219 protein-coding genes, 7 tRNA genes, 9 pseudogenes, 2 riboswitches and 1 other annotated feature (2 of these 238 cut by a window edge) are annotated in these 230686 nt (G+C 29.6%); of the genes and pseudogenes, 167 read left to right on the plus strand and 68 right to left on the minus strand.

The window, feature by feature from the left end; translation table 11 throughout:
- From dapA to cobD, 12 genes are all read right to left on the minus strand, one after another.
- On the minus strand, positions 1-252 hold the start of the coding sequence (gene dapA / locus AXF11_RS07200) for a 4-hydroxy-tetrahydrodipicolinate synthase (protein WP_068156464.1). The gene continues 633 nt to the left of window position 1, outside the view; only the first 252 of its 885 coding nucleotides appear in the window; its start codon is at positions 250-252; the stop codon falls past the left edge of the window.
- 21 nt (positions 253-273) lie between these two features.
- Entirely contained in the window at positions 274-1125 is an 852-nt protein-coding gene (dapF, locus tag AXF11_RS07205) for a diaminopimelate epimerase (protein ID WP_068156468.1), read from the minus strand.
- A 40-nt stretch (positions 1126-1165) separates the two neighbouring features.
- Positions 1166-1807, minus strand: coding sequence for a hypothetical protein (locus AXF11_RS07210; RefSeq protein WP_068156470.1), 642 nt, complete (start codon positions 1805-1807; stop codon positions 1166-1168).
- Between the two features lie 11 nt (positions 1808-1818).
- Positions 1819-3036: an aspartate kinase gene (locus AXF11_RS07215; RefSeq protein WP_082729395.1), complete on the minus strand. Its 1218-nt coding sequence runs from the start codon at positions 3034-3036 to the stop codon at positions 1819-1821.
- Positions 3037-3073: 37 nt separating this feature from the next.
- On the minus strand, positions 3074-4384 hold the full coding sequence (gene lysA, locus AXF11_RS07220; RefSeq protein WP_068156473.1) for a diaminopimelate decarboxylase: 1311 nt from the start codon (positions 4382-4384) through the stop codon (positions 3074-3076).
- Positions 4385-4542: 158 nt separating this feature from the next.
- Positions 4543-4719: riboswitch (Lysine riboswitch) on the minus strand.
- Positions 4720-4763: 44 nt separating this feature from the next.
- Positions 4764-5321, minus strand: coding sequence for a ribosome recycling factor (frr, locus tag AXF11_RS07225; protein ID WP_068156474.1), 558 nt, complete (start codon positions 5319-5321; stop codon positions 4764-4766).
- Between the two features lie 19 nt (positions 5322-5340).
- On the minus strand, positions 5341-6051 hold the full coding sequence (gene pyrH / locus AXF11_RS07230) for a UMP kinase (protein WP_068156476.1): 711 nt from the start codon (positions 6049-6051) through the stop codon (positions 5341-5343).
- Between the two features lie 67 nt (positions 6052-6118).
- Entirely contained in the window at positions 6119-7000 is an 882-nt protein-coding gene (tsf, locus tag AXF11_RS07235; RefSeq protein WP_082729396.1) for a translation elongation factor Ts, read from the minus strand.
- A gap of 70 nt (positions 7001-7070) precedes the next feature.
- A complete protein-coding gene (locus AXF11_RS07240) occupies positions 7071-7265 on the minus strand; it encodes a PspC domain-containing protein (RefSeq protein WP_068156479.1) in 195 nt (64 codons plus the stop codon).
- Between the two features lie 117 nt (positions 7266-7382).
- Complete coding sequence (gene rpsB, locus AXF11_RS07245) at positions 7383-8174, minus strand: 30S ribosomal protein S2 (protein WP_068156482.1); 792 nt, start codon at positions 8172-8174, stop codon at positions 7383-7385.
- 171 nt (positions 8175-8345) lie between these two features.
- Positions 8346-9686, minus strand: a complete 1341-nt coding sequence (locus tag AXF11_RS07250; protein WP_068156485.1) for a cobyrinate a,c-diamide synthase — start codon at positions 9684-9686, stop codon at positions 8346-8348.
- Positions 9687-9922: 236 nt separating this feature from the next.
- Positions 9923-11035, minus strand: a complete 1113-nt coding sequence (cobD, locus tag AXF11_RS07255) for a threonine-phosphate decarboxylase CobD (protein WP_068156488.1) — start codon at positions 11033-11035, stop codon at positions 9923-9925.
- A gap of 266 nt (positions 11036-11301) precedes the next feature.
- Between cobD and AXF11_RS07260 the strand changes: the two genes are divergently transcribed.
- The 7 genes from AXF11_RS07260 (at position 11302) to AXF11_RS07290 (ending at position 13589) form a co-directional block, all read left to right on the plus strand.
- A tRNA-Pro gene (locus tag AXF11_RS07260) sits at positions 11302-11378 on the plus strand.
- 7 nt (positions 11379-11385) lie between these two features.
- Positions 11386-11461, plus strand: a tRNA-Gly gene (locus tag AXF11_RS07265).
- Positions 11462-11498: 37 nt separating this feature from the next.
- Positions 11499-11574, plus strand: a tRNA-His gene (locus AXF11_RS07270).
- A 7-nt stretch (positions 11575-11581) separates the two neighbouring features.
- Positions 11582-11657, plus strand: a tRNA-Lys gene (locus tag AXF11_RS07275).
- An 18-nt stretch (positions 11658-11675) separates the two neighbouring features.
- Positions 11676-11759: transfer RNA gene (locus AXF11_RS07280), tRNA-Leu, on the plus strand.
- Between the two features lie 329 nt (positions 11760-12088).
- On the plus strand, positions 12089-12487 hold the full coding sequence (gene tnpA, locus AXF11_RS07285) for an IS200/IS605 family transposase (RefSeq protein WP_068156490.1): 399 nt from the start codon (positions 12089-12091) through the stop codon (positions 12485-12487).
- Between the two features lie 4 nt (positions 12488-12491).
- Positions 12492-13589, plus strand: coding sequence for an RNA-guided endonuclease TnpB family protein (locus tag AXF11_RS07290; RefSeq protein WP_068156493.1), 1098 nt, complete (start codon positions 12492-12494; stop codon positions 13587-13589).
- A gap of 201 nt (positions 13590-13790) precedes the next feature.
- Here AXF11_RS07290 and AXF11_RS07295 read toward each other — a convergent pair.
- The 3 genes and pseudogenes from AXF11_RS07295 to truA form a co-directional block, all read right to left on the minus strand.
- Positions 13791-15002 (minus strand): annotated as a pseudogene (locus tag AXF11_RS07295) (IS256 family transposase).
- A 67-nt stretch (positions 15003-15069) separates the two neighbouring features.
- Entirely contained in the window at positions 15070-15540 is a 471-nt protein-coding gene (locus AXF11_RS07300) for a GNAT family N-acetyltransferase (RefSeq protein WP_068156495.1), read from the minus strand.
- A gap of 132 nt (positions 15541-15672) precedes the next feature.
- On the minus strand, positions 15673-16410 hold the full coding sequence (truA, locus tag AXF11_RS07305) for a tRNA pseudouridine(38-40) synthase TruA (RefSeq protein ID WP_068156498.1): 738 nt from the start codon (positions 16408-16410) through the stop codon (positions 15673-15675).
- Between the two features lie 186 nt (positions 16411-16596).
- Between truA and AXF11_RS07310 the strand changes: the two genes are divergently transcribed.
- Complete coding sequence (locus AXF11_RS07310; protein WP_231724671.1) at positions 16597-17586, plus strand: S66 peptidase family protein; 990 nt, start codon at positions 16597-16599, stop codon at positions 17584-17586.
- A gap of 86 nt (positions 17587-17672) precedes the next feature.
- Here AXF11_RS07310 and AXF11_RS07315 read toward each other — a convergent pair whose 3' ends face one another.
- On the minus strand, positions 17673-18329 hold the full coding sequence (locus AXF11_RS07315; protein WP_068156505.1) for an RsiV family protein: 657 nt from the start codon (positions 18327-18329) through the stop codon (positions 17673-17675).
- Positions 18330-18498: 169 nt separating this feature from the next.
- On the opposite strand from AXF11_RS07315, the gene AXF11_RS07320 reads away from it, so the two are divergent.
- From AXF11_RS07320 to AXF11_RS07355, 9 genes are all read left to right on the plus strand, one after another.
- Positions 18499-19521, plus strand: coding sequence for a DUF3829 domain-containing protein (locus AXF11_RS07320; RefSeq protein WP_068156507.1), 1023 nt, complete (start codon positions 18499-18501; stop codon positions 19519-19521).
- Positions 19522-19790: 269 nt separating this feature from the next.
- Positions 19791-20792 carry a heat-inducible transcriptional repressor HrcA gene (gene hrcA / locus AXF11_RS07325; RefSeq protein ID WP_068156509.1) on the plus strand — a complete coding sequence of 334 codons (1002 nt, stop codon included), beginning with the start codon at positions 19791-19793 and terminating at the stop codon, positions 20790-20792.
- Between the two features lie 16 nt (positions 20793-20808).
- The gene (grpE, locus tag AXF11_RS07330; protein ID WP_068156511.1) at positions 20809-21381 is read left to right on the plus strand and encodes a nucleotide exchange factor GrpE; all 573 of its coding nucleotides are present in this window, start codon (positions 20809-20811) and stop codon (positions 21379-21381) included.
- Positions 21382-21408: 27 nt separating this feature from the next.
- Positions 21409-23244, plus strand: a complete 1836-nt coding sequence (gene dnaK / locus AXF11_RS07335) for a molecular chaperone DnaK (protein ID WP_068156513.1) — start codon at positions 21409-21411, stop codon at positions 23242-23244.
- Positions 23245-23396: 152 nt separating this feature from the next.
- Complete coding sequence (locus AXF11_RS07340; protein WP_231724672.1) at positions 23397-24098, plus strand: aldose epimerase family protein; 702 nt, start codon at positions 23397-23399, stop codon at positions 24096-24098.
- Between the two features lie 46 nt (positions 24099-24144).
- The gene (locus AXF11_RS11020) at positions 24145-24279 is read left to right on the plus strand and encodes a hypothetical protein (protein WP_257720970.1); all 135 of its coding nucleotides are present in this window, start codon (positions 24145-24147) and stop codon (positions 24277-24279) included.
- A 112-nt stretch (positions 24280-24391) separates the two neighbouring features.
- A complete protein-coding gene (dnaJ, locus tag AXF11_RS07345; protein ID WP_068156516.1) occupies positions 24392-25573 on the plus strand; it encodes a molecular chaperone DnaJ in 1182 nt (393 codons plus the stop codon).
- 123 nt (positions 25574-25696) lie between these two features.
- Complete coding sequence (locus AXF11_RS07350; RefSeq protein WP_068156519.1) at positions 25697-26278, plus strand: helix-hairpin-helix domain-containing protein; 582 nt, start codon at positions 25697-25699, stop codon at positions 26276-26278.
- Positions 26279-26405: 127 nt separating this feature from the next.
- Positions 26406-27617: an IS256 family transposase gene (locus AXF11_RS07355; protein WP_068153993.1), complete on the plus strand. Its 1212-nt coding sequence runs from the start codon at positions 26406-26408 to the stop codon at positions 27615-27617.
- A gap of 107 nt (positions 27618-27724) precedes the next feature.
- On the opposite strand, the gene AXF11_RS07360 is transcribed toward AXF11_RS07355, so the two are convergent.
- Both AXF11_RS07360 and AXF11_RS07365 read right to left on the minus strand, forming a co-directional pair.
- Positions 27725-29335 (minus strand): NAD(P)/FAD-dependent oxidoreductase, encoded by a 1611-nt coding sequence (locus tag AXF11_RS07360; RefSeq protein WP_068156522.1) that lies wholly within the window; start codon positions 29333-29335, stop codon positions 27725-27727.
- A gap of 25 nt (positions 29336-29360) precedes the next feature.
- Positions 29361-30593 carry an aminoacetone oxidase family FAD-binding enzyme gene (locus AXF11_RS07365; protein ID WP_068156525.1) on the minus strand — a complete coding sequence of 411 codons (1233 nt, stop codon included), beginning with the start codon at positions 30591-30593 and terminating at the stop codon, positions 29361-29363.
- 186 nt (positions 30594-30779) lie between these two features.
- Here AXF11_RS07365 and AXF11_RS07370 point away from each other — a divergent pair, with 186 nt between their 5' ends.
- From AXF11_RS07370 to AXF11_RS07440, 15 genes are all read left to right on the plus strand, one after another.
- A complete protein-coding gene (locus tag AXF11_RS07370; RefSeq protein ID WP_068156528.1) occupies positions 30780-31202 on the plus strand; it encodes a prepilin-type N-terminal cleavage/methylation domain-containing protein in 423 nt (140 codons plus the stop codon).
- Between the two features lie 25 nt (positions 31203-31227).
- Positions 31228-31656: a prepilin peptidase gene (locus AXF11_RS07375; protein WP_257720985.1), complete on the plus strand. Its 429-nt coding sequence runs from the start codon at positions 31228-31230 to the stop codon at positions 31654-31656.
- 10 nt (positions 31657-31666) lie between these two features.
- Positions 31667-32092 carry a type IV pilus modification PilV family protein gene (locus tag AXF11_RS07380; protein ID WP_068156533.1) on the plus strand — a complete coding sequence of 142 codons (426 nt, stop codon included), beginning with the start codon at positions 31667-31669 and terminating at the stop codon, positions 32090-32092.
- A gap of 24 nt (positions 32093-32116) precedes the next feature.
- On the plus strand, positions 32117-32578 hold the full coding sequence (locus tag AXF11_RS07385) for a prepilin-type N-terminal cleavage/methylation domain-containing protein (protein ID WP_156440396.1): 462 nt from the start codon (positions 32117-32119) through the stop codon (positions 32576-32578).
- Entirely contained in the window at positions 32575-33132 is a 558-nt protein-coding gene (locus tag AXF11_RS07390) for a hypothetical protein (protein ID WP_068156536.1), read from the plus strand. The genes AXF11_RS07385 and AXF11_RS07390 overlap by 4 nt, the downstream gene beginning before the upstream one ends.
- 12 nt (positions 33133-33144) lie before the next feature.
- Complete coding sequence (locus AXF11_RS07395; RefSeq protein ID WP_068156540.1) at positions 33145-34437, plus strand: hypothetical protein; 1293 nt, start codon at positions 33145-33147, stop codon at positions 34435-34437.
- 27 nt (positions 34438-34464) lie between these two features.
- Positions 34465-34989 (plus strand): hypothetical protein, encoded by a 525-nt coding sequence (locus AXF11_RS07400; protein WP_068156542.1) that lies wholly within the window; start codon positions 34465-34467, stop codon positions 34987-34989.
- A gap of 18 nt (positions 34990-35007) precedes the next feature.
- Complete coding sequence (locus AXF11_RS07405) at positions 35008-36204, plus strand: type II secretion system protein GspD (protein ID WP_068156545.1); 1197 nt, start codon at positions 35008-35010, stop codon at positions 36202-36204.
- 90 nt (positions 36205-36294) lie between these two features.
- Positions 36295-37287: a D-glycero-beta-D-manno-heptose-7-phosphate kinase gene (gene rfaE1 / locus AXF11_RS07410; RefSeq protein WP_068156548.1), complete on the plus strand. Its 993-nt coding sequence runs from the start codon at positions 36295-36297 to the stop codon at positions 37285-37287.
- Between the two features lie 75 nt (positions 37288-37362).
- The gene (locus tag AXF11_RS07415) at positions 37363-38244 is read left to right on the plus strand and encodes an ROK family protein (protein ID WP_068156550.1); all 882 of its coding nucleotides are present in this window, start codon (positions 37363-37365) and stop codon (positions 38242-38244) included.
- Between the two features lie 53 nt (positions 38245-38297).
- A complete protein-coding gene (locus AXF11_RS07420) occupies positions 38298-39317 on the plus strand; it encodes a type II secretion system F family protein (protein WP_068156552.1) in 1020 nt (339 codons plus the stop codon).
- 19 nt (positions 39318-39336) lie between these two features.
- On the plus strand, positions 39337-39999 hold the full coding sequence (locus AXF11_RS07425) for an O-methyltransferase (RefSeq protein ID WP_068156553.1): 663 nt from the start codon (positions 39337-39339) through the stop codon (positions 39997-39999).
- Positions 40000-40024: 25 nt separating this feature from the next.
- Positions 40025-40756 carry an endonuclease/exonuclease/phosphatase family protein gene (locus AXF11_RS07430; RefSeq protein WP_068156556.1) on the plus strand — a complete coding sequence of 244 codons (732 nt, stop codon included), beginning with the start codon at positions 40025-40027 and terminating at the stop codon, positions 40754-40756.
- Between the two features lie 89 nt (positions 40757-40845).
- Positions 40846-42075, plus strand: coding sequence for a glycoside hydrolase family 10 protein (locus AXF11_RS07435; protein WP_068156559.1), 1230 nt, complete (start codon positions 40846-40848; stop codon positions 42073-42075).
- 116 nt (positions 42076-42191) lie between these two features.
- On the plus strand, positions 42192-42863 hold the full coding sequence (locus AXF11_RS07440; RefSeq protein ID WP_068156561.1) for a dTMP kinase: 672 nt from the start codon (positions 42192-42194) through the stop codon (positions 42861-42863).
- A 42-nt stretch (positions 42864-42905) separates the two neighbouring features.
- On the opposite strand, the gene aphA is transcribed toward AXF11_RS07440, so the two are convergent.
- From aphA to AXF11_RS07495, 13 genes are all read right to left on the minus strand, one after another.
- A complete protein-coding gene (gene aphA / locus AXF11_RS07445) occupies positions 42906-43634 on the minus strand; it encodes an acid phosphatase AphA (protein WP_231724674.1) in 729 nt (242 codons plus the stop codon).
- Between the two features lie 65 nt (positions 43635-43699).
- Entirely contained in the window at positions 43700-45148 is a 1449-nt protein-coding gene (gene putP / locus AXF11_RS07450; protein WP_068156564.1) for a sodium/proline symporter PutP, read from the minus strand.
- A gap of 33 nt (positions 45149-45181) precedes the next feature.
- A complete protein-coding gene (gene rlmB, locus AXF11_RS07455; RefSeq protein WP_068156567.1) occupies positions 45182-45880 on the minus strand; it encodes a 23S rRNA (guanosine(2251)-2'-O)-methyltransferase RlmB in 699 nt (232 codons plus the stop codon).
- Positions 45881-46253: 373 nt separating this feature from the next.
- Positions 46254-46988, minus strand: coding sequence for an Imm49 family immunity protein (locus tag AXF11_RS07460; RefSeq protein WP_068156570.1), 735 nt, complete (start codon positions 46986-46988; stop codon positions 46254-46256).
- 160 nt (positions 46989-47148) lie between these two features.
- Positions 47149-47358, minus strand: coding sequence for a hypothetical protein (locus AXF11_RS07465; RefSeq protein ID WP_068156571.1), 210 nt, complete (start codon positions 47356-47358; stop codon positions 47149-47151).
- Positions 47359-47717: 359 nt separating this feature from the next.
- The gene (locus AXF11_RS07470; protein WP_068156574.1) at positions 47718-48122 is read right to left on the minus strand and encodes a hypothetical protein; all 405 of its coding nucleotides are present in this window, start codon (positions 48120-48122) and stop codon (positions 47718-47720) included.
- An 18-nt stretch (positions 48123-48140) separates the two neighbouring features.
- Positions 48141-48305 carry a hypothetical protein gene (locus tag AXF11_RS10600; RefSeq protein WP_156440397.1) on the minus strand — a complete coding sequence of 55 codons (165 nt, stop codon included), beginning with the start codon at positions 48303-48305 and terminating at the stop codon, positions 48141-48143.
- Positions 48302-48463: a hypothetical protein gene (locus AXF11_RS10605; RefSeq protein ID WP_156440398.1), complete on the minus strand. Its 162-nt coding sequence runs from the start codon at positions 48461-48463 to the stop codon at positions 48302-48304. Before AXF11_RS10605 ends, AXF11_RS10600 begins: the two co-directional genes overlap by 4 nt.
- 105 nt (positions 48464-48568) lie before the next feature.
- Positions 48569-49096 (minus strand): hypothetical protein, encoded by a 528-nt coding sequence (locus tag AXF11_RS07475; protein WP_068156577.1) that lies wholly within the window; start codon positions 49094-49096, stop codon positions 48569-48571.
- Between the two features lie 388 nt (positions 49097-49484).
- Positions 49485-49715: a hypothetical protein gene (locus AXF11_RS07480; RefSeq protein WP_068156580.1), complete on the minus strand. Its 231-nt coding sequence runs from the start codon at positions 49713-49715 to the stop codon at positions 49485-49487.
- A 14-nt stretch (positions 49716-49729) separates the two neighbouring features.
- On the minus strand, positions 49730-50293 hold the full coding sequence (locus AXF11_RS07485) for a hypothetical protein (protein WP_068156585.1): 564 nt from the start codon (positions 50291-50293) through the stop codon (positions 49730-49732).
- The gene (locus tag AXF11_RS07490) at positions 50290-50775 is read right to left on the minus strand and encodes a hypothetical protein (protein WP_068156587.1); all 486 of its coding nucleotides are present in this window, start codon (positions 50773-50775) and stop codon (positions 50290-50292) included. Before AXF11_RS07490 ends, AXF11_RS07485 begins: the two co-directional genes overlap by 4 nt.
- Before the next feature lie 34 nt (positions 50776-50809).
- Positions 50810-51091 (minus strand): hypothetical protein, encoded by a 282-nt coding sequence (locus AXF11_RS07495; RefSeq protein ID WP_068156590.1) that lies wholly within the window; start codon positions 51089-51091, stop codon positions 50810-50812.
- Positions 51092-51285: 194 nt separating this feature from the next.
- On the opposite strand from AXF11_RS07495, the gene AXF11_RS07500 reads away from it, so the two are divergent.
- From AXF11_RS07500 to AXF11_RS07655, 31 genes are all read left to right on the plus strand, one after another.
- Positions 51286-52551, plus strand: a complete 1266-nt coding sequence (locus AXF11_RS07500) for an alcohol acetyltransferase (protein ID WP_068156592.1) — start codon at positions 51286-51288, stop codon at positions 52549-52551.
- A gap of 20 nt (positions 52552-52571) precedes the next feature.
- Complete coding sequence (locus AXF11_RS07505; protein WP_068156595.1) at positions 52572-53255, plus strand: DUF6320 domain-containing protein; 684 nt, start codon at positions 52572-52574, stop codon at positions 53253-53255.
- A gap of 582 nt (positions 53256-53837) precedes the next feature.
- A complete protein-coding gene (tpx, locus tag AXF11_RS07510) occupies positions 53838-54479 on the plus strand; it encodes a thiol peroxidase (RefSeq protein ID WP_068156598.1) in 642 nt (213 codons plus the stop codon).
- 149 nt (positions 54480-54628) lie between these two features.
- Positions 54629-56182 carry a DNA polymerase III subunit gamma/tau gene (dnaX, locus tag AXF11_RS07515; RefSeq protein WP_335338989.1) on the plus strand — a complete coding sequence of 518 codons (1554 nt, stop codon included), beginning with the start codon at positions 54629-54631 and terminating at the stop codon, positions 56180-56182.
- 35 nt (positions 56183-56217) lie between these two features.
- Positions 56218-56670 (plus strand): 50S ribosomal protein L9, encoded by a 453-nt coding sequence (gene rplI, locus AXF11_RS07520; RefSeq protein ID WP_068156604.1) that lies wholly within the window; start codon positions 56218-56220, stop codon positions 56668-56670.
- A gap of 23 nt (positions 56671-56693) precedes the next feature.
- Positions 56694-58136 (plus strand): replicative DNA helicase, encoded by a 1443-nt coding sequence (gene dnaB / locus AXF11_RS07525; protein ID WP_068156606.1) that lies wholly within the window; start codon positions 56694-56696, stop codon positions 58134-58136.
- Between the two features lie 46 nt (positions 58137-58182).
- Complete coding sequence (locus tag AXF11_RS07530) at positions 58183-59451, plus strand: peptidase U32 family protein (protein ID WP_068156609.1); 1269 nt, start codon at positions 58183-58185, stop codon at positions 59449-59451.
- 226 nt (positions 59452-59677) lie between these two features.
- Positions 59678-60358, plus strand: coding sequence for a response regulator transcription factor (locus AXF11_RS07535; protein WP_068156611.1), 681 nt, complete (start codon positions 59678-59680; stop codon positions 60356-60358).
- Between the two features lie 12 nt (positions 60359-60370).
- Positions 60371-61966, plus strand: a complete 1596-nt coding sequence (locus AXF11_RS07540; RefSeq protein WP_068156614.1) for a sensor histidine kinase — start codon at positions 60371-60373, stop codon at positions 61964-61966.
- A 21-nt stretch (positions 61967-61987) separates the two neighbouring features.
- The gene (glmM, locus tag AXF11_RS07545; protein WP_068156617.1) at positions 61988-63349 is read left to right on the plus strand and encodes a phosphoglucosamine mutase; all 1362 of its coding nucleotides are present in this window, start codon (positions 61988-61990) and stop codon (positions 63347-63349) included.
- A 673-nt stretch (positions 63350-64022) separates the two neighbouring features.
- The gene (locus tag AXF11_RS07560; RefSeq protein ID WP_068156625.1) at positions 64023-64970 is read left to right on the plus strand and encodes a hypothetical protein; all 948 of its coding nucleotides are present in this window, start codon (positions 64023-64025) and stop codon (positions 64968-64970) included.
- Positions 64971-64990: 20 nt separating this feature from the next.
- Positions 64991-65218, plus strand: a complete 228-nt coding sequence (locus AXF11_RS07565) for a DUF7336 domain-containing protein (protein WP_068156627.1) — start codon at positions 64991-64993, stop codon at positions 65216-65218.
- 33 nt (positions 65219-65251) lie between these two features.
- Positions 65252-65719: a DUF7336 domain-containing protein gene (locus tag AXF11_RS07570; protein WP_068156630.1), complete on the plus strand. Its 468-nt coding sequence runs from the start codon at positions 65252-65254 to the stop codon at positions 65717-65719.
- Positions 65720-66133: 414 nt separating this feature from the next.
- A complete protein-coding gene (locus AXF11_RS07575; RefSeq protein WP_068156633.1) occupies positions 66134-66880 on the plus strand; it encodes a class I SAM-dependent DNA methyltransferase in 747 nt (248 codons plus the stop codon).
- A gap of 18 nt (positions 66881-66898) precedes the next feature.
- Positions 66899-67267: an AtpZ/AtpI family protein gene (locus AXF11_RS07580; RefSeq protein WP_231724675.1), complete on the plus strand. Its 369-nt coding sequence runs from the start codon at positions 66899-66901 to the stop codon at positions 67265-67267.
- Positions 67268-67276: 9 nt separating this feature from the next.
- Positions 67277-67666 carry an ATP synthase I gene (locus AXF11_RS07585; RefSeq protein WP_068156636.1) on the plus strand — a complete coding sequence of 130 codons (390 nt, stop codon included), beginning with the start codon at positions 67277-67279 and terminating at the stop codon, positions 67664-67666.
- A 241-nt stretch (positions 67667-67907) separates the two neighbouring features.
- Positions 67908-68813, plus strand: coding sequence for a F0F1 ATP synthase subunit A (atpB, locus tag AXF11_RS07590; RefSeq protein WP_068156640.1), 906 nt, complete (start codon positions 67908-67910; stop codon positions 68811-68813).
- 79 nt (positions 68814-68892) lie between these two features.
- The gene (atpE, locus tag AXF11_RS07595; protein WP_068156643.1) at positions 68893-69138 is read left to right on the plus strand and encodes an ATP synthase F0 subunit C; all 246 of its coding nucleotides are present in this window, start codon (positions 68893-68895) and stop codon (positions 69136-69138) included.
- Positions 69139-69162: 24 nt separating this feature from the next.
- Positions 69163-70590, plus strand: coding sequence for a hypothetical protein (locus AXF11_RS07600; protein WP_068156646.1), 1428 nt, complete (start codon positions 69163-69165; stop codon positions 70588-70590).
- A 29-nt stretch (positions 70591-70619) separates the two neighbouring features.
- Positions 70620-71114: a F0F1 ATP synthase subunit B gene (atpF, locus tag AXF11_RS07605; protein ID WP_068156649.1), complete on the plus strand. Its 495-nt coding sequence runs from the start codon at positions 70620-70622 to the stop codon at positions 71112-71114.
- 4 nt (positions 71115-71118) lie between these two features.
- Positions 71119-71643, plus strand: a complete 525-nt coding sequence (gene atpH / locus AXF11_RS07610) for an ATP synthase F1 subunit delta (RefSeq protein WP_068156652.1) — start codon at positions 71119-71121, stop codon at positions 71641-71643.
- 17 nt (positions 71644-71660) lie between these two features.
- Positions 71661-73166, plus strand: a complete 1506-nt coding sequence (atpA, locus tag AXF11_RS07615; protein ID WP_068156654.1) for a F0F1 ATP synthase subunit alpha — start codon at positions 71661-71663, stop codon at positions 73164-73166.
- A 14-nt stretch (positions 73167-73180) separates the two neighbouring features.
- Positions 73181-74041, plus strand: coding sequence for an ATP synthase F1 subunit gamma (atpG, locus tag AXF11_RS07620; protein WP_068156657.1), 861 nt, complete (start codon positions 73181-73183; stop codon positions 74039-74041).
- A gap of 42 nt (positions 74042-74083) precedes the next feature.
- Positions 74084-75481 carry a F0F1 ATP synthase subunit beta gene (gene atpD, locus AXF11_RS07625; protein WP_068156660.1) on the plus strand — a complete coding sequence of 466 codons (1398 nt, stop codon included), beginning with the start codon at positions 74084-74086 and terminating at the stop codon, positions 75479-75481.
- 72 nt (positions 75482-75553) lie between these two features.
- A complete protein-coding gene (atpC, locus tag AXF11_RS07630) occupies positions 75554-75943 on the plus strand; it encodes an ATP synthase F1 subunit epsilon (RefSeq protein WP_068156664.1) in 390 nt (129 codons plus the stop codon).
- A 51-nt stretch (positions 75944-75994) separates the two neighbouring features.
- On the plus strand, positions 75995-76999 hold the full coding sequence (locus AXF11_RS07635; protein WP_068156667.1) for a DUF4912 domain-containing protein: 1005 nt from the start codon (positions 75995-75997) through the stop codon (positions 76997-76999).
- A gap of 72 nt (positions 77000-77071) precedes the next feature.
- On the plus strand, positions 77072-77812 hold the full coding sequence (locus AXF11_RS07640) for an NAD-dependent protein deacylase (protein WP_068156670.1): 741 nt from the start codon (positions 77072-77074) through the stop codon (positions 77810-77812).
- Between the two features lie 69 nt (positions 77813-77881).
- Positions 77882-78334, plus strand: coding sequence for a mevalonate kinase family protein (locus AXF11_RS10885; RefSeq protein WP_231724676.1), 453 nt, complete (start codon positions 77882-77884; stop codon positions 78332-78334).
- Positions 78313-78903: a hypothetical protein gene (locus tag AXF11_RS10890; protein ID WP_231724677.1), complete on the plus strand. Its 591-nt coding sequence runs from the start codon at positions 78313-78315 to the stop codon at positions 78901-78903. Before AXF11_RS10885 ends, AXF11_RS10890 begins: the two co-directional genes overlap by 22 nt.
- A 32-nt stretch (positions 78904-78935) precedes the next feature.
- A complete protein-coding gene (gene fni / locus AXF11_RS07650) occupies positions 78936-79940 on the plus strand; it encodes a type 2 isopentenyl-diphosphate Delta-isomerase (protein ID WP_068156673.1) in 1005 nt (334 codons plus the stop codon).
- 10 nt (positions 79941-79950) lie between these two features.
- Positions 79951-80613, plus strand: coding sequence for an HAD family hydrolase (locus AXF11_RS07655; protein WP_068156676.1), 663 nt, complete (start codon positions 79951-79953; stop codon positions 80611-80613).
- A gap of 123 nt (positions 80614-80736) precedes the next feature.
- Here AXF11_RS07655 and alr read toward each other — a convergent pair whose 3' ends face one another.
- The 5 genes from alr to recA are packed head-to-tail and all read right to left on the minus strand — an operon-like array spanning position 80737 to position 85025.
- Positions 80737-81870 carry an alanine racemase gene (alr, locus tag AXF11_RS07660; RefSeq protein WP_068156680.1) on the minus strand — a complete coding sequence of 378 codons (1134 nt, stop codon included), beginning with the start codon at positions 81868-81870 and terminating at the stop codon, positions 80737-80739.
- Entirely contained in the window at positions 81870-82466 is a 597-nt protein-coding gene (locus AXF11_RS07665) for an XTP/dITP diphosphatase (RefSeq protein WP_068156683.1), read from the minus strand. Before AXF11_RS07665 ends, alr begins: the two co-directional genes overlap by 1 nt.
- A 56-nt stretch (positions 82467-82522) precedes the next feature.
- Positions 82523-83266 carry a lysophospholipid acyltransferase family protein gene (locus AXF11_RS07670; protein ID WP_068156687.1) on the minus strand — a complete coding sequence of 248 codons (744 nt, stop codon included), beginning with the start codon at positions 83264-83266 and terminating at the stop codon, positions 82523-82525.
- A gap of 29 nt (positions 83267-83295) precedes the next feature.
- Complete coding sequence (locus AXF11_RS07675) at positions 83296-83910, minus strand: regulatory protein RecX (RefSeq protein ID WP_068156690.1); 615 nt, start codon at positions 83908-83910, stop codon at positions 83296-83298.
- Positions 83910-85025: a recombinase RecA gene (gene recA, locus AXF11_RS07680; protein WP_068156693.1), complete on the minus strand. Its 1116-nt coding sequence runs from the start codon at positions 85023-85025 to the stop codon at positions 83910-83912. Before recA ends, AXF11_RS07675 begins: the two co-directional genes overlap by 1 nt.
- 635 nt (positions 85026-85660) lie before the next feature.
- Here recA and dapB point away from each other — a divergent pair.
- The 3 genes from dapB to AXF11_RS07695 all read left to right on the plus strand — a co-directional run bounded on the left by dapB (position 85661) and on the right by AXF11_RS07695 (position 88527).
- Positions 85661-86404: a 4-hydroxy-tetrahydrodipicolinate reductase gene (gene dapB / locus AXF11_RS07685; protein ID WP_068156696.1), complete on the plus strand. Its 744-nt coding sequence runs from the start codon at positions 85661-85663 to the stop codon at positions 86402-86404.
- Positions 86405-86505: 101 nt separating this feature from the next.
- Entirely contained in the window at positions 86506-87204 is a 699-nt protein-coding gene (gene dapD, locus AXF11_RS07690) for a 2,3,4,5-tetrahydropyridine-2,6-dicarboxylate N-acetyltransferase (RefSeq protein WP_068156698.1), read from the plus strand.
- A 180-nt stretch (positions 87205-87384) separates the two neighbouring features.
- Positions 87385-88527 carry a tetratricopeptide repeat protein gene (locus tag AXF11_RS07695; protein WP_068156701.1) on the plus strand — a complete coding sequence of 381 codons (1143 nt, stop codon included), beginning with the start codon at positions 87385-87387 and terminating at the stop codon, positions 88525-88527.
- A gap of 206 nt (positions 88528-88733) precedes the next feature.
- On the opposite strand, the gene AXF11_RS07700 is transcribed toward AXF11_RS07695, so the two are convergent.
- From AXF11_RS07700 to AXF11_RS07710, 3 genes are all read right to left on the minus strand, one after another.
- Complete coding sequence (locus AXF11_RS07700) at positions 88734-89150, minus strand: MarR family transcriptional regulator (protein WP_068156705.1); 417 nt, start codon at positions 89148-89150, stop codon at positions 88734-88736.
- A 174-nt stretch (positions 89151-89324) separates the two neighbouring features.
- Complete coding sequence (gene hcp / locus AXF11_RS07705) at positions 89325-90983, minus strand: hydroxylamine reductase (RefSeq protein ID WP_197416819.1); 1659 nt, start codon at positions 90981-90983, stop codon at positions 89325-89327.
- 225 nt (positions 90984-91208) lie between these two features.
- Positions 91209-92705: a UDP-N-acetylmuramoyl-L-alanyl-D-glutamate--2,6-diaminopimelate ligase gene (locus AXF11_RS07710; RefSeq protein WP_068156712.1), complete on the minus strand. Its 1497-nt coding sequence runs from the start codon at positions 92703-92705 to the stop codon at positions 91209-91211.
- 723 nt (positions 92706-93428) lie between these two features.
- Between AXF11_RS07710 and pepT the strand changes: the two genes are divergently transcribed.
- The 15 genes from pepT to proC all read left to right on the plus strand — a co-directional run bounded on the left by pepT (position 93429) and on the right by proC (position 107412).
- Positions 93429-94676, plus strand: a complete 1248-nt coding sequence (pepT, locus tag AXF11_RS07715) for a peptidase T (RefSeq protein ID WP_068156714.1) — start codon at positions 93429-93431, stop codon at positions 94674-94676.
- 125 nt (positions 94677-94801) lie between these two features.
- Complete coding sequence (guaB, locus tag AXF11_RS07720; RefSeq protein WP_068156718.1) at positions 94802-96277, plus strand: IMP dehydrogenase; 1476 nt, start codon at positions 94802-94804, stop codon at positions 96275-96277.
- A 79-nt stretch (positions 96278-96356) separates the two neighbouring features.
- Complete coding sequence (locus tag AXF11_RS10895; RefSeq protein WP_231724678.1) at positions 96357-96650, plus strand: hypothetical protein; 294 nt, start codon at positions 96357-96359, stop codon at positions 96648-96650.
- Entirely contained in the window at positions 96647-96943 is a 297-nt protein-coding gene (locus AXF11_RS10900; protein ID WP_231724679.1) for a hypothetical protein, read from the plus strand. The genes AXF11_RS10895 and AXF11_RS10900 overlap by 4 nt, the downstream gene beginning before the upstream one ends.
- A 174-nt stretch (positions 96944-97117) precedes the next feature.
- A complete protein-coding gene (locus AXF11_RS07730; RefSeq protein WP_068156721.1) occupies positions 97118-97399 on the plus strand; it encodes a cupin domain-containing protein in 282 nt (93 codons plus the stop codon).
- The gene (locus AXF11_RS07735) at positions 97400-98071 is read left to right on the plus strand and encodes a TraX family protein (protein WP_068156723.1); all 672 of its coding nucleotides are present in this window, start codon (positions 97400-97402) and stop codon (positions 98069-98071) included.
- Positions 98072-98108: 37 nt separating this feature from the next.
- The gene (gene nth, locus AXF11_RS07740) at positions 98109-98753 is read left to right on the plus strand and encodes an endonuclease III (protein WP_068156726.1); all 645 of its coding nucleotides are present in this window, start codon (positions 98109-98111) and stop codon (positions 98751-98753) included.
- A 31-nt stretch (positions 98754-98784) separates the two neighbouring features.
- Positions 98785-100248: a D-alanyl-D-alanine carboxypeptidase family protein gene (locus AXF11_RS07745; RefSeq protein ID WP_068156729.1), complete on the plus strand. Its 1464-nt coding sequence runs from the start codon at positions 98785-98787 to the stop codon at positions 100246-100248.
- Between the two features lie 217 nt (positions 100249-100465).
- Positions 100466-101212, plus strand: coding sequence for a 3-deoxy-manno-octulosonate cytidylyltransferase (gene kdsB, locus AXF11_RS07750; protein WP_068156732.1), 747 nt, complete (start codon positions 100466-100468; stop codon positions 101210-101212).
- 88 nt (positions 101213-101300) lie between these two features.
- Positions 101301-102749 carry an alpha-amylase gene (locus tag AXF11_RS07755; RefSeq protein WP_068156735.1) on the plus strand — a complete coding sequence of 483 codons (1449 nt, stop codon included), beginning with the start codon at positions 101301-101303 and terminating at the stop codon, positions 102747-102749.
- 51 nt (positions 102750-102800) lie between these two features.
- On the plus strand, positions 102801-103019 hold the full coding sequence (locus AXF11_RS07760) for a hypothetical protein (RefSeq protein ID WP_068156738.1): 219 nt from the start codon (positions 102801-102803) through the stop codon (positions 103017-103019).
- Positions 103020-103063: 44 nt separating this feature from the next.
- On the plus strand, positions 103064-104212 hold the full coding sequence (proB, locus tag AXF11_RS07765) for a glutamate 5-kinase (protein WP_068156740.1): 1149 nt from the start codon (positions 103064-103066) through the stop codon (positions 104210-104212).
- Positions 104213-104329: 117 nt separating this feature from the next.
- On the plus strand, positions 104330-105589 hold the full coding sequence (locus AXF11_RS07770; RefSeq protein ID WP_068156743.1) for a glutamate-5-semialdehyde dehydrogenase: 1260 nt from the start codon (positions 104330-104332) through the stop codon (positions 105587-105589).
- A gap of 98 nt (positions 105590-105687) precedes the next feature.
- Positions 105688-106560, plus strand: a complete 873-nt coding sequence (locus AXF11_RS07775; protein ID WP_068156746.1) for a tetratricopeptide repeat protein — start codon at positions 105688-105690, stop codon at positions 106558-106560.
- A 45-nt stretch (positions 106561-106605) separates the two neighbouring features.
- Positions 106606-107412, plus strand: coding sequence for a pyrroline-5-carboxylate reductase (gene proC, locus AXF11_RS07780; protein WP_068156748.1), 807 nt, complete (start codon positions 106606-106608; stop codon positions 107410-107412).
- A 195-nt stretch (positions 107413-107607) separates the two neighbouring features.
- On the opposite strand, the gene priA is transcribed toward proC, so the two are convergent.
- Positions 107608-109782 carry a replication restart helicase PriA gene (priA, locus tag AXF11_RS07785; RefSeq protein WP_068156751.1) on the minus strand — a complete coding sequence of 725 codons (2175 nt, stop codon included), beginning with the start codon at positions 109780-109782 and terminating at the stop codon, positions 107608-107610.
- Between the two features lie 293 nt (positions 109783-110075).
- Here priA and AXF11_RS07790 point away from each other — a divergent pair, with 293 nt between their 5' ends.
- From AXF11_RS07790 to AXF11_RS07800, 3 genes are all read left to right on the plus strand, one after another.
- The gene (locus AXF11_RS07790; RefSeq protein ID WP_068156754.1) at positions 110076-111314 is read left to right on the plus strand and encodes an ABC transporter substrate-binding protein; all 1239 of its coding nucleotides are present in this window, start codon (positions 110076-110078) and stop codon (positions 111312-111314) included.
- Between the two features lie 18 nt (positions 111315-111332).
- Entirely contained in the window at positions 111333-112034 is a 702-nt protein-coding gene (locus AXF11_RS07795) for a GTP-binding protein (protein WP_068156756.1), read from the plus strand.
- Positions 112035-112188: 154 nt separating this feature from the next.
- Positions 112189-113049 carry an ATP-binding cassette domain-containing protein gene (locus AXF11_RS07800; protein ID WP_197416868.1) on the plus strand — a complete coding sequence of 287 codons (861 nt, stop codon included), beginning with the start codon at positions 112189-112191 and terminating at the stop codon, positions 113047-113049.
- A gap of 61 nt (positions 113050-113110) precedes the next feature.
- Here AXF11_RS07800 and ybaK read toward each other — a convergent pair whose 3' ends face one another.
- The 11 genes from ybaK to AXF11_RS11080 all read right to left on the minus strand — a co-directional run bounded on the left by ybaK (position 113111) and on the right by AXF11_RS11080 (position 118771).
- Entirely contained in the window at positions 113111-113605 is a 495-nt protein-coding gene (ybaK, locus tag AXF11_RS07805) for a Cys-tRNA(Pro) deacylase (protein WP_231724680.1), read from the minus strand.
- 199 nt (positions 113606-113804) lie between these two features.
- Complete coding sequence (locus AXF11_RS07810; RefSeq protein WP_068156764.1) at positions 113805-114212, minus strand: hypothetical protein; 408 nt, start codon at positions 114210-114212, stop codon at positions 113805-113807.
- A gap of 113 nt (positions 114213-114325) precedes the next feature.
- Entirely contained in the window at positions 114326-114901 is a 576-nt protein-coding gene (locus AXF11_RS07815; protein ID WP_068158323.1) for a hypothetical protein, read from the minus strand.
- A gap of 58 nt (positions 114902-114959) precedes the next feature.
- On the minus strand, positions 114960-115358 hold the full coding sequence (locus AXF11_RS07820) for a hypothetical protein (RefSeq protein ID WP_068156766.1): 399 nt from the start codon (positions 115356-115358) through the stop codon (positions 114960-114962).
- A gap of 67 nt (positions 115359-115425) precedes the next feature.
- Entirely contained in the window at positions 115426-115926 is a 501-nt protein-coding gene (locus tag AXF11_RS07825; RefSeq protein ID WP_068156770.1) for a hypothetical protein, read from the minus strand.
- A 95-nt stretch (positions 115927-116021) separates the two neighbouring features.
- Positions 116022-117284: a hypothetical protein gene (locus AXF11_RS07830; RefSeq protein ID WP_068156773.1), complete on the minus strand. Its 1263-nt coding sequence runs from the start codon at positions 117282-117284 to the stop codon at positions 116022-116024.
- A complete protein-coding gene (locus AXF11_RS10610; RefSeq protein WP_156440399.1) occupies positions 117285-117422 on the minus strand; it encodes a hypothetical protein in 138 nt (45 codons plus the stop codon).
- 117 nt (positions 117423-117539) lie between these two features.
- On the minus strand, positions 117540-117959 hold the full coding sequence (locus AXF11_RS07835; RefSeq protein ID WP_068156776.1) for a hypothetical protein: 420 nt from the start codon (positions 117957-117959) through the stop codon (positions 117540-117542).
- Positions 117941-118207, minus strand: coding sequence for a hypothetical protein (locus AXF11_RS07840; protein WP_068156780.1), 267 nt, complete (start codon positions 118205-118207; stop codon positions 117941-117943). Before AXF11_RS07840 ends, AXF11_RS07835 begins: the two co-directional genes overlap by 19 nt.
- A 131-nt stretch (positions 118208-118338) precedes the next feature.
- Positions 118339-118488, minus strand: a complete 150-nt coding sequence (locus AXF11_RS10615) for a hypothetical protein (protein WP_156440400.1) — start codon at positions 118486-118488, stop codon at positions 118339-118341.
- Positions 118489-118648: 160 nt separating this feature from the next.
- Entirely contained in the window at positions 118649-118771 is a 123-nt protein-coding gene (locus AXF11_RS11080; protein ID WP_082729440.1) for a POTRA domain-containing protein, read from the minus strand.
- Between the two features lie 398 nt (positions 118772-119169).
- Between AXF11_RS11080 and AXF11_RS07845 the strand changes: the two genes are divergently transcribed.
- Genes AXF11_RS07845 through tyrS form a run of 3 tightly spaced genes read left to right on the plus strand, consistent with a single transcriptional unit; the run spans position 119170 to position 122078 of the window.
- Positions 119170-119886 (plus strand): isoprenyl transferase, encoded by a 717-nt coding sequence (locus tag AXF11_RS07845; protein WP_068156783.1) that lies wholly within the window; start codon positions 119170-119172, stop codon positions 119884-119886.
- Positions 119876-120805: a phosphatidate cytidylyltransferase gene (locus AXF11_RS07850; RefSeq protein ID WP_068156796.1), complete on the plus strand. Its 930-nt coding sequence runs from the start codon at positions 119876-119878 to the stop codon at positions 120803-120805. The genes AXF11_RS07845 and AXF11_RS07850 overlap by 11 nt, the downstream gene beginning before the upstream one ends.
- 49 nt (positions 120806-120854) lie before the next feature.
- Complete coding sequence (gene tyrS, locus AXF11_RS07855) at positions 120855-122078, plus strand: tyrosine--tRNA ligase (RefSeq protein WP_068156799.1); 1224 nt, start codon at positions 120855-120857, stop codon at positions 122076-122078.
- A 53-nt stretch (positions 122079-122131) separates the two neighbouring features.
- Here the strand turns inward: tyrS and AXF11_RS07860 are convergent, their stop codons facing one another.
- Positions 122132-123802, minus strand: a complete 1671-nt coding sequence (locus tag AXF11_RS07860; RefSeq protein ID WP_068156802.1) for a formate--tetrahydrofolate ligase — start codon at positions 123800-123802, stop codon at positions 122132-122134.
- A 218-nt stretch (positions 123803-124020) separates the two neighbouring features.
- On the opposite strand from AXF11_RS07860, the gene AXF11_RS07865 reads away from it, so the two are divergent.
- The 15 genes and pseudogenes from AXF11_RS07865 to AXF11_RS07935 all read left to right on the plus strand — a co-directional run bounded on the left by AXF11_RS07865 (position 124021) and on the right by AXF11_RS07935 (position 142959).
- Positions 124021-124431, plus strand: a complete 411-nt coding sequence (locus AXF11_RS07865) for a metal-dependent transcriptional regulator (RefSeq protein WP_082729399.1) — start codon at positions 124021-124023, stop codon at positions 124429-124431.
- 30 nt (positions 124432-124461) lie between these two features.
- Positions 124462-125379 (plus strand): metal ABC transporter solute-binding protein, Zn/Mn family, encoded by a 918-nt coding sequence (locus AXF11_RS07870; RefSeq protein WP_068156805.1) that lies wholly within the window; start codon positions 124462-124464, stop codon positions 125377-125379.
- A 55-nt stretch (positions 125380-125434) separates the two neighbouring features.
- On the plus strand, positions 125435-126187 hold the full coding sequence (locus tag AXF11_RS07875) for a metal ABC transporter ATP-binding protein (RefSeq protein WP_068156808.1): 753 nt from the start codon (positions 125435-125437) through the stop codon (positions 126185-126187).
- The gene (locus AXF11_RS07880; protein WP_068156810.1) at positions 126187-127122 is read left to right on the plus strand and encodes a metal ABC transporter permease; all 936 of its coding nucleotides are present in this window, start codon (positions 126187-126189) and stop codon (positions 127120-127122) included. The genes AXF11_RS07875 and AXF11_RS07880 overlap by 1 nt, the downstream gene beginning before the upstream one ends.
- Positions 127123-127124: 2 nt before the next feature.
- Positions 127125-127979: a metal ABC transporter permease gene (locus tag AXF11_RS07885; protein ID WP_068156813.1), complete on the plus strand. Its 855-nt coding sequence runs from the start codon at positions 127125-127127 to the stop codon at positions 127977-127979.
- A gap of 149 nt (positions 127980-128128) precedes the next feature.
- Positions 128129-128298: a sequence feature (ribosomal protein L10 leader region), on the plus strand.
- Positions 128299-128308: 10 nt separating this feature from the next.
- A complete protein-coding gene (gene rplJ / locus AXF11_RS07890) occupies positions 128309-128818 on the plus strand; it encodes a 50S ribosomal protein L10 (RefSeq protein ID WP_068156816.1) in 510 nt (169 codons plus the stop codon).
- 47 nt (positions 128819-128865) lie between these two features.
- Positions 128866-129234 carry a 50S ribosomal protein L7/L12 gene (gene rplL / locus AXF11_RS07895; protein WP_068156819.1) on the plus strand — a complete coding sequence of 123 codons (369 nt, stop codon included), beginning with the start codon at positions 128866-128868 and terminating at the stop codon, positions 129232-129234.
- Between the two features lie 324 nt (positions 129235-129558).
- On the plus strand, positions 129559-133005 hold the full coding sequence (rpoB, locus tag AXF11_RS07900; protein WP_068156822.1) for a DNA-directed RNA polymerase subunit beta: 3447 nt from the start codon (positions 129559-129561) through the stop codon (positions 133003-133005).
- 69 nt (positions 133006-133074) lie between these two features.
- Positions 133075-137088, plus strand: coding sequence for a DNA-directed RNA polymerase subunit beta' (rpoC, locus tag AXF11_RS07905; RefSeq protein ID WP_068156825.1), 4014 nt, complete (start codon positions 133075-133077; stop codon positions 137086-137088).
- Between the two features lie 102 nt (positions 137089-137190).
- A complete protein-coding gene (gmk, locus tag AXF11_RS07910; RefSeq protein WP_068156830.1) occupies positions 137191-137736 on the plus strand; it encodes a guanylate kinase in 546 nt (181 codons plus the stop codon).
- A 41-nt stretch (positions 137737-137777) separates the two neighbouring features.
- A complete protein-coding gene (gene rpoZ / locus AXF11_RS07915; RefSeq protein ID WP_068156832.1) occupies positions 137778-137990 on the plus strand; it encodes a DNA-directed RNA polymerase subunit omega in 213 nt (70 codons plus the stop codon).
- A 118-nt stretch (positions 137991-138108) separates the two neighbouring features.
- Positions 138109-139929: a DNA primase gene (dnaG, locus tag AXF11_RS07920; RefSeq protein ID WP_068156834.1), complete on the plus strand. Its 1821-nt coding sequence runs from the start codon at positions 138109-138111 to the stop codon at positions 139927-139929.
- The gene (gene rpoD, locus AXF11_RS07925; RefSeq protein ID WP_068156837.1) at positions 139929-141107 is read left to right on the plus strand and encodes an RNA polymerase sigma factor RpoD; all 1179 of its coding nucleotides are present in this window, start codon (positions 139929-139931) and stop codon (positions 141105-141107) included. Before dnaG ends, rpoD begins: the two co-directional genes overlap by 1 nt.
- A 34-nt stretch (positions 141108-141141) precedes the next feature.
- The gene (locus AXF11_RS07930) at positions 141142-142107 is read left to right on the plus strand and encodes an RNA polymerase subunit sigma (protein WP_335338990.1); all 966 of its coding nucleotides are present in this window, start codon (positions 141142-141144) and stop codon (positions 142105-142107) included.
- A 91-nt stretch (positions 142108-142198) separates the two neighbouring features.
- Positions 142199-142959 (plus strand): annotated as a pseudogene (locus AXF11_RS07935) (Nif3-like dinuclear metal center hexameric protein).
- A 242-nt stretch (positions 142960-143201) separates the two neighbouring features.
- Here the strand turns inward: AXF11_RS07935 and AXF11_RS07940 are convergent.
- Positions 143202-144413 (minus strand): dicarboxylate/amino acid:cation symporter, encoded by a 1212-nt coding sequence (locus tag AXF11_RS07940; protein WP_068156844.1) that lies wholly within the window; start codon positions 144411-144413, stop codon positions 143202-143204.
- A 353-nt stretch (positions 144414-144766) separates the two neighbouring features.
- Here AXF11_RS07940 and AXF11_RS07945 point away from each other — a divergent pair, with 353 nt between their 5' ends.
- The 16 genes from AXF11_RS07945 (at position 144767) to secG (ending at position 167142) form a co-directional block, all read left to right on the plus strand.
- On the plus strand, positions 144767-145900 hold the full coding sequence (locus AXF11_RS07945; protein WP_068156847.1) for a cysteine desulfurase family protein: 1134 nt from the start codon (positions 144767-144769) through the stop codon (positions 145898-145900).
- A gap of 28 nt (positions 145901-145928) precedes the next feature.
- Positions 145929-146720: a Cof-type HAD-IIB family hydrolase gene (locus AXF11_RS07950; RefSeq protein WP_068156850.1), complete on the plus strand. Its 792-nt coding sequence runs from the start codon at positions 145929-145931 to the stop codon at positions 146718-146720.
- Positions 146721-146734: 14 nt separating this feature from the next.
- A complete protein-coding gene (gene dnaE / locus AXF11_RS07955; protein WP_068156853.1) occupies positions 146735-150277 on the plus strand; it encodes a DNA polymerase III subunit alpha in 3543 nt (1180 codons plus the stop codon).
- A gap of 690 nt (positions 150278-150967) precedes the next feature.
- A complete protein-coding gene (locus AXF11_RS07960) occupies positions 150968-151360 on the plus strand; it encodes an acetyl-CoA carboxylase biotin carboxyl carrier protein (protein ID WP_068156856.1) in 393 nt (130 codons plus the stop codon).
- A gap of 32 nt (positions 151361-151392) precedes the next feature.
- Positions 151393-152748: an acetyl-CoA carboxylase biotin carboxylase subunit gene (gene accC, locus AXF11_RS07965; RefSeq protein ID WP_068156859.1), complete on the plus strand. Its 1356-nt coding sequence runs from the start codon at positions 151393-151395 to the stop codon at positions 152746-152748.
- A 228-nt stretch (positions 152749-152976) separates the two neighbouring features.
- Positions 152977-153360, plus strand: coding sequence for an Asp23/Gls24 family envelope stress response protein (locus tag AXF11_RS07970; RefSeq protein ID WP_068156862.1), 384 nt, complete (start codon positions 152977-152979; stop codon positions 153358-153360).
- 17 nt (positions 153361-153377) lie between these two features.
- Entirely contained in the window at positions 153378-154043 is a 666-nt protein-coding gene (gene amaP / locus AXF11_RS07975) for an alkaline shock response membrane anchor protein AmaP (protein WP_068156866.1), read from the plus strand.
- Between the two features lie 156 nt (positions 154044-154199).
- Positions 154200-154601 (plus strand): transcription antitermination factor NusB, encoded by a 402-nt coding sequence (nusB, locus tag AXF11_RS07980; protein WP_068156869.1) that lies wholly within the window; start codon positions 154200-154202, stop codon positions 154599-154601.
- 90 nt (positions 154602-154691) lie between these two features.
- A complete protein-coding gene (nadR, locus tag AXF11_RS07985) occupies positions 154692-155798 on the plus strand; it encodes a multifunctional transcriptional regulator/nicotinamide-nucleotide adenylyltransferase/ribosylnicotinamide kinase NadR (RefSeq protein ID WP_068158327.1) in 1107 nt (368 codons plus the stop codon).
- Positions 155799-156497: 699 nt separating this feature from the next.
- Positions 156498-156692: a 50S ribosomal protein L32 gene (gene rpmF / locus AXF11_RS07990; protein ID WP_068156871.1), complete on the plus strand. Its 195-nt coding sequence runs from the start codon at positions 156498-156500 to the stop codon at positions 156690-156692.
- A gap of 475 nt (positions 156693-157167) precedes the next feature.
- Positions 157168-163722 carry an autotransporter-associated N-terminal domain-containing protein gene (locus AXF11_RS07995; RefSeq protein WP_068156874.1) on the plus strand — a complete coding sequence of 2185 codons (6555 nt, stop codon included), beginning with the start codon at positions 157168-157170 and terminating at the stop codon, positions 163720-163722.
- Positions 163723-164253: 531 nt separating this feature from the next.
- On the plus strand, positions 164254-164442 hold the full coding sequence (locus AXF11_RS08000) for a hypothetical protein (RefSeq protein WP_068156876.1): 189 nt from the start codon (positions 164254-164256) through the stop codon (positions 164440-164442).
- A 183-nt stretch (positions 164443-164625) separates the two neighbouring features.
- Positions 164626-165060, plus strand: coding sequence for an NfeD family protein (locus tag AXF11_RS08005; RefSeq protein WP_068156880.1), 435 nt, complete (start codon positions 164626-164628; stop codon positions 165058-165060).
- Positions 165061-165075: 15 nt separating this feature from the next.
- Entirely contained in the window at positions 165076-165990 is a 915-nt protein-coding gene (locus AXF11_RS08010) for an SPFH domain-containing protein (protein ID WP_068156882.1), read from the plus strand.
- A gap of 137 nt (positions 165991-166127) precedes the next feature.
- On the plus strand, positions 166128-166895 hold the full coding sequence (gene tpiA / locus AXF11_RS08015; protein ID WP_068156885.1) for a triose-phosphate isomerase: 768 nt from the start codon (positions 166128-166130) through the stop codon (positions 166893-166895).
- 40 nt (positions 166896-166935) lie between these two features.
- Positions 166936-167142: a preprotein translocase subunit SecG gene (gene secG / locus AXF11_RS08020; RefSeq protein WP_068156888.1), complete on the plus strand. Its 207-nt coding sequence runs from the start codon at positions 166936-166938 to the stop codon at positions 167140-167142.
- A 220-nt stretch (positions 167143-167362) separates the two neighbouring features.
- Here the strand turns inward: secG and AXF11_RS08025 are convergent, their stop codons facing one another.
- The 4 genes from AXF11_RS08025 to AXF11_RS10905 form a co-directional block, all read right to left on the minus strand.
- Positions 167363-167560: a cold-shock protein gene (locus tag AXF11_RS08025; RefSeq protein ID WP_068156890.1), complete on the minus strand. Its 198-nt coding sequence runs from the start codon at positions 167558-167560 to the stop codon at positions 167363-167365.
- 145 nt (positions 167561-167705) lie between these two features.
- On the minus strand, positions 167706-168569 hold the full coding sequence (locus AXF11_RS08030; RefSeq protein ID WP_068156893.1) for a patatin-like phospholipase family protein: 864 nt from the start codon (positions 168567-168569) through the stop codon (positions 167706-167708).
- Positions 168570-168723: 154 nt separating this feature from the next.
- Positions 168724-169932, minus strand: coding sequence for a MalY/PatB family protein (locus AXF11_RS08035; protein ID WP_068156896.1), 1209 nt, complete (start codon positions 169930-169932; stop codon positions 168724-168726).
- Between the two features lie 646 nt (positions 169933-170578).
- Complete coding sequence (locus AXF11_RS10905) at positions 170579-170965, minus strand: putative hemolysin (RefSeq protein WP_082729400.1); 387 nt, start codon at positions 170963-170965, stop codon at positions 170579-170581.
- Between the two features lie 465 nt (positions 170966-171430).
- Between AXF11_RS10905 and AXF11_RS08045 the strand changes: the two genes are divergently transcribed.
- The 6 genes from AXF11_RS08045 (at position 171431) to AXF11_RS08070 (ending at position 178883) form a co-directional block, all read left to right on the plus strand.
- Positions 171431-172576 carry a cysteine desulfurase family protein gene (locus AXF11_RS08045; protein ID WP_068156899.1) on the plus strand — a complete coding sequence of 382 codons (1146 nt, stop codon included), beginning with the start codon at positions 171431-171433 and terminating at the stop codon, positions 172574-172576.
- A 52-nt stretch (positions 172577-172628) separates the two neighbouring features.
- Positions 172629-173273, plus strand: a complete 645-nt coding sequence (locus tag AXF11_RS08050) for a Type 1 glutamine amidotransferase-like domain-containing protein (RefSeq protein WP_068156903.1) — start codon at positions 172629-172631, stop codon at positions 173271-173273.
- 36 nt (positions 173274-173309) lie between these two features.
- Entirely contained in the window at positions 173310-174500 is a 1191-nt protein-coding gene (thiI, locus tag AXF11_RS08055) for a tRNA uracil 4-sulfurtransferase ThiI (protein ID WP_068156905.1), read from the plus strand.
- A 62-nt stretch (positions 174501-174562) separates the two neighbouring features.
- The gene (locus AXF11_RS08060; protein WP_082729401.1) at positions 174563-176062 is read left to right on the plus strand and encodes a YihY/virulence factor BrkB family protein; all 1500 of its coding nucleotides are present in this window, start codon (positions 174563-174565) and stop codon (positions 176060-176062) included.
- A 19-nt stretch (positions 176063-176081) separates the two neighbouring features.
- A complete protein-coding gene (nadR, locus tag AXF11_RS08065) occupies positions 176082-177119 on the plus strand; it encodes a multifunctional transcriptional regulator/nicotinamide-nucleotide adenylyltransferase/ribosylnicotinamide kinase NadR (RefSeq protein WP_068158332.1) in 1038 nt (345 codons plus the stop codon).
- 117 nt (positions 177120-177236) lie between these two features.
- Entirely contained in the window at positions 177237-178883 is a 1647-nt protein-coding gene (locus AXF11_RS08070) for a Na/Pi cotransporter family protein (RefSeq protein WP_068156909.1), read from the plus strand.
- A gap of 77 nt (positions 178884-178960) precedes the next feature.
- On the opposite strand, the gene AXF11_RS08075 is transcribed toward AXF11_RS08070, so the two are convergent.
- A complete protein-coding gene (locus tag AXF11_RS08075; protein ID WP_068156912.1) occupies positions 178961-179521 on the minus strand; it encodes a hypothetical protein in 561 nt (186 codons plus the stop codon).
- Positions 179522-179530: 9 nt separating this feature from the next.
- Positions 179531-180544 (minus strand): ABC transporter substrate-binding protein, encoded by a 1014-nt coding sequence (locus AXF11_RS08080; protein WP_068156915.1) that lies wholly within the window; start codon positions 180542-180544, stop codon positions 179531-179533.
- Positions 180545-180764: 220 nt separating this feature from the next.
- Here AXF11_RS08080 and AXF11_RS10910 point away from each other — a divergent pair.
- Positions 180765-180938, plus strand: a pseudogene (locus tag AXF11_RS10910) (IS30 family transposase); the annotation flags it as partial.
- Between the two features lie 254 nt (positions 180939-181192).
- On the plus strand, positions 181193-183031 hold the full coding sequence (locus AXF11_RS08085) for an autotransporter outer membrane beta-barrel domain-containing protein (RefSeq protein WP_068156916.1): 1839 nt from the start codon (positions 181193-181195) through the stop codon (positions 183029-183031).
- Positions 183032-183188: 157 nt separating this feature from the next.
- On the opposite strand, the gene speB is transcribed toward AXF11_RS08085, so the two are convergent.
- The 6 genes from speB to AXF11_RS08115 form a co-directional block, all read right to left on the minus strand.
- Positions 183189-184052, minus strand: coding sequence for an agmatinase (gene speB, locus AXF11_RS08090; RefSeq protein WP_068156920.1), 864 nt, complete (start codon positions 184050-184052; stop codon positions 183189-183191).
- 129 nt (positions 184053-184181) lie between these two features.
- Positions 184182-185954 (minus strand): oligopeptide ABC transporter substrate-binding protein, encoded by a 1773-nt coding sequence (locus tag AXF11_RS08095; RefSeq protein WP_068156922.1) that lies wholly within the window; start codon positions 185952-185954, stop codon positions 184182-184184.
- A 20-nt stretch (positions 185955-185974) separates the two neighbouring features.
- Positions 185975-186844, minus strand: a complete 870-nt coding sequence (locus AXF11_RS08100) for an ABC transporter permease (RefSeq protein ID WP_068156925.1) — start codon at positions 186842-186844, stop codon at positions 185975-185977.
- A gap of 14 nt (positions 186845-186858) precedes the next feature.
- A complete protein-coding gene (opp4B, locus tag AXF11_RS08105) occupies positions 186859-187821 on the minus strand; it encodes an oligopeptide ABC transporter permease (protein ID WP_068156928.1) in 963 nt (320 codons plus the stop codon).
- Positions 187822-187847: 26 nt separating this feature from the next.
- A complete protein-coding gene (locus tag AXF11_RS08110) occupies positions 187848-188774 on the minus strand; it encodes an ATP-binding cassette domain-containing protein (protein WP_068156931.1) in 927 nt (308 codons plus the stop codon).
- A gap of 183 nt (positions 188775-188957) precedes the next feature.
- A complete protein-coding gene (locus tag AXF11_RS08115) occupies positions 188958-189947 on the minus strand; it encodes an ABC transporter ATP-binding protein (RefSeq protein ID WP_068156933.1) in 990 nt (329 codons plus the stop codon).
- Positions 189948-190803: 856 nt separating this feature from the next.
- Between AXF11_RS08115 and speD the strand changes: the two genes are divergently transcribed.
- From speD to thiD, 7 genes and pseudogenes are all read left to right on the plus strand, one after another.
- Positions 190804-191640: an adenosylmethionine decarboxylase gene (gene speD / locus AXF11_RS08120; protein WP_068156936.1), complete on the plus strand. Its 837-nt coding sequence runs from the start codon at positions 190804-190806 to the stop codon at positions 191638-191640.
- Positions 191641-191686: 46 nt separating this feature from the next.
- Positions 191687-193153, plus strand: coding sequence for an aminotransferase class I/II-fold pyridoxal phosphate-dependent enzyme (locus tag AXF11_RS08125; protein WP_068156939.1), 1467 nt, complete (start codon positions 191687-191689; stop codon positions 193151-193153).
- A 45-nt stretch (positions 193154-193198) separates the two neighbouring features.
- Positions 193199-193726, plus strand: a complete 528-nt coding sequence (locus AXF11_RS08130) for a glycoside hydrolase family 108 protein (protein WP_068156941.1) — start codon at positions 193199-193201, stop codon at positions 193724-193726.
- A 99-nt stretch (positions 193727-193825) separates the two neighbouring features.
- Positions 193826-194671: a polyamine aminopropyltransferase gene (speE, locus tag AXF11_RS08135; protein ID WP_068156944.1), complete on the plus strand. Its 846-nt coding sequence runs from the start codon at positions 193826-193828 to the stop codon at positions 194669-194671.
- A 117-nt stretch (positions 194672-194788) separates the two neighbouring features.
- On the plus strand, positions 194789-195790 hold the full coding sequence (locus AXF11_RS08140; RefSeq protein ID WP_068156948.1) for an aspartate-semialdehyde dehydrogenase: 1002 nt from the start codon (positions 194789-194791) through the stop codon (positions 195788-195790).
- 198 nt (positions 195791-195988) lie between these two features.
- A complete protein-coding gene (locus AXF11_RS08145) occupies positions 195989-196783 on the plus strand; it encodes a viral A-type inclusion protein (protein ID WP_068156952.1) in 795 nt (264 codons plus the stop codon).
- A gap of 187 nt (positions 196784-196970) precedes the next feature.
- A riboswitch (TPP riboswitch) is annotated at positions 196971-197076 on the plus strand.
- A 56-nt stretch (positions 197077-197132) separates the two neighbouring features.
- Positions 197133-197753 (plus strand): annotated as a pseudogene (gene thiD, locus AXF11_RS08150) (bifunctional hydroxymethylpyrimidine kinase/phosphomethylpyrimidine kinase); the annotation flags it as partial.
- 114 nt (positions 197754-197867) lie between these two features.
- On the opposite strand, the gene AXF11_RS08155 reads toward thiD, so the two are convergent.
- A complete protein-coding gene (locus AXF11_RS08155) occupies positions 197868-199040 on the minus strand; it encodes an IS110 family transposase (protein WP_068156953.1) in 1173 nt (390 codons plus the stop codon).
- 307 nt (positions 199041-199347) lie between these two features.
- Between AXF11_RS08155 and AXF11_RS08160 the strand changes: the two are divergent.
- The 8 genes and pseudogenes from AXF11_RS08160 to AXF11_RS08195 form a co-directional block, all read left to right on the plus strand.
- Positions 199348-199572: pseudogene (locus AXF11_RS08160) on the plus strand (bifunctional hydroxymethylpyrimidine kinase/phosphomethylpyrimidine kinase); the annotation flags it as partial.
- Between the two features lie 9 nt (positions 199573-199581).
- Positions 199582-200202, plus strand: coding sequence for a thiamine phosphate synthase (gene thiE / locus AXF11_RS08165; protein WP_068156957.1), 621 nt, complete (start codon positions 199582-199584; stop codon positions 200200-200202).
- A 20-nt stretch (positions 200203-200222) separates the two neighbouring features.
- Positions 200223-201524: pseudogene (gene thiC, locus AXF11_RS08170) on the plus strand (phosphomethylpyrimidine synthase ThiC).
- A 9-nt stretch (positions 201525-201533) separates the two neighbouring features.
- Complete coding sequence (gene thiS, locus AXF11_RS08175) at positions 201534-201728, plus strand: sulfur carrier protein ThiS (RefSeq protein WP_018499107.1); 195 nt, start codon at positions 201534-201536, stop codon at positions 201726-201728.
- Positions 201729-201731: 3 nt separating this feature from the next.
- Entirely contained in the window at positions 201732-202349 is a 618-nt protein-coding gene (thiF, locus tag AXF11_RS08180; RefSeq protein ID WP_068156960.1) for a sulfur carrier protein ThiS adenylyltransferase ThiF, read from the plus strand.
- Complete coding sequence (locus AXF11_RS08185) at positions 202346-203119, plus strand: thiazole synthase (protein ID WP_068156963.1); 774 nt, start codon at positions 202346-202348, stop codon at positions 203117-203119. The genes thiF and AXF11_RS08185 overlap by 4 nt, the downstream gene beginning before the upstream one ends.
- A pseudogene (thiH, locus tag AXF11_RS08190) lies at positions 203119-204248 on the plus strand (2-iminoacetate synthase ThiH). The gene AXF11_RS08185 and the pseudogene thiH overlap by 1 nt, the downstream one beginning before the upstream one ends.
- Before the next feature lie 3 nt (positions 204249-204251).
- Positions 204252-204872: a thiamine phosphate synthase gene (locus AXF11_RS08195; protein WP_068158334.1), complete on the plus strand. Its 621-nt coding sequence runs from the start codon at positions 204252-204254 to the stop codon at positions 204870-204872.
- A gap of 108 nt (positions 204873-204980) precedes the next feature.
- Here the strand turns inward: AXF11_RS08195 and AXF11_RS08200 are convergent, their stop codons facing one another.
- Complete coding sequence (locus tag AXF11_RS08200) at positions 204981-205343, minus strand: hypothetical protein (protein ID WP_156440402.1); 363 nt, start codon at positions 205341-205343, stop codon at positions 204981-204983.
- 179 nt (positions 205344-205522) lie between these two features.
- The gene (locus AXF11_RS08205) at positions 205523-205885 is read right to left on the minus strand and encodes a hypothetical protein (RefSeq protein ID WP_068156970.1); all 363 of its coding nucleotides are present in this window, start codon (positions 205883-205885) and stop codon (positions 205523-205525) included.
- Positions 205886-206138: 253 nt separating this feature from the next.
- Here AXF11_RS08205 and AXF11_RS08210 point away from each other — a divergent pair, with 253 nt between their 5' ends.
- The 26 genes and pseudogenes from AXF11_RS08210 to AXF11_RS08330 all read left to right on the plus strand — a co-directional run.
- Positions 206139-207056, plus strand: a complete 918-nt coding sequence (locus AXF11_RS08210) for a metal ABC transporter substrate-binding protein (protein ID WP_068156975.1) — start codon at positions 206139-206141, stop codon at positions 207054-207056.
- Between the two features lie 145 nt (positions 207057-207201).
- On the plus strand, positions 207202-207906 hold the full coding sequence (locus AXF11_RS08215; protein WP_068156978.1) for a metal ABC transporter ATP-binding protein: 705 nt from the start codon (positions 207202-207204) through the stop codon (positions 207904-207906).
- 147 nt (positions 207907-208053) lie between these two features.
- Positions 208054-208856 (plus strand): annotated as a pseudogene (locus AXF11_RS08220) (metal ABC transporter permease).
- Between the two features lie 174 nt (positions 208857-209030).
- Positions 209031-210299 carry a M20 metallopeptidase family protein gene (locus AXF11_RS08225; RefSeq protein WP_156440427.1) on the plus strand — a complete coding sequence of 423 codons (1269 nt, stop codon included), beginning with the start codon at positions 209031-209033 and terminating at the stop codon, positions 210297-210299.
- Positions 210300-210369: 70 nt separating this feature from the next.
- A complete protein-coding gene (gene rlmD / locus AXF11_RS08230) occupies positions 210370-211758 on the plus strand; it encodes a 23S rRNA (uracil(1939)-C(5))-methyltransferase RlmD (RefSeq protein ID WP_068156980.1) in 1389 nt (462 codons plus the stop codon).
- Positions 211759-211953: 195 nt separating this feature from the next.
- Positions 211954-212364 carry an MliC family protein gene (locus AXF11_RS10915; RefSeq protein WP_231724681.1) on the plus strand — a complete coding sequence of 137 codons (411 nt, stop codon included), beginning with the start codon at positions 211954-211956 and terminating at the stop codon, positions 212362-212364.
- A complete protein-coding gene (locus tag AXF11_RS10920) occupies positions 212361-212609 on the plus strand; it encodes an MliC family protein (protein WP_231724682.1) in 249 nt (82 codons plus the stop codon). The genes AXF11_RS10915 and AXF11_RS10920 overlap by 4 nt, the downstream gene beginning before the upstream one ends.
- A gap of 420 nt (positions 212610-213029) precedes the next feature.
- Positions 213030-214018: pseudogene (locus AXF11_RS08240) on the plus strand (chloride channel protein).
- Between the two features lie 113 nt (positions 214019-214131).
- A tRNA-Leu gene (locus tag AXF11_RS08245) sits at positions 214132-214217 on the plus strand.
- Between the two features lie 15 nt (positions 214218-214232).
- Positions 214233-214307, plus strand: a tRNA-Cys gene (locus AXF11_RS08250).
- A 112-nt stretch (positions 214308-214419) separates the two neighbouring features.
- On the plus strand, positions 214420-215601 hold the full coding sequence (locus AXF11_RS08255) for a chorismate mutase (RefSeq protein ID WP_068156982.1): 1182 nt from the start codon (positions 214420-214422) through the stop codon (positions 215599-215601).
- A gap of 31 nt (positions 215602-215632) precedes the next feature.
- Positions 215633-216340 carry a pseudouridine synthase gene (locus tag AXF11_RS08260; protein ID WP_068156985.1) on the plus strand — a complete coding sequence of 236 codons (708 nt, stop codon included), beginning with the start codon at positions 215633-215635 and terminating at the stop codon, positions 216338-216340.
- Positions 216341-216431: 91 nt separating this feature from the next.
- Positions 216432-217250 (plus strand): shikimate dehydrogenase, encoded by an 819-nt coding sequence (aroE, locus tag AXF11_RS08265; protein ID WP_068156987.1) that lies wholly within the window; start codon positions 216432-216434, stop codon positions 217248-217250.
- Positions 217251-217278: 28 nt separating this feature from the next.
- Complete coding sequence (locus tag AXF11_RS08270; protein WP_068156989.1) at positions 217279-218127, plus strand: hypothetical protein; 849 nt, start codon at positions 217279-217281, stop codon at positions 218125-218127.
- An 18-nt stretch (positions 218128-218145) separates the two neighbouring features.
- Complete coding sequence (locus AXF11_RS08275) at positions 218146-218958, plus strand: hypothetical protein (RefSeq protein ID WP_068156991.1); 813 nt, start codon at positions 218146-218148, stop codon at positions 218956-218958.
- 15 nt (positions 218959-218973) lie between these two features.
- A complete protein-coding gene (locus AXF11_RS08280) occupies positions 218974-219162 on the plus strand; it encodes a DUF4250 domain-containing protein (RefSeq protein ID WP_068156997.1) in 189 nt (62 codons plus the stop codon).
- 13 nt (positions 219163-219175) lie between these two features.
- Positions 219176-219670, plus strand: coding sequence for a shikimate kinase (locus AXF11_RS08285; RefSeq protein WP_068157001.1), 495 nt, complete (start codon positions 219176-219178; stop codon positions 219668-219670).
- Positions 219671-219688: 18 nt separating this feature from the next.
- Positions 219689-220120: a type II 3-dehydroquinate dehydratase gene (gene aroQ, locus AXF11_RS08290; protein WP_068157004.1), complete on the plus strand. Its 432-nt coding sequence runs from the start codon at positions 219689-219691 to the stop codon at positions 220118-220120.
- Positions 220121-220138: 18 nt separating this feature from the next.
- Complete coding sequence (locus AXF11_RS08295) at positions 220139-220576, plus strand: HutP family protein (RefSeq protein ID WP_068157007.1); 438 nt, start codon at positions 220139-220141, stop codon at positions 220574-220576.
- 103 nt (positions 220577-220679) lie between these two features.
- Positions 220680-221471 (plus strand): tetratricopeptide repeat protein, encoded by a 792-nt coding sequence (locus AXF11_RS08300; RefSeq protein ID WP_068157010.1) that lies wholly within the window; start codon positions 220680-220682, stop codon positions 221469-221471.
- Positions 221472-221666: 195 nt separating this feature from the next.
- Positions 221667-222419 (plus strand): tetratricopeptide repeat protein, encoded by a 753-nt coding sequence (locus AXF11_RS08305; protein ID WP_068157014.1) that lies wholly within the window; start codon positions 221667-221669, stop codon positions 222417-222419.
- A gap of 56 nt (positions 222420-222475) precedes the next feature.
- Positions 222476-224458, plus strand: a complete 1983-nt coding sequence (uvrB, locus tag AXF11_RS08310) for an excinuclease ABC subunit UvrB (RefSeq protein ID WP_197416820.1) — start codon at positions 222476-222478, stop codon at positions 224456-224458.
- 47 nt (positions 224459-224505) lie between these two features.
- Positions 224506-224856, plus strand: coding sequence for an arsenate reductase family protein (locus AXF11_RS08315; protein WP_068157022.1), 351 nt, complete (start codon positions 224506-224508; stop codon positions 224854-224856).
- Between the two features lie 71 nt (positions 224857-224927).
- Entirely contained in the window at positions 224928-227621 is a 2694-nt protein-coding gene (gene mutS / locus AXF11_RS08320; protein ID WP_068157025.1) for a DNA mismatch repair protein MutS, read from the plus strand.
- Positions 227622-227630: 9 nt separating this feature from the next.
- On the plus strand, positions 227631-230078 hold the full coding sequence (locus AXF11_RS08325; RefSeq protein ID WP_068157028.1) for an LptA/OstA family protein: 2448 nt from the start codon (positions 227631-227633) through the stop codon (positions 230076-230078).
- 104 nt (positions 230079-230182) lie between these two features.
- Positions 230183-230686, plus strand: partial view of a cellulase family glycosylhydrolase gene (locus AXF11_RS08330; protein ID WP_231724683.1) — the beginning only. It continues 2682 nt past the right edge of the window; 504 of the gene's 3186 nt are visible here — the first part of the coding sequence; its start codon is at positions 230183-230185; its stop codon lies beyond the right edge, outside the window.

Raw genomic sequence — 230686 nt, forward strand, 5'->3', positions numbered from 1 at the left:
TGTGTTATTTGAACCAGCTCCGGCAATAACTTGTATTCTTCCTTTCACTTCTTCCACAACAATTCTAATAACTTTTTCATGCTCAGCAAATGTAAGTGTAGGCGCTTCTCCAGTCGTCCCACAAGGCACAATTCCAGCTGTCCCATTTTCAATGTGATAATTTACTAATTCACGCAATTTATCTTCGTCTAATTCGGTTCCATTATTTTTAAATGGTGTAATTAGAGCTACATAAGATCCTTCAAATTTCATTTTTCTATCCTTTCAATTTTTTTATCTTTTATATTTATAAAATCCTTCGGCAACTTTTTCACTAGGTCCTGTCATAAAAGCGCAGTCGCCTTCTTTATCATATTCTATAACAAGTTGTCCGCCAGGTACTTTTACATTGACCTTGTATTCTGTGTAGCCAAAAATTCTTGCTAAAACAGCAGCGGCAGTAACACCTGTTCCACAGGCAAGAGTTCTTCCAGCTCCTCTTTCCCAAGTGATAACTTCGATGTGAGTTTTGTCATACACTTTTACAAAATTCACATTAACTTTTTTCGGAAATAATTCAGTGTAATTTTCAATTTTTTTCCCAAAAGTGTTAATAATTTCGTCGTTAAATTCATCAACAAAAATTACACAGTGGTCAGTTCCAGTAAAAATATACGAAACTTCAAATTCTTTTCCGTCAATTGTGATTTTTTCTTTTAAAAATCTCTCTTTTTCTGTATTAATTAGTTTATTTACATCAAAAACAGGTTTTCCCATATTCACACGAGCTGTAAAAATATCATTTTCTTCATCATAACTTGTTCTGATGTTTAAATCCCCAGGAACAGTTTTTACTGTAAATTCATTTCCTTCAACTAAATGATTGTTAATTAGATATTGAGAAAAACATCTAATTCCATTTCCACACATAGGCGCCTGACTTCCATCTGAGTTAAAAAAGAACATAAATGGCATATTTGCCACGTATTTTAAAATTATAAGTCCATCCGCACCAATACCGTAATGTCTATCACAAATTTGAGCTGCAAATTCATTGTAGTCAGGAATTCCTTTTTCTATCAAATCTCTTTCATTTACAATGACAAAGTCATTCCCAGCTCCTTGATATTTTTCAAATTTTAACATAATTTAACCTCCATTAATTTCTTAATTTTAATAAATTATTTTAATTATTTTTATAATTTTCTAGAAAATTTTTTAGTATATAATCTGAGATACTTTCTTTTGAAATCCATTCATTTCCTTTTAATTCAAATTTTAATTCAATGTCCATAATTTCTGAGATATTTTTATCATTTTTCATTAATTCTTTTGAATAAGTATCTAAATATTGAGATATTTCAGATTTTATTTTTTCATTTAAAAGTATGTCCAAATCTACTTGACCATTTTTTCCATATTTTTTTAACATATATTCTTTTAATTTATTTAAAGCATCAAGTGCATCTACAAATTTTAATTCAAGAGTTCCATTTGCCTTGTTTTTTGATATATTTGTAATATCATACAATTCAATTTTTGAATTATAGATAATATTTTTTAAGTGTTGTTCTGTAATCATTTCCATCAATATTCTAAATGATTTTTGTTTCTTTTTATCTGCCACTTCCATATCGTTAAATTGTATCATCTCATCAGTTAAAACTGATTTTTTTTTCATCATTTCATTAAATAATTTATTTTTTTCAGTTTCATTAAACTGATTTATTGTTTTATTTATTGCTGATTTTAATTGAGCTTTATCATTAAATTCACTAAAAGATAGAATGTTGACAAACAACAGTAAAAATAATAATAGTTTTTTCAATGCAAAGCCTCCTATAAATCAAATTCTTTAGCAAATAATTTAGCCACTCTTTTTCCCATCACTTCATCGACAATTAGAGAAATACTTATTTCCGAAGTTGAAATTTGGTGAAAACTTATGTCGTTTTCTGCTAAAATTTTGAACATTTTTGAAGCTACGCCTACATTACTTATTAATCCTATTCCTACGATTGAAACTTTTGTAACATAAGGGTTTATTATAAAAGAAGTATTTTCATATTTTGCTTCAATTTTTTCTCCAATTTTTTCAAGCGCCGCCATATCAGTTTTTGGACAAGTAAAGGCAAAGCTTCCGTGATGGCTTGAAACATCGTTTTGACTTATCATATCTACATTTATTCCGCTTTTTTCTGCTTTTTCAAAAATTTCGTAGACATTTTGTGCATTTGTTGGAATTTCTTCCACATTCACCATTATTGTATTTTCGTTTATTGACACTCCCGTGATTACTTTTTGTTCCATGTTTTTATTCTCCTTTATTTTTTCGATTGAAGTTATTATTGTTCCATTTTTTTCACCCAATGATTTTCCTACGTAAATTTCAACGCCATATTTTCCACCTAGTTCAACAGCACGGGGTTCCATCACTCCAGCTCCCAAATAAGCCAATTCCATCATTTCATCGTAAGAAATAAACGGCAATTTTTTTGCATCACTATAAACTCTTGGATCAATTGAATAAATTCCGTCAACATCTGTATAAATTTCACATTTTGCTTTTAAAGCCGCTGCTAGTGCCACTGCTGATGTGTCAGAACCACCACGTCCTAGAGTTGTAACATCTCCTGCTTCATTCACTCCTTGAAATCCAGCTACTACGACAATTTTTCCACTTTTTAAATGTTTTTTTATAATGTTCGCATCAATGTCGACAATTCTGTTTTTCATATAATGTCCGCTTGTTTTGATACCCGCTTGAGCTCCTGTTAACGAAATTGCGTCATATCCCAAAGTTTTTAGAGCAATACTTAAAAGTGAAATTGTCTGCTGTTCCCCTGTTGACATAAGTCTGTCCATTTCTCTTGAATCTGGATTTTCTGTTATTTCGAAAGCTAATTTAATTAATGCGTCAGTTGTCTTTCCCATCGCAGAAACTACGACAACAACATCGTTTCCAGCGTCTTTTACATTTCCTAAATATTTAGCAATGTTCATAATTTTTTCTGTTGTGGCAACCGAAGTACCACCATATTTATGCACAATAATCACAATAAATACACCTTCCTTTTTTATTTTTTAATTTTTATTATAATTCAAAAATTTCATCATTTTTTATCAAATCTTCATAGTTTTCTCTTCTAACTGCCACTTTAGCTTTCCCATCTTTTACAAATACAACTGCTGGTGTTACCATTCTGTTATAGTGGCTTGACATTGTGTAGCAGTATGCTCCAGTTGTCCCAACTGCCACTATATCTCCAATTTTAGTTGATTTTGGCAATTTTCCCTTGTTTATGATAATATCTCCCGATTCGCATAGTTTTCCAGCAAGTGTGATTTCTCTTGTGTCAGTGTCATTTGGATTATTTACAACACAGGCTTCGTATTCAGCTTGATAAAGTGCAGTTCTTATATTATCTGACATTCCTCCGTCGATGAACACATAAGTTTTTCCACCGACAGTTTCTTTTATTCCACCGACTTCGTAAAGAGTAGTTCCCGCATTTCCGACAATACTTCTTCCTGGCTCGATACAAAGTTCTTTAAATCCAATTTGGTATTTAATTTCCATCGCTTCTGTGTAGGTGATTATTTCAGATAGCACGTCTTCAATAGGTTTAGGGTCATCTTCCTCTTTGTAGTAAACTCCAAATCCACCACCCATATTTACAGTATGTATGATTATTCCCAATTCTTTTTTTAATTTATCCAAATATTTGAAAATTTCTTCCAATGCAAAAATAAAAAATTTCGATTGAAAAATTTGTGAACCAATGTGAGTGTGAAATCCTTTAAAATCAATATAGGGACTATCGTTTAATCTTTTTACAATATCAATTAAATTTTCTTGAAATAATGAAATTCCAAATTTTGAAGTAAGTCCAGAAGTTTTGATGTAATGGTGCGTATGAGCTTCGATTCCAGGATCAATTCTCAGTAAAACCGCCTGTTTTTTTCCTTTTTCTAGACAAACTTTTTCAATTTTAGAAATTTCATCTTCATTATCTACAACAATTGTGTCAATTCCATATTCAACAGCCATTTCAATCTCATTTATAAGTTTGTTGTTTCCGTGCAAATGCACTCGTTTCATTGGAAATCCAGCTTTGTAGGCAGTATATAATTCTCCACCTGAAACAACATCTAAATCCAGTCCCTTTGATTCAACTAGCTTAATCATTCCAGTCGTAAGAAATGCCTTTCCAGCGTAAGCTATTCTCGTTTTAAATCTTGTTGAATGAAAAGCGTGTTTCATTTTGTCAATAGTAGTTTCAATAAGTTCCTGATCCATCACATAAAGAGGTGTTTTAAACTCTTTTGCAAGGTTTAATGCGTCAACTCCGCCGATGGACAAGTTTCCTTTTTCGTTAATTTTTGAAGTTCCAAATAGTTTCATTTAATTATTACCCTTTCATATTTATTTAATTTTTTTATTTTACTCAGCATTCATCTAATAATAAATTTGAAAAAATTAATAATTAAAAATGCTGATAATAGCATATCAGCATATAAAACATACATTTATCTTTAACCTTTAATTTTAAATAATGAATTATATCTGACAGCTCCCCATTATCTTTGTGATAATGACAGTTCTACGGATATTCTCCACAGCCCCAGTATCAAAGCTGGTCAAACTTTGTACTTCGGCAATTATTCCTTTCAATTTATTTCATCAAATTGACCATTCTCCGTAAATTTACTTATAATAATTGCACCTCTATCTTTTTTATATTTATTATTATAACTAATTTTTTAAGTTTTGTAAAGAATTTTTACACAGTTAATAATTCTTTTTCTTTTGCAGCAAGAGCTGTGTCAATTGCAGCAATAAATTTATCTGTTGTTTTTTGAACTTTTTCTTCACTTGATTTTAGTTCATCTTCTGTAATTTCACTATCTTTTTCAAGTTTTCTTAATTTATTGTTGACGTCTTTTCTTATGTTTCTTATGGCAACTTTTCCTTCTTCAGCTTCTTTTTTTACCATTTTTACATATTCTTTTCTTCTATCTTCGGTTAATTCAGGCACTACTAATCTTATGATATTTCCGTCGTTTGAAGGATTAAATCCTAAATTTGCCTGTAAAATTGTTTTTTCAATGGTTTTTATTAGTGATTTGTCCCATGGATCGATTACTAAAAGTCTTGCTTCTGGAGCTGAAATTGTCCCAACTTGATTAAGAGGAGTTGGTGCACCATAGGCTTCAACTGTAACACCGTCAAGCATAGATACATTCGCTCTACCTGCTCTTGTGTGAGAAAATCTTTCTTTTGTACTTTCAACTGATTTTGACATTTTTTCTTCAACTTCTTTTAAAATTGTATTTAGCATTTTTTTACCACCTTTTTATTTATTTTTTTACTGTTGTTCCGATAGTTTCCCCTTGCGCCATCTTTAAAATATTACCTTCTTGAAGTGCGTTAAAAACTACGATTGGCATTTGATTTTCCCTACAAAGAGAAAGTGCGGCCGTGTCCATCACACCTAAATTTTTTGAAATTGCTTCGTCAAATGAAACTGTGTCATATTTAACGGCATCGTCAAATTTCATAGGGTCTTTATCATAAATACCATCAACTTTTGTACCTTTAGCAAGTACGTCGGCCTGTATTTCCACAGCTCTTAGTGCTCCCGATGAATCTGTCGTAAAATAAGGGTTACTTGTCCCTCCCGCAAAAATTACAACTCTTCCTTTTTCCAAATGTCTTATAGCTTTTCTTCTGATAAAAGGCTCAGCCACCTGTGGCATTTGAAGTGCAGTCATAACACGAGTTGGCACTCCCAAATTTTCTATTGCATTCTGAAGTGCAAGTCCATTCATGATAGTGGCAAGCATTCCCATTGTATCACCTGTAACTCTGTCAAAACCTTTCTCCATTCCACTTATTCCACGAAAAATGTTTCCACCACCAATTACGATAGCTATTTCTACACCTTTTTCATGGACTTCTTTAATTTGTTTTGCAAAGCTTTCTAAAACTTCGTTTGAAAATCCAAACTCCTTGTTTCCTGCAAGTGCTTCACCACTTAATTTTAAAAGTATTCTTTTATATTTTAACACAAAATTCAACCCTTTCGTAAACTTTTTTAAAAAAAGGGGATTTTATCCCCTTAGAATAATTAAATGATTATTGTCCTAATTGTGCTGCTACTTCTGCGGCAAAATCTACTTCTTCTTTTTCAATTCCTTCTCCAACTTTAAATCTGTCAAATGAAATAATTGTGTTTGGAGCGATAAATTTTTCAACAGTAACTTTGTCATCTCTTACATATTTTTGTTGAATTAGACAATTTTCTTCGTAGAATTTTCTCATTTTACCTTCCAATATTTTTTCAATTATATTTGCAGGTTTTCCTTCAGCTGTCAATTGATGTCTTGCAATCTCTTTTTCTCTATCCAAGTCAGCAGTTGTAACTTGTGATTTGTCTAAGTATTTAGGGTCCATTGCAGCCACGTGCATAGCGACACCTTTTGCTTTTTCAATATTTTCGTCAGTTGCTTCACCATTTACATTTAATAAAACTCCAATTTTTCCGCCCAAATGAATATAAGTTTCGACAAATCCAGTAGTTGAAACTAATTTTAATCTTCTAATATTCATATTTTCACCAATTTTAGCGATTAATTCTGTCAAGTGAGTTTCAACAGTTTTTCCTTCAACTTCAAAAGCCTTTAATTCATCTTCACTTGTCAAGTCGTGATTTAAAGTCAATGCTACTAATTTTTCTCCAAAAGATTTGAATTCATCATTTTTAGCAACAAAGTCAGTTTCAGAGTTAATTTCTAGAATAGCTCCTTTTTTTCTATCTTCAGAAACTGCTGCGAAGACCAACCCTTCAGCTGCAACTCTTCCAGATTTTTTAGCCGCTTTTGCAATTCCCTTTTCTCTTAACCAGTCAATTGCTTTTTCAATATCTCCGTCAGTTTCTCCTAGTGCTTTTTTACAGTCAAGCATTCCTGCTCCAGTTCTTTCTCTTAATTCTTTAATAAGTGCTGTTGTAATTGCCACTTTTAATTCCTCCTATTTATTATTATCAGTTCTTTTTAATTCGGTAAAAAAATATTTGTTTTGATTATGATTAATATTCACCTGGATTGTCATTTAAAATTAAAGCGCAGACAATATATGCCAGTATTCCAGTTCCAAATCCAAATGCAAAAATAACCCAGATCACTCTTATAACATTTGAATCAATATTAAGGTATTCCGCTATTCCTCCACAAACTCCTGCTATTTTTCTATCTTTTACTGATTTGTATAATTTTTTTTCCATAATATTTCCTCCTAAAATACACATTTTTTTGTAAATTATTTAACTAAAGAAACAAAGTAAATCTTTTTTAAAAAGTTAAATAATTTTGTATTTTGGCGTATCAAATTTTATATAATATTATTCTTCAGTTGCTACTTCTTCTTCAACTGTTTCTTCTACAACTTCTTCAGTAGTTTCAAATTCTTCGTTTAATGGAGCAGTATCTTGATCAGCATTTGCTTCAACTCCTCCGTTAGCTTCGATTGCAGCGTTTGCTATAATTTGAGAAAATAATTTTACTGATCTTATAGCGTCATCGTTTGCAGGGATTTTGTAAGTTACTAAATCAGGATCTACATTTGTATCGATTAATGCGATTACAGGAATTCCTAATTTTTTAGCTTCTTCCAATGCCAAAAATTCTTTTTTGATGTCGACAACAAAAAGTGCCGCTGGCAAAGTGTTCATTTCTTTAATTCCACCGATATTTTTAGAAAGTTTTGCCATTTCTTTTCTAAGTAATCCTGCTTCTTTTTTAGTGTATGCTTCGTCTAAAGTTCCATCCGCATCCATTTCTTCTAATTCTTTTAATCTTTTTACTCTTTTTTTGATAGTTTCTAGGTTAGTTAAAAGTCCTCCTAACCATCTGTGGTTTACATAAAATCCTCCTGCTCTTTCGGCTTCTTCTTTAATAGCTTCCTGAGCTTGTTTTTTAGTTCCTACAAATAAAATTTTTCCACCATCTTCAGAAATTTGTCTTACAAATTCATAAGCTTTTTCAGTTGCTTCCAAAGTTTGGTGTAAATCCAAAATATGGATTCCGTTTCTTTCTGTAAAAATATAAGGTTTCATTTTTGGGTTCCATCTTTTTGCTTGATGTCCAAAATGTGCTCCTACTTCTAATAATTGTTTCATTGTAATTACTGCCATTACTTTTTTCCTCCTAAATTTTTTTGGTTTTTTCTCCCACTTTTCTTTTGCAACAGATTACAAAACTCGTAACACCCTATCGCAAAATAATACAAAGTGTGATTAATTCACAGTATTATAACATCGATATGTATTTTTTGTCAAATGTAAAAATAAAATTAATTAATAAAATCACAATTCTTCAACTAAAAATTTAAAAAAATCTAAATTTGAAAAAAAAGAAATATGTGGATAACCCGCAAGAATATTTTTTTTCCTATATCCACAAGTCCATTTTCTATTGTCATTTTTGCTGATTTTATAAAAAGTATTGTTTTCATTATTTTTTACTATTTCAGAATAGTGAAATTCGTGTCCTTTTAATTTTATCCCATTTTCTGTCTCAATATTTATATATCCAAAACGCTTGATATTGAGAGTTTTTCGCATTTTTATTTCCAAGTTGAAAATTCCACAAAAATCATAGATCTCACTGTTCAATAGATGGATTTTTTTAGCCAAATACATAAATCCGCCACATTCTGCATAAATTTTTGTCCCTTTTTCATATTCCTGCAAAATACTTTTTTTCATAGAAACATTGTTTTGCAGTTCCTTTGAAAAAAGTTCGGGATAGCCTCCGCCAAAATAAATAAAATTAATATTTTCTGGAATTTTTTTATCAGTAATTGGACTAAATTCATTTATTTCAAAACCACAAAATTTTAATAAGTCAATATTTTCTTGATAATAGAAAGAAAAAGCTCTGTCTCTTGCAATTGCAATTTTTTGACCACGGTATTTATCTTTTAATTTATTTATTTTTTCCCAATTCTCAAAAGTCATTTTTGGCTCAAAATTTTTTGCAATCTTTTTTATTTTTTCCAAATCCAAATATTTTTTTCCAATTTCATAAAATATTTTTTTTTGCTGTAAAATTTTGTTTTCATTCTCTTCAAATGCCAACTTTAGGCCCAAATGACGGCTTTCAAGCGCTAAATCCTCATTTTTTGGAACATATCCCAGGCATTTTATTTTCGTATACTTTTCTACCGCTTCTTTTAGGCTCGAATAATGTCTTTGTGAACTAATATTATTTAAGATGACGCCACATATATTTATTCTGGGATCCATCATTTTAAAGCCGAGTACAATAGCGGCACAGCTAGTAGAAATCGCTTTAGCATTTACAACCAAAATTACTGGAATATCCAAAATTCTTGCGACATGTGCTGTGCTAAAATTATCAAAGTCATTAGATAGTCCATCAAAAAGTCCCATAACTCCTTCGACAACTGCTATATCTTTATTTTGTGAATAAATTTCAAAAATATTTTTTACATTTTCTTCGCCAACCATAAAAATATCTAAATTATGCGACTTATTTCCTGTAAAAATTTCATGATAAGTTGTGTCAATGTAATCAGGACCCACTTTAAAAGGAGCGACATTTTCTAGACAAGACATAAGAATGCTTGTAACTGTCGTTTTACCGCTTCCGCTATTTGTTCCGGCAATCAATATTTTCTTCATTTTTTTCCTTTCTTTTTTACATAAATTAATTTTTTTAAGTTAATTTTCTCATAATATTTTCTTACGCCTTTTGTTAAATCTTTAGAGCCAGTTCAGGAACTCTTCGCCTTATGAAAAGAAAAAAAGAAAAAGATTATTAAATAAAAAAAATTAATAATCAAAAAAATTACGTTTGAAAATGTTTTTGACTCAAATGTTAACTTTTTTTAATTTATAAAAATAACTTTGAAACAAATCTAATATGTCTGATTTTCTTGTGACAAAATTTCTTTTAATATTTTTAAAACAAAATCATTGTTTTTTCTATCTTTTATAGCGAGTCTAAAATATTTTTTGCCCAAAAAAATAAAATTTGAAGCATCTCTAATTAAAATTCCGTGTTTTAGCATTTCTTCCTGTAATTTTTTAGAATCCATCCCTTTTTCAAATATTTCTTTTTTTATTTTTACTAAAATAAAATTTACTTCTGTTTTAAAGACTTCGATTTCTTTAATTTCTGATAATTTTTTAAACATATATATTTTTTCTTCTTTTATCCAATCTTCAGTCTTTTTTATGTAGTCCAAATCGTCTAATGCACAGATTCCAGCAATTTCAGCTAAGCTGTTTACACTCCACGGCTCTTTTTTTTCGTTCATTTTGCAAATGATTTCTTTATCAAAACCAATTCCATATCCAAGCCTTAATCCTGGTATTGCAAAAAATTTTGTAAACGCCCGAATCACAAATAAATTTTTTTTATTAATTTTTGTCTGAATAATTGTTTCTTTTTTCCAATTTTGGATAAATTCAATAAAAGCTTCATCCACAAGTAATTTTGCGCCTTTTTGATTACATTTTTCTAAAATTTTTTCCATTTCATCTTTTTTTAAAAATTTTCCTGTCGGATTATTTGGATTGCAAATTATAACTAAGTCATAATTTTTTTCCATTTCATTTTCAAATTTTTTTTGATTAAATTTAAAGTTTTCTTCTTCGTCCAATTTAAAATAATTAATTTTGACACTGTTTTGCAAACTTTTTACTGCTCTTTCATATTCTCCGAAAGTTGGCGATACAATTAAAACTTTTTTTAAATTTAAAACTTTTATAATTAAAAATATAATTTCTGTTGCTCCGTTTCCTAGGATTATATTTCCAAGATCAACTTTAATTTTTTCAGAAATTCTTTTTTTCAGTTTAAAATAATCTGGATCGGGATACTTTTCAATACTTTCAAAATTTTCTAAAATTGTTTTTTTTAAATTTTCTGATATTCCAAAAGGATTGATATTTGAGCTGTAATCCAATATATTTTTTATTTTTTTTTCTCGAAAAATTTTATAAATATTTCCACCATGAAAATCCATATTTAAAAAAATATGATAATTATCACATTTCTCCTTTCCTTATAAAAATTTTATAAAAAAATTATATCAAAATTTCTCTTTTTTTTCTACAAAACTAAAAATAAAGATTGTATTTTTTTGAAAGTCCTTCATTTCAACTGATTTTTAGGAAATTTTCAAAAAAATGTTAAAAGTTGTAAAATAAAGTGTTGACAAAATATTTTATTTATGATATTATATTTCTTGTCCAACGGTGATAAGAAAGCGAAAACCTTGTTGCTTAGGAACGGTGTATAGCGCAGTTCGGTAGCGCACCTGCCTTGGGAGCAGGGGGTCGTAGGTTCAAATCCTACTACACCGACCATTATTTTGCGGGAGTAGCTCAGTTGGTAGAGCGTCAGCCTTCCAAGCTGAATGTCGCGAGTTCGACCCTCGTCTCCCGCTCCATTTTATTTAAAGTTAAAATAAAATTTTCATATATATGGTGATCGTAGTTCAGTTGGTAGAGCGCCAGTTTGTGGCACTGGTTGTCGCGGGTTCAAATCCCGTCGATCACCCCATTGATATGAGCCATTAGCTCAGTCGGTAGAGCACTTGACTTTTAATCAAGGTGTCACTGGTTCGATCCCAGTATGGCTCACCATTTTGAAAATAATTTTTTGCGAGAGTGGCGAAATTGGCATACGCACTAGACTTAGGATCTAGCGTCTTTGACATGTGGGTTCGAGTCCCACCTTTCGCACCATAAAAGCCCACACAAAATAGTGGATTAATTTAGTAATATCAGCATTTCTAAAAGTTGATATTTTTTTTTGTAATGTGTTTAAAAAAATATAAAAAATTAAAAGGATTAACTCCTGATTTTATATAGAAATTAATCCTTGATGAATAATGAATAATTAAGTTTTTTATCTAATTTTTTAGGTCAATTTTACTTTTTAACAAAAGATAGCAAGAAGTCTCCGGCTTCTACAGGCGGGAGATGAATTGCTTTTTTTTGTAAAAAAAATTGAAAAAAGGATATATTTATGATATAATTTACTCAGTGAAATAATATAGAAGTAGGTAATAATAATGTCATACAATAGTAATTATCATTCAGTATTTGATATAAATTATCATATAATTTTTTGTATAAAATATCGAAGAGAAGTCATTAATGATGAAATTTCTAATAGATTGAAAGAGATTTTTGAAAAAATATGTCCGAAGTATAACATTGTTCTTAAAGAATGGGAACATGATGTTGATCATATTCATATGTTGATTAATGCTATGCCTAATACTGAACTTTCTAAGTTTGTAAATACTTACAAAAGTGCTTCCAGCAGGTTGATAAAAAAAGAATTTCCTGAAATAAGGGGAAGATTGTGGAAAGAATATTTTTGGAGTAGAAGTTACTTAGTTGTAAGTGTTGGAGGTGCACCATTAGAGATAATTAAAAAATATATTCAAAATCAAAAGGAGGTGTAATTTTATGAAATATAATTTAGCATTTAAATACAGAATTTATCCAAATAAAGAGCAGGAATTATTGATAAACAAGACTTTTGGATGTGTTCGTTTTGTTTACAATACAATTTTGTACACTGCGAATAAAATTTATGAAGAGACTGGAAAAAATAAAATAATTACACCTGCCAGTTTGAAGAAGGAAAATCAATTTTTGAAAGAAGTAGACAGCTTGGCACTTGCAAATGCTCAATTGAATGTAAAACGGTCGTTTACGAATTTTTTTCAGAAGAGAGCGAAATTTCCAAGGTTCAAATCTAAAAAGAATAGTGTTAAAAGTTATACGACAAATTGTGTGAACAATTCGATACGAATTGAAGAAAACAAGTATTTGGTTTTGCCAAAATTGAAAAAAGTCAAATTGAAATATCATAGAGAAATACCAAAGGATTATAAAATAAAGTCGGTAACATTGACAAACAGTAATGGAAATTACTATGTTTCTATTTTGACGGAATTTGAAAAAGAAATCAAAAAAAATCCAAGTAATGATAAAGTGATTGGACTTGATTTTTCAATGTCTGAATTATTTGTCAGTTCTGAAAACCAAAGAGCTGATTATCCAAAATATTTTAAGATGTTGGAGAAAAAATTGAAAAAATTACAAAAATCATTATCAAGAAAAGTAAAATTTTCTAAAAATTGGTATAGACAAAAAGAGAAAATATCAAAACTACATGAGTATATCAAAAATTGCCGAAGAGATTTTTTGCATAAATTATCGAAAAAATTGTCTGAAATATATAATGCTGTGGTTGTTGAGGATTTGAATATGAAAGGGATGAGTCAGGCATTAAATTTTGGGAAAAGTGTAGGAGATAATGGATGGGGAATGTTTTTGAGAATGCTTGAGTATAAACTGATATTTTTAGGGAAACAATTTTTGAAGATAGATAAGTGGTTTCCGTCGTCGAAAACTTGTAGTAAATGTGGAAATGTTAAAGAGGAGCTGAAATTATCAGAAAGAAGTTATAAATGTGAATGCTGTGGAATTGAAATTGATAGAGATTACAATGCGGCATTGAATATAAGAGATATTGGAAAAGAAATGTTAAAATATTAGGAAATAAAAAAACAGGGCAGGGACTGTCCGAAGAGCTTGGTAAATATATTTGGCTAACAAAAGCAGATACTTCCCAAGAAACTCCCACTTCTAAAAGCGGGAGTAGTTCACTTTTTTGGTACATATCTGAGAGTGTCCAGAATTTTGTGTAAACTCAAAATATAATATATGGTACAGGATGGTAGTTTTATCATCCTGTTTTTAAATTCTTCCTTCAAAATAAATACTTAACTGAGAGTATATTTCTCCCCAGCCTGGTATTCTTCCAGTCCATTTCCTTGTTGCTTCCTTTAAGCTTAGGTATACTGATTTCATTAATGCTTCATCTGTAGGATAAAGTGATTTTGTCTTCGTATACTTTCTTAATTGTCTGTTTAAGCTTTCTATCGGGTTTGTCGTATATATCAGCTTTCTTATCTTTGTATCATATTTAAAGTATGTTGTCAACTCATTCCAGTTACTTCTCCAGGAATTAATTACTGCCATATACTTTTTACCCCATTTTTCTTCTAGTTCATCCAGTTTAAACTCTGCCTGTTCCAGTGTTGGTGCATTGTACATTTCTTTTAAGTCTGATGTAAATTCCCTTACATCTTTGTAAGATATGTATCTTATGCTGTTTCTAATTTGATGAACCACACATTTTTGAATTTCTATCTTTGGAAATACTGAAGATATTGCTTCGCTGAACCCTTTTAAATTATCAACAGACATAATTAGTATATCCTGAACTCCTCTGTTTTTCAATTCATTTAAAACATTTAGCCAGTACTTGCTTGATTCATTTTCTCCTATCCAAAATCCCAAGACCTCCTTTCTTCCTTCCTTATCTATTCCTATAGCTAAATATACCGCCTTTTTAACAACAACTCCATCTTTTCTTACGCTGTAATGGATAGCATCCATAAAAACTATTGGGTATACATCCTCAAGCTGTCTAGACTACCATTCCCTAATTTCAGGTATAATTTTATCTGTAATTTTACTGATCATAGATGATGAAACATCAATCCCATAAAGATTATTGAGATGGTCCTCGATATCTCTGTTGCTCATTCCTTTAGCATAAAGAGAAAGAATCTGCCCTTCAATGCCAGTAATTTCTCTTTGATATTTAGGGATGATTTGAGGCTCAAACTCAGCATTTCTATCTCTAGGAATATCTAAGTTAAGATTGCCATACTCACTTCTAACAGTTTTCTTGGAATGTCCATTTCTAGCATTAGAAGTAATCTTATCTTTCATAGAATGTTTAGCATACCCCAGTTCATGCTCAATTTCAGCTTCAAGCATAGTTTGAATAGTACCCGAAAGCAAATCCTTAAGCATATCCTTAATATCATTAGTATCTTTAATATTGTAATCCTCAATCAGTGTTTTAAAAATTTCGTTGTCAATTTTCTTTTTAGCCATAACAAAAACCTCCAAATATTATATAGTTATTTTACCATATATTATCTAGAGGTTTACACAAAAATTTTTACACACCCACATATCTCATCAAATATCTTTTAATATTATCTCCGTATTCATTTTCCAAATCTTCCACGATTTCAAAATTTAATTTTTTATAGATTTTTTGTGCAGTGAAATTGTCAGTGTCAACAGTTAATTCAATTTTTTTTATTTCTAATTTTTTTAGATATTGAATTACATATCTTAACAATGCTGTTGCATAACCTTTCTTTTCAAATTTGGGCACTGTAGAGACACCGTAAATGTAAGCTAATTCTCTATCAAAACTGCTAAGAACTTCGATTACTGAAATAAGCTCTTCCTTTTCATCATTTGTTACTGCAGCAAATACTTTTCCATATTTGGCAATTGGCTTTATATTCCAATTTCCTACTGTCGCTTCTCCAAATACTTCATTTTCATGTTCCACTATTTTAAAAAGCAAGTCAGAATCTTTTTTAGCATCTAGTATTTGTATTTTATATTTTTTTTCCATAAAACCTTCTCTTTCTTATTTAATTTATTTTTTTATTTTATTCGAATTAAAAATTTTAGCTAACATTTTTTTATAATGAATCCTAATCTGAAAAATAGAAATAATATTTTTAGATAAAATTAATATAAAATTTTAATAATTGACTTTATATAGGTATAGTCCTTCGGAACTAGCCAATATTTTTTTACAGTTTTCATTTGGATTTTGCAGTCTTTTCTTTATATATTCGCTGTTTTCTTTTTCAAAGTAGACTGCAAGTGCTGAGCCAATCATTATTCTGACCATAGTTTTTAAAAATCCATTTCCACAAATTTCAATTTTTAATGTGTCATTTTCGGAATAACAGTTTATATAAAAAATTTCTCTTATGGGATTTCTATAGGCTTTGTCTTTTTTCATAAAGCTACTAAAATTATGAGTTCCTACGAATTCATCTAAAATTTTTTGAAATTTTTTTATTTCAATTGGTTTTGTAATTGGTGTGATGTATGAACTTTCAAAAGGAGTAATTTTGTCTTCTATTTTCATAATGTAGAGATAAGTCCGGCTTTTAGCGTCAAACCGTGCATTAAATGTATGGGGAACTTCTTTTACTGATAACACTTTTATCTCACCTTTTAAACTTTTATTAAGTTGGCGTTTTATCGGAATAATTGGAATATTTCTGTCAATAAAAAAATTTGATACTTGTTCATAGGCGTGGACTCCTTTATCTGTTCGTCCCGATGAAATCATATTTATTTCTTGAGAAAATGTGTTTTTTATGATTTTTTCAATTTCTCCTTGCACAGTTTTTTTCCCTTTTTGTCTTTGAAATCCAAAAAATTTACTTCCATCGTATTGATAAATCATTTTTATGTTTTTTTTCATATTTTTTCTTTCTTTTATTATTATTGTAATTCTTTTCAAATGGTATAACATATTTGAAAATAAGTCAAGAAAAAAAGATTCTAATATTTTTAATTTTTCTTTTATTGCGGTAATTTACTTTTTATGTTATACTTTTTATAATAACGTTTTGCAAACAAAAAAATTTTTATAAATGGAGGAAAGATTTTGAAAGTAAAAGATATATTGTTATTTTTTTTTATGGGTTTAATATTCAGTTTAAGTTCATTTGCAGCTGGAAATAATGAGATAATTATTCCAAAAGGGTTAAAACCTGGGGATACGATAGGGTTAGTTGCACCTGCCAATTATAAAGGGGACAATGCAATGTATGAAGTTGAATATCTGAGAAATAGAGGATTTAATGTAATTTTTGGAAGGTCATTTGATTCAAGATGGTATGGGTTTGGAGGAAATGATGCGGTAAGAGCAAAAGATATAAATGATATGTTTGCAAATCCTAGAATTAATGCGATTTTTGCAATTAGAGGAGGATATGGAGCTATTAGATTTATTGATAAGTTAAACTATGATGTAATCAAAAAAAATCCTAAAATTATTTCAGGCTTTAGTGATATCACAACTTTATTACTTGCAATTAATGAAAAAACAGGACTTGTAACTTTTCACGGACCGATGGCGGACAATTTAAAAGAAATCCCACTTACGACAGAGGAATCATTCAATAAGGCATTTATGAGCAATTCTTCGTATAATTTACTTGATTTTGACAACAGCTATACGATTATGAAAAGTGGACGTGGCAGTGGGAGAATAACAGGAGGAAATTTGTCATTAGTAGTCGCAACTTTAGGAACTGATCACGAAATAAATACAGATGGTAAAATTTTGTTTTTGGAAGAAGTGAATGAAGATAGTTATCGTGTGGATAGAATGTTACAGCAGCTTAGACTAGCTGGAAAATTAAAAAATTTAAAAGGAATAATAATAGGAGATTTTAGAAATCCCAAAAAGGCTGATCCAACAGATATGAGTATAGATGAAGTTTTTTATGATAATTTTGCAAAACTTAATATTCCTATAATTAAAGGGTTAAAATCAGGGCATGTGAGACCATTTATTACAGTACCCATTGGTGCAAATGCAAAAATTGATACATACAAAAGAGAAGTAATTATTGAAAGATCAACTAAATAAAAAAAATAGAACTGTCTAATTTTAGACAGCTCTTGTTTTTTTAATCAAAAAAACTATCCTAAAATATAAGAATAGTTTTTTAGTTATTATTTAAGAAGTCCGATTAAATTTGTCAACATGAAAGGGATAAATACTTGTCCATCAGCAAAAGGAGTTCCTTCATTTTTGTTGTAAACCAATACTAGAGCATCATTTTCTAAATAAAAGTTTGTTTTTTTCGAAACACCTTTAAATCTCTCTGTCTGAGGCAAGCCCAATTCAGCAAATTTTCCGTTAATTGCATTTTCAAGTTCTTTTTCGTAACCAGGAAGGAACAAGTCTTTTAATAATAACGGCTTACCATTTTTTAAATTGAAAGAAATACCATCAGTTTCCTTAAAGGACATTCCAGCTTTTGAATCCTTTTCAATTATGTTAAAAGCAACGCTTATAAAATAACTGTTATTTGCGGTTACTTTTGAAGTAACAGTGTAAGTTTTAGTTTTAGTTGATTTAAATTCTTGAATAAACTTTTCCATAGCTTTATTCATCTGTCTTACAATTTCTGGTTTTTTTCCAGAAAATGCAAAGTATTCAACTCTCGATTTTCCCAAAACTTTTGTTCTTTTTAATGGAGTAATTCCACTTTCTGATTCAGGCTCAAAATTTGCAAATGTAAATGTTGTATCCACTTTTTCTTTTTGTTTTGCAAATGATAAGTTAAACATTAGTAATGCCATAAATAGCAATGTTAATTTTTTCATTTTATAATCACCTCAAAAATTTTTTTCGTTTGGTATATTATATACTAAATTTGATAAATAATCAAATATATTATTTTTCTATTTGCTTGACATTATCTTTAAAAATTATTATAATTGTGGTATAAATAAAAATTGAAGTATAAATAAAAAAAGGATGGTATGAAAATTAATGAAAAAAATAGGGTTGCTTATACTTGTTATGCTTTGTCTGGTAATAATGATGAAATTTGTAAAAGTGGAAAAAGTTGAGAAAAATACTAAAACGAAAGAACAAATAATGCTTGAAACTAATAAAGTAAAATACAATAAACATATAAGGTTTTATAATAGAATTTTAAGCATAGACAAAGGACTTTTGTATTATTTTGAAGATGCGGGAATGGAAAAAACAATTGATAAATCGCAGTCAGAAGATATAGAATTGAATATTCCAATAGACCAGGAATTTATAAATAAATTAAAAGAGCTGAAAGAAAGTAATGAAAAAAAGGATGAATTGGACAAAAAAGCGATAGCTATGTTACCAGTACTAGAAAAAATGTTGCCTATCAGTGAAAGTATGAAAAATTATTATCAAAGCAAACGATATTTGCAAGATAAGTTTTCTTTAGGAGAAGTTTTACATAGACAACTGCTTGAAAATCTTGATAAGTACAACAGTGTCGCAAAAGCTTATAAAGAGGCTTTTGAGAAAAAATCAAAAGATATAAAAAAAATGATGGAAAAAGATTATGATAAGAGAAAATTATTTATCACGCAAAAACAATTGGTTTACATAGATAATGGGGAAGATTTTATTGATGAAATTCGGAAACAGCAATTGGATGCAAGTAATTTCACTGATAAAGGAAATGTGAAAAATTTCAAGAAAATATTTGATAAAATTAATAAATCACTACTAAAACTTGAAAAAAGCATAAAAAATGAAAAACAGTTGAAAAAAGAGGGATTTGATTTAAATGATCATGCCGCGTTTATTGAGAAAGCTAAAATCTTTAAAGAATCAGCAAATAAATTTATGACAAAAATTAAGAAGAAACAAAAGGCGACTTATTCGTCAGCGAGCGATGGATATTTTGCACAGACAGAAGAAGGAACACCTGAAAATGTGGTAGCAACATTTAACGAAGTTGTGAAAGAACATAACAAACTTTTAGCAAAACAGGCAAAACAGGCAAAAAATAAAAAATAAAGAAATATCTTGTGAGATCAGTTACTGATTTTACAAGATTTTTTTGTTAACTGAAAAATTAAAAAAATTTATAAAATCAAATGATAAATATTATTTTTACTATGTTTTTCATGTATATCTCAGTGTTGTATTTAACTATAAAATATACCAATAAAAAAGTTTTAAAAAAATTAAAAAAAAGTCTTGACAAAAATTAAAAAATATATTATTATATATTTGTGATTAGCACTAGTAACCTTTGAGTGCTAACAAAAAGAAAGGGTGTTAGGATGAATGAGAGAGAGCAATTAATTTTAAAGGCGATCATCAAACATTATTTAGATTTTGGTGAAAGTGTTGGTTCGAGAACACTTGAAAAAAAGTATAATATTGGTGTGTCGTCAGCCACAATTAGAAATACGATGGCAGATTTAGAGGACAAAGGGTTAATTGTAAAAACTCACACATCTTCCGGAAGAATACCTACAAGTGAGGGATATAGGCTTTATGTCGAAGAACTTTTAAAAATAAGAGATATTTCTCAGGAGGAAAAAGAAAAAGTCTTTGAAACTTACAACAAAAAAATAAATCAAATAGATGAAATTTTTGAAGAGACTTCAAGGTTGTTGTCAAAAATTAGCCAGTATGCAGGAGTGGTATTAGAGCCGTCAATTCGGCAGGAAAGTATAAGAAAAGTTCAATTTGTGCACATAAACGATACAAATGTGTTAGCCGTAGTTGTGATGGATACGTTTTTGACTAAAAGTCTTAATATTTATTTGGAAAATCCTGTAACTGAAGAAGAAGTAGACAAGATAAACAATTTTTTAAATGAAAAAATAAAACATAGTAATTCAATTTTTACATTATCAGATTTAAAAGAGTTTTTGACTAATTTAGATTTGTTTATTCCAGAAGAATTGGAAGAAGAGCAAAATTTAAATGAAGGAAAATTATTTTTTGAAGGAAGTTCAAATTTATTTGAAAGTAATGATATAGTAAAAATTGTAAATAGAGCGAAATTGTTTAACAGTCCAAATGATTTGAAAAATATTTTTTCTCAGTTTATTCAAATGGATAAATACAAAGATGGCGAAGTAAATGTTATTTTTGGAGAAGATTTGGGAATTGCTGGACTAGAAGATTTTTCTTTTGTGTTTTCAGTTTATACTTTTGGAGATGCTAAAGGAATGATGGGAGTAATCGGTCCAAAGCGAATGGAATACTCAAAGACGGTTGGACTTGTTGAATATGTTTCAGAAGAAGTACAGCATTTATTGAAAAAAAAATAAAGAAAGTGAGAGGGTTATGGAAAAAGAAAAAGAAGAAAAAGTTAACGAAGAATCAAAAGAAGCAGTAGATCAAGAAGTTGAAGCAAAAGAAAGTGAAACTGAAACTCAGGAAGGACAAAAAGAAGAAACGCCTGAAGCAGTGATTGCAAAACTTGAGGCGGACTTGGAAGAGTGGAAAAGCTCTTATACAAGAAAGTTAGCTGAGTTTCAAAACTTCACAAAAAGAAAAGAAAATGAAGTTGCTGAAATGAAAAAGTATGCTTCTGAAGGAATCATCGTAAAATTATTAGATAATATTGATAATTTAGAAAGAGCTGAAAGTGCTTCTGCCAAAACTAAAAACTTTGATGCATTGGTTGAAGGAGTGAATATGATTTTGAGAAATTTAAGAAATCTTTTGACTGAAGAAGGTGTTGAAGAATTGGAAGCAGCAGAAGGCGTAAAATTTAATCCTTACGAACATCAAGCGATGATGACTGAAAATGTTGAAGATTTGGACAACGATGTTATAGTGAAAGTGTTTCAGAAAGGATATAAATTGAAAGGGAAAGTTATTAGACCAGCGATGGTTACAGTAAATAAAAAATAAATTAAAAATTAAAGGAGAATGATAGATATGAGTAAAATAATAGGAATAGATTTAGGGACAACAAACAGCTGCGTGGCAGTTATGGAAGGTGGAAACTTTTCAATTATACCAAATTCTGATGGTGGAAGAACTACTCCGTCAGTTGTAAATATTAAAGATAATGGAGAAATTATTGTAGGGGAAATTGCAAAACGTCAAGCGATTACAAATCCTGATTCAACAGTAATTTCAATTAAAACTCACATGGGTGAAAATTATAAAGTAAATATTTTTGGAAAAGATTATACACCGCAAGAAATTTCAGCGATGATTTTGAAAAAATTGAAAAAAGATGCGGAAAGTTACTTAGGAGAAACTGTAACAGAAGCAGTAATTACAGTTCCAGCTTACTTTACTGATGCTCAAAGACAAGCGACTAAAGATGCTGGAGAAATTGCAGGACTGAAAGTTCAAAGAATTATTAATGAACCAACAGCAGCGGCATTGTCTTATGGATTAGATAAGAAAAAAGAAGAAAAAGTGTTAGTATTTGACTTAGGTGGAGGTACATTTGACGTATCGGTACTAGAAATTGGAGATGGAGTAGTAGAAGTTATTTCAACTTCAGGAAACAACCACTTAGGTGGAGATAACTTTGACCAAAAAATCATTGACTGGTTGGCTGATGAGTTTAAAAAAGAAACTGGAATTGATTTGAGAAATGATAAAATGGCAGTTCAAAGATTGAAAGATGCAGCAGAAGATGCCAAGAAAAAATTATCAACTACATTAGAAACACAAATTTCATTACCATTTATCACAATGGATGCAAGTGGACCAAAACATTTGGAAAAGAAATTAACTCGTGCAGCATTTGATGAACTTACCAAAGACTTGGTTGAAGCAACTAAAGGGCCTGTTAAACAAGCATTAGAAGATGCAAACTTAGATCCAAGTGGAATTAATGAAATCTTATTAGTTGGTGGATCAACAAGAATCCCAGCGGTTCAAGAATGGGTTAAATCATTCTTTGGAAAAGAACCTAATAAATCAATTAACCCTGATGAAGTTGTAGCAGCAGGAGCAGCTATTCAAGGTGGAGTATTAATGGGAGACGTTAAAGACGTATTGTTATTAGATGTAACTCCATTGTCATTAGGAATTGAAACAATGGGTGGAGTATTTACTAAGATTATCGATAGAAATACTACTGTGCCAGTTAAAAAATCACAAGTATTCTCAACAGCAGCAGATAATCAACCAGCAGTGTCAATCGTTGTATTGCAAGGGGAAAGAGCAAAAGCTGCAGACAACCATAAATTAGGAGAATTTAACTTGAACGATATTCCACCTGCACCAAGAGGAGTACCTCAAATCGAAGTAACATTTGATATTGATGCAAATGGTATCGTGCATGTATCCGCTAAAGATTTAGGAACAGGAAAAGAAAATACAGTAACAATTTCTGGTTCATCTAATTTATCTAAAGAAGAAATCGAAAAAATGAAAAAAGACGCTGAAGCAAATGAAGCTGAAGATGCTAAATTTAAAGAATTAGTAGAAGCTAGAAACCAAGCTGATCAATTAGTAATTGCAACTGAAAAAACTATAAAAGAAAACGAAGCTAAGTTGCAAGGAACTGAAAAAGAAGACATTGAAAAAGCAATCGAAGAATTGAAAAAAGTAAAAGACGGAGATGACATCGAAGCAATTAAAAAAGGAATCGAAGAATTGTCGAAAGTATCTCAAGGATTTGCAACTAGAATGTACCAAGAAGCAGCTCAAGCACAACAAGGAGCACAAGGCGAATCAAATGGAAATGATAATTCTGAAAAAAATAATAATGATGCGGATGATGTACAAGATGCAGAAATTGTTGATTAATTGCAAAATGTAAATTGAAGTAATAAATATTATGGAGGAAGGGGAATTAGTTCTCCTTCTTTTGCAAAAAATAGTTAATTTTTTTAAAAAAGTATCTATAATTATTGAATTTGAAATTGAGGTTATATAGAAATAAATTCTTTATAGAGGATGTGTTAAAGATAGGAAGTAAAATAGAAACTTTAAAATATGGAAATGTTGAAATTGCAGTTGCAGACAGAGGAGCGGAATTACGAAGTTATAAAGTGGATGGAGAAGAGTTTATATGGGACAGAAAGCCTGAGTTTTGGGCTGCCAGTTCGCCTGTGTTGTTTCCGTTTGTTGGGACTATAAAAAATGGGGCTTATAGTTTTAATGGAAAAGAATATAAAATTTCTACACGGCATGGGTTTGTTCGGACTGAAAATTTTGAACTAGTTGAGAAGACTGAAAACTCTTTGAAGTTTAGATTTTCTTCAAATAAGGAAACTTTGGAGAAGTATCCGTTTGAGTTTGAATTGTTTATAACTTATACAATTGCTGGAAATACTCTGGAGATTGGGTATAATCTTGTGAATAAAAATGATTCTGATATGTATTTTTCGCTTGGAACACATCCTGCATTTGCACTTGATGTAAATGATGACATAAAATTGAGTGATTATTATTTGGAATTTGAGAAAAATGAAACTTCAAAGAAATATAAATTGAATGAAAAAGGGCTTGTTTTAGATGAAAAAGCTGATTGCTTGAATAATGAAAATAAATTGCAGATTACTGAAAATGTATTTGATGATGATGCGATAATATTTGATGATTTAAAATCAGAAAAAGTTACGATAAAAAATAGTAAAAATTCTAAAAAATTAATATAACGGATTTCCTTATATTGCATTTTGGAGTAAGCCAAAAGCACCGTTCGTGTGCATAGAGCCTTGGTATGGAATTTCAGATTTTGAAGATTGCACAGGAAAACTGGAAGATAAAAAAGGGATTTTAAAATTGGAAAAAGATAAGACTTTTACTGCAAAGTTAGTAATTAAAGGAATATTATAAAAATTATACAAATAAAAAAGAGATAAACTCTTTTTTGAAACATTGAAGTAAAAATAAAAATAATGCGTAAAGAAAGGAGAACATCTCTGAAAAAAAAGGAGGTGTGGAGAAAATGACAAAAAGAGATTATTATGAAGTGCTTGGGGTAAGTAAAGATGCGAGCGAATCAGATATAAAAAAGGCATATAGAAAAGCAGCAATGAAATATCACCCAGATAAATTTTCTAATTCGTCAGATGCAGAAAAAAAGAATGCTGAAGAAAAATTTAAGGAAATAAATGAGGCGTATGAAATTTTGTCAGATCCACAGAAAAAAGCAGCTTATGACCAGTATGGACATGCGGCATTTGAAAATGGTGGTGGCGGTACTGGAGCTGGAGGTTTTAGTGGAGGCTTTAGCGGATTTGGAAATGGTCAAGGATTTGATTTTGACGATTTAGGAGATATTTTTGGAAGTTTTTTTGGCGGCGGTGGAAGAAGCCGAAGTCAAGGACCAAAAGTTAATCAAGGTGATGATTTGAGATATAATCTTACCTTAACGTTGGAAGAAGTCGCAAATGGTGTAGAAAAAGAGATTAAATATAAAAGAGATGGAAAATGTAAATCTTGTCACGGCTCTGGAGCAGAAGCTGGAAGCCATATGAAAACTTGTACAAAATGTAATGGTTCTGGACATATAAGAATGCAACAAAGATCTATTTTTGGAATGCAAGTGATGACACAGGAATGTGATGTATGTCATGGAACTGGAAAAGTACCTGAAAAAGCTTGTAGTCATTGTCACGGAACTGGAATAGAGCGTGAAGTCGTCACAAGAAAAATAAAGATACCAGCTGGAGTGGAAACAGGACAAAGACTTGTCGTAAGAGATGGTGGAAGCGCTGGAAGAAACGACGGAATATACGGAGATTTATACATATTTATAACTGTGAAAAAACACGAAATTTTTGATAGACAAGGGCTTGATATTTATTGTGATGTACCAGTTGGAATTACAACGGCAATTTTAGGTGGGGAAGTAGAAGTACCTACTCTTAACGGAAAAGTGAAAATAAAAATAGCTGAAGGAACACAAAACGGAAAAGAATTTAAGTTGAGGGAAAAAGGAATAAGCTATGGAAATAGAAAAGGTTCTGAAATAGTAAGAATAAAAATAGAAACTCCAACAAATTTGTCTGAAAAACAAAAGAAAATTTTAAGAGAATTTGACGGTTCTCTGGAAACTAAAAATTATAAAGAAGGAAAATCATTTAAAGATAAAATAAAAAGATTTTTTAGTAAATTTGAAAATTAAACGATGAAATTTACTAAATAAGTTAAAGTTTAAATAATGAAAATTTCAAAAATATTTTTAATAAAAATTAAAATATAAAATTTAATAATTTTAAAAAATAAAAAAATCTGGGGGGATTTAATTATGAAAATAAAATATATTATTATTTTTGTTATGCTTTTAATTGTGGGAAATTTTTTAAGACTTTTTATCGAGGATAAGAATAAGCCAAATATTGAAATCAGTAAAGAAGTGAATTACAAAAAAGAAAAAGCTAAAGAAAATAATGACTTTACGAAAAAAAAGAAAAAATTTGATGTAAATGGTGTCGAATACGCAGATTTGTTAAAATTGGGGTTTTCAAAATCAAAGGCGGAAAATATTATAAAGTTTCGTGATGAAACTGGGATAATTTTAGATATTGAAGAGATGAAAAATATTGAAAGATTTGGAAAATCGGGATTGGAAAACGCTAAAAAGTATCTTTTTGTGGATAAGGAAAAAATAAAAAATCCAAAAGAAAATTATGGCAGGGAAATTATGAAATATAACATTAACAAGTGTAGTGAAAAAGAATTAAAGAGAATAGGATTTACAACGAAGGAAATAAAAAAAATACTTTTAGAACTTGATAGTGGAAATATTCGTTCAAATTTAGATTTGGAAAAAATTATCGGGAATAAGAGATATTTAGAAATGGAAAATAAAGTAAAATTTATTGATTAATTTATTGAATTAATAAAAAAGTTAAGAGTGTGTATAAAAAAATTACACCCGGGTGTGTAAAAATTTTTGTGTAAACCTCTAGATAATATATGGTAAAATAACTGTATAATATTTGGAGGTTTTTGTTATGACTAAAAAGAAAATTGACAACGAAATTTTTAAAACACTGATTGAGGATTACAATATTAAAGATACTAATGATATTAAGGATATGCTTAAGGATTTGCTTTCGGGTACTATCCAAACCATGCTTGAAGCTGAAATTGAGCATGAACTGGGGTATGCTAAACATTCTATGAAAGATAAGACTACTTCTAATGCTAGAAATGGACATTCCAAGAAAACTGTTAGAAGTGAGTATGGCAATCTTGATTTAGATATTCCTAGAGATAGAAATGCTGAGTTTGAGCCTCAAATCATCCCTAAATATCAAAGAGAAATTACTGGCATTGAAGGACAGATTCTTTCTCTTTATGCTAAAGGAATGAGCAATAGAGATATCGAGGACCATCTCAATAATCTTTATGGAATTGATGTTTCGCCATCTATGATCAGTAAAATTACAGATAAAATTATACCTGAAATTAGGGAATGGCAGTCTAGACAGCTTGAGGATGTATACCCAATAGTTTTTATGGATGCTATCCATTACAGCGTAAGAAAAGATGGAGTTGTTGTTAAAAAGGCGGTATATTTAGCTATAGGAATAGATAAGGAAGGGCGAAAGGAGGTCTTAGGATTTTGGATAGGAGAAAATGAATCAAGCAAGTACTGGCTAAATGTTTTAAATGAATTAAAAAACAGAGGAGTTCAGGATATACTAATTATGTCTGTTGATAATTTAAAAGGGTTCAGCGAAGCAATATCTTCGGTGTTCCCTAAGACAGAAATTCAAAAATGTGTGGTTCATCAAATTAGAAACAGCATAAGATACATATCTTACAAAGATGTAAGGGAATTTACATCAGACTTAAAAGAAATGTACAATGCACCAACACTGGAACAGGCAGAGTTTAAACTGGATGAACTAGAAGAAAAATGGGGTAAAAAGTATATGGCAGTAATTAATTCCTGGAGAAGTAACTGGAATGAGTTGACAACATACTTTAAATATGATACAAAGATAAGAAAGCTGATATATACGACAAACCCGATAGAAAGCTTAAACAGACAATTAAGAAAGTATACGAAGACAAAATCACTTTATCCGACAGATGAAGCATTGATGAAGTCAGTATATTTAAGTTTAAAGGAAGCAACAAGGAAATGGACTGGAAGAATACCGGGCTGGGGAGAAATATATTCTCAGTTAAGTATTTATTTTGAAGGAAGGATTTAAAAACAGGATGATAAAAATACCATCCTGTACCATATATTATATTTTGAGTTTACACAAAATTCTGGACACTCTCTTACACCCTCTTTTTGTTTTTTTATTTAGAATTTTTATTTACTCATCAAATTTTTAAAATATTCCACGACAAATTCTGCACATTTCACTCCGTCAACCGCAGCGGACATTATTCCACCAGCATATCCAGCACCTTCTCCACAAGGCATAATTCCTTCGATATTGGCAAAAAACTTTTCATTTCTTGGAATTTTTACAGGAGATGAACTTCTGCTTTCTACACCAGTTAAAATGGCGTCATAATTTGCAAATCCTTTTATTTTTTTATCCATAAGCGTGATTCCTTCTTTTAGAGAAGAGTTTATATATTCAGGGAAAATGTTGTTTAAGTCAGCAAATTTGTAATCTGCAAGGTAACTTGGCTTTACATTTCCCAATTTTTTTGAAACTTTGTTATTTACAAAATCTCCAAAGAGCTGGACAGGGGCTTTGTAGTCACTTCCGCCAAGAATAAAGGCTTTTTCTTCTAATTTTCGCTGAAATTCAATTCCAGCAAGAACAGAATCTCCTTCAAAATCATTTGGAAAAACATTTACTAAAATTGCCGAATTGGCATTTTCTAAATTTCTTTTTGAATAGCTCATCCCATTTACAACTAACCTATTTTCTTCACTTGCAGACGGTACTACGACTCCACCGGGACACATGCAAAAAGTGTAAACTCCTCTTCCATTAGAAGTTTTGACATTTAATTTGTACTCGGCAGATGGTAACTTATTAGCAAATTTTCCATATTGAGCTCTATTTATCATGCTTTGTTTGTGTTCGATTCTAACTCCCACAGAAAAAATTTTCCGCTCCATTTGGACTTTTTGTTCATTTAACATATAAAATGTTTCTCTTGCACTATGTCCAATCGCTAAAACTGCGATGTTTGTTGAAATAGTGTATTTTTTTTCATTTTCTAAATCTTCAACTTTGATTTCTTTTAATTTATTGTTTTCGTAATTAATTTTTGTAAGTTTTGTGCAAAATCTGTATTCTCCGCCGAGGCTTTCAATTTTTTTTCTTATGTTTTTCATAATTCCAATAAGTTTGTCCGTTCCAATGTGCGGTTTTGACATGTAACTTATTTTTTTCTCGGCTCCTGCTAAAATCAGCTCATCATAAATTTTTTGCATTCTAAAATTATTTGTGTTAGTGTTTAATTTCCCATCGGAAAAAGTGCCAGCTCCACCTTCACCAAATTGAACATTTGAATATTTGTTCAATTTTCTTGTCTTAAAAAAATTGTAGACATCTTTTTTTCTCTCGTCGACGTTTTTTCCCTGCTCAATAATAATCGGTTTAAGCCCAGCTTCAGCCATCACAAGTCCAGCAAAAATGCCAGCAGGTCCGCTTCCAACTACGACAGGTCTTTTTATTTTCTCGTTTTCAAAAAAATTTTCTATTTTTGAAATAGAATAAATTTGTTTTTCAAATTTTTTTATATTTTTAACATTTTCAAATTTTTTTTCGTTTTCAAGCTCGATATTTACAGCATAGACAAAGACAACATTATTTTTTTTTCTGGCGTCAATCGCCTGTCCTGCAATTTCAAAACTTTTTATTTCGTTTTTATTAATTTTATAAAGTTTGCAGACAACATTTTTTAAGTCGTTCACGTTATGTTTTACAGGCATTTTTATATTATTAATTTTAAGCATTTATTTTCCTTTCACATTTTTTTTATTAAACATTTTCTCCAGCAAATTTTCCACTCGCCCACGCCCAATGTAAGTTAAATCCACCACATTCACCATAGACATCCATAACTTCTCCAGCAAAATAAAGCCCTTTTGTTTTTTTTGATTCCAAATTTTCTAGATTTATTTCGTTCAAAGGAATTCCGCCGGCAGTAACTTGCGCATTTTTAAAGCCATTTGTATCTAATATTTTTATTTTATATTTTTTTAAAATTGTACATATTTTTTTTATTTCATTGTCAGTGAGTTCTGAAATATTTTTTGACAATTTTGGAATTCCCGACATTTTAGTCAAAAATTGACCTAATTTTTTGTTAATCATTCCATTAAAATATTGCTCCATTGTCATATTTTTTAGTATTTCCCGTCTCTTTTTCAAAATTTTAAAAAGCTCATCATATTCAAATTTTGTCATAAAATCAACTTCAAATTCGACTTCTTTATAAAGTGGAAATACAAAAGAAATATTAAAGACGACATTTCCCGAAATTCCGTAATCGGTAAACAGCAGTTCTCCTTCATAAGTACAGATTTTTTCAAATTTATCTTCGTTTTTTCCAAAAGCAGTAACTTTGGTATCTAATTTTATTCCACGTAATCCCTTTATTTTATGTTTTTCAGTTTTTAGCTGAACAATTGCTGGCACAAGTTTTGTTAGACTGTGTCCAAAATTTTTTGCAATTTGGTAGCCGCTTCCATTTGAGCCAAGTTCAGGGTAAGAAATTCCACCTGTTGCAAGAATGATTTTTTTTGAGTTAATTTGTCTCTTATCTTCGGAAAGAATTTTAAATTCAAACATTTCTTTTGTAACTTTCGTGACGTAAAAATCCGTATAAATAGGAATTCCAAGTTTTTGTGCATAAAATCTGAGTCCATCTACAATTGATGCCGCTTGTCCACTAAGTGGATAAAGTTTTCCACGACTTTCTTCGTTGCAAATAATTCCAATTTCATTTTCAAAAAAGTCGATCACATCATTTGGCAAAAAATTATTTAGAATATGGTTTATATCCTGTTTTCGATTTTCAATCCCAAAATAGTTTTCATTTGTGGCATTGATATTACTCAAATTACATCGTCCGTTTCCTGTAACCAGAACTTTTTTTAAAATTCTGTCTTTTCGCTCTAAAATGACGACATCTCTTCCATTTTTCTTAGCGGTAATTGCCGCCATAAGTCCAGCCGCTCCACCGCCTATAACAGTTACTTCTGTTTTCAATTTTATGCTCCTTTTAAATTTTTTATCAAATAAATTATATCATTTTAATTATTTTTTTCATTAAATTTTTAAAAGTTTTATAAAAAAGGTTTTTATTTTTAAAGTTAAATAAAAATTAAAAATATATTGACAAAAAGTAAAAAATATTGTATAAATAATTAATAAAAAATTAAAGGAGGATAGAAAATGAATAAAAAATTTGAAATTTTAAAAAATGAAAAAGTTACTGGGAAAAAACTGGAAAAAGGCTTTACGCTTATAGAAGTGATACTAGTAGTTGCAATTATCACAATAATTTCTGCGATAGCGATACCTCAAGTTGGAAAGTATCTGAATAAAGCTAATAGAAGTAAAGTAATTGGGGCAATTTCTGAATTAAATAACACGACGACATCTTGGAGTATTGATCACAGTGGAGATGCACCAAAAAATTTACAAGACATTTTAACAGAACAAGGAAATTTAAACAAGCTTGGAATTGGGCTTGACAGTAGCGGAAAATTTAAAATTGGAAATATTCATGGTCAAATAATCTATCAGAATGGAGAAATTTTCGCTAAAATTGATGCAAATAGCAAGGCTTTTCCTGGAGAAGAGATAAGGAGATGACATCAATTTTTTTGTTGATTTTAAAATATTTTGTTTTTTTAGTATTTTTGTAAACGATGTGAAAAAAAAAGTGATATATGACAGGGATATTTTTTTCTTGATTTTGATAGGATTATTTTTTTCTATCAAATTTAATGATTTGGAAAATTACTATCTGGGAGTAAGCGGTTATTTAATGCCGTTATTAGTGCTTTATATTTTGGAAGATTATTTTAAAAAAAGTTTAATTGGTTTTGGTGATATAAAACTTATGATGGGGATAGGTGGGTTATTTCGGTACAATGGAGTTGAGAATATTTTTAAATTTTATATGATTTTATATATTCTTTCAGGGATTATTTCTTTATTTTTATTGTTTTCAAAAAAATTTAAAAAATATGATTATATTCCATTTGCACCATTTATTATTGTAACTTATTTATTTTTTGATTATTTAAAAGTATTTTTTTTATGAAGGAGAAAAAATGAAAAAAAATAAAGGGGAAACTTTAGTGGAAAGTTTGATTTCAATGTTTTTTGTAACACTTGCAATTGTTCCGCTTTCAAATTTATTTTTAAAAACTCTAAAAACAAATACAAAAGTGGATGATGTAAATATTCACAATATAGAAATTTCAAATATGATAGAGTTAATAAAAGCCAAAAAATATGAAGAAATAAATAAATTTTCTGGAAAATATGAAATCGCAAGTACAGATGATTTTTATAATAAGTTTTCGATTGAAAAAAAGTATCAGATTTTAAAAAATATTGATTTTTCAAAAAATAAAATTCAAATGAAAATTGAAAAAACAGACGGATTTTATTTGAATGAAAAAGGTGAAAAAGAATATATTTTTAAGATAGTTGCAAATAAAATAAATGATTATTATTTTCCAAATTTTTTGTAAAATAATTTGAAAAGAGGGAAAATTGTGAAAAATAAAAAAAAGGGTTATTTGCTTTTGGAAATCATGATAAGTATGTTTTTATTTTCAGTTATAGTTTTTGTTGTGTCAATTTTTTTGAAAAGAGTCGTCATAATTGAAAAGATGAAAAAAAATAATCAGAAAAGTTATGAAAACTTATATTTTTCGTTTGATAAAATTGTAGAAAACTTGAAAAATAGAGATAAAGAAGAGTTTTTTTATGAAAACGAAAGTAAAAATATTCATATTTTTAAAAATAAAATTATTTATAAAATAGATGGAATTTTATATAAAATTGAATTTGAAAATCAGAAAATGTATATTTCAGATACTGAAAATAATAAAAATTTTGGGAGTAGAAATACCATTTCAAATTTAGAAAATTTAGAATTTGAAAAAAATGGAAATATTCTTGTCATAAAAATAAAAAATTTAGGAAAAAATGAAATTAGAGTTGTAAAAATATGATTGAAGGGAAATTTAAAAATGAAAAAAAAAATTTAGGTGCAAGTCTTATTTATGTGCTGATTGCACTATCAATGATAACTGTATTTTCAACAAATTTTATATTTTTTGTAAAACAGAAATCAGATATAGTTTTTTTAAAAAATACTGAAAAAAAATTAGATAAAAAAAATTTTGTTGAAAAAGAATTGGAAAATGCAAAAAGATTTGTAAGAAATGGTGTGAATTTTGAAAATAATCAAATTGAAATAGAAAAAGAAGAATTTTATTTTGATACAAATTTACAAAAAGTAGGAAATGATTTAAAATCAGAAAAATTAATCTTTTTGCAGAAAGATATTCAGAGTATTGGAGGATTTGTGGTTAAAAGTATAAGAGATGGGAGCGGAAATGAATATTTTTTACCACTTGATAAAAATACGGTTTACAACGACTTGGAAATTATTTTTGGAAGAAAAATTTTAGATATGGAAATTTTTTATAGAGAAAAAATTTCTTTTAAAAGAAAAAATGCAACACTTGTGGAAATGAATGTTTTAAGTGGTGAAATTTTGTAGAGGAGGGATTTTTTGGAAAATTTAAAAATATACTTAAGAAGTGAAAATAAAATTTATCTTTTTTACGAAAATGAAATATATTTTTATGAAAATCAGGATTTATCGACTGTTTTGGAAAATTTTCTGGAAGAAAATAATTTTGATAAAATGGAATTTAAAAAAAATGTGGAAGTTAGTTTTATTTTACATTTTTCATATTTTAAATTTGAAAATTTTGGGATTGAAAGAAATGAAAATAAAAATGATGAAATTAAAATAATTTCTAAAAAAAATAATTTTGTGTGTAAAAAATTGGTTTTGGATTATGTAGCTGATAAATATTTAGATATTTATTTGGAAAAAAGTAAAATTTCAAGTTTAAAAAAAATAGTGAAAAAAATTTTTTGTAAAATTTCAGAAATAAAAATTGATTTTCAGGCAATTTATAATTTTTATAAAAATAAAAATACAGAATTAGAAAACGAAGAAAAAGAAAAATTATTTCCTGAAAATGAAATTGGAAATAAAAAACAAAAAGAAGTTCAAGTTGTGAAAATAGAAGACATCGGGGTCGAAGAAACAATAAATGAAAAAGATTTGGAAAATGAAAATTTGAAAAATGAAAAAATGGAACTTTTTCAAATTGGGGAAGAAAATAGTTTGCGAATGGTAATTTATAACGAAAAAATAGTGGAATTGGAAAAAGTTGAGTTAAAACTTTCTGATATAGAGGAAATTAATGAATTTGACTTTGGGAATATAATAGTTGTAGCAGATGCAGAAAACGAAATTAAAATAATCTTTTCTGCAAGTGAACTTTATGAAAATCCAAATTTTGTAGAAAATGAAAATTTTTTTGATATAAAAAGTTTAAAAGAAATAAAAATTTCTGATGTAGCGATAGCTTTGTTTTTGTTTCTTGGGTATTTTCTTTTGAGTAATTTTATGAACAATGAAAAGTTGAAAAAAGAAAATGAAGATATAAAACTTCAGACAAAAATTTTGGAAAAAAATTATTTGAAAAAGAAAGATGAGGAAATTCCAAATTATGTGAAAGAATTAAAGATGTTAAAGGAAATTGATAGTTCAATTGAACGAGATGAGTTTTATTCATATATAAAGTTTTTAGTTGAAAATAGTAAAAAAGGGGTAGATTATACAAAAATTAATTATGAAAATTCAAAGTGGACGGTCTCTGGTGAGTTAAAAAATTTTGAGAATTTTGAAAAATTTGAAAACAGTATTTTGAGAAAATATCCTAATTCCGAATTAGGATACTTGAAAGATAACGATGAAGCGACTATGTTTGAGTATGTCATTAAATAATTTTAGGAAAAGTGGGAAAAGTATAAAATGAAAAAGATAAATTTAAAAATAATGATAATAACTGCAATTACAATTTTTTTGTTAATAAATTTGAATTTAAAATATAGTGAGCATAAAGAACTTTTGGAAAATAAAGAATTACTTTTGGAAAACAAAAAGAAATTTGAGAAAAAAATTGTTGAAATAGAAACTCAAAAATCAAAAGAAAAAGAAAAAAACGTGGCTGATTACAACGAAATTATGGCAATTACAAAAAAACTTTCTTTTTTATCAATAAAAAATGAATCGGATTTTAAGAAGATGATTTATATTTTTGCTCACGAAAGTGATTTAAAAGTAAAAGAAATTTCAAAATCTGAAAATGTTTGGGAAAGAAATGGATATAAACTGAAATATATTCATTTTACAACTTTTGGAAGTCTTAATGACTTTGGGAAATTTTTGTATCTCATAAACAAGAGTAAAAAATATATTGACACTTCCAGAATGTTTATCGAGCTTACAAGTGATGAATTTAAAATTTCAATAGGGTTTATAGAGAAAAAATTGTAAAAATAAAAGGGGGGTAAAATGAGGAAATCAAGTTTAATTCTATATGCTATTATTTTTTTTAGTAATACTTTTTCAGCAAAAGTTACGGATTATGTAAATAAAAATGATGCGCAAAATCTGAAAAAAATATTTATTTACAAAGTTCCGAAGGAAAATAAAAAGATTGAAAATAATAATGTAAATAATAAAAACAATAATGCACAGCAAAAGCAAGTGAAAACTTCTGAAAGTAAAACACTTAAAGATACAAAACAAGTACCAAAAGTAGAGAATCAAAACAAAGAAGTTCCCAAAATTGAAAGTCCTAAAAAAGAGGAAATAAAAAATAAAACTGGAGAAATTGAGTTTGAATATAGAGATGTAAAAGAAATTTCAGAGGCATTAAACGGATTTGAAAAATTTGAAGTTATTGGCGTAGGGAATAAAATTATTTTTAGTGGAGATGAAAAAAAATTTGAAGAAATAAAAAAAATAATAAAATCTTTTGACAGTCCGAAAGAGCAGGTTATAATAAAGGGAACGATAATTGATACAAGTTCGAATTTGTTTGAAAGACTTGGAATTGACTGGTCAATAAATTCAAATTCTGGCAATACTGGAAAAAATAATTTGGTTGCAAAATTTTTAAATGGAGAAATTTCGATTAGCTCAATATTTTCTGCGGGAGGAAAATTTTTGGGAGTAGACTTTAATATGTTAAAAGAAAATGGAGATATAAAAATAGAAGCTATGCCAACACTTATGATTATGGAAAAGGAAGAAGGGGAATTAAAAGTTACGGAAGAAGTGATTGTAGGTGAAAAGAAAATAACTAAAAATAATGAAGACTATATTGAGCCAATATTCTCAGAAGCAGGAATTGTCTTTAAAATAACTCCAGAAATAAAAAAAATAAATGGAGTAAAAAAAATATTGTTAAAACTTGATACGGAAATAAGTAATTTTAAATTGACTTCTAGTTATAGTGCGTCTTCGGGTGCAAAACAAAAAAATCAGACAAGGACTACAATAACATTAAATGATGGAGGTTCGACGTTTATAGGTGGATTAAAGCAAAATGTGAGTAAAGAGACTCAAAGAAGAATTCCGATACTTTCAAAAATTCCAATAATTGGTCCACTTTTCAAATATAGGAGAACAAATAAAGAAGTAAGAGATATCTACATCGAAATTGAAGCTGTTATACAAAATGACAAATCGCTTTTGATAAATTAAAATAAAAAATTTTTTCTAAATTTTTAATGAAAAATATTAAAATATGTTGTATAATAAAAGCAAAAGAAATAAATTAAAAAGGAAGGAAAAATGATTTCAATTCAAAAGCTTAAAGAAATATTAGAAAGATTTAAACACGTGAAAATAGCTGTTATTGGGGATATGATGTTAGATGAATATCTCATTGGAAAAGTTAATAGAATTTCTCCTGAAGCACCAGTTCCTGTAGTAAATATCGAAAAAGAACGATTTGTATTAGGTGGGGCATCAAATGTTGCAAATAATTTAATTTCATTATCAGCAAGTGTGTCAGTATACGGAGTTGTAGGGGCTGATACAAATGGTGAAAAGTTTATAAAGGAGTTGGAAGCTAAAAAAATCGACTCAATTGGAATCGTAAAAGATAATTCTCGTCCGACGATAATTAAAAGTAGAGTTTTGGCACAAGGACAACAATTACTTCGATTAGATTGGGAAAAAGATATTGATATTTCACTTGAAAATCAAGATAAAATTCTGGAACTTCTAAAAAAAGATTTAAAGAGTATAGACGCAATTTTGTTATCCGATTACAACAAAGGGCTTTTAACAGAAAGACTTTCCAAAAAAATTATAAAACTTGCAAAAGAAAATGAAAAAGTGGTTGTAGTGGATCCAAAACCTCAAAATTTTAAAAATTATATTGGGGCTACTTCGGTAACACCAAATAAAAAAGAGATTTTGGACTATTTTGGAATGAAAAAATTTTCTAGTGAAGAAGAAATTGTGAAAAAATTAGCGCAACTAAAAAAAGAATTAGAGCTTGAGAATGTTGTGCTTACAAGAAGTGAAGAAGGGGTTTCGCTATTTGAGACAAAACATAAGAGGATACCGACAGTGGCAAGGGAAGTTTACGATGTGACGGGGGCAGGAGATACATTTATTTCAACTTTTCTTCTGGCAAGATGTGCTGGAGCTGATTTATATGAAGCTGGGGAAATTGCAAATATGGCTTCAGGAATAGTGGTAGCTAAAGTTGGAACAGCAACTGCGACAAAAGAAGAAATTTTGGAGTTTTATGAAACCGTACAAGAACATTTGTAATATGAAAAAGGAGGAGTTAATGTGGAAAATTTGGATAAAATTAAAAATTTAATTTAGAAAAAGGAAGTGAAAATTATGGCAATTATTGCGGCAATAGAAGCTGGCGGAACAAAGTTTATTTGTGGACTTGGGACAGAAGACGGGAAAGTTATCGAAAGAGTTAGTATTCCAACAACAACTCCTGAAGAAACAATGGGAAAAGTTATTGAATTTTTTTCAGATAAAGAGTTTGATGTGATGGGAGTTGGGAGTTTTGGACCAATTGATCCTGTAAAAAGTTCCAAAACTTATGGATATATAACAAAAACTCCAAAACCATATTGGAGCGATTTTAATATGATTGGACAATTAAAAAAACATTTTGATGTACCAATGGAATTTGATACAGATGTAAATGGAGCAGCGCTTGCTGAATCTTGGTGGGGAGCAGGAGAAGGACTAAAAAATGTCATGTATATAACAGTTGGAACAGGAATTGGAGCAGGAGCTGTAGTTGATGGTAAAATGGTTCAAGGACTAACTCATCCTGAAATGGGACATATTTTGTTAAGAAGACATGAAAATGATAAATTTGAAGGAAGATGTCCGTTTCATAAAGATTGTTTAGAAGGAATGGCGGCTGGTCCCGCAATTGAAGCTAGATGGGGGAAAAAAGGATTTGAATTAGCTGAAGTTGACGAAGTTTGGGAAATGGAAGCGTATTATTTGGCACAAGCTTTAGTGAATTATATTTTAATTTTATCGCCTCAGAAAATTATTATGGGCGGTGGAGTGATGAAACAAAAACAATTATTCCCAAAAATTAGAAAATATGTTCAAGAATTCTTAAATGGATATGTGCAAAAAAAAGAAATTTTGGAAGATATCGATAATTATATTGTGTATCCTGGATTAGGTGATGAAGCTGGATTTGTTGGATCAATTGCATTAGGGAAAGTAGCTTTGGAGCAAAAGTAAAAAATATAAATAGAAAATAAGAAAAAAGATTTTTAAAAAGGGGGAAGGTTATTATGGGGAAAATAACCGAAAAGGAACTTTTAACATTTACAAAAAGTGTTTATTATTTGTTAAATGGAAAAATTAGTTTAGTTGACACACTTACGATTGTTTCTCAAAATTATAAAAATGAAATGAAACAAAAGATTTTAAAAACTAAAGTGCAAATAGAGCAAGGAGTACCTTTAAATAAAGCATTTTATAAAATTACACAAGAAAAAGAATTCTTGGAAATGATAAAAATTGGAGAGCAAACAGGAAATTTGGAATTAGTTTTTAAAAATTTGTATCAGAAATATGAGTTTAATCAAAAAATAAAAAAGGATATAGTAGGACTTAGTATTTATCCAGTTACAGTGATTATTACAGCACTTGTAATAGTCGCAGTTCTATTAAAATTTGTCGTTCCAAAATTTGTTTCAATTTATTCGGACATTGGACAGGATTTGCCAAAGATTACAAAAACTGTCATAAATGTGAGCAAAATTTTTGACAAATATTGGATTTTTATTTTTATTGGGATGATTTTTATATATTTTTTATTTGTTTATTTTAAAAATAAAAATGAAGAAGATTTTGAAAAGTTTTTTTTGAAGTTAAAAATTGTTGGAAAGATGTATAAAGATATATGTGTATTAAATTTTACAAGAAATATGTATTCTTTGACTAATACGAATATATCGTTTTTGAAGTCTTTAAAAATGTGTTCAAATTCTAAAAGTAATGTTTTAAATAAAGAATTGAAAAAAATTATTTCAAAAATTGAAAAGGGGGAAAGTATACAAAAATCATTTAGTAACACAACTTTTTTTGATGCGGAATACAGAAGTTTTTTAACAATAGGAGAAAAGACAGGAAAAATGGAAGTTTCATTTTTCAATTTGAACGAGATATATTATGAAAAAGTAAACGAGAAAATTAAATGGTTTTTAAAGATGTTTGAGCCATTTTCAATAATTTTTATTGGAATACTGATCGGTGGAATAATATTTTCGGTTATGTTACCTATTTTTAAAATGGGAGAAATGTTATAAAAAATAAAAAAGGAAAAATATGATAGAAAATTTTAATGAAATATCAAAATATACACAGGATTTATTTGAAGAAAAAAATAAAAAATCAAAAAAATACGGGATTATAGAAGAGATAAAGAAAGAGAGCTTAGCTCAAAAAGTTCCAATAATAACAGATGATGTACTTAATTTTATGATATTTATTGCAAAAAATAAAAAGTCTAAAAAAATTTTGGAAGTTGGGACAGCAACTGGTTATTCAGGGATTTTCTTAGCGCAAATTGCAAATGAAAATGATGGTTTTTTGACTACGATAGAAATTGATGAAAATCGTTATAAAAAAGCGGTTGAAAATTTTGAAAAAATGAAGTTACTCACAAAAAATAATCTGATATTAGGAGATGCGCTGGAAGAAATTCCCAAATTAGATAAAAATATAAAATATGATTTTATATTTATAGATGCGGCAAAAGGTCAGTATTTGAAATTTTTTGAAATGTGTTATGAGCTGCTTTGTGAAAATGGAATAATTTTTATTGACAACATTGTGTTTCGCGGACTTGTGGCAAAATCTAAAGAAGAAGTTCCAAAAAGATATAAAACGATTGTAAAAAGATTGAATGAATTTATTAAAAAATTAAATGACGAGTATAATTTTGTTTTGCTGCCGTTCGGTGATGGAGTGGGAATAGTCAAAAAATAAAGGTTAGTGGAAAGAAGTGATAAAAATGAAATTTCTCTTGTACAATATACGCTATGGGACAGGAAAATATCTAAATCAGCCATTTAAGCATATCAGAGGATACTTAGGCCGTTCAAACTGGCATATTCACAAAATTGGAAGTCTCATAAATAAATATAAACCTGATATAGTGGGACTTGTAGAAGTTGATTTAGGTTCCTTTAGAATGAAAAGCAAAAATCAGGCTGCCGTCCTTGCGAGAATTACGAGAAATAACAATGTTTTTCAGTATAAATATGAAGAAAATTCGAAATATATGAAATTTCCGATGGTTCGTAAACAAGGAAATGCACTGCTTTCAAAAGATGAAATAATAGAGAAAAAATTTCATTATTTAGACAGTGGGATGAAAAAATTGATAATCGAGGTGGAAACTGAAAAAGTGGATGTGTTTTTAGTGCATTTGGCGTTAGGCGGAAAAACTCGGCAAAAACAAATAGTACAACTTTACGATTTAGTGAGAAGTACGAAAAAGCCTGTAATTGTGGCGGGAGATTTTAACGCTTTTTGGGGAAATGAAGAACTTGCGATGTTTTTAAAAGCGTCTGGATTAAAAAATTCAAATGTTAATTCTCAGCCAACTTTTCCGAGCTGGAAACCTAAAAAAGAACTCGATTTTATACTTTGTTCGCAAGAAATAAAAATAAACGACTTTAAAGTCATTCAAACAAAACTTTCTGACCATTTACCAATATTGCTTGATTTTAGTATAGTATAATTTTACAAAAAAAACCAAAAAAAAGTTGCAAAAATTCAGTAAATGTATTAAAATTATATTGAAGAATATATTCAGAAAGGAGTTTTTTAGTGAAATCAATAGTAAAAAAAGTGTCATTATTAGCAATTTCAATTTTGACAGTAACATCGTTAAATGCTGCCAATTTAATAGTTGGTGGAAATAAAAATGCAACAAAAATAAATAATACAAAAATATCAAAAAATAAAGAGTTAAGGGGTGTATGGGTTGCAAGTGTAAGTAACATAGACTGGCCATCAAAACCAGGACTTAGTATAGAAAGACAAAAATCGGAGTTTATATCAATTCTTGACAATGTAAAAAATTGGAATATGAATGCCGTATTTGTTCAAATTAAACCTGAGTCTGATGCTTTTTATCCATCAAAATATGCACCTTGGTCTCGTTATTTGACTGGAACTCAAGGGGTGAATCCTGGATATGACCCACTAAAATTTATGGTGGAAGAAGCTCATAAGAGAGGAATAGAGTTTCACGCCTGGTTTAATCCTTATAGACTTACTGCAGGTGGAAGAGAAAAATTGTCAAGCGACAGTATCGGTATGAAGAAACCTGAATGGACTGTAACATACGGAGGGAAACTTTACTTAAACCCTGGTATTCCGGAAGTTAATGATTACGTTGTAAAAAGTATTGTCGAAGTTGTAAAAAATTATGATGTTGATGGAGTTCATATGGACGATTATTTTTATCCATATAAAGTAAAAAATCAGGAATATCCAGATTCGGCACAGTATCAAAAATATGGTAAAAAATTCTCAAATATCGGTGATTGGAGAAGAAATAACATAAATACATTAGTTGAAAAATTACATAAAGAAATAAAAAAGGAAAATCCTAATGTAGAGTTTGGTATAAGTCCTTTTGGTGTCTGGAGAAATGATTCGACAGATCCTGCAAGAGGTTCTGCAACAAAAGCTGGAGTTCAGAATTATGATGACTTGTATGCGGATATTTTACTTTGGATGAATAATAACTGGATTGATTATGTTGCACCTCAAATTTACTGGAATCAGGGATTTAAAGCTGCTGAATACAACACTTTGGTGAAATGGTGGAGTAAGTATGCCGCTCAAACAAATACTGATTTATACATAGGACAAGCTGCTTATAAAGTAAATGAATGGAAAAATGCAAGAGAGTTAGTAAATCAGATTAATTTTAACAGAAATTATCCAGAAGTTAAAGGAAGTATCTTTTTTAGCTATAAATCTTTACTAACAAATCCAAAAAATGCGACAAATAGTTTAAAACAAGGACCATATAGCTTGAATAATTAATAAATTGAGACTTAGTTCTAAAAATTAGATTTTTGGAACAGTCTCTTTTTTTTAAATTTTAGAAAAATTTTTTTAAATATGTTATAATGTAAAAAAATTATGAAAAAGGAAAAAAGATGGGAAAATTAATAATTATTGAAGGAATCGATGGAAGTGGAAAACAGACACAGACGGAATTACTATACCAAAAGTTGTGTAAGTTAAAAGGGAAAGAAAAAATAAAAAAAATCTCTTTTCCAAATTATGAGAGCAGAGCCTCAGAACCTGTAAAAATGTATCTTGCAGGAGAATTTGGGGAAAAAGCTCAAAGCGTGAATGCTTATGCAGCATCAGTTCTTTATTCTGTCGATAGATTTGCTTCATACAAAATGGAATGGGAAAAGTTTTACAACGATGGAGGAATAGTTATAAGTGATAGATATACAATTTCAAATATGATTCATCAAGTTCCAAAAATTAGTGATGAAACTGAAAAAGAAAAATATTTGGAATGGCTAATTGATTTGGAATGGAATAAAATTGGTTTGCCTAAGCCTGACATTGTGTTTTTTTTGGATATCCCTTTTGAGATTAGCGAAAAGCTCATGGAAAATCGTGAAAATAAGATAACTGGAGAAATTAAAAAAGATATTCATGAAAAGGATAAAGAATATTTGAAAAAATCATATAAAACGGCAAAAAGTCTTGCGCTAAAATATAACTGGAAAATAATTTCTTGTGTAAATAACGGTAAATTAAAGTCAATTGACGAAATTAATGATGAAATAATGAAATTATTATTTATTTAAAAAAGTCAGAAGTACTTTTTTGTGCTTTCTGACTTTTTTATTTTACCATGCAGAGTTTATTAAAACTTCTTCACCATATCCGCCATTCATTTTTTGTGGGTTTGTGGAATTGTAAGGTCTTTGGACTCTTATTCCTCGGATTCCTAATTCTCTTGCAGCTAAGATATCATCATCGCTATCACCATAGTGGATTGAAACGTTGTGTTTTTTCATATAGAATGATTTATCATATTTGTAGCCACCTTTTGGAGTATCGGCTGTATATTCAACATAAACTTCTTTTGGCAATTCAAAATATCTTTGCAATGTTTTAGAAAGTTTTGTCGAAGTATAGTTTTTATCTTTGGAATGTTTTGTTCTTCCTGTGATGAAAAATATGTTATCCCCTCTTTCCAAGTGCATTTTAATTAAATCTTTTGCAGATTGTTTTGGAATTGAGTGTTCATCTCCGTTTTCAGCTACATAATCCCAGAATTTCTGGTTATGAAGATAACTTGCGGCACCACTCTTATCTCCTGGAATTTGAAAATAATGCTGTCCGTAGATAAAATATCCGCTTGAATGAAGCAATGTGTCATCAATGTCAAAACTTACATTAATTGGACCTTTTCCCTCCAAACTTTTTTTAATATCGTCAACAGATACAAAATGAACGGCTTTTTGAACTTTGTCTGTTGAATAAAATCCTTCGTGTGTATAAGGGACTTTCGGTCCAGATGCAAATATTACAGATGCAGTAAATAAAAATAATAATGTTTTTTTCATTTTCATAACATTTCCTCCTATATATTTTTTATTTTTATAAATTTTTTTAATCAAAAAATTATTTAATGAATTTATGAATGTTGCATTGAATTTGAACACTTTTTTTTACTAAATTTTTCCAAAATATACAAAGTTATGGAATTTACTATAAATCCAGGAACGATTTCGTAGATTGTTTTTCCAAGTCCACACTGATTCCAAAAAATAACTGTGACAGTTGCGATAAGCATTGAAATTAATATATTTTGCCAGTGTAAATTTTTCTTGTATAAAATAAATAAAATTACTGGAGAAAATACAGCACCAAAACCTGCCCAAGCGTAAGAAACTAGTGATAAAACTTGTGAGTTTGGATTCATTGCCAAAACTGTTGCAATAATAAAAATTAAAATTATAAATGTTCTCCCAACCCATATAAGTTCTTTGTGGCTTTTTTTTCTTTTGACAATGTATTTGTAAAAATCTTCTGTCAAAGTATTTGAAGCAACCAATAATTGTGCAGAAATTGTTGACATTATAGCTGATAAAATCGCAGCATACAAAATTCCTGCAACCCAAGGATTGAAAAGTCCACCAATCATGTAAATAAAGATTTTTTCAGCATCACCTGAAATTGTTTTTATATCAGGATAAAGTGCCATTCCTGTAAGTCCAACAGCAATTGACCCAACAAGAGAAATAATAACCCAGACCATCGCAATAAGCCGTGCTTTCCAAAGTTCATTTACATCTTTTATACTCATAAATTTTACAATTATGTGCGGTTGTCCAAAATATCCGAGTCCCCATCCAAGTCCTGAAATAATGACAGGTAAACTAAGCGCTTCAGGATATTTTAAAAGATTTAAAGAAATATGTTTTTGCATCATAGCGGTTTCAATTCCTTTATTTCCGCCAACTATAAAATATGCAACGACAGGAACGACAATTATTGCAAAAAACATAAGTATTCCCTGAAAAAAATCAGTCCAAACTCCAGCTAAGTAGCCACCTAAAAAAGTATAAATAATAATAGTTCCACCACCTAGTAAAACTCCTAATTTATAGTCAATTCCAAGAAGTGACTGAAATAATTTTCCGTTTGAGACCAAACCCGAAGCAGAATAAATTGTAAAGAAAAATAATATTACAATTGCAGAAAAAGTTTTTACATATCCTTTTTTATCGCCTGATTTTCTCGATAAAAATGTAGGAATTGTCAGTGCATCGTGTTCTTCCGTTTGAGTTCTAAGTTTTGGTGCAACGAATTTCCAGTTTAAATATGTTCCGATGGTAAGACCTACAATGACCCATATTTGCTTTAATCCAGATAAATAAACAGCTCCAGGTAGTCCTAAAAGTAGCCATCCACTCATATCACTGGCTTGAGCTGACATCGCTGTAACCCAGTATCCAACACCTCTTCCGCCTAGAACATAATCTTCGTGTGTGTCTGTTTTTATGTAAAAATACACTCCTATTCCTATTAAAAATAATAAATATATTCCAAATGTTATAAATGTTTCAATTCCAACTGACATTTTTTCTCCTTCTTTTTCTCTATATATAATTTTTTATTTAGACATTTCAGCAAGTAAAATTCCACCTGCGACAGATACATTCAAAGAATTGATTTTTCCATTTAAGTGAATTTTTACGATTTTATCACAATGCTCTCTAACTTTTTTTCTCATTCCATTTCCCTCGCTTCCAAGTACAAGGCAAACTTTATTTGGATATTTTTCTTCGTAGTAGTAGCATTCCCCATTCGCCTCAGCGCCATAAACCATATATCCATATTTTTTTAATTTGTCGATTGTATCTGAGATATTTGTAACTTTTACAATATCCACATGTTCTATCGCTCCTGTCGATGATTTTACAACTGTTTCTGTCACTTTTACACTATTTCTGTCTTGAATGATTATTCCATCAACTCCAAAACATTCAGCACTTCTGATTATTGCACCAAAATTTCTTGGGTCTTGAACTTGATCTAAAATTATTATTTTTGAATTTTCTTTTCTCAAAACTTTTTCCAAAAATGCGTTTAGGTCAACATAGTAGTCAAAATCTGAGATTATTGCGACGACACCTTGTGAATTTTCAATTCTTTTGTCGTGATAAAAAACTTTTATATTTTTTTTACTTGCTAAATTTAAAATATTTTTTATAGTTTCTTTCTTGACTTTTTTATAAATTTCAAGTTTTTCAATATTTTTATCGGATTTTAAAACTTCCGTTACAGGATTAATTCCTATGATTTTTTCCATATTTTTCTCGTTCTCGCTTTCTTTTTGTGATTTATATTAATTATAACAAAAAAATCAGCTTTTGTCTTGTTTAAATTTCATCTATTTTAAAGAAAAAAAATAAAAATTTTAGTTTTACTGTTCTTTTATTATAAATTTTAAAAATATTCTATCCAACTTATTAAAAAAATATCATATAAAAAGTTCATATAACATCTATACAGCTCAAAAAATTCATTTTTAGTATAAAACCCTATGTTTTGAATGAAAATTTTGACTTACAGGGGTTATATGGGTGAATTTGATGTAATTAAAATATTTTGTTAATTTGTAATGTCTAAAAATGAGAAAAAAAATAACCGCTGTCTTTTACAACAACGGTTATTTAAAAATTTTATAAATTTAAATTCCAGCTGTTTTTCCATTCTTTCCATTCTTTCGGTGTTACTGTTGCCAAATCAAAATCTTTCATAAAATCATACGGATCTTCATATTTTTCAAGCGGAGTTATGTCTATTAATTCTTTTGGTGCTACTTCATTGTCAATTTCCAAGTCTATTCCATGATATAATGCTATTTTTGCATAAATAATTACATACACATGTAAATAAAACTCGTAATCTGGATTACAGTCATTAGAAAATTTTCTTGCCACCTTCTGTTCCATCATCCCGTCTATAGCTTTTTTCATTCCATCAATATCTTTATCTGCCAAAGCACTTAAAAATTCATAGTGCAGTTCTCCGTATTTATAATAACTATCTTTCAGTGGCTTTTCCAAATATGCACTACATCTTTTTTTGACTTCTTCAAAATCTCCTCTTATTGCATGAAGAATTACACGAATTAAGAAAAATGATCCATAATCATTTTTTAAATATCCATATTTATTTTTTTCACTGTTATAATCATCTGGCATTATCATATCCATATTATTTTTAAAAAATGTTATAAAATCAGGATTGTTTGACATAAACATTTCAAACATTCGAGAAACTTGAGAAAAAAGTCTACTTTTTATATCATTACCAAGAATTTTTAATTTCCCGCCGATAAAACAATTTTTTCTATGTTCTACTATATTTTTTTCTATCAATAAATTTTTTGAAGATAACATAAAATAATCCATTGCAAAAAATCTTATTCCTGCTAAAATATTTCCTTTTTTATTTTCAATAAACTCTAAGTTTTCTTCTATTTCTTTTTTGTCATTTCGACAATCTTTACTCTCTCAATCCCTTTTTTATATTTATTTTCACTTGCTACAATACTCATTTTTCACTCCTGTTTTATTTATTTTCAATATTTACTGGTACAAAAATTAATTTTTCGTTTGTTTTATCGACACCAACTAATCCTGTTTTTAATTTACCATTTTTTTGTGCTGCTTTTATTTCTTTTGCTACCGAACTATTTTGTCCTAATTTTTGTACCAGAGTATCAATCCAATCAGATGACATTTGTCTTGTATCCCCTGCTCCTTTATTTGATACACTCATATTTCCTGATTTTGCAATCTGTTTACTATCAAGTATCCAAACTTCTCCAGTTTTTTTAAATATTTTGACAAAGGTGTATACATCTAAAAAGGAATAAATTTAACAACTCGTATTTTCCTGTGAATGATTTTTTTAATAAAATCTTATTTATTCCATTGATTCCTTATGTCTTGTTTAAAACATATTTTTTTTATTTTATCTTCTTCTACTATAGCTGCTTCTCTAGTTCCTAAATGTTAGTTTCTCCATGTAGTATATGATTAAAATCAAAATTTCGAGTAATAGAATTTTTTTATAAGCATAACTAGAATTCTTTAGTCAATTCAGAATATGATTTAAATTTCATTAAATTCTAAAAATTAAAATGGATAAATGTCATATTCAAATATTTCTGAACTGATTTTATATATTTTGTTTTTTAATTCATCAAGTTGATTATTAATTTGATAAACTTCTTCAATTTTTTTTTTGTCATTTTCTTCTGATTCAATTAAATAGAAGTAATAAGAAGAAAAACCTTGATCTTTTGGTTCTGGACTTCCCCATTTACTCCATTTTCTTATTTCATCTTTTATTTCTTTTTTCAATTCTTCTGGAAATATTTCTCTTTCCCCATAGATTACAATATTTAATATGCATAAATAATCTAGTAATGAAATTTTGATTGGTTCATATAAATCTTTTCTTTTTTTCAACTCATTTCTTTTTTTTAAGAAAGTTTCTACTGCCTCTTTTAATTCTATGTATTTTTCCAATTTCTCCACTTCCTAAACACCTCCATTTTATTTACTATATTTAAAAAGTTCAATTCCAGGTATTCTAGTATCGGGTATAAATATCTGATTTGTCTCCATTCCTCCCAAATACATTCCACCTTGTGGCGCAACTGGACCTTCATATGTAACTGTTCCTGCAGGTATTCTAACTGCATATACCTGTTCTATCATAGATTTAGCAGTCTGTTTCCTGTATTTAAATTTTTAGCCGCATTCCCTGCTGTCTGTGTAATTCTTTCAACATTTCTTGTATGGCTTGTAACTTCTGTTGTGCTGGAAGTTGTATTATGTGGCAGTCTCCTGGATACAATTTTTGAAGGTTTTGTCACATTTTCAGGAACTCGGAATACTCCATCAGATCCCTCTTCAAGAACTGTCGCTCCTTTTCTTGTAGCGACGATTATGTTATTTTTTATTATGTGTTAAAAAAAATTTTAATATTTAACTTTGTAATTTAGATAAAATTTCTCTATATTTTTTATTACTTTATCTTCTGTCAAAAACTGAATTCCCTTTAATTTATTATGTTCTTTCGATATAATTTCATTTTTACTTATATCATTATTTTGTATTATTTTTTTTAATTTCTTTTTAAAATTTTTCCATATTTTTTTATTATCATGAATCATTTCCAATATCATGTTAATTGAAAATATATCTAGATATTTTAAATCTTTTTCAAACGCACTTATTGTTTTATCTAAAAGATGATTATCTTCTAAAGTTTCAGTTAATATATATAGAATATTCCAGTATTTATCATATTTTAAGTTTATATTCTTCACTTCACTTATTGTTGATAGTATTTTCTCTACTTTTTCTTTTAACCATTTTCTTTCTTCTTTTTTTGAAATATTAAATTTCATATATTGATCAAGATACTCCTCTCTTTGCATATGAAAATAACTTCCATTATAATGTAAAAATATTTTTTTTGCTTCACTATAGTCTTTTATAATCATTATTGTTTCACCGCTTTCCAGAATTCTCCATCTTTTATAAATTTAAAACCATTATCTTTTAAAAAATTTACTTCTTTTTGAAAATATCCACTTGCTTTCATAGGATCATGTGAAAGATAAAAAATTTTCCCTTGCTGTAATTGCTGTTCTAAAAATTTTAGTTTTACTGTTCTTTTACTATGAATTTTAAAAATGTTTTATCTAACCATAAAAAATATCATTTAAAAAGCTTGTATAATATCTATACAGCTCAAAAAATCAGTATTTGGAATACAGAAAAAATGTAAAAAAACTGCATCTCCTATTTTGTGCCCAAGATTTAGGTGCAGTATAAAATAATTTTCTGACATCTTTTTTCTTTTTTTTAATGTAATTTTTTATTTATGATTTAATCTTTTGACTGCTCATTTTTTTCATCAATACAACTATTAAAAATTCTTGATTTACACCAATATTCTTTTAGAAATTCATTTTTAAATAATATTTTTAAAGTGTTAATCAATTTTTCTTCATCTTCAGAAAGGCTAATATCTTTTTTATGCAATATTTTATTAGGAGTAAATATTGTATATTCAAAATTATAATCTGGAACCAAATAATAGCCTTCTTCTTGCTTCATTGAATCAATTTTTTCTATAATTTTAAATATTTCATTATTTTTTTAGATATTTTTCTTATTTCAAAATTATTATAATGTAATTCAAGGGAGACTTTATTATCTTCAATTTCCCATTTTCCAAACAAAATATTACTTTCTTTATCTTTCCCTATTATACAGGTTGGATATAAATTCATATAGTATTTTTCTATGTCTAATGAGAAAAAATTTAATACTTTTGATTTTGACTCTTCATCTAAATTATTTAAGCAATGAATTTCTGGATAATTATTTTTCCTAAAATATATCTGAGCTTTTTTTTCAACATAATTTTTAGATTTTAAAACGAAATCATACGAATAATATGTAGTATAATGATTGTATACATTATGAATAAAAGTATTTGTTTTTCCATCATAATATAATGGTGCGTTACCTGTTGTTAGGTTTTTTAAATAATCTTCATTATCTGGACTGCAAAAAATCTGATTGATTATTGTTTCATCATAAGAATAATCAGGTATTCTGCCAAATATTTTTATTTCTTTACAATACATAATATTTATTGATAATACTATTAATAAGATAACCCTTTTCATTTTTTTAGTTCCGCCTCTTTTAGAATATTCTTTACATTGCCAATTTCATCAAATTCTACTTCAAATTTTTTTTCTAATCCAGAAAAGATTATAATTTTTTTTATTTTGTTTTCTTCATAATTATAATATTCTATAACCTTTTCAATACCAGTTTTTATATTTGATTGTTCATTCAGATTTTCTCCATATAAATATCTTGCTATATTCAATTTATAAATATTTGCGTTTTTATAAATTTCTTCTCTTTTTATTTTATTATTTTTATTAAAATAAACGATTTTGTTAATTTTTTTCTCCTGATTAAAAAAGATAATAATATTTCCCAATGTTTCTGAAATAGTAATAAAGTCTTTATGATTAACGTTTTTTAAAATAAATTCTTCATATTTTAAATCCATTTTCCTAGTAAAACTGTCATCCATTTTTTTAAACTCACTGCCAAGTAAATTTAATGAAATTATAAAAACTATAAATTTTTTCATCATCTTACCTCTTTATCCTTATTCAAATCTTCTTTTAACTTACCAGGATTAGTAGCATATTCAATAGTCTGGCTCTCAACATTAATATCAGTCGAATCCTGCAATCTTTTGTAACTTCATTAGCTTTTGTAACATCCCTATTTATTGGACTTCCAGAAGCTTCTCCTATTTCTACATTTCCAACTACTGTATTTCTAGTTACTCCCTGTTTATCCCTGTCATCTTGATTAAATCCAATATTTGTAACTCTAGGAGATTTTCCTAATGACGTTCCTGATGAAGCTCCTGTTGTTGCCATTGTATCATAGTTTTGCATATTATGTCCAACATACTTATCATGAAAAAAATAGAAAAAGTATGATTATGAAGGAAAACTAATTAATTCGAAACAAATATTATAATTATAATTTATAGTTCCATTTTGTTATAAAAATATAAGTGTGGAAAAATAAAATTAATCGTTGTATAATGATAATGTGAAATGAAAAAAGTGGCAAGAAAGGGTAAAAAATGGGTAAAAATGAAAAAAATTGGTATAAATTAGATGCGTTTGCGAAAACTTATTCTTCTATCATAAGTGAAGGGAGAACGACTTGCTTTAGGCTTTCTGTTTTGTTTTCGGAAAATGTTGACTTGGAGATTTTGCAGGAAATATTGCCTTTTATGGAAAAAAAGTATCCGTTTTTTAATTCAGAACTGAAAAGAGGAATCTTTTGGAATTATCTTCAAGAAAAAAATACAGGATTTACGGTGGAAAAGGAAAAAACTTATCCGTGTACAGATATTCAAAAAAATAATCCACTTAGAATAATTTATTACAATAATAAACTTTCAGTAGAAATTGCTCATTTTTTAACTGATGGTGGGGGAGCCATGATATTTTTTAAAGATTTGCTTGAAAGGTATCTGGAAGAAAAGTATTTTATAGTAAAAAATAAAATGAAAATGTTTGCAAGAGAAAAGAAAAATTTGGAAGACGTGCAAAATGTTGAAAAAGATGAGTATGTCAATTCGTACGAAAAATATTTACGGAAAGTTAGTAAAGAAGTAACGATAAAATCAGCGTTTCATTTGCCACTGAAAATATTAAAAAAAGGACAGTATCATATAACGACAGGAGAAATTTCCTTGGGGGAAATAAAAAAAGAAAGTAAAAAACATAAAACGACAATTGGAAAATATTTACTCGCCGTCTATTTTAAAATTTTGCTGGATAGATATTTCAATGCAAAAAATCCGATTGTTATCGGTGTTCCTGTAGATTTAAGAAAAATTTTTGTTGAAAAAACGTATAGAAATTTTTTTATAAATATTACGCCAAGTGTGGACGCAAGTCTTGGAACTTACTCACTTTCTGAAATTATTACATATTTAGACAATTATTTTGCTCTTAAAATAAATGAAAAGGAGTTTTACAAAAGTATTTACAAAGCGATGAATCCAGTTGAAAATATTTTAATACAAATAGTTCCATATTTTATAAAGCGAATGTTTTTTCCGTTTATTTTCGACTATTACGGCGAACGGGGATATACAACAGGATTTTCAAACTTAGGGATTTTTAGGATCGATGAGAAATATCAAAAATATGTTTTAGGATTTAGATTTTTGCCACCGCCTAGTAAGAGATGCAAAGTAAAAATTGGAGTGATCAGTGATACTCAAAAGATATATATAAATTTTGGAAATTTAACTACAAATTATGAAATTGAGAGAGATTTTTTTGTTTATTTAAGAAAGCGTGGAATACGATCAAAAATTATAACAAATTATTAAAAAAGAAGGGGGAAAGTAAAATGTACTGTATAAAATGTGGCATAGAACTTGAAGATGGTGTAAAAAAATGTCCTTTGTGCGAAACACCTGTACCACAAATAGAAGATTTGGAAAAAATTAGCTATGAAAGTGAATATCCAAAAATAAATATAAATTTTTATGAATTGAGGATGAAAAAAGTAAAAAAAGCGGTATTTTTATCTTTTTTTACAATTTCGATAATTTCAATTTTAGAAGTATTTTTTCAAAATATGATAATGTACAATAGAATAAAATGGGGATATTATACAATTCCGTCAATTTTGATTTTTGATTTATTTTTGTTTATTTTACTTGATTCTTATAGAATGAGAACAAATTTATTCATCTGTTTTTTTGGACTGAGTAGTTATTTTTTAATCTTGGATTATGGAGATAAAGTTTTAACTTGGAGTTTAAAATTAGGAATTCCAATTGTTGTGGCATTTACAGTAATTGGATTCATTTTTTCATTTGTTTGGGACAAGCACAAAACGGATAAATTGAAAATATTAAATTTTTTTATCTTTTTTGTCGGAATATTTTTATTGGTGTTGGAATTTATAATAAGCCGAAAAATGACCTGGTCAATATTTTCATCAATTCCGCTTTTTATCTTAAACATACTTTTAAGATATTCATATAAGTCGTATAAGGAAGAATTTAAAAGAAGATTACATTTGTAGTTAAAATATATTTATTAAAAAATATAACGAAATAAAATATTTAGAGGTAAATAAAAGAATTTCTAATTTAGGTTTCTTATGTAATCTATGAAATTCTTAAAATAAAAATTTTTCAATATCCTTTTTTAAGCAGAAGTGCTCATCGCCGCACCCCTGCACCCCGGCTAGTCTTCGTCATTTTTATGCACTGCCAAAAAACTCGCACTAATTGTGCTCAAATAGTTTTGTCAGCACATAAAAATGCTCCGACGGTTTAAACTTTACTATCATACAAAAGTGTCGTGATTTTTTTGGAGTAAAGACGACTGTCTGAACGAAGTGAGTTTCGGCTTTGCTTCAAAAAAATTCTTAGACGAGCGTGGGGATTATAAGGGGAAATGGCGGCCCTTTCCCCTTATGTAAAAAAAGAAAAAACTATATTAAACAAAATAACATCTTGTAATTAAGGATAACTTTAAAAAATTTGAAATTAAAAATCTATCTTTAAATATTTTTTTTGTTTTAAAAACATTTGTATTTGCAAGAAAGAATTTTTAGTGATATAATAAAAAAAATTTAAAATTTGAAATAGGGAGAAATCACATGAAAAAAATAATTTTGAATTCTTTAATTTTACTTGCAATAGTTTCTTGTGGGAATAAAACTAAAAGTAAAACTGAAGAAGTAAAAGGCGTGGATAAAAAATATTTAGAATATGTCGCAAGTCTAAAATCTGAAAATGATTTAAAAATTAAGATGGGTGGAGAGCCTGTTACAATTGTTGGAAAGAAATTAAAAGTTGGCGATAAAATAACTCAAATTCCAATGGTAGTGAATACAAAATTAGAAGAAAAAAATATTTTTGATGATAAAAATATAAAAGTTTTATATACAGCGCCTTCTTTGGATACAAAAGTTTGCTCAATTCAAACAAAGATTTTAAATGATGAGGCTAAGAAAAACCCAGATATAAAATTTTATTCAATTACAGAAGATACTCCATTTGCACAAACTAGATTTTGTACTGAAAATGATATAAACGGAATAAAAGCTATTTCAGATTCTAAATACCATCAATTTGGTCTGCAAAATGGGTTATTTATAAAAGAAAAAGGTCTTCTTACCCGCGCATTAATCATTTTGGATAAAGACAATACTATTAAGTATATAGAATATGTTTCAGATGAAAAAAAGGAAGCTGATATAGATAAAGCATTAGATTTTTTGAAAAAAATGAAAAAATAAAAAATTAAAATTGGTAGAATAAAAGCTACCATTTTTTTATAGTAATAAAATTAACCTCTAAAATTTTTACTCTATTGAATTAAGATTTTGTAGTTCACAAATTTTATTAAAAATGATATAATAAAAACAGTAATAAAAAGAAATGAGAAGTGAGAATATTGAATATTACATTATATAGGAAATATCGTCCACAAAATTTTGATGAGATAGCGGGACAGGAATTTGTAACTCGTGCTATAAAAAATTCTTTGCGAGAAAATAAATTATCACATGCTTATTTGTTTAACGGACCACGTGGAGTTGGGAAAACTACGATTGCAAGGCTTATTGCAAAAGGGGTGAATTGTTTAAATAGTGATGGTATAACAGATTCTCCTTGCGGAGTTTGTGAAAACTGCGTTGAGATAAGTAAAGGGATTTCTATGGATATGGTGGAAATTGATGCAGCGTCCAATCGTGGAATTGACGAAATTAGAGAGTTAAAAGAAAAAATAAATTATAGACCCGTAAAGGGAAGAAAAAAGATTTATATAATTGATGAGGTTCATATGCTCACAAAAGAGGCATTTAACGCACTTTTAAAGACATTGGAAGAACCGCCGTCACATATAATATTTATTTTAGCGACAACTGAAATTGATAAAATTCCAGATACGGTTATTTCGAGATGTCAAAGGTATGATTTTTTGCCAATTAATAAAAAAGATATAACAAAATTGTTAAAGACGGTGGCTTTTAAAGAAGATATTGAAATTGATGAAAAAAGTCTGGACTTGATATATCAGAAATCTGAAGGAAGTGCAAGGGACAGTTTTTCGATTTTTGAGCAAGTTGTGTCAAATTATCCGGGAGAAGCAATTGATATTTTAATGACGCAAAAGGCATTAGGAGTTGTGCCAGAAGCTCTTTTAAAAGAATTTTTGGATTTGATTTTGCTCTCAGATAAGGAAAAGCTTATTGATTTTGTTGATAAAATTTGGGAAGATGGAGTTGTAATCGAAACTTTTTTGAAAGATTTTTCTTATTATTTAAAAGAGCAGTTTAGAAAAGAAAGTAACATTGAAGTAAATTTTTTGCTTGATACGATAAGTTCGATATACGCTACATTAAATGAATTTAAGTATGAAGAGGACAAACGATTATTAGGATATGTTTTAGTTCATGAATTGTATAAAAATAATAAGTCGGTTAAAGATAATATAGAAAACGTCCAAAGTTTTGATTTTGACACAAAGGAAATTTCTAATTCTATTTATCGAAAAGTGATGAATGAAATTTCGTTAAAAGATTTTGAAAAAGCTCAAACAAAGAATGATTTTAATGAAGACAAAAAGAAGAAAGCTTTTATAGAAAGTTCAAATTTAGAAAAAGAAACTGATATTTCTGTTTTTAGAAATAATTGGAGAAAAATAATTTCTGGATTAGAAAAAGTAAATATAGCTTTTCAGGTTTATTTTCAAAATGCAAAACTTTTAGAAGTGAAAGATAATGTTTTATATATAGCTGTTGAAAGTAATTTTAGCGCAAAGATGATTATGGAAAAAAACAAAAAAGAAATAGAGGAAATTGTAAATAAAATTTGTAAAACTGACATTGAAATAAAGGCTTTGGTTTTAAAAAATAAAGTTAAAAGTGAAAGTAAAAAATTTTTAGATAAAATGACGGAATTTTTTGAAGGGGAAATTTTGGAAAGTAAATATTAAAAAATACTAGAGATGAAAAGGAGATTTTAATAAGTATGAAAATTAAAGTAATTTTAACAGAAACAATTAAAGGTATAGGAAAAAAAGATGAAATTATAGAAGTAAAAGATGGATATGCAAATAATTTTTTATTAAATAAAAATAAGGCAGTTTTGGCTACACCTGAAAATATCAATAAGTTGCAGAAAAAAAATGAAAAAATAAAGAAAAATCATGAAAGAGATGTAAAAGAAGCGAATGAATTAAAAGATATACTTGCAAAAAAAGAAATTGTATTAAAAGTTAAAGCTGGAGAAAATGGAAAAGTTTTTGGTTCAATTGGAGCAAAAGAAATTGCTGAAGCAATAAAGGATCAATTAAATATAGAAATTGACAAAAAGAAAATCTCAAGTAATACAAGAGTAAAAGATTTGGGACTTCATAAAGTTGAACTAAAACTTCATTCGGAAGTAAAAGGAAGCATAAAAGTAAAAGTGGAAGCAAAATAAATTTATTAGAATAAAGGGAAAAGATGGATACAGATAACTTAAATTTGACCGACGAGACAGTGGATAATTTAACTGAAAAAACGTATAGTATAAAGTCTGAAGAAGCGCTAATAGGTTCAATTTTTTTAAAGCCGGAAATTATGTCTGATGTTCTGGAAGTCATAAATGAAGAGGACTTTTATAAAGGAAATCACAAAATATTATTCAATGAGATGAAAAAGGCTCATGAAAGTGGAAAAATTATTGAAGTTCTTGTAATTGTCGAACTTTTGAAAAAAAATAATTTGTTGGAAGAAGTCGGAGGAAAAGATACAATTTACGATTTTACAGAAGTAGTTCCAACAGCGGCAAATGCGATGACTTATGCCAGAATAATAAAAGAAAAATCAATTCAAAGACAGCTTATCGGTGTCGGAGAAGATATTGTGAAGCTGGCAGGGAATGGATATGAAGATATAGAGTCGATTCTTGATAAGGCTGAAAAGAAAATTTTTGAAATCTCAAAAAAAAAGCAGCATCAGGAAATTATACAAGTTGGAGAATTAGCGGACAAAAAATTATATTTGTTGGATAAATATCAGGAATCTAAGAGTGAACTTAGTGGAATTCCTACGGGATATGCAGCTTTGGATCATATGACAAGCGGACTTCACGGATCTGATTTAATGATTCTTGCGGCTAGACCTGCTATGGGGAAAACTGCATTTGCACTAAATTTAGCAATAAGTGTCGCAAAACAAAATAAACACGTTCTGGTTTATAGTTTGGAAATGGGAAATGAGCAATTATTTGACAGAATTTTATCAATTGTTGCAAAAATAAGATTAAAAGCGTTAAAAGATAATATGCTCTCAAAAAAAGAAATGAATAAGATGGGGGATATTTTTGGCGAGCTTACTGAAATGCCTCTCTACATTTCAGATTCTTCAAGTGTGAATATGCTAGAAATAAAGTCGACAGCTCGTAGATTGAAGTCGGAAGGGAAATTAGACTTTCTTCTGGTGGATTATTTGCAGCTAATAAGTCCACAGGAAGGCTATAGAAAAAGCAGAGAACAGGAAATATCGGAAATCTCACGTTCACTAAAACTTCTTGCAAAAGAGCTAAATATACCGATTTTAACTTTGTCACAGCTTTCTCGGGGAGTGGAGCAAAGAAATAATAAAAGACCGATGTTATCTGATTTGAGAGAATCTGGGGCAATAGAGCAAGATGCGGATATAGTAATGTTTTTATATCGAGACAGTTATTACAAAAAAAATAATTTAGATGAAGAAGAAAGCAGTGACAACAATAATAGTAATAATGACAGTGGTAAAGAAGAAGATGAAAAAGCTGAAGAAGTAGAATTAATTATTGGAAAACATAGAAGTGGACCGGTGGGAACTGTAAAATTAGCATTTGAAGCTTCATATCAACGATTTTTAAACATAAAAGACGACAAATATTTACCAGCTTTTGAATAAAAAGATTTGATAAAAGAAGAAAAATTAAAAAATTTAAGGAGAAGAGATGGAAAAGAGAAAAAGAGTAGAATTATTGGCGCCTGCTGGAAATATGGAAAAGTTAAAAAGTGCTTTTCATTTTGGAGCGGATGCTTGTTTTATTGGAGGAAATGCCTTTAATTTAAGAGGGATGTCCTCTAATTTTAACAACAAGGAATTGAAACAAGCCATTGATTATGCTCACAGCCTGGGGAAAAGAGTCTATGTTACATTAAATATTTTTGCTCACAACGCAGAAATTGAATATATGCCAAGATTTATAAAAAAACTGGAGGAATATGGTGCAGATGCAGCTATTGTAGCGGATCTTGGAGTATTTCAGCTAGTTAGGGAGTATGCTCCAAACTTAAAAATACATGTCAGCACACAAGCCAATAATACAAACTGGATGAGTGTCAAAACTTGGAAAGAGATGGGAGCTAAAAGGGTTATTTTGGCAAGAGAAATGTCGTTAAATGAGATTAAAAAAATTCGTGAAAAAGTGCCAGATGTTGAAATAGAGGTGTTTATTCATGGAGCAATGTGCATGACTTACTCAGGAAGATGTTTACTTAGTAACTATTTTACCGGAAGGGATTCCAACCGTGGAATTTGTGCACAGGATTGCCGTTGGAACTATAAAGTCATTGCTGAAGGACATGAAGAAACGGGAGTGCATGACATTATAGAAAATGAAGATGGAACATTTATGTTTAATGCAAAAGATTTGTGTACAATCGAATTTATTGATAAAATTATTGAAGCAGGGGTGGATTCACTAAAAATTGAGGGAAGAATGAAAAGTATTTACTACAATTCAACAGTAGTAAAACAATATAAAAGAGCGTTGGATTCTTATTATTCGGGAAATTATAAATTTGATGAAGATTGGTTAAAGGAACTTAAAACAATTAGTCATAGACAATATTCAAACGGATTTTTCTTGGGGCCTACGACTGAAAAAGATCAAAATTACAAAACTGGACTTTCATACAGTCAAACTTACAGATTGGTTGCAAATGTACTGGAAAAAGTTGATACGAATAAATATAAAATTCAAATTAGAAATCAAGTTTTTGCAACGCAGGAATTAGAACTTGTAAGACCAGAATCAGAAGTTGTAAAATTTAAAGTAAAAAATTTTTATAATACCAAAAAAGAAGAATATGAAGATTATGTAAATCCTAATACTATTGCAATTATTGAAACAGATGTCGAAATGGGACCGATGGATTTACTTAGAATAAAACTTCCTGAAGGAAAATCGGACAGTGATATGGACAAAGAGAATTTTTAAAATTAATTTTTTGTAATCTTTTTTTAACTAAAAGTTTAATAAAGTGAAAGTAAAGTTTGTAAAAAAACAACTATCTTAATCTATTTATAATTATTTTTTATCTAAAAATTATTGTAAAAAAAAGATAAAAGGGTATACAAATTTTAAAAAATAAGGTATAATAATTAGTACAAATTGAAAATTTTTTTAAATTTTCAACAAATTAAAATAAAAGTGGTGATAAATGATGAAAGAAAAAATACTAGTAGTGGAAGACGATCCTAAAATTTCAAGACTTCTTGAAATTGAATTAAAATTTGAAGGTTTTGATGTATTTTTTGCATACGATGGTAAAGAAGGGTTAAATATGGCAAAATATGGTTCATATGACTTGATTTTACTAGACGTAATGCTTCCAAAAATGAGTGGAATGGAAGTTTGTAAAAGGGTAAGAGAAACTTCTCAAGTACCTATAATTATGCTTACAGCTAAAGATGAAATTAGTGATAAAGTAGTTGGATTTGATTATGGAGCTGACGACTATATGACTAAACCGTTTTCAAACGAAGAATTGCTTGCAAGAATAAAAGCTTTATTGAGAAGAACGAAAAAAGCGGTTGATCACAAAGGATTATTTGAATTTGAAGATTTGACAATAAATTATTCGACTTATGAAATTTTTAGAGGGTATGGAAAAGACTTGATTCAGTTGTCAAAAAGAGAATTTGAGTTACTTGACTTTTTGGTGTTAAATAAAGGAATTGTTTTATCGAGAGACAAGATATTGGAAGAAGTTTGGGGATTTGATTACATCGGAAATGATAACATTTTGGATTTGTACATCAAATATTTAAGAGATAAAATTGACAGACCTTACGAAAGAAAATTTATTCAAACCGTGAGAGGAATTGGATTTATCTTTAAATAAGGAGCCAAATTTATGAAAAATTTAAAATTAGAAGATCGTATTTCTTTGAATTATGTTCTTCTATTTTTGGTATTGATATTATTTTCAAATATTATTTTAGTGTATTCACTTCAAAGACAGTCAAAAAAAAATTTAGTGTCTTTGGCGCAAAATAAAATAGAAGATATAAACAGTTTTTTGGACAAAGTTACGGTGTTTTCACGTAAGACAAATGAACTTACATTTGATTTTAACCCACAAGTCGTGGAGGGTAAAAGAATTATTTATTTAAAGCCTTTTAATCCAGGGGAAGAAAGTTACTTGTATGTTCTTGAAATGAAAAGAAATAATAGCAGGGTAATTCCGATAAATACAATCGGTGGGACTGATACAGAAGAAGCAAATGCAACAAACGAAGAAGTTGTAGGAATGCTGGAAAAGTTTAATTTAAAGGAAAACGACGCAAATGGGAAAACTATTGATTTAGGAAGTGAAAATAAATATTTTGCTTTTAAAGTCGCAAGAAATATAAAACATTACGATTTCAATGTCTATGTGTTAAAAAATATTTCACAGGAAAATAAGATTTACAAGAGATTGGAATATCTTGTAATTTTATTTACAATAATGGGAGCAGTTCTTACGTTAATTGTATCAAAAGTAGTCAGCAGAAGAATACTAAAACCTATTAAAAGTGTAATAAAGACGGCAAAAAGTATCACAAGTGAGGATTTGAGCCAGAGAATAGAAGTTCCGAAAAGTGAGGATGAGCTTCAAACATTGACTTTAATTATAAATGAAATGTTAGATAGAATTGAAATCTCTTTTGGAAATCAGAAAAAATTTGTGTCGGATGCGTCGCATGAGCTTAGAACGCCGCTTGCAATAATAAAAGGTTATGCGGAAATAATTAAAAAGCGTAGACTTACAAATGAAGAAATTTTTGAAGAATCAATTGATTCGATTATAAATGAAACTGATAATATGAGAAATTTAATTCAAAAGCTGTTATTCTTGGCAAAAGGTGAAATTACAAAAATTAATACAAAATTTGTTGAAATTGATGCAAATGAAATGGTTAGGCAGATTTATTCGGATACAAAAGTTTCAACCAAAACTCACAAAATTCATCTAAAAGAGGGTGAAGATTTTAAAATAAACGGTGATGAAACTTTGCTTCAGCAGGCAATTAGAGCGATAATTGAAAATGCGACAAAATATTCAGAAGAAAATACGAATATTTATATTGAGTCAGAAATAAAAAATGGACATGGTGTAATTTCAGTTCGTGATGAAGGTGTTGGAATTTCAAAAGAAGATGCGCAAAGAATTTTTGATAGATTTTATAGAGTTGATTTATCAAGAACTAAAGCAACAGGTGGAACAGGACTTGGACTTGCAATTGTAAAAAGAATAATTGAAATTCATAGCGGTAAAATAGAAATTGATTCTGAAATGGGAAAAGGAACTAAAATATCGATAGTTTTGCCAATAGATGGGAAAAAAATTGCTGGTGGAAATGAAAAAATCAGTAAAAAAGTTAAAATAAAAGAAAAATCAAGTTCAATTTTTAAATTTTGGAAAAAGAAAAATAAAAAAGAGATAACGAAAGTAAATAAAAGTAAATAAAAATAAACGAAAGGAATAAAAATGGCTAGAAAATATTTTGGAACAGATGGAATGCGTGGAGAAGCCAACAAGGATTTAACTATTGACTTAGTTGGAAATTTGGGACTTGCTCTTGGATATTATTTAAAAAAACATAGAAAAAAAGCGGGAAAACCAAGAATTATCTTGGGAACTGATACAAGAATTTCAGGATATATGATAAGATCAGCACTATCTGCTGGATTAAATTCAATGGGGGTGCACATTGATTTTGTCGGAGTGCTTCCAACACCAGGTGTTTGTTATTTGACAAGAAAATTAAAGGCTGATGCGGGAATCATGATTTCTGCTTCACACAATCCAGTAAAAGATAATGGAATTAAAATTTTTAGCTCAAATGGTTATAAACTTCCCGATAAAGTTGAAGAAGAGATAGAAGCGCTTATGGAAGACAGAAAAAAACTGCTAAAACATCAAATTGCTGGTGATGATTTAGGAAGATTTAAGTATGTTGAAGACGATATGAGAATTTATTTGGACTTTTTGGCGTCAACTGTAAAAACAAATTTTAAAGGCTTAAAAATTGTCATTGATGCGGCAAATGGCGCAGCTTACAGAGTAGCTTCAAAAATTTATCAAAAATTAGGAGCGGACATTATCGTAATAAACAACATCCCAAATGGGAAAAACATAAATGTAAATTGTGGTTCAACTCATCCAGAGCTTTTACAGGAAGTTGTAAAAGTATATAAAGCTGACTTGGGACTTGCGTTTGATGGAGATGCGGACAGACTTATTGCGGTCGATCACGAAGGAAATGTAATCAATGGAGATTTAGTAATAGCTATAATCGCTGGGTACTTCAAAAAACGAGGACTTTTAAATGACAATAAAGTAGTTACAACAGTTCTAAGTAATATGGGATTTGAAAAATATCTGGACGAGCAGGGAATTGGATTAATTAGAGCAAATGTCGGCGATAGATATGTTCTTGAAAAAATGAAAGAATATGGTCTAAATGTCGGTGGAGAGCAATCTGGACACATTTTGATGCTGGATTACAACACGACTGGAGATGGAGTTTTATCTTCAATTCAGCTAGTTGCAGCAATTTTGGAAAGTGGAAAAACATTAAATGAATTAGTAAAAGATATAAAATTATGGCCACAGGATTCTAAAAATATAATGGTTTCTAAAGAGAAAAAAGCAACTTGGGAAACAAATAAAGAATTGACGGATTTTATAAGAGAAAAACAGAAAGAAATTGCTGGAAAAGGTAGAATTTTAGTGAGAGCTTCTGGAACAGAATCGCTTATTAGAGTGATGGTTGAAGCAGAAAAACAAGAAATTGTGGATAAATATATCAAAGAGTTGACAAAAAAAGTTGAAGAAGTTTTGGGATAAGTTAGTTGAATTATGGGAAATAGGCTAGATAAAATTCTAGTCTTTTTCTTTAATAAAATAAAAAAAAGTAAAAAAATAAGTTTAGAGTGATTAATTATCCTAGATTTAGAAAGGATTATGGGTTAGAATGATTAAAAAAATTTTTGAGTACATAAAATCTAATGAATATATATATTTTTCTTTATATTCATTAACAAGTCTAATTCTAATATATTTTTTTTATAAATTAAAATTATTTAGAAAATTCGATGATTTAAGAATTGTATTTTTATGGTATTTAATGTTTTTTGGTATTTATGGACCATATAAAAAATTAAAGATCAAAAATTATTTGGTTAGATTTGTTATATCAATGTTTATTTTAATTATAGTTATAATAGGAGTTTAAGATATGAAAATATCAAAAATAAAAATATTAACTGTACTAATTTTTTATTTAAGAATATTTATTTTAGTCAAATTACTTTTTTTTACATCTTTGGATACTTCAAAAGAATACGAAATATGGACATATATGAAATTTATAGATTTTGAATATCTATTATTAATTTTTTGGGATAAAAAAAATAAAGTATTAAATTTAATTATAAATTTATTTTTTTCTTTTGGGTTTTAAAAATATATTTTTGTTAATATAAAGTTTATATTAGAGTATGAAAGAGAGAAGAGAAAAATGAAAGTAAATTTTTTTTATAGTCAAATAAATAAAAAAATAGGAATATATCATTTGGAAGATAGCATACTTTCGATTGGTAAAATAATTAAGGTTTCTGAAAATTATTTATTTTTGAAATCATATGGAACAGATAATTTGGAAGATGGAATAAAAATTTTTTTAATTGAAAAAATTAAAAGAGTTATTTTGGAAGCTGATTATATTAAGAAATTGGAGAATGTAAAAAAAATTACACAACATTTTGAAAAATTAAGTGAAAAAATAAATTCATTCGAAGATGTATGCGAAGAAATTATAAAAAGAAAATATCTAATTTTACTAAATTTAAAAGATGGAGATATCGAGGAAGGATATTTAGTAAAAAAAGAGAGTGATTACTATTATTTTGAAATAGTAAATCAAGAGTTAGAAGTGGTTTCTAAAGAAATTTTTGATGTGAATTACATTGAAAAAATAAAAATTTTTGTACATGGCACAATTATTAATGAAAAAAATTATAGTCCTTTTAGCAAAATAGAATTATTTTCAGGAGAAATTTTTAGAGGAAATTTGCTAGATAGAAGAAAGAAAATTATTATTTTTAAGGAAATAAAAGAATTTTCTAATGATAGCTATATTTCAATAGTGAGAAAAGAGGATATCAAAGAGATAACAGAAATTTGTGGGAAAGAAAAAATTAAATATATGAATATAGAAAAATATTTTCAAAATATATCTAATATAAGTTTCTTGGATATTTTAGAAATTTGTATGAGATTTAAAATATTTATTTTTATTGACAATGTTTATTTTGATGAAACTAAAGTTGGAATTGTTGAAAAAATATTTGATGAATATATTTATTTGAAAATGTTGGATGAAAATTATCATTTTATTGAAAAAATAAAAATAGAAATTTCTGAAATTGATATTTTGAGAATCAAAAATTATGTTTTAGAAATTTAAAGTAATGGAGATAGAAAAAAATGAAAATTAATGAAATAAAAAAAGTATATATGTTATATCATAGGACAAAACAGGGAGATGAAATACTAATTGGATTTTTTTCAACAAAAGAAAAAGCGAAAGAAATTATGGAAAAAAGGAAATTGGATAAAGGTTTTAAGGATTTTCCAGAAGGATTTAAAATTAGAACGATGATTGTCGGAAAAGATTACTATACAAAAGGTTTTATATCGAAATGTTTGAAATAAATTTATTTAACAAGAGTTTTGGGAAGTGAAAAAATGGAAGTCTGGATTTTGTCGCATGGCTATGAATATGGAGATGTTTATGATAAATATAAATGGGAGGAGGAAACTAGATTTTTAGGTGCATATTGTACGAAAAAAGAAGCGATGAAAGCATTGCTGAGATATAAGAAAATAGGGGGATTTTGTTCTCATTTGGACGGATTTTATATAGGAAAATATACGCTTGATAAGTATTCACAGTGGGAGGGTGGTTATACGACTTATTACAAGAAAAATGAAGAAAAACATATTAAATCAAATAATCGAAAATTGTATTTGCTTTCACATTTTTATTATATAGTTGGTTTTCAAGAAAAAGAAAAACATAGAATTTTAGGTGTTTATCTGTCAAAGTTGGAAGCTAAAAGAAAAATAAAGAAATATCAGAAAATAAAAGGATTCTCTTCACATATTTCTAATTTTTATATTGAGGAATTTATTTTGGATGAATATAAAGAATGATATGATAGAAAAACTAAAAGGTTAAAAAAAATATAAACTAAGAAAAAACAAATGTGGGAGGGTATAATTAAACAAAATATAAATAGCATTGAGAGAGGTGATTTACTATGTCAAAATATAAAGATGATGATGAAACTAAAGTAGTAACCGATGATGATTTGACTAATTTCTTAGGAACTGATTTGAATCCAAATGATCCAGATGATTAATCCGAGCTTGAAGATAGAATTGAAGACTGGTTTAGCAAATAATTTTTAGTATTATTGAAAGAAATACTCTGTTTATTTTATTATGAACGGAGTATTTTTATTATATAATATTATCATTAAATTTCTCAACTTCAACATATTTTTTACTAAAATTTTGTGCTATAATATACTTAAAATTTAAAAGAAAAAATGAAAGGTGAAAAATATGGAGCATAAAGAATTCGCAGGAATTTATGATGTATTTATGAAATATGTGGATTATGATAGCTGGTATAGGTTTCTTAGGAGTTTTATTAAGGAAAAGGGAACTTTATTAGATTTGGGATGTGGAACTGGTGAGTTTTTGGTTCGTTTCTTGAAAGACGGATTCTCTGTGGTTGGAGTTGATTTGTCGGAGAAAATGCTGGAAGTTGCGAGGAAAAAAATAATTGATAAAAAACTTAAGAACTGTGATTATAAACTTATAAGAGAAAATATTGTAAATTTTGAGAATACTCTTGAAAATGGGAAAATTTGCGAAGTTGACAATATTGTTTGTAATTTTGACACGGTAAATTATTTGAAGAATGAAAAGGAATTTAAGAAGCTTTTGGAAAAATGTTCTAAAAATTTGAAAAGAGATGGATTTTTGATTTTTGACGCTGTTACAGAAGATATTTTTTCTGAAATTTTTGAAAATGATATATTTTTGGATGAAGAGCCTGAATATACAAGTATTTGGCGCCATGAAAAACTTTCACAAAGAAAACATCTTGTGGAAATAGATTTATTTGTCAGAGAAAATCTAAATGATAATTTATTTAGAAAATATAACGATATTCAGTACAAATTTATTTATGATTTAGAATGGATAGTTAAAACTGCTAAAAATTATGGATTTGAAGTATTTGACACGGCAAGTAATCCTGAATTTGGAGAGAGTAGAATATTTTTTGTATTTAAAAAAATATAAGTTAGGGAGAAAATGAATATGTTAGAAAATAAAAAAAGTACAGATACAGATAAAAATATGAATGGAAAAAATATAGAGAAAGAAAATATTGACGAAGAAGAAAAAAGAAAAAAAAGAATTTATGAAATTGAAAAAAAACTTGGACGTCACAATGAAAATGAGAAAAAAAATCGAAAAAGAAATAATAAAATTATAAAATATTTTGCACTAGCTACAAATATGGTTTATATTTTATCAGTGCCTGTACTTCTTATGCTAGGGTTTTATATGCTTTTAAAAAAGTTTTTATTTAAAACTGATCAGCCGATAGTATTAGTTATATTGCTTGTGATAGGCGCAGTTTCTGGATATTGGTCTTTGATTAAACAAATTAATAATATAAAGTGAGGAGTAAAAATGTTTGAAAATATGCCTTGTGAGATAAAAAGAAATTATAAACTTTCAATTTATATTACAATAATTGCATTTTTTATTGGACTTATTTTTAGAATTGTGGAACTTTACTTTGGTTTTTTTGTTGGGGGAATAATTTCACTAATAAATGTTAGACTTCTTATCTCGGGAATAAATAAGATTTTGTACTTTAAAAATAGTCCCAAACTGCGTGGAAATTTTGAACTTTGGAAAAGGCTCTTAGTTTTTTGCGTTGGAATGTTTATTGTTGGAAAAGTCAGCCAAAGATATTTTATGGGGCATGTCTTGACAAACCTTTTATTTACTGGAATTGGATCGACAAATTATAAAATTACGATTATTTTGAATAATTACTTAAAAAAAAAGAAATAATAATTATTTTTTATATCAATAAAACACTGTGTTATTTTTTAAAATATAGATTAAAAATATTTAGATTAGAAGATTTTGGAATGATGTAAACTTAATAAAATCAAGTAAAAGTGAAATTTTAAATTAAAGAATAAAATTTGCAAAAAAAAAAAAATTGGAGTATAATGAGTGTACGAATGAAGTTTTTAATCTTTTTACTCCAAAAATAAAAAAGAACTCTTAGAAGAAAGGAGGAAAATTGATGAAAAATAAAGTTTTTAAATTTATTGGACTCTTATTTCTTATGATGGTGATCGTAAATGTTATTTTGGCAATTATAAGTACAGTTTTGCCGATTAATTTTGTATCACCGAGTTCAGTTGTAGAACCACCACATTATTTTAAATTTGTCGTCGGGAATTTTAAGTTTTCACTGAGTCAAACGGTGTTAAATACTTGGGTTTTAATGCTTGTAATAATGTTTATTGTAAATTTGGGGACAAAAAATGCTAGTGTAAAAAATCCAAGCAGAATGCAAATTATAATGGAAGAATATTATAATTTTATTGAAAATACGTTTCTTACAACTTTTGGAAAATATAAAAAGAAATATGTCCCGTTTTTTGCGGCGCTGTTTGCTTTTATAATGTTTTCAAATTTATGCGGTTTTTTATTTCCGTTTGTAGTAATGTTCTTAAAGGGACAGAGTGGAATGGAGATAAAACCATTTTTTAGAACGCCAACGGCCGATCCGAATACGACAATTGGATTGTCACTTGTAGTAATTGTCCTTTTTTTAACAGTCTCTATAAGAAAAGGCGGATTTAAAGCGTATATAAAATCATTATTTGAGCCAATGTGGTTTATGTTTCCACTAAATATAGTCGACATTTTTTCAAAAGTTTTGAATACATCAATGCGTCTATTTGGAAATATGCTTGCAGGATTGGTAATTGTGGGACTTTTATACAGTCTTGTAGGACATCAGTTGTTCCAGACTGTAACGAATAATTTGTTGAAAGGAAACTTTTCGTTCGCGGTAGGTTGGACGATGATTCTACAACTATATTTGGATTTATTTATAGGAATTGTTCAAGCGTTTGTCTTTACAGTGTTGTCATCCGTTTATATTGGCGAAGGATTGGGCGAAGAAGGAGAAGACGAATAGTTAAATAAATCTTAATATCAGAAGAGTACAAAGAATAAAAAAACTAATAAAAAAATAAAAAAAAACAGGAGGATTTAAAATGGCAGCAACAGCAGAAATCATTAATGCAGCAGCATTGTTAGGAGCAGGGATAGCAGCAATAGGAGGAGTTGGAGCAGGACTTGGACAAGGGATTGCAACAGGATATGCAGTAGAAGCTATTTCAAGACAACCTGAAGCAAAACAGGACATTATGCAAACGTTGATTACAGGATTGGCAATTACTGAATCATCAGCAATTTATGCGTTAGTAATTGCGTTCTTATTGATTTTCTTAAAAGGATAGTTTTTATATTTGTAAAGAAAGGTTGTGAGTGTCATAGATTTAAAAAAAATAGCAATAGGACTATATTTAATAACATTTTTCAATATATCTTTTGGAGCTGTGTCAAATAACAACAAAACACAAAAAAAAACTGAAACCACAAAAGTGAAAACTACTGCTCCAAACAAAGGAACGGTCGCACCAAAAAAAGATGCAGGCGGTAAATCAACAAAAACAAAATCGGTAAATAAACAGGCGACTTCAGACAAAACAGCTGGAAGTGTACAAAAAAATGAAAAAAAAGTAAATGAAAAAAAAATCACAAAACCACCACAAAAAAGCTCATCTGCAGAAAAGCCGACATCTGTTAAAACACCAGCAAAAACAGTTGATAAGAAGAAAGAAGTAAAACCAGCATCAAAAAGTGTAACTCCGGCAAGTAGTAAAAAAACTCCAAAAACAACGGAGAAAAAAGTGGAAACAAAACCAGCACAAAAAAAGTTAAATGACAATAAAAGTACAACTAAACCTTTAGATAAGGGAACTTCTGATAAAAAAAAACCAGAAAACAAAAAAACCGAAAGTAAAAAAAATGATAATAAGTCGTCTGTAAAAAAAACGACTGAAGGAAAGCCAAATTCTAACAGTGTAAATAAATCACCTAGTGTTAAAAATTTGAGCGATATTGAAAAAGATATAAATAAAACTAAGGTTTCAGTTGAAAATGGACTTTCTAATAAAAAAGAAAATGTAAAACTTTTAGAAAAATCAAAAAAAATGGTAGATGATAAAATTGAAAAAGACAAGCAAGTTGACAGAGTAAAAATAGATAAAATAACAAAAATGAATTCTGAAAAGATATTGTCTTTTACTAAAAATTCAGAAGAAATTTTAGCTAGTGCAACTACGGTGTCAACTGAAAATTATAAAATTTTATTTACCGGAGTTAATGAAATTAACTCTAGCGAGAATAGTGAAATTACAAAGGCTACTAGATTGGATACAAGTTTTATTGCTGGATTTCAGGTGAAAAATCCGGAAATTGAGCTAGAAAGTGTAAAAGTTTATTTAGTTTTATCTGAAAAAAGTGAAAAGTTGCTGATTTCGTCAAAAGTTCCAGATAGCAGAGTGAAAAAGGAAAAAGGTAAACCTTTTGTGGAAGAATGGGCAACAGAAGTTGGTAAAAGTTCTAAAATAAAAGGATTCGGAAGTGAAAAAGACAAAAATCCTATCAGTTGGAACGGAGAATCAGATATTGTTGGTTCGGTCAGCTTAAAAAGTTTATTAAAAGATAATAAAATTGATTTAGAAAAAGTTAAAATTTCTGAATTAAAAGATTTATTTGCATTAAGTGATAGAAAATATCGCTATTTATTTAAATTTGTGATAAAAGCAAAAGGAAAAGAAGAGGAAGTTATTTTTCAACCTGGTATTTTAAATATAAAATTAACAGGAGCTAAAAATATAAAATAAAAAATAGTTCTAAAAAATAAGGAGAAAAAATGAATGAAGGAGCAAAATTAGTAAATATTGATTTTACAATGGCTATTCAGATAATAAATTTTTTAGTATTAGTCTATTTTTTCACACGGGCATTTTCAAAAAAGATTGGACAAATTTTGGAAGACAGAAAAAAAATAGCGTTATCAGAAATGGAAATCGTCGAAAATGAAAAAGAAAAATTGGAAGAAAAAAAGAAAAATATCGAAAAATTAAAAAAAGAATCCAAAAGACGTGCTAATGACATTTTGATAAAAGCTGAAAGACAAGCTGATGAAAGAAAAGATCAAATCATAAATTTAGCTATGAATAACCGTGAAAGAATGATGATGAAAGCAGAAGCTGATATTGAAAAAATGCGGCAAAAAGCTAAATTTGAGTTGCAAAAGGAAGTCGGAGAAATGGCTGTGGACCTTGCAGAAAAAATTATTAAAGAAAATATTGATAAAAATCAAGATAAAACGATTGATAAATTTATTGATGGATTAGGAGATTAAAGTTATGGAAGACGAAATCGCAAGAACATATGCAGCGGCCATTTATGATGTAGCAAAATCTTCTAATAAAATTGATGAAGTTCGAGAAGTACTTAATATTTTGATTGAAAAATATTCGGAAGAAGAACAGTTTAGAAGAATTTTAGAAGATCCGATGATTAAGTTTTCTGAAAAAGAAAAATTTTTACAAAAGTCTTTTAGTTTTGCTAGTGCAGAATCAATTAAAGTAGTAAAATATATTGTTAAAAAGAATAGAATATCTTCGGTAGCGGAAATAAAAGCCAAGTTTTTAGAAATTTATTATAAAGAAAATGATAAACTTCCAGTAAAGGCTATATTTGCAAAAGAGTTATCGAATGAACAAAGAAAGAACTTGACAGAAAAATTAGAAAAAAAATACAATAAAAAAATTGTATTAAATCTGATTGTGGACAAAAGTATAATTGGTGGAGGAATCATCAAAGTAAAAGATGAAATAATTGACGGTTCAATAAAAAATCAAATAAATGATATGAAAAAAATTTTTTAGAAATGGAGGTGCTTTTTTTGAAAATTAAACCAGAAGAGGTAAGTAAAATAATTCGTAGCGAAATAGAAAATTACAAAAATAAAATTGATATCTCCAACACTGGAACAGTTCTGGAAGTTGGAGATGGAATTGCTAGAATTTATGGATTAAGTGATGCTATGTCTGGGGAACTGCTAGAATTTGAAAATGGCGCAACCGGAATGGCTTTAAATTTGGAAGAAAGTAACATCGGAGCAGTTATTTTTGGAGAAACAGTTGGGATTAAAGAAGGAAGCTTGGTAAAAGGAACAGGAAAAGTTGCACAAGTGCCAGCTGGAGAAGAATTACTTGGAAGAGTTGTAGATGCATTGGGAAATGCTATTGACGGAAAAGGTGAAATAAAAGCTAGTAAATATATGCCAATAGAAAGACAGGCTTCTGGAATAATAGCGAGAAAACCTGTAAGTGAACCGCTACAAACTGGGATAAAAGCAATTGACGGAATGTTTCCAATTGGAAAGGGACAAAGGGAACTTATAATTGGAGATAGACAAACTGGAAAAACTGCAATAGCAATTGACGCAATAATAAATCAAAAAGAAAATGACACAATTTGTATTTATGTTGCAATTGGACAAAAAAGATCGACAGTTGCACAAATTTATAGAAAATTAGAGGAAACAGGAGCTCTTGATTACACTATAATTGTGGCGGCAACAGCGTCAGAATCTGCACCGCTTCAATATTTGGCACCATATGCGGGAGTGGCAATGGGAGAATATTTTATGGATAATGGAAAAAGTGTTTTGATAATTTATGACGACTTGTCTAAACACGCTGTCGCTTATCGTGAAATGTCCTTACTGCTTAAAAGACCACCAGGAAGAGAAGCTTTCCCTGGAGATGTATTCTATTTGCACTCAAGACTTCTTGAAAGAGCTGCAAAATTAAGTGATAAATTGGGTGGTGGCTCAATTACGGCGCTACCGATTATTGAAACAAAAGCTGGAGATATTTCGGCGTATATTCCAACAAATGTAATTTCGATTACAGATGGACAGATTTTCTTGGAAACTGATTTATTTAATTCAGGATTTAGACCAGCAATAAATGCGGGAGTTTCTGTATCAAGGGTCGGTGGATCAGCACAAATAAAAGCGATGAAACAAGTTGCTTCAAAAGTAAAATTGGAACTTGCACAATATAATGAGTTACTTGCGTTTACACAATTTGGTTCAGATTTGGACAAAGCGACAAGAGACCAGTTGAATCGTGGTTCTAAAATTATGGAAGTGCTAAAACAAGGGCAGTATAGTCCATATAAAGTGGAAGAACAGGTAATTTCATTTTACTGTGTAACAAATGGATTTTTTGACGATGTTCCAACGGAAAAAGTTCGACAGTTTGAAAGAGAATTAATTGATGCACTTTCAAGCAAAACGATTATTTTGAAACAGATTTTGGAGAAAAAACAGATTGATGATGAAATTAAAAATTCTTTAAATGACTTTATTCAAGACTTTAAAGAAGAGTATGTCTGGTAAGTAGGTGAAAAAATATGGCTGCAAATATGAAAGAAATAAAAGAGAGAATTGACAGTGTAAAAAATACAAGTCAAATCACAAATGCGATGAATATTGTTTCTTCTACAAAATTTAAAAAATTTCAAGTATTGACGCTAAAATCTCGTAGTTATGCGCAGACACTGGATATAGCGTTTGATAATTTAGTTGCGGGATTAAAAGGTAATAAATTTGTAATATTCGACGGAAAAGCTCAGGTAAAAAAAGTTGGAATTATTGTTATGACTTCAGATAGAGGACTTTGTGGAAGTTTTAATTCGAATACGCATAGAAAGCTTGAGGAAATGAAAAAGAAATTTCAAAAAGAAAATAAAGAAGTTTCCGTGATTACAATTGGAAAAAAAGCGAAAGATTATTGCAAAACGAGAAATATAGATGTCGACAGTGAATACACACAAATGATACCTGAAACTATGTTTGAAAAAGCAAAAAAAATAAGTGAAGATGTTGTACAGTTTTATTTGGATGACTACTATGACGAGGTTTATTTGATTTACTCAAAATTTGTGTCAGCGGTCGAATATAATATTCAGACAGAAAAGTTACTTCCAATTGAAAAAAAGGAAGGGCTTCCAACAAAAGAGTATATGTTTGACCCGTCGGAAGATGAAGTGCTAAATGCGTTTATTCCACAAGTTTTAAACATAAAATTGTATCAGGCCCTTTTGGAAAATTCTGCAAGTGAACATTCAGCCAGAATGTCAGCAATGAAGCAAGCCAATGACAATGCCTCAGATATGATAAAAAAATTGGAAGTGCAGTACAACAGAGAACGTCAAGGACTTATAACACAGGAATTAACCGAAATAATCGGAGGTTCATCAGGAGTACAATAAAAATTAAAATTTATATGACGGAAAGGAGAGCGACATTAATCAATGAATAAAGGTAAATTAGTTCAAGTAATTGGACCAGTTATAGATGTAAGATTTGAAAATGAATTGCCAGATATTTATAACGCTTTGGAAGTCCAAACAAAGAGTGGAAAATTAGTTGCAGAAGTACATTCACACAACGGAAACAATGTAGTGAGAGCAGTGGCAATGTCTGGAACTGACGGATTAAAACGTGGACTAGAAGTAATTGATACAGGAAAGCCTATTCAAGTTCCAGTTGGTAGACCCACTTTGGGAAGAATATTCAATGTACTTGGGGAAACAGTTGACGATGGCGACCCACTTGATAGTGACAACGTTGTAAAAGAGTCAATTCACAAAGAAGCACCGTCGTTTGAAGAACAAGGAACAGATACAGAAATTTTAGAAACTGGAATAAAAGTAGTAGATTTATTGGCACCTTATTTAAAAGGTGGAAAAATTGGACTTTTTGGAGGAGCAGGAGTAGGAAAAACTGTATTAATTCAAGAATTAATTAACAATATTGCAAAAGGACACGGAGGACTTTCTGTCTTTGCGGGAGTTGGAGAACGTACGAGAGAAGGAAGAGATTTATATAATGAAATGACTGAAAGTGGCGTTATTGACAAAACTGCCTTAGTGTATGGACAAATGAATGAACCACCTGGTGCAAGACTTAGAGTAGGTTTGACAGCGCTTACAATGGCTGAATATTTTAGAGATAAAGAAGGACAAAATGTACTTTTATTCATCGACAATATTTTCAGATTTACTCAAGCAGGAGCAGAAGTTTCGGCACTACTCGGAAGAATGCCATCAGCGGTAGGTTATCAGCCAAATTTAGCAACTGAAATGGGGGCACTGCAAGAAAGAATCACTTCGACAAATGCAGGTTCAATTACATCAGTTCAAGCTGTATACGTGCCAGCGGATGATTTAACAGACCCTGCACCAGCAACAACGTTTGCACATTTGGATGCAACAACAGTACTTTCAAGACAAATTGCCTCTCTTGGAATTTATCCAGCAGTTGACCCACTTGATTCCACATCAAGAATTTTGGAACCTGAAATTGTTGGAAATGAACATTATAAAGTTGCAAGAGATACTCAGAAAGTGTTGCAAAGATATAAAGAATTGCAAGATATAATCGCTATTTTGGGTATGGATGAACTGGATGAAGAAGATAAATTAACTGTAAACCGTGCAAGAAAAATTCAAAGATTTTTCTCACAACCATTTTCTGTTGCAGAACAGTTTACTGGAATGAAAGGGAAATATGTACCTTTAAGAGAAACAATTCGTGGATTTAAAGAAATTTTGGACGGGCTTCACGATGATTTGCCAGAACAGGCATTCTTATATGTAGGAACTATTGATGAAGCGGTTGCAAAAGCAAGAGAATTGATGGCAGAATAAAATGTGGAATAGGAGTATTAGTGTGCTCCTTTTTCGTATTTATAAAATTTTTTAGTTGTTAAAGGAGGGAAAATGGCACAAGAATTTATTTTAAAAGCAGTAACTCCAGAAGGTCTTGTATTTGAAAAACCTGTTACTTTTGTAAAAGTTAGAACAGAAAATGGAGATATCGGAATTCTTGCCAAACATATAAATTTTATTTCTCCAATTGGTGCTGGAGAAATGTTAGTCAGAGAAAATGGAAAAGAAGAAGTTACATATTATTTGGAAGGCGGATTTTTAGAAGTGAGACAAGATAAAGTTGTAATTTTGGGAGAAACTTTAATTGAGTCGACAAAAGCTGAGGCTGTTAAAAGAGCAAGAAACGCTGCAATTGAAATTGCAAAAAAACATAAAATTCAAGAAGAACGGGATATTTTAGGAACTAAAAAACGAATTCAAAGTAATTTGACAAGAAAATAAATTTGAGGTAAAATATAAGTGTAAAAAAAATTTATGGAAGGCGGTGTCATCATGGTGCAAAAAAATTGTAAAACAAAAAGAACACATTATAGAAATTATGTAAATAAAAAAATTATGATGAATGAAAAAGCATCAAAAGAATTAAAAAAAGTATTAAAATTTGTTCCATTTGAAATAATAGAGCAAATGATGATAGTAAAATTTTTAAAAAATATTTTTGAAATAAAAAGAAGTAAAATTTTTTATAGAAATTTTATAAATAAAAAATTGATAGGAAATTTAGGTAAAAAATACAGAAAAATTTTAAGGGAAATTTCTTTTAATTATGAAGGTATGACAGTTGAGCAAATAAAGAAGAGATATGTTGAAACAGAGATAAATCGTTCAAAATTTGCGATAGGAACAGAATTTGATGGAAATTCCAATCATGAAGATATTTACTTTGATAAATCACCACTTCCATCATCATATTTTGTAGATGAAATAGTACTTATGCCAAAAAATCCGACAACATTGTTTGCTTATTGGGAAATTAGGGAAGACACATTTAGAAGATTGTCTAATGATAACGGTATAGTTGATAATATAATTATCAAATTGTTTAAAGATGGACAGGAATACAGAAAAATCGTAAGACATGAAAGAATTGGATCACACTATATCACAGATGTTGATGTCAACGAAAATTACGAAGTTTCGATTGGATATGAAGATGTCTATGGAAACTTTTCTGAAGTAGCTCACTCTGTCAAAGTTATTTCGCCAAATGATAAAATATCTGATAATTTAGATTTGTTGTGGGGAACTGTAAAAGAAGACAAAAATACAAACCAACTTATAAAATACATAAATGTTCCTGTGATGACACCGGAAAATAGAGAATTTTTGGAACTTTCTGATGAATTTAAAGATGCACAGGATGAATTTGTTTACGAAATAATAAGAAGATTGAGAAAAGTAGGTTCATCTGAAGTCTTTATTGAAGAAGAAGTAAAAGGAAGAAAAATAACATCAAAACCAGATAGGCTTGATATGAGTGGAGCTAGAAGTAGTTAAGGACAATTAATTTTTGAGAGAATAAATGTTCTCTCATTTTTTTTCGATTAAATTGTGAATAAAGGAGCAAGTATGGAAAATCTAGAAAAAATAAACCAATTGAGAAAAATAATAAATGAAAGTAAAAAAATTGTATTTTTTGGTGGCGCAGGAGTTTCTACGGAGTCGGGAATTCCTGATTTCAGAAGTGCAAATGGAATTTATAGTAAAAAGTTAAATAGGCATTTTTCACCTGAAGAGCTGATTTCACATACCATGTATTTAAGATATCCAAAGGATTTTTATGATTTTTATAAAAAAAATTTAATTTATAAAGATGCCAAACCTAATTTTGCACACTTTTATTTGGCTAAACTGGAAAAGGAAGGGAAATTAAGTGCTGTCATAACTCAGAATATTGACTGCTTACATGAGATGGCTGGAAGTAAAAATGTTTTGAAAGTACACGGTACAATTGACAGAAATATTTGTACAAAATGTGGAAAAGTCTATAATTTGGATGAGTTTTTAAATTTTTGTAAAAAAGAGGAAGTTCCGCATTGTCCTGACTGTGGTGGAGTTATAAAGCCAGATGTAACTCTTTATGAAGAAGGGTTAAATATGGAAATTTTTTCAGAAGCAATAAGACAAATTTCAAGTGCGGATACTTTAATTATTGGTGGAACATCATTAATTGTTTATCCAGCAGTTTCGCTAATTCAATATTTTAAAGGAAAAAATCTTATTTTAATCAATAAGAGCTCAACTGATAAAGATTATTTAGCAAATTTAGTCATTCACGACAAAATAGGAGAAGTTTTTAAAAAATTATAATTGACAAAATATATTAAAGTGGTAAAATAATATAAACATTTTAAATTTTTTAGAAAGTGAAAATTATAGATGGAAAATGAAAAAATAAGTGTGAAAACTTGTGGGAAACTTTACATCGCTGGAGAATATTCCGTGCTGAAATGTGGAAATAGTGCTATTATAAAAAATGTTGATATCTTCATGAGGGCACGAATAAATTTTTCTAAAACTTCAGAATATCATATATTTTCGGATATGTTCGATTATTCAGCTACACTTGAATACGATAAAAATTATTTATTAATTCAGAGTACAATAAAAAATGTAAATGATTTTTTGATTTTAAATGGAATCGATCCTGAAGCAATTGACTTAGAAATAACAGGAAAAATGGAAAAAAATGGGAAAAAATACGGAATTGGCTCAAGTGGAAGTGTCGTAGTTTTAGTGATAAAAGCTATGTTTGAGCTGTATTGTAAAAAATCGGGGGGGAATTTTTTTCAAAAGAGACAATTTTTAAATTGGCAGCTTATACGTTGTTAAAATTGGGAGATAACGGCTCAATGGGAGATTTAGCTTGTATTTCTTACGAAAGTATGATATTTTACACATCTTTTGACAGAAAAAAAATTAAAAAATTTATTGACAAAAAAGATTTAAAAAAAATTTTGAAAATGGATTGGGGGTACAAAATAGAAAAAATAAAATGCGGAATAAAATGTGAATTTTTAGTTGGGTGGACAAAAAAACCGTCAATTTCAACTGAAATGATTAAAATTGTGAAATCTTCGATAGATGAAAAATTTTTAAATGAGGTTCAAAATATTGTAAATAATTTAAAAGTGGCCATTGTCAATGGAGAAAAAGAAAATATGAAAAAATTAATTACAGAAAATGGAAATATTTTAAAAAATTTAAATAAAAATATTTACAGTCCAGAATTGATAAAACTTGTCAAAGCTTCAGAAGGACTTGATGTGTGCGCCAAAAGTAGCGGTTCAGGAGGTGGCGACTGTGGAATTGCGTTTTCTTTTGACGAGAATGACAGCAGAGAATTAACTAAAAGATGGGAAAAACTAGGAATTGAGACGATATTTCTGGAAAAATTGTAAAAAATAGAACAGAGAAAGGAAAAATTTAATTAATGAAGAGAAAAGATGACCACATTAAGTTTTCATTGCAATATGAAAGTGATTATAATAGCTTTGACGATGTTCAGTTGGAACACAGTTCGCTGCCAAAATACAATTTGGAAGAAATTGACTTATCAACAACTTTTGCAGGACACAATTTTAAATTTCCATTTTTTATTAATGCGATGACTGGCGGGAGTGAAGCTGGGAAAAATATTAACCAAAAGTTAGCTAAAATTGCAAATGAATGTGAGATTTTACTTGTAACTGGCTCATATAGCGCAGCGCTAAAGAAACCAGACGATAATTCTTTTAAAGTTGTAAGAGAAAATAATAAAAATTTATTACTTGCGACAAATATTGGAATTGATAAAGATTTTGAAAGTGGACAAATAGCGGTAAATGAATTAAATCCATTATTTTTACAAATTCATGTAAATCTTATGCAAGAGCTCATAATGCCTGAAGGAAGTCGTAATTTTAACGAGTGGGAAAGTAATTTAAGAAGTTTTGTAAAAAATATAAAAGTGCCGTTAATCTTAAAGGAAGTCGGCTTTGGAATGGACAATAAAACTATTGAAAAAGCGATAAAGTTGGGAATAAAAACTGTGGATATAAGTGGTCGTGGTGGTACAAACTTTGCCTACATCGAAAATATGCGCCGTAAAAATCATTTTGAATATTTGAATGATTGGGGAAAAACAACAGTTCAAGCGCTTTTAGATGCAAAAAAATTTGAAGAAAAAGTTGAAATTATTGCAAGCGGTGGTGTGCGAAATCCTCTCGATATAATAAAATGCCTTGTCTTAGGTGCAAAAGGTGTCGGAATTTCGGGAACAATTTTGAAATTTTTAACTAAATATTCGACAGAAGAAATCATAGAAATTTTAAATAGCTGGAAAAATGAATGTAAAATGATAATGTGCGCTTTAAATGTGAAAAATGTAGATGAACTAAAAAATATAAAATATTATTTATACGGAAAAACTATGGAATTTTATAGAAATTTATGCTAAGGAGTGATTTATGAAAAAAAATTTAATTGTATATGATTTTGATAAAACGATTTATAGCGGAGAAACTGGTGTCGATTTTTCGGTATTTTATTTGAAAAAATATCCGTTAAAGTCCATTTTGTTTTTAATTGCTTATTTTAGATACTTAGTTTTGTATCTTTTGAAAATTGTAAATTTAGCAAAAGTAAAAGAAAAATATTTCAAATTTTTGGAATCTCATACGAAGCAGGAAATACAAGATTTGATTGACGAATTTTGGGAAAGCAAAAAAGATGAAATTTATCCATGGGTAAAAGAGGAATTGCAAAAGAATAAAAAAGAAGCTGATTTTGTCATTGTAACTTCGGCAAGTCCTTTGTTTTTAATCGAAAAATTTTTAATTTCGCTAGGCTTTGACATTGTTTTTGGAACAAAATTCGTGGGAGATAACCAAAAGAGATTTGTTGCTCAAATTAATGGAAAAAATAATAAAGGTGAAGAAAAAGTAAAAAAATTAAATAGATGGGCAAAAAAAAATAATTATGAGTATGAAATAGTTAAATTTTACTCTGACAGTCTTGCTGATAAGCCTTTATACGATATTGCGAAACAAAAGTTTTGGATAAAAAAAGGCAAGATTTCATCTGGAATGCCAACAAAAAAAACTTTAATTGATAAGTTATTTTGGAATTAAAGAAATAAAAATATAAAAAATAAAAAATTGTTCTAATTGTGGAGCAATTTTTTTATAAAAAAGTAAAAATAAAAAAGGATTAATTTAATAAAATCAATCCCAATTAATCATAAAAATTTCTTTTTAATCAATTTTAAAGTTAGTTAAAACATCATCTTGTATAGTATTTGCCCATTTCGCTATCTGTCTTAATATTACTTTATTTTTCCAATTTTTCTTATTTCCAACGATCAAGACTTCATCTCCAATTTTTACATTTTTGATGTCAGTTAAATCTATAAAAATCATATCCATACATATTTCACCCAAAATATTTGCTTTTTTGTCATTTACAAGTACATATGCACAGTTTTTTTTACTTTCGATTTGTTTCGGAAGCCCATGTGCGTAACCTATTGCGACAATTCCAACTTTTGTATCTCTTTTTAAAATTCCTTTATTTCCATATGAGACTTTTTCGCCTTTTTTCACTTCTCGTATATTTATAATTTTTGATTTTACTAAAACAGCGCTTTCCAAGCCAACATCGTAAGAAAGTGGTTCCAAACCGTAAATTGCCATTCCGACACGGCAAAAGTCATAGTTATATTTTTTTCCGTATTTAAATAGTAACGGACTTGCCTGTAAATGCTTATATTTATATTTTATCTTATTGTCATCAAAAATTTTTAAGATTTTTTCAAATTTTTTGATTTGTTTTTCTGTTTCAATTTCGTTTTCAGCGTCAGAGATATGAGAAAAAATCGAAACAATATCCAATTTTAATTTTTTATTTTTCAAAAAATTATTATTTAGTTTTTTTATTTCTTTTATTATTTCAAAAACTTCATTTTCATCAAATCCAAGCCGATTCATTCCACTGTTTATTTTTATGTGAATTTTTAGACAGACATTTTTTTTAAAATTATTCAAAATATTGATATAATCGTAAAATTGCTTTTTACTAAAAATTGTTATTTCAAATCTATTTTTAATCGCTATTTCTAATTTTTCTGGCTCCACATAATTAAGCGTCATTATATTACAAGTATTTTTTTTCTTTAATTTTTTTAAAATCTCGCAAACTTTCATAGCTTCTTCAAAATAAGCTACTGCAAAATAGTTACAGTCATTTTTTATTAAAACTGGCAAAATTTTTTCTATTTTAAGTCCGTAGGCGTCATCTTTTATCACACAAATTATATTTTCATTAATTGAGCGAATCTTTTCTAAATTTTTTTTTATACTGGAGTTATTTATTTTCAAATTAACTAACATTATTTTTTACTTTCCAAAATTTTTGATTCAATTAATTTTTTAAAGGCTTTCCCCCTATGGCTCACAGCTTTTTTTTCATCAGGTAAAGCAACTCCAAAACTTTTTTTCAAATCGTACGAATAAAATAGCGGATCATATCCAAATCCACCATCTCCACAATTCTCGAATAGTATTTCTCCGTTGGCTCTGCCGGAAAAAGACTTGACTTTACCATTTGGAAAAGCAATACTTACAACTGATATAAAATGTGCTGTTCTTTTTTCTTTTGGCACATCTTTTAAATTTTGTAAAAGTTTTTCGTTATTTTTTTTATCATTTCCATCTTCTCCAGCGTATCTCGCTGAAAAAATTCCAGGCTCTCCATTTAATGCGTCAACACACAACCCTGAGTCGTCTGAAATTGTTGTAATTTTTATAAATTTAGAAATTTCAATCGCTTTTTTTTGTGAATTTTCTTTAAAAGTTTTTCCGTCTTCCACTACATCCGGTATTTCAATGTCATCCAGAATTGACAAAACTTCAAGATTCATTCCTTCGGTCAACTTTTTAAAATCTTTTATTTTTCCTTTATTTTTTGTAGCTAGAAATATTTTCATTTTGTTTTCTCCTAAAAACTGCTCTTTATATTTGTAAATTTTTGTGTTTATCAAATTTAATTTTTATATTTTTTCAAATTGTCTTTTATTATGTCGTTTACAATTTTATGAATATTTTTTTGTTCTTGAATTGGTAAAGTAGTGAGATCAATGGGTTTATCGACTATTACTTTAATATTTTTGTTGCCTTTTACTTTCAAGCTTTTTTTGCTTTGGACTGCATAAGTTCCAGAAATTGTTATTGGCAGAATTCTCACTTTTGTATCTGTCGCAAGTTTAAAGCTTCCCTTTTTAAATTCACCAACTTCTCCAGTTTCTGTTCTGCTACCTTCTGGAAAGATTACGTAAGAGTAACCGTCCTTTACTTTTGACATCGCATTTTTCATGTCTTTCATTCCCTGACGAACATTTTTTCTATCCAAAAAAATACAGTTTAGTGCTTTCATCCAGCCACCAATTAGAGGCCAAGTTTTCATTTCCTTTTTTGCAATAAAAGCAAAGTCGAGTGGTAAATACCCAAGAAGCGTTGGAATATCCAGATTGCTTTGATGGTTTGAAATTAGAATGACAGGTTCTTTAGTTTCTTTTATTTTTTTAATTTCTCTTTCACAGTCATTCTCATAAATGACTTTCACTTTACTTCCTGATGCCCAAACTAAATTTTTTCCCCAGTTTGTTCCAACTTTACGAGCAAAATTGTGAGCGTCTCGCCCCTTTTTAAAAAGTAACGCTGGAGCTCTAAAAATCATTCCGTACAAAAATGTTCCCACAAGTATAAAATGGTAAAATATTGTTCTCATTTTTCACTCTCCCTAATTAATTTTTTATTTTAAAAATCTGATTTATATTCTTTAATTTTTTCAAATATTTTGTCCAGTGAAAATCCTTGTCTTGCTAAAAATTGTATAAATTTTTGTTCTTCTTTTAGTTGTTTTAAGTATTCATCTTTTTTTAAGTCAGAATTTTTGTAAACCAATTTTTTTTCATTTTTTTTAATTAAATTTTCAAGTCTTTTGTCATCAATACTTCCCTCAGTTTCTAACTCTTCATATGCAAGTTCTACTATTTTTTTCTCAATGCCTTTTTGTGTCAAATTGTAAATAATTCTATTTTTTCCATATTTTTTATTTTTTATGTAGGAAATTGAGTAGTCTAAGTCATTTAAATATCCCAATTCCTCTAATTTTTTTATCGCTTTTTTTATCGCATTGTTATTCTGATATTTTTCTTCTAATTTTTTATAAAGTTCTTTTTTAGTTCTGTCTTTTAAAGAAATCAAAAAAATCCCTTTTTCTAAAGCAGCCTCATACGAAATATTATCATAGAGGCTAGAAATATCATCGTTTACTTTTAATCTGTATTTTTGTCTTAAAAATGGACTTATATCCATTATTTCTTCTGTCGACAAATATAATTTATTTCTTGCTATTTTTTTTATTACCATTAGTCTTCCATTTCGTTGGAATCATTAGAATTACTTTGGTCTTCTGGATTTTCAATGTTTTTAGTATTTTCATCTTTGGCATTAAGTCCCAATTTTTCTCTTATTTTTTCCATTACTTGAGTTTCAATTCGAGAAAATAATTCTGTGTTTTCTTTTAACATTTTTTCAACATTAATTCGACCTTGTCCCAGTTTTTCATCGCCATAAGCAAACCAAGAACCACTTTTTGAAATAATTCCAAAATCAATTCCAGCGTCTAATATTTCACCAATTTTTGAAATTCCTTGCCCATACATTACATTAAATCTAGCTTCTTTAAACGGTGGAGCAACTTTATTTTTAGTAACCTTTACTAAAACTTCATTTCCAATCATTTCGTCCCCTTGTTTTACTGAACCAACTCTTTTCACTTCCATTCTTACAGTTGCAAAAAATTTTAATGCACGACCTCCTGAAGTAGTTGTCTGAACTCCAGGAACAAACGAAAATCCACCAATTTTTTCCCTTATCTGATTGATAAAAATCATAACTGTATCAGATTTTGCAATACTTCCCGTCAATTTTCTAAGCGCTTTTGACATAAGTCTTGCTTGAAGTCCCATTTGCTGATCTCCCATTTCACCTTCAATCTCCGCTTTTGGAACAAGAGCTGCAACTGAATCCACAACAATTACATCCATAGCCCCACTTCGTACAAGCATATCAGCAATTTCAAGAGCCTGTTCCCCTGTGTCAGGTTGAGAAATTAAAAGTTCGTCAATGTTTACTCCCAGTGCTTTAGCATAAACAGGATCCAGTGCGTGTTCCGCGTCAATAAAACCAACAACTCCTCCCTCTTTTTGTGCTTCCGCAATAATATGAAGTGCAAGCGTCGTTTTCCCAGAGGATTCCGCTCCATAAATTTCGATGATTCTTCCTCTTGGAACTCCTCCTACACCAAGTGCTATATCTAAATTTATACTCCCAGTAGAAATGGCTTTTATGTTCATTTTATGATTTTCTCCAAGTTTCATGATAGCACCTTCACCATAGTCCTTTTGTATTTGTTTCAGTGCCAAATCTAACATTTTTTCTTTATTTTCTTTATTTTTTTCGTCAATTTTTTTCTTAGCCATTATAACCTCTCCTTATTTTTGATTTTTTCAATTTATATTATATCATAAATTTAAAATTTTTATAAATTTATTTTTGTCTTGAGATGGTTTAAAAATTTTAGGGGCAGATTTTTTAATTTCAAATTTTTTAGCTTATTTTTGATTACAAGATGTTATTTTGTTTAATATTATTTTTTTATTTTTTTACATAAGGGGAAAGGACCGCCATTTCCCCTTATAATCCCCACGCTCGTCTAAGAATTTTTTTGAAGCAAAGCCGAAACTCGCACTAAACGTGCTCAAACAGTCGTCTTTACTCCAAAAAAATCACAACACCTTTTGTATAATAGTAAAATTTAAACCGTCGGAGCATTTTTATGTGTTGACAAAACTGTCTGAGCGTAAGCGAGTTTTTTGGCAGTGCATAAAAATGTCGAAGACTAGCCGGGGTGCAGGGGTGCGGCGATGAGCACTTCTGCTTAAAAAAGAAAAAATTATTTTAGTAACTTTCTGGATTGAATGAAAAACTTAAAATAAGATTTTTTATTTACCCCTAACTATTTTACTCTGTCTTCAAAATTAACCGACTGTACAAAACATTAAAAATCTAGTATAATATAGTAAATACTTTTTTATTAAAAGAAAGGGAGAAAACAATGAAAATAGTAGTTTATGGTGCTGGGGTGATGGCACACCATGTAAAGGAATCTATAATAAATAGTAAAAATGAATTTGTGGGTTTTGTTGATCCACTTGGGAAGGGAGATTTTACTAATTTAAAAGGAGAAAATTTAAATGTGGAATATGATGCAATAATTGATTTTTCACATTTTACCTTAATTGACGATGTCTTGGAAGCGGGAATTGCAAAGAAAGTACCAGTTTTAGTGGCAACAACTGGACATACACAAGAGCAGTTGCAAAAAATTGAAAAGGCAGCAGAAATAATTCCTATAATTAAAGCTACTAATACTTCAGTAGGCGTAAATATTGTAAATGAGATAGTTGCGTTTGCAACAAAATTATTAAAAGATTTTGACATTGAAATTGTGGAAAAACATCACAACAGAAAAATTGACGCTCCGAGCGGGACAGCTTCAACACTTTTAGAAATTGTAAAAGAAAATTTGAATGACGGAAATGATTACAGAACAGTTTACGGAAGAGAAGGACACAGTAAAAGAGCTGAAAAAGAAATAGGAGTTCATTCAATTCGAGGTGGAAATATTGTTGGAGAGCATAGCGTTATTTATGCTAAAAATGATGAAATTATTGAAATTAAACATGAAGCGTTGTCAAGAAAGATGTTTTCTGATGGTGCGGTAAAAGCAATAGAGTTTTTAAGTGGTAAAAATGCTGGAAAATATACTATGAGAGATGTTTTGGGAATTAATAAATAAAATATTTGTTGTAAAATTTACGAAAAAATGGTAAAATAGACACAAAATTGTAATAAGATGAAAGTTAAATTTAAAAAATATTTGAAAAATTTGGAGGTAAAATGACAGAATTTGAAAAATCAAAAGCTATTATTCAATATATTGCTGATGCCAAAAAGACAACTCCAGTGGAGCTTTATACAGATGAAGAAATAAAAAATTCTTATTCTTGCAAAGTCATTGGAAAAGATGGATTAAAAGTTGTTTTTGGGGATTGGAAAGAAATAGAAAAAATCATAAATGAAAATAACTTACAAAATTATTATTTAAAAAATGATAGAAGAAATTCTGGAGTACCAATGCTTGATATAAAAAATATTAATGCAAGAATTGAGCCAGGAGTATTTATCAGAGATAAAGTTAATATTGGGGACAGAGCCGTAATAATGATGGGAGCAGTTATAAATATTGGTGCTGAAATTGGTGAAGGAACAATGATTGATATGAACGTTGTTTTAGGTGGAAGAGCCAAGGTTGGAAAAAACTGTCATATTGGAGCAGGAGCAGTGCTTGCAGGAGTTATTGAACCACCTTCAGCAGACCCTGTCATAATAGAAGACGACGTAATTGTGGGAGCAAATGCTGTAGTTCTGGAAGGAGTAAAAATTGGAAAAGGTTCAGTGGTTGCGGCAGGAGCAATAGTTACTCAAAATGTCCCAGAAGGTGTCGTAGTTGCAGGAACGCCAGCTAGAATTATAAAAGGAGTGGATGCTAAGACAGCTTCAAAAACTGAATTGGTAAATGCTTTAAGAAATTTATAAAAAATATTTAAATTTAATTTTTTGTTTAATTTACAAAAGAAAATAGAACATAATTTAAAAACTTTTAATATAATGTGTTTAAAATAAAAAAATTTTGACAATACAATTTTTGAATGTAGTATTAAATTATGTATAAATATTTATCATTTATATAGATAAATTAAAATTTAGGAGGAAATTATGAAAAAATTATTACTAATAGGAGCAATCTTAGTAACAGGAGCTTTATCATTTTCAGATTCAAAAGCTGATTATGAAAAAGCAAGAACTTTAGCAGCACAAAAGAAAACAGCAGAAGCTGTTAAAATTTTGGAAACACTTTCAAAAACAGGAGATGCAGAATACAAACAAAGAGCAAATTTGGAATTAGGTTCTTATTATTTGCAACAAAATCAAATAACAAAAGCAAAACCTTATTTGGAAACAGCTTTTGACGGTGGAAAAGTTGTAAATGGGTACAGTGCAGAAGCTGCAAGATTATTATATTTGGTAGGAATCGCTCAAAAAGATAAAAAATCAGCCGAAAAATATATTCTTTGGACAGATGAAAAAACTCAAGGAAAAGATGCAGATATCGTTTCAAGCTTAATCATTTTCTATTTTGACAACAACGAACAATCAAAAGGGACTACAAGATACAATCAAGCAATGAAATCAACTGATAAAGCTTTCGTTGCCGAAGTAAACTACAATGTAGGTCAATACTATTTGACAAAAAATAACAAATCACAAGCTAAGACATACCTACAAAAAGCATATACAGGTGCACCGCAAAAAGTAAATGGAGCAGGAATCTTACTAGCTGAAATAGCTATGTCAGAAAAAAATACAGCACAAGCTGAAAAATATTTAACTGAAATGAATACAGCAGCAGGTGGAAAAAATTCTCAAATTTTAGGAATGCTTGGAACTTTCTATTTACAAAAAGGAGATGCAACAAAAGCTGAACAATATTTATCAAAAGCAGTTGCTGCAGAACCTAAAAATGTAGAAGCAAAAGTATTGTTATTAGGAATTTATGAAATGCAAAAAAATACAGCAAAAGTAAATTCAACATATAATCAGTTAAAATCTGGAACACCAAAAGTAACTAATGCTCAAATTGGTACTTATTTTGCGCAAGCAGGTGCAGGGGATTTAGCTGTTAAATATTTACAAAAATCAATTTCAGAAGATAAAAATAACGAAGCAAAAGTTTTATTAGGACAAGTGTATGCAGCTGCAGGTAAAAAAGCAGAAGCCGTAAAAATTTTACAAGAAGCTGTAAAAAGTAATGTAAGAGGCGCATCAGACGTTTTAAAACAAGTTCAATCAATGAAATAATAAATGTGATTAATTAAGAAAAAAATAGTGAGATTAAAAAATTTCACTATTTTTTTGTTATAACTAAAACTCTGACTCGCTATATCACAAAATTTTTATTCTGAACAATTTTTAGTGAACTGATTCCAATCTGTATGAAAGTGAGAGTTTTATCAAATTTTATTAAACTAATTTTTTAAATGATTCATTTTACAAACTAAAAAAGGTTATTTTTTTGTAGGTGCAGTTGTTGTAGTCTTATTTTCTATTAAATCCTTTGGGTATGATTTGTCATTTGTAAAAGCCCAAGAACCGTTGTAAAAATAGTTACCATCGTTATTGACTAAATTTTTTCCAGCTTTTAAGTGCATAAATTTATATTTTTTTAAATAGCTTTCAACTTTGTCTTTATCTTGAATTAAGATTCCAATTTTAACATTTTCATAGTTTTCACCATCAAATACGCAGTTTTCAAAGTCAATATCAACACGGCTGTCTTTTTCATTAATTTTTTTATAATCTCCATGTGATTTTGGGACTTTACAGTAAGAATTTTTTTCCAATTTTGCAGTTTTTTCATGATTCTTTTCAGCGAAAGTTGCAAAAGAAAATAAAATTAACATTGCTAATATACCTTTTTTCATTTTAAAATTCCTTCTTTCTTTGTAGATTTTTTATTATAACATCTGTTATATATGTAATTATATCAAATTTTTCAGGTATTTGCAATGATAATTTAAAAAAAGAAAAAAATAAGATGAAATCAATAAAAAAATAGTAAAGACAATATTAATTTATCATTACTATTTTTGAACTTTTTAACTGAAAAACAGCTGTAAATCGTTTTCAACGGTAGTTATACCAGTTAACCCAAATTGCTCGTTTAATAAACTTGCAACATTTTTTGAAATAAATGCTGGTAAAGTCGGACCGATGTGAATGTTCTTAACACCTAAATAAAGTAACGCAAGTAACACAATTACGGCTTTTTGTTCGTACCATGCGATATTAAATTCAATTGGTAAATCATTTATATCGTTTGCATTAAAAATTTCTTTTAATTTTAGTGCTACGACTGCCCAAGAATAAGAATCGTTACATTGCCCGGCGTCAAGAACTCTAGGTATACCATCAATATCTCCCAGATTTAATTTGTTATATCTGAATTTTGCACATCCTGATGTTAAAATTACGACATCTTTTGGTAATTTTTTTGCAAATTCAGAATAATATTTTCTTGTTGTATGTCTGGCATCGCATCCACTCATAACTATGAATTTTTTGATCGCTCCTGATTTTACTGCATTCACAATTTTGTCAGCAAGGGCAAATACTTGTCCGTGTGCAAATCCACCTGTGATTGTTCCATTTTCAATTTCAGTCGGTGCTTTACATTTTTTTGCTAATTCTATAACTTCGCTAAAATCAATTTTTCCATTTTTGTCGGCTTTTAATTTTTTCCAGCCTGGTAGTCCTGTTGCGTTTAATGTAAATATCCTGTCGTTGTATGTTGCATTTTTTTTAGGGGGAACCAAACAGTTTGTGGTAAATACGACGGGACCGTTGAATGTTTCAAATTCTGTTGTCTGATGATACCAGGCATTTCCATAATTTCCTACTAGATGTTTGTATTTTTTTAATTCAGGATAGTAATGAGCTGGCAGCATTTCCGAATGAGTGTAAACATCAATTCCAGTTCCTTTGGTCTGTTCCAAAAGCTCTTTTATGTCTTTTAAGTCGTGTCCAGAAATCAAAATTCCAGGATTTTTTCCAACTCCTATATTTACTTTTGTCATTTCAGGCGTTCCAAAAGCTGAATTGTTCGCTCTGTCTAAAAGTGCCATCACATCTACGCCAAATTTTCCTGTTTCAAAGACAAGATTTGTAAGTTCTTCGGCGCTTAAGTCGTTATCTTCGGTCGCAACTAGTGCTCTTTCAAAAAAGTCATAAATTTCATTACTTTCAAATTTTAAGTTTAGTGCATGAAAGCCATAAGCAGAAAGTCCTTTTAAGCCATATAGAATTATTTCTCGGAGTGAACGGATATCTTCATTTTCTGTTCTTAAAACGCCAACTTCACGAGCTAGGTCTACTAAATCACTGCTTTCATCGAATTCAAAAGTGGCAAGTTTTGAGCCTTCAAATTTAGAATCAAATGGAATTTTTGAATTTTCCAATTCTTTTGCTAAAAATTTTCTTAATTTTATACCTTCATGAATGTATTCCTTGATTTCTTCTCCATCAAAGTTCGCATTTGTTATAGTTGAAAAAAGTGCACGATATAAATATTCGTTTACATTTTTGTAAATCTTTTTATTTTTTCTGAGTTTATTAGAATAAAGTGCAACTCCTTTTACAACAAAAATAAGCACGTCCTGTAAGTTTGAAACTTCGTCATTTTTCCCGCAGACTCCCATAACTGTGCAACCTTGATTTCTACTTGTTTCCTGACATTGAAAACAAAACATATTATTCATAATTTTCTCTCCATTTATATTTTTTTGAAATATTTAATTTTAAAATCTCCACAATTTTTAAAATTAATTTTTTTATTTCAACAAAAAAATTATACTACAAATAATTAATAAATTCTGTAACTTATATCACACTTTTTAAATTTTTTAGAAAATATGTATTTTTAGATATGTTTGATAGCCAAAGTTTTTTTATTTTAAAAAGGGGGTACCCCCCTTGCTTAATAATTATTTTTTTAAATATTTTTTTACAATTTCTCTGTCATCGAAATGAATTTTTTCTTTTCCAATTATTTGATAAGTTTCATGTCCTTTTCCAGCGATTAAAAGGCTGTCCCCTTTTTGAAGCATTCCAATACCTCTTTTTATCGCTCTTTCTCTATCAGCAATAATCAAATATTTGTCAAACGGGTAGTCGATTTGAACAAGTCCCTTTTCAATTGCAGCTAAAATTGAAATCGGATTTTCTGTTCTAGGGTTATCGGAAGTCAAAATTATAAAATCACTGAATTTAGCGGCAGCTTTTGCCATTTTAGGTCTTTTTTCGTGATCTCTATCACCACCAGCACCAAAAATTGTAATTACTTTGTTGTCGGTAATTTTTTTCAAAGTTTTTCCAACATTTAAAAGTCCATCATCTGTATGAGCAAAATCTACAACAATTCTGGCTTGTAAATTGTTTTTTATTGTTTCAAATCTTCCCGGAATTGAAGAAATGCTTGACAATTTTTCTAGAATGTAGTTGATATCAATCCCCATTGATAAAAGGACGGCAACGCACCCTAAAATGTTGTAAAGGTTGTAATCTCCAATTAGACTTACTTCTACTGTGTATTCTGTTTCTTGCAAGACAGAATTGATTTTTTCAAAATAATTTTTTACATCAATTTTTATTTTCATTCCATCATTTGTGTAATTGATAATTTCTCCGTAAACATCGGCATTTTTATCGTTTTTTGAAAATGTAATATAACTTCTTCCCCGATTATCTTCAAATATTCTTTTTCCATATTCATCGTCAATATTTATAATTCCAGCACCATCATCTCTTAACAACGTAAATATTTTTTTCTTGGCATTAAAATAGTTTTCCATAGTTTTGTGAAAATCCAAGTGATCTTGAGTTAAATTTGTAAAAATTGCACCATCAAATCTTAACATATCCACCCGTCCAATTTGAAGAGCGTGAGAACTGACTTCCATTATAAAGTACTTTGCTCCCATTTTCACACTTTTATCTATTAATTTTATTAATTCAAGTGATTCTGGAGTTGTGTTTACAGTTGGGAAGTTTTCGTTTAAAATACGGTTTCCAGTAGTTCCTATTCGAGCGGTTTTTTCTAGGATATTTTCCAAAATGAAACTTGATGTAGTTTTTCCGTTTGTCCCAGTGACACCAATTATTTTTATTTTATTTTGTGGAAAATCATAAAAATTTGAAGCAATAATTCCCAATTTTTTTCTTATATTTGAGATGAAAACAAAAGTAACATTTTTTGAATTTTCATATCTTTCAGGATTTACCATTTTTTCAACAACAATCATTTTTGCACCTTTATCAATAGCACTTTGAATAAATTCGTGACCGTCAGTAGCGCTTCCAATCATAGCGATAAAAACAAAGTCATTTTCTATTTTTCTGGAATCATATTCTATACCTTTTATTTCAAAAGTTTCACCTTCATGAAAAATTTTGTAGTCTACATTTTCAAAAATTTTATACATTTATTATCATCTCCTATGTTTATTTTGTTCAAAAATCTTAATTCTGCTTTTATTATACCACTTTTATTTATTTTTTTTAAGTTCAAAAATTTTTTTCTTTTAATTGAAGTAAAATATTAAAAAAAGTCAAATTATATCATTTTATTTATTTTGTAGTTTTTTTATTAATTTTTTTATATTTCGATGGTTTAAAAATTTTAGGGGCAGATTTTTTAATTTCAAATTTTTTAGGTTATTTTTGATTACAAGATGTTATTTTGTTTAATATTATTTTTTTATTTTTTTACATAAGGGGAAAGGACCGCCATTTCCCCTTATAATCCCCACGCTCGTCTAAGCATTTTTTTGAAGCAAAGCCGAAACTCGCACTAAACGTGCTCAAACAGTCGTCTTTACTCCAAAAAAATCACGACACCTTTTGTATAATAGTAAAATTTAAACCGTCGGAGCATTTTTATGTGCTGACAAAACTGTCTGAGCGTAAGCGAGTTTTTTGGCAGTACATAAAAATGTCGAAGACTAGCCGGGGTGCAGGGGTGCGGCGATGAGCACTTCTGCTTAAAAAATAAAAAAATATTTTAGTAACTTTCTGGATTGAATGAAAAACTTAAAATAAGATTTTTTATTTACCCCTAACTATTTTACTCTGTCTTTATATTTCTTTTTTATTGAAAAATAATAAAAAAAATTGTAGAATATGTTAAACGAAGAAGGAGAAAATTTATGAATTATGAAAAATACAAAACTTTAAAAGAAAGATTTCTTAAATATATAAAATTTGAAACAAGATCAGATGAAAATAGTTTTTCTATTCCGTCAACACCTTCTCAAATTGAATTTGCAGAAATGTTAAAAACTGAGTTAGAAAAAATAGGACTGGAAGATGTTCACATAGATAAAGCCTGTTTTGTGATTGCAAATCTTCCATCTAATACTAATAAAAAGGTATCAACAATAGGGTTTATCGCTCATATGGATACAGCGGATTTTAATGCAAAAAATGTAAATCCCCAAATTTTTAAAAATTATGACGGAAATGACATTTTGCTAAATGAAAATTTGCAAATAACTTTATCGCCAAAAGAATTTCCAAATTTGAAAAATTATGTGGGAAAAACTTTAATTACAACTGATGGAACAACACTTCTGGGAGCGGATGACAAAGCTGGAATAGTTGAAATCATTGAAGCTATGAAATTTTTGATTGAGAATCCCCAAATTAAGCATGGAAAAGTAAAACTAGCTTTCGGACCAGATGAAGAAATAGGTCGAGGAGCGGATAATTTTGATGTAAAAAAATTTGGAGCAGATTATGCTTACACGATGGATGGAGGACCTGTTGGAGAACTTCAATACGAATGCTTTAATGCGGCACAGGCAACTTTTGAAATAAAAGGAAAAAGTGTACATCCAGGAACGGCAAAAAATAAAATGATCAATGCAAGTCTTGTGGCAATGGAAATTGCAAATAGTTTTCCAGAAGAAGAAGTGCCTGAAAAAACAGAAGGTTATGAGGGATTTTATCTGCTTGAAAAAATGACTTCAAATATTGAAGAAGCAAAAATGTCATATATTTTGCGTGATCACGATAGTAAAAAATTTGAAGCAAAAAAAGAATTTGTAAAAGAGGTTGCAAAAAAAATAAATGAAAAATATGGCAACAAAATTGTAGAAGTTAAGATAAAAGATCAGTATTATAATATGCAAGAAATTATAAAAAATCATATGAATGTTGTAGAAATCGCTCAAAAAGCTATGAAAAATGTTGGAGTTGAGCCAGTGATTGAACCAATTCGTGGGGGAACAGATGGTTCAAAAATCTCGTTTATGGGACTTCCAACTCCGAATATTTTTGCAGGTGGAGAAAATTTTCACGGAAAATATGAATTTGTTGCACTTGAGAGCATGATTTTGGCGACTGATGTCATTGTGGAAATCGTCAGATTGAATGGAGAAGGGGGAATAAATTAAATATAGTAAAATTTTAATTTAGTTAATAAAAAAAATATTGAAATTCTGGTAAAAATTGTGATAAAATAATATAATATAAAAAATAGGACAAATCGTGATGAATTAAAAGTAGGAGGAAAGAAAAAATGGATAAAAAAAACAAAATTGTAATTTCTGAAGGATTGACATTTGACGATGTACTTCTCATTCCACAAGCGTCAGAAGTAGCGCCTAATCAAGTTGTGTTAAAGACAAAGCTGACTAAAAGTTTGGAATTAAATGTGCCAATTTTGAGTGCCGCTATGGATACTGTAACAGAATCAAAGCTTGCAATTGCTATTGCAAGAGAAGGTGGAATCGGGTTTATTCATAAAAATATGACGATTGAAAGACAAGCTGAGGAAGTGGCAAGAGTCAAAAGATATGAGAGCGGAATGATTACAAATCCTGTTACATTGCGTCAAGATGCCATTTTGGAAGATGCTAATAAACTTATGAGAGAGTATAAAATTTCAGGACTTCCAGTAGTTGATGGCGAAGGGAATTTAAAAGGGATTATTACAAATAGGGATTTAAAATATAGAGAAGATTTGTCATCTAAAGTTACAGAAATTATGACAAAAGAAAATTTAATAACAGCGCCAGTTGGAACTACACTAGATGAAGCAAAAACAATATTGCTTCAACATAGAATTGAAAAATTGCCAATTGTGGAAGGAACAAAACTAAAAGGATTAATCACGATAAAAGACATTGACAATGTAATAAATTATCCAAATGCCGCAAAAGACAGTCAAGGACGACTTCGTGTGGGAGCGGGAGTTGGTGTTGGACCTGATTCTGTAAGAAGAGTTCAAGCTTTAGTTGAGGCGGGAGTTGATATAATTGCGGTGGATTCAGCTCATGGGCATTCAAAAGCGGTTATAAATAAAATTAAAGAAATTAGAGAAGCTTTTCCAAAATTGGACATTATCGGTGGAAATATTGTTACGAAGGAAGCCGCACTTGATTTGATTGAAGCTGGAGTAAATGCAGTAAAAGTTGGTGTTGGACCTGGCTCAATCTGTACGACGAGAGTTGTGGCAGGAGTAGGAGTTCCACAAATTTCAGCAGTTATGGATGTTGCCGAAGTTTGTAGTGAAAAAGGAATTGGAGTAATAGCAGATGGTGGAATTAAATTGTCTGGAGACGTGGTAAAAGCAATTGCAGCTGGAGCGGATTGTGTAATGCTTGGTGGAATGCTTGCTGGAACTGATGAAGCGCCGGGAGAAGAAATCTTGTACAACGGAAGAAAATTCAAAACTTATGCTGGAATGGGATCACTTGCGGCTATGAAAAGAGGAAGTAAAGATAGATATTTTCAATTGGAATCAGCCACAGAAAAATTAGTTCCAGAAGGAATAGAATCAATGGTTCCATATAAAGGTGCCTTAAAGGATACAGTTTACCAAATTTGTGGAGGACTTCGTTCAGGAATGGGATATTGTGGGACACCAACAATTGAAGATTTGAAAAAAAATGGAAAATTTGTGAAAATAACAGGAGCAGGACTTAAAGAAAGTCATCCTCATGATGTAATTATCACAAAAGAAGCACCAAACTATAATAATTCAAATAAATAAAATAACATAGACTGTCTTAGCCATAATTTTTTAAGATAGTCTAAAATTTAAAGCTAGAGAAAATTTTGAAAGGAAAAAAATGAAAAGATTAAAAAATTTAGTTGTTTTTTTAGTGATAGTTTTTGGAATGAGTAGACTTTCTTATTCTTATGAAGATTATTACGAAAAAGTTTACACTGTAAAAGTTTCCAAAGGAGATATTTTTAAAAAGTTGAATGCAACAAAAAAGCAACAGAAAAAATTAGAAAAAATATTTGACAAATATCAAAATAAAGCAAAAGACGTTGAAAAAGAGTTAATAACATTTGAAGAAAAAAAGAAAAAATTGGGAAAATTGAAACACAAAGATATGAAGAAATCGCAAAAATATTGACAAATGAGCAGTTAGAAGAATATAATTCTTACATAAATTCAAAAAAACAGTCTTTTAATGAAAAAATTGACAGAATTAAAAAGCTCGAAGACAATGTAAATTTATCAAATGAACAAAAAGCGAAAGTGTTAAAATTTGAACGTGATTTTAAAAGAAATGTAGAAAAATTAAAGAATGACAGATTAAGTTTAGAAATGTTTACACAAAAGTATGAAGAGTTAAAACAAAAAAGAAATGAGCAAATTCGTTCAGTTTTGACAGATGAGCAAAATAAATATTTTAGTGAAAATTAAAAAATAACGGAGTAGATTTAAAAAATTTACTCTATTTTTTAATTTAATTAATATTTTCACAAATTCTGCTGTCATTTAATTGAGGATTCAGTTTTAAAAAAAATAAAAATAATCTTGATTTTTTTTATTGTATTTGATAAAATCAAAGTATGAAAAAAGTATTGGAGGGATTTTATGGTTGGAAATGTAAAAAGTGAAATTGGAGTATTATTTTCAAAAGATAATTTCATGTTAGTTAAAAAAGAATTAAAAAAAGGTGAGAAAGTTGAAAAACATAATCATGAAAATGAAGAAGTTGTTTTTACAGTTTTAAAAGGAAAAGTGGAAGTATTTTTAAACGAAAAAGAAAATCATATTTTGGTACCGGGAGAAATTTTGCAATTTGATGGAATAAACTTTATAAATGTAGTTGCAATAGAAGATTCTGAATTCAGTGTTACGCTTATAAAAAAATAGATGGATTTATTTTGGATAAAGATAATTGGTATAATAACAATGTTTATTGACCATTATCACTATGTGATTGGTGGAAATCAAATACTTAACGTAATTGGAAGAATTGCTTTTCCAATATTTGCATTTTCTCTTAATGAAGGTTACTTTCACACAAGTAATTTAAAAAAATATTTAGTAAGATTATTTACTTTTGCAGTAATTATACAAATTCCTGCAATTTTATTTAATCTTTATTATCCTGTAAATATATTTTTTACTTTATTTTTTGGATTACTTGCGGTTTCTATTGTAAATTTAAAAAATAAATTTAAAATTCCAGTATATGCTTTTATTTTATTAAAAATATTTTTAATATTTTTTATTTTTTACGTAACTAAAAAATTCGATTTTGATTACGGAATATACGGAATTTTATTAATTTTGGTTTTTAATATTTTTAGAAACAATAAATTATTTTTGCTTTTAGCGTTTTTTTTATTAAATTTGGCAGTTATAATTTTTCCAAATGTTTTCGGACTATTTAAAATACAGTTTTTTTCAATATTTTCATTGATTTTCATATTTTTTTACAATGGAAAAAGAGGCAAAAGTTTAAAATATTTTTTCTATTTATTTTATCCGATACATTTTTTAATTTTAGAAGGAATAAATTTCTTTCTTAAGAAGTTGTGATATGAAAAGTGAAAATTGAAATAAATAAGGTGGTAAAATGACAAAAAAAGAAAGATTTGACAAAATATTTCCAATATTGAAAAAAAAATTTGGTACAGTAAAGGCTGTGTTAAATTACGAAACACCATTTCAGTTTATGATAGCTGTTATACTTTCAGCACAATGTACGGATGCAAGAGTAAACATTGTTACAAAAGAATTATTTAAAGTGATAAAAAATCCTTGCGACGTTAGGAAAATGGATATTAAAACGCTGGAAGAGTATATTAAATCAACGGGATTTTTTAGAAATAAAGCCAAGAATATAAAATTAAATGCTCAAATGTTGAAAGAAAAATATAACGACAAGTTACCAAAAACGATGGACGAGTTGTTAGTTCTTCCAGGTGTTGGGAGAAAGACAGCAAATGTCATATTGGGAGATTTGTGGAATATAAGGCAAGGAATTGTCGTAGATACACATGTTAAAAGACTTTCAAATTTAATTGGATTTGTTGAAAGCGATAATCCAGAAATAATTGAAAAGGAACTCGTAAAATTTATTCCAAAAAAATATTGGTTTGAATACTCGCACTATTTGATTTTGCACGGTAGAGATAAATGCGTAGCCAGAAGACCAAAATGTTTGGAATGTGAAATAAATAAATATTGTAAACATGGACAAAAGTTAATTAATAAATAAAGATTGATAAATAAAAAAAGAAAGGAAAGTAATGTTTAGTAAAACAAAAAAAATTTTAATTTTAACAATATTTTTTGCAGTTCTGTTGTATGGGGAAGGAGAAGGAACGAGTGAAAAGCAGGACAGCGGTAGTAGTAAAAGTGAAGCAGTAAAGGTGGTGAAAAGTAGTTTAGATGAAATAGAGCAAGCAACAAATCGTGGAAACAGCACTCATAAGTACTCAAAAAAATCATCAAAACATAATAAAAAACATAAAAACAAAAGTGAGTGGAATTCCAAAAATTCTAAAAATACATCTTCGAAAGTATCAGATACATTAAATGGCAAAGGTAAAAACTCAAAATCCCAGACAGATTCTTTGACAAAATCGAAAAAAAATGTGAAAATTGTAAAAGCGGTAGAAAAAGAAAAAGAAGGGGAGTCAAAGTATAACGGAAAAGTCCTAAAATTTATAGCAACAACAGATGGAAAAGTGATAAAAGATGAAGCTTCAAGACAAAAGCATCCAATTGCTTCGCTTACAAAAGTTATGAACATTATGGTTGCACTTGACCAGATTGACAAAGGAAAGGTGAGTCTGAATGATAAAGTTTGTTTTACGCCTGATATAGTAAATACAGGCGGAAGTTGGTTAAATGCAAAAGCGGGGGATTGTTTTTCATTAAGAGATTTACTTCGTGCGGAAATAGTTTACTCTGCCAATAACGCAGCTTATATGGTTGCTTATCATATTGGAAAAGGAAATCTTGACAATTATGTGAAACTTATGAATGAAAAAGCAAAAGAATTTGGAATGAAAGATACCCAGTATTTCACGCCAGCAGGACTTCCGACTTCGATGACAAAAAAACAAATGGATATGTCAACAGCGCATGATATGTATTTATTAGGGCGACAAGCGATTAAAGATGAAAGACTTAGAGAATGGATGAGTGAAAAAGAGCTTGACTTATTAAATGACAAAGGTGAGGAAGTTGTTTATAACAATCGTAATCATTTGCTGGGTCAATTTGGAGTTTTTGGACTTAAAACAGGATTTCATGAACAAGCTGGATATAATATGATAGTTTCCAGTAAGATAGGAAATCTTGAAATAATTTCAGTTTCGCTTGGAAATAAGAGTGATGTTGAGAGAACAGAAAGTCAGAAACAGGAATTTTATGCGATAGAAAAAAATCTTGTGCCAATTTACAAGGCGGGACAAGTTGTAGCAAACAAATTTAAAATAAAAGATGCTGTAAAGAAAGAAATTACTGGAATTTTAGCTGAAAATGTGTATCAATTGGGAAATACGGACTATAAATTTGAAGTAAAAGATTTAAAAGTTACGGCAGAAAAAGATGGAATTTCAAAAGGAGATGTAATCGGGAAATTACAAGTTTTGTCAAATGATAATAAAGTTGTAAATACAATTGATATAGTTGCAACCAATAATTACAAACAGTTGTCATTACTTGGGAAAGTTTTAAGATTTGTAACTTTTGGAATGGCATAAAACAAAAAAATCACACTTTTAAGAATTAATTTAAATTTAATATTCTTGAGAGTGTTTTTTTGTGCAAATTATTAAAAAATATGATAAAATTATAGTGCTATTTTTCATATTGAATAGTAAATTTTTTATCAAGGGGACAAGACTCTTTGTCATAAGTAAAGTATAGTTTTTATCTATTAAATGAGTTTTTAGTATAAATTAAAAAAGGGAGAAAAATATGAAGATATTGGGAGTGATACCAGCAAGATATGCTTCTACAAGATTTGAAGGCAAGCCATTAAAAGATATAAATGGAAATCCAATGATTGAATGGGTTTATAAGCGAGCAAAAAATGCTAATATTGATAAATTAACTGTTGCAACTGACGATAAAAGAATATTTGATGCAGTTAAAAAATTTGGTGGAAATGTGGTTATGACTTCAAACAATCACAAAAACGGGACTTCGAGAATAATTGAAGTTATAAATAGAGAAAAATATAAAGATTTTGATTTTGTAATAAATATTCAGGGGGACGAGCCTTTAATAGATATTAAGTCTATAAATATTTTGGCTGATAATTATAGAAGCCAAAAGTCTGAAATTATTACATTAAAGCAAGAAATTATTGAAAAAAGTGATATTTTAAATCCGAATGTCGTAAAAGTTATTACGGATTTTTATGATAATGCAATTTATTTTAGTAGACTTCCAATTCCATTTGAGCGGGGAAAAATACAAAATTTTAAATATTATCGACATATTGGGATTTATGGATATACGACAAAATTTTTAAATGAACTTAGTAATTTGAAAGATGGAATTTTGCAAAGAATGGAGTCGCTTGAACAGTTAAAATTTATGGAAAATGGTTATAAAATAAAAGTTTTAGAAACGGATTCCAAAGTTATTGGAGTTGATACAAAAGAGGACTTGGAAGAAGTTATAAAGTTTGTTAAAGAGAATAACATTGTTTTAAAATAAAGTAATTTATTGACTAAATTATAGATTTTAAAAAAATTGTTGCGTTTAGTGTTGTAATTTATAAAATAAGAATTTGGAAGTGGTAAATATGTTAAATGGAGTAATGATACAATATTTTGAGTGGAATTTAGCTGATGATGGAAAACATTGGGAAAGACTAAAAAATGATGCCGCTCATCTAAAAGAAATTGGAGTTTCAGCAGTTTGGATTCCTCCTGCCTATAAAGGGACTTTTTCAGGAGATGTTGGATACGGTGCTTATGATTTGTGGGATTTGGGAGAGTTTAATCAAAAAGGAACTGTGCGTACAAAATACGGAACAAAAGAAGAACTCATTGATGCGATTAATGAACTTCATAAATATGGAATAAATGTCTATTTGGACGCTGTACTTAATCATAAAGGAGGTGCTGACGAAACAGAAAGATTTTCGGTAATAGAGGTGGATCCTGAAAATAGAAATGAAGAAATTTCAGAACCAAAAGAGATTGAAGGATGGACAAAATTTACTTTTCCTGGAAGAAATAAGAAGTATTCTGAATTTGAATGGAACCATACTCTTTTTAGCGGAGTTGACTATGATAATTTGACAGGAAAAAATGCAATTTATAAAATTGTTGGAGAAAATAAAGGATGGGCAGAAAATGTAGATTCTGAACTTGGAAATTATGACTATCTTATGAATGCCGATGTGGATTATTCACACCCTGAAGTGAGAAATGAAATTATAAACTGGGGAAAATGGGTCGTGAATGAATTAAATCTCGATGGATTCAGAATGGACGCTGTAAAACATATAAGCGGAGATTTTATCAAAGAATTTTTAATTGAAGTAAGAAAAGTTTATGGAGAAGAATTTTATTCTGTCGGAGAATATTGGAAAGATGACTTGGATACTTTAAAAACTTATTTGGAAAATATAGGATATGAAACTGATTTATTTGACGTGGGACTTCATTTTAATTTTCACAAAGCTTCGGTGGAAAAAGAAAATTATGATTTGACAACAATACTGGATAATTCAGTGATGCTTATGGATCCAATTAAAGCGGTAACATTTGTGGATAATCACGATTCGCAAAAAGGAAGTGCTCTGGAATCTGAAATAGAAAGTTGGTTTATTCCACACGCCTATGCGATAATATTACTTTCTGAAAAAGGTTACCCATGCTTATTCTACGGAGATTATTACGGCGTAGGAAACAATAAAAGTCCGCACGGATGGGTGATAGATAAACTTCTTTATGTGAGAAGAAATAATGCCTATGGAGAACAGATAAATTATTTTGATGATCCAAATATAATCGCCTTTTACAGAAAAGGTAGAGAAAATGAAATAAATACAGGATGCGTGGCTGTTTTGTCCAATAATGAAGCTGGAGAAAAAGTAATTGAAGTTGGAAAAGATAGAATAGGACAAGTTTGGGAAGAAGTTACAGGAAGTGGATTTGAAGACGTGGTAATTGATGAAGATGGAGCTGCCGTATTTCGTGTTGAAGCACAAAAAATTTCAGTTTGGGTACCGAAAAAACAATAAGAAATATGAAAAAATATAAAATAAAAAAATAAAATTAAAGGAGAAAAAATTATGAAAAAAATAAAATTAGTACTAATGTTGTCAATATTAGTCGGAGTAATTAATTCATGTACAGCGGTTGCACTTGGAGCTGGAGCTGTTGCTGGAGGATATACTTGTACGAAAACGAATATTTGTAAAGATTTAATAAATAAAAAAAATAATACTAGAAATATTCAAAGTACTCAGCCAAAACCAAAATCGTCAGGTACAAATGAGAGTGGATTATAAAACTACAGAAAGGAGAAGTTACAAAAAATGTAGCTTTTTAAAGTATGAAAAAACAGAATAAAAGAGAAGAAATTTTAGAAGATATACAAAGAATAGTAATAAAAGTGGGAACTTCTACGTTAACTGATGAAAATGGACAGCTGGATTTGCAAAAAATGAAAAAAATAGTTGTAGAAATCAGTAATCTTCAGGATAAAGGATTTGATGTGATACTCGTTTCATCTGGAGCAGTTGGAGCTGGAATGGGTCTACTTGAAATTGAAGAAAGACCAAAATTACTCTCAGAAAAGCAGATGTTATCAGCAGTTGGACAAGTGACACTTATGCAGGTGTATCAGACTTTTTTTAAAAAGTATGACAAGCTCATTGGACAACTGCTTTTGACTAAAGAAGAATTTTCAGACAGAAAAAGATATTTGAATGTAAGAAATGTGTGCAATGCTTTTTTAGATAGGAAAATAATTCCCGTCATAAACGAAAATGACGCAATTGTTTCGGATGAATTGAAATTGAAAGTGGGAGATAATGATACGATGTCAGCGTTAGTTTCAGGATTGATTGATGCGGATCTACTCATTATTTTGTCAGATATCGACGGTCTTTATAACAAAAATCCTAGAAAGTATGAAGATGCCAATTTAATTGAAATTGTTGGTGATATAAGCGAAGATATAAAAAATATGGCTGGTGAAAAAGGCTCAAAATTTGGGACAGGTGGAATGATTACCAAAATAATGGCTGCGGAAATGGCAACAAAAATTGGGACAAATCTTGTGATTGTAAATGGAGACGATCCAAGAAATATCTCAAGAGTTGTGGAAAAAGAAAACATTGGAACGTTATTTGTGAGAAAGAATAAAAAAATTAGCGCTAAAAAATACTGGCTTGCTTATGGACCAGATAAAAAAGGTGAAGTTGTAATTGATGAAGGAGCGGAAAAAGCTTTACTTTCAGGAAAAAGTTTACTTCCAATAGGAATAAAATCAGTTTTTGAAACATTTGACAGAGGTGGAGTTTTGGAAATAAAAAATTCTAAAAATAAAATTATTGCAAATGGAATTTCAAATTATTCGTCGGATGAAATCGAGCTGATAAAAGGTCAAAAAAGTGAAGATATTGAAAAGATATTAGGTCATAAATATGACAACGTAGTGATTCATGCGGACAATATTGTTCTGATTGAAAATGTATAAATTTAATTTTAAAAAATTTATTAATATTTAGATATTAAAAAATTTTTGGGGTCAGAATAAAATGACTTTGAATAATTTTTAAAAAATTATTAATAAATTGAAATGGGAGAAAAAATTATGAATGAATATATTGAAGAAATGGGTAAAAAAGCAAAAATTGCATCACAAAAACTTTTGACACTTGATACAAAAACTAAAAATAATGCGCTTCGTGCCATTGCGGATGAAATAATTGAAAAAAAAGAAGAAATAAAAGCGGAAAATAAAATTGATTTGGAAAATGGGAAAAAGATGGATCTTAGTTTTGCGCTACTTGACAGAATGGAATTGACAGACGCTAGAATTGAAGGGATGGCGCAAAGTTTGAGAGAAATTGCAGCATTTACCGATCCGATTGGAGAGATTTTAACTGGATGGAATCACAAAAATGGGATGTCGATTGCGAAAAAAAGAGTCCCACTTGGCGTGATTGGAATGATTTATGAATCAAGACCAAATGTTACGATTGATGCGGCAGGGCTATGTTTAAAATCTTCAAATGCAGTAATTTTGAGAGGTTCTGAAAATGCAATAAATTCAAATATTTATTTGAATAAGTTATTTAATGAAGTTGGGAAAAAAGCGGGAATTCCTGAAAATTCAGTTCAGTTGATTGAAAAGCCAGAACGGGAATTGGTAAAAGATATGATAACTTTAAATGAATATATTGATGTTTTGATTCCAAGAGGTGGAAAAGGTTTAAAAAAATTTATGATTGAAAATGCGACAATTCCTGTAATTGAGACAGGAGCTGGAGTTTGTCATATTTTCGTTGATGAAAGCGCAGATATTGAGATGGCTTTACCAATAATTGAAAACGCAAAAACTCAAAGACCAAGCACTTGTAATTCGATTGAAACGGTTTTGGTTCACAAAAATATTGCAAATAAAATATTGCCAAAATTGACGGATATGCTGATAAAAGATAAAGTAGAGCTTAGATACAGTAAAGAAGCTCTTGACATTGTGGGAAACAGAAATGATGTGAAATTGGCTCAAGATGAAGATTTTGGGGCGGAATACTTAGATATGGTGATGTCGCTAAAATTGGTGGACAATGTGGAAGAAGCAATCCATTATATCAATGAATACGGTACACATCACTCGGATTCGATTATCACCAAAAATATTGAAAATGCTGAAAAATTTTTGAATGAAGTGGATTCAGCAGCGGTTTATTTGAATGCGTCAACTAGATTTTCTGACGGCGGAGAATTTGGATTTGGTGGAGAAATCGGAATTTCTACACAAAAATTACACGCTCGTGGGCCTATGGGAGTGAGAGAATTGACTACGACTAAGTATGTAATTCGTGGAAATGGGCAAATTAGAGAATAAAAAATTTTTTGTGTAAAATATTGAAGTCAGAATATAAAAAATTTTGATTATTAAAAGTTTAGATTTTGTAATTAAGAATTATGAAAAAGGAGATTATTGTGAAAAATAAGTATTTTAAAATTTTGATTTTGTTAGCTTTTTTTATGTTAACTTTTGAAATTTTTGCTGAAAGTCAAGAAGAAATTATGAGAGTTACAAGGCAAGAATTAAAAGATTTGAAGATAAATGAAAAATCACTTGAAAAAACTTTTGAAGGAATTAAAATGCAGGAAGTAGATTTTTCTAAGTCAAAAAAACCATTTGAAGAAGCAGTTCAATTAGATGGGAAAAATTATCTTGCAATGCTTTATATTGGAACATACGAAAGAATGATTAATAAAGATAGTAAAAAAGCAATCGAATATTATCAAAAAGCAATAAAATTAAATCCAAAAAATCCTAGACCTTATAATAATATGGCAATCGCATATGCGTATTTAGGTGATAAGAAAAAATCTAACGAAACAATTCAAAAAATTATGTCGTTGTTTCCTGAATATCCAGAAGGTTATTATCAATGGGCTTTGAAATTGGCAGATGAAAAGAAATATTCTGAAAGTACTGAATATATGAAGAAAGCAATTGAAAAATATAACAAGATAAAAAAACTTGATTATTGGTATATAACTCAAGATGCAAAAGAACATTATATTATGGATGCACAGAAAATAATCATATATAATTATTTAGATCAAAATAAATTAACTGATGCAATAGACTTTTTCAAAGATGATATTTTCTTTAAAATGAAAGAAAATGGATATCCCGATGTAGATAAGTTATTGGTTGCGATGTATGACAAAAATGAGAAACTTTATAAAAATAAAAATTCTAAATTGTATAAAGAAAATTTTGAAAAATTAAAATCTATTGAATTTACAGGGCTTTTGATTAAAGCATACGATGATATGAAAACTAAAGACAAAAAATAATATGTGAAAAGTTAAATTTATCATAAATAAAAAAAGGAGCAAAAGATGAAAATAGGATTTATTGGAACAGGAAATATGGGAAGTTCGATAATTAAAGGAATTTTGTCTTCAAAATTTGAGAAAAATGAAAATATAAATATTTTCGATTTGGACAAAGACAAAGTGAATAATTTAGTCAAAGAATATGGAGTAAATGCCGTAAATAGTGAAAAAGAGCTGGCAGAAAATAGTGATATTATTGTTTTGTCAGTAAAACCCCATATAATTCCTGTCGTTTTGAAAAATTTGAGCGAAAATGTGAAAAAAGATACGATTATTTTGACAATTGCGGCTGGAATAAGTATTTCTGTGATTGAAAATGCTTTGGGAGAGGATAAAAAAGTTGTTAGAACAATGCCAAATACTCCTGCTCAGGTACTTTCAGGAATGACGGCAGTTACATTTAATAAAAATATTGAAAATTCTGAAAAAGAGATAATTTTTAATTTTTTAAACAGTTTTGGAAAAAGTGTGGAAATCGAAGAAAAATTAATGCACGCATATACAGGAATTAGCGGTTCACTTCCAGCGTATGTCTACATGTTTATGGAAGCACTGGCTGACGGTGGCGTACTTTGTGGAATGCCAAGAGATAAAGCATATAAAATAGTAGCACAAGCTGTGGCAGGTTCAGCAAAAATGCTATTAGAAACTGGAAAACATCCAGGACAGTTAAAAGACGAAGTATGCTCTCCAGCGGGAACAACAATCGAAGCCGTTAGAGTTTTGGAAAATGGAAATTTTCGTGGAAATGTAATTGGAGCAGTTGTGGCTTGTACAGAAAAGTCGAAAGAAATGGCAGGAGAAAAATAAATTTTATAAAGGAAAACTGAATTTTTTGTTTAGTTTTTCTTTTTACTAAGTTGAAAAACTTTCTACTTATATATTATGAATAGTATTTGGTGAAAAAAATTATGGATTTTTATTATACTTAATAATTAATAAAAAAAATTATACAAGATATTTTAATGGGAGAAAAGCCTTTGTTGTAAAGGAATCTCCCTTTTTTTACATCATATTAACAGGATCAACATCAACTGTAATTCTCACATTGCTGTCATTAAATTTAGCCAAATATTTTTTTATAATTTTTTTTATTTTTGGTATATTTTCTTTGTTAAATTTAAAATAAATTTGGTAGCGAAATCTTGAATTTATTTTAAAAATTGGAGCACGAAAAGGCTCTGAAATAAATTCGTTTGCGGATATTTTTATATTTTTATTTACAGTTTTGGAAATATATTTATAAAAAATATTTGCTTTTTCACATGCTAAATTTTCTTTTGTAGAAGAAATTACAATAACAATAAGTCGTCCAAAAGGAGGATAATTAAAAGATTTTCGCAAAAATAGCTCATTTTTGTAGTAACCTTCATAGTTGTTTTCAATAGTTTTCGTTATGACATCGTTATTTTCGTTAAATGTCTGAATTATGACTTTTCCATCTTTTGAACCTCTTCCCGCTCGTCCAGAAGCCTGTGTCAACAGCTGAAAAGTTTTTTCTCCGGCACGAAAATCTGGAAGATTTAAAATTATGTCAGCATTAATAATTCCGACCAAAGTAACATTTGGGAAGTGTAATCCTTTTGCAATAACTTGAGTTCCTAGCATTATATCATATTTTTGATTTTTAAAGTCATTGTAAATTTTTTCGTAGTCGCTTTTAGTTTTCATCGTTTCAGAATCTACTCTTATCATTTTTGCATTTGGAAAAAATTCTTTCAATTCTTCTTCAACTTTTTCAGTTCCGGTTCCTATCTGCTGCATTTTCTTAGAACCGCATTCCTTGCAAAATCCACTAAAATGTTCTTCGTATCCGCAGTAATGACATTTTAATTGATTTGTTTTTTTATAATAAGTTAGCGAAATACTGCAATTTGGACAAGTTGGAATATTTTGGCAATTTTTGCATTTTAAAAAGTTTGAAAACGCTTTTCTATTTAAAATTAGTATAATTTGCTCTTTTTTTTGCAAAGTTTGAGATATTTCTTTTAACAGTTTTTCTGAAAAATTTTCTGTTGTTTCGTTTAAATTTACAATTTCATATTCTGGAATTTTAGAATTTTGAAATCTATTTTTTAGCTCAATTAACTGTATATCGCCTTGATTTGCTTGATAAAAACTCTCAAACGATGGAGTTGCTGAGCCTAAGATAACTTTGACTTTTGTATTTTCATTTAAAAGCGCTCTTTTTATTGCGACATTTTTTGTGTGATAACGGGGATTATTTTCCTGCTTGTAAGTATTTTCATGTTCCTCGTCAACAATTATGTATTTTAAGTTTTGAACAGGCGCAAAGATGGCAGATCTTGCTCCGATTACGATTTTTTTCTCCCCATTTCTAATAAAAGTCCATTCTTCTCGCTTTTCTTTATCGCTAAGTTTACTGTGCAAAATAGCAACTTCATCTAAAAATTCTTCTTCCAGTCGCTCTATCATCTGTGTTGTTAGTGAAATTTCTGGCACCAAAAATATGCTTCCATATCCATTTTTTAGCGCTTCCTTTATAAGATTGATATAAATCTCAGTCTTTCCAGAACCAGTAATTCCTTTTAGTAGGAAAATTTGTTTTTTACTATTTTTTATAGTATTTACAGCATTTTGCTGTTCTTCGTTCAAAGTTATCTTTTTTTCAACAATTTTTCCTGTATTTTTTCTTTTATTCGAAATTTTAGAATTTAAAATAACTTTTTTTTCAACTGAAATAACTTTTTGTTTTATAGCTTTTTCAATAATTTCTTCTGAAAAATTTTTCTTTAAAGTGATTAATGTAACTTCTAATTTTTTTTTCATATATTTGTTAAACTTATTCACTTCCAAATTTTCCAAATTTTTGTCAAAATCTTTCAGATAAATAGCTTTTTTCGAATAATTTAATTTTAATGTTCCTGGATAAATGGTTTTAAAAACACTAAAAAAATCGCTTAAGTAATAGTTTTTTATCCATTTTGCAAGTTTCATTATTTCAAGTGGAATCGAAAGAACGGGAGCAGCGCAAACGATAGACTTTAATTTTTTTTGGTCAAAGTCAATTTTTTCTTCTTTTACAATATTTACAATTAATCCCATTTTATCGTGGTTTACAAAATTAACGATACACCATTGTCCAATTTCATACTTTTCGTTAGATTTGTACGTAAAAAGTCTCACATTATTTTCCACATAAATTTCGTAATAATACATTTTACCAAATTCCTTTTTTATAAATTATATTTATTTTACATTTTATTTATAAAAAAATCAATTGATTTTTTTTAAATAGTAATTTTGTAATATATATTACAGATTTTTTTTACAAAATATGGTAAACTTCTATTCGAAGAGCAAATATTTTACAAAATTTATTACTTTAAAAGGACTTGTTTAGTAACTTTGATTTTTGAAAAAAATAAATAATCAAAAATTTTTTCTAGAAAAAATTATCAGAGGTTATAAACAAGTCTAAAACTAATTTTTGAGATGTGAAAGGGAAGATTATGGAGAATTTGTTGAATAAAACGCTGTATGATATTATAAATAGCAATCCAAAAATGTATGATTTTTTTATCGCAAATGGATTTGACAATCTTAAGAATAAAAAAATGTTGCAAATTATGGGTAAAAATATAAAATTGGGAATGGCACTGAAGTCGAAAAAAATTAATCCAGAATTGTTTTTGGAAAAAGTTAATGCTTTTTTGGAAAAAGATGGGGATGTTGATATTTCTTTGGAAGAAAATAAAATTAGTGAGAATGAGGTTGACACACAAAAAGATGTTTTGATTGAAGGTGTTTTGCCTTGTCCGATTAGAATTCCGCTACTTGAAGGTATTAAAAAGTGGGTTGACGAACAAAATAAAAAAAATGATTATTTGGTTAAATATGAATTACAATCTGCTAATTTGGGACTTGATTGGATTATTGAAAAAGTGAAAACTGGGGATGTTAATAAAGTTCCTGATGTTTTGTTATCAGCTGGATTTGAACTTTTTTTTGATAAGAATTTGATGGGACAATATATGGAAAATGGAGTTTTTGAAACGCATTTAGAAAATATGAATAAAGATTTTTACAATGAAAATATTGATTTACATGATCCTAAAAAAAGATATGCGATAATGGGAGTGGTTCCCGCGGTGTTTTTGGTAAATAAAACGGCTTTGAAAAATAGAAAAATACCGCAAACTTGGGATGATATTTTAACTGATGAATTTGAAAATTCAGTTGCGCTTCCAATGGCAGATTTAGATTTGTTTAACGCTTTAATTGTGATGGTTTACAAAGAGTATGGAGATGATGGAATTAAAAAGCTTGCAAAAGTTTACCAAAAAAATCTTCATCCAGCACAGATGGTGAAAACAAAAACAAAATCAAATGAAGCACCTGCAATAAGTATCATACCTTACTTTTTTTCACAAATGGTAAATGGAGCAAGTGATCTAAAAGTTGTATGGCCAAAAGACGGAGCACTTTTAAGTCCAATTTTTATGATTACAAAAAAAGAAAAAGCGGATAAAATTAAACCATTTTTAGATTTATTTTTATCAGAAAAAATTGGAAATTTATTTTCGGCAAATGGGAAATTTCCTACAACAAATCCAAATGTTGACAATCACTTGGAAAAAAGTCAAAATTTTAAGTGGGTTGGCTGGGATTTTATTTACAAGAATAACATAGGAGAAGTTATTAGAAACAGTGAAAAATTATTCAATGAGGAAATAAAAAAATATTTTTAATAAAATTGGGAGAAAATTATGAATTTAGTTATATTTTCAGGACCGCCGTCTTCAGGAAAAACAAGTGTTATCTTGAAAACGGTTGATGCACTAAAAAAACAAAAAATGTCAGTTGGTGTGGTAAAATTTGATTGTTTGTATACAGATGACGACAAACTTTATGAAAAAGCAGGAATTCCAGTGAAAAAAGGGATTTCGGGAGCTTTATGTCCAGATCACTTTTTTGTGTCAAACATCGAAGAAGTCGTGCAATGGGGAAAAAAGTTGGGGCTAGCAATTTTAATTACGGAATCTGCGGGTTTGTGTAACCGTTGCTCACCGTACATTAAAGATATAAAAGGAATCTGTGTAATTGATAATTTGTCGGGAATTAATACGCCTAAAAAAATTGGTCCAATGTTGAAATCAGCTGACATTGTTATTATTACAAAAGGAGATATTGTTTCACAGGCGGAAAGGGAAGTTTTTGCATCAAGAGTTAATTCAGTAAATCCTACTGCGGTAACGATGCACGTAAATGGCTTGACTGGACAAGGAGCTTACGAATTGAGCACATTGCTGTATGAGAAAGAAAAAGAAATTGAGACAGTTCAAGGGAAAAAACTTAGATTTCCAATGCCATCAGCACTTTGTTCGTATTGCTTAGGTGAAACAAGAATTGGTGAAAAATATCAAATGGGAAATGTCAGAAAAATGAATTTAGGTGATATGAATGAATAGAAATTTGGTCGATAGACTGACAATGAATGAATTATTGGAAAAATATCCATTTGCAGAAAATTTTTTTGTCGAAAACAATATAATTATTGAGGGTTATAAAGACAAAACTTTTAGTAATTTTTTGAAGATATTTACTGAGGAACAAAAAGAGGACATGGCGTTAGATACTGAAAAAATTGAGGAATCATTGATTGAGTATATTGAGCAGATGAAACTGTTTTTGGGGATGGAAGATGAAACAGGAGTTGAAACACTGACAATTTTAGCAGGACAAGATAAAATGGGAAATGCGGAAGGTTTTGGGAAATTGGATATTCATAAATCAGAGGTAATTTCGATTGTAGGTCCTACAGGTTCTGGAAAATCACGACTTTTGGCTGATATTGAGTGGACAGCGCAAAAAGATACACCAACTCAAAGAGAAATTTTGATTAATAACCAATCACCTGATAAAAAGTGGAGATTTTCTTCAAACAATAAATTGGTCGCTCAATTATCGCAAAATATGAATTTTGTAATGGATTTATCTGTTAAGGAGTTTTTAGAATTGCATGCAAAAAGCCGAATGGTTGAAGATGTGGAAGCGGTAACTGAAAAAATAATTTTAGAAGCAAATAAATTGGCGGGCGAAAAATTTAATTTGGATACAGCGATTACAGCTTTGAGCGGAGGACAGTCGAGAGCTTTAATGATAGCCGATACAGCAATTTTAAGTTCGTCACCAATCGTTTTAATTGACGAAATAGAAAATGCCGGGATTGACAGGAAAAAAGCTTTGGAATTACTAGTTTCAGCGGATAAAATTGTTTTGATGGCAACTCACGATCCAACACTAGCTTTAATCGCAGATAAAAGGGTTATCATAAAAAATGGTGGAATTGCAAAAATTATAGAAACAAGTTCGGAAGAGAAAAAAATTTTAAAAGAATTGGAAAAAATGGATGCAAAAATTCAAAAGATGAGAGCAGATTTGAGAAATGGGGAAATCTTGAAATTGGAAACTTTAAAATTATAAATTATAAATAAAAAAATATATTGCTAAAATTAAGTGCAATATATTTTTATTTTAAAAACTTTTATTTTTCTTCAGTCATCACAAGTTCTGCAAGTTTTCCATCCACAACTTTTATCAATTCTTCAGTTTTAACTTCCATTTGAAGTCCTCGCTTTCCAGCGGAAACAACTATTTTATCAAACATTTTTGCTTCTGTATCAAAAAAAGTCTTGTATTTTTTCTTCATTCCAACGGGAGAACATCCTCCACGAATGTAGCCAGTATTTTTTTCAAGCTCAGAAAGCGGAAGTAGATCAATATTTTTTTCACCACAGGCTTTTGCCACTTTTTTTAAATCCAAATGTTTTTCACTTTGAATGACACAGACAAAAAGCTCTTTACTTTTCCCTTTTAGCACAATCGTCTTAAAAATTCTGTCGGCTAATTCTGGAAAATGATTGCCAACTTCAGCTCCTATATGTTTATCTTCATTCCATTCATAAGTGTGAATATCATAATGAATTTTTTGTTTGTCCAAAATTCTAAGTGCATTTGTTTTCGGTATTTTATGTTTCATATTTGTCAGTCTCCTAATAATAAAATCTCTTATTTTTTATATTAATATTATAACAAAAACTTTTTTATTTTTAAACAAAAAAATAATCTTCTACAATTGGTCTTTTACAAAAATGCACTATTTTTCTCTAAACAGGATGATGAGGGTGTCATTCTGGTTTGTTATGTTTTACTTACATCTTAACATCTCACTTTACTTTTCAATTTTCTACTAAACTTATTCTTTTTACTGCTAAGAAGAGATTTATAAAAAAACTAAAAAATATATAGATCACTATAAAAAATAAGCAATTAAAACCAGATGAAAAAATAGTAAAAGCTATCATACATATCAAAATATACATAATAAAATTAATTATATCTAAAATTAAACTAAATAAATTTAATTTTAAAGATAAACTCAATACTTCTTTGTTTTTACAATTGATGTATATTTTTTTACTTTTTCTTGAAAAAATAGCATATACAATTTCTATTTTCTCATCCGTGTTTAAAATATTTTTAGTAATTTCAAAATTATATTTTAAATTATATTTTTCTTGATTAATCCATATCGTAATATAATCGTAATTCATTAAAAAAATATTATTTTTTATTTTTAATTGCATAATAGTATTTACCTTTTTCCTTTCTTTTTAAAAAGTTTCTCAATATCTTTTTTATGTCCTTTTAAATATTTCATTGCTTCGTTAGTAAGTCCTGTTAAATTGTAATCATGAGTTTACACAAAATTTTGGACACTCTCCCAAAAAAAACTATCAATCTTATTCTTTATTTCCATAATATCCTTAATTTCATCAACAATATAATTATCAGATAATATATCTTCGTAAGGCAAACTTATCATTATATCATCAACTATTTTTTTATTTTTATATTTTTGGAAAAATATATCAATATTTCCATCATCAAACAAATATCTACCTGAATACTTATCTTCTTCATATTTAAAATCCAAATTTTTATTATACTTTCTCAAAATTTTTTTTATTTTGGAAAGAACGGTTCTTAAATCATCACCAATTTTTATATTTAGTCTTTCGTCTAAATATAATTTTTTTAATACAAATGTTAAGAATTGACTTTCAGGAACACTAGTATCTTTAACCGAGAAAATTAATGAATACAGTATAGACAGCTCATCATAAAGTAATTTTATATCTAATGTTATTTTATTAATATCCAATAGTATTTCTACATCTTTTGGGTAAGAAAAAATTTCAATAATTTTTTTTAATGAAATTTTATTTATTCCATTGATTCCTTGTGTTTTATTTAAAACATATTTTTTTCCCATTTTATCTCCCTCTCCCTCTACTATTCCCTCCTTCTTTACTAGCTTAAAATAAGTAATTCTATTTAATTTCTTTAACTTCAATTCCAATTCCAAAAAATAAAATCAAAAAATTTTGTAAAATTATAAAAATCATATATAAAATGATTAAATAAAAAATACTTATTTTTAATAAAATTAAAATTGAAATTATAAACATATTAACTATAATAATAGAAAATAGAGGTTTCATATTATTTATTATTTCTATTTCGATATTTTTATTTTCTGATAAATTCAATATTAACTTTTTAGATTTAAAATATGTTGTAGAAAAATATAAAACATTATTTTTAATATTTTTTTTATTTATTTTTATTTCTGACTTTGGCTTTAATTCAATAATTTTACCATCTATCCATATATTAATATTATGATATATCCCCATTCTCATTTTATCCTTTATTATTACATAGCACATTATTTTTTACCTTTCTTTCCTTTAAATTTATTTCCTAATACATAAATTCCTAAATTAATACCGCCTTTTACAATTCACCTACTTCCGCTTTTGGTTCTAAATAAATTGCAATATCTCCAACATTAGTCTCCAGCTTGCTAGTATCGATCTTCCCATCAGATACATAAGTCATGCCTTGCTTACTATCCTTATATTTCTCCTTAAAGTAAGCATTTGCAGCGCTTCCTGTACTTTCAAGTACTCTTTCTTCAATTCCAGTCGCTATCTGTCTTCCTGCCACTCCATTTACAATATGACTCGCTTCTTCCGCAAGTGTTCCAATCAATCCTGCCTTTGTTGAGTTCCCTTCTGCATTTATGTTGCTTACTATCGTATGAACACCATCTTTTGAAATGTATGCTGTTCCGCCTTGTGCCTGCGTCCCCTGATAAGTTATGTTGTTTACGTTGTTGTAAGTTATACTTGAATTTTCATTCATTGGTTTCATTGTTGTAACTACAGCACCTTCAGTATGAGAGCTTGAATTAATTCTTGAACTTTTAAATCCAGCGTTTACTCTAATATTCACTAGAGAAATTAAAAATTTTTCTAAAAATATTAATAAAATAGTGAAAAAATTTTTTATTTAATTATTCAAGATTTTAATTATCTTCTAATCAAAAATTACATATATTGCTCTAAACTTTTTAAATACACTATCAAATCTTTAATTTCTTGATTTTGATATAAATTTTCATCTCCCACTAATTTAAACATATATCCTCTATACATTATCTCATAAATTATTGGATTTTTTATTTCTTTTTCATTAAACTTGATAATTTTAGGATTTTTTGATTTCGTCATTTTACTACTTGTGACATATTTTTTAGAATTTTCAAATTCTTTATCATCTATTTTATCTTTTGATATTGATAATATCGCCTCTTTAGATAATTCTATTTTTTTTGACTTTTCTAAATTGACGTCTTCAAAAATAACTAAATTAATTCCTAATATTTTTTGAATTTTTTTTAAATTTATCACATTTTCATCACTTATATTAATTTTTGATATATTGTAATATGAATTATCTATAAAATTTTTACGATTAATTTGCATTCCTAGTGAATAATTTTTTAATTTTATCTTATTTGATTTTTTATTATTCACTTCTTCAAAAGGTATATAAAATGCTGTTTTTGTTGAACATTGTCCATTATTTGAATGAATTTCCTCACCTTTGTAAGAATAGCATATATCATTTTGGGAATTCCAAGTAATATCTTTAAATTTTCTTTTTTCTTTTCTTGAAAAAATAATATTTTGTAAATTTGAAATAAAATCTTTTGCATTATTATCTAAATTTTCTCCTAATTTATTATCAAGAATAAAATTTTTATTTCCATAATCTACATCATATACTATATCAGAAGATAAATTGTATTTAAAATAATCTGATGGTTTATTTCCTTCCATTATCCACCCTATAAAAGAATAAGGCGGAATTACATTTAATTCTTCATAGCTCATATTCATATACCGTATTTCATTATCTTTTACTATTTCTGGATTCAACTTGTCAAAAAATCTTTGCTTGGTTTTGGATAATTTATAAGTTTCTGTCTCTATCTCGTAAAGATTATAATTAATTTTTTTTGGATAAAATATTTCCACTAAACCATTTTCATAATAATCCAACATTATCGTAGTTGTTTCAAACATTTTTAATCGTTCTTCCGGCGATTTTGAACAATAATCATCATCATTGTCAGGAATTACTAGTCTACAAGTGAATACTAAAATTTCATCTGGCATGTATTTTAAACTATCTTTACTTTTTGTTTTAATAGAAAATATTTTTTTACTTATCGTGTTATTGTTCTTAAAATTACCAAAAAGAAACACAGAAAAAATAAAATGTATAAAGATTAAAAGTATTTTCATTTATTTTCCTCCGTTTCTCTCAAAATAATCATGTAATTCTTCTAAAGTATCGAATTCTAGTCTGTATTCTTCCATATTGTCTCTGTAGTAAAACCTTCTATTTTCAGGTCTTTTCCCAAAATCTTGATCATTTACCATTTTTTCAAAAATTAAAGTAGTAGATTCATCCTGATAAAAAGGTTGAACTATATAAGCTGCTGATTTTAAAAAATATTTTGAGAATATCCATAATTCTGGACACTCTCAAATACTCTCTTACTCATTTATAAGTTCAAATTCTGGTCGTCTTACATAATGCACAATTGACGGTAGTTTATCCTTAAATATTTCAATCACTTTTTCATAAAGTTCTTTATAATTTCCTGAAATTCCTATATTTGAACCAAAATATTTTATTTTTCTTGTTATAATTGCAATATTTTCTTTCGGTATAGTTGTATGTTTTATCTTTGGAACTGGATATTCTTCTTCATCGATTCTTTCTATAATTCTTTCAACTTCAGATATTTTTCTTCTATTACCCTCTCTAAACATTTTTACTTTTAATTCGTTAGTTTTTTCGTCAATGAAATATAATTTCAAAGTTAAATATTCTCCTTCAAGATTTATTCTACCATATAAAAAATCAAGAGTAGTATGGTCTGAAAAATAATCTCTTAAACTTTCCTCTTCCATAAATTTTTCATATAGCTGAGTTTTTTACTCATATCTCTAAATAAATCTTCTCTGACATAAACAAATATATTAACAGTAAAATATAAAATCATTTTTGAAGACATTCCATAATTTGGTGATTCGAATAAAATTTCCATATAGTCACCAGGTGGCATGTATTCATCATGAACTTTAGAATTATCCTCTTCTGAATAAGCAATCTGGCTAAAAAATAGCAAACAAATAAAAAAAACTTTTAAAAAAAACATTTTTACTTACCTCTTTCCATTTCTTTTAATAATTGTTTTATCCTTTTTTCTCTTTGCTTTTCTTCTTCTATACTAAAATTATCAAATATTTTATTACTATCATAATTTGCCCTTAAATTTAAATTATGTTCCTATCTTATCATATTTTCTGTTATATCTCCATCTTCTTGAAAATCTCCTGTTACACCAAATTTTGTTTCTGTATACTCCGAAATAAAAATATTGTTTTCGTAATAATTATACAAATAAATATCTTGAAAAATTTTTATTTTTTTATACATTAATATTCTCCTTGTAATGTATCATTTTTGAATCTTTAGACTGACATGGGGATTATAAGGGGAAAGAGTGGTACTTTCTCCCTTATGTAAAATAAAAAATATTAAACAAAATAACATCTTGTAATCAGGAATAAATTAAAAAATGTTGATTCTGACATCTTCAATTTTCTCTACGACAATTTTTAAGTTTTAAAGTCCCTATAGTCAAATCATTTTTATCTGAAACTGTCGCAATACTTGTAATATACCCTTTAGAAACTAATTTATTAGTAAGCTGAAAAATTAATAATTACTAGGAAAAAAATTAGTATCGTTATATATTTTTTATATTTTTCACCTAATGCTAATATAAATTGAATAATTTTAACATAAATTAAAAGAAAAGTCAATTAAAAATCTTGCTACTGCAATTCTTCTTTTAACTAAAATATTTAAAATTATATTGTAATTTAAACATAATTTTATTTTTCGTCATAAATTTTTTTATGTATACCGATTAATTTGTAATTTTTAAGTATAAAATATGTTAAATAATTTAAAATTTAAAGAATAATAGCTAAAATCTTTCAAAAAAACGAGTTGCAGATAATCTTGAAATAAAAATATAATTTAATAAAATTATGCTTGAAAAATAGTGTATACCCTGTTATAATTATAAAAAATATCTTGAAAGGTCAAAAGATGGATAAAGAAAATTTATTGATACCAAAACATATAGCAATTATTATGGATGGAAACGGGAGATGGGCAAAAAAGCGTGGAAAAATTAGATTAGAAGGACATAGAGCTGGGGCAAACAGCCTTGAGAAAATTTTAAGATATGCTGGTGAAATTGGAATAAAATATTTGACTGTTTATGCTTTTTCAACTGAAAATTGGAAGCGACCGCAAAAAGAAGTAAGTGGTCTTATGGATTTATTTGGAAAATATTTGGACAAAGAGAAAAAGAATTTGAGGGAACAAGGTGTAAAGTTGGTTGTAACAGGGGAAAAAGAAAATATTTCTGAAAAGCTTCTAAAAAAAATTGAAGCTACAGAAAAATATTTAGAAAACTGTGATAAAATAACTTTTAATATAGCTTTTAACTACGGTGGAAGAAGAGAAATTGTAAATGCGGTGAACAAAATTTTGATTGACAATAAGACAAAAAAATTTGAAAAAATAACCGAAGAAGAGTTTTCAAAGTATATGTACCGTCCAGAAATTCCAGATCCAGAGCTTGTAATTAGAACAAGCGGAGAATTCAGAATAAGTAATTTTTTACTCTGGGAAATCGCTTATTCGGAATTTTATATAACAGATGTTTTTTGGCCTGACTTTGATGAAAATGAATTAGATAAAGCGATTTTATCCTTTAATAAAAGGGATAGAAGATATGGAGGTTTGAATGTTAAGTAGGTTTTTAGTTATTTTAGTATTTGTGCCTTTTTTACTTTGGATATTTTTAAAGGGGAATTTGATGTTTTTGGTATTTACACTTGCAATAATAGGTGTGTCACTGCACGAATTCTACAAAATGCTCAAAGATAAAGGTTTTGAAGTTGCAAATCGAATAGGAATGGGACTTGGATTGTTTTTGCCAATTGCAATATATTTTCAGCAAAATTCTAAAAATATATTTGAATATTTTAAGTTGGATTTTTTTAGACAAATAAATTTTGATATGGGTGGCTTTATAGTCTTTGCCTTGATGCTGCTTTCTTTGCGGCAAATCTTCAAAGTGAAAATCGAAAATGCGATGTCAGAGATTTCATACACAATTTTTGGAGTAATATATGTGGCGTATTTATTTTCTTATATTTTGCTATTAAAATACGAATTTCCCAACGGAAGAGTCTTGGTAACAATGGCGTTTATACTTATCTGGACTTGTGATACTACAGCTTATCTTGTTGGGAAATCAATCGGAGGTAAACTTTTTAAACAAAGATTGGCTCCTAAAATAAGTCCTAATAAATCAATAGAAGGTGCGATTGCAGGGGTTTTAGGTGTTTTTGGAGTAATATTGATCTTTGATAAGCTTTATTTGGCAATAGCTAATTTTATTTGCGGATTTTCATTAATTTCAAAGACTTGTAATGCTCAAACGTATTATTCAATAGGACTTAGACCTTGGGAGGCATTTTTATTGGCTTTAGCAATAGGAGTTTTTGCAGAACTGGGAGATTTGGTGGAATCAAAAATAAAAAGGGAATTTGAAATAAAAGATTCTGGAAATTTGCTATTGGGTCACGGTGGATTTTTGGATAGATTTGACAGTGCGCTATTTGTACTGCCAATAGTTTATTTCTTTATGAAATATGTAGCTTACTATTAGTTGAATAAAAAATATAAAAACATAATATAGAAGGAGAAAAAAGAAAAAAATGACAGAATTAGAAATCAAACAAGAAGTGGAAAGACAATTTAATATTTTGAGTCGTGGTTGCGATGAAATAATAAATGAAGCTGAGTTTAAGAAAAAATTGGAAAAATCAATTGCAACTAATACTCCATTGAGAGTAAAATTGGGGATTGATCCGACTGGATCTGATTTGCACTTGGGACATGCAGTGCCTTTGAGAAAATTGAAACAATTTCAGGATTTAGGTCATGAAGTATTTTTCTTGATCGGAACATTTACTGGAAGAATCGGAGATCCGACAGGAAAATCAGAAACTAGAAAAATGTTGTCTGAAGAACAGGTTATGGAAAATATCAAGACTTATTTAGATCAAGTAAAATTGATATTGGACTTGGATAAAATAAATGTAGTTTACAACGCTGACTGGCTGGAAAAATTATCACTATCAGATGCGTTAAATTTATTATCACAATTTACAGTATCGCAAATGATTTCGAGAGAAGATTTTTCAAAAAGACTGTCGGAAAATAAACCAGTTTCATTGATAGAGTTTATGTATCCGATTTTACAAGGATACGATTCAGTTGAGTTACACGCCGATGTGGAATTAGGTGCGACAGAACAAAAATTCAATTTGTTAAGAGGAAGAGATTTGCAAAAAAACTTTGGTCAAGAGCAACAAATTTGTATGATAATGCCAATTTTAGTTGGACTTGATGGAGTGGAAAAAATGTCAAAATCATTAGGAAATTATATCGGTGTAAAAGATACGCCAAATGATATGTTTGGTAAAGTTATGTCAATTTCAGATGAATTGATGGAAAATTATTATACAATGATAACTGATGTTCCTTTTGAGAGAATTGAAGAAATTAAGGCACAAATCGCAGACGGAAGTTTACATCCAATGGAAGCTAAAAAACAATTAGGAGCTGAAGTTGTAAAAATTTACTACGGTGAAGAAGCTGCGAAAGAAGCTAGAGATTGGTTTGAAAATGTGTTCAGTAAAAAAAATCTGAATGTAGATTTGCCAGAAGTTGAATTAGAGTATAAAGAAGTTGGAGTTATTGATTTATTGGTAAAAGACCTTAAAATGTTTAAAACAACGAGTGAAGCTAGAAGATTGATTCAGCAGGGTGGATTTAAGATAAATGATGTGCCAATAAAAGATGTAAAAGCAACAGTTGTTCTTGAAAGCGGAATGATTGTGAGAGCTGGGAAGAAAAAAATTGTGAAAATTAAATAATATAAAAAAACTATCTCAATATAAATTTGGGATAGTTTTTTAGTTTGAATATTTTAAAATAATCCTGAAATTATTCCATTTTCATCAATATCAATCAATTCTGCCGCGGGTTTTCTTGGAAGGCCTGGCATATCTATTATTTCTCCTGCCATTGCTACTAAAAATCCTGCTCCAGCTGATAGTCTTATCTCGTTTATTGTAATTTTAAATCCTTTTGGACGTCCCAATAAATTTGGGTTGTCAGAAAGTGATTTTTGAGTTTTAGAAATACAGATTGGAAGCTTGTCATAACCATTTTCAACATATTTTTGAATATTTTTTTTGGCCTTTGCAGAAAAGTTTACTCCATCTGCTCCATAAATTTCTTTTGCAATTTTTTCAATTTTTTCTTGAATTGTCAGATCTAAATTATAAAGTGGAGCGTATTTTTTAGATGAATTTTCATTTTTTTTGATAGCGTTTATCACTTTTTCAACAAGTTCTTTTCCACCTTCGCCACCTTTTTCCCAGATTTCACAAAGTGCAACTTCAACATTTTGTTTTTTACAAAAATCTTTTATCACTTCAATTTCAGCATCTGTATCACTTATAAATTTATTAATTGCAACAACGACTGGAATATTGTATTTTTGCATACTTTCGATATGTTTTTCCAAGTTTTCCAGTCCTTTTGTAAGAGTTTCACAGTTTTCAGTTTTTAAGTCTTTGTCTCCGCCGTGATGTTTTAGTGCTCTCACTGTTGCAACTATGACGATTACATTTGGTTCAAGATTTCCAAATCTAGCTTTTATGTCTAAAAATTTTTCAGCTCCCAAATCTGCTGCAAATCCAGCTTCTGTTACAACATAATCCGATAATTTTAACGCCATCTTTGTTGCGATTAAAGAGTTACATCCGTGAGCAATGTTGGCAAATGGACCTCCGTGAATAAATACAGGCGTATTTTCCAATGTCTGCACTAAATTTGGCTTAATTGCATCCTTTAATAGAGCTGCGACAGCTCCTTGAATGTTTAGTTGTTTTACTTTCAACATTTCACCTTTTCTGTTATAAGCAAAGACAATCTCTCCAATTCTATTCTTTAAGTCGATAATCGAATCAGCAAGGCAAAAAATAGCCATAATTTCTGATGCAACAGTGATTTGGAATGAATTTTCCCTAGGTATTCCATTTACTTTTGGACCAAGTCCAATTACTATATTTCTTAGATTCCTGTCATTCATATCCACAACTCTTTTAAAGGTGATGTTATTTACATCAATATCAAGCTCATTTCCAAAATGAATGTGATTGTCAATACAAGCTGAAATAAGATTGTGCGCAGCTCCTATTGCATGAATATCTCCTGTAAAATGAAGGTTGATTTCTTCCATTGGGACAACTTGCGACATTCCACCGCCTGCAGCTCCGCCTTTCATCCCAAAAACAGGACCAAGTGATGGTTCTCTTAATGCTGCAATAGATTTATACCCAAGTTTATTTAACGCTTGAGTGAGTCCAACTGTTACAGTAGATTTTCCTTCACCGGGAGGTGTTGGTGTAACAGCTGTCATCAAAATTAATTTTCCGTCCTTTTTATTAGCATTTCTTTTCAAAACGTCAAGACTAACTTTTGCTTTATATTTTCCATAAGGTTCATAGTCGTCTTCACAAAGTCCAATACTTTTTGCAATTTCACTGATTTTTTTTAATTTTGCCTTTTGAGCGATTTCTATATCCGTCATTTGTCCTCCTAAAAAATTTATAGTTAAATTTACTTTGTTATCCACGTTTATATTATACTAAAAAAAGTTATTGCAAGTCTAGTTATTTTTGAAAAAATCAATTTACATATATTGACAAACTAAATATTTGATGGTAAAATGTAAAAGGTTAGGGACGCCTAACTTATGCTTTGAAAAGTTTGAAAAGTTTTAAAAATGAAAAACAAAGGAGTAAAAAGATGAGTAGAAGTGTTGAAGATTATTTAAAAGGAATTTATTCTTTGAAAGAAAAAAATAATTACTCAAATAAAAATTTGGCTATCTATCTAAATATTTCTCCAGCTTCAGTAAGTGAAATGATAAAAAAACTTTCAAATGAGAATTATCTCAAAATAAATGGTAAAGATCTTGAATTAACTGAAAAAGGAAGTGAATTAGCAAAAGATATTATAAGAAAACACAGAGTTTGGGAAGTATTTTTAGTGGATAAATTGGGATATGACAAAAGCGAAATACACGATGAAGCGGAAATTTTGGAACACGTGACAAGTGAAAAGTTATTAAAAAAATTAGAAAAATTTTTGTTTTATCCAAAAAAATGTCCACATGGAAAACCCATTTTTTCTGACAAAAAAACAAAAAAAGATTAGAAAAATTTATAAAACTTGAGAGGAGAAATTATGGAACGGCTAAAAAAGTTGATGGTGGGGTTAATTTTACTCTGTTTATTTATTTCATGCAGCCAAAAAAATAACAAAAGCGATGGAAAGCTTAAAGTTGTAACAACTACGACAATGTTAACGGATTTGGTAAAAACAATAGGTGGAGATAAAGTCGTTGTAACGGGACTGATGGGAGAAGGAATTGATCCACATTTATATAGAGCCAGTGCAGGAGATGTGGATAAATTATCAAAAGCGGATGTTATCATATATGGAGGATTACATTTGGAAGGGAAAATGGCTGAAATATTTGAAAAATTGCCTGAACTGGGAAAGCAAGTGCTAAATGTGGGAGAAAGTCTGGATAAAAGCAAAATCCATTTTATTCAGGAAAATACTCCTGATCCACACGTGTGGTTTAATACAGATTTATGGGAAACAGAAGCCAAAGCTGTAACAAAAAAACTGAGTGAAATGGATGTAAAAAATAGTGGCTATTATAATCAAAATTATGAAAAATATAAAAAAGAACTGGAAAGGCTCGGTGAATACATCACCAACAGAATCAAAGAAATACCAAAAAATAGTAGAGTTTTGGTAACAGCACACGATGCATTTGGGTATTATGGTGAAAAATTTGGATTGGAGGTAAAAGCAATTCAAGGAGTTTCAACAGATTCGGAAACTGGTACAAAAAACATTTTGGAACTTGCGAATTTTATCGTTCAAAGAAATATAAAGGCGATATTTGTGGAATCATCAGTTCCTAAAAAAAGTATAGAAGCATTACAAGAAGCTGTGAAATCCAAGGGAAGTGAAGTCAAAATAGGAGGAGAACTGTATTCAGACTCACTGGGAGATAAAGAACACAATACCGATACATATATAAAAATGGTTAAGGCAAATACAGATGTAATTGTCGATGCACTAAAGTAAGTATTTACAACAAAATAAAAAAATTAAAAATGAAAATTAAATTGAAAGGAATAAAATGAAAAAAGATGATGTAATAAATGACAATGTAATAGAAGTAAAAGATTTGATAGTTGCTTATGAAGAAAGTCCTGTTCTGTGGGATATTAATTTAAATATAAAAAAAGGAATTTTGATGGCAATAGTTGGACCAAATGGCGCAGGAAAATCGACTCTGATAAAGGCAATGCTAGGATTGGTTAAGTGTTTGAATGGAGAAGTAAAATTCTTTGGCAGAGAGTATAAAAAAGTCAGAAATAAAATAGCTTATGTGCCTCAAAGAGGAAGTGTGGACTGGGATTTTCCAACTACTGTTTTTGATGTCGTTGAAATGGGAACATATGGAAAAGTTGGATGGATAAAAAGAGTGCGAAAAGAAGATAAGCTCAAAGTAAAAGAGGCAATAAAAAAAGTGGATTTGGAAGAATTTGAAAATAGACAGATAAGTCGGCTTTCAGGAGGTCAACAACAAAGGGTATTTCTAGCTAGAGCATTAGTTCAGGAGGCACAAATTTATTTTATGGATGAGCCTTTCCAAGGGGTAGACAGCAAAACTGAAAAATCAATAGTTAAGATATTAAAAAAATTAAGGGATGAAGGAAAGACGGTAATAGCAGTCCATCACGATTTGCAGACAGTCAAAGAATATTTTGACTACATTACATTTATAAATAAAGAAATAATAGCAACTGGAAAAGTTTGTGATATATTCACAGAAGAAAATATAAAAAAAACATACAAGACAAAAGATGAGAAAAAAGGTGAGATTTAATGGGAATAATACATAGTTTGTTAAATGAACATACTTTTAGGATAGTTGCGTTAGGTTGTATGCTTTTAGGAATTTTGTGTGGAGTTATAGGTTGCTTTGCCGTGCTTGATAAAAAAAGTTTACTTGGTGATACAATATCACACGCTTCATTACCTGGAATATGTTTAGTTTTTATGATAATGAATGTAAAAAAAACTGAATATTTACTTGTTGGAGCTTTAATTACAGGGATTTTGTGTGTTATTTTGATTCAGTTGATACAAAATCATACAAAAGTAAAACTTGATAGTGCATTAGCATTTGTACTGTCAGTATTCTTTGGCCTTGGATTAGTTTTCATGTCTTATTTAAATAGACTTCCCGGCTCAAATAAATCTGGACTTACAAAATTTATTTTTGGTCAAGCTTCGACTTTTACAAAAAGAGATATAGATATCATCTTATTTACAGGAACGCTGTTACTATTAGTAGTAATACTATTTTGGAAAGAATTTAAATTAGTTTCCTTTGATGCGGATTTTTTGCAGACTTTGGGTTATCCCAGTAAAATTCTTAATTTGGTAATCTCAATTTTAATAGTAGTAACAGTTATCGTGGGAATACAGGCAGTCGGAATTATTTTGATTAGTGCAATGCTTATTTCTCCCGCAATTGCAGCAAGACAGTGGACAGATAAACTTTCTGTAATGGTAGCTTTATCAGGAATTTTTGGAGGAGTGGCAGGATTTATTGGAACAGTCATTAGCATAACGGACAGTAATCTTCCAACGGGTCCAATTGTAGTTATAATTATGAGTATAATTTTAATAATAAGTTTGCTTTTTTCATATAAGAGAGGAATTTTATTAAAAGTGATACAAAGAAAAAGAAAAAGTAAAATTTTGAAAAAGAGTATGAAAGAATATAAAAGAAGTAAAAAAATGGAGGTAAAATAAGAATGGGATTAGAGATATTAATAATAGCGATATTAATTGCAGCAGCGTGTTCTGTGTTAGGGTCATTTTTGATGTTAAAAAATATGGCAATGATTTCAGATGCAATTTCTCACACTGTGTTACTTGGCATAGTGATAGGCTTTTTTGCAGTTCATAATTTAAATTCACCAATATTAATAATTGGTGCGGGAATGACTGGAATTTTAACGGTTTATCTGGTGGAAGTTTTAAATTCAACTAAGTTAATGAAAGAAGATTCTGCAATAGGAGCAGTATTTCCGTTCTTATTTAGTATAGCTGTCATATTAATTTCAAAATTTGCGGGAAATGTTCACTTGGATATAGATTCCGTTTTACTGGGAGAAATTGTCTTTGCTCCGTTCAACCGAATGAAAATTTTAGGACTTAGCGTTCCTGTGGGGTTGGTTTCAGGGCTTGCAGTATTTATAGTAAATTCGTTATTTATATTTATATTTTTTAAAGAATTAAAAATTTCAACTTTTGACTGTGAACTTGCAAAAACTTTGGGAATGAAACCCAAATTAATTCATTATCTGTTAATTTTATTAACATCAATAACTTCAGTTGTCTCGTTTAATGTAGTTGGCTCAATATTAGTTGTATCTTTTATGATAGGACCACCTGTAATTGCTTATTTATTGACAAATAAATTAAGAAATATGATAATTATAAGTGTTGCAATAGGAGCAGTCGCCAGTATAATAGGATATTTTTTGGCAATAATAGCGGATGTTTCAATTGCAGGAACAATAGCAGTAGTAATTGGAGTAATTTTTCTTGTTGTTTTGTTAAAAAAACAAATGGAAACTTATTTTCAAAAAAGAATAAAAATGTAAATAACTGAAAATTTCAAGTCTATTTAATAATTTTTGTATTGTTGAAATATAAAAAATAGTTTTTATAATTTTATTTCAAAAAAATTTTCAAAAAGACTTGATTTTTTTTTACGAATAGTGTATAATAATACTTGATAGTAAAAAATAATTAGATTATTTAACTATAGCCAAAGACAGTAGGTGGAATGGAAAGTTCATAAAATCCTACCGAGGTAGTTGTAATGGATTGTTGGAGTTTAAAATAAATTCTTAGATAGATTTCGTTATAATAATACCTCTGGCTTATTGTTTTTGTTTCAGAGGTTTTTTTATTTGAGGAGGTGAACAAATTGCCAGCACAAGCAAAATTAGATGCAGTTAAAAAATTAACTGAAAAATTAAAAGATGCAAAAGCTCTGGTTTTTGTTGATTATAAAGGAATTAGTGTTAACGAAGATACAGAACTTCGTAAAAATGCTAGAGAATTAAAAGTTGAATATTTTGTAGCAAAAAATAGACTTATGAGAATTGCATTAAAAGAAGTTGGAATCGAAGCAGATTTTGATGATTTGTTGGAAGGATCAACATCTTTTGCTGTGGGTTATGAAGATGGAGTTGCACCATCAAAATTAATTTATGAATTTGGAAACAAATTAAAAGATAAATTAATAATCAAAGGTGGAATGGTTGATGCTGAAAGAGTTGATGTTAATACTGTTAAAGCATTAGCAAAATTACCATCGAGAGAAGAATTACTTGGTCAAGTTGCTTACGGATTGTTGTCGCCAGTTAGAATGTTAGCTGTGGCATTGACAAACGTAGCAGGACAAAAAGAAACTGAAGCGCCAGCAGCTGAATAATTTTCAGCTAAAAATTTAAAATAAAAAAATTAGGAGGAAATAAAATAATGGCATTTAATAAAGAACAATTTATAGAAGACTTAAAAGCTATGTCTGTATTAGAATTAAAAGAAGTAGTTGAAGCTATTGAAGAAACATTTGGAGTATCTGCACAACCAGTTGCAGTAGCAGGAGGAGCTGCAGCAGGAGGAGCTGCTGAAGAAAAAACTGAATTTGATGTAATCCTAGTATCTCCAGGAGGAGCTAAATTAGCAGTAATTAAAGAAGTAAGAGCAATTACAGGATTAGGATTAAAAGAAGCTAAAGAATTAGTTGAAGCTGGAGGAAAAGCAGTTAAAGAAGGAGCATCTAAAGAAGAAGCTGAAGAAATTAAAGGTAAATTAGAAGCTGCAGGAGCAACTGTTGAATTAAAATAGTTAAATCAAGCCAAATCAATAGTTAAGACACTCTTTTTAAGGAATTGGAGTGTCTTTTTCCACTATTTTTGTTTGAATATGAAAATTAAAATATATTTATTGAATTTTTGAAATTTGATAAATATATTTTGAAGTGTAAAAAAATCGTATAATTACGGTCTTTTTTGTATTAATTTTTATATTAAAATTAGGATTTAGTTGTTTTTTTATTATAAAAAGTAACTGGATAAAAAATCAAATTATTAAGAACATTCAAGTAAAGTTTAATTTTAAAATTTAATTTTAATAAAAGAATATGTTCTATGACAGGGAGGAATTTTTTAAATGGACAAACTTATTGAAAGATATAGTTTTGGAAAAATAGTAGACAGAGGGGAAATGCCACACTTCTTAGAATTTCAGATAAATTCTTATGAAGATTTTTTACAGACAAAATTGCCACCTCAAAAAAGAGAAAATAAAGGATTTGAGTCAATTTTTAATGAAATTTTTCCAATCGAATCAAGCAATGGGCTGCTAAAATTGGAATATTTGTGGTACGAAATTCATGAAAATGACGAGCCGCTAAATGACGAACTAGAGTGTAAAAAAAGAGGTAAAACATATTCCGGTCAATTAAAAGTTAGATTAAAATTAACTAATAAACGAACAGGAGAAATTCAGGAAACATTAGTTCATTTTGGAGATATACCGCTTATGACAGATAAAGCTACATTTATTATAAATGGTGCGGAAAGGGTTGTTATTTCGCAATTACACAGATCTCCTGGAATAACTTTTAACAAAGAGCTAAATATTCAGACAGGAAAAGATGTGTTTATTGGGAAAATTATTCCTTATAAAGGAACCTGGCTTGAGTTTGAAACGGATAAAAATGATGTTCTTAATGTAAAAATTGATAGAAGAAAGAAAGTGTTGCTTCCAGTTTTCTTAAAAGCCGTTGACTTTTTTGAATCAAATGAACAGATTATGGATGAATTTTTTGAAGCTAAGACTATTGATTTATCAGAAATTTATGAAAAATATAAAGATAGTGAGCTGGATGAAGTTTTGCGTTTGAAGTTAGAGGGAAGTTTTGTAAGAGAAGATATAATTGACGAAGAAACAGGGGAATTTATTGTCGAATCTAAAGAATTAATCGACGGAGTTGTCATTGAAAAAATATTGGATGAAAAACTTCAAAAGCTTGATATTTGGGAAGTAAAACCTGAAGATAGAATTATTGCAAATGCGATGTTAAACGACAGCACAACAACAAATGATGAAGCTGTAATAGAAGTGTTTAGAAAATTAAGACCAGGGGATTTAGTTACAGTTGACAGTGCCAGATCGCTTGTAAAGCAGATGTTTTTTAATCCACAAAGATATGATTTAGCAGATGTAGGAAGATATAAAATTAACAAAAGACTTAAAATTAATGTACCAGAAGATGTAATTGTACTTACAAAAGAAGATGTGTTGAATACAATTGAATATGTGAAAAATCTTGTGAGCGGGGAAGGCTTTACAGACGATATTGACAACTTATCAAACCGTCGTGTGAGAGGAGTAGGAGAGCTTCTTTCAATTCAAATAAAAGGCGGAATGTTAAAAATGTCCAAAATGGTAAGAGAAAAAATGACTATTCAGGATATTACAACTTTGACACCGCAAAGCTTGTTAAATACAAAACCATTAAATGCGTTAATTCTTGAATTTTTTGGAAGTGGACAGCTGTCGCAATTTATGGATCAGTCAAATCCATTATCTGAATTGACTCATAAGAGAAGAATTTCAGCGTTGGGACCAGGAGGACTTTCAAGAGATAGAGCAGGATTTGAAGTGCGTGATGTTCATAATTCACATTACGGTAGAATTTGTCCAATAGAAACACCAGAAGGACCAAATATTGGACTTATCGCTTCACTTTCAACTTATGGGAAAGTTAATAAATATGGATTTATCGAAACTCCATTTGTAAAAATTAAAAATGGTAAAGCGGATTTTGATGATATTGAATATTTGGCGGCAGATGAAGAAGAAGGGTTGTTTATCGCTCAAGCGGATACTCCTATTGACAAAGATGGAAATTTCTTAACAGATGAAGTTGTTTGCCGTTACGGAGATGAAATCGTGCATATCGACAAATCCAAAGTTGATATATTGGACGTGTCGCCTAAACAACTTGTGTCAGTGTCAGCGGGACTTATTCCATTTTTGGAACACGATGACGCCAATCGTGCACTAATGGGGTCAAATATGCAGCGTCAAGCAGTACCTCTACTTAAAACAGAAGCACCTTATGTGGGAACAGGACTTGAAAGAAAAGTAGCTGTGGATTCTGGAGCGGTAATTACTTCACGGGCAACTGGGACAGTAACTTATGTCGACGCTAGAAAAATAGTTGTAACAGATGATGAAGGAAAAGAATATTCACACAGACTTTTAAATTTTGAAAAATCAAATCAATCTATGTGTCTTCACCAAAAACCAATTACAGATTTGGGAGCAAAAGTTAAAAAAGGTGATATAATTGCTGATGGACCATCAACAGCTGGAGGAGATTTAGCACTTGGAAAAAATGTTTTGATAGCATTTATGCCTTGGGAAGGATACAACTTTGAAGATGGAATTTTGATTTCAGAAAGACTTCGTAAAGATGATGTATTTACTTCTATTCATATCGAACAATTTGATACAGAAGCTAGAACGACAAAATTAGGAGATGAAGAAATTACAAGAGAAATTCCTAATGTATCTGAAGAAGCACTTAAAAATCTTGATGAAAATGGAATTATAAGAGTTGGGGCGCATGTTGTTCCAGATGATATTTTGGTTGGAAAAGTTACGCCTAAAGGGGAAACTGAACCGCCGGCTGAAGAAAAATTACTTCGTGCAATATTTGGGGAAAAAGCAAAAGATGTGAGAGATACATCTCTTAGACTTCCACATGGAGTAAAAGGGACAGTTGTCGATGTGCTGGAATTAACTAAAGAAAATGGAGACGATTTAAAAGCTGGAGTAAACAAATTGATTAGAATTTACATCGCTGAAAAAAGAAAAATAATGGTCGGAGATAAAATGTCTGGTCGACACGGAAATAAAGGGGTAATTTCAAGAGTATTACCAGTTGAAGATATGCCACATTTAGAAAATGGAACACCTATTGATATTTGCCTTAATCCACTAGGAGTGCCATCTCGTATGAATATCGGACAAGTATTGGAAGTTCACCTAGGACTTGCAATTGGAGATATTAATAAATATATCGCAACTCCTGTATTTGATGGAGCAAAAGAAGAAGATATAAAGAGATACTTAGAAGAAGCTGGATATGACAGAACTGGTAAAGTAAAACTAATTGATGGAAGAACAGGAAAGCCTTTTGATAATCCTATAACTGTTGGAAGAATGTATATGTTAAAACTTCACCACTTAGTAGAAGATAAAATGCATGCCAGAGCTATTGGTCCATATTCGTTAGTAACACAACAGCCACTTGGAGGAAAAGCTCAGTTTGGTGGACAAAGACTTGGAGAAATGGAAGTTTGGGCACTGGAAGCTTATGGTGCGTCAAATATTTTACAAGAAATGTTGACTGTAAAATCAGATGATATCAGCGGAAGAACAAAAACTTACGAAGCAATTGTAAAAGGAGAAGCAATGCCAGAAGCAGATGCGCCAGAATCGTTTAGAGTACTTATAAAAGAATTCCAGTCACTTGGATTAGACGTGGCTCTTTATGATAAAGATGGACAGCAAATTGAATTAGATAAAAATGTTGATGCATAAAAAAAGATAAAAAAGTTTCCCACTCTCTTAAAAAAAGTGGAATAAATAATATTGAGGAGGCTCTTATTAATGAGTATAAGAGATTTTAATAGTATTCAAATAAAACTGGCATCGCCGGAAAAAATACTGGAATGGTCATATGGAGAAATTACAAAAGCGGAAACAATAAATTATAGAACACTAAAGCCTGAAATGGAAGGACTTTTCTGTGAGAGAATATTTGGACCGTCAAAAGACTATGAATGTGCGTGCGGAAAATACAAAAGAATGCGTTACAAAGGAATGGTTTGTGAAAAATGTGGAGTTGAAGTTACAACTTCAAAAGTTCGTCGTGAAAGAATGGGACACATTAAACTTGCTACACCAATTGCACATATCTGGTATTCTAAAGGAACACCCAATAAAATGAGTCTTTTATTGGGAATAAGCACAAAAGAGCTGGAATCAGTTTTATATTTTTCCAGATACATTGTAACTGATCCAGGAGAAACAGGACTTGAAAAAGGTCAAATTTTAACTGATAGAGAATATAAACTTTATGAAAGCCAATTTAAAAACGAATTTACGGCAAAAATGGGAGCTGAAGGAGTTTTAGCGCTATTAGAAGAAATTGATTTAAAAGAGTTGGAACAAAAATTAGAAAATGAAATGGATACAGAACATTCATCTCAAAAAAGAAAAAAAGTTATAAAAAGGCTAAAAATAGTAAGAGATTTAATCCTTTCTGGAAATAGACCTGAATGGATGATTATGACGGTACTTCCTGTAATTCCTGCGGATTTAAGACCAATGGTACAGCTTGATGGGGGAAGATTTGCAACTTCTGACTTAAATGATTTGTACAGAAGAGTAATCAACAGAAATATAAGGCTTAAAAAATTGATGTCGATAAAAGCGCCTGAAATCGTTATAAAAAATGAAAAAAGAATGTTGCAGGAAGCAGTTGACGCCTTAATTGACAACGGTCGCCGTGGAAAACCAGTAGTTACTCAAAATAATAGGGAGTTAAAATCATTATCTGATATGTTAAAGGGAAAACAAGGTAGATTTAGACAAAACCTATTAGGAAAAAGGGTCGATTATTCGGGAAGATCGGTAATTGTTGTTGGACCAAGCCTAAAAATGAATCAATGTGGACTTCCTAAAAAAATGGCACTTGAGTTATATAAACCATTTTTAATGAGAGAATTAGTACAAAGGGAATTAGCTTCCAATGTAAAAATTGCAAAAAAAATGGTGGAAGAAGAGGATGAAAATGTATGGGAGTTAATCGAAGAAATTATTAAAAATCATCCTGTATTGTTAAATCGTGCGCCAACATTACATAGACTATCAATTCAAGCGTTTGAACCAATTTTAATAGAAGGGAAAGCGATAAGACTTCATCCTCTAGTATGTTCTGCGTTTAATGCCGATTTTGATGGGGATCAAATGGCAGTTCACTTAGTATTGTCTCAAGAAGCACAGATGGAAGCCAAAATACTTATGCTTGCAACGAATAACATCATCGCACCGTCAAGTGGTAAACCAATTGCCGTGCCTTCTCAAGATATGGTAATGGGATGCTATTACATGACAAAAGAAAAGAAAGGTGCTAAAGGCGAAGGAAGATTATTTTCTAACAGAAATCAATTAATAACAGCTTATCAAAGCGGAAAAGTGTCAGTTCACGCAATGGTAAAAGTTAGAGTTGAAGATGAATTACTTGAAACAACACCAGGAAGATTGATGTTTAATTTGATATTACCAAAAGAAGTTAGAAATTATGGAATTACCTTTGGTAAAAAAGAATTGGCAAACTTGATTGCTGTACTTTATAAAAAATACGGATTTGTGAAAACTTCAAGTTTACTAGATGATATTAAAGAATTTGGATATCATCATGGTACGCTTGCTGGAATTACAGTTGGAATTGAAGATTTGAAAATTCCTGAAACTAAAAAAGAAATACTAGAAAATGCTGAAAAAAGTGTGGCAGAAGTTGAAAAGCAATATAAAGCCGGGGAAATTATTAATGAAGAAAGATATAGAAAAACAGTAAGTATCTGGGCAGAAGCGACTGAAAAAGTGACAAAGGATATGATGGATAATCTAGACGAATTTAATCCAGTTTATATGATGGCAAATTCAGGAGCCAGAGGGTCAATTGCACAGATGCGTCAATTAGGTGGAATGCGTGGACTTATGGCAGATACGCAAGGTAGAATTATTGAAATGCCGATTAAAGCCAACTTTAGAGAGGGACTTAACATTCTGGAATTTTTTATGTCATCGCATGGAGCGAGAAAAGGACTTGCGGATACCGCATTAAGAACGGCGGATTCAGGATATTTGACAAGAAGACTGGTTGATATTTCGCACGAAGTTATTGTAAATCACGATGATTGTGGATGTGAACATGGAATTGTCGTATCGGATTTGATGGACGCTGGGGAAGTTATCGAAAAATTAAGTGAAAGAATTTACGGTAGAACGCTTGCAAAAGATTTGGTTCATAACGGAGAAGTTATCGCAACTAGAAATACTTTGATTAATGATGAATTGATTAAGAAAATCGAAGAATTGGAAATTCGTGAAGTGGAAATCAGAACACCTCTAACTTGTAAATTGGAAAAAGGTGTTTGTAGAAAGTGTTATGGACTTGATTTGTCCAATCATAAGGAAATTTTAAAAGGAGAAGCCGTTGGAGTAATTGCGGCTCAATCAATTGGAGAACCTGGTACACAGCTTACAATGCGTACTTTCCATACTGGAGGGGTTGCCACAGCAGCTTCAGTCCAATCTGACTATAAAGCGGATGTTTCTGGAAAAGTTAAGTTTAGAAATATTGAAACACTTGTAAATGAAGAAGGAAAAGAAATCGTTGTTTCACAAAATGGACGTCTGATAATTGGAAAACATAGATATGAAATTCAGTCTGGTTCAACTTTACATGTAAAAGATGGAGATACAGTTAAAAAAGGACAGGTGCTTGTGGAATTTGATCCTTATCAAACACCGATTATTACATCTGAAGAAGGTAAAGTGGAATTTAGAGATATTTATGTTAAAGAAAATATCGATGTTAAATATGGTGTTACTGAAAAAGTTGCAATTAAACCAGTCGAAAGTAATGATGTAAACCCTAGAATTATCATCTATACAGATGATGGCAGAAAAGTGGAATATGCAGTTCCATACGGTGCATATCTGATGGTAAATGAGGGAGATGTTGTTAAAAAAGGTCAAACTATAACAAAAATACTGAAAACAGGGGAAGGAAACAAGGATATTACTGGAGGTCTTCCACGTGTACAGGAATTGTTTGAGGCAAGAAATCCTAAAGGAAAAGCAATATTGTCAGAAGTATCTGGAAGAATTGTATTTTCGGATAAAAAGAAAAAAGGAATGCGTCTAATTCTTGTGGAAGATCCTGAAACAGGGGAATTAATTCAGGAATATACAGTTCCAGTTGGAGAACATCTAGTTGTAACAAATGAAATGTTAATTGAAAAAGGTGCAAAAATTACTGATGGACCGGTTTCACCTCATGATATTTTAAAAATTAAAGGGCTTGTGGAAGCACAGCAATTTATTTTGGAATCAGTACAACAGGTGTATCGTGAACAAGGGGTTACAGTAAACGATAAACACATTGAAATAATAGTTAAGCAGATGTTCCAAAAGGTAAAAATCAAAGAAGTCGGAGATTCACTGTTCTTAGAAGATGAATTAGTCGAAAAGAAAATTGTTGAAAGAGAAAATGAAAAATTAATTTCAGAAGGAAAAAATCCTGCAACTTACGAACCTGTAATACAAGGTATTACAAAAGCGGCAGTAAATACAGAAAGCTTCATTTCGGCAGCATCATTCCAAGAAACTACAAAAGTATTAGCGAATGCGGCAGTTGAAGGAAAAATTGATAGACTTGAAGGAATGAAAGAAAATGTCATAATCGGTAAGAGAGTACCAGGAGGAACAGGATTTAAAGATTATTTACATTTAGATGCCAAATTAAAATCTGATATTGTGAATGAAGAGGCAGAAAATCAAGAAGACATATTAGATGGCGAAACTCAAGACAAAATTTCTGTTGAAGAATAAGAAATTATGATTAAAGAATAAGGGAAATTTTAAATTTCCCTTATCTCATAATATAAAGTTAGTTTTTAATTTCAATGATTTAAAATGAATAAGGTGATTTTTATGAAAGGGAAATTGGTTGTTGTATCAGGACCATCTGGGTCAGGAAAATCAACAGTTACAAAACTAGTAAAAGATAGATTGAATATTCCACTTTCAATTTCTGCAACTACGAGAAAACCTAGAAATGGGGAAATTGACGGGAAAGATTATTATTTTTTGACAAAAGAAGAATTTCAAAAAAAAATAAAAAATGATGAGTTTTATGAATTTGCAAATGTCCATGGAAATTATTACGGGACACTAAAAAAAACAGTGGAAGAAAATTTGGAAAAAGGACTTAATGTCATTTTGGAAATTGATGTCCAAGGTGCATTAATTGTAAAAGAAAAGAAAAAAGACGCGGTTTTAGTTTTTTTTAAGACAGAAAATTTAGAAGTTTTGGAAAATAGACTTAGAAATAGAAAGACGGATAGCGAAGAAGTTATTGAGTTAAGGTTAAAAAATGCCAAAAAAGAACTTGAATACGAAAAAAAATATGATTATGTAATCGTAAATAAAAATATTGAAGAGTCGTGCAATGAGTTAATAAATATTATAAATTTATAAATATCGAAAGGAGAAAGTTTTTAAAAAAACTTTTTAAAATAATGAAAAAAGAAAAAATAACTATAGATGAATTATTGGAAAAAGTACCAAATAAATATGAATTGGCAATTGTTGCAGGAAAAATTGCAAAAGTTGAATTGAAAAAAGATAAAGCAAAATTTGAAGTAATGGATGAAGTTTTTTCAGATATCATGAATGATGAAGTTGAAATTATTTATAACGACAACAAAAAAATAGAAGATGAAGAAATTTAAAAAAATTTTTAATAAAGTATTGACTATTTAAAAAATCAAATTATACTTATAATGTAATATCTAAAAAATTATTAAAAGAGTTCCCTTAGATAAAAAATAAAAGGGAGTGAACAAAGTTATGTATGAAAAAAAGGAAATTCAAAAATTAATCGATAGTTTAGATATTGTGGAAGTGATTTCAGAATATGTAAATTTAAAAAAATCAGGTTCCGGATACAAAGGATTGTCTCCTTTTAAAGATGAAAGGACGCCATCTTTTTCAGTTGATCCTATAAAAAATATATTTTTTGATTTCAGTTCTGGAGTTGGCGGAAATGTAATAAAATTTTATCAGCTAATAAATGATGTGAGTTTTCCACAAGCAATGGAAGAATTGTCGCAAAAATATAATATTCCACTAAGAAAGTCAAATTTTGGAAATAATTACGAAGTTAGCCAGGATAAGTACAAAGAATATTATGAAATTTTAAACAGTGCCTATGAATTTTTTAAAAATGCTATAGAAGAAAATGATAAAGCGCTAAAATATATGAAAGAAAGAGGTTTTTTACCAGAAGATATTAAAAAATTTGAAATAGGATTTTCTTTAAATGAGAAAGATGAGCTGTTTAAATATTTGATAAAAAAAAATTTTTCTGAAGAAAAAATATTAGAATTAGGACTTGTAAAAAGAAACGAAACAGGAGCGGTATACGACACTTTTAGAAATAGAATTATGTTTCCAATTTATAATCCACAAAATAAAATAGTCGGTTTTGGTGGAAGAATTATTGAAAAGGATACGGATTTACCTAAATACTTAAATTCAGCTGATTCTGTTGTCTTTAAAAAAGGAAGGGAATTATTTGGTCTAAAAAATCGTGGGGAAGCGATTAAGAGAAAAGGCTTTGCAATGCTTATGGAAGGGTACTTGGATGTACTGACAGTAAAAAAATATGGATTTGAAACAGCAGTCGCAAGTCTTGGAACAGCTTTTACTGAAGAGCAGGCTAATTTACTAAAAAAATATACCAAAAATATTATAATTGCTTACGACAACGATGAAGCTGGGAAAAATGCCATAATAAGAGCGGGATACATTTTAAAAAAGTTGAACTTTGACATAAAGTGCCTTAGAATAACCGAAAATGTAAAAGATCCAGACGAATTTCTAAGAAAATACGGCAAGAGAAAATTTGTGGAAACTTTAAAAAAATCAGTTGATTTTTATGATTTTTTGTTTCAGGAATTTACAAAAACTTTGAATATAGATGAAATAGCTTCTAAAAGAATATTGGTTGAAAAATTTAAGCCGTTTTTTGAAACTTTTGAAAATGAACTTGATAAAGAACTATACATTCAAAAATTATCACACGAAATAGGAATTGAAGAAAAATATTTAAGGCAAGAATTTAAAAATAATAAAGATTTCAATAATAAAAATAAAAAAGGTAATAGTTATGGTACAAAAAGTAATTATGAAATAAAGGTACAGTATAAAAAAGATAAAAAAGATTTTTATGATGATTTGGAAGAACAGACAATAATGTATTGTATAAAGTATTTTGATTTAGAGAAAGAAAAAACTCAAATGCTTACAAAAAAAGATTTGACGAATAAATTTTACAGTGAATTATTTTCAAAATTAAAAGGGATAAATTTCGATGTGGCAAATGTTTCACAGATGAATAAGTTTGATCTTACTGAGGAGCAGAAAGAGAAAATATTTAGTTTGAAAATTTCTGCTGACAGAGAAATTGAAGATGAAGAAAGTTATTTTAAGGAGATATTTAAAAGTTGGCTGAGAAGGGATATAAAAAATATTCGAAAAAATATGACAAGAGAGGAAAAGTATAAACTAAAAAAAGAAGTTGAAATTGAGCTTTCAAAAGAATTTCATACATTGGAAGAATTAAAAAAAATATATAAGAAATTTGAAGAAATAAGGAGACCAGGATAATGTCTGAAAACAAAAATAAATTAAAAAACAGTCTCGCAAATTTTATAAAAGAAACAAGAAAGCAGAAAGTAGCCAGTTATGAAGAAATTAATTCCACTTTACCAGCGGATTATCCACCTGAAAAAATTGAACAGTTAATAAAAAAACTAACTGACGATGGTGTCCGAATAGTTAATACGCTAAAAGAAAAAAATGAGTTGCTAAAAGTTCCAAAAACTATGGAAGAAATAAAAAAAATGGAAGTTTCTGACTTTGAAGACGGAAATGATGAGTTTGTGGAGAACGAAATAGATGAAAATGAAGTGGACAAGTTACTACAGGCAGATTTAATTAAAATGGCTGAAAGTATGGATGTGGACGAACCAATTAAAATGTATTTACGTGAAATTGGACAAATACCACTTTTAAGTTATGAAGAAGAAATAGAGTATGCACAGAAAGTTTTAAATGGAGATGAAGAAGCGAAACAAAAATTAATAGAATCTAATTTGAGATTAGTGGTGAGCATAGCCAAAAAACATACTAATCGAGGTCTAAAAATGCTAGATTTAATTCAAGAGGGGAATATGGGACTTATGAAAGCTGTTGAAAAATTTGAGTATGAAAAAGGATTCAAATTTTCAACTTACGCGACTTGGTGGATAAGACAGGCAATAACAAGAGCGATTGCTGACCAAGGAAGAACAATAAGAATACCTGTTCATATGATAGAAACAATTAATAAAATAAAAAAAGAAAGTAGAATTATTTTGCAGGAAACTGGAAAAGAACCGACAGCTGAAGAATTGTCAAAAAAGTTGGAATTACCAGTTGAAAAAGTAAAAAATATACTTGAGATGAATCAGGACCCCATTTCTTTGGAAACTCCTGTAGGAAGTGAAGAAGATAGTGAATTAGGTGATTTTGTGGAAGATGACAAATTCGCAAATCCATATGATGCGACAACCAGAGTACTTTTAAAGGAACAGCTTGACGATGTTCTAAAAACATTAAATGAAAGAGAAGAGATGGTACTTAGATATAGATATGGCTTAGATGATGGTTCGCAAAAAACATTGGAAGAAGTCGGGAAAATTTTTAATGTAACAAGAGAGAGAATAAGACAAATTGAAGTAAAAGCATTAAGAAAATTAAGACATCCAAGCAGAAGAAAAAAATTAGAAGATTATAGGAGCTAGACATCTGGATGGCTCCTTTCATTTTAAAATAGAGGTGAGCAAATTGTTAAATAGCATAATGGAAGATATAAGAAAAAAAGGTAAATTTAGTTTTGAAAAAGTTGTCGAAAACAATGATTTATCTGATGATGAATTTTTTGAGTTTTTGAAATTTATTTATTTAGAAAATATTCCAGAAGTGCGGACATCTGTCGATGGAAATGACTTTATTGTTCTGGAAAATGAAGATTTTTATGTTTTGGAAAAAAGTACAATAAAATCTTATTTGGAAGACATAAAGTCAAGAAATAAAGAAATTTTTCAAAAAATTAAAGAAAAAAAAAGTTTTGGGGATGATGAATTAATCGACAGATATTTAAAGGTTGCGGTAAAAGAGAGTCTTGTCTATTCCAAATTTGGTTTTTCATTTTTAGATATAGTTCAAGAAGCGACATTGGGATTAATTTCAGGATTAAGCTATTATCCTAAGATAATGGAAACTTCCAAAGAGCCAGAGTTTTTTTTGAAGAACTTTTCAATAAAATATATTTTGGAATTTCAAAAAAAATTGTTAAAAAATATAAAATCAATGGAATTGTCATATATTTTATATTTGAAATTAAAATTGGACAAAGCTGGCGGTTACAGCGTTGAAGAAATTAGTAAACAAATGAATGTAAATCCAGAATACTTGGAAGATTTGGAAAAATTGTTTGACGATATAAAAGATGAAAAATCGCTAGAAAGTGAAAAAATATTTGAAAAAGCCGATAAAATAACAAAAATGTATATTTTGGAAAATATTCCAAAAAAATTAAGTTACATTGATGAACAGATTTTGGTAATGTTTTATGGATTGGATGACAAAATATATTCGGAAAAGGAAATAGCCAAGGCACTTAATATAGGTTATCATAATGTGAATATTTTAAAGGAAAAAGCGCTTAATAAACTGTCAATAGATATGCTTCAGAGTGATTTTATAAAAAATAGTGAAAATTTAAATTTTTTAGTTAATTAAAAAATTAAATAATAAAAAAATCAAAAGAAAGAGGGTATGTATGAAATTAAGAGATATAATTGGCGAATTAAAGACAATGTATAATCCTAAAATGGCAGAAGATTGGGATAATGTTGGGCTTTTAATCGGAGATGAAGATAAAGAAATAAAAAAAATACTGTTTTGTTTGGATGTGACGGAAAATGCTGTCGAAAAAGCGTTAAAAAGTGGTGTAAATTTGATAATTTCTCATCATCCAGTTATTTTTTCAGGAATGAAGAGAATTAATAACGAAACATTACACGCAAGAAAAGTTTTGAGACTTATTGAAAATAAAATAGCTGTTTATTCAATTCACACAAATGCTGATTTTTCAGTAAATGGGTTAAATGACTTTGTGATGGAAAAATTGGATTTAGACGGAGAAACGAAAATATTAAACGAAGTTAGCTTTGAAGATTACAACGAAATTAAGGATTGTTTGGAGCAACATCATGGTGGGACTGTTAGAATAAAAATTTTAAATGAAGGAATTACTTTGGAAAATTTAGTAAAAAAATTAAATATCAATTGGGACTGCCGTATGTGAGATATGTTGGAGATAAAGACAGGGTTGTCTACAGAGTGGGACTTGTGACAGGTGGTGGAAGTTCTTTTATAAGTCAGGCAAAAGGAAATGCTGATGTATTTTTAACAGGGGATTTGAGATATCACGAAGCACTTGATGTAGTTGAAGAAGGGGGACTTTTAGTCGATATAGGTCATTTGGAAAGTGAATATTTATTTGCGGACTTAATGGAACGGGAAGTTTCAAAGTTTTTTGATGGTGAAATGATTAAACATTATGAAAATCAAATTTTTCAATTAGGATAAAAAATTTTTTATAAAAAATGAGCTATCGTTATAAAGCATATAAAAAAAGAGTTTTGAGCAATAAAATGTTTCATTTCTCTTTTTTTATATTGTTAATTTTACATGAGGTGTATTCGTTGTATGGTAAAACTTACTTGAAATAGTTCTATTTTAAATGAGCTTGAGTATAAAATAAGAATTTCTAATAATTTATTGAAAGTTTCATTTAAAAAAATAAAAAAATTTCGATTTTTTAGTAAAAATTATGAAGTGGCGTTATCTTCTTTTTTTATATATCTATGGTAAATTGTATCTATAATAACAGCGATTGCATTATCTCCAGACACATTTGCCGCAGTTCCAAAACTATCTTGAGTTATGTATAGTGCAATAAGCATTGTTCCCAGAGAGCCTGTCGAAATAATTCCAACCATTCCTAAAAATGGCAGTGCTGACATTATTGCTCCACCTGGTGCTCCTGGTGCTGCTACCATTGCGATCCCCAAAGTCATTATAAATGGAAACATGGTTGACAAGCTATGAGGCATATTATTTATCATTAAGACAGCTGTAACACAACTTGTTATCGTTATGATACTTCCAGCCATATGGATTGTTGCACAAAGTGGGACGACAAAATCCCTTATCTCTTCAGAAACTCCGTTATTTTTAGCACATTCCACATTTACAGGGATTGTAGCTGCAGAAGACTGAGTTCCAAGTGCCGTTAAATATCCCGGAATTTGATGTTTTAACAACTGAAGTGGATTTTTCTTTCCAATTGCACCAGAAATTATAAATAAAATTATTAAATATATAATATGTAAAGTCAAAACACACAAAAATACCTTTATGAATACTGACATTATCGTAAATACACCACCACTGTGAGCCATATTTGCAAATGTTCCAAAAATGTAAAAAGGCAAGACTGGAATGATTGAAGTCGATAAAACTTTTACAATAATAATAGAAAAATCTGAAAATAAATTATAAATTGTTTCACCATAATCATTTTTCTGAGATTTTAACCAGCTTATAGAAAGACCCATCAAAAATGAAAAAACTACTGCTGAAGTTACATCTAGTAAAGGTGGTAAACTTATTTCAAAAAAAGGTTTTAACATTCCTTTTTCCGGGTCTCCTATTTTTGCAAGAGTGTTACTATCTATAATATGTGGAAAAACTGTTGAGGCCATTATATAGGCCAGTGTACCTGCTAAAATCGTTGAACCATACGCTATAACAGTTGTTATTCCTAGAAGTTTTCCTGCTCCTTGTGTTAAATCAGCAATTCCTGTTACTATAAAACCAATAATCATAAGTGGTATAATAAATGCCAAATATTTACTGAACAGTCCTGAAAAAGTTACAGCAATTCTAATAATCGGTCCTGGTAAAATAAATCCAGCACAAATCCCCAGCACGATTGCCATAAGTAGCCGTGAAACCAGACCTAGTTTAAATCTTTTCATAAAATTTTCTCCTTTCATTAAAAAAAAATAACTATAACTGTATTATATCATAAATTTAAGGTTTTTATAAATTAATTTTTAGAAATACTTTTAATTTATTTTTGGTTACAAAGCGTTGTTCTGTTCAATATTATTCTCATATTTTTTACATAAGGGTAAAGGACCACCATTTCTACTTATTAAAAAAAATAAAAAGATTAAACTAAAAACAAAATATAAAATAAACAAATTAATCAGTGGATTTGCTTGATAATTATTTATAAAAAAATAAAATTAATGAAAAAAATTTTTTGATTAATTGCGAAATATGGTAAAATAATGATATAAAAGTTTTTAAAAATTAGGAGAAAAAAATGAAATTAGTTTATTTAGATAATGCGGCTACAACAAAAATGTCAAAAAAGGTAGTTGAAGAAATGATAAAATCGTTTGAAGATATTTATGGAAATCCTTCTTCAACACATACTTTGGGTCAAAAAGCAAAAGCTGTAGTTGAAAATGCAAGACATATTGTGGCAAAAAATTTAAAAGTTGAAGCAAAAGAAATAGTTTTTACTTCTGGTGGTGCGGAAGGGAACAATCTTGTCATAAAAGGATTTTTAAAACAGAATAAGGATAAAGGAAAACACATCATAACGACCAAAATCGAACATTCAACCGTGCTAAAAACTTTTGAAAGTCTTGAAAAGCAAGGGTATGACGTAACTTACATAGACGTTACAAAAGATGGAATAATTGATGTTGAAAAGCTAAAAAAAGCAGTTAGAAAAGATACAGCGCTTGTGTCAGTTATGTTTGTAAATAATGAAACTGGAGTTATTCAGCCAATAAAGGAAATTGGTGAGTTTTTAAAAGAAAAAGAAATTTTTTTTCACACGGATGCTGTTCAGGCAATTGGAAAATTTGAAATTTATCCAAAAGAGTTGAGAATAGATGCTTTGACTGTGTCATCGCATAAATTTTACGGACCTAAAGGGACCGGATTTGTGTTTATCAACAAAAAATATAATGTTGAAAAAGAAATTTTTGGAGGAAGTCAGGAGAGAAATAGAAGAGCGGGGACTGAAAATGTGAATGGAATTTTGGGAACCGGCGTTGCACTTGGGGAAGTTTATGAAAAAATGGAAGTGGTTTTTGAACACGAAAAAAAAATTCAAAAATATTTGGAAGAAAAATTGAAAAATGAAATTGGAAAAATTCAGAAAGTGGAAATAAATGGAGAAAATTCAAGAAGAGTGAAAAATATTACAAATGTTTTTATAGAAAATACGGATATTCAAATGCTTTTAGTAGCTCTTGATATGAGGGGAATTTGTGTGAGCGGAGGTTCAGCCTGTATGTCTGGTTCGCTTGAAAATTCGTATGTTTTAAAAGCTATGGGATTAAATGATGAAAAATTGAAAAGTTCGTTTAGAATCAGTATTGGAAAAGATACGACAATTGAAGAAATTGATTATTTTATTGAAAATTTGAAAGAGATAATATAAAAAATTTGTGAAGGAGTGAAAAGTAAAAATGGACAAAATTAAGGCAATATTTTTGGATTTGGATGGGACAGCGCTTACAAGTGAGCATACAATTTCTGAAAATTTAAAAAATAAATTGAATGAATTAGAAAAAAGAGGAGTTAAAATTTTTATTGCGACAGGTCGTACATTTACTTCAGCAAGTCCTTTTATCGAAATGCTTAAAATAAAAAATCCCGTGATTACTTATAACGGTGGAAGAATTGTGGATCCCGCAACAAAAAAAATGATTTATGAAAAACCGCTAGATGCGAATGCTGTGGAAAAGATAATAAAAATTGCAAGAGAAAAAAATATTCACTTGAATTTGTACACAGATGATAAATTGTACATCGAAAAAGAGACAGATGAGGGGAAAGCGTATGCTGAAAGTGTTGGAATTCCGTATTATGTGGAAAATTTTGACAATTTTTTTGGAAAAACTTCGACAAAAGCGCTTTTTATCAATGAAAATGAGGTTTTAAAAAAGTTGAAAAAAGAATTGGAAGAAAAGTTGCCAGATGTTACATTTGTGTTCTCAAAATTAAAGTATTTGGAAGCGCTAAATAAAGAAGTGAATAAAGGGTTAACTGTTAAAGTTATGCTTGAAAAATATAATATTTTGCCACAGGAGGCAATGGCTTTTGGAGATCAATGGAATGACTTGGAGATGTTAAAATCAGTAAAATACGGGTATCTTATGGGAAATGCGACCGAAGACTTAAAAAAGGAATTTTCTTCTGACAGAATAACTTTGTCCAATGACGAAGATGGAATTTATGAAATTCTAAAAAATTTATAAAGTAGGGGAAATTGATGGAAAGTGAATTTGTACATTTAAAGTTGCATACCGAGTATTCTTTGCTGGAAAGTGTTGGGAAAATAGATGAATATGTGAGAAAAGCAAGTGAGCTTGGGATGACTTCCCTTGCAATAACGGATGTCAATATGTTTGGTGCAATAGAATTTTTTAAAAAATGTAAAAACGCTAAGATTAAGCCAATTATTGGACTTGAAATCTTTTTAGACGGACTTGAAAATTTTGGAGAATATTCTTTAACTTTACTTGCAAAAAATAAAAATGGTTATAAAAATTTGTGCAAGTTGTCTTCGATTTCGTTTGAAAAGTTTTCACGGAAAAGAAATAAAGTAAAATATGAAGATTTGAAACAGTACTCACAAGATTTATATATTTTATCAGGCGGAGTAAACGGAGAAATTACGAAATGTATTTTAGATAAAAAAAATGAAATTGCACGAAAAATAATGCAAAAATTTTCTTTTGATTTTGACAAGAACTTTTTTTTAGAAATTCCAGCAGAAAAAAAACTTGAAAAAGTGAAAAAGTTGCTTATTGAAACGGTAAAAAGAGAAGAAATAAGTAATTTTGTTGTAACGAATGACATTTATTATTTGAGTGAAGAAGATAAAATTTTGCAAAAAATAGTGGAACTGATAAAAGATGGAGAAAAATCGGATTCAGAAAAAATTGTAAATAGTGAGGAAATTAAAAATAATGACTTCTATTTTAAAAATTATATTGAAATGAAAAACTCTTTTGAAAATGAAAATGAGATTTTTGAAAAAGCGATTGAAAATATTCAAAAAATTGTTGAAAATTGTGAAGTCGATTTTGAATTTCACAAGTTCAAATTTCCCAAATATGAGTTACCTAAAAATATATCGGAAAAAGAATTTTTGCGAAAACTTGTCTATAATGGAGTTGTGAAAAGATATTCTCTTGCATCTTTTGAAGTGGAAAATGAAGAAGATATACAAGAAGTAATTAAAAAATTTTCGAGTAAAAAATTTAAAAATGAAAAAAATTTGGATGGAAAAAGTATAATAAAAAGAGCGGAATACGAGCTTAAAATTATTGATGAAATGGGTTATAATGGTTATTTTATCATAGTTTGGGATTTTATAAAGTTTTCTAGAGAAAATGGAATCTATGTTGGACCTGGACGTGGTTCTGCTGCGGGAAGCATAGTTTCGTATGCTTTAAATATTACAGATATTGATCCGCTTGAATATAATTTGATTTTTGAGAGATTTTTGAACCCTGAAAGAATTTCTATGCCTGATATTGACATAGACTTTGATCAGGAGCAAAGGGAGCAAGTTATAGATTATGTCTATAAAAAATATGGAAGTGAGCATGTCGCTCATATCATAACTTTTGGAACATTAAAAGCAAGACTAGTAATTAGAGATGTGGGAAGAGTTTTGAATGTGAAAATTTCAAAAGTTGATAAAATTGCGAAAATGATACCTTTTAGTATGGATTTGAGTGAAGCAAAAGAAAATGTGGCAGAATTGAAAATGATGTATGAAATTGACAGGGAAACAAGAGAAATAATTGATTATTCCTTAAAGCTGGAAGGGCAGGTTAGGCACACTTCTATTCATGCAGCAGGGATTGTCATTTCAAAAGATGTTTTGACTGATGAAATACCAACTTATTCCGATGGGAAAACAAAAGTTGTGGCAACTCAGTATCAGATGAAAGAGCTGGAAGAACTAGGAATTTTGAAAATGGATTTTTTGGGCTTAAAAAACTTGACAATTTTGCGAAAAACTGTTGAAAATGTGGAAGAGAGCAAAAAATATAATGAGATTTTTTTTGAAAAATCGAAAAATAAAGTATTTCTTGATAAAATTCCATTAGATAACAAAAAAACTTATGAGCTTCTTTCAAATGCTGATACAATGGGAGTTTTTCAGTGCGAGTCAGTCGGTATCAGAAGTCTTATGAAAAAGATGAAAGTTGAGAGTTTTAGTGATATTGTGGCACTTCTTGCACTTTATAGACCAGGGCCTCTTGGAAGTGGAATGGTAGATGACTTTATTTCTCAAAAAAATTCAAAAAATGAGATAAAATATATTGATGGTTCTCTAAAAGATATTTTGGCAGAAAGTTACGGAATGATTTTGTATCAGGAGCAAGTTATGAAAATTTTAAGTGAACTTGCGGGTTATACGCTTGGGGAAGCTGATGAAGTGAGAAGAGCGATAAGTAAAAAAAATCTTGAATTAATTCAGAAAAACCGTGAAAAATTTGTAAAAAATACTTTAAAAAAAGGCGTTTTACAGAGTGAAAATCCACAAAAAAAAGCAAATGAAATCTATGACTTAATCGAAAAATTTGGTGGCTACGGATTTAACAAGTCGCATTCGGCGGCATATTCATTAATCGTTTACTGGACAGCTTTTTTTAAGGCAAATTATCCTTTGGAATTTTTTGCTGCGATAATGTCGGTGGAAGTTTCAAATTTGGATAGATTTCGTATTTTTGTAAATGAAGCTAAGAAAAAGAATATAAATTTATTACTACCTGATGTGAATTTTTGTAATAAAAATTTTAAAGTTATAAAAAATGAAAATGGACAAGGTGAGAGCATCCGCTTTGGATTTGCTGGAGTAAAAGGAATAGGAGAAAAATTTGTAAAAATTTTGTGTGAAGAGCTAAAAAACGGCAAATTTAGTTCATACAAAGATTTTGCACAACGAATGAGAGATAACGGAATGACAGCAAAACAACTTGAAATTTTGATACTTTCAGGAGCGCTAGATAAACTTGAGAAAACTCGTAATGAAAAATTTGAATTGATAAAAAATTTTGAGTTATTAGATGCAGATACAGAAGTAAATGGCTCACTTTTTGAAGATTTAAATTTTAAAGATGAAAAAATTTCTAATTCAAAAAATTTAAAAAATACAAAATTAAAAAATACAAAATTTTCCAAAGCAGAATTGCTTGAAAATGAAAAAAAATATTTGGGAATTTATGTTTCAAAGCACCCGTTGGATCTAAAAAAAGTGTTAATTGAGAGAATTTCTCACAATAAAATTAAAAACATTTTCAAAAAAAATTTAAAAAACGTAAGAGTGATTGGAATACTGAAAAATCTAAATATTTTTTACACAAAAAAGAGAGAACAAATGGCAAAATTTGAACTGGAAGATTTTGATGGAAGCATCAAAGTGATTTGTTTTCCAAATAAATATGGTAATTTTGAAAATGAAATTAAAGAAAATGAAATTGTTATTTTGGAAGGGAATGTAAATTTTGAAAATGAGAAATATAATATTTTTTTAGAAAATATTTGTAAATTGGAAAATTTAGAAAAAAGGCAAGATTTGAAATTATTTATTAAAATTGACGAAGATACAATAAAAAAATCGAAAGAAATAAAAAATTTGATGTTGAAATATCGAGGAAAAAATAAATTTATTCAATTTTTGGAAAAAAATGGAAAAATAGAGCTTAAAACTTCCAAATATGGCATAAGTATATCATTAAATTTTTTACGAAGATTGGTAAAGTTAGTTGGAGAGAGAAAAATAAAAATAAAATAATATCTTTTGATTAATATTTTTTTTAATATATTTTTGTAATAAATGTTTGACATTTGTACATTTTTACTTTGTCCTTAAAAAACGACAGAGTAAAATAGTTAGGGGCAAATAAAAAATCTTATTTTAAGTTTTTCATTCAATCCAGAAAGTTACTAAAATAACAATTTTTTTCTATTCCTTTTTTAAGCAGAAGTGCTCATCGCCGCACCCCTGCACCCCGGCTAGTCTTCGACATTTTTATGCACTGCCAAAAAACTCGCTTACGCTCAGACAGTTTTGTCAGCACATAAAAATGCTCCGACGGTTTAAATTTTACTATTATACAAAAGGTGTCGTGATTTTTTTGGAGTAAAGACGACTGTTTGAGCACGTTTAGTGCGAGTTTCGGCTTTGACGCAGAAAAAATGCTTAGACGAGCGTGGGGATTATAAGGGGAAATGGCGGTCCTTTCCCCTTATGTAAAAAAATAAAAAAATAATATTAAACAAAATAACATCTTGTAATCAAAAATAAGCTAAAAAATTTGAAATTAAAAAATCTGCCCCTAAAATTTTTAAACCATCTTAAAAAACCTAAAAGTTGTAAAATGTAATATTGTATGTTATAATAAACTATAGAAAATCAAGTGATTGTTGCAAAATGAAGAAATATAAATTTTTAAAAATGATAGTTTTAAAATGAGGAGAAATAATGGAATTAAGAGATATTCAGGAATTAATGAAAGTTATGAAAAAAGAAGAATTGGAAGAACTTAAAGTCAGATATGGAAAAATAAAATTGACATTGATTAATTCTTGTTGTGCCGCACAAAATGTAAGTGTAGCTCAACCTTTGAAAGCTAAAGAGGAAAAAGCCGTTAAAAAAGAAGAAATTATCAAATCGGATAATGTTGGAAAAATAAAATTATTAAATGTAAGTAGTGGAAAAGAAGTGAAAAAAGGTGAAATATTAGCTAAAATTTACACAATGGGAATTGAAAATGAAGTAAAATCTACAGTTAACGGAGTGATAAAAGAAGTTTTGGTTTCCGATGGGATTGCCGTTGATTTTTCAAAAGAATTATTTAAAATTGAGATAAAATAGATTAAAAAAGTTAATATTTAGGAGGATTATTAATGTTTAAAAAAATATTAATAGCAAACAGAGGAGAAATCGCTGTGAGGATTATAAGAGCAGCAAGAGAATTGGGAATTGCTACAGTTGCTGTGTATTCGGAGGCAGATAAGGATTCGTTGCATGTAAAACTTGCAGATGAGGCAATTTGTATTGGAAAACCCAGTGCTGCTGATTCTTATTTAAAAATACCTAATATCATTTCGGCGGCGCAAATTACAAATAGCGAAGCAATTCATCCAGGATATGGATTTTTATCAGAAAATCAGAGATTTGCTGAAATTTGTGAAAGAAATGACATTGTATTTATCGGTCCTAAACCAGAACTTATAAGTATGATGGGAGATAAAGCGACTGCAAGGGAAACCGCAAGCAAACATAAAATTCCTATGACAAAAGGTTCAGACGGAATTGTTCCAGATGTTGAAGAAGCCAAAAAAGTGGCAAAATGGATAACTTATCCAGTGATGATAAAAGCGACTGCCGGTGGTGGCGGAAAAGGGATGAGAATCGCTAGAAATGAGGAAGAACTAGTTGAAAACTATGCCGTTGCACAAAACGAAGCCAAAGCAAATTTTGGAAATCCAGATGTCTATATTGAAAAATATGTAGAAGAGCCAAGACACGTTGAGATTCAAGTAGTTGGAGATAAATATGGAAATGTTGTTCATTTAGGGGAAAGAGATTGCTCGATTCAAAGAAGGCATCAAAAATTGGTGGAAGAAAGTCCATCTGCTGGAATTGATGCCAAAACTCGTGAAAAAATGGGAAAATTTGCAGTAAAATTAGCCAAAGGAATAGGTTATGACAGTGTCGGAACATTGGAGTTCCTGGTTGACAAAGATATGAATTTCTATTTTATGGAGATGAATACCCGTATCCAGGTGGAACATACTGTAAGTGAAGAAATTACCGGAGTTGACTTAGTCAAAGAGCAAATAAGAGTGGCAGCTGGAGAAAAATTGAGCTTTACACAGAGAGATATAAGTATTAATGGACACGTAATTGAGTGCAGAATAAATGCTGAAGATTCTGAAAATGGCTTCTTACCGTCGTCAGGAATTTTGGAAAAGTATATCCCAGCTGGTGGAATTGGGGTGAGAGTGGATTCCCATTCGTATCAAAACTATGAAATTCCACCTTATTACGATTCAATGATAGCTAAATTGATTGTTAAAGGCAAAAATCGTGAAGAAGCAATTGTAAGAATGGAAAGAGCATTAAGAGAATTTATAATCGAAGGAGTGGATACAACAATTCCATTTCATCTAAAAGTTTTAGCAAATAAAGCGTTTAGGGAAGGAAAGTTTTATACAAACTTCATCGAAACTTATTTTAGCGAAGTTTTAGGAAAATAGAAAATTCTCATAAGCAACATGTCTGGCTTTAATTTTTATAAAAAAGCTTTATTCTTTGTAAAAAAATTTTTCAGAAGTTATAAAAAATTTATTTTAAAAAGATGAAAAAAATAAAATATTGTGGTATAATTCTATTAATTAAAACAAAGTTTCCTATTTTTTAAGATGGGATAATTTGTTTAACAAAAAGAATTAAATATTTAATTTTTAAATTTAGGAGGAATTAAAATGAACGAATTAGGAAATGTAAGCATATCGCAAGAAGTTGTGGCAACTATTGCCGAATTAGTAGTGTCAGAAATTGAAGGAGTAAGTAGCTTAGTTGGCGGAAAATCAAAAAATGAAATAATTAAATTTTTCCAAAGCGTATCTTCTGGCGGAAAAGGAATCGAAGTTGAAGTAGGAGAAACAGAATGTACAATTGATTTGTATATCGTTGCAAAAATGGGTTATCAGTTGCCGGCTCTTGCTGGAGAAATTCAGTCAAAAGTAGTAAAAGCAATCACAGAAACAACTGGATTAAAAGTTCAGGAAGTAAATGTATATATTCAAAAAATTGTTGAAGATGATAAAAAAGAAGAAGTAGCAGTGATAGAAAAAGTTGATGAATAGGTAATTTAGGAGGATAAATGGTAGCTATATTGGGATTTTTAGCGAAATTATCAGTGATATTGGGATTTATTGGAATTGCCTTTTCTAGTATTTCAGATATTTTGTTTAAAACAACATATTTGGATCAGTTGGATAGTGCGATTGATTTGAGCAATTTTAATGTGAAAATTTTAGTTGGAGTAGTGGCAGTAATTTATTTAGTGTTATTTTTACTTTCATATGTCAATAAAATTACTAAATATTCTCAAAATAAAAAAGTAAAAAATAAAAATGGTGAAATTGAAGTATCAATAAAAACAATAAATGAAACTACAAAAGAATTTTTTAAAACAAAAGAAATTATAAAAAACTCAAAAGTAAAATCACACCCAAAGGGAAAAGCAGTCGTCATCGAAGCGAGTGTGGACACATACAATGTAGATGATTTAAACGACAAACTTTCAAAGATTCAAAATGAGTTATCCGAATATGTTTTTCGTGCGACTGGGATTACAGTTAAAAAGACTAAAATAAAATTGAGAAAAGTTTTAGGTGAAACAATAGCTGAAAAAAAAGTCATAAATTCACACAAAAAAAATTCTGTAGCAGAAAAATCTGTCAAAGAAGACCAAAAAGAAAAAGTTGAAAAAAGTGATGACGATAAAAATGATAAAGCTCTGGAAGTAAAAGAAAAGATGGAGTAATTTAAAAAAATAAAATTGCAGGAAGAAATTGAAAATATTATCTGAAAGATGAGAACCATAAGAATAGTGGCGTTAGCTTTGTAAATTTACTGAGTACCGCAAAATTTTTTCTACCGTAGTTCTATTATTTTTGAAGATTTTAGGAAAGGAAATTTGATGACAAGAAGAGAAATTAGGGAAGAAATATTTAAACTTCTTTTTGAGCATGAATTAATTGATAATGACATTCAAGAAAGAATCGAAGAAGTTATCAAAGAAAAAGCGATTACAAAAGAAGATCAGATTGATTTTTTAAAAAGTTATGTAACCCAAATTATTGAAAATGAAGAATTTTTGATAGAAAAAATAAAAGATACACTTGACGGTTGGACTTATGAAAGACTGGGAACAATAGAAAAGGTACTGTTAAAAATTTCTTTTTATGAAATTCTTGTAAAAAACATTGGATATGAAATTGCAATAAATGAAGTTTTGGAGCTTGCAAAAAAATATTCGTACAATGATACAAAAGATTTTCTAAATGGAATTCTTGCAAAATTAGTAAAAGATATGAAATAAAAATAAATTAACTTCTATACGCTTTTTTAGCATATAGAAGTTTTTGTATATACAAAAAAAATAAAAATGAAAGAGGTGAAAATAAAAGAGATGAAAAAAATAGGTATTGTCGTGGGGAAATTTTTTCCACTTCATATAGGGCACGTAAATTTAATTCAAAGAGTGAGTGGAATAGTGGAAAAAGTGTATGTAGTAGTTTCATATTCGACCGATGGAGATGATTTGATTACTTCAAATTCTAGGTTTGTGAAAGAAATAACACCAAAGGACAGACTTCGTTTTGTGAAGCAGACATTTAAGAATCAGCCTAATGTAGCTTCTTTTTTGTTTAACGAAGATGATTGTCCACCATATCCAGATGGATGGGAAAAGTGGTCAAAATTGTTAAAAAAAGAAATAGAAAAAAGAGAGAATTTGTCAAATGAAAAAAATTTAGACTGGAAAAATGATGTAATATTCATAAGTAACCATAAAGACGATGAAAAGTATTATTTAAGATATTTTGGCTCACAGACAAAGTCAATTGACGAAAATTATAACGAATATAATGTAAACTCGCAGGAAATTAGGGAAAATCCAAGTAAATACTGGGATTACTTGCCTCGTGAAGTGAGAGAGCATTTAATCCCTATTATAACTATATGTGGCGGTGAGAGCAGTGGAAAAAGCATTATGATTGATAAGCTAGCCAATGTATTTAATACGAGTTCTGCATGGGAATATGGGCGTGAATACGTCTTTGAGAAATTGGGAGGAGATGAAGACGCTCTCCAATACTCAGATTATGAGAAAATAGTTTTTGGACATCAGTCGAATGTCTTGTACGCAGCAAGAAATGCAAATAAATTTGCGCTGATAGATACGGATTATATCACAACTTTGGCGTTTTGTCTGACGTATGAAGAAAGAGATAATCCGATTGTCAGAGAGTTTGTGCAAAATTATAGATTCGATCTTACAATACTTTTGGAAAATAATGTAAAATGGGTAAATGATGGACTACGCTCGATTGGAGATGACAGAAGAAGAGAAAAGTTTCAAGAATTACTTAAAAGATTGTATAAAGAATACGATATTTCGTGCGTAACTGTAAAATCAAGTAGTTATGAAAACAGATATTTAGCTTGTAAACATATTATAAAAGCATATTTGGACGGGAAAGAAAATTTGCAAGAAATTGCGGATAGTTATGAATAATTTTATTTTATAAAAAACTTTATTTTCGCAGTTGTCAGAGTAAAATAGTTAGGGGTAAATAAAAAATCTTATTTTAAGTTTTTCATTCAATCCAGAAAGTTACTAAAATAATTTTTTCTTTTTTAAGCAGAAGTGCTCATCGCCGCACCCCTGCACCCCGGCAAGGCTCAAGACATTTTTATGCACTGCCAAAAAACTCGCACTAATCGTGCTCAAACAGTTTTGTCAGCACATAAAAATGCTCCGACGGTTTAAATTTTACTACCATACAAAAGTGTCGTGATTTTTTTGGAGTAAAGACGACTGTCTGAACGAAGTGAGTTTCGGCTTTGCTTCAAAAAAATGCTTAGACGAGCGTGGGGATTATAAGGGGAAATGGCGGTCCTTTCCCCTTATGTAAAAAATAAAAAAATAATATTAAACAAAATAACATCTTGTAATCAAGAATAACCTAAAAAATTTGAAATTAAAAAATCTGCCCCTAAAATTTTTAAACCATTTTCGCAGTTTATCAAGTTGCAAAATGTAATGATTTATGATATAATGAATTACTGTGAAAATTTAAAAGGATTTTGTTAATGATATAAAAACTAAAAAAACTTGTAAAAATGGCGTTTTTTATAACACCAAAATGAAAAATTAGTTATTTTTAGTAAATTATCTATAATCAATAAAAATATGGAAAGGAGTCGATAAATAATGGCAGTACCTAAGAAAAGAACATCCAAAGCTAAAAGAAATATGAGAAGAGCACATGATGCAATCACAGCGCCAAATGTTATAGTAGAAGCTGATGGAACAGTGAGAAGACCTCACAGATTAAATTTAGAAACAGGAGTATACAGAGGAAGACAAGTATTAAAAACTGATGACAATACTACAGAAGCTGAATAATTACAGGAGTTTAAAAGCTCCTATTTTTTTTGGAAATTATTTTAAGAAAATCAAAATAGGAAATCTTTTATTTATCCTTAAATATTTTATTCTGTCTTTATATGTTAGTAAAGTTTGAATTTCTGATGTGTTCTTATTTTTTTATAAGTAAAAATAAAATATAAAAAAAATCTTTTTTATTAAAAAAATAAAAAAATATTTGTGTAAAACTAGTGATTTAGGTAAATTCTTAGATTAATCTTTAAAAAATAAATAAAAAAGTCATATATTTTTTAAAATTTCTTAGAAAAAGTACTTGCTTTTTTTTTTTTTTTTGCTAAAATTAGAGCGTAAGATAAAGATTTTTTATGGAAAGTGAAAAAATTTTGAATTATCACTCACTCATTAAAAAAAAATTATTCCTTAATTTTTTTACTTTCAAAAAAATTTTTAGAATACAAAAAATATGTGAAAAAATTTTTGAAAGGAAATCATTATGAAAAGCAATAATTTAAAACAACTCAAAAAAGATTTAAAAGCTTTTGCCAAAAGAGTAAAAGACTTTAAATACACAGAATCAGCGCTGATTACATTCCTTTTGACAGGAATGGTAATGCTTGGCGCTTCAAATTTAACATTTTCTGCTCAGGATGAGATAACAGCTCAGACTAAGCAAATAAATAGCTCAATAAGCGATATAAGACAGCAGTTTAAAAGAGCTAGAACTGAAAATAATAAATTACTTAGAGATACAAATCTTGAACTTATCCAATTAATGGAACAAGGGGATCACGTTGTAAAATCGCCTTGGAGCAGCTGGCAATACGGGATAAACTATTTTTATAATGACTGGCATGGACATTATAGAGGCAGAGGGGATAAGACAGACAGCTTTGTTTACAAAAGAGATGATTCAATCGTAAACAGAAGCGTTTACCCAGGAAGAATTGAAACAAAATACGGAGCAACAACATTAGGACTGGTAAGAGAGCCAAATGCCGCAATGGACGTATCGGCAGCACTGACACCAAAGAGCGTAGATAAAATAGCACCTAAATTTACAGTTCAAGGAGCAGGAGGAGGCTTTCCGAATTTTGTGACAAGGATAGTGAAAGTTCCAGGAGAACCTGGCGTAGTTAATCCTGTTATCCCAAGAACTTTAGTTTTATCATTTACATCTGGTGGAGCAGATCCTACTCATACTCGTTATTCATATTGGATGGATAATAAGGGAGATATTTCAGGAACTTCTGTAGCAAATGGAGAAGTATATAAAACTTATTCAAGCATTACTTCATGGAATACTTATAATGGAGCTTTTTCAGGAACTATACGAACTAGTGCATTTAATGGAGCGAGTGTAACTCCAGGAACAGATGCTGCTCTATATGGTGGAACTTCGCCTAAAAGTAATTATACAAATAGTGAAAATAGTAGCAATTTGTTTTTTAATACATTGACAAACACACCTTATTCATATTTTGGAAATGGAACGAAAATAGCATTAATAACTCCTTCATCATCTTTTCAATCAGGTGCTTACCATAGGGGAACTGTAATTAATTTGGAAACGGAAGGAAAGACAGGAAAAACTTTTAGTGACTTGAATACTGGGCATATAATTACAGCGGATCAATATAATAGAATTCAAAATTATATGAGTAAAAGTAATTTAAATGCAAATACAAATGGACAATTATATCATACAAATAATGGAATTGTAGAAATTGGAGGAACGGGAACACGATATGTTCATACAACTGTTAATGGTGGTAATCAAAGATTAAATATCGTTGAAAATAATGGTAAGATTATAGGAATAAATTATAATCATAATAATGTTACTACAAGTGATAATATTGTTTTTTTTCATTCGCCAGATTTAGCAGGAAATAATGATTATCAACATTTGTATGCTAATTCTAAAAATGGAGAAATTTCTTTATATGGACAGGGTGGAGCAGTAGCCTTATATACAGCAGCTAAAAATGTAAATTCTACATTGGAACAAGGCGATGTTTCATTTATAAATGAAGGAACAATAAATTTATATGGTAAAGAAAATGTTGGAGTTGCAATAAATAATGACACATATGGAAAAGTAACACCAAAAACTAATTTTATTTTATTAAAACCAATTAATATTTATGGAGATAATGCGGTAGGACTTTATAATGCCAACAGTGGTGACGGGACAAGAAATGATAAAAATGAGGCAAGATTTATAATAGGAAATCAATCTCAAAATAAGCTACTAACTTATACTTCTTCAAATTCACTATTAAGTGGAAGTTATACTGCAAACAGTTCTGCTAGTGATACAGGATATAGTAATAAATACACTGAAGGAGTTATAGGAATTTATCAGGATGCTAATGGTACATTAAAATCAGCACTTCCTGAATTAACTATGGAGGCTTTTACGAGAAAATCAGTTGGAATATATACTAAAAACGGAAATGTAGATATAGATCATGGAACTGTAATAACAAATAAAGGTAAAATCAGTATGTTAGGTGGGGAAGAGAATGTTGGGTTATATGCTTCTGGTGGAGGAATTTCCTTTAAGGGAGACATAGAAATGGGAGGTTCAGCTTCTACTTTATCGGATGCTATAACAACAGGATATAAAAATACAGCAGTATATGCTACTAATTCAAATAAAGTTACAGTGAAAGGAGGTATTACAACTGATAAGAATGGTAAGGAATTAACAGAAAGTACAGTTGTTTATGCTAATAAATCCTCAGAAGTTGTTTTAAATGGAGAGAATGACATTAAACTAAAAGCAGCTTCAAAAACAATAACAAATTCTACTGGTAATAATACTGGAGTTTTTGTTGAAGATGCAACAGTAATGTTCGGTGATAATAATAAGGGAACTCCTTTACCTACTGGAACTACAACTGGAAGTAGTACAAAAGGTTCATCAATCACAATTACTAGTGATGATCGTAAATTGGGAACAGCGTTGTATGCTAAAAATGGTGGAATGATAAATGCAATTGGAGATTCGTTAGCTAAAGGGTTAAAAATCACAGTAAAGGATGGAGCTTCGGCAGTAGCATCAGTAGGAAAAAATTCAAGTAGTAAAGTTTCTCAAATAAATGTTAAATATTCGACAGTTGATTATGATGGTGAAGGATTTGCATTTTATACAGATACAGATGGAAAAATTAATGCAGATAATTCTAAAGTAAAATTATCAGGAAAAGCAGTAGGATTTGGTATAAAAGGGACTTCATCAGGAGGATATACTTCAAATGTATCGTTATCAAATGCTAATTTTGAAATAGCCTCAGATGATGTTATATTAATGAATGTTCTTAATCCAAGTGTATTAAAACTAAGTAATTTTGTTTCAACATTATCAGCAGCTTCAGGATTAAGTGCAAGTAATATTACTACAAATGGTCCAGGAGCAGGAGATAATTATAAACTAGCGGTTGTAGAAGGATTGAATAATGGAAAGTCATTTATATTTGATAATGATTTAGATAAAAGTTTAGCAGTAAGCTCTTCTAATTCATCAACAAATGATTATAAATATGTTCGCAATTTTTTGATTCAAAGAAGTATATTGGATGTAAATGCTGATGTAAAAGCAGTGTTAAGCTCAGCAGATGCCAATACAATTAAAAATGTTGCTTCGGGCGCACCGGTTATCGGACTTGACATTAGTTCAAGCACTGGGGCTGCAAGTAATGCGGAAACAGGAATTAATGTAAACGGTAAAACTGTAACGGTTGACAGAACGGATGCAGGTGCTGGAGCAATCGGGCTATATACAAACTTTGGTAAAATTAATATAAACAGTGGAACTTTGAATGTTGAAACAGATACTACTAATACTGTGAATGATCAGGCTGTGGGAGTTTATGCTGTAAATGGATCAGAAGTTAATAATAATGGTGGAAATATTAATGTTGGCGGTAAAAATTCGATTGGTATTTTAGGGCTTGCATATAGGGAAAATTCTGCAGGAACTGTAATTGGTAATGAATTTGGGTCTGCTAATGAAGGAAAAGCAACTATAAATAATGATGGTAAGATTACTATGGATGGTGAAGGAGCTAAAGGAGTATTTATTAAGAATAATAATAGTGCTTCATCTGTAGCGGCAAATGTTGCAAATAATTTATCGAATGGTGTAATTACAATGTCTGGAGCAGGTTCGGTTGGAATGTATGCCGATAAGGCAACTCTTAACAATTATGGAAAGATTGATTTGAAACCAGGAACTAATGCTAAGATAGGTATGTATGGAATTAATGGCTCTGATCTTACAAACCAAGCGACAGGACAAATTATAGTTGGAGATTCTGTTATTTCATCAGCAACTGATGTGCCTAATATTGGTATGTATACATCAGAAAGTAATTTGTTGAAAAACTATGGAATTATAGATATTAAAGAAAATTCTTATGGAATTTATGGAGAAAATGTTCAAGCCTTTGGTACTTCCAAGATTAAAGTGGGTAAAAATGGTGTTGGAATATTTGCTAAAGGAACATCTGGAACTGGAACTGTAACGTTGGACGCAGGTTCTGAGATTACGACAGTTGCAAGTGCAAAAGATAAGGAAGCAGTTGGAGTATTTACAGCGGGAACTAATCCTGTAAATATAAACGATAACGGTTCAAAAATGGATCTTAAGGACTGGACATTTGGATACGTAATAAAAGCTCCTGGAACATTGACTACAAATGGAAGTTCAACTGTAACGTTAGATAATGAAGCTGTTTATGCATATTCTGATAATGATTCTTCGATAATTAAGAACTATGCACCAATTAAAGCAAATGGCGATAGAAACTATGGAATTTATTCATCAGGTACAGTTGACAACTATGGAAATATGGATTTGAGATCTGGAAATGGTGTAGGTAATATTGGTATTTATTCAACAAAAGGAGTTGCAACAAACTGGGCAACAATTGATACTGGTAAAACAAACAAGACTACAAAATCGTATGGAATTGGTATGGCAACAGGTTATTATGATGGAACTTCATCAAGAAATCAAGGAACTATTATAAATAAAGGCACAATTAATGTAACAGAAGAAAATAGTATAGGAATGTATGCAGTTGGAAGAGGTTCTAAAGCAATTAATGCCGCTGGAGGAATAATTAACCTTAGCGGTAAAAATACAATTGGTATGTACATCGATCAGGAAGCGGAAGGTGAAAACTACGGTACTATTACAGGTAACGGAGATAATTTGAAAGGTGTTGTAGTGGCAAATCAAGGTAAATTCAAAAACTATGGTACAATTCAAATTACTGGAAATAAAGGTATAGGAATTTATACTGATAAAGGTGTAGTGTCTGCTGACGGTATAGATGGGCCTGGAGCCGTAAATACAGGATCTTTTAAAAATGTATATGAATCACAGCCAACTGACGAAAAAGTCGAAGGAAGCGTAACAATAAAGGTTCCGCCAAAGGCAACTCCAGTAACAGTTACAATAAATGGAGTGCAAGTTCCAATAACAGGCGTTGACACAAACGTTGCCTCGCCTTCAGCAACCGAAGTAACAGTTACATCGCCTTCAGGAGTTACAGTATTAGATCTTGCAAAATCAGGGCTTATGAATTTCCCTTCAGGATCTAAAGCAACAAGTGTAGGAATGTATGTTGATACATCTGGAATAAAATATACAAATCCTATTCAAGGATTAAGTAATTTAGCAGGACTTACAGATATTAACCTGTATTTTGGAACGGAAGCTGCAAGATATACAAATGCTAGAGCGATAGAACTAGGAGATAATATAATAAAACCATATAACGATGCACTTGCAAGCTTAGTTACAACTGGAACAGTGTTAAATACTAATTCAAGCAGCCTTACATGGTTAGCAATACCAACAAAATCAGCGGCTACAGGATTGTATGACAAAGTATATCTGGTTAAAATTCCATATACAGACTTTGTAAGTGCAAAAGATCCTAATACTTACAATTTCTTAAATGGACTGGAACAAAGATACGGTGTTGAAGGGCTTGGTACGAGAGAAAAGGAACTGTTTAATAAATTAAATGATCTTGGAAAAGGTGAACAGCATATCTTTACACAGGCTGTAGATGAAATGAAAGGACATCAATATGCAAATGTTCAACAAAGAATCAATGCCACTGGAAATACTTTGGATAATGAATTTGGATATTTAAGAAATGAATGGAGAAATCCAACTAAACAAAATAACAAGATTAAAGTGTTTGGTGCCAGAGACGAATACAATACCGATACTGCTGGAATTATCGATTATAAGAGCAATGCTTATGGTGTAGCTTATGTCCATGAAGATGAAACAGTTAAGATGGGTAATTCAAGTGGATGGTACGCTGGAGCTGTAACAAATAGATTTAGATTTAAGGATTTAGGAAAATCAAAAGAAGATCAGACTATGGTTAAACTAGGAATTTTCAAAACAATGTCGCCAGCAGCTGATCATAATGGAGCATTACAATGGACAATTGCAGGAGATGTATTTGCAGGAATTAATCACATGAAACGTAGATTCTGGATAGTTGATGATACATTTGAAGCAAAATCTGATTATAATTCTTATGGTGCTGCCTTGAAAACTGATATAGGATATGATATCAGAATGAGTGAAAGAACACATTTACGTCCATATGGAGCTTTGAAAATGGAATACGGAAGATTCAATAAGATAAAAGAAGATAATGGTGAAATGAGATTAGAAGTGAAAGGAAACGACTATTTCTCAGTAAAACCAGAAGTTGGAGTTGAATTTAAATATGTACAGCCGCTTGCTGTGAGAACAAATCTAACAGTAGGATTGTCAGCTGCTTATGAAAATGAGTTAGGAAAATTACAAGATCAAAATCAGGCAAGAGTAAGATATACAACAGCTGGTTGGTATGATTTAGAAAAAGAAAAAGAAGATAGAAGAGGAAACGGTAAGTTTGACTTGAATATCGGAATTGACAATACAAGATTCGGAGTGACAGTAAATGGAGGATACGACACTAAAGGTAACAATATAAGAGGTGGACTAGGACTTAGATTAATTTACTAGAAGACTAGTTACCATAATAAAAATGGTTTAAATTATTAGTCATAATATAAAACAAAGAAATAACTCTTTTTAGATTTAAAAAATCTATATTAGAGTTATTTTTTTATCTTTAAATTAAAAGATAAGGATCAAAAAAATAAAAAGTTACACTAAACAAAATAACATCATGTAATCAAAATAAATTAAAAAATAATATTCTCTCCTAAAACTTTTAATACTATTCCCCGTTTAAAAAGCGAATATTTATTCTAATTATTTGAAAATAAATATTAGATTTAACCTACTAAAAAGATTTATAATGTATTCGTTATTCAAATGGGGTTTAGTATAAATTATCATAAATTGCAATATTAAATGCAACATTTTTTTGATTTTTTCATTGTTTTTATAAAAATGACTAAAATCAGGAACAACATCACTTTCTCTTGTTTAATAAAAAATATCCAAATTTTTTTACTTTATTTTTGAAAAATGTGGTATAATGATAGTGTAAAATTATAAAATTTTGATTAAATTTTTGGGGAGAAAAAGATGAAAAAATTAATTTTGATGATTCTTACACTACTATCCTTAACTTCGTGTGTTACTGGAGGAGTGAGCATAGGAAGCGATGGCAAAGTCCGTGGAAATGTAGGAGTCAGTACCGGCGGATTAATTCACAGTGGAATCGGAATAGACACAGATGGAGAAGTTCATGGCGGTGTTGGAGTAGGTTTTTAAAAAATAAATAAAATAATTAAAAAGGAGATCAACTATGAAAAAATTGATTTTAACAATTTTAGTGACTCTAGCTTTAACTTCGTGTGTAAGTGCTGGAGTAGGAGTTGGAACAAATGGAGTTCACGGTGGAGTCGGAATTGGATTTTAAACTAAAAAAATTAAAATAACGAAGGAGAAAAAAAGATGGGAGAATTATTTTGGGCAATAGCAACCGCAGTATTTGCAATACTTGAAATTATAATACCAGGACTTGTTACAATTTGGCTTTCCATTGCGGCATTGGTACTTACAGGAATGTCTTTTTTCATAAGAAGTCCTGTCGTTGAAGTTTTTATTTTTTCAGTTTTATCAGTAATTTTTGTAATTTTTACAAGACCAGTCTTAAAAAATTACATTGAAAACAAAAAGACTAATTTTAATTCCAAAATGATAGGAAATGAGATAAAAATTGAAGAAATTTTAAATTTAACTAGCTCAAAAAAAGAATATGAAGTTAAATTTAAAGGTGTCATTTGGAAAGGAATAAGTGAAGAAGTTTTTAAAAAAGATGAAATTGCCAGAATAAAAGGTTTTGAAGGAAATAGGATTATTTTAGAAAAATTAAAAAAAGAAATATAAAATTAGGAGGCTATTATGAGCGTTGTATTATTACCATTAATTGTTATTTTACTTGCTTTTTTTGCAGTTTTAGTGCTAAAAGCGATAAGAATTGTACCCGAATCAAAAGTATATATTATAGAAAAGTTAGGAAAATATTATCAGTCACTAGATTCTGGATTGAGTTTCATAAATCCATTTTTTGACAAAGTGGCAAGAGTTGTGTCATTAAAAGAACAAGTTGTGGATTTTCCTCCACAGCCTGTAATTACAAAAGATAATGCCACAATGCAAATTGATACAGTCGTTTATTTTCAGATAACAGACCCAAAACTTTACACTTACGGGGTTGAACGACCAATTTCAGCAATAGAAAACTTGACAGCAACTACTCTAAGAAACATCATCGGTGACATGACAGTTGACCAAACTTTGACTTCAAGAGATGTCATTAACACAAAGATGAGAAAAGAGCTGGACGATGCGACAGATCCTTGGGGAATAAAAGTAAATAGAGTCGAGTTAAAAAGTATTTTGCCACCTACGGATATAAGAGTTGCAATGGAAAAAGAAATGAAAGCAGAAAGAGAAAAAAGAGCCAATATTTTGGAAGCACAAGCAAAAAGAGAAGCAGCTATTTTAGTTGCTGAAGGGGAAAAACAGGCAGCTATTTTAGGAGCAGAAGCCAAAAAGGAACAGCAAATAAAAGAAGCGGAAGGGGAAGCAGAAGCAATTTTATCAGTGCAAAAAGCAAAGGCAGAAGCTCTAAGAGTATTAAACGAAGCTGCTCCAAACGATAAAGTATTGTCTTTAAGAGCACTGGAAGCCTTTGAGAAAGCAGCAGATGGAAAAGCCACAAAGATTATTATTCCAAGCAATATGCAAAGTTTGGCAAATATCGCAACTGTATTTTCTGAGCTAACTAAAAAAGACGAAATTACTAAAAAATAAAATCTAATTTTTTTACAAAATTTTTGTAAATTTAATACAAAAGAGATTGTAAAAAGCCTAAAAAATTCCGTTGATAAAAGTGCTAATATGTGGTAAAATTAAAATAAGAAAATTAATAAATATTGGAGGAAAGATTAATGAGAAAAGTAATTGTAGCAGGAAACTGGAAGATGAATAAGACTGCAAAAGAAGCAGGAGAATTTTTTGCAGGATTCAAACCACTGGTAAAAGATGTTAAAAATGCAGGAATTATAATTGGAGCGCCTTTTACGGCATTAGAAACAGCAGTTAGAGAAACAAAAGGATCAAACATCAAAATAGCGGCTGAAAATATGAACGCCAAAGAAAGCGGAGCTTACACAGGAGAAGTTTCACCTTTGATGTTAAAAGATTTAGGTGTTGAATACGTAATTTTAGGACATTCTGAAAGAAGAGAATATTACGGAGAAACTAACGAAATTATTAATGAAAAAGTAAAATCAGCGCTAGCACACGATTTAAAACCAATTTTGTGTATTGGTGAAAAATTAGAAGAAAGAGAAGCAAACACAACTCAAGATGTTGTAAAAAGTCAAATTATTGGCGGATTAAAAGATGTAACAGCTTCTGAAATGGCAAATATAATTTTAGCATATGAACCAGTTTGGGCAATCGGAACAGGAAAAACTGCAACTCCTGCACAAGCTCAAGAAGTTCACGCATTTATAAGAAGTTTACTTACAGATTTATTTGGTGCACAAGTTGCTGAAAATGTAACAATTCAATACGGTGGTTCAATGAACGATGGAAATGCTGCTGAATTAATCGCTCAAAAAGATATAGACGGTGGATTAGTTGGAGGAGCAAGTTTAGTTCCATCTAAATTCACAGTAATCGTAAAAGCTGGAGACGCAGTAACTAAATAATTATTTACTTTCCAGTCTTTGTACAATTTAGGAGGACTTAATGTTAGAAAATTTATTAATCGTAGCTTTAGTAATATTATCAGTCATTATGATAAGCGTAATCTTATTGCAGCCTGACAGAAGCCAAGGTTTAGCAAAAAGTGCGGCAAATATCTTAGATGAAGAAAAAGAAGGAATTGAAAAATTTACTGAAGTTGTTGCAACATTATTTTTAGTTGTTGCAATATTATTTCAAATAGTGAGATAAACTAAGAGAGACATTTTTGTCTCTCTCTTTTTTTATTTTAATATTTAATCACTTTATGTAACTATAGTCATAAATCCCTATATTAATGAACTTGTATTAACATTTACACAAAATTACATATATTTTCAAAATTTATAAACAAATTTATTTTTTCAAAAAAAAACTATCTTAAAAAATTTAAGATAGCTTTTTTAAATAACAACAACATTTAACTTAACTATTATTGAGAAACTACATTTGTCGCTTGAGGTCCTTTTGGTCCTTCTTCTACATCAAAGCTTACTTCTTCACCCTCGTTAACTGTTTTGAATCCTTCTTTATTGATTTTTGAGAAATGTAAAAAATAATCTTGTCCATCTTCTCCTGAAATAAATCCAAATCCTTTTTTGTCGTTAAACCATTTTACTTTACCTAACAAAGTATTACCTCCTAAAAATTTACACCTCAAACAACTTGTTACAAATATTAATTTTGTTACATTACGCTTGCTTTTGGTTATCTGTAGTTAGTATACCATATTTTTCAAGAAAAAAACAGTTTTTTTTCAAATTTATTTAAAATTTCTACTTTTTCAAATATTCTAAAAGCGAACTATACCGCTTCCTAGCTTCATTATAGCCAATTTTATAAACTTCTTCAAGTTTTGTCCGATTTTTTTCAATTCTTCCGAGTGTAAGCGGAATCTGTGGTTGAATTACAAAAATTTCCCCTCTTTTCTCCAAATTGTAAACATATTCCAATGTTTTATTATATCTACTAAATCTTGTTTTCATAAGTTCTACAAATTTTGGATATTTTCTATATTTCACTTTTGAAATTACACCTAATTTACTTTGAGTTTTTCTGTAATGTTTATCTCTTGTAAGTACAACAATATTTTTCTTATTTCCTTTTTTTATTGAATATTTTAGCGGTATCGGATCGGCTACCCCACCATCCAAATATTTTTTATCTCCTAACTTTACCATTTTCGCTAAAAATGGAAGCGAGGCGGAAGCTCTTAAGATGTCAATATCTTTAATCGTATCTTTTACTTCAGGATACTCTGCCTCCCCTGTTTCACAATTTGTTATAACCGCCTGAAACTTTGTCGGATTATTTTTAAACGTTTCATTATCAAAAGGATTATATTTTTCAGGAATATCATGATATGAATATTGTGTTTCAAAATAATTTCCAGTTTTTATCAAATTGTAAAAACTTCCATATTCCCTTTTCTCAATATGATCCGCAATCGCTTCAAATCCTCTTTTTTTCTGTTTAGATAAATAATTGACGCCAAGTAACGCTCCAGCTGAAACTCCAATGCAATTGTCTACCTCTACGTTTTTCTCCAGCAATAAATCCAGCACTCCTGCGGTAAAAATACCTCTCATACCTCCACCTTCAAGAACTAATCCTATATTTTCTTTGTTTTTATTTTCCATGTAAATTTCCCCTTTTCTAAACTTGCTTTTTTTTATTATATCACTTTTTCTATAATAAAAAAATAGAAAAAACTAATTTCTTAACTTTCTCTATTTTCTTGTAAAGTTATTTTTTTATTTACAATTTATTTTTATATTTTCTCAATTTATATTTTTATTTACAAACTTCTGGAAAAACCTCTTTTAAAGCGCTGTAAAGTCTGTCCAAGGCGTCTTTTATGACCCAAGTTGGCGCAGCTAAATTTATTCTTTCAAATCCACTTCCATTTTTACCAAAAGTATAACCTTCGCTGAAATAAAGTTTTGCTTTTTCATTCATAAATTTTTTTAACTCTTCATTTGAAAGTTCCAAATTTTTAAAATCTAACCATTGAAGATAAGTTCCTTCAATTAACGGCGCACTTAAATTTACAAAATTTTTATTGAAAAAATCATGAACTAATTTTTGATTTTTGTCAATTAGTAAAATAAGTTCATCAAGCCATTTTTCACTTTCATTGTACGCCAATTCACAAGCTTTGTAACCCAGCGCTGCAAATACATGAGAACTTGATCTATCTTGTTCAATTTCAAATTTTTTTCGCAATTTTTCATTTTTTATAATAATATTTGAAATTCCAACCCCCGCCAAATTAAAACTTTTTGTGGGAGCAGTACAAGTTATAGTAATTTCTGACAATTCGTCTGATAATGTTTGTAAAACTGTGTGTCTGTAATTCGGCATTATTAAATCAGAATGGATTTCATCAGAAATAATTATTAAATTATTTTTTAGTGCGATATTTCCAATTTTTTCCAATTCTTCCCTTTTCCAAACACGTCCTAACGGATTGTGAGGACTACAAAATATTAATAGTTTATTTTTTTCATCACTTGCAAGTTTTTCAAATTTTTCAAAATCAATTTCATAGTAGTTATTTTCATTTTTTAACATCTCACATTCTACAATTTTTCTATTATTATTTTTTATAGAACTGTAAAAAGGATAATAAACTGGCGTAAAAACAATAATTCCATCATTTTCTTTTGTAAACGCCTTCACACAGTCATAAATTGCTGAAACCACGCCGTTTGAACAGACAATCCACTCTTTTTTCACTTTAAAGTTATGCCTTCTATTAAGCCAATTAATCACAGCTGAATAATAACTTTCATAAGGTCCTGTATATCCTAAAATTGCACTGTCCAAATATTTTTTCAATCCATCAATTATTTCTTTTGCAATTTTTAACTCCATATCTGCGACAGATAATGGAACAATATTATCAGCAATATTTGGGTCAATTTTATACATTTGATCCCATTTATAGGATCCTTGTCCTTTTTTATTTATTATTGTTTCAAAATCATATTTTTTATTCATAATTTTCCCATCCAAAATTTATTTTTATCAAAGTATGATAACATATTTTATTTTTGTAGTCAAACATTTATTAAAGCAAAAATGGTTTAAAAATTTTAATCGCAGATTTTTAATTTTAAACTTTTTAAGTTATTCTTGATTACAAGATGTTATTTTGTTTAATATTATTTTTTTATTTTTTACATAAGGGGAAAGGACCGCCATTTCCCCTTATAATCCCCACGCTCGTCTAAGCATTTTTTTGAAGCAAAGCCGAAACTCGCACTAAACGTGCTCAAACAGTCGTCTTTACTCCAAAAAAATCACGACACCTTTTGTATAACAGTAGAATTTAAACCGTCGGAGCATTTTTATGTGCTGACAAAACTGTCTGAGCGTAAGCGAGTTTTTTGGCAGTGCATAAAAATATCGAAGACTAGCCGGGGTGCAGGGGTGCGGCAATGAGCACTTCTGCTTAAAAAAGAAAAAAAAATTTTAGTAACTTTCTGAATTGAATGAAAAACTTAAAATAAGATTTTTTATTTACCCCTAACTATTTTACTCTGTCTTAAAGCAAAGATAGGGTAAAAATTAATTTATCCAATTTCTTTATTTTTGTTTGCAAAATATATTAATAACATCTTCTATTTCTACAAATGAGAGTAGTTTAATTATCTTCTGTAGTTCCTTTTTTTATTAACTTATTATTCTTTCTATAAAAATCCCATTCATCAATTTCTTTTCCATCTTTAAATTTACAAATCCCGTATTCATTTCCAGTGCTATCCAATTTGATAATAGATTTTCCGCCATTTTTTTCACAATAAACTGAAGCTGGGTTAGGCATACCTATCATTCTTTGCTCAGGAATATCTTTATTTTCTATTTTTTTTACTTTTGGTAACTTTAAATTTCTGCTTTTTCTTTTTGTCGATGATTTTTTTATTACACTTCTAGAAACTTTTATAGGTCTTTTTCTCACAGTCTTTGCACCTGCAATATTCAATGAAAACATCATTATTACAAGTACAGTCAAACAAAATGAATTTTTCATAAAATTTCCTCCTAAATTTTTATTTTCAAAAATTTTATCTTTTACCTTTTGACATCTCTTTTCGCACAAAGTTTAACATAAAAATATTTGTTTTTTATTTATTTACAATTTATTTTCAAAATTTTTTTAAAAATTTTTTTTAATACTACTAATAAATTTAAATTGTCAATGCAGTTTTTTGTTCCAACAAAACTGTTTGAGCACGATTATGCGAGTTTCGGCTTTACTTTCAAAAAATTCTTAGACTGACGTTTAGATTATAAGAAGAAACGGTGGTTTTTTCACCTTATTTAAAACATAAAAAAATTATATTAGGCAAAGAAATATTTTGTAATCAAAAATAAATATAAAAAGAAAATTACTTTATAAAAATTTTATTTTAGTATAATAAAATAAAGGTATTTATAATTTTAAAAAAATATAGTATAATATACAGGTAAAAAATAAAAAAAAGGAAAATTAAAAATGATATATTTAGATAATGCGGCTAGTACAAAACCAAGAAAAGAAGTTATAGATGTGATGGTTTGTGCGATGGAGAAAAGTTATGCAAATGCCGATGCCATTCACGATTTTGGACATAAGATTTCGCTTAAAATTAAAAATGCTAAAAAGACTATTGGAAAGTATCTAAGACTTAATCCCGAGAGAATTTTTTTTACTTCTGGAGGTGGTGAAGGAAATAATATCATTTTGCAAGGAATTATCAATGCAAACTCAAAATTGAAAAAACATTTGATTACGACAAAGATTGAGCATCCATCGGTTTATGAAGTTTTCCGACACTATGAAAAAAATGGATTTAGAGTTGATTATCTTAATGTTGACAAAAATGGATTTGTAGATTTAGATATGCTTTCTGACTTGATTTGCAAAGATACTGTAATAGTATCAATTGGCGCTGTAAATAGTGAAACTGGCACTATTCAAGATTTAGAGAAAATTTCTAAAATTATAAAGGAAAAAAATAAAGATACTTATTTTCATACGGATTTTGTACAAGGATTTGGACTTCCAAATATAAATTTTAGTAAAATTAAAGTTGACGCACTGACTGTGAGTGGACACAAAATCTATGCTCCAAAAGGGATTGGAGCTATTTATATCAAAGAAAACGTCAAAATTGACAGTGTTATTTTTGGCTCAAACAGTGCAAATGGCGTTATTAAAAGAACTTTGCCAACTGAGTTAATCCTGGCTTTCGAAAAAGCAGTCGAATTATTTTCTTGCGAAGATGAAAAAGAAGCTAGGCATTCTCAAAATTTTAAAATTAGTCTTGCAAAAAAATTGTCAGAAGAAATTGATGACATAAAAATAAATTCCCTTTTGACAGAAAAATCAACTCCAAAAATTTTGAATGTTTCGTTTAATGGGACAAAAGGTGAAGTTTTGACCCACTTTTTGGGAATGTATGATATCTTTGTCTCAACTGGCTCAGCTTGTTCTTCTAAAATGGGAAATAGCAGAATACTGGCTGCGATGGGACTTAATCAGTCTGAATTAGATGGAGCGATAAGATTTAGCTTTTCTAATGAAAATAATCTTTCAGAAATTGATGAAATTGTAAAAAGAGTTAAAGAAAGCGTTGCAAGAATTAGAAAAATGAAATGAAAAAAATAATTAATATAAAAATACAAATTTTAAAAGAAAGAAGTGTGATTGTATGAAAAAAATGTTTTTAACTTCATCATTTGGATATGTGGAAAGATTGTTTAAAAGTTTTTTGGAAAATGATTTAGGTTTGGAAGATAAACTTGAAGGCAAAACTGTAGCTTTGATTCCAACAGCGGCATTGGTAGAAAATATTGATATTCATATAAAAATAGCAATGGAAATTTATGAAAGCTTAGGAATGAACATAACGCTTTTAGAGCTTACAGAAGTGAGTGAAACTAAAGCTAAAGATTTGATAAATAACTCTGATATTTTACATATTTCAGGCGGAAATACATTCTTTTTGATGCAAGAGATTCAAAAGAAAAACTTGGCTGATTTTATTGTAAAAAAAGTTGAAAATGATTTGATTTATGTGGGAGAATCTGCTGGAAGCGCAATCACTAGTCCAGATATTGAATATGTTTCAGAATGCGACGACATTTCTTTAGCACCAGATTTAAAAAATACGAAAGGACTTAATCTTGTGCCTTTTTATCCAGTTCCGCACTATGAAAGCGAACCTTATAAAGAAAGTTGTGAACGACTGGTTCAAAAATATAAAGATAAACTTGATTTGGTGCCATTTAACAATATCGAAGCCATAACTATCGAAGATGATGACTACAACTTAGTTACGCTTCACAAAATTTAATAAAAAAAGAAAAGAAAGAAGGAAAAAAATAAAAAAATGGAAAGATATACAGACAAAAATTTACTTGACGCAATTGGCCTATCTTACGGCGAACTTTCACTAAAAGGTAAAAATCGAGGACAATTTGAAAGAAAATTGAGGAATAGAATAAGTAGAAACTTAAAAGAATTTGACTACAAATTAACTGAGGACTTATCAAAATTGTATGTTTTGATTGACCCGAAAGACTTGGAAAAAATTACAGAAAAATTAAAAAAAGTCTTTGGAATTGTTGGGATAAATCAGTCAAGCAAAGTTTTACAAGACGACGCCAAAATTAAAGCAAAAGTTTTAGAATTTGCAAACTATGCCTATGAAAAAGGGGCTAGAACTTTTAAGATTTCTGTGAACAGAAGTAATAAAGGATTTCCCATTAATTCTATGGACTACGCCAAAGAAGTTGGTGCTTTCGTATTAATTAACAGCCCTTTCGAGAAAGTAAAAATGAAAGAGCCGGACATTATGATACATATTGACATAAGAAAAAATGTTTACATCTATACAACTAGAATCAAGACTTACGGTGGTCTTCCACTTGGATCAACTGGAAAAGGACTGGTTTTACTTTCTGGTGGAATTGACAGTCCTGTTGCTTCATTTATGATGGCAAAAAGGGGAATGAGATTAAATTTTGTAACATTTAACAGTTTTCCTTTTACAAGTAAACAGGCGCTTGAAAAAGTAAAGGAACTGACTGAAATTTTAACTGATTATACAGGAAAATCAAGACTTTATACGATTAATATTTTAAAGTTGCAGGAAGAAATTAACAGTAAGACTAAAAAGGAATATGCAACTATTTTGACTAGAAGAGTTATGATGAGACTTTCTGAAAGGCTTTCAAATTCTATGCAATATCATGCATTAATCACTGGAGAAAGTCTGGGGCAGGTCGCGTCTCAAACATTGGGTGGACTTACTTGTACAAATGCCTGCGTTGAAAAACTTCCCGTCTTTAGACCGCTTATTGGAATGGATAAAACGGAAATTATTGATATTGCAAAAGAAATTGGGACTTATGAGAAGTCAATAGAGCCCCACGAAGATTCCTGCGTAATTTTTGCTCCTAAACATCCTGTAACAAATCCAAAATTGGAAGATATACTTATGGAAGAAGCAAAAATTGAAAATTATGAAGAATTAATGGACGAAGTTTTTAATGAAAGAGAATATTTTAATTTTGGATAAATGGAGAAAAAAATGGAAATGAATTTAGAAAATACAAAAAAAATTTTAACGATTTAAAAAGAATGATATATTTAATTTTTAAAAATTACAGAGATGGCGAAACTCAAGTACTTGCGATTTCACTTACTTACTATTCACTTTTAGCGGTATTTCCGTTTGTAGCTCTAGTTCTTGGAATCACAAGAGGATTTGGATTTGATAAAATATTTATAAAAAAATTGTTTGAGTTACTTCCAAACAGTTCCATCATAAAATCTATTTTAAATGTTGCACAAAGGCTGCTTGCTTCCACCGAAGGAAATTTACTTGCTGGAATTGGAATTATTGTTTTAATCTATTCAGTTGTAAAAGTTTTAATTATGCTGGAAAACTCATTTAACAAAATTTGGAGAATAAATAAAAAGCGTTCCCTTCCACGAAGAATTGTCGATTATGTAGCAATTATATTTTTAGGACCTATATTTTTTGTGGCACTGTCAGCGCTAAACTCTTTCATAATTGAAGAGCTTATCCAATATTTTTCTAAACAATCAATTTTTATTGATTTATTTATAGCAGTTTCAGGACCACTAACTTATATAATCCTATTTTCTTTTATATTTTATTTAATCCCAAATACAAATGTAAAAACTAAACCTGCCTTAGTTGCTGGATTTATTACAACTGTTTTAACTTTTTGTTGGAAACTCTTATTTTTGCTACTTCAATCAGTCATTACAAGCTATAATATCATTTACGGAAGTTTGGCGTTAATCCCAATTTTTTTGATATTTATTCAATATATCTGGGTAACAATTTTACTGGGGGCACAAATTGCCTTTTCAATTCAGACTTCGGACAAATTTTTGTACAAAGAGGAAATTGAAATGCCGATAAAAATTAAAAGAGAGGCGGGAATGCTTATTTTGTCGCTAATTATAAAAAACTTTGCACAAAAAAAAGAACCTTTTACTTTTCAAAAATTATCGGATAGACTTGGAATGGATGTTCTTTTTGTCAAAGATATTTTGTCTGATCTCGAAAAAATGGGATTTGTAAATGAAGTTTTTTTAGGAAAAAATTCAGAATCAATTTACCAAATTGCTTACAATCCTGAAACTATCACCATAAATGAATTTATAAAAGAATTTGACACAAAAAATATTGAATACTACACTGATGTATTTAAAAATTTAAAAGCAGAAGATAAGAGAATACTTGAAAAAATACAACAAAAATTGACAACTAAAAAAATTGAGAAAAAAGATATTTTTGATATACAGTTTCCTGAAAACGTTAAGACTTACAGTAAGCAAGGAATGCCAACTTTTTTAGATGAACGAACAAAAAAAGCTGAAAATCTGGAAAGTATCGCACAAAAAGATGAAGAAGAAATTTTAGACGAAAAAGAAAAAGTAGAAGAGGAAATTACAAAAAAAAGTCAAGGCGAAAAAACTTTGGATTACAGCGACAAAGATGATAATAAACTTGAAAATGACAAAAAAAACAATACCAATGACGATAATAACAACAACAACTCGCCAAAAATAAAATATGAAAATGGAAGATGGAAATTTTTATAAAAAATTAGGAGTGAAATTTATGAAAAAAAATGGTATAATATTTGGAAAATTTTATCCAATCCATATGGGACACGTGGATTTTATTCAAAAAGCCAGTGGCTTTGTTGACAGACTTTATGTCGTCGTTTGCAGCGACGATACCCGTGACAAGGAATTATTTGAAAAATCTAAAATGAAAAAGATGCCGACCATAAAAGATAGATTAAACTTTGTAGAAAGTATATTTAAGTATCAAAATAACATAAAAATAATTCACTTGGCTGAAGACGGCATTCCGTTTTATCCAAATGGTTGGAAACTTTGGAGCAAAAGAGTCTTTGAAGTTCTGTTAAAAAATGATATAAAAGTTGATGTGATTTTTTCAAATGAGCCACAAGATGTTGAGAATTATAAAAATAATTTTCTAACTCTCCCAAATTTTGAAAAAGTTTTCAATAAAAATTTAGAAATTCAGACAATTGACATAAATCGAGACAACTTCCCCATAAGTGCAACTGAAGTGAGAAACTCCCCTTATCATAACTGGGATTTTATGCCAAAACCTGTTCAGGAATTCTTTACAATAAAAGTAGCAATTATTGGAACTCCTCACTCGGGAAAAACTACTCTAGTTCACAAATTGTCAAATTGTTACAACACAACTTTTGTTAAAGACTACAAAAAGGAATATTCAAAAAGAAATCATTTAAAAAATTTAGAAGAAAAAGATTTTAATAGTATTGCTCAAAAACAGCAGGAAATAATTTTTAAATCTGTAAAAAATTCCAATAAATTAGTGTTTATTGACACAGAATTCTGTTCGCTTCAAGCTGACTTGCTAAAACTGGACAAAAAAGAAAATGAAACAATTAATAATTTTATAAAAAATGAAGATTTTGAATTAATTTTTTATATTGAAAACGAGAAAAAAAGCGATGAAATGAAAAAATTTGATAGCAATTTAAAAGATATTCTGGAAAAAAATAACAAAAAAATAATTGAATTAAAATTAAAAAATAACAATTTTACGGAAATCTATAATTGCTGTCTTGAATACATTAACAAAATAATTGAATAATTTAATATAAATTTTTTTAATATTATGTAGGAAAATTTTTTAAAATATGATATAAATATTTGTGAATAAATACTTGTTATTTAAATAAAAAATTATTTTTAGAAAGGACGAAAATTAATGAATGCTGCGTCGATTAACTACCAACAGATGATCTTTGGATTTTTAGGTGGACTTGGATTATTTCTATTTTATATGAAATATATGGGAGATGGCCTTCAATTGGCAGCTGGAGACAGGCTTCGATATATTTTGGACAAATATACAACGTCCCCTTTTTTAGGAGTCTTAGTTGGAATTCTTATAACAGCTCTTATTCAATCCAGTTCAGGAACAACCGTAATTACAATCGGACTTGTCGGAGCGGGACTACTTACACTTCGTCAAGCCATAGGAATTGTAATGGGAGCCAACATTGGTACAACAATTACAACATTTATCATTGGATTTAATATATCACATTATGCACTTCCAATTATATTTGCAGGTTCCCTATGTCTATTTTTTTTCAAAAATCGGACTATGAATAACGCCGGGAGAATTTTATTTGGATTTGGAGGAATATTTTTTGCACTGAGCTTAATGTCAAATGCGATGGCTCCACTACGATACCTTCCCGCTTTTAAAACTTTGACAACTAGTCTGGGTAAAAATCCCATTTTAGGAGTTTTTTTAGGGACTGGGATGACTATGGCAGTTCAGGCGTCAAGTGCCACAATAAGTATCATACAAAATATTTACCAAGAGGGACTTATGCCACTAAAATCTTTACTTCCAGTGCTTTTTGGAGATAATATTGGAACTACGATAACAGCTATTTTAGCTGCAATAGGAGCTAATACTTCTGCAAAAAGGCTTGCGCTTTCCCACACACTGTTCAATGTGATTGGAACTGTAATATTTATGCTTCTTTTAGTACCTTTTTCAATGTATGTTACTAAAATGCAATTAGTTTTTCATTTAAATCCAAAAGTTACAATTGCGTTTGCACATGCTTCTTTTAATATAGCTACAACAATACTTCTATTTCCATTTATAAGAGTTTTGGAATACATAGTTGTAAAAGTTATAAAAGATAAAGATAAGGAAGTAGAAGAATTTAAGCCAAAATATTTGGATATAGCTCTTTTAAATGCACCTTCCATTGCAATAGGACAAGTCAAACAGGAAATGTTAATTATGGTCTCTATGGCTTTAGAAAATTTAAAAGAAGCTGTTGAGTTTTTTCATTCTCACAATGAAAAATTGGCAACACAAGTAGAACTCACTGAAGAAAATATAAACAGCATCGATCAAGAAATTACAAAATATTTAACTATGTTATCACAGGGAACTTTAACTGAAAAAGAGGGAGAGGAAATTAGCATTTACCTTGATATGTGTCGAGATGTGGAAAGAATCGGAGATCACGCTTTTGGAATAGTTAAAGATGTTCATTATGAAATAAAAAAAGAACTCGTTTTTTCTGAAGTTGCACACAGCGAAGTAAATAAACTTTTGGGAATTACAGTAAAATTAATTGAAATCGCAATTGAAGCGCTAAAAGAGAATGACGCAGAAAAAGCTTTTTCTGTAATTGATTTACACAATAAATTATACAGAAAGGAAAAAGAAGTAAGAAAAGCTCATATTAAAAGACTTAGTAAACAACAGTGCGACGTAAAAGCTGGACTTTACTATATAGACGTCATTTCCCATTTTACGAGAGTTGGCGATCACGGAAGAAATTTAGTTGAAAAAATGATTGAAAATAAAGCGAGTAAATAAAAATAAAAAAACTGCACTTTCTATCTTATTTATATATAAGATTTTGTGTGCAGTTTATTTTTTATAAAACAATTTTTTTATTGCAGTACAAAAACTAGTTGTTTTCCACCATTGGCATATAACCCTAATTTATTATTCTTTAATTTGTAAGTATAAGTTCCATCTGACAGACTGTCATTTTTTTGATTAAATGACAAATTTTTTGTTTCCAAATTTGTCCCATTTTCACCTTCAATTGTATAGACAACTTTATACTGTGTTCCCTGTCTTTGAAAAGTAACCACTCTGTCGTCAAGCGAAAAATGATGACCTAAAACACTATCTATACGTTTTAATGTTGGGCTATTTTTTGCCTGAGGATTTGGTGCTTGCTGTTGTCCATTTGGCTGTTGGTCAGTATTTCCATTCTGGTCAGTTTGTGGTTGCAAAGCCGTTTTGGTTGGATTTGTTGTATCCAGTGTCTGATTTTGCTGCTGTGCCTGTCCATTTGGCTGTTGCTGTTCTTTATTTGAATCGTTTGACTGCGTTACATTTTCTTCCGGTTTATCCACATTTTCCGAATCATTATCATTGTTACAGCCAATCACTAAAATTGCTAAAATTCCAACTAACAAATATTTTTTTAAAAACTTTCTCATAAACTTTTCTCACTTCCCTTTATTTATTTTTTTTTCTATAAATTTAACATTTTTCAAAATATTATCAGGTATTTTTATTCCTAACAATTCCATATTTTTTTTATTAACTTCTATTTTTAAATTTTTTACGTTTTCTATCGGAATTTCATTTGGTTTTTTTTCACCTTTTAATATTTGAGCGGCTATTTCTCCTGAACGGTAACCTATATCATAATCGGTTGTTCCCTGTGAAATAAATCCCCCTGTATTTGAATAAATATTATTTGTACCAAAAATTGGCTTTTTCTCTTTGTTAAAAATATCTAATATCGCTGTAAAATATGAAGCTACTGTATTATCTTGAATTGCGTAAAGCATATCTGCCTGTTTTACTACAAGATTTGCTGCCGATACTAGCTCTGTTCCGTTAGTTACCGACTTGTCCACTACATTAAATCCATATTTTGGCGCTAATTTTTTTAAATTATTTACTTCAGAAACAGAATTTTGTTCAGATGAATTATAAATTATCCCGATATTTTTTGCTTTTGGCAATAATTCTTTCATCAATTTCAAATTTTCTTCCACTGGAGCTGCTCCACTTGTTCCAGTAACATTTGATATTCCCACTAATCCTGCACTTTTTGGATCTGTTACAGACGCAAATACAACAGGGATACTTTTATCCACTTGATTTTTTGCAGCCTGAGCTGTTGGCGTAGTTATTGCATAGACTAAATCTTTTTTATCTGACGAAAACTGCTGCATTATTAGAGTCTGATTGCTCATTTCATTGTTTGCAATTTTGTCATCATAATCCGCTTTTATCCCATTTTTAGAAAGTGCGTCCTTAAAACCTTGTTTTGCTGCATTTAACGCTGGATGGTCGACAATTTGCGACACTCCTATTCTATAAACTTTCTCGTTTTTTGTAGCCTGTGAATTAGTGGAATCTTTCCTAGAATTATCACTTTTATTTCCACAAGCTAAAATCATCCCTCCAAGCATACCGAATAACAGTACACCTCTCATAATTTTTTTCATCTGATTTTCCTCCTAAAATAAATTTTATTTTTTATCATTTATATTTTACCATATTTTTTATTAAAAATAAAAAATTTTTTATTTTGATGAGATAGATTGTATAATAAAATGCAACAAATTTAAAATAAAATAGAACTCATGGTAATTTCGTGTTAAAATGTTAGTAACCAAAAAACATTAACGAAAGGAAATATATCATGAGCCATAAACATTTTACCATAACAGTAACGGTCTTCTGAGAGAATTTTACCCCAAGAAGACCGATATATCAAAAGTAGAAACAGAAGACTTGATAAAAACCTTAACGCTAATAAATTCAAGACCAAGAAAATGTTTAAACTATGCAACACCATTTGAAAAATTTCTACATGAAATTAAATTTGAGAAAATTTAAAAAAATGTTGCATTTAATATTGCAATTTATGTCTAAAAAAATACTTTACTTTAAAAAGAAAAATTTATATAATGGACATAGAAACCATTATAAATTGGGATATTATTAGACAAAAGAAAATATTAATATTTACTTAAAAATTTTTTCGAAAATAATGAAATTAAATCAAAAAATAGATATAAAATAGTTTTTTTGAGAAAGGAAAAAATTATGGAAAGATTCAGACAACCGCTAGTGGTAATGGAATAAAAGGTGTGGTTGCAAAAAACGGAGGAATTATTAAAAATTATGGAACAATAAATATCGTTGGAAGTAGTAATACAGGAGTAGAAACTGACACGACTAGTACATATCAGGAGCATGGAACTAACAACTCAACAAATAAATCTTCGGTAGGAACAGGAGTTAATAGGGCAGTAGCAGAAAAATTGGTAGTAAAAACTCCAGCACATCCAAGTCCAGTGTCAATACCGATACCAGCTGTGCAAACTGGAACATCAAGAGTTGACACGGATGTAGTTTTGCCACAGACACCAAAAATGCCTGTTTCTGATTTTACAGGAGTTACAACATTAAATATGCCAGTGGAACAAATAGGTCATAATCTTGATAATAATAGTAATAACAACAATAGTAGCAATAATAATATAATTTCAACAAGAGAAATGTCAACTATAGGAATGTATGTGGATACTTCAGGAATAAATCATACGAATCCTATTCAAGGTTTAAATAATTTACCTGGACTTACAGACGTAAATTTAATAATGGGAACAGAAGCTGCAAGATATCTTAATGCAAAAACGATTCAAATAGGAGATAACATTTTACAGCCATATAATGATGCTTTGGGAAGTGTTGGGGCTAAGGTGAATGTAGATTCAGCAAGTTTGACTTGGAAAGCACAGATGATGGAATCAGAAAATGTAACGGCACCAATAAAAACAGTTTATATGGTAAAAATACCTTATACTGATTTTGCAAATAAAAATGATACAGATACTGGACATTTTTTAGATGGACTCGAACAGAGATATGGAGTTGAAAATGTAAATTCAAGAGAAAAACAGCTCTTTAATAAATTGAATGATTTAAGAAAAGATGAAAAAAAGATATTTGTACAGGCTGTAAATGAAATGAAAGGTTATGAATATTCAAATACTCAACAACGGATTAATGCGACTGGAAACAAATTGGATAAGGAAATTGGATATTTACGGAATGAATGGAAAAATCCATTTAAACAAAATGATAAGATTAAAGTGTTTGGAACAAAAGATGAGTATAAAACAGATACAGCTGGAGTAATTGACTACGACAGTAAAGCTTATGGAGTGGCTTATGTTCACGAAGATGAAACATTTAAGATGGGAGATAGCCAAGGATGGTACGCAGGAGCAGTTACAAACAGATTTGAGTTCAAAGACTTAGGTAAGTCAACTGAACAGGACACAATGATAAAAGCGGGAATATTCAAGACAATGTCGCCATCAAATGACCACAACGGCTCACTTAGATGGACAATCGCAGGAGATATATTTGGTGGAACAAACTATATGCACCGTAAATTCTGGGTTGTGGACGATGTATTTGAATCAAAGGCAGATTACTACACTTATGGGGCAGCACTAAAAACTGATTTAGGCTATGATGTACGTTTGAGTGAAAGAACACACTTGCGACCTTATGGGGCATTAAAGATGGAATACGGAAGATTTACAGATATAAAAGAAGACAGAGGTCAAATGAACTTAAGAATAGACGGAAATGACTATTTCTCAGTAAAACCAGAAGTGGGATTAGAATTTAAATACATCCAGCCGTTAGCAGTGAGAACACAGTTGTCAGTAGGACTTTCGGCAGGATATGAAAATGAACTTGGAAAATTGAATAGATTAAATCAGGCAAAAGTAAGACACACAACAGCAGACTGGTACAATCTAAGAAATGAAAAAGAAGACAGACGAGGAAGTGGAAAATTTGACTTGAACTTAGGAGTAGACAACACAAGATTTGGAGTAACAGCAAACTTAGGATACGACACTAAGGGAGAAAACGTAAGAGGAGGACTAGGATTTAGATTGATTTACTAATTTTGATAAGTTTGTAAATTTTGAAAAGGAAAATTTTATAAAAAATGAGAGTGTTAAAATTTTTGCACTCTCATTTTTAGTTTAAAACCATATTATCAAAAAAGAATTCTTACTTTTGTAAATTTGAGCAATTCACTTTGTTTAAATGATTTGTTAATTATTTTGAAATAAATAGCAAAATTTCTCTTAGAAGCTTACATGCAAGAGCGGTAGATTGTCCTGATTGGTCGTAAATAGGCGATAATTCGTTCATATCAAGTCCTACGATGTTTAATTTAGAAATTTTTTCAATCGCTTTATGTAGCTCTATAAATGTAACTCCTCCCGCTTCAGGTGTCCCCGTTCCTGGAAATTCTGACGGATCTAGCACATCTAAATCCAATGTGAAGTAAACTGGTTTACCTTTTAGTTTTTCAACAACTTTATCAAGTTCATCAAAATTTTCTCCAAAGTTAAATTTTGTCGTATGAAGATGTTTTTTTGCAAAATCCCATTCAGCTCGTTCGCCACTTCTTATTCCAAACTGAAAAATTTTACTGTCGCCAACTATATCCCAACATCTTCTAATTACCGAAGCGTGTGAAAAATATTGACCCAAATATTCGTCCCTTAAATCTGTGTGAGCATCAAACTGAATTATGCGTAAATCCGGATATTTTTTAAAAACCGCTTTTACAGCTCCCAATGTGACAGAATGCTCTCCACCTATCATAAATGGAATTTTCCCGTCATTTAAAATACTCTCGGTTTCATCTTGAATGTCTTGAAGCGCCAAATTTGAATTTCCAAAAGAAAGTTCCAAGTCACCGCCATCAAAAATTTTATAATCTTCCAAATCCTTATCTTGATAAGGACTGTAAGTTTCAATCCCAAAACTCTCATTTCTCATAACGGAACTTGCAAATCGTGTTCCAGGTCTAAAGGAAGTAGTGCTGTCAAATGGAGCACCAAAAATTACAATACTACTTTCGTCATATTCATTGTCGCAGCCAATAAATGTATGTATATTTTTATTTCTCATTTTTTAACCTCTCCTAAATTTTATTTTTTTTGAATTTATTTATTTTGGGGGTAGAATAAAAATTTTAAAAGTAAATTTTTATCTGAATTTTTTTGAATTAAAGAAATAAAAGAATTTTTAAAAATTCTTTTATCTCATCGGATTTACTGCCGTTAATTCCCATTTTTGAATACCTTCGTTTTTTAAGGCGCTGTCATAACCAATGTAGACATTTTTTAATCTTTTATTTACTGGAGTTAATTTGTATTTGTACATAAGTGGCACTTCAACGGCTTGATTTATGTAGTATTCTTGCCATTTTTTGTACATTTCGGCTTTGTAATTTGGGATAGTTAGTGATTTTTCACCCAAAATTTCGGCGATGAATTTGTCATTTTCAGGGGATACAAATCTTGTGTAATTTAACTGAGAACTTCTTCCAGCTGAAGAAGTTGGATTTAAGTCAGTTCCGACTCCCCAGGCACCAAAAAATACGTCGATGTCTTTGCTATCGCTTTGTACTTTTTCGTAAAAGTTCTGAAAAGCTAGTAATCTTCCAGTAGTTAAGCTCACATTTAGTCCGATTTTTTTCCAACTTTGTAGATAAAACTGAGCAAGTGGCTCAGCCACATCTCCACCAGCCATAAACGCCATTTTTATTTGAAGCGGTTTACCGTTTTTATCTTCACGGAATCCATCATTGTTCACATCTTTGTAGCCACTTTGGTCAAGAAGCTGTTTTGCTTTGGCTAAGTTATACGGAAATCCTGTCAAATCTTTTGGAAAATATTTTTTGAAGACTGGAGGAACCGTAGAAGTCGCTCTTTGTCGCAGTCCAAAATAAAAGGCCTGTGTGATTTGATCGACATCAATTGCATAAATCATCGCTTGTCTTAAATTTAAATCTGCCATTTTAGCGTTAGGATCACTCACATTTTTCCCTTTTGCTTTGTCAAAATGTCCCAATTTAAATCCAACATACGAGTAATACAAGTCCTGTTGTCCCAAAACTTCTAAATTTCTAAAATCTTTATAATTATTGTATAAACTGTCTGGCATTTCCATAACATAGTCATACTTTCCAGCTTTTAGAGCCGCAACAATCGACTGTGGATTGACCACTTGCAAAATCGCCCTTTTTATTTTAGGTTTTCCCTTGTAATAATAAGGATTTGCCACAAATTCCATGCTCTCTCCGCGAGAAATTTTTACCAAGTTATAAGGCCCCAATGTGACGGGTTTTGTTCTTATTTTGTCAGATGAAACCAAATTTTTTATTGGAACATCTTTTAAATAGTGTTTTGGAAGTGCGTTTGCCATAAGCCCGTTTCCACCGCTAAAAATACTTTGTCCCATCTCAGAAAATGAAATTTCCACTGTTTTATCATCAATTTTTTTCACGCCAGAAATTGTTTTAGATTTTCCGCTGTGGTAGTCATTCATCCCAATGACTTTTTGATATTCTTTAGTATAACGAATTCCTATGTAATCTTTGCTTCCCAGAACTTCGTAAGCATAAATTATATCATCTGCGGTAAGTGGAACGCCATCTGACCACTTTATACCATCTTTAATTTTTATAGTTGCTTTTTTGTTTTTTGCATCGACATTTAATGTGGCAACACCCGTGTCAATTATTTCAAAATTGTCATTCACTTCAAAAAGGCTGGAGCTTAAAAACATCGAAAGGATATCTGCATCGTAGCCGTCCTGATACAAAATCTCGTTAAAAACTCCAACAAGCGGGTCATCTTTTACAAGAGCCACTTGAAGTGTTGCATTTTCCACAGCTGGTTCATTATTTGAAGTTTTTATCGGAAAAATCGACAAATTTATTTTAGCTCCTGGCATCTCACTTCTTTTTTTACCTGGATTACAGGAAATTAGCATAAGTCCAATTAAAAAAATCAATATTTTTTTCATAAATTCTCCTCTCAAAAAAGTTATGCTCGTCTTTTTTTCGCATCAGCAGCTCTGTTTAACATCTGTCCAATGTAGTTTATACAAAGCATCATAACAAGTATTAAAATCGAAGCTGGAAGCCAAATCCAAAGTTTTGAAGATAAAACTTCCGGGTCGGCTGCATATCCAACAAGTGTCCCAAGACTCGGAGTTGAAGGAGGTAAACCAAATCCTAAAAAGCTAAGTCCAGTTTCAATTCCCAAATTTCCGGCAAAGGCAAGTGTCAAATCTACAATTATTAAAGAGCTTAAATTTGGCAAAATTTCTCTAAAAATTATTTTAAAATCGCTTGTTCCCATTGTCTTTGAAGCGAGAACATATTCCTTTTTACTTTCTGCAAGAGCTTTACTTCTAATAAGCCGTGCTGTTGAAACCCAGTAAAATGCACTCATTATGAAAATAAACGAGCTAACTGTGTATTTTGGCACAATTGTTACAAATACAATAATTATCATAAGTGTAGGCATAATTGTTATAAAATCAATTATTCTCATAATTATATTATCAATAATTCCGCCATAATACCCGCTTATCATTCCAAAAAAAGTTCCTAGAAAACTTGTCAAGATAGTTATTGTAAAGCCAATGATAATCGAGTTCCTAGCTCCCAATATAAGCTGTCCTAAAATTGAACGTCCACCTGAATCTGAGCCCAGCCAAAATCCTTCTTTCATCGGAATGGCATATTTATCTAAAAGGCTTATTTTCATAATTTCGTCCTGATTTGCAAAAAGTGAGCCGATAAAAATAATTCCAAAAATTACTGCAAGCAAAATTAATGATGCAAGCGCAAGTTTATCTTTTAAAAGTTCTTTTACTATTATTCTAATACCTGTCGGTTTTTCATTCATATTTTTCACCACCTTTATTTAATTCTAATTCTAGGGTCGACAATGCTCAAAATTATGTCAGAAAGCAAACTTCCAAAAAGTGTTAAAAATCCAAAAAGTAGAATAAGAGCAGTTACGACGCTATAATCCCTAGTTATGATAGAATTTATAAAAAGTCCACCCATTCCTGGGTAACTAAATATTTTCTCAATAAAAATCGAACCCCCAAGTAATCCTGTTATTGCGTAACCAAAAAACGCCGCAATCGGTAAAATCGAGTTTCTAAAGATATGTCGCAAATAAATTTTATTTTCAGGAACTCCTTTACTTTTCGCCGTTTTCACATAATCGAGCGACTTTGCTTCAATAACTTCATTTCTCAAATACTGAATAATCCAAGTTGTTCCAAGCAGTGCGTAAGTTATGGCTGGAAGTATGATGTGATAAATTCTGTCCCAAAAATGTCCAATCTTTCCAGTTTCAAGTCCAGCGGTAACAGAACCTGTCGTAGGAAACCAGCCCAATTTGTAGCCAAAGAACCAAATCATTATAAGCGACAAGACAAATGTCGGTATCGCATAACTCACATAGTTATAAAAAGTTACAAATTTATCCAAAAATGAGTTCTGGTATCGTCCAGATAACATTCCTAATGGAATTGCAATGCAATATGTCAAAATCAAACTTACAAGTGACAAAATAAAAGTATTTACAGCTCTTTCCCCAATCAAAGTCTTAACAGGAACATTGTAAGTGTAGCTCATTCCCAAATTTCCAGAAAAAGCGTTTTTAATCCATCTTATATATTGAATGTGCCAAGGGTCAAGAAGTCCCGCTTTTCTTCGCAGAGCTTCCAGTGCGGATGGATCAGTTTGCGGAGTGATAAGTCCTGTAAATGGGTCTCCTGGCATTAGTTTTGCCAAAATAAAGACAATCACGCTAAGTATAAATAATTGCGGTATCATAATTACAAACCGTCTTAAAATCGTTTTCCACATAATTTTTTCCTTTCTTAGATAAATTTTTATTTTAAAGCGACAAAATGTGTGTCAGTCAATTTTTTCAAATCAGAAACTTTTCCATTTTTGTCGTAAAAATTTTTTTTATTTTTTTGATATTCCTCTTCAATTTTTTTTCTTTTTAACGCATTTTCTAGCCGCTTTTCAGGATGAATTTCAGGAATCGCAGCAATCAATCTTTTCGTGTAAGGATGTTCTGAAAAGTCATAAATATCAGTTTTTGTCCCAGTTTCAACAAATCTTCCGCTATTTAAGATGTAGATGTAGTCGCACATATGTTTTACAACCCCAAGGTCGTGCGAGATGAATAAATAGCTCAAATTATACTGCTTTTGAATATCTTTCATATAATTTAGTACTTGCGCTTGAACCGATAAATCCAGTGCAGAAACGGGTTCATCAGCGATTATAAGCTGTGGCTTTGTTGCAACCGCTCTTGCAATTCCGATTCTTTGACGCTGTCCTCCTGAAAATTCATGTGGATACTTGTAGAGTGCATCTTCAGAAAGTCCTACAATTTCCAGCAATTCTAAAATTTTTTTCTTATTTTCTGTTTCACTCAAATTTTCAAAATTTTTTAGTGGTTCACTTATTATGTCAATTATCCTTTTTTTTGGATTGAGGCTTGATAGAGAGTCCTGAAATATCATTTGAATATTTTTACTGTATTCATTTTTTCTATTTCTAAATTTTCTGTCAATCTCTTTGCCTTTGTAAATAATTTTTCCACTTTTAATTTTTTCAAGTCCAATTATCGCTTTTCCAATCGTGGATTTTCCCGAGCCAGATTCTCCCACCAGTCCATAAGTTTTTCCTTGTTCAATTGTAAGCGACACCCCATCAACAGCATAGATGTGGTCGACAATTTTATTAAAAAATCCGCTGCGGATTGGATAATGAACTTTTAAATTTTTTACTTCAAGAAAACTCATATTTTTTCTCCTTAATTTCTTTTACTTGATTTTATTTCAATTTATACTCAAACCTATCCAAAATTGAAGTATTAAAAATTATATAAACTTAGGGTTTGTATAAAATGGTCATAGTTTTGAGTTCTGTTTTAAATCAGTTTCACTATACTTTATTTCAATTTAATTTTCTTTAATTTATTCAATTTATTTTAATTCAAAATTTTTATAGCAAGTACATCTCACAAAATGGTTTTTAGAGATTTCGTGCAATTTTGGATTTTCTTCATGTTCACTTTTATCAACCCACGGAATTCTATCCGCAAATCGGCAGCCTTTTCTATTTATTTTTTTTAGCGACGGTACATTTCCATAAATCACATGAAGTTTTTCATTTTCTAAGTCCAGTTGTGGAATGGAGTTAAGAAGCGACCTTGTGTAAGGGTGTTTCGGATTTTTAAATAATTCGATAACATCAGCAATTTCCACAATTTCTCCCGCATACATGACAGCAACTCTATCAGCCATCTGTGCAACCACTCCCAAATCGTGTGTAATCAGTATAATTCCAGCATTCATTTCATTTTGAAGAGATTTTAATAAATCTAATATCTGTGCCTGAATTGTTACATCCAGTGCTGTAGTTGGCTCATCAGCTATGACAATCTGTGGTTTGCAGGAAAGTGCAATTGCAATCATAACTCTTTGTCGCATACCTCCGCTAAGTTCGTGTGGAAATTGTTTTGCAACTCTTTTGTAATTATTTATCCCAACTTTTTGCAGTAAATCATAAACTTTCTTTTTTCTTTCTTCTTTTGTAAAATTTGTGTGGTAAATAAGACTTTCCTCAATTTGATTTTCAATTTTCATAAGCGGATTAAGTGCAGATAATGGATCTTGAAAAATCATTCCAATATGTTTTCCCCTTATTTTATTAAATTCTTCCTCGTCGATTTCTAAAAGATTTTTACCTTCGAAAGTTATTTTTCCACTAGATTTAGTATTAATCGGATTATGAAGTCCCACGATGGAAGTAGCAAGAGTACTTTTCCCACACCCAGACTCCCCAACAATCGCCAAAACTTCATTTTTTCTAAGTTCAATCGACACATCATCAACAGCAGGAAAATATTTTTCATCAATCCGAAAACTTGTAGTCAAATTTTCTATTTTCAAAAGTATATCTTGTTCAGTCAAATTTTTCACTTCCTTTCGATAAATAAAATTATATTTACATAATATGATTATAACATATTTTTATATTTTTACTAACTAAAATTCCTTCAAAAAATAACGATACCTTTTATACAGTAATAAAATTTAAGTCGTCAGAGCATTTTTGTAAACTAAAAAATCATTTTACTACGACTAAGTTTTTATCAGTACAAAAAAAGTCAATGTTTTATCTCTGTTAGTTAGGAAATAAAAAGATTAGATTAAAAAAAAGTATAAAATTAAACAAAGAAACAAATAAATTAAACAGAGTAAAGCATTCAGGGATAAGTAAAAATTTCTATTTATTTTAAGTTTATTATTCAACCCATAGGGTTACTAAAATAATTTTTTCTTTTTTAAGCAGAAGTGCTCATCGCCGCACCCCTGCACCCCGGCTAGTCTTCGACATTTTTATGTACTGCCAAAAAACTCGCTTTCGCTCAGACAGTTTTGTCAGCACATAAAAATGCTCCGACGGTTTAAATTTTACTATTATACAAAAGGTGTCGTGATTTTTTTGGAGTAAAGACGATTGTTTGAACGAAGTGAGTTTCGGCTTTACTTCAAAAAAATTCTTAGACGAGCGTGGGGATTATAAGGGGAAATGGCGGTCCTTTCCCCTTATGTAAAAAAATAAAAAACTATACTAATCAAAATAACATCTTGTAATCAAAAATAAATTGAAAAATACTGAACTTATAAATTACCTCTAAAATTTTTACTCTATCTTAAAAACAAAAATTATAATTGTAAAAATTTTCCATAAATGATATAATTTTTATAAAATTTAAAAAAGAACTAATTTTTAGAAAATAGATGAAAAAGTCGAAGGGAAGTGATGAATGAGTTGGAAAATAAAATTAAATTATACGGATTTAATAATCTTACAAAAACACTTAGCTTTAATATTTACGATGTCTGTTATGCCAAAACGGAAAGGGAGCAGAAAGATTATATTGCTTATATTGACGAGCAGTATAATTCTGATAGGCTCACAAAAATTTTGATAAATGTTGCTCAGATGATAGGAGCTAAGGTGTTAAATATTTCAAAGCAAGATTATGAACCGCAGGGAGCTTCTGTCAACATCTTAATTGCAGAAGCTAGAATTAATTCTGCAAACATTGATAAATCATGTAATCGAGGAAAGCCTTTTTTTGATGAAAATAAAGATTTAAAAATTAAAGATACGGATACGGTTCACGCACATTTGGATAAAAGCCACATTACAGTGCATACTTTTCCTGAGTATCACCCGGATAATGCAATTTCTACTTTCAGAGTGGATATAGATATAGCAACTTGCGGCGAGATTTCTCCACTGAATACCTTGAATTATTTGATTGACAGTTTTGAATCTGATATTATTACAATAGACTATAAAATAAGAGGTTTTACTAGAGATATTTCAGGTAAAAAATTTTTTACCGACCACAGCATTACTTCCATTCAGGATTACATTGATCCTGACAAATTAAAAATTTACGATGCAATTGATGTAAATGTCTATCAGTCCAACATTTTTCACACAAAGATGCTCATAAAGGAAATTGAGCTTCAAAATTACCTTTTTAATCGTGATGTTTATGAAATTCCACCACGAGAAAGACTCGAAATAATAGATAGTTTGAGAAAAGAAATGATAGAAATTTACAGCGGAATGAATATTTATTAGAAATTATTTTAGTAAAGAATAGATAAAATACGGAGAAAACAAAAAAATGAAAAAGAATATTGATTTAAAAAGGCAGAAAAAAACTGTACTTTTTGATGCGCTAAAAGAACACTTAAATAATAGAGTGGTAAGATTTGATGTGCCAGGACACAAAGGTGGACGCGGAAACAAAGAATTTAGAGATTTTATTGGGATCCATGCCATGCAAATGGATGTCAATTCTATGAAGCCGCTGGATAATTTGTGTCATCCAACTTCCGTCATAAAAGAAGCACAGGAAATAGCAGCTGAAGCTTTTGGGGCAAAAGAAGCCTATTTTATGGTAAGCGGAACTACAGGAGCAGTACAGGCGATGATTATGTCAACTTGCAGAACTGGCGATAAGCTTATAATTCCTAGAAATGTCCATAGAAGTGCCATAAATGCCATGGTTGTCTGCGGTGCAGTTCCAGTTTATATAAATCCTGGACTAAATAAAAAATTGGGAATTTCACTTGGAATGTCGATAAAAGATGTGAAAAAGGCAATTAAAGAAAATCCTGACGCAAAAGCAATTTTAGTAAATAATCCAACTTATTACGGAATTTGCTCGGATCTAAAATCTATTGTGAAACTGGCACACGAAAATGGGATGTATGTGTTAGTTGATGAAGCGCACGGAGCACATTTTTCCTTTGATGAAAATTTACCAATTTCAGCTATGGAAGCGGGAGCTGATATGGCAGCAATAAGTATGCACAAAACAGGTGGTTCTCTTACACAGAGCTCCATTTTGCTGAGTGGAGAGAAAATTAATGCCGATTATGTGCGAAAAATAATAAATTTGACTCAAACTACAAGTGCTTCGTATTTACTTATGGCTTCACTTGATGTAGCAAGAAAAAATCTTGTCATAAACGGTCGAGAATTATTTGAGAAAACTGTAAAATTTGCTGAATACGCACGAAGTGAAATTAATAAATTGGGCGGTTATTATGCTTATGGGAAAGAACTTATTGACGGAGATGCAGTTTTTGACTTTGACACAACTAAACTATCCGTTTATACAAAAGATATTGGACTTGCGGGAATTGAAGTTTATGATATTTTAAGAGATGAATATGGGATTCAGATTGAACTTGGAGATTTGGGGAATATTTTGTCGATAATTACTGCGGGAGACAGAGGTCTTGAAATCGAGCGGCTTATTTCCTCACTTGCAGAAATTAAACGTTTGTACTCAAAAAATTCCGAAGGGATGTTTGACCACGAATATATAAATCCAAAAGTTGTCATGACTCCTCAAGATGCCTTTTATTCTGAAAAAGAAATGATTCCAATTTTAGATAGCGTTGGAAGAGTGAGCGCAGAATTTGTAATGGCTTATCCACCAGGAATACCAATTTTAGCACCTGGAGAAAAAATTACTGACGAAATTATCAGGTATATTTCTTATGCAAAGGAAAAAGGCTGTCTTTTGACGGGAACTGAAGATATGCATGTCGACAAAATAAATGTGGTTTTGAAAAAATAATTTTTATAAAATAACAAACAATAAAAGAAAAGGAAGTGAAATTAAATGTTCAATAGATTTAATAAATTTTTTGACTATCTTTTATTTATAGAAGGAGGTTATTCCAATAATCCTTACGACAAAGGTGGTGAAACAAAATACGGAATAACAAAAGAAACTGCCAGAAGTTATGGATACAAAGGGGAAATGACAGATTTGACAAAAGCTCTTGCACAAAAAATTTATGAAAAGAAATATTACAAAGCTTATAAAATTGACAAAATTAAAAATGATAAAATGGCTCTTAGTATCTTTGATTTTGTCGTAAACTCTGGAAAATATGGAATAAAAAAAGCGCAGGAAGCTATAAATAAAGTTTATAAAAAAAATGTTTTAACAGCCGATGGAATAATAGGTCTTCAGACAGTCAAATATTTAAATTTGGTAAATTCTGAAAAATTTTTATCAGAATATCATAAATTGCAAATTGAATACTATAATGCAGTTGTTAAAAACAATCCTAAGCAAAAAGTATTTCTGGCTGGATGGCTAAACAGAGTGAAAAGAAAAGAAAATTATTTGAAAAATGTATAAAAATGAAAAGAAAAGTAAAAAAAATGAAAGTGAAAAAAATTGAAAAGTAAACAAAGAAAGGAGCTTGTATAATCTAACTATATTATACAAGGAAAAACTATGGAACTTTGGTATACTGAAGAACATACGAAAAATGTCCGTTTTTCAATAAAAGTTGACAAACAGCTAGTTAGTTTTAAAAGCGAGTTTCAAAGAATAGATATTTTTGAATCGAAGGAATTTGGGAGATTTTTAACATTAGACGGATTTATGATGCTCACAGAAAAAGATGAATTTATTTACCACGAAATGATAACTCATGTTCCAATGGCAGTCAACCCAAGTGCAAAAAAAATATTGGTAATCGGCGCTGGGGACGGCGGAACAGTAAGGGAGCTTGTAAAATATGACCACATTGAAAAAATAGATATGGTTGAGATTGATAAAGCCGTAGTTGATCTGTGTCGAAAGTTTTTGCCATCAACTGCTTGTAAATTGGACGATAAAAGAGTGAATATCTACTACGAAGACGGTTTGAAATTTGTCCGTTCAAAATATAACGAATACGATATTGTAATTGTCGATTCCACAGATCCTTTTGGGCCTGGAGAAGATTTATTTACAAGGGAGTTTTATGGAAATTGTTTTAATGCGTTAAAAGACAATGGAATACTTGTCAATCAGCACGAAAGTCCTTATTATGAAGCTGATGCAATTGCATCAAAAAGAGCAAATAGACAATTAAGAGCTGTCTTTCCATTTGCAACAGTTTACCAATTGCACATTCCAACATATCCATCAGGACACTGGCTTTTTGGATTTGCTTCAAAAAAATATAATCCAGTAATCGATTTAAGAGCTGATATTTGGAACAATTTTGGAATAAAAACAAAATATTACAACACAGAACTTCATAAGGGAGCTTTTGCACTTCCAAATTATGTAAAGGAACTGATTAGTGATTAGTTAATTTTAAAAGTATTTTAGACTTAAAAAATAGAGAGTAAAATAAATTTTGAGTTGAAATTATGGGAATAATAGTGTATTATATTTGTATAATTTAATTTTAAAGGAGAGTTTACAATGAGTAAAAAATATAGTGTAGCAGTCGTAGGAGCGACTGGATTAGTGGGAAGAACTTTTTTAAAAGTGCTAACAGAGAGAAATTTTCCAGTGGGAGAATTGTATCTTTATGCGTCAGCCAGATCAGCAGGGAAAAAAGTTAAGTGGAACGGGAAAGAATACACAGTTATCGAGCTAAAAGATGAAAATATAAGAGATGACATAGACGTGGCTCTGTTTTCTGCAGGTGCTAAAGTTTCGCATGAATTTGCACCAAAATTTAGAGATAAAGGTAGTGTAGTAGTGGACAACAGCAGTGCTTGGAGAATGGACAAGAACATTCCGTTAGTAGTGCCAGAAGCAAATCCAGAAGCATTAGAAAATCATCCAGGGATTATCGCTAATCCAAATTGTTCAACAATTCAAGTGATGCCAGTACTAAAAGTGTTACAAGAAAAATACGGATTAAAAAGAGTAATTTATTCAACTTACCAAGCTGTAGCAGGTTCTGGTCAAAAAGGACTTGACGATTTGGAAAATAATTTAAAAGGAAAACCATCAACAAATTATCCACATCAAATCGCTTTTAATGCACTACCGCACATAGATGTATTTCTGGATAACGGATATACAAAAGAAGAAGAAAAAATGATAAATGAAACTAGAAAAATCTTAAATTTACCAGATTTAAAAGTTACAGCAACTTGTGTGAGAATTCCAGTTAAATTTGGACACGGAGTATCAGTAAATGTTGAATTAGAAAAACCTTTTGAACTGGCAGATGTCATAAAAGCGTTTGAAGAAAAAGAAGGAGTAGTCGTTCAAAATGATGGAAAAAATAATATTTATCCAATGCCAATAATCGCACAGGATACAGATGAAGTTTATGTTGGAAGAATAAGAAGAGATGACACCGTTGAAAATGGTCTTAATTTATGGGTAGTTGCTGATAATATAAGAAAAGGTGCCGCTACAAACACAATTCAAATTGCAGAAACATTGATAAAAGAAGGAAAATTATAAAAATAAAAAAAGATAATGCAATGGAAATTAAAAAAAATTTTTTCAAAAGTACTCGTAAACTTAGTATTTATATCTTTTTGAAAAAAATTAGAAAACTAATAAATAATTAAAGAAAAATGTTGAAATTTTTTTGAAAATAGTGTAAAATAGTAATCGATGAAATAAAGCAAAACAAAAATGAGAAATTTAGGAGATATAATGGCTAAAAAAGAAGAAAAAATTAAAAAAACAAAATTAACTTTAACTGACGAAGAAATAAAAGATTTAAATGAAGAAGGAATAAAAAATCTTTTAATCAATAAAGCAATTTTGGAAACAGCAAAAAAATATAAATTTACAGATGAAGAAAAAGAAGAATTTGAGTATTTTTATAAAAATGAAAAAAATAAATTCTTTATTGCAAAATTAATTGAAGATAAAATTGTAGTAAATGAAAACGATGTTACAGAAATTTATACTAAAAATAAAGCAAATTTCGATGCACAAAATATCACATTTTCACAGGCAAAAGAAATTATTCAAAGAGATTTGTTAAACCAGCAGGTAGCAACTCTTGAAGCTGAAGAATTGGACAAATTAGTTAAAGAAATGGACGATAAAGTAGAAATTACAAAAGAAGAAATTTTATTTTCTAAAGGAAATTCAGAAATTTTAAAAACATTAATCGTTGGGAAAATAATTGCTAAAAAAATGGATGAAAAAAACTTTGAAGAAAAAAACAAAAAAGATTTTGCAATTATTAAAGATAATGTTTACATCAACTATTACTTGGATTTACAAGTTAGAAAAAATGTAAAAGTAACTCAAGAAGAAATTTCAGAAATTTATGAAAAAGAAAAAGCAAAATTAGGAAATGTAACTCCAAACAGTGCATACCAACAAATTGCAAATGGTTTGTTAAATAACAAAGCAGTACAGGAAAGAAATAGCTTAATTGACCAAATTGCAAAAGATTATAATGTAGAAGAAGTTACAAAAGAATATATTAAATAATATAAAAAAATAAACTATATCTAAAAGGCATTAAGCCAATTTTTAAGATATAGTTTTTTTATTATTTAAGAGTGTTCATAATTTTAATAATACATAGTGCAGAATAACTTTTTTTATTTATTGCATAAAAATTAAATATGTGCTATTATATTAAGTGTAAATAAAATATAATAAAATTAAATAATAAAACTAGTTACAAGGGAGTCAATAAATTGACTGAGAAAAGGATGTGAGCCTTGACCTTTTGACCTGATTTGGATAATGCCAACGTAGGAAGTAAGAAAGTTTATTTTAGATTACAAAGTATATACAAATTAGGTATATACTTTTTTTGTATTTGGAGGAAAATATGAAAAATGTATTGTCAATAGCAGGTTCAGATTGCAGTGCAGGAGCGGGAATACAAGCTGACTTGAAAACTTTTGTTGCAAATGAAGTTTATGGAATGACGGTTATTACAAGTTTAACTGCACAGAACCCGCAGAAAGTAAAGATGATAGAAAATGTCTCAATAGAGATGTTAAAAAGTCAGATAAAAGCAATATTAGATACTATAAAAGTTTCTGCCATAAAAATTGGAATGATAAATACTAGAGAAAACGGGAAAATAATATATGAATCTTTATTGAAATATAAAGCAGAAAATATAGTTCTTGATCCTGTGATGATTGCGACAAGCGGAAATTCTTTAATAAAAGATGAAACAAAAGACTTTTTAGTAAATAAATTATTTAAACTGGCGGATATAATTACACCTAATTTAGATGAAACAAAAGAAATAGTAAAAATAATTTTAAAAAATGAAAATATTGAGGACATAAATAGCATAGAAAAAATGAAAACTTATGGAAAGATAATTGCAGATTTTACTAAAAAATGGGTTCTTGTTAAAGGGGGACATCTTTCAAATAGTGCAGTGGATATTCTTATAAATAAAGAAAAAGTATATGTTTTAAAAGGAGATCAACTATGATTTGTCAAGCCCTTTTTAAAAAAAATTTTTAAATTTTTGATCTTGAATTTTGGGCGAATTTAAATTAACCTATTGAAAATAGATTTTCTTAAATATTTTGTATAGTTTTTTTTAAATAAGTTGCTCAGCGTCAAATGAAATATTATCTTTCATAAGTTTGTAAATAACTCTTACAAGCTTATGGGCAACATGACCCAGTGCCTTGTAATGATTTTTCCCCTGTGAACGTTTAAGAGCATAGTAATTACTGAAAACTTCATTGTTTCGGACAGCATTCCAGGCAGTGTAGATTAGGGAATATCGTAAATATTTTGAGCCACGTTTTGACATTCGGCATGATAAGGCTCTGAACTGCCCTGACTGTCTGACTTTAGGATCTAAGCCTGCAAATGCTAATAGCTTTGAAGGGGAACGGAATCTTGATATATTTCCGATTTCTCCCAGAATGCAGGCACAGGCAACATTGCTTATGCCGGGAATAGACAGAATAACAGGTTTAAGCTTTTCAATGATGGCATTGATCTGCTTTTCAGTATTCCTTATCTGCTCTTCCAGCAGCTCAATAGAGGAAATCAGCTGTGAAATATGAAAACTTAAGGAAATGTCCTCAAAACCGACAGAAGATCTAGCCTGACTTTTGATAATATAGGCAGTCTTTTCACAGAAATGCCCCCTGGAATTAGTTTTTAAAATATTTGTTAAAACATCAATTCCTAAGGCGGCTATTTCTTCTGAAGAAGGATATTTCTTCAAAAGGGCATAGACAGCTTTAGAGTGGATGCCTGAAGGCAGCAGGTACTGAAGCTCAGGGAATATGGAATCGAGATTTCTGGTCAGCAGAATTTTGCATTTACTTTTCTGTTTGACAAGGGAATCTCTGATTCTGTTGAGTTTTTTCAATGAAAGATATTCAATATCGCTCTGTGTAACGAGAGAGTATTCACGGGAAAGCAGCATTTTAGCGATATTGATGGAATCAATTCTGTCGTTTTTAGAATCCCTGCCATAAGATTTTCTAAAATTGGCGACATTTGAAGGATTGACCAGAGTGACATTAAACTTTCTGTTAAAGAAGAAATTAACAAAATTGTCAGAATAGTGTCCAGTAAATTCAAGAGCAATAACAATGTCGTCTTTAGGGATGGACTTTATTTTATCAATTAAGGAAAGAAAGCCCTCAAGACTGTTTTTGAACATAAAATTAGAAAAAACGATATTTCCATTGTCAGAAACAAGGGAAGCAACGTGGTTGAGCTTGGCGATATCAATGCCTAAAAAAAACATAAGATCACATCCTTTAAGAAGAAATAGGGGAACTGTAGGAACCGCAAAGTTTTATCAGGCGCATTCTTGCTAAACATAAAAATTTAAAAACTTATCCAACTATAAGGGTTAAAGATAAAACAGCGGCAATAATCTCCTTTGAAAAGTAGCGAGAGCTCCTTAAGAAAAATAAAAAGTCCGCAGTTTCCCTAAAATAATTATACAAAATAAGGGAAGAGAAAAGCAATAGGAACAGAAAAGAAAAAAATAAGAAATATAAAGAAAGGAGTGTGTGGTATTTTATATAATTATTTATATATTTATCATACAAGAAAAAATTTTTAATAACAATACTCATGGGACTGGTTGCAGTTTATCTTCAGCTATTGCTTCTAATTTAGCTAAGGGCTATTCTATGCTGGACTCAGTTAAGAAAGCTAAGAATTTTGTTTTATGTTCAATAAGAAATTCAGTAGATTTTGGAGAAATAGGTGGGACGGTAAATCAAATGGGTGAAATATATAAAAATATTGATATAGAAAAACTTTATTAAGGGGAATATATGGACTTAAAAGATTGTAAAATTTATTTAGTAACCGATGAAAAAGCCTGTCTTGGAAAAGATTTTTATAAATGTATAGAAGAAAGTATCAAAGGTGGAGTAAAAATAGTTCAGTTAAGAGAAAAAAACAGCTCTACAAAAGACTTTTATGAAAGGGCATTAAAAGTAAAAAAAATCTGCAAAAATTATGGAGCATTATTCATTATAAATGACAGATTGGACATAGCACAGGCTGTTGAGGCAGATGGAGTTCATTTAGGACAAACTGATATGCCAATAGAAAAGGCAAAAAAGATTTTAAAAAATAAATTTTTAATTGGAGCAACAGCAAGAAATGCAAAAGAAGCTAAAAAAGCAGAATTATCAGGAGCAGATTACATTGGAAGCGGAGCTATTTTTGGAACAAATACAAAAGGCAATGCAAAAAAATTAGAAATGGAAGATTTAAAAAAGATAGTAAATAGTGTAAAAATACCAGTTTTTGCAATAGGAGGAATAAATATTAATAATGTATGTATGTTAAAAAATATTGGACTGCAGGGAATATGTGCAGTTTCAGGGATATTATCAGAAAAAGATTGTGAAAAAACAGTAAATATTATGTTAAAAAATTTTATTTAATACAAGGAGATGATATTATTATGTATAAAACACAGATGGAAGCTGCTAAAAAAGGTATTTTAACAAAGGAGATAAAAATTATTGCAGAAAGCGAATCTATGGATGAAAAAATTTTGATGGAAAGAGTGGCAAAAGGTGAAATTGCTATTCCTGCAAATAAAAATCATAGCTCTCTTTTAGCAAAAGGAGTTGGAACAGGTTTATCTACAAAAATAAATGTAAATTTAGGAATATCAAAGGATTGTCCTAATATAAATAGAGAATTGGAAAAAGCAAAAGTTGCCATAGATATGAAAGCAGATGCAATAATGGATTTAAGCTCGTTTGGTAAAACAGAAAAATTTAGAAAAAAATTAATCGCTATGTCTACTGCAATGATTGGAACAGTTCCTGTTTACGATGCAATTGGCTTTTATGATAAGGAATTAAAGGATATAAAGGCAGAAGAATTTTTAGATGTGGTAAGAAAACATGCAGAAGATGGAGTGGACTTTGTTACCATTCATGCAGGGTTAAATAGAGAAGCAGTAGAACTTTTCAAAAGGAATGAAAGAATAACTAATATCGTTTCAAGAGGAGGTTCGCTTATGTATGCCTGGATGGAACTTCACAATGCTGAAAATCCTTTTTATGAAAACTTTGATAAACTTTTAGATATTTGTGAAGAATATGATATGACAATAAGTTTAGGAGATGCACTAAGATCAGGCTGCTTAAATGATGCAACAGATGCCTGTCAGATAAAAGAATTAATAACATTGGGAGAATTGGCAAAAAGAGCTTGGAAAAGAAATGTTCAAATAATAATCGAAGGACCAGGACATATGGCAATAGATGAAATAGAAGCAAATGTGAAGTTAGAAAAGAAGCTTTGCCACAATGCACCTTTTTATGTCCTAGGACCATTAGTAACAGATATTGCACCAGGCTATGATCATATCACTTCAGCAATTGGTGGGGCAATAGCAGCTGCAGCTGGAGTTGATTTTCTATGTTATGTAACACCAGCAGAGCATTTAAGATTGCCAAACTTAGATGATATGAAAGAAGGAATAATAGCATCTCGTATTGCAGCCCATGCCGCCGATATTAGTAAAAAAGTTCCAAAGGCTATTGACTGGGATAACAGAATGGCAAAATATAGAGCAGATATAGATTGGGAAGGAATGTTTGCAGAATCAATAGATGAAGAAAAAGCCAGAAGATATAGAAAAGAGTCTACTCCTTAAAATGAAGATACTTGTACTATGTGCGGAAAAATGTGTTCTATGAGAACTATGAAAAAAATAATGTCAGGTGAAGATGTAAATATTTTAAAATAGGAGTGTAAAATGGCAAAAATTAACGGAAAATATGAAGAAATTAACAATATTAACTTGCTAGATTATTTAACAAAAAATAAATATAGAACAGATAGAATTGTTGTTGATTTCAACGGAAATATAATAAAAAAGGAAGATTTTGAAAAAATTAATATAAAAAATACAGATAAGATAGAAATCGTATGTTTTGTTGGTGGAGGTTAATATATGGATTTAAAAGAAGAAGATTTGCTTAAAAGAAATGTGAAAGGTACATTTGAAAAATTAAAAAAGACAAAAATCTGTATTTTAGGCTTGGGAGGATTGGGTTCAAATGTGGCGGCTTTACTTGCAAGAGCAGGGATAGGATATTTAAAATTAGTAGATTTTGATGTTGTTGAAGCAAGTAATTTGAACAGACAGCAATATAGAGTATCTCATATAGGAATGAAAAAAACTAAAGCTATAAAAAATATTATAAAGGAAATTAATCCTTTTGTAAAAGTTGATATTCTAGATACAAAAGTGGATAAAGAAAATATATCTTCTATAGTTAAAGATATAAAAATTATTGTAGAAGCCTTTGATAGAGCTGAAACAAAAGCTATGGCAATAGAAAAATTACTGACAAATAAAAATAAAATAGTTGTATCCGCATCTGGAATGGCTGGTTTAGGCTCATCAAATGAAATCATTACAAGAAGAGTTAGAGATAATTTTTATTTGATTGGGGATAATTATTCAGATTATGAAGAATATTCGGGCATTATGTCAACTAGAGTTATGATCTGTGCTGCACACCAAGCCAATATGGCTTTAAGATTAATATTAGGAGAAGAAAAATGAAAGATAGTTTTAAACTTGGAAATAAAGAATTTAATTCAAGATTTATCCTTGGGTCAGGTAAGTATTCAAATGAATTAATAAACAATGCTATTAATTATGCAGGAGCAGAGATAGTGACTGTTGCAATGAGAAGAGCTATCAGTGGAGTTCAAGAAAATATTTTAGACTATATTCCTAAGAATATAACTTTACTCCCTAATACTTCTGGTGCAAGAAATTCCGAAGAAGCAGTGAAGATAGCAAGACTTGCAAGGGAATGCACTCAGGGAAATTTTATAAAAATTGAAGTTATAAAAGATAGCAAATATCTTTTGCCAGATAACTATGAAACTATAAAGGCAACTGAAATATTAGCAAAAGAAGGCTTTATTGTAATGCCTTATATGTATCCTGATTTGAATGTTGCAAGAGCTTTAAGAGATGCAGGAGCAAGTTGTATAATGCCTCTTGCAGCACCAATAGGCTCTAATAGAGGCCTGATAACAAAGGAATTTATACAGATTTTAATAGATGAGATAGATTTACCAATAATAGTTGATGCAGGGATAGGGAAACCTTCTCAAGCTTGTGAAGCAATGGAAATGGGAGTAACCGCAATTATGGCAAATACTGCAATAGCAACTGCAAATGATATTCCAAGAATGGCAAAAGCCTTTAAGTATGCAATACAAGCTGGAAGAGATGCTTATCTTGCAAAAGTAGGAAGAGTTTTGGAAAACGGAGGCTGTGCCTCTTCACCGCTTACAGGATTTTTAAATGAGGTGGACTAATGAAACTAGAAAACATTAACTCAGAAATTTTGAATAAAGTAATAAATAAAATAAATGATTATGACTACAATTTTTTTTCAGATGAAGAGATAAAAAAAGCCTTAAATAAAGATTATTTATCCACAAGAGATTTTCAAGCACTGCTATCTCCAAAAGCTATAAATTATCTTGAAGAAATGGCACAAAAAGCAAAAGAATGCAGAAAAAGATATTTTGGAAATTCTGTCTATATGTTTACACCCCTATATATCTCAAACTATTGCGATAATTATTGTGTTTACTGCGGTTTTAACTCGCATAATAAGATAAAAAGGGCTAGATTAAATTTTGAACAGATAGAAGCTGAATTAAAGGAAATAGCAAAAACAGGTTTGGAAGAAATACTTATACTTACAGGAGAAAGTGAAAAATATTCCAATATTGAATATATTGGAAAGGCTTGTAAATTAGCAAGAAAATATTTTAATAATGTAGGAATCGAAATATATCCTGTAAATGTGAAAGACTATAAGTACCTAAATTCTTGTGGAGCAGACTATGTAACAATCTTTCAAGAAACATACAACGAAGAAAAATACCAAAAATTACATTTAGAAGGACATAAAAAAGTTTTTTCATATAGATTTAATTCACAGGAAAGGGCTTTAATGGGGGGATGAGAGGTGTTGCTTTTGGAGCATTGCTAGGGCTGGATGATTTTAGAAAAGATGCTTTTTCAACAGGTTATCATGCTTATCTCTTACAAAAAAAATATCCTCATGCAGAAATTTCTATTTCTTGTCCAAGATTAAGACCTATTATCAATAATCTAAAAATAGAACAAAAATTTATCAGTGAAAAAGACCTGTTCCAAATTGTATGTGCATATAGACTATTTTTACCTTTTGCAAATATAACAATATCTACAAGAGAAAAGTCTAATTTTAGGGATAATATAATAAAAATAGCCGCAACAAAAATTTCGGCAGGAGTGGATACAGGAATAGGTGCTCATAGTGAATGTTCAAATAAAAAAGGTGACGAGCAGTTTGAAATAGCAGATAGAAGAACAGTAGCCCAAATATTTGAAAAGATAAAAAGTGAAAATTTACAACCCGTGATGAACGACTATATTTATTTAAAGGATTAATTGATTGTTATGGATAAAATAAAATTAAATATTATTAGTAACAGAAAATTATGTGCTAACGGCAATCTTAAAAAGCAAGTTGAAAAAATTTTTTCTGATTATGAGAAAAAAATGATTCTAAAAAATTTTGAGATCACTGCACTTACTTTAAGAGAAAAAGATTTAGATAAAAATAAATATCTAAACTTAGTGAAAAAAATTTATCCCATTTGTCAAAAATATAAGATAAATTTAATCTTACATCAAAATTATGATTTAAACTTAGATGAAAAATATAATATTGAAGGTATTCATTTAAGTTATAATGTTTTTAAGTCTTTAGAAGAAAATATTAAAACAGGACTTATAAAAAAATATAAAAAAATAGGAGTATCTATACATAGTCTTGAAGAAGCTAGAGAAGCAGAAAGTTTGGGAGCAAACTATGTGGTTGCAGGACATATATTTAAAACAGATTGTAAAAAAGGCTTAGAGCCAAGGGGACTAAAATTTGTTGAGAATCTATCATCTGTATTAAACATTCCTATATTTGCAATAGGCGGAATAGATGAAAGAAATTCCCAGTCTGTTATAAATAGTGGAGCTTTTGGACTATGCATGATGTCAAGTCTAATGAAATATTAAACTATGAACATAGTCTTTCTGGGTGTGTAAAAATTTTTGTGTAAACCTCTAGATAATATATGGTAAAATAACTGTATAATATTTGGAGGTTTACATATTTTTACACATTTATTTTGCTGTCAAGCTTACTGTTATTCCAGTTCTTAGCTCATTTCTTTCAGTTGTTTTTTTTGCACTTTTAGTTTTGGATGTATATCTTTCAAGTGCGCTGTATTTTACAGATGGATTAAGAGTAATTGTTCCGATGCTTATTTCAAATGATTTTTTATATCCGGCACCTGTCCAAATAGTAAATGTATTGTCATATCCTGTTTTTGCCGTATGTTTTTCATATTCGTTTCCAGGTGAGACAAATGCTGTAAATCCTGCAAATGAAGGAGTTGTATATACTAAATTTGTCACATAGTCTAAATAGACACTCGATTTGGCTTCCTTACCTGTTGCAGCTATTTTTCCTCTTATATCTCTCAATTTATTCAGCAAATTAATGCTGTAACTTAAAGTTCCATATTTTCCTTTTAAAATGTCATTTGAGTTGTTTAATACTATTCTCCGTTTAAAAAGCGAATATTTATTCTAATTATTTGAAAATAAATATTAGATTTAACCTACTAAAAAGATTTATAATGTATTCGTTATTCAAATGGGGTTTAGTATAAGTTAAGATTTATTCCCCAACCTTCCCCTTTTTCTCTTGCCAATTTGCTTCCAGTTAAATAATAATCGCCTTCCGAAGTTCTTGTACTAGGTTTTCCGTAAATTACATCTTGATTTCTTAAAATTCTAAAATTTCCATCCATATCAAATTCATCGGATAATTTCATGGTCCCTGAAGTTGAATTTCTAAAACGGCTTCTGTTTCTATTTGATCCTTTAAATCCTTTGTTTCCTAAATTATTTGATGCATCTCCAGTTCTATCTGTGTAGCGATTTCTCCATTCGCTTTGAAAACTAATTTTTTTTAACGAATCCTGATTTGCTGCTCCGAATTGTGAAATTACTAAACTTAACAAAATTAATTAAAAAAATTTTTTCATACATCTCCTTCACTAAATTTATATTTTTATTTTATTCACATCAATACTTTGTTTATAGTTTTTGTATATTTTGAGTCTTTTGAGAATTTTGTATTACATAGTGAAAAAAGTTACTAGTATTTTATCATATTGAAATTAGTTAGTCAACTTTTTAATAAAAATATTTGACTTTATAAAAGTTTTGTAGTAAAATTTTACTTATAGAACAAAGTTTTGAAAGGAGAAGAAAATGAAGAAGTTTTTTATTGCTTTAGCAGTGGGATTGATTATCGTTTCATGTGGAAATAAAAATGAAAGTGGGAAAAATGATTTAAAAAATGCTAATTTTTCGAAAAATCAAAATAAAGAAACTTTAGTTGCGAGTGTTCCGCCATTAAAATGGATAGTTCAAAGAATAGCAGGGAATGAGTATAATGTGATTTCTGTAATTCAGCCGAATATGAATCACGAATTGTTTGAGCCAAAAACAGATGACTTGATAAAACTTGAAAAATCTAAATTATTTTTTACATATGATGCTTTAAATTTTGAGGAAAAAATTACGAGTACAATTAATGATAAAAATAAAGTTTTGAATGTTTTAAATGGAATTGATCCACATTTGTTTTTAGAAGATCACGATCACGACGAACACGGTGGACATCATCACGACGAGCATGAACATAATGGGAAGTTTGATCCACATGTTTGGTTTTCACTAGAAATGATGCCAAAAGTTGCGGAAAATGTAAAAAATAAATTGATTGAAACCTATCCGAATAAAAAAGATAAATTTGAACAAAATTATAATAATTTTTTGAAAGAGTTGGAAAGTTTTAAAAAGGAAATTTCCGAAAAGATGTCTAAAAAGACTAAAAAATATTTTATGATTTATCATCCAGCATTGGAATATTTTTTAAAGGATTACGGAATAAAAGAAATAGCAATTGAAAATGAAGGAAAAGAACCATCAGCTAAGCAAATTCAAGAGATAATAAGTGAGGCAAAAGCACATGGAATTTCAACTATTTTAGTACAGCCTCAATTTCCAAAACAGAGTATTGATATTATTTCAAAAGAAATTCCAAATGCAAAAATTTCAACATTTAATACAGATGAAGAAAATGTTTTTGAAAATTTGAGAAAATTTGTGAACAGTTTACAATAATTAAGTTTAAATAAAATTTTACCTTCATTGTTAAAACAAAGGCATCTGATTTTGTAAATTCTAATGAGGTAAATTGTTAAAAAAATAAAAATTTCAATGGTTTTCTAAAAAATATAGAAATAAATTATTTTAGTTAGGGGAGAAAATGAGAAATGACAAGAAATTAATCTCTGTGAAGAATTTGAATTTTAGTTATGGAAAAGATCTGGTTTTGAATAATATTTCATTAGATATTTATAAGGGTAAAAATATTGCAATAATCGGAAGAAATGGCGGTGGGAAGTCCACTTTAGTAAAATTAATGCTTGGATTTTTAAAAAAAAAGTCAGGTAAAATTGAATATTTTATTGACAAACATAAAATTGGATATTTGCCTCAGATTAGAGAGTTTGATACCACATTTCCAATTAATATTTTTGATTTGGTGATTTCTGGACTCACAAAAAAATCGAATTTGTTTAAAAAATTTAGCAAAGATGACAAAACGCGAGTAAATAATTTGCTCATTGAATTTGGGATTGAAAAATTGAAAAATAAATTGATAAGTGAAATTTCTGGAGGGCAATTGCAAAGAGCTTTAATTGCCAGAGCTTTGATTTCTTCACCAGAAATTTTGTTTTTGGATGAGCCAGAATCGTTTTTGGATAAAAATTTCGAATTTGAATTGTACGAAAAAATAGAGCAATTATCAGACTCAACAATTGTTGTAATTTCACATGAGTTGGATAAATTGTGCCGTTATGTAGATTCGATTTTTATTGTAGAAGAAGAAATTCGTATTTTTGAAGATAAAAATGACTTTTTTAAAAGTGATTTTGCTTATGGACACATTCATAATCATAAAATTTGAAATTTTAAGAACGAAAAATACGAAAAAATTAATTATAAAGTTAAAAAATCAATATACGTAAAATTAAATTGGTAAATTTAAATTTTTACAAAAAACACAAAGAACAGGAGAAAAATGGGATTTTTAGAAATTTTTAACTACGCTTTTATGAGAAATGCTCTTATTGTGGGTATTTTATCAAGCATCTGCTGTGGGATAATAGGAACTTATATTGTAAATAAAAAATGGTGTTTATATCGTCAAGTATTAGCCACGCTTCGTATGGAGGAATTGGAATTGGCGTGTACTCAATTTATTTTTTTAAATTACCGACAGATGACCCTTTGATCTTTGGATTGATATTTTCAATATTATCAGGAGTTTTGATATTGGTGTTAAAAGATTTTTTTGGTGTAGACAGCGATTTAGGAATCGGAATAATGATGTCTTTTGGAATGGCAATTGGAATAATATTTTCTTTTATGACACCAGGATACCAGGCAGATATGTCAACTTATCTTTTTGGAAATATTTTGCTATCAAATAGCACAAATATGATTTCTCTGCTAGTTTTAGATGTTATAACGGTTATATTTTTTATAATTTTTTATAAAGCGATTGTTTATTCGAGTTTTGATGAAAATTTTTATAGATTGTATGGCGTACCAGTAAAATTTGTAAATTATTTTATGATTATACTAATTTCATCAGCGATTATTATAAATATAAAAACAATAGGAATTATTCTAATAATTTCAATTTTAACAATACCACAAGCAACAGCGGCAATTATTGCAAAAAAATATAATACGATATTGTATTTGTCGGTAATATTTTCGTTTTTAGGAATATTGTTTGGACTATATTTTTCCTATTTTTTAAATATTCCATCAGGTCCAGCAATAATCGTGGCTTTAATATTGTTTATGATAATTGTTAAAATTTTTGCTTTTGTTAAAGAGCATAATTAGATAAAAGTTTTTTTTAAGTTCTCATCTATGTAAGTTGAGAGCTTTTTTATTGGATAGAGTTTTTTCGTGGATAAAATTTAACCAAAATAAAGAAACTCATTTGTTAAATAAACATTGATTTTATTTAAGTTTTCAAATATAATATAAGAAATCAAGAAGAAAGAAGTGATAGCGGTGAACTCACAAGAATTAAATAAATTTATAAAAGAAAATGTTGATAAAATTTATGATGAAATGGTAAAAATTAGAAGAACTATACATATGAATCCTGAATTGGGGGACGAAGAATTTGAAACGAGTAAATTGATTAAGGAATTTTTATCAAAAAATAATATTGAATTTTTTGAAATTATAAATACTGGCGTGGTTGCGACAATTTATAATGATGATAAGAAAAATGGTAAAAATCATACTGTTGCGACGAGAGCAGATATTGATGCACTGCCAATTTTTGAAGAAAATGATGTGGAATATAAGTCGAAGAATCTTGGGAAAATGCACGCTTGTGGGCACGATACTCACACAACTATTCAACTGGGAGTTGCAAAAGTTTTGGCAAAAAATAAAGATAAATGGAATGGGACTGTGAGATTTTTCTTTCAACCTGCGGAGGAAACTGATGGTGGTGCTGACAGGATGATAAAAAATGGCGCTTTAAAATTTGAAAAAAGAGCTTTTGGAAATAGTGATTTTGGAGATAAAGAAAAAGATAGTAGAGGTGAAAATAGAAAAATTGATGCGTTTTTTGCACTTCATATGGCACCTGAGATTCCGACTGGGAAAATTGGTGTGAAAGTTGGGAAAGCTCATGCTTGTTCGGCACAATTAAAAGCTACTATTCATGGAGTTTCAGCTCATGCGGCATTACCACATAAAGGTGTTGATGCGATATTGATTGGAGCAAAAGTGTTGGAATTTTTTCAGTCAATTGTGAGCAGAAGAATTGATCCTAGAGAAGGTGCAGTTATCACGATTGGGTCGTTTAAAGGTGGAGAAACGAATAATATTGTCTGTGATAAAGTGGAAATGTTGGGGACAATTCGAACACTTTCTAATGAGACTAGACTTTTTATAAAAGAGACAATTGAAAAAGATTTACCGATTTTTGTAAAAAGCCTTGGTGGAAAGGTGGAAGTTAGCATAAGACTTGGTTACGCACCTGTGATTAATGATGAGAAAATGACAGACTTTGTTGCTGGAAATATCGTTGATTTGTTTGGAAAGGATGCGCTTGAGACTATAAAAGAAGCGAGAATGGATGTTGAAGATGTAAGTTATTTCTTGAATGAAATTCCAGGATGTTTTTTCAGATTAGGGACAAGAAATGAAGCAAGAGATATGATTTACGATTTACATCATCCAAAATTTAACGTGGATGAAGAAGCAATAAAATATGGGATTGGACTACAATTAAAAAATATTTTGGAATACTTAAAAAAGTAGCAGAGAACGTAAAAAGAGTTGTTTTCAAATTACAAAGATGATTTATAAAACTAGGAGAAAAAATTATAAAATGAGAAAAAAATTTGAAATTGGACAGAAAGTAGAAATTGAGATTGAAAAAATTGTATTTGGTGGCGAAGGGATTGGCAGGGTTGATGGATTTACGTTTTTTGTTCCAATGAGTGTGCCTTGTGATAAGCTTGAAGTTGAGATTATTTCTTTGAAAAAGAATTATGGCAGGGGACTTATTACACGGATAATTGAGCCTTCAAAAGATAGAATTCCAGATTTGTCAAAGATAAGTTTTGAAGATTTTGATGGGTGTGATTTTGGAATGTTAAAATATGAGAAGCAATTAGAGTACAAAAATGAGATGTTAAAGGAAGTTTTAACAAAGATTGGCGAAATAAATCTTAAAGAGGTTGTTTTGGAAAAAATAATTGGAAGTGAACATAAAAAAAATTATCGGAACAAAACAGCGGAGCCAATTTATAAGAAAAATGGAAAAATTATGACAGGCTTTTATTCGAGAAAATCTCACAATGTGTTTACAGCGAAGGAAAATCTGTTGCGTTCGGAAGTTGCTGATAAAATAATAAATAAATTTTTGGAAGAGATAAATGGTTTTAATAGGACAAAAAATGAATTTAAAGTTTATAATGAAGTCAACAATACAGGATTTCTAAGGCATATAGTGGTAAGAAATAATGAAAAAAATGATGTTATGGTTGTTGTTGTCGTGAATAAAACTTCTCAATACAAGAATTTGGTTAAAGTTTTGGAAAAATTGTACGAAGAGAATAAAGAAGTGAAATCTGTTTACATTTCACTGAAAAAAGAGCAAAATAATGTGATTTTAGGTGACGAGTGTAGACATATTTTTGGAGAAAGTTATTTGGTAGAAGAAATTGGAGGAATAAAATTCAAGATTTATCCAGATTCATTTTTCCAAATTAATAAAAGACAGGCGATAAAATTGTACGACAAAGCGATTGAATATTTTGGAGAAAATAAAAAAGGAACTGTGATTGATGCGTTTTCTGGGACTGGGACGATTGCGATGATACTTTCTAAAAACGTTAAAAAAGTTATCGGTATTGAAAGTGTTGAAAGTTCGGTTGTTGCAGGGAATATGACTATTGAAGAAAATGGATTAAAACATGTAAGTTTACTAAATGGAAAAGTTGAAAAAATTTTACCTGAAATTTTGAAAAAAGAAAAAATCAGTGGAATAATTTTTGACCCGCCTAGACGTGGGATTGACGAAAAGGCACTTAGAAGTGTTGTAAAAAATAAAATTGAAAAAATCGTTTATATTTCTTGTAATCCAGCGACTTTTGCAAGAGATAGCAAATTTTTGATTGAAAATGGATATAAGTTGGAAAAAATCATTGCGGTGGATATGTTTCCACAGACTGCGCATATTGAGTGTGTTGGATTGTTGACGAGAGTTAAGTGAATTAAATGTTAAAAATATTTAGATAAAAAAATAAGATATTTAAAAACTATGTGGTTATTATACTGTAAAACTAATAAAAATATAATAAAATCAATATAAAAAACAAACAAAAAAATAGTATACTCATACTGAAATTTGGAGGCAAAAAATTAAGAATTTTAAAAAATTAAATTAATGAAAAGTGAGGGAAGTACTATGAAATCAATAAAAAAAATAGTTCTGACAACTTTAATTGGAGTAGTGGCTATAGCTTCTATCAGTTATTCAGCTGTGTCAAGATCTTCAAGAAAAAAGGCAGCAAATAAAACTGCGACAACTTCTAAAAATTTAACAAGAAAATTTAGCTGTAGCAGCGGAAATGTGACGGTTGAAAATCTTTCCACAAATAAAGTTAAATTAACAGATGATAGTGGGAAAGTTTACAATTTAAGATTGACAAGATCTGCCAGCGGAGAAGAATACAAAGGTAATGGAATTTCTATCCAAATAAAAGGAGACGACGCTGTATTTACAACAAAAGGAAATGATGAAAGTTGTAATTTGACAAGCAGTACAAACTCAAATAATGGAAGTTCAAATCAAAAAATAAAAGTGGTAATTTGTTGAGAAAATTCAGCTGCGACAATTATCAAGATGTAACAGTTGAAAATCTTTCTACAGACAAAGTAAAATTAGCTGATGGTTATGGAACTATATATAACTTAGATTCTACAGTATCTGGTAGTGGAGAAAAATATTCCGACGGAAATGTTTCTATTCAAATAAAAGAAAAAGAAGCTATTTATACAGAAAATGGAAAAGATAAAAGCTGTACTCTAAAAAGTACTGGACACGGTTCAATTGAAGAATAATCACAAATAAAAATAAAAAAAGCTGTTTATACGATTTTATCTGTTATGTTAAGCAGCTTTTTTTTTATTTCAAAATTAAAATAAAACTATTATAGTTAAAGAAAATATGATAAAATTTAATGGAATTTGATGTTAAAAGTCATTAGACCTTATGTTAATAAATTTAGAAAGGAAAGTCATATGTTAAAAAATATAAAAGAAAGCTATCAGCATTCATATTTTCTATATTTAAAATTGATGGCGGTAGGTATTATTATTGGTCTTATTGTTGGAGTTATTGATATGATTTTTGGAAGAGGATTACTTTTAATTGGAGATATTAGGAAAGAATATTTATATTGTTTAGTACCTTTTTTGGCTTTGGCTGGAGTTTTAATAGTTTTTATTTATCAAAAATTTGCAGGAAAGACGAGTAAGGGCATGGGACTAATTTTTGAAGTTGGGCATGGGACTGAAAACAAGATTCCTTTGAGACTTATTCCGATTGTGTCGATTGCAACTTGGATTACACATTTATTTGGTGGAAGTGCTGGGCGTGAAGGAGTTGCGGTACAATTGGGAGCAACAATTTCTCATAAATTTAACAAATACTTTAATTTTCCGAATAAATCTAAAATTTTTTTAGTGATAGGAATGGCAGCAGGTTTTGGAGGATTGTTTCAAACTCCGATAGCGGCATTGTTTTTTTCGTTAGAAGTCCTAGTTTTAGGAAATTTGCAGCTGTATGCTTTACTTCCAGCAATTGTTGCTTCATTTGTTGCGAGTTGGACTTCAGCTTTTCTTGGACTTGAAAAATTTAGCCATTTTGTAAATTCAAATTTAAGTGTAACGCCTTTCACATTTGTAAAATTTGTAATTTTGGGAATAATTTTTGGAAGTGTTGGAAATTTATTTGTTTATTTGCAAAATTTTTTAAAAAAATATGTGGCAGAGAAAATAAAAAATCCTTATTATCGAATTTTTATTATTGGAATCTTTTTGAGTATAATATTTTTGATGTTATATAATGGTAGATATACTGGGCTTGGAACTAATTTGATTGAAAATAGTTTTTCAGGAAAACAAATCTATATGTATGACTGGATACTGAAATTGATATTAACGGCATTGACACTATCTGCAGGATTTCAAGGGGGGAAGTGACACCACTATTTTCGATTGGGGCTTCATTGGGAGCTGTGATAGCTGTTTTTTTTGGGCTACCGATTGAATTTGTGGCAGCTGCAGGATATATAAGTGTATTTGGAAGTGCGACGAATACTCTATTAGCGCCGATTTTTATCGGCGGTGAAGTGTTTGGATTTAACAATTTGCCATATTTTGTGATTATTGTTGTATTTGCTTATTCGGTGAACCGAAAAATATCGACTTATGGACTGCAAAAAAATTATTTTGAAAAAGAAAATTGAAAAATATTTGACAGTTGAATTTAAAATTATAATTTTTAAAAATTGAAAAAATATTGTAAATTGTGTTGACAAATATAGAAAAATATATTATACTATTTGAGTAATTGAGGTTTGCCCGAGTGGTGAAATTGGTAGACGCAACGGACTCAAAATCCGTCGATTTTATATCGTGCCGGTTCGACTCCGGCCTCGGGCACCAATCAAAAAAAGTTTCGGCGACATGGTCGAGGGGCTTAGGCAGCGGTCTGCAAAACCGTTTACACCAGTTCGAATCTGGTTGTCGCCTCCAATATAGATTTTTAGGAATGATTTGCTGTTAAGTAGTCATTTTTTTTTATTTTATGAAAAAATTGTGGTATAATTAAGACAAAGAATTGATTTGATGCAAGGGAGAAAAATTAGTGAAAATAAGTAAAAAACTTAATTTGGGTGAAATTAGGGATAGAATAGATGAGATTGATAATAAATTAGTGGTATTGCTGGAAGAAAGACTTAATATTGTTCGAGAAGTTGCACAATATAAAAAACAGACAGGTAAAAAAATTTTTGATGAAACACGTGAAAAAGAAGTTGTGGAAAAAAATTTAAAAAAGGTAAAAAATATGGAATTATCTCATTATATTGAAATAATTCTTAAAGATATAATGAATTCCAGCAAAGAATATCAGAAGTTTAAAATTGGAAGTAATACAAAATATGTAAATGATTTGGATTTTTTTAATAAAAAAATAGGGTATACTGGAGTTCCAGGATCTTATGCATATGAAGTTTTAATAAATTTACTTAAAAATAATAAAAAGTTTAATGATAAAGATTTTGAAAGCAATAAAAATATTTTTAACTTTAAATGTCATAAAGATTTGGTAGAAGCGGTAAATAATGGAAAAGTTGATATTGGGATTTTGCCAATTGAAAATTCAATAGTGGGGGAAGTACGGGATAGTATTGATTTGATTAATAAAAAAAGTATTCATATAATTGGGGAAGTTCAGCACAAAATTTCACATAATTTACTTGGAATAAAGGGGAGTAAAATTGAGGACATAAAAAATATTTATTCGCACGAACAGGCGTTTATGCAGTGCTCAGAGTTTTTAGAAAAACACGATTGGAAACTAAATAAAATGTCAAATACGGCGATTAGTGCAAAATTTATTTCTGATTGTAAAAATATTGAAAATGCTTGTATTGCGAATAAAAAGACTAAAGAGATGTATGATTTAGAAATTTTATGCGAAAATATTAACAATGAAAAAGAAAATTATACAAGATTTTTCGTGATTTCAAATGAAGACATTGTTATTGACAAAAGTAATAAAATTAGTATTGTAACAAGTGTAAATGATGAAGCTGGAGCGCTTGTGGAACTACTTCAAATTTTTTATGAATATAGATTAAATATGGTAAATTTAAAATCTCGACCTCGTGAGAGCAAACCGTGGGAATATTATTTTTACATTGATTTTGAAGGAAATATGAAAAATGAAAATGTGAAAATGGCACTTGAGAGAATTAGGAAAAAATCGAATTATTTGCAGGTTTTGGGAAATTACAAAGTTTATAATTTGCAATTAAATCATTAAAATATTTAATTTAAAATAAAAAGGATAAAATATGAGATTGGATAAATTTTTAGCAAATTCTGGAATTGGGACGAGAAAAGAAGTAAAAGCTATTTTAAAAAGCGGGAAAATAAAGGTTAATGAAAAAATTGTAAAAGATGGTAAAATGCAAATTGACGAGATTAAAGATGATATAAAAATGGAAGGTGAAAAAATTGCTTATAAACCTTTTGTCTACGTAATGATGAATAAACCTAGCGGAATTATTAGCGCAACAGAAGATGGTAAACATAAAACCGTGGTTGATTTGCTTTGCGAAAAATATAAAAACTATAAAGTCTTTCCAGTTGGAAGATTGGACATTGATACCGAAGGACTTATTTTACTCACAAATGATGGGATTTTGGCGCACAATCTGCTCTCGCCGAAAAAGCATGTCGATAAAAAATATTATGTGGAATTGAAGGAACCACTGACGCCAGAGAAAAAGAAGATTTTGGAAAATGGAATAAAATTGGAAGAAAATTTTGTAACAAAAGAGGCAAAAGTTGAAATTATTGAAAAAACTGAATTAAAGTCAGTGTTTATAACAATTTCTGAAGGGAAGTTTCATCAAGTCAAAAGAATGTTTAAGTTTATAGGAAATGAAGTCTTGTATTTGAAAAGAGTGAAAATGGGAAAATTACTGCTTCCTGAAAAATTGAAATTAGGTGAATACAGGGAGTTAACTGAGGAAGAAATGAAGCTTATTTTAAATTAATTTTTTTGTCAAAAATAAATAATCGAAAAAAAATTAAAAATATGTTATAATTGACGAAATAAAAGTAAAAAAAATTGGAAAGTGAGAAGAAATGGAGAAATATGGACTTTTGGGAGAAAAATTAGGTCATAGTTATTCTAAAGAAATTCACGAAATTTTTTTTGAATTAACTGGAAAAAACGCAAGTTATCAAATGATTGAAAGACAAGCTAACGAAATAAGCCAATTGGTGGAAGAGATAAAAAAAGGAAAATTTAGAGGAATAAATGTTACAATTCCTTACAAAGTGGAAGTGATTAAATATTTGGACGAGATTTCAAAAATTGCAAAACAAATTGGAGCTGTAAATACAATTACTTATAAAAACGGGAAATTAATTGGAGACAATTCTGATTATTTTGGATTTTTAAAAACTTTGAAAATTAATGATATTGATGTCAAAGGAAAAAAAATTTTAGTGCTTGGAACAGGTGGAGCTTCTAAAGCAATTTACAATGTTTTGATAGACAGTGGTGCACAAAATGTTTATCTTGCTACAATTAAGGAAAATGACTCGTTCAAAGTAAGAACAAGAGATAGATTAATTCATTATTCGGCAATTTCTGGACTTAGAGATATTGAGTTAATCGTAAACTGTACGCCTGTCGGGATGTACCCAAATATAAATGAATGTCCATTGGACGACAGTAACTTCATTGACACAAATGCTCTGGTGGATGTTATCTATAATCCAGAAGAAACGGTGCTTATGAAAAGATATAGGCAAAAAGGTGTAAAAGTCATTTCAAATGGACTTATGATGCTTATTTCACAAGCAATAAAATCGGAAGAAATCTGGAATGAAGAAGAATATGATATAAAAATTTTAGAAAAAATACACACTAGATTATCTGAAAAATTATATAAATAATTTTTTTTAGAAAGGAAAAGGTAAAAAAATGATAAAAAAAATAATAGTAGCAATAATTTCTTTGAGTCTTGCAAATATTGGGTTTTCTATAACTAATCAAGAGATGATAGATACAGGAAATGCAAATCAGAAAAAGACTTTTGATAAATATTTTAATGGAACGCCTCTAGCTGCGGCGGATAACACAGCTTTAATGAACAAAGTTTATGCAGAAATAATGGGAAATTTATACCGTGAGAACAGAGGATATTTTGACAGGGAATTTGCAAGATTGACAGGGAACAGAAAATCAGATTTTAGATCAATGTATGCTTATTACAGTGATTATGTCGTTGAATATCCAAAATTTCTAAAAAGAGCGTTTGGAAATTTTTTACAGGATGTAAGTGATATGCAGTCTTATACCTACACAAACACATATCTGATATTAGAAACTTTTAACTTAAATATGAATACATATTTGGAAGGAGAAAAAAATGCTGCGACAATTGATCAAAATGTGAATGCAATTTATGACTATTTGTACAGTGTGGGAGACTCTAAAACAAAAGACGAGTATAAGCAGATGTCGAGTGGACAGATGTCAATGCTTGTGGAACAGGAATATAGAAATTTGGAAAATATTTTAAATACAAGAGCGATGGAAGGAACAAACGAAAAAAAGGCGGCAGCAGGTTCTAAATCCAGCTTAAAAAAATTGAGAAAATTGTATGGCAATTATGATAAATATTTTGATAAATATATTGAAGCTTCAAAATTGTCGGCTGAAAATAAAGAAAAACTGAAAAAATTAGCAAAATTTGAAAATATTTCAAATCTTAAGTTTATAGCGCAATCAATTGAGAAAAAAGAAAATAACAACAAAAGCAAAGAATAGGGAAAGGAAGATTTTAAAATGAGTGAAAAAGACAAAGTTTATGGAATGGATAGTCTCATACAGCCAGATGAAACTTCGACTTTTGTAAAAGCAACCGATATGGAAATTTCACAAAATAGTAATAATTTTGATTTTAGAATATACAATGAATTAGATGACTTTGCGGCGGAAGTTTTGGAAGGGGAAAAGCTAGTAGATTATATAAACGCTAGAAGAGAATATTTTTTTGATCCAAAAGAAGCAATTTTTAAAACATTTGGAGAAGAGGAACCAAGTGAGCCAATTGAAACATTTTCAGACTTTTATTATCAATATTTGGTTAAAAATGCTGATAGTTTTTTGTACAATTTTATGTCAAAAGGGTACACGGACGGATTAAAAAAATTAGTTGAAAGAAAAGGAATTGATCCATCTAAACTTAATGTAAATTGGCAAAGCATAAAATCTAAAGAAGAAAAATACGAAGAGTCATTAATCGACATTTTATATGCGATCTTAAATTATGAATTAAAAGCGTACGGAATGGAAATTTTTGGGATAAATATGGGATATGAATCAACTTTGTACTTTATAATTCCAGAAAAATCTTTTTTTAGATTGAATAGAAAATCACAGTTGTTTACAATTTTTGACATAAGTTTTCTTGAAACAATTTATAATGAAATTTATGAAGTGACTGGTGATCTTGGTGTTGAAAATGTGGAAATTGGAGACTTCATAGAAAAGAAAGACGATGACGAATATCACACTCTGTTTGCAGACAGCAGTAAAAATTGCGTAATAAGAGATATTGACGAAGATGACGAAACAATGGTAAAAATTATACTGTAATAGGAGCGGAAAATTATGATAAATTTTGAAACAAAAGATATGAATTTACTTTACAGCATTTTAAATCTAAAACTTAGAGATGAATTTAAAAATTTAGATGATTTGACAGGTTATTACGGAAAAGATAAAATTAAAATTTTAAAAAGAATGGAAGAAGCAGGATATTATTACAGTGAAGATGAAAATCAATTTAAACGAAAATAGGAGAAAAAATTATATGAAAAATATTATTTTAATTGGAATGCCTGCATGTGGAAAAAGTATAATAGGAAGTTTACTGTCAAATGAAATTGACTTTGAATTTTACGATGCTGATAAATATTTGGAAGAGAGTGAAAATAGAGAAATATCGGATATTTTTTCAGAAGATGGGGAAGATTACTTTAGAGAGTTGGAAACTAAATATTTGGAGGAATTATCAAAAAAAGAAGGAGTAATAATCTCAACTGGCGGTGGAGCGGTAAAAAAAGAAAAAAATATGGAAATTGTGAAAGGAAATGGAATTGTGATATTTTTAAATAGAAAACTTGAAAATATTGCAAAAGAAAATCATAAAAATCGACCACTTTTAAAAAATTTAGACAACTTAAAAAAATTGTATGATGAGAGGATAAAACTTTATCATAAATATTCTGATATTATTATAGAAAATGATGACGACATAAGCGTCGTCGTGAATAGAATTGTAACGACATTAAAAGGGAAAATATAAAAAAGGCTGGAGAATTAAATGAAAAAAATATGGATAATAAACGGACCTAATTTGAATTTTTTAGGGATTCGTGAAAAGGGAATCTATGGGAATGACACTTATGAAAGTGTATGTGAATATATAAAAAAGCAATTTAAAGATGAAGCTGTGGAAATTAAAATTTTTCAGTCAAACTATGAAGGAAAAATAATTGACATATTGCAGTCGGCTTATTTTGAGAAAATCGATGGAATTGTGATAAATCCAGGAGCGTTTACACATTATAGTTATGCAATTTTTGACGGAATAAAGTCAGTTCAGATTCCTACGGTGGAAGTTCATTTGAGTGATATTCACAAAAGAGAAGAATTTAGAAAAATATCGGTAACTTCTCCTGCCTGTGTCGCTCAAATTTATGGAAAAGGTAAAGGCGGCTATGTCAAAGCTATTAAATTGTTATTAGAAAAATAAGAAAGCGGGAATTGCAAAATGGAAGAAAAAGAAAATAGAAGTGTGGAAATATGTAGGATAGCACTAAAATTAGCAGTTTCGTCCCGAGAAGAAGAACGGGAGCTTGTGAAAAGTTATAAATTGAGAGGAATAAAGACGGCAGCAGTCGATGTTGGTGGAATTATGCCTAACTCAAGATTTAAGTTTATAGAAAATGCACTTATCGCAGCTAAAAGAAATAATCTGATACAGGATGTGCACGTTCACGATGGAGCAATTATTGGTGCTATGCGAGAAGCTATGAGTCAAATTGAAACAATCATAAATGGACTTAGTGTCGGTGGGAAAATAGGAATTGCACGTTCTGGAGAACACTTGTCAGTCGCCATTTTTTTGAGCGTTGGAATTTTACAGTTTAATGAAGTCATAACTTCGGTTGCACATCGTTCAATTTCTATCTTAGAAAATGAAAAATAAAAAGTGAAAGCTCAAACTGCATTAGTGTGAGCTTTTTTTGGTAATAAAAAATACTTAACTTAAAAAATATAGATAAATAAAAAAGTAAAAGAGGTGTTTATTAGTGAGAAAAATATTAATTTTTTTGATAATTTTATCAAATTTAACTTTTGGAGCACAAAATTTTTTTGCAAATTCGAAGGTGTTAGATAAGATAGAGGCTGAAGTAACAAAAGAACTTGATAGAGGAAATAATGAGAAGGCTATATCAATATTAAAAAAATCAATTTTGGAAAATCCTGAGAAATCGGTTTTTCTAAAAATAATGTTAGGAATGATTTATATTGATATGGAAAGGAATAGTGAAGCTGAAAAAGAGTTTAATGAAGCTGTGGAATTGCAGAAAAAATATCCATTTTTTGATGAAAACGGGAAAAAACAGGATGTGAAACTGATAATCGGATTAATATATTTGGGAGCTGAAGATACAAAAAATGCGTTAAAATGTTTAAAACAAGTTAGTGATAAAGATTTTAATGAAATTCTTGACAATCAGAAAGGCTTAAAAGACTATATCTTAGGCATTTTAAATTATAAGGAAGAAAATATTGAAGAAGCTAAAAAAAATCTTTTGAAATCGTATATTTATGATGAGGACGGTCTTTCAGAAAATATTTTGGGGCAGATTTATATCGATGAAGGAAATCAAAAAGAGGCTCAAAAGTGGTTTTTAAAATCAGCAAGTAAAGGAAATTCAGGAGGCCAAGCAAATTTAGGTTTTCTTTATCAGATGCTGGGAGATAAAGAAAAAGCTTTAAAATGGATGACAAAAGCTCTTGAAACAGCGAAAAAAGAAAAAAATGCAGAGCAGGTAAAAGAGATACAGGAAATGATTAAGAGTGTTAAAAATAATTAAATTTGTTCTGATTGATATTTATAAAATTAGAAAAAATTTTAAAATCAAAAAAATTAAAAATTTTAGGGATAAATTTTAAATTCTAATATTTTTTATTTATCCCCAAATATTTTATTTCGTTTATAAAAATAAAAAATATTATGTGAGATAAAAATTTATTTTGTAGAATAAATTACAGGAAAGGAAAAATTTAGGATGAAAAAATATTTTATTTTATTGTTAATAGCTATAAATTTAGGTTTAGGAGTTCAAGGATTTTCGGCAATGGCGAAAGAGGAAAAAGAAAAACTGGAAAGTCAAATAAATAAAGCGTATGAAAAGAAAGATGCAAAAACTGAAAAAAGTTTAATTGCAAAATATTTGAATGAGTTTCCAGATGATGCTGGTTATTTAAATATGTTAGGCACTTTGTATGACGATGAAGAAAATTATAAAGAAGCTGAAAAGTGGTATTTAAAAGCTATTGATAAAGGGAGTCTAATTGCAATCTCAAATTTGGCGTATAACTATATTGAGTTGGAAGATTATGCAAAAGCGATAAAATACTATAAGGAATACGCAAAAGTAGCAGATAATCCCGATAATTATTACTGGATGGGGTTTGCATATTCATATTTGGAAGACTATAAGAATGCAAAAGAGTGGTACTTAAAAGCTGTTAAAACTGATGAAGGCGGTTTTTCAGAAAATCAATTGGGAGTGATTTTTGATAACGAAGGAAATCAGAAGGAAGCTATGAAATGGTATTTAGCTTCTATAAAAAAAGGGGATTTGTGGGCGTACAACAATTTAGCTGTAGATTACATTGCGCTAGGCGATTATGAAAATGCTAAAAAATGGCTGGAAAAAGGCTTGGAATTGATTAAAAAATCAAGCGATTATTCAGATAACTTGGAATTACAAAAAAGTCTAAAAGAAAATTTAGATTATATTAAAAAAGCAAAATAAAAAAGATATTTTTTGAGGTTGAGAAAATTTAAAATTGTATTTTAAAATAAAAAGAGGTGATAAATTTGGATTTTAAGCTACATTCGGAATTTAGTCCGACCGGAGATCAGCCAAAAGCGATTGAAAAGATTGTGGAAAATTTGGAAAATGGGATTACAGATCAAATTCTGCTTGGGGTGACGGGGTCTGGAAAGACATTTACAGTTGCAAATGTCATTGAAAAAATAAATAGGCCAGCGCTGATTATGGCACCTAACAAAACTTTGGCAGCACAGCTTTATAACGAATATAAAAACTTTTTTCCAGAAAACGCTGTGGAATATTTTGTTTCGTATTACGACTATTATCAGCCAGAAGCGTATATTATGGCAACGGATACATACATTGAAAAGGATTCGTCAATTAACGATGAGATTGACAAAATGCGTCATGCGGCAACCGCAGCACTTTTGAATCGAAGAGATGTCATAATTGTCGCATCAGTTTCAGCAATTTATGGTTTGGGGTCGCCAGAAGCATATAAAGAAAAATCAATTCCAATTGATGTAGAAACTGGAATTGAGCGGGATGAGCTTATAAAAAGGCTTATTTCACTTAGATACGAAAGAAACGATATTTCTTTTGAGCGTTCTAAATTTCGTGTGAAAGGGGATATTTTGGATTTGTATCCGTCTTATCAAGACACCGCTTACAGATTTGAGTTTTTTGGTGATGATTTGGAGAATATTTTTGAAATACATCCTCTGACAGGGCAGAAAATTAGAGAGATAAAAAGGCTTACGATAATGCCGGCGACACACTATTTGACAACAGAAGACACCCAAAAGATGTTTTTGGAAATAAAAAAGGAAATGGAAGACAGAGTTCACGAATTTAGAGCTGAAAATAAATTAATTGAAGCTCAGAGAATAGAGCAGCGTACAAAATATGACTTGGAAATGATTGAAGAAATCGGTTACTGTAAAGGAATAGAAAATTATTCGAGATATTTGACTGGAAAAAATGCCGGAGAAGAGCCTGATACGCTGATTGACTACTTTCCTGATGATTTAGTCGTATTTTTGGATGAGTCGCACATTTCCGTGCCGCAGATAAATGGGATGTATAAAGGGGATAGAGCAAGAAAACATTCGCTTATTGAAAATGGATTCAGGCTTCCGAGTGCCTACGACAATAGACCACTAAAATTTGAAGAGTTTTTTGCAAAAGTTCCGCAAGCAGTGTATATTTCAGCAACTCCAAGTGATTATGAGATAGAGCAGTCCAAAGGGGAAATCGTGGAGCAGTTAATTCGTCCGACAGGAGTTGTTGAGCCAAGTATAGACATTCGTCCAACTGAAAATCAAATTGATGATTTGATGGATGAAATCAAGGTTAGAGTCGCTAAAAAAGAAAGAGTTCTCGTTACAACGCTTACAAAAAAAATGGCAGAAGAGCTCACAGATTATTATTTGGACTACGGGATAAAAATAAAATATATGCACTCGGACATTGATACGATTGAGAGAACCGAAATAATAAGAGGACTTAGAAAAGGTGAATTTGACGTCTTGGTTGGAATAAATCTTTTGAGAGAAGGACTTGATATTCCTGAGGTTTCGCTTGTTGCAATTTTGGAAGCTGACAAAGAAGGATACTTGCGTTCGAGAAGATCGCTTATTCAAACAATGGGAAGAGCAGCAAGAAATGTGGAAGGAAGTGTAATCTTGTACGCTGACAGAATGACTGACAGCATGAAGGAAGCAATAACTGAAGTGGAAAGACGACGAAAAATTCAAGAGCAGTACAACAAGGAAAATGGAATCAATCCAAAATCAATAAAAAGAAAAATTGACGCAGCGCTAGTTGACTACGAATTAGAAAAAGAGGAAGAAATTAAAAAAGTCGCTAAAAATTATAAAAATATAAAAGAAATTGAAAAAGAAGTGAAAAAATTGGAGAAAGAAATAAAAACATTATCCGAAGAGCTTAATTTTGAAGAGGCAATTAAAGTAAGGGATAAGATGAACGAGTTAAAAAAAGTTTTGATGGAATTATAAATCAAAATAAAAAAATTAAATAAAAATAAATTAGGAGAGTGAAAAAAATGATAAAAGTATACCATTATCCAAAATGTACAACTTGCAAAAGAGCGTTAAAATGGCTCAAAGAAAATAATGTTGAATGTGAAAAAAAGGATATCAAAGAGCAGCCGCCAGTATTTGAAGAAATGAAAGAAATTTATAAAAAAAGTGGATTACCGCTAAAAAAATTTTTTAACACGAGCGGACTTGTTTATAAAGAATTGAAATTAAAAGATAAATTAGCTGATATGTCAGAAGATGAGCAGTTAAAACTGCTTTGTTCAAATGGAATGCTTATTAAAAGACCACTCGTTATTGGAAGTGATTTTGTCTTGGTTGGATTTAAAGAAAATGAATGGGGGAAATTTTTTTAAAATTGAAAAAGCAAGTAAACTGTGATATACTCTAATAATGAAACAGTAAAAATGAAAGAAGGTTTATAAATATGGCACAGACACCGCTGATGAAGCAATATAGAGAGATTAAACAAAATTTTCGTGACTGTATATTGTTTTTTAGACTAGGTGATTTTTATGAGATGTTTTTTGAAGATGCGCTTACGGCTTCAAAAGAGCTGGGACTAACGCTTACTTCAAGAAATAGGGAAAAGGGGATGGATGTACCATTAGCTGGAATTCCGTTTCACTCGGCAAATTCATATATTTCTAAGATGGTTGCAAAAGGTTATAAAGTTGCGATTTGTGAACAAGTGGAAGATCCTAAAACGGCAAAAGGAATTGTAAAACGGGAAGTTGTCAACATTATAACGCCAGGAACAGTTATGGACATCGAATCTTTGGACGAAAAAAGTAATAATTATTTGATGAGTATATTGGAAGAAAATAATAAAATCGGGATTTCATATATTGATATAACAACTGGGGAATTTAAAGTTGCTGAGATTGAAAAAGATAAACATTATATAAAATTATTTAATGAGCTTAATAAAATTGAGCCTAAAGAGATTTTATTAACGGAAGAATTTTACAGAGTTATAAAAGAAAAAATGGATGATTTTACGAAAAAAAATGATTCTCTTGTAACTTTTGCGACAAAAGTTAGGGATAGTGAAAAGTTTTTAACTGATTATTTTAAAGTCGTATCTCTTGAAAGTTATGGGATAAAAAATAAAAAAGTTATTATAAATTCAGCTGCAATGGCGCTTGACTATGTGATGGAAATGCAGGTTGGAAGTGAGCTTACAGTTGAAAAAATGGAATTTATAAATATTTCAAATTATGCAGAAATTAATTCAATTACGCAAAAAAATTTGGAACTTATAAAAAATCAGCGAGAAAAGACTGTTTATGGCTCACTTTTATGGGTACTGGATAAATGTAAAACTTCTATGGGGACAAGGCTTTTAAAAAAATTCATAAATAATCCGCTTCTTTCGGCAGAAAAAATCGAGAAAAGACAAAATGATGTGGAATGTTTTTTGGAAAATATTTTACTAAGAGAAGATTTACGGGAAATTTTGGAAGAAGTTTATGATTTAGAGCGGCTAGTTGGAAAAATAATTTTTGGAAATGAAAATGGAAGAGATTTGGTGGCACTGAAAAAGACAATAAAATCATCGCTTGAAATTATGAATTTACTAAAAGAATATGATTTTTTTAATGAAATAGATTCAAAAAAACTTTCTGAAATTTTTCAAATAATTGAAGAGAGCATAAATGAAGATGCACCGTTTTCTGTGCGGGAAGGAAATATTATAAAAAGAGGCTTTAATCGTGAACTTGACGAAATTAGAAATATCATGAACTCTGGAAAAGATTTTCTTTTGGAAATTGAAAAACGGGAAAAAGAAAAAACTGGAATAAAAAATATGAAGATAAAGTACAATAAAGTGTTCGGTTATTTTATCGAAATTACAAAGTCAAATCTAGATTTGGTTCCAGAAAGTTATATTAGAAAGCAAACTCTTACAAATTCAGAAAGATTCGTAACCCCAGAACTCAAAAAATATGAAGATACGATTATTAATGCAAAAGCTAAAATTGAAGATTTGGAATATCATCTCTTTAAGGAAATTAGTGGTAAGATTAAAGAAAAAAGGCATATTTTGGCAAGACTTTCAGAAATACTTTCTTATCTTGATGTAGTTGTATCTTTTGCGGTAGTTGCAACTGAAAATAATTATGTAAGACCTCAAATTTGTGAAGATTATGATTTTGAAATAATTGGTGGACGTCATCCAGTTGTGGAAAAACTTATTGGTAGAAATGACTACGTTGCAAATGACACTTTTTTAAGTGAAATGGAGAGCTTTGTAATTTTGACAGGTCCTAATATGTCAGGAAAATCAACTTATATGAAACAAATTGCACTAATTTCAATAATGGCTCAGATTGGCTCATTCGTCCCAGCTAAGAGTGCAAAACTTTCAATTGTGGATAAATATCTGACTCGAATTGGTGCATCAGACGATATTTTATCTGGGCAAAGTACGTTTATGGTGGAAATGAGTGAAGTTTCAAATATTTTGAATAATGCGACAAAAAATAGCCTTGTAATTTTGGATGAAGTAGGAAGAGGAACTTCCACTTTTGACGGGATTTCAATTGCCACAGCGATATCAATTTATATTCACGATAAGATTGGCGCAAAAACTGTTTTTGCAACACATTATCACGAACTAACTGATCTTGCGTCCAAATTTAAAAATATAAAAAATTATCGGATTGAAGTTGATGAAAAAGATGGAAAAGTTATGTTTTTACGAAATATTGTAAAAGGTGGAGCTGATAAGTCATATGGAATTGAAGTGGCAAGACTTGCGGGGCTTCCTAAAGAAATTTTGAGCGAAGGGAAAAAACTTTTGAAGAGACTGGAGCAAAAAAAGGAGCTTATAGAAAAGACGATAGATGTAAAACAACTGTCGCTTTTTTCTATGAATGGGGAAATTGATGAAGTCGGTGAAGAAACTTGTGAGTTTGAGAAAAAATCAGAAATAGAAAATGATTTTTATGAAGAAAAAATTAGTGAAATAAAAAAAGAAAAAGAAAACATCGAAAGAGAAAAGGAAAATTTACAAAAAATTGTTTTTAATATTAAAAATTATGATGTAGATAATGTAACTCCGATGGAAGCAATGAAGTTTCTGTTTGAATTAAAAGAAAAAATAAAAAATAATTAGGAGAAAAAAATGTGGAAAAAAATAATTTATGGAGTGTTGCTTTTAATATTGTTATACTTTATATATGCCGTATTTTTTAAAAAAATTCCATCTCCATTAGAACAGATGCAAAAAGATATGAAAGCTAAAAAAGTTGTGTATAGATTAAAAGATGAAGTAATAGTCTATGCCGATGAGCAGATAGGTTCTGAAGGTGATGAAGTTGTAAGATTTAAAAAAGTTATAATTGATTTGGTTAAGAAAAAAATGCTTATTTCTGGAAAAGAGGGAGAAGTAAATACAAAGACGTATGATGCGCTTTTGACTGGAAAAGTCGTGGGAGCGACAAAGGATAAAAAGTGGGAAATTTATACCGAGCGGGCAGAATATAAAAAACAAGGTGACAAGTTGATTTCTCCAGTTCGGACAAAACTTATAAATAATGTAGATAAAACAGTTTCTGAAGCGGATAAAGTCGAAACAACAACAACTTTTCAGGATATAGTTGCAACAGGACATGTAAGTTATGTAAACAACAAGGATAAAAAGAAAATGACTACGGATAAAATGACTTATAATGATCCGACAAAAGTGAGTCTTGCTGAAGGACATGTCGTTTATACGGAAGAAAAGACAAAAAGAGTGCTAGCAGCTGACAAAATGCGATATGACCAGCTTAACCAAATAGGAAATGCTGAAGGACATGTACATTATAAAGACCCAGAAAATAAATTGGACGCCCAAAAGGCGGACTACTATATGAAAGATGACGAGAATGAAAGAGTTGAAGGCTTTGGAAACGTAGTTTATACAGGAAAAGAAAGTGTAATCAAAGCAGATACAGCTGTGTATTTTATCAAGAAAAAACAAATTAATGGAAATGGACACGTCGTTTACACAGGGAAAGAAAGTGTCGTTACAGCAGATAGTGCTGTATATTTTGTCGATAAAAAGCAAGTTGATGGGAGAGGGCATGTTGTTTATACGGGAAAAACTATGATAATTACAGGAGATCATGTATTTTATGACAAAGTTGCTCAAATAATAAACGGTGACGGAAACGGAACTTACAATTATTTACCACGAAAAACAACAGGGACCTACAGAAGTGGAGTTTATGATCTAAAAACGCATACTATGACGACAAACGACTACTATACAGCAAATTACGATGATTATAAAATGGATGGAACAGGACTTGTTTACGTCTTCCCAACAGGGGCTGCCACAATGAATGGACCTTTTAATGTAAGAAAGCAAAATTTTGCAGTTCACGGAGAAAATGGTACGATGAATACGATTTCAAAAGATATTTTTGCAAATAAAATGGTTATGACAAGTGTTCAAGGAGATAGAATTTCTGCGGATAAAGGTCAGGGAAGTTTTGAGAAAAAGGAATTTAGGTTTGACGGACACGTAACTGGTAAAATTCGTGGAAATGTAAAAGATTTGGCAAATGATCCAAGACCGCTTGTGGAATCAGAAGCTGTACATTTTAGAGGAAATACTGCAAAAATTTATTTTGTTAAACATAAAAAAGGAAATAATATGAGTATCACCCGTACTGAAATCAAAGAAAATGTTCATATGACCTATAAAGAAATTACGCTTGATTCACAGTACAACGAAATGGATTCATTAAGAAACTTAATTCTTGCAAGAGATAAAGTAATGGTTGATTTTAAAAACAATACAAAAATGACTGCAAATTATTTGTATATGGATATGAATAAACAAGAAGGATACGCCAGAAACAACGTTAAAATTGTAAGTACGCTTCCACAGTTTAAAACAATAAATACAAGTGCCGATAAAGCGACAATTTATTTGAAAGACAAAAAAATAAAATTAAACGGACATGTCGTAACTTATCAAGGAAAGACGATAATTTCTTCGAAAGAGGCAATGTATGATATAAGAAACAGGGTACTTGAAAATTATGGAAATATCCAGATGCAGTATGATGTAAATAATGGTGGCTATGAGCAAAATAAATCAGATCCCAAAAATGTTGCAGCAGTGCAAGAGGTTATAAATAGATTGGCAGTTAACGAGCAAAATGGAAAGGCAGTTTTACCAAAAGCAATGACGGCTTCAAATGGAGTGCCTGTATCGATAAGATGGAAATCATCAAATTCGGCACTGATGTCGGTCAGTGGAAAAATGAACAAATCATTTTATGGCGGAAAGGCTAAAGAAGTTGCAATTAATGCCAAAGCAAAAGCGGGAACTGATACAGCTGAAAAAAACTTCAATAAGTCGGTACCATCTGAAAGCACAAAAGAAATGTTATCACGTGCAGCGGACAACATCTATTTTCCAGAAACTGGAGAAAATTTACCGTCGACAGTGAAAATAAATGTTCATAAAAAAGCAATAGATGTGCCAGTAAAATGGTCTAAGAAAGGTAACAAGCATACTGCAACGTTAGATTATGACGGAGTTCAATATGAAAAAGATTTTGAGAAAGGAGAATAATTTGATTCATTAAAAAAAATAAAAATAGTTTTTTATAGTATGTTAAAATTTATAAAAACACAAAAGACAAAGTTGAAATGTTAATTAGAGAAAGGAGATACAAAATGGTAAAATTTATAGTTAGGGGGTTACTCTTAATTTGTATAAGTTTTTCATTAATGGCTGAAAATGTAGAAAATGTAACATCTTCGGCAAATGAAATAAAAAACAGTAGCGAGATATTGTTAAACTGTTCAAATGTGGCACAAGGGAGTGTACAGGGAATCGGAACGTCCCTAAATAATGGAAATAACATATTTTTAAAATGTTTAAATTATGAAAATAACAGTGAAAATTTGAATAGAACAAATAAAGTTAATTCCAAAGATATATTATTAGAATGTTTAAACACAAGTGAAAATACGACAGGTGAAGCAGGGAAAAGTGAAAATTCCAATGAAAAGATATTGAAGTGTTCAAACCTAGTTAGGATAATTAATGCAAATGAATTGCTTCAAATGGGTAACATTGGAAGTATTAATGGAGTACAGCTCAAATGTACAAATACGGTAAAAAATGTAAATAAAACTGAAATACCATTATTAGACACCGGAGGTACAAATGACATA

The sequence above is a fragment of the Leptotrichia sp. oral taxon 847 genome, from assembly GCF_001553645.1.
Taxonomy (GTDB): Bacteria; Fusobacteriota; Fusobacteriia; order Fusobacteriales; family Leptotrichiaceae; genus Leptotrichia.

Coding starts and splice junctions, on each gene's coding strand:
- dapF (WP_068156468.1), bottom strand. CDS start 1,125: ATGTTAAAATTTGAAAAATATCAAGGAGCTGGGAATGACTTTGTCATT.
- lysA (WP_068156473.1), bottom strand. CDS start 4,384: ATGAAACTATTTGGAACTTCAAAAATTAACGAAAAAGGAAACTTGTCC.
- frr (WP_068156474.1), bottom strand. CDS start 5,321: ATGCTAAATACAATTTTAAAAGAAGTTGAAGAAAAAATGTCAAAATCA.
- AXF11_RS07240 (WP_068156479.1), bottom strand. CDS start 7,265: ATGGAAAAAAAATTATACAAATCAGTAAAAGATAGAAAAATAGCAGGA.
- rpsB (WP_068156482.1), bottom strand. CDS start 8,174: ATGGCAGTAATTACAATGAAACAATTATTAGAAGTAGGAGCACATTTT.
- AXF11_RS07250 (WP_068156485.1), bottom strand. CDS start 9,686: ATGAAGAAAATATTGATTGCCGGAACAAATAGCGGAAGCGGTAAAACG.
- cobD (WP_068156488.1), bottom strand. CDS start 11,035: ATGGATTTTCATGGTGGAAATATTTATAAAATTTTTCGAGAAAAAAAA.
- tnpA (WP_068156490.1), top strand. CDS start 12,089: ATGTCATACAATAGTAATTATCATTCAGTATTTGATATAAATTATCAT.
- AXF11_RS07290 (WP_068156493.1), top strand. CDS start 12,492: ATGAAATATAATTTAGCATTTAAATACAGAATTTATCCAAATAAAGAG.
- AXF11_RS07300 (WP_068156495.1), bottom strand. CDS start 15,540: ATGGAAAAAAAATATAAAATACAAATACTAGATGCTAAAAAAGATTCT.
- truA (WP_068156498.1), bottom strand. CDS start 16,410: ATGAAAAAAAACATAAAAATGATTTATCAATACGATGGAAGTAAATTT.
- AXF11_RS07315 (WP_068156505.1), bottom strand. CDS start 18,329: ATGAAAAAATTAACATTGCTATTTATGGCATTACTAATGTTTAACTTA.
- AXF11_RS07320 (WP_068156507.1), top strand. CDS start 18,499: ATGAAAAAAATAGGGTTGCTTATACTTGTTATGCTTTGTCTGGTAATA.
- hrcA (WP_068156509.1), top strand. CDS start 19,791: ATGAATGAGAGAGAGCAATTAATTTTAAAGGCGATCATCAAACATTAT.
- grpE (WP_068156511.1), top strand. CDS start 20,809: ATGGAAAAAGAAAAAGAAGAAAAAGTTAACGAAGAATCAAAAGAAGCA.
- dnaK (WP_068156513.1), top strand. CDS start 21,409: ATGAGTAAAATAATAGGAATAGATTTAGGGACAACAAACAGCTGCGTG.
- dnaJ (WP_068156516.1), top strand. CDS start 24,392: ATGACAAAAAGAGATTATTATGAAGTGCTTGGGGTAAGTAAAGATGCG.
- AXF11_RS07350 (WP_068156519.1), top strand. CDS start 25,697: ATGAAAATAAAATATATTATTATTTTTGTTATGCTTTTAATTGTGGGA.
- AXF11_RS07355 (WP_068153993.1), top strand. CDS start 26,406: ATGACTAAAAAGAAAATTGACAACGAAATTTTTAAAACACTGATTGAG.
- AXF11_RS07360 (WP_068156522.1), bottom strand. CDS start 29,335: ATGCTTAAAATTAATAATATAAAAATGCCTGTAAAACATAACGTGAAC.
- AXF11_RS07370 (WP_068156528.1), top strand. CDS start 30,780: ATGAATAAAAAATTTGAAATTTTAAAAAATGAAAAAGTTACTGGGAAA.
- AXF11_RS07380 (WP_068156533.1), top strand. CDS start 31,667: ATGAAAAAAAATAAAGGGGAAACTTTAGTGGAAAGTTTGATTTCAATG.
- AXF11_RS07390 (WP_068156536.1), top strand. CDS start 32,575: ATGATTGAAGGGAAATTTAAAAATGAAAAAAAAAATTTAGGTGCAAGT.
- AXF11_RS07400 (WP_068156542.1), top strand. CDS start 34,465: ATGAAAAAGATAAATTTAAAAATAATGATAATAACTGCAATTACAATT.
- AXF11_RS07405 (WP_068156545.1), top strand. CDS start 35,008: ATGAGGAAATCAAGTTTAATTCTATATGCTATTATTTTTTTTAGTAAT.
- rfaE1 (WP_068156548.1), top strand. CDS start 36,295: ATGATTTCAATTCAAAAGCTTAAAGAAATATTAGAAAGATTTAAACAC.
- AXF11_RS07415 (WP_068156550.1), top strand. CDS start 37,363: ATGGCAATTATTGCGGCAATAGAAGCTGGCGGAACAAAGTTTATTTGT.
- AXF11_RS07420 (WP_068156552.1), top strand. CDS start 38,298: ATGGGGAAAATAACCGAAAAGGAACTTTTAACATTTACAAAAAGTGTT.
- AXF11_RS07425 (WP_068156553.1), top strand. CDS start 39,337: ATGATAGAAAATTTTAATGAAATATCAAAATATACACAGGATTTATTT.
- AXF11_RS07430 (WP_068156556.1), top strand. CDS start 40,025: ATGAAATTTCTCTTGTACAATATACGCTATGGGACAGGAAAATATCTA.
- AXF11_RS07440 (WP_068156561.1), top strand. CDS start 42,192: ATGGGAAAATTAATAATTATTGAAGGAATCGATGGAAGTGGAAAACAG.
- aphA (WP_231724674.1), bottom strand. CDS start 43,634: ATGAAAATGAAAAAAACATTATTATTTTTATTTACTGCATCTGTAATA.
- putP (WP_068156564.1), bottom strand. CDS start 45,148: ATGTCAGTTGGAATTGAAACATTTATAACATTTGGAATATATTTATTA.
- rlmB (WP_068156567.1), bottom strand. CDS start 45,880: ATGGAAAAAATCATAGGAATTAATCCTGTAACGGAAGTTTTAAAATCC.
- AXF11_RS07460 (WP_068156570.1), bottom strand. CDS start 46,988: ATGGATTATTTTATGTTATCTTCAAAAAATTTATTGATAGAAAAAAAT.
- AXF11_RS07465 (WP_068156571.1), bottom strand. CDS start 47,358: ATGAGTGTATCAAATAAAGGAGCAGGGGATACAAGACAAATGTCATCT.
- AXF11_RS10600 (WP_156440397.1), bottom strand. CDS start 48,305: ATGATAGAACAGGTATATGCAGTTAGAATACCTGCAGGAACAGTTACA.
- AXF11_RS07475 (WP_068156577.1), bottom strand. CDS start 49,096: ATGATTATAAAAGACTATAGTGAAGCAAAAAAAATATTTTTACATTAT.
- AXF11_RS07480 (WP_068156580.1), bottom strand. CDS start 49,715: ATGAAGCAAGAAGAAGGCTATTATTTGGTTCCAGATTATAATTTTGAA.
- AXF11_RS07485 (WP_068156585.1), bottom strand. CDS start 50,293: ATGAAAAGGGTTATCTTATTAATAGTATTATCAATAAATATTATGTAT.
- AXF11_RS07490 (WP_068156587.1), bottom strand. CDS start 50,775: ATGAAAAAATTTATAGTTTTTATAATTTCATTAAATTTACTTGGCAGT.
- AXF11_RS07495 (WP_068156590.1), bottom strand. CDS start 51,091: ATGCAAAACTATGATACAATGGCAACAACAGGAGCTTCATCAGGAACG.
- AXF11_RS07500 (WP_068156592.1), top strand. CDS start 51,286: ATGGGTAAAAATGAAAAAAATTGGTATAAATTAGATGCGTTTGCGAAA.
- AXF11_RS07505 (WP_068156595.1), top strand. CDS start 52,572: ATGTACTGTATAAAATGTGGCATAGAACTTGAAGATGGTGTAAAAAAA.
- tpx (WP_068156598.1), top strand. CDS start 53,838: ATGAAAAAAATAATTTTGAATTCTTTAATTTTACTTGCAATAGTTTCT.
- rplI (WP_068156604.1), top strand. CDS start 56,218: ATGAAAATTAAAGTAATTTTAACAGAAACAATTAAAGGTATAGGAAAA.
- dnaB (WP_068156606.1), top strand. CDS start 56,694: ATGGATACAGATAACTTAAATTTGACCGACGAGACAGTGGATAATTTA.
- AXF11_RS07530 (WP_068156609.1), top strand. CDS start 58,183: ATGGAAAAGAGAAAAAGAGTAGAATTATTGGCGCCTGCTGGAAATATG.
- AXF11_RS07535 (WP_068156611.1), top strand. CDS start 59,678: ATGAAAGAAAAAATACTAGTAGTGGAAGACGATCCTAAAATTTCAAGA.
- AXF11_RS07540 (WP_068156614.1), top strand. CDS start 60,371: ATGAAAAATTTAAAATTAGAAGATCGTATTTCTTTGAATTATGTTCTT.
- glmM (WP_068156617.1), top strand. CDS start 61,988: ATGGCTAGAAAATATTTTGGAACAGATGGAATGCGTGGAGAAGCCAAC.
- AXF11_RS07560 (WP_068156625.1), top strand. CDS start 64,023: ATGAAAGTAAATTTTTTTTATAGTCAAATAAATAAAAAAATAGGAATA.
- AXF11_RS07565 (WP_068156627.1), top strand. CDS start 64,991: ATGAAAATTAATGAAATAAAAAAAGTATATATGTTATATCATAGGACA.
- AXF11_RS07570 (WP_068156630.1), top strand. CDS start 65,252: ATGGAAGTCTGGATTTTGTCGCATGGCTATGAATATGGAGATGTTTAT.
- AXF11_RS07575 (WP_068156633.1), top strand. CDS start 66,134: ATGGAGCATAAAGAATTCGCAGGAATTTATGATGTATTTATGAAATAT.
- AXF11_RS07580 (WP_231724675.1), top strand. CDS start 66,899: ATGTTAGAAAATAAAAAAAGTACAGATACAGATAAAAATATGAATGGA.
- AXF11_RS07585 (WP_068156636.1), top strand. CDS start 67,277: ATGTTTGAAAATATGCCTTGTGAGATAAAAAGAAATTATAAACTTTCA.
- atpB (WP_068156640.1), top strand. CDS start 67,908: ATGAAAAATAAAGTTTTTAAATTTATTGGACTCTTATTTCTTATGATG.
- atpE (WP_068156643.1), top strand. CDS start 68,893: ATGGCAGCAACAGCAGAAATCATTAATGCAGCAGCATTGTTAGGAGCA.
- atpF (WP_068156649.1), top strand. CDS start 70,620: ATGAATGAAGGAGCAAAATTAGTAAATATTGATTTTACAATGGCTATT.
- atpH (WP_068156652.1), top strand. CDS start 71,119: ATGGAAGACGAAATCGCAAGAACATATGCAGCGGCCATTTATGATGTA.
- atpG (WP_068156657.1), top strand. CDS start 73,181: ATGGCTGCAAATATGAAAGAAATAAAAGAGAGAATTGACAGTGTAAAA.
- atpD (WP_068156660.1), top strand. CDS start 74,084: ATGAATAAAGGTAAATTAGTTCAAGTAATTGGACCAGTTATAGATGTA.
- atpC (WP_068156664.1), top strand. CDS start 75,554: ATGGCACAAGAATTTATTTTAAAAGCAGTAACTCCAGAAGGTCTTGTA.
- AXF11_RS07635 (WP_068156667.1), top strand. CDS start 75,995: ATGGTGCAAAAAAATTGTAAAACAAAAAGAACACATTATAGAAATTAT.
- AXF11_RS07640 (WP_068156670.1), top strand. CDS start 77,072: ATGGAAAATCTAGAAAAAATAAACCAATTGAGAAAAATAATAAATGAA.
- AXF11_RS10885 (WP_231724676.1), top strand. CDS start 77,882: ATGGAAAATGAAAAAATAAGTGTGAAAACTTGTGGGAAACTTTACATC.
- fni (WP_068156673.1), top strand. CDS start 78,936: ATGAAGAGAAAAGATGACCACATTAAGTTTTCATTGCAATATGAAAGT.
- AXF11_RS07655 (WP_068156676.1), top strand. CDS start 79,951: ATGAAAAAAAATTTAATTGTATATGATTTTGATAAAACGATTTATAGC.
- alr (WP_068156680.1), bottom strand. CDS start 81,870: ATGTTAGTTAATTTGAAAATAAATAACTCCAGTATAAAAAAAAATTTA.
- AXF11_RS07665 (WP_068156683.1), bottom strand. CDS start 82,466: ATGAAAATATTTCTAGCTACAAAAAATAAAGGAAAAATAAAAGATTTT.
- AXF11_RS07670 (WP_068156687.1), bottom strand. CDS start 83,266: ATGAGAACAATATTTTACCATTTTATACTTGTGGGAACATTTTTGTAC.
- AXF11_RS07675 (WP_068156690.1), bottom strand. CDS start 83,910: ATGGTAATAAAAAAAATAGCAAGAAATAAATTATATTTGTCGACAGAA.
- recA (WP_068156693.1), bottom strand. CDS start 85,025: ATGGCTAAGAAAAAAATTGACGAAAAAAATAAAGAAAATAAAGAAAAA.
- dapB (WP_068156696.1), top strand. CDS start 85,661: ATGAAAATAGTAGTTTATGGTGCTGGGGTGATGGCACACCATGTAAAG.
- dapD (WP_068156698.1), top strand. CDS start 86,506: ATGACAGAATTTGAAAAATCAAAAGCTATTATTCAATATATTGCTGAT.
- AXF11_RS07695 (WP_068156701.1), top strand. CDS start 87,385: ATGAAAAAATTATTACTAATAGGAGCAATCTTAGTAACAGGAGCTTTA.
- AXF11_RS07700 (WP_068156705.1), bottom strand. CDS start 89,150: ATGAAAAAAGGTATATTAGCAATGTTAATTTTATTTTCTTTTGCAACT.
- hcp (WP_197416819.1), bottom strand. CDS start 90,983: ATGAATAATATGTTTTGTTTTCAATGTCAGGAAACAAGTAGAAATCAA.
- AXF11_RS07710 (WP_068156712.1), bottom strand. CDS start 92,705: ATGTATAAAATTTTTGAAAATGTAGACTACAAAATTTTTCATGAAGGT.
- pepT (WP_068156714.1), top strand. CDS start 93,429: ATGAATTATGAAAAATACAAAACTTTAAAAGAAAGATTTCTTAAATAT.
- guaB (WP_068156718.1), top strand. CDS start 94,802: ATGGATAAAAAAAACAAAATTGTAATTTCTGAAGGATTGACATTTGAC.
- AXF11_RS10895 (WP_231724678.1), top strand. CDS start 96,357: ATGAAAAGATTAAAAAATTTAGTTGTTTTTTTAGTGATAGTTTTTGGA.
- AXF11_RS07730 (WP_068156721.1), top strand. CDS start 97,118: ATGGTTGGAAATGTAAAAAGTGAAATTGGAGTATTATTTTCAAAAGAT.
- AXF11_RS07735 (WP_068156723.1), top strand. CDS start 97,400: ATGGATTTATTTTGGATAAAGATAATTGGTATAATAACAATGTTTATT.
- nth (WP_068156726.1), top strand. CDS start 98,109: ATGACAAAAAAAGAAAGATTTGACAAAATATTTCCAATATTGAAAAAA.
- AXF11_RS07745 (WP_068156729.1), top strand. CDS start 98,785: ATGTTTAGTAAAACAAAAAAAATTTTAATTTTAACAATATTTTTTGCA.
- kdsB (WP_068156732.1), top strand. CDS start 100,466: ATGAAGATATTGGGAGTGATACCAGCAAGATATGCTTCTACAAGATTT.
- AXF11_RS07755 (WP_068156735.1), top strand. CDS start 101,301: ATGTTAAATGGAGTAATGATACAATATTTTGAGTGGAATTTAGCTGAT.
- AXF11_RS07760 (WP_068156738.1), top strand. CDS start 102,801: ATGAAAAAAATAAAATTAGTACTAATGTTGTCAATATTAGTCGGAGTA.
- proB (WP_068156740.1), top strand. CDS start 103,064: ATGAAAAAACAGAATAAAAGAGAAGAAATTTTAGAAGATATACAAAGA.
- AXF11_RS07770 (WP_068156743.1), top strand. CDS start 104,330: ATGAATGAATATATTGAAGAAATGGGTAAAAAAGCAAAAATTGCATCA.
- proC (WP_068156748.1), top strand. CDS start 106,606: ATGAAAATAGGATTTATTGGAACAGGAAATATGGGAAGTTCGATAATT.
- priA (WP_068156751.1), bottom strand. CDS start 109,782: ATGTATTATTACGAAATTTATGTGGAAAATAATGTGAGACTTTTTACG.
- AXF11_RS07790 (WP_068156754.1), top strand. CDS start 110,076: ATGGAGAATTTGTTGAATAAAACGCTGTATGATATTATAAATAGCAAT.
- AXF11_RS07795 (WP_068156756.1), top strand. CDS start 111,333: ATGAATTTAGTTATATTTTCAGGACCGCCGTCTTCAGGAAAAACAAGT.
- AXF11_RS07800 (WP_197416868.1), top strand. CDS start 112,189: ATGGCGTTAGATACTGAAAAAATTGAGGAATCATTGATTGAGTATATT.
- ybaK (WP_231724680.1), bottom strand. CDS start 113,605: ATGAAACATAAAATACCGAAAACAAATGCACTTAGAATTTTGGACAAA.
- AXF11_RS07810 (WP_068156764.1), bottom strand. CDS start 114,212: ATGCAATTAAAAATAAAAAATAATATTTTTTTAATGAATTACGATTAT.
- AXF11_RS07815 (WP_068158323.1), bottom strand. CDS start 114,901: ATGGGAAAAAAATATGTTTTAAATAAAACACAAGGAATCAATGGAATA.
- AXF11_RS07820 (WP_068156766.1), bottom strand. CDS start 115,358: ATGTGCTATGTAATAATAAAGGATAAAATGAGAATGGGGATATATCAT.
- AXF11_RS07830 (WP_068156773.1), bottom strand. CDS start 117,284: ATGAAAATACTTTTAATCTTTATACATTTTATTTTTTCTGTGTTTCTT.
- AXF11_RS10610 (WP_156440399.1), bottom strand. CDS start 117,422: ATGGTAAATGATCAAGATTTTGGGAAAAGACCTGAAAATAGAAGGTTT.
- AXF11_RS07835 (WP_068156776.1), bottom strand. CDS start 117,959: ATGGAAGAGGAAAGTTTAAGAGATTATTTTTCAGACCATACTACTCTT.
- AXF11_RS07840 (WP_068156780.1), bottom strand. CDS start 118,207: ATGTTTTTTTTAAAAGTTTTTTTTATTTGTTTGCTATTTTTTAGCCAG.
- AXF11_RS10615 (WP_156440400.1), bottom strand. CDS start 118,488: ATGTATAAAAAAATAAAAATTTTTCAAGATATTTATTTGTATAATTAT.
- AXF11_RS07845 (WP_068156783.1), top strand. CDS start 119,170: ATGGATAAAGAAAATTTATTGATACCAAAACATATAGCAATTATTATG.
- AXF11_RS07850 (WP_068156796.1), top strand. CDS start 119,876: ATGTTAAGTAGGTTTTTAGTTATTTTAGTATTTGTGCCTTTTTTACTT.
- tyrS (WP_068156799.1), top strand. CDS start 120,855: ATGACAGAATTAGAAATCAAACAAGAAGTGGAAAGACAATTTAATATT.
- AXF11_RS07860 (WP_068156802.1), bottom strand. CDS start 123,802: ATGACGGATATAGAAATCGCTCAAAAGGCAAAATTAAAAAAAATCAGT.
- AXF11_RS07865 (WP_082729399.1), top strand. CDS start 124,021: ATGAGTAGAAGTGTTGAAGATTATTTAAAAGGAATTTATTCTTTGAAA.
- AXF11_RS07870 (WP_068156805.1), top strand. CDS start 124,462: ATGGAACGGCTAAAAAAGTTGATGGTGGGGTTAATTTTACTCTGTTTA.
- AXF11_RS07875 (WP_068156808.1), top strand. CDS start 125,435: ATGAAAAAAGATGATGTAATAAATGACAATGTAATAGAAGTAAAAGAT.
- AXF11_RS07880 (WP_068156810.1), top strand. CDS start 126,187: ATGGGAATAATACATAGTTTGTTAAATGAACATACTTTTAGGATAGTT.
- AXF11_RS07885 (WP_068156813.1), top strand. CDS start 127,125: ATGGGATTAGAGATATTAATAATAGCGATATTAATTGCAGCAGCGTGT.
- rplL (WP_068156819.1), top strand. CDS start 128,866: ATGGCATTTAATAAAGAACAATTTATAGAAGACTTAAAAGCTATGTCT.
- rpoB (WP_068156822.1), top strand. CDS start 129,559: ATGGACAAACTTATTGAAAGATATAGTTTTGGAAAAATAGTAGACAGA.
- rpoC (WP_068156825.1), top strand. CDS start 133,075: ATGAGTATAAGAGATTTTAATAGTATTCAAATAAAACTGGCATCGCCG.
- gmk (WP_068156830.1), top strand. CDS start 137,191: ATGAAAGGGAAATTGGTTGTTGTATCAGGACCATCTGGGTCAGGAAAA.
- rpoZ (WP_068156832.1), top strand. CDS start 137,778: ATGAAAAAAGAAAAAATAACTATAGATGAATTATTGGAAAAAGTACCA.
- dnaG (WP_068156834.1), top strand. CDS start 138,109: ATGTATGAAAAAAAGGAAATTCAAAAATTAATCGATAGTTTAGATATT.
- rpoD (WP_068156837.1), top strand. CDS start 139,929: ATGTCTGAAAACAAAAATAAATTAAAAAACAGTCTCGCAAATTTTATA.
- AXF11_RS07940 (WP_068156844.1), bottom strand. CDS start 144,413: ATGAAAAGATTTAAACTAGGTCTGGTTTCACGGCTACTTATGGCAATC.
- AXF11_RS07945 (WP_068156847.1), top strand. CDS start 144,767: ATGAAATTAGTTTATTTAGATAATGCGGCTACAACAAAAATGTCAAAA.
- AXF11_RS07950 (WP_068156850.1), top strand. CDS start 145,929: ATGGACAAAATTAAGGCAATATTTTTGGATTTGGATGGGACAGCGCTT.
- dnaE (WP_068156853.1), top strand. CDS start 146,735: ATGGAAAGTGAATTTGTACATTTAAAGTTGCATACCGAGTATTCTTTG.
- AXF11_RS07960 (WP_068156856.1), top strand. CDS start 150,968: ATGGAATTAAGAGATATTCAGGAATTAATGAAAGTTATGAAAAAAGAA.
- accC (WP_068156859.1), top strand. CDS start 151,393: ATGTTTAAAAAAATATTAATAGCAAACAGAGGAGAAATCGCTGTGAGG.
- AXF11_RS07970 (WP_068156862.1), top strand. CDS start 152,977: ATGAACGAATTAGGAAATGTAAGCATATCGCAAGAAGTTGTGGCAACT.
- amaP (WP_068156866.1), top strand. CDS start 153,378: ATGGTAGCTATATTGGGATTTTTAGCGAAATTATCAGTGATATTGGGA.
- nusB (WP_068156869.1), top strand. CDS start 154,200: ATGACAAGAAGAGAAATTAGGGAAGAAATATTTAAACTTCTTTTTGAG.
- nadR (WP_068158327.1), top strand. CDS start 154,692: ATGAAAAAAATAGGTATTGTCGTGGGGAAATTTTTTCCACTTCATATA.
- rpmF (WP_068156871.1), top strand. CDS start 156,498: ATGGCAGTACCTAAGAAAAGAACATCCAAAGCTAAAAGAAATATGAGA.
- AXF11_RS07995 (WP_068156874.1), top strand. CDS start 157,168: ATGAAAAGCAATAATTTAAAACAACTCAAAAAAGATTTAAAAGCTTTT.
- AXF11_RS08000 (WP_068156876.1), top strand. CDS start 164,254: ATGAAAAAATTAATTTTGATGATTCTTACACTACTATCCTTAACTTCG.
- AXF11_RS08005 (WP_068156880.1), top strand. CDS start 164,626: ATGGGAGAATTATTTTGGGCAATAGCAACCGCAGTATTTGCAATACTT.
- AXF11_RS08010 (WP_068156882.1), top strand. CDS start 165,076: ATGAGCGTTGTATTATTACCATTAATTGTTATTTTACTTGCTTTTTTT.
- tpiA (WP_068156885.1), top strand. CDS start 166,128: ATGAGAAAAGTAATTGTAGCAGGAAACTGGAAGATGAATAAGACTGCA.
- secG (WP_068156888.1), top strand. CDS start 166,936: ATGTTAGAAAATTTATTAATCGTAGCTTTAGTAATATTATCAGTCATT.
- AXF11_RS08030 (WP_068156893.1), bottom strand. CDS start 168,569: ATGGAAAATAAAAACAAAGAAAATATAGGATTAGTTCTTGAAGGTGGA.
- AXF11_RS08035 (WP_068156896.1), bottom strand. CDS start 169,932: ATGAATAAAAAATATGATTTTGAAACAATAATAAATAAAAAAGGACAA.
- AXF11_RS10905 (WP_082729400.1), bottom strand. CDS start 170,965: ATGAAAAATTCATTTTGTTTGACTGTACTTGTAATAATGATGTTTTCA.
- AXF11_RS08045 (WP_068156899.1), top strand. CDS start 171,431: ATGATATATTTAGATAATGCGGCTAGTACAAAACCAAGAAAAGAAGTT.
- AXF11_RS08050 (WP_068156903.1), top strand. CDS start 172,629: ATGAAAAAAATGTTTTTAACTTCATCATTTGGATATGTGGAAAGATTG.
- thiI (WP_068156905.1), top strand. CDS start 173,310: ATGGAAAGATATACAGACAAAAATTTACTTGACGCAATTGGCCTATCT.
- AXF11_RS08060 (WP_082729401.1), top strand. CDS start 174,563: ATGATATATTTAATTTTTAAAAATTACAGAGATGGCGAAACTCAAGTA.
- nadR (WP_068158332.1), top strand. CDS start 176,082: ATGAAAAAAAATGGTATAATATTTGGAAAATTTTATCCAATCCATATG.
- AXF11_RS08070 (WP_068156909.1), top strand. CDS start 177,237: ATGAATGCTGCGTCGATTAACTACCAACAGATGATCTTTGGATTTTTA.
- AXF11_RS08075 (WP_068156912.1), bottom strand. CDS start 179,521: ATGAGAAAGTTTTTAAAAAAATATTTGTTAGTTGGAATTTTAGCAATT.
- AXF11_RS08080 (WP_068156915.1), bottom strand. CDS start 180,544: ATGAAAAAAATTATGAGAGGTGTACTGTTATTCGGTATGCTTGGAGGG.
- speB (WP_068156920.1), bottom strand. CDS start 184,052: ATGAGAAATAAAAATATACATACATTTATTGGCTGCGACAATGAATAT.
- AXF11_RS08095 (WP_068156922.1), bottom strand. CDS start 185,954: ATGAAAAAAATATTGATTTTTTTAATTGGACTTATGCTAATTTCCTGT.
- AXF11_RS08100 (WP_068156925.1), bottom strand. CDS start 186,844: ATGAATGAAAAACCGACAGGTATTAGAATAATAGTAAAAGAACTTTTA.
- opp4B (WP_068156928.1), bottom strand. CDS start 187,821: ATGTGGAAAACGATTTTAAGACGGTTTGTAATTATGATACCGCAATTA.
- AXF11_RS08110 (WP_068156931.1), bottom strand. CDS start 188,774: ATGAGTTTTCTTGAAGTAAAAAATTTAAAAGTTCATTATCCAATCCGC.
- speD (WP_068156936.1), top strand. CDS start 190,804: ATGAATGAGTTGGAAAATAAAATTAAATTATACGGATTTAATAATCTT.
- AXF11_RS08125 (WP_068156939.1), top strand. CDS start 191,687: ATGAAAAAGAATATTGATTTAAAAAGGCAGAAAAAAACTGTACTTTTT.
- AXF11_RS08130 (WP_068156941.1), top strand. CDS start 193,199: ATGTTCAATAGATTTAATAAATTTTTTGACTATCTTTTATTTATAGAA.
- speE (WP_068156944.1), top strand. CDS start 193,826: ATGGAACTTTGGTATACTGAAGAACATACGAAAAATGTCCGTTTTTCA.
- AXF11_RS08140 (WP_068156948.1), top strand. CDS start 194,789: ATGAGTAAAAAATATAGTGTAGCAGTCGTAGGAGCGACTGGATTAGTG.
- AXF11_RS08145 (WP_068156952.1), top strand. CDS start 195,989: ATGGCTAAAAAAGAAGAAAAAATTAAAAAAACAAAATTAACTTTAACT.
- AXF11_RS08155 (WP_068156953.1), bottom strand. CDS start 199,040: ATGTTTTTTTTAGGCATTGATATCGCCAAGCTCAACCACGTTGCTTCC.
- thiE (WP_068156957.1), top strand. CDS start 199,582: ATGGACTTAAAAGATTGTAAAATTTATTTAGTAACCGATGAAAAAGCC.
- thiS (WP_018499107.1), top strand. CDS start 201,534: ATGGCAAAAATTAACGGAAAATATGAAGAAATTAACAATATTAACTTG.
- thiF (WP_068156960.1), top strand. CDS start 201,732: ATGGATTTAAAAGAAGAAGATTTGCTTAAAAGAAATGTGAAAGGTACA.
- AXF11_RS08185 (WP_068156963.1), top strand. CDS start 202,346: ATGAAAGATAGTTTTAAACTTGGAAATAAAGAATTTAATTCAAGATTT.
- AXF11_RS08210 (WP_068156975.1), top strand. CDS start 206,139: ATGAAGAAGTTTTTTATTGCTTTAGCAGTGGGATTGATTATCGTTTCA.
- AXF11_RS08215 (WP_068156978.1), top strand. CDS start 207,202: ATGAGAAATGACAAGAAATTAATCTCTGTGAAGAATTTGAATTTTAGT.
- rlmD (WP_068156980.1), top strand. CDS start 210,370: ATGAGAAAAAAATTTGAAATTGGACAGAAAGTAGAAATTGAGATTGAA.
- AXF11_RS10915 (WP_231724681.1), top strand. CDS start 211,954: ATGAAATCAATAAAAAAAATAGTTCTGACAACTTTAATTGGAGTAGTG.
- AXF11_RS08260 (WP_068156985.1), top strand. CDS start 215,633: ATGAGATTGGATAAATTTTTAGCAAATTCTGGAATTGGGACGAGAAAA.
- aroE (WP_068156987.1), top strand. CDS start 216,432: ATGGAGAAATATGGACTTTTGGGAGAAAAATTAGGTCATAGTTATTCT.
- AXF11_RS08270 (WP_068156989.1), top strand. CDS start 217,279: ATGATAAAAAAAATAATAGTAGCAATAATTTCTTTGAGTCTTGCAAAT.
- AXF11_RS08275 (WP_068156991.1), top strand. CDS start 218,146: ATGAGTGAAAAAGACAAAGTTTATGGAATGGATAGTCTCATACAGCCA.
- AXF11_RS08280 (WP_068156997.1), top strand. CDS start 218,974: ATGATAAATTTTGAAACAAAAGATATGAATTTACTTTACAGCATTTTA.
- AXF11_RS08285 (WP_068157001.1), top strand. CDS start 219,176: ATGAAAAATATTATTTTAATTGGAATGCCTGCATGTGGAAAAAGTATA.
- aroQ (WP_068157004.1), top strand. CDS start 219,689: ATGAAAAAAATATGGATAATAAACGGACCTAATTTGAATTTTTTAGGG.
- AXF11_RS08295 (WP_068157007.1), top strand. CDS start 220,139: ATGGAAGAAAAAGAAAATAGAAGTGTGGAAATATGTAGGATAGCACTA.
- AXF11_RS08305 (WP_068157014.1), top strand. CDS start 221,667: ATGAAAAAATATTTTATTTTATTGTTAATAGCTATAAATTTAGGTTTA.
- AXF11_RS08315 (WP_068157022.1), top strand. CDS start 224,506: ATGATAAAAGTATACCATTATCCAAAATGTACAACTTGCAAAAGAGCG.
- mutS (WP_068157025.1), top strand. CDS start 224,928: ATGGCACAGACACCGCTGATGAAGCAATATAGAGAGATTAAACAAAAT.
- AXF11_RS08325 (WP_068157028.1), top strand. CDS start 227,631: ATGTGGAAAAAAATAATTTATGGAGTGTTGCTTTTAATATTGTTATAC.